This window comes from Methylobacterium mesophilicum SR1.6/6, assembly GCF_000364445.2.
Taxonomy (GTDB): Bacteria; Pseudomonadota; Alphaproteobacteria; order Rhizobiales; family Beijerinckiaceae; genus Methylobacterium; species Methylobacterium mesophilicum_A.
This window is the reverse complement of record NZ_CP043538.1, coordinates 5555939-5780632: the sequence shown is the minus strand read 5'-3', so window position 1 is coordinate 5780632 and position 224694 is coordinate 5555939. Positions and strand designations below refer to the sequence as shown.

Here is a 224694-nt window from a genome sequence, read left to right as displayed (position 1 = left end):
CCAGCCAGGACACGTGGTTGGCGAGTACGAGGGCCGCCTCGCCGAAGGCGGGCGGCGTGCCGCTCTGCGTCACCCGCACCGAGAACAGGCGCAGGAACACCCGATGGAACAGGACCGGGGCGAGGCTCGCGCGGCGGCCGAGGAGCCGCAGGGCAATCCAGTGCGGCGGACCCAGGATCGCCAAGGCGAGGGCGAGGGCCGCGACGCGCCAAGCGATGCCGAAGCGGCTCACGGCGCTACAGGTCGGCGCTCATCGTCAGCGCGGTCGCCCGGCTGCCGTCGGCCTTGAGGTAATAGCCGGTGCGCGCGCCCACCTGCCGGAAGCCGTGGCGGGCGTAGAGCTTGAGGGCCGGAGCATTGCCCTCATCGACCTCCAGGTGCACCCGGGCGATCCCGGCGAGGGCGAGGCTCGACAGGTGCTCCCGCAGGAGCTTGCGGCTATGGCCGCCGCCCCGGAGCGCAGGGGACAGCACCACGGTCAGGATCTCGGCCTCGTCCGCGGCCCGGCGCGAGAGCACGAAACCCTGAAGCGTGCCGGCCCGCCACAGGGCGTGCGCCTGCATCGAGCGCTCGCACAGCATCCGCTCGAACTCGTGCGCGTCCCAGGGCCGCGCGAAGGCGGTGGCGTGGAGGCGGGCGAGGGCAGGGGCCTGCGATGCGTCGGTCAGGGGCGCGACGTAGGGCTCGGGCGTGAGGGCATCCCACCACGCGAACCACCAGTCGAAGGGCCAGAACGGGATCGGCCGCGTCATCGCCGGGCAATCCGCGCATGGTCCTGGGGCCGCGCATCGGGGCCGCGCAGGTAGAGGGGTCGCGGCAGGGCCTGGGCCGGATCGGCGAGCAGACCGAGGGACGCGACGGAGGCGATGTCCGGTCCGGCCACGCCTGCGACGCGGGCTTCGACACCGCGCTCGGCCAGCGCCGCCGCCAGCAACGGCGCCCCGGAGCCGGTCAACACGATGGGCCCGCTCCCCAGATGGTCGGCGGCGTCCGCGATGGCCAGATGGGCGGGCGCGAGGCCTTCGCCGGAACCGAGGGCCTGCGCGTAGACCGCTCCGTGCCGGGCGTCGATCGCCGCGGCGATCGTGCCTTCGACGGTGTCGGCCAGAAGGGGCGCCAGCAGCGCCGAGAGCGTGCCGACACCGACCACCGGCTTGCCCGTGGCGAGCCCGATGGCGCGGGCGGCCGACAGGCCCACCCGCAGGCCCGTATAGCTCCCCGGCCCCACCGTGACGGCGACGCGGTCGATGGCGTCGAAGCCGCCCTCGACCCGAGCGATCACCCGCTCGATCAGCGGCAGCAGGGACTCGGCATGTCCCCGCGCCATAGGCAGCGACTCGTCGGAGATCGGCGCCTCGTCATCCTCCGCAAGGACGCAGGCGGCGCAGGTGTCCAGCGCTGTGTCGATGGCAAGGATACGCACGACCACTCCCGCAAGCCGGTCCGGACCGGCCGTCGCCTCCTGAACGTCCCCGGAGGACGCGAAGAGTCTTGAGCGTTAAAGCAATTCGACCGGCTCGTCAGCGGCGGGGCGGCCGGGGCAGGCTCATCAGCGGTGGAGTGTTGCCGGCTTGCGCCGGTTATCCCCTGCGACTCGACCGCGTTCAGCCCGCGCTCATTCCGCACGCACGGCGTCGAGGAAGCGGTGCACCTCGTCGCTCAGCCGGTCGGATGGATTGCCGTGACAGCGCGGAGGCAAAGGCCAGCACCTGGGTCCCGCGGCGCCGGCGCCTTCCTCGTGAGAATTGCCGTGCGCGAACAGGCCCATGCGGATCTCCGGAATGGATGCACCACGAAGGTGGCGCCAAAACTTTCCGTCAAGCCGCAAGCCTGAAGATCCCGCCGGTAACGACCGGCGACAAGATCGGTGAACACGCCATCCCGGAACTGAGCTTCGGCTGGGTCCGATCCGGTATCGAGGCTTCTTCGATCGGAAATCGCAGATTCACGCCTGATTGATTGATACGTGACAAAAATCGAGGGCGTTGCTGGGCCATCCTTCCTGATGACGGGCGCCAGCATCCTGCCACCCGGGGACCGCGCCCCCGGGGTCGATCCGGTGATCCTGTACCGGCGCTCAGATAGCCTGGACTTCCCGGACTTCCGGCAGGAAATGCCGGAACAGGTTCTGCACGCCGTGCCGCAGCGTCGCCGTGGAGGAGGGGCAGCCCGAGCAGGCGCCCTTCATCTCCAGGTAGACCACGCCTTCCTTGTAGCCGCGGAAGGTGATGTCGCCGCCGTCGCCCGCGACCGCCGGGCGCACCCGCGTCTCGAGCAGGTCCTTGATGGTTACCACGGTGTCGTGGTCAGCCTCGTCGTAGAACTCGTCGCCCGGCTCTATGTCGTCGTCGGCCCCCTCGGCCATGACCGGCGCACCGGACTGGAAATGCTCCATGATGGCGCCGAGCACGGCCGGCTTCACCTGGGCCCACTCGGAGCCGTCCTCGGCCTTCGTCACCGAGATGAAGTCGTGCCCGAAATAGACGCCGGAAACGCCCGGGACGGCGAACAGCGCGGAGGCGAGGGGCGAGCGGCCGGCAGCCTCGGCGTCGCGGGCCTCGAAGGTGGATTCGGGCAGCACCACGCGTCCGGGCAGGAACTTCAGGGTCGCCGGGTTCGGCGTGGCTTCGGTCTGGATGAACATGCTGGGCAACTCCGCTGCGCCGGTTCAAGGCCGGCCGGGACAGGCGCCGCGCGGCGCCGCCTTCCATGTGGACCGGCAACCGGATTTTCTCAACCTGGGCTCAGTCCGCGCAGAGGGGGGCGGAGTAGACATTCGGCGGCGGGCGCGACAGGACGGGCGTGACCGAGGTGGAGGAGCCGGACGTGACTGCGGACGAGACGCTCGCGCCGAACCTGTTGAACGACCTGCGCGAGACCCAGGCCAAGCTTGAGGAGGCCCGTGCCGAGGCGGCCTCACTGAGGGTGTTGCTGGCTCTGCGGACGCATCAGCACGACAGCGCGTGGCGGGAGGAGCGGCGCCTCGCGGCTGAGCGCGATGACGCGCGGGCACAGGCGGCGGCCCAGGCCGCCGGGCGCGACGCAGCCGGCCCCGGCCCGGCGGCCGCGGAGGCCGTGGCGGTCGCCGAAGAGCGCGCCGAGGCCGTCCGCACCGTGCTGGGCGCCGTGCTGGCGAGCATCGGCCAGCGCGCCCTGGACCGGAAGCGCTTCCAGGATCTCATCGCCCGTGCCGGCCGCGCGGTGCCGGACCACGGCCCGGCATCGGCGCGGCACGCGGTGCTGCTGACCGAGGCGCGCCGGGTGCTGGGCATCCCGCAATAGGCACGGCGGGCGACGCCGGCGGCCGCAGGACAGGCGTCCGCGCAGCACGCCGACGAGGTTAACCGACCCTTAACCCTGTCCTCTGATCCTCTCAGCCGGGACGGACAGGAGATCGACCGCATGCAGATCAGCGAGCAGCACGTGCGCGAATGCGCCTATTACATCTGGGAGAACGAGGGCCGCAGGCACGGCCAGGCCGCGGCCCACTGGCTCCGCGCGGAAGCCGAGCTGCGCGCCAACGCCATCCTGGCAGCCGGCGAGACCGTCAAGGCCCCTGCGAAGGCTGCGGCCCCGAAGACCGTTAAGCCCGCCGCCAAGCCCGTCGCCAAGCCTGAAGGCAAGGTCGCGGCGACTGCGCCGACCGCCGCCAAGGCTGCCACTAAGCCCGCGGCCAAGGTCGCCGCCAAGGTTGCCGCCAAGCCGGCCGCACCGAAGCCCGCCCGGGCGTCGAAGGCGGCCGTGACCGCCGGCCTCGCCGCCAAGGCGAAGCCGGCCCGTACGCCGACCGCGATGCACTGACGCGCAGCCCTGCAGGCGCACCCACGCCGCCGGAAAAAATCCGGCATGCCGCCAGAAGCCCGCCCCCACCCGGGGGAGGGCTTCTGGCGTTTTCGGACCCTGACGGTCCCCTCGGAACACATCACGGCGGAACAGCGCGGTCGCCGCCCGGTTGACCGCCGTGGCGCGGGCGTCCCGCGCCGAGGCGAGGCAGGGATGCGCGCGGCAATCTTCGACATCGACGGCACGCTGCTTGACAGCGTCGACCTCCATGCCCGCGCCTGGGTCGAGGCCTTCGCGCATTTCGGCGTCGAGACCGATCAGGCCGATGTCCGGCGGCAGATCGGCAAGGGCGGCGACGAGCTGATGCCGGTTTTCCTCCCGGAGGCGCGCGTCGAGCGCGAGGGCGAGGCAATCGAGGCCTACCGCTCGGACCTGTTCAAGCGGACCTACCTGCCCGAGGTGCGACCGTTCCCGGGCGTGCGCCCACTGTTCGAGCGCCTGCGGGCGGCCGGCCTCAAGATCGCACTCGCTTCGTCGGGCAAGCGCCAGGAGGTCGAGCACTACACCGGGATCCTGAAGATCGGCGACCTCATCGACGTGGCGACCAGCTCGGACGATGCGGACCGCTCGAAGCCGCATCCCGACATCTTCGAGGCGGCGCTCAAGAAGCTCCACCAGGGGTCGCACGACGTCATCCACGCGATCGGCGACACGCCCTACGACGCCGAGGCCGCCGGGCGGGCGGGGCTGCCCACGATCGGCTTCCTGTGCGGCGGCTTTCCAGAATCCGATCTCTCCGCTGCCGGCTGCGTCGCGATCTACCGCGATCCGCAGGACCTCCTCGACGGATTCGACCGTTCGCTTCTGGCGGAGACGCGAGGCTGAGAGGGGACGTCACGGTCGCGCGCCCCACGCCACGATCCACAGGTTTCCGCCCGTCTGTTGCAGCGCGGTGACTCGTCTGGATGCCGGCTACGTAAATTCGAGAAAGGGGCTGGTGCAGCACGATTGAAAGGCGTAGCGAGCCGGCCGCCAATCTGGATCTCTTCGAAGGACGCGCGCCTCGTATGCCCCAGACCCACCAAGCCGGCCCGGCACCGCGCTTCATCCCGGACGTCAAATCCCTGTCGGACCAGATCGCCGAAGCGATCGGCAGCCGGACGACCCCGCTCAGCCAGCTCCTGCGCTTGATGTCGGCGCTGGAGGCCGAGGGTGGCGACGAAGCGCTTCGCCTTCAGTTGCGGACCCGCATCGGCGCACCGCTCGACGCCTGACGCGGACACCCGTCTCAGCGCCGCCGATGACGATGGCCGCGCCGTCGTCCCGGATTTTTCCCCGCCTGGGTGTTGGCTTGGCCCAGGCGGCTCATGCAGGCGAAATAGATCTGGCGTCCGATCTGCTCCAGCTCCAGACCGTGCGGATTGGGCGTCGAGAAGACCTTGGCGCGGGCCTCCAGGCGGCAGGCCGCATCCTCTGGACTTCGTATCGGAGGCTCGGCCCGCACGGGATCGGAAGCGAACGCGAAACCGATCAACGAGCCGGACACTATCGATACGGCGATTCTCGCCTTCGCCCCGATATGCGCCATTCTGAAGTGCGATCCCCGCTGATCGAACTGCAGACATAGCGCGTCTTTGCTTCCGGTGAAGCTTGGTCAAACTGCTGGTTGCACAGTCATTCGGGCGTCGGGGCCGGTGTCAGGGCACGATCCAGCGGCATCGGCCGCCCCCCGCGACGGTCATGCACTCGTACGGGGCTCCGCCGATCATAGCCCGCTGCTCCACGGTGCCGACTTGGCTCCGCGGGATCCGGCGACACTCGGCTTCGGAAGCGGCCGGCTGCCCCGAACCGGCCGCAGCGTCGATCCGGCGCGCCGCGATCAGTGTCTCGCAGGCCGTCACGGTCGCGGAATCCTGAGCAAGGCTGAAACTCGCCCATGTCACGGCGGGCATGAGTGCCAGAGCGAATCGGAAGCGCATCGCGTCCTCGTGAGCGGACCGCGCAGGGGTCTTCCGTCTGTCCTGCGCCGCGGCCGTCAACGCCGGAAGCCATATTCGGGTTGCCGACACGGTGAAACGCCCAAACACGAAAACGCCCGCCTTGCGGGCGGGCGTCTATCGATACTCAAGTGTCGCGGCTCGCGCTCAGCGCTTGTTGGCCTTCGCCTTTCGGGCGGCGTAGCGCGCGTCGCGCTGGGCCTTCTTGGCGACGAGCTCGGCGGACTTGCGCTCCTGCGCCGCCGCGAGTTCGGCGGCTTCCCGGGCGATCTGCGCGGCGAGTTCGGCCTCTTCCCGCTGGCGCTTCTCCTCCGCAGCCTTGCGCTCGCCAGCGATCCGCGCAGCCTCGCGTTCACGGGTACGCTCCTCGCGTGCCTTGGCAACGTCGGCGCGAGCCTTGGCCTTGGCGATCACCTCCGGATCGTCCGCCGGCGGTCGGGCCTTGAACTTGGCCAACAATGCGGCCTTGGCATTCTGTGAGTTCTGGCGTCGGTCGTCGAAATTCCTGTAGTCGAATGCGCTCATCTGACCTTTCTCAGTTGCAAGCGTGAAGCGTTTCGGGGGGACACCCGTCTGTTTCGATCAACGCGCGGTTCCGAAGCCGTCCCCTGTGCCTCGGAACCGCACCGATCCATCGGCGCTGCCGATGGTCCGACCCGAGCGCTCGGCCTGCGCCGGAGCGCTCGGGTCGGACCACGTCTGTAATTTCGGAAAGCCCTTAACCAGAGCTCCATCCCATATGCAATCGCCGCCTGAGGCGCAGACTGCCGACGCGGCGACAAACGTCATCATCTCTGTAAGAGTTTCATCGACCGATGCCGAAAAACCGCAAGCCGACGGTCGCACACGAGTTCAAACGCTCAAAGAGTGGCGCGTGGAGATCCGGCTCGCGACCGCACTGGAGATAGGGCGCCCCCGCGACTGGGGCAAGGTCGACGCGGCGGCGCAGGGCAGGAAGAAGTAGGAAGATGCCGGATCAGCCCTGTTCGGGCTAGTGTCGATGCCGTCTTCCGTGTTTGACGCACTGATCTTCATCGGCCGGCTCTTCGCATTCGACAATGCAGACCTGCATTTTTCTCATTGGCTTGCTTGGGCCACCTCGGGCGCGCGCCGTTTATGGACGCCGCCTTCGCGGCATCGCTCCGTCCGGCGTCATCAAAGCGGGATGGTACCGCCTAGCGTCACCGCACGGGTCGAAATTGCACAGCGAATAGGCAGACGCGGCGCGCGCCCGTCTGCGCTCCTGGCTCGGCCACACTGTGCTTCTTCGATGGGCAGTTTTGACACGGGCTCCTGAGAGATGCGCCAGACGTGCCTTCGCCCACGACTGCCGAGCTAACCGGGCATTTCACGCCGTCTCCTCAGAAGACCGGAGATGAGACCGGACCCGAGCGCCGTCGATGCCCCTGCTCGGAGCATCGGGGATGTGGATCGGAGCTCCGCACTGCGGTGTCGCGTCGACAGGGTGACGCAACACGATGGATGGAGATCTGCGGCGCGGACCGGAGGATCGCGCGTCGCTTCGAGATGGAACGTGCGACAGTGTTTGACGCGAGGCATCCATAAGGCAGGCGGCATGGGCCCTGCTTCGGCTTCGATGCCCATCCACAAGCTTGGCGGCTGAGAGATCGTGATGCCAGAGACCTCATCCTTCGATCCCGAAGCGTACGCGGCCGCGGCGTCGGCCCTGCTGGCGCTGGAGCTTGATCCGGCCTGGGTCCCGACGATCGCGGCGAACCTGCGCGTCTTGGCCGCGGCTGCTGAGTTGGTGAGCGGGTTTCCGCTTCCCGACGAACTCGATGCCGCGCCGAGATTCGAAGCGTGAGTGCGCCTCTCGATGCCGCGTCGATCGCTGCGGCGGTCGCGGAGGGACGTGCCAGCGCCCGAACCGTCGTTCTGGACGCCCTCGAACGGATCCGACGGATCGACGGTCGCGTGAACGCGTTCACCGACGTGCTCGCCGAGCGCGCGCTCGCGCGGGCTGACCGTCTCGACGCCGCCATCCGCGAGGGCGTCCGGATCGGTCCGCTCGCCGGCGTGCCCTTCGCGGTGAAGAACCTGATCGACATCGCGGGCCTGCCCACCCGCGCCGGCGCGAAGATCAACCGGGATCGGCCGGCGGCCGAACGGGACGGCGCGCTGATCCGGCGTCTGGAGGCGGCGGGTGCGATCCTGGTCGGCGGCCTCAACATGGGCGAGTACGCCTATGACTTCACCGGCGAGAATGTCCACGACGGCGACGCCCGCAATCCGCACGCTCTCGGTCACATGACCGGAGGCTCCTCCAGCGGCTCCGCCGCGGCCATCGCCGCTGGACTGGTGCCGCTGACGCTCGGCTCGGACACCAACGGCTCGATCCGCGTGCCGGCCGCCTTCTGCGGATGCTTCGGACTGAAGCCGACCTACGGACGTCTGAGCCGTGCGGGCAGCTTCCCCTTCGTCGGAAGCCTCGACCATCTCGGCCCCCTGGCCCGGAGCGTCACAGATCTGGCGCTCGCCTACGATGCCCTGCAGGGACCCGATCCGGACGACCCGGTGGCGACGACCCGGCCGCCGGACCCCGTCACACCGGCGCTCGAAACGGGGATCGACGGCCTGCGGATCGCGGTGGCGGGCGACTACTTCGCCCGCGGCGGCGACCCGGAGGTCTTCGCAGCGGTTGCGCGCGCGGCCGAAGCGCTGGGGGCGCGAAGCACCGTCATGTTGCCGGAGGCGCAGCGTGCCCGCGCCGCCGCCTACCTGATCACCGCGGCGGAGGGCGCCACTCTCCATCTCGACCGCCTGCGCGCGCGGCCGAAGGATTTCGACCCAGCGGTGCGGGACCGCCTGATCGCCGGGGCGATGCTTCCGGCGGCGCATGTGGAACGGGCGCAGCGGTTCCGCCGCTGGTACCGGGCGCGGGTGCTTGAGCTGTTCGACTCCGTCGACGTCATCCTGGCCCCGGCCACGCCTTGCCGGGCGCCGAAGGGTGGCCAGACGCACTTTGTCCTCGACGGTGTGAGCCTGCCGGTGCGGCCCAATATCGGCGTGTTCACGCAGCCGATCTCGTTCATCGGCCTGCCCGTGGCCGCCGCGCCGGTCTGGCTCGACGACGGATTGCCGCTGGGCGTACAGGTCATCGCCGCCCCCTGGCGCGAGGAAATTGCGCTGCGGGTGGCGCGCCATCTCGAACGGACCGGCGTCTGCGCGGCGCCGGTCGCGGAGCTTGCCTGATGATCATCGACGATCCCGCCGTGAAAGCCGAGGTGGAGGCCGCGTTCCGGGCCTACGAGATTGCCCTGACCACGAACGACGTGCCGACCCTGGAGGCGCTGTTCCGGGACGATCCGCTGACCATCCGGTACGGCATCGGCGAGAACCTCTACGGCATGGACGCGATCCGCGCCTTCCGCCGGGCGCGCTCCCCGGTGGGTCTGGAGCGGACGCTGGCGCAGACGCAGATCACCGCCTACGGGCGCGACTTCGCCACCGCCATGACGCTGTTCACCCGGGCCAGCGGCCCCGGCAAGATCGGCCGCCAGAGCCAGACCTGGGTGCGCTTCCCGGAGGGCTGGCGGGTGGTCGCGGCCCATGTGAGCCTGATCGACGCCGCGTAGGGACAACCGGCCTGCGCCCCCACGGCGGGGCGTGTGGCCGCGAGCTTGCATACGGTCGAGCGTATTCCGTGCCTGTAGGCGCGGACCAACGCGAGTACCCAACCCAAGATGCTTTCCCGTCTGAGAAAAATCGGCGCCCGTGCGGCGCTTGCCGGCGCCCTGGCGCTCTCCGCGAGCGCCGCTGCCCTCGCGCAGGGAACGCTGCGGATCGGCATGACCGCCTCCGACATCCCACTGACCACCGGCCAGACCGACAACGGCGGCGAGGGCATGCGGTTCATGGGCTACACGGTCTACGACGGGCTCATCAATTGGGACTTGTCGAGTGCCGAACTCGCCTCCGACCTCGTCCCAGGCCTCGCCACGAGCTGGGGCGTCGACGCCACCGACAAGACGAAGTGGACCTTCACGCTCCGGCCGGGGGTAAAGTTTCACGACGGCTCCGACTTCACGGCCGACGCGGTGGTCTGGAACCTCGACAAGCTCCTGAAGGCCGACGCGCCGCAATACGATCCACGGCAGTCGGCACAGGGCAAGACGCGCATTCCGGCGGTCGCGAGCTACCGCGCCGTCGACCCGCTGACCGTCGAGATCACCACGAAGGCCCCCGACGCGACGCTGCCCTACCAGATCGCCTGGATCATGATGTCGTCGCCGGCCCAGTGGGAGAAGCTCGGCAAGTCCTGGGACGCCTTCGCCAAGCAACCCTCGGGCACTGGCCCTTGGAAGCTGACCCTGTTCGCCCCGCGCGAGCGCGCCGAGATGGTGCCCTTCAAGGCGTACTGGGACAAGGACCGGATCCCGAAGCTCGACAAGCTCGTGCTGATCCCGCTGCCCGAAGCCAATGCCCGGACGGCCGCGCTCCGTTCCGGTCAGGTCGACTGGATCGAGGCGCCGGCGCCGGACGCCGTGGCCTCGCTCAAGGGCGCCGGCTTCACGATCGTCACCAACGCCTACCCGCATAACTGGACGTGGCACCTCTCCCGGGTCGAGGGATCTCCGTGGAACGATATCCGGGTGCGCAAGGCCGCCAACCTCGCCATCGACCGCGAGGGCCTGAAGGAACTGCTCGGCGGCCTCGCGATCCCCGCCAAGGGCTTCATGCCGCCCGGCCACCAGTGGTTCGGCCACCCGACCTTCGACGTGAAATACGACCCGGAGGCCGCCAAGAAGCTGCTGGCCGAGGCCGGCTACAGCCCGGCCAAGCCGCTGAAGCTGAAGGTCGCGATCTCGGCCTCGGGCTCGGGCCAGATGCAGCCGTTGCCGATGAACGAGTTCGTCCAGCAGAACCTCGCCGACGTGGGCATCCAGGTCGATTACGAGGTGGTCGAGTGGAACACGCTGATCAACATCTGGCGCGCCGGGGCCAAGGCGGACCTTTCCCGTGGCATCTCGGCGATCAATTATTCCTACTTCATTCAGGACCCGTTCACGGGCTTCATTCGCCACTTGCAGTGCAATTTCGCGCCGCCGAACGGCACGAACTGGGGTTATTACTGCGACCCGGCCATGGACAAGCTGTTCGACCAGGTCCGCAACACCTTCGACAAGGCCGAGCAGACGAAGGTCCTGGAGAAGGTCCACGAGAAGTACGTTGATGACGCGCTGTTCATCAAGATCACGCACGACGTGAACCCGCGGGCGATGAGCCCGAAGGTGAAGGGCTTCGTCCAGGCGCAGAACTGGTTCCAGGACTTCTCGAAGATTACGATGGCCACGGCGGGACGGTAGCGGAACGGGACACCTCTCTCCTCCTCCTTGTGGGGAGGAGAATAGCCTCGGCTGTGCATGACAACAGGCCCTCGAATGCTCCTCTACACCCTCAAGCGATTGATCTACGCGACCCCCGTGGCGTTCGGGGTCAGCGTCGTCTGCTTCCTCCTCGTCCACCTCGCGCCGGGCGATCCCCTCAGCGCGGTCCTGCCGGCCGACGCCACGCAGGCCACCATCGACGAGATGCGGGCCGCCTACGGCTTCGATAAGCCGCTGCCGGTCCAGTACCTGATCTGGCTCTGGCACGTGCTGCACGGGGATCTCGGCGTCTCGATCGCCACCGGGCGGCCGGTGCTCGGCGAGGTCAGCCGCGCCGTCGTCAACTCCCTGATCCTCGCCTCGGTGGCGACCGTGATCGGCTTCACCTTCGGAACCCTGTTCGGTTTCGTGGCGGGCTACCACCGCAACTCGCTGGCCGACCGGTCAGCGTCCGCGCTCTCGGTCTTCGGCGTGAGCGTGCCGCATTACTGGCTCGGCATGGTGCTGGTGATCGTGTTCTCGGCGACGCTGGGCTGGCTGCCGCCCACGGGCGCCGGACCCGACGGCTCCGGCAACTGGCGGCCGGACTTCGACCACCTGCGCTATCTGATCCTGCCGGCGGTGACGATGTCGGTGATCCCGATGGGCATCATCGCCCGCACGGTCCGGGCGCTGGTGGCCGACATCCTGTCCCAGGACTTCGTCGAGGCCCTGCGCGCCAAGGGCATGGACGAGCGCGGCGTGTTCCGGCACGTGGTGCGCAACGCCGCCCCGACGGCGCTCGCCATCATGGGCCTGCAGCTCGGCTACCTGCTGGGCGGCTCGATCCTGGTCGAGACCGTGTTCGCGTGGCCGGGCACGGGCTTCCTCCTCAACGCCGCGATCTTCCAGCGCGACCTGCCCCTCCTGCAGGGCTCGATCCTCGTGCTGGCGATGTTCTTCGTGCTCCTCAACCTGCTGGTGGATGTGATGCAGACCGCCCTCGATCCGCGCATCGAGCGCGTCTGACTTGGAGGCGACCATGACCGCTCCCGTCACCGCCGCGTCCATCGCCCTCGACGGTGGCGTGCTTGCCGCCGAGGACGTCGCCCACGGTCCCGAGGCCGCCTTCGTCCCGTCGCGTGGCTTCTGGGGCCATGTCGGCCACCGCCTCGTGCGCGATCCCGTCGCGATGAGCGCGGGCGCCGTGATCCTGATCGTCGTGCTGATCGCGATCCTGTCGCCCTGGATCACCCCGATGGATCCCTACAAGGGCTCGATGCTGCGCCGGCTCAAGCATGTCGGCGACGCCACCTACTGGCTGGGCTCGGACGAGCTCGGGCGCGACATGATCAGCCGGCTGATGCTGGGCTCGCGGCTGTCGCTGTTCATCGGCGTCACGCCGGTGCTGATCGCCTTCGTGATCGGCTCCGGCATCGGGATCCTGGCGGGCTATGTCGGCGGCTGGACCAACACGATCCTGATGCGCACCATCGACGTGTTCTTCGCCTTCCCGTCCGTGCTGCTGGCGATCGCGCTGTCCGGCGCGCTCGGCGCCGGCATCTTCAACTCGATCGTCTCGCTGACCTGCGTGTTCGTGCCCCAGATCGCCCGGGTGGCCGAAAGCGTCACTACCGGCATCCGCAAGCGCGACTACATCGACGCCGCCAAGCTCTCGGGGGCCTCGGCCCTGACGATCATGCGCGTACAGGTGCTCGGCAACGTCGTCGGGCCGATCTTCGTCTACGCGACCAGCCTGATCTCGGTCTCGATGATCCTGGCGTCCGGCCTCTCCTTCCTCGGCCTCGGCGTGCGCCCGCCGGAGCCCGAATGGGGCCTGATGCTCAACACCCTGCGCACCGCGATCTACGTGAACCCGGTCGTCGCCGCGCTGCCGGGGGTCTGCATCTTCATCGTCTCGATCGCCTTCAACCTGTTCTCGGACGGCCTCCGGGCTGCCATGGAGATTCGCCAGTGAGCGTCATCCGGGACGCCCTCGATCCGTTCGCCCGCGACCGTGGCGGACCAGCCCAGCCGCTCCTGTCGGTGTCGGGCCTGATCAAGCACTTCCCGGTCCGCAAGGCCGGGGGCAAGAAGCAGGTGGTCCGCGCCGTCGACGGCGTCGACTTCGACGTCCTGAAGGGCGAGACGCTGGGCATCGTCGGCGAGTCCGGTTGCGGCAAGTCCACGACCGCCAAGCTGCTGATGGGCCTGATCGAGCGCGATGCCGGCACGATGCTGTACGATGGGCAGGCGGTCGGCGAGCGCGCCATGCCCTGGCGGTCCTACCGCCGTCAGGTCCAGATGGTGTTCCAGGACAGCTACGCCTCGCTCAACCCGCGCATGACCGTCGAGCAGTCGATCGCCTTCGGCCCGAAGGTGAACGGCGTGCCCGGCCGCGAAGCCGTGGAGCGCGCCCGCGCCCTGCTCGCCCGGGTCGGCCTGGAGCCGAAGCGCTTCGCCGGCCGCTACCCGCACGAGATCTCCGGAGGCCAGCGCCAGCGGGTCAACATCGCCCGGTCCCTCGCCCTGGAGCCGCGGCTCGTGCTCCTCGACGAGGCGGTCTCGGCGCTGGACAAGTCGGTGGAGGCGCAGGTGCTGAACCTGCTCCTCGACCTCAAGGCCGAGTTCGGCCTGACCTACATCTTCATCAGCCACGACCTGAACGTCGTGCGCTTCATCTCCGACCGGGTGATGGTGATGTATCTCGGCCGGGTCTCCGAGATCGGCCCGTCCGACACGGTGCTCGAGGCGCCGGCCCATCCCTACACTGAGGCGCTGCTCGCCTCGATGCCATCGCTCGACCCCGACAACCGCACCCAGGCCGCCTTGCTGGCGGGCGACCCGCCGAACCCGATCGACCCACCGCCGGGCTGTCGCTTCCATCCCCGCTGCGCCCTCGCGGAGGGCGTCTGCGGTGAAAAGGAGCCACCACTCGACACAGTCCGGCCGCTGCACCGCGTCGCCTGCCTCGCCCGGCAGCCCGGCTCGGGCCACTCAGCGGCCCCCGCGGGCGCGCTGGCAGCATGAGCAACCCGATGTCCGGTTCAGAACCCGCGGTCGCGTTGAAGGACCTGCGCGTCGCCTTCGGCAAGGTGCAGGTCGTCGACGGCGTCGACCTGACCCTTGAGCGCGGTCAGGCGCTCGCGCTCATCGGCGAATCAGGCTCCGGCAAGAGCGTGACCCTGCGGGCGATCCTGCGCCTGTTTCCCGAGGGCCGCAGCCGAATCGAGGGCGGCATCCGGGCCGCCGGCATGGACGTGCAGGCGCTGACCAAGCGCCAGCTCGCCGATTTCCGCGGCGGCGACGTCTCGATGATCTTCCAGGAGCCGCTTCTGGCCTTCGATCCGGTCTACACGGTCGGCCGGCAGATCACCGAGGCGATCCTGCGCCACGAGAGGATCTCGAAGGATGAGGCCCGCAAGCGCGCCCTCGCGTTGTTCGAGCGGGTTCGGATCCCGAGCCCGGAGCGGCGGCTCGACAACTATCCGCACGAGATGTCGGGCGGCATGCGCCAGCGGGCCATGATCGCGCTGGCGCTCGCCTGCCGGCCGCAGGTGCTGCTCGCCGACGAGCCGACCACGGCGCTGGACGCCACGGTGCAGATCCAGGTGCTGCTGCTCCTGCGCGAGTTGCAGCGCGACCTCGGCCTGTCGATCATCATCGTCACGCACGATCTCGGGGCGGCGGTGGAGGTCGCCGACCGGATCGCCGTGATGTACGCGGGCAAGATCGTGGAGACCGGCACGGCGCATCAGGTCGTTCTGAACCCGCATCACCCCTACACGATCGGCCTCCTGCGCAGCCGCGCGGAAGGGGCGCTCGCCAAGGGCTCCCGGCTCGAGACCATCCCGGGCAGCCCACCCGACCTCGCCAATCGGCCCCCGGGCTGCCCCTTCGCGCCGCGCTGCTTCCTGGCCGAGGATCGCTGCCGCCGGGAGATGCCGCCGGTCGCCGAGATCGCCACCGGCCATCGCGTCGCCTGCTGGCGGACCGCGGAGGCGGCGGATGCCTACCGCGCCGGCCCGACCCCGGTGCGCGCCGCCGAGCCGGTCCCCGCCTGATCTCGACGCCTCCGCGCGGAGCCGTTATCCGGCTTCGCGCGGTTCCGCGGCGGAGGGCCGCCGCCGAAACGGCCGCCCGGGCATCACGATGAGCCAAGTCCTTTCCGGGCAGGTCCCCTCGGAGATCCTGCTCGTCCCCCGAGGCGACGCCGGCCACTTCCTGCCCGCGGCCCTGTGCTGGATGGGGAAGCCGGTCACCGTGACGGCGGACCCGGGCGGGGCGAACCACGTCCTCTGCCTGCCGGTGCTCGATTTCGTCCGTCTGGGCTTCCCGGAGGCGAACGGGCGCCTCGATCTGCTGCGGCCCGGGGACGCCGAGAACCTGCGTGACGGGCGGGCGGCGCTCCTGCTCGACCTGTCGAACGAAGGGCCGGGCCTTCACGGGCCGACCTTCGAGGCGCTCCACCGCAACCTCGACGGGCTCGGGATCCCGCGCGCGCGGGTCATCCTGGTCTCGCAGAACCCGGTGCTGCGGCTGGACTACGAGCGGCTCTACGGCGAGGGTCTGCGCTTCTGGACCTTCGAGTTCTTCCCGCTTCAAGTCGCCCTGTGGCTCGACGCGGAAGCAGGGCCGCGCCTGTTCCCGCAACACCCCGTCGACCGCGCCGGGTACGCGCCCCTCGCGCGCGCAACCGGACCCGCTCGCTTCCTGTGCCAGAACGCCGCCCTGCGCTGGCACCGGGTGCTGCTCTACCGGTGGTTCCAGCTCAACGGCCTTGACCGCGAAGGACTGATCTCCTTCCACGGGATCGGGGCCGACAACCCGAAGGCGGGCGGCATCAATGTGTTTCACGCGCCGCCGGAGATCGCGGCCGCCTTCGCGCCGCTCCTCGCCGGTGTCGGCGACTGGATTCCGCGCCAAGCCCGGCGGATCGACGCCGACCAGGGCAGCGATATGGTGATGACCCTGGATACCGGGGCCTACGCGGCGTGCGACCTGACGGTGATCTCGGAGACGGACTTCTTCGAGCTCGGCGTCGAGCGTGTGACCGAGAAGTCGCTGAAGGCCGCGGCGGCCGGGCTGCCCTTCGTGATGGTCGGCGCCCCGCGGGCGGTGGCCCGGCTCTCGGAACTGGGCTTTGAAACCTTCGGCAACCTGATCGATCACTATTACGACCTGATCGCCGACCCGGCGGAGCGCCTGCCGCAGGTGTTCCGCTCCATCGAGCGGGCGTGGTCCGCCTGCCGGGGCGACCGCGCCGGCTGGCAGCGCCGGGCGCGGGAGCAGGCGGAGGCCAACGTCGCGCACGCGCGACGTGGGCTCCTCGCGCAGCTCGACCGGGTGATGGTGAGGCCGCTCGTCCTGCGTCTGGCCCGGTTCGCGGAGACCGGCGAGATCGCCCGCTGATTGGCGCACCCCGTGATCGCGGAGCCGACACTGCCGGAGTACCAGTGCGGGGCCTGCGGCCGCGGGCATTTCGTCTCGGTTCCGTTCTGCCCGTTCTGCGGATCCCGGCAGGATGATCCCCGGCCACCTGCGTCGCCTGCCGTGCCACGGGTCGTCAGCCGCGACCGTGCCACGCCGACCGATCCTGTCCCGACGCCATCCCCGAGCGGACCCGCCACGCCGGACCGGCCGCAACCGGGCGCGCGCAAGCAAACGACACCGCATCCGGCGGCGCGGAAGACCTCACCCTCGCGCTGGAGCCTGCGTCTGCGCCAGGCCGTTCTGGCGGCCCTGATGGTGGCAGCGCTCGCGACCCTCGCACCCGAGCGGCAGACGGGCGCACCAACACCGTTGCGGATCGCGGTCGGGCCGGCCTGGACCGCCGTGTCGCTCGCGCCGGTCCGCGCCGCGCCGCAGCTGCACGTGAGCGGTGACGGCGCGTTCAGCCTTCGAATCGACGGGACGCGGGTGGTGCGCGTCGCGCCGGACGAGGGGATCACCGTCGGGACGTCCTACCTGCGCAGCCTCGAACTGCGCGCCACACGCCCGACGATCGTCACGCTGGCGCCGCAGCGGGACTGATCGAACCGGCCTCACGCAGCGTCTCCGCCATGCGCCGCACCGCCGGATCCATGGCGCGCTCCGGCACCGCGGCGTAGCCGAGGAGCAGGCCCGGCGCCGACGATCCGGCATAATAGGTCGAGAGGGCGACGGCGGAGAGGCCGGCCCGCGCCAGCGCGGTCGCGGCGGCCGCGTCGGTGAGCGTCGCGGGCCAAGCCGGTCCGGGCCGGGCGATGAGGTGCATCCCACCCTCCATCGGGGCGATCGTCACGACATCCGCGGCGCCGCGGCCGGCCGCCTCGACCAGCGCGGCCTGTCGCAGGGCGTAGAGCCGTCGCGTGCGGCGCAGATGGCCGGCGAGATGTCCCTCCTCGATGAAGCGGGCGAGGGCGAATTGACCGATCACCGGGGGCGGCGGGCCTGTTCCGGAGAGGGCTTGGCTCACCGGTCCCAGGAGGCCCGGCGGCAGGACGAGGTAGCTGAGGCCCATGGCGGGCAGGAGGAGCTTGGAGAAGCTGCCGACGTAGATCACCCGTCCGCGGCGATCGAGAGCCCGCAACGGCGCCAGGGGACGCCCGGCGTACCGATAGGCGCCGTCGTAATCGTCCTCGACGATCCAGCCGGACGCCGCCTCGGCCCAGTTCAGGAGATCGAGCCGGTTCTTGAGGCTCATGGCATAACCGAGGGGGTAGTGCTGGGCCGGCGTGACCACGGCGAGCCGCGCCCCGGGCGCCAGGGACGCGGCCCGGCTGGCCGAGAGGCCACCGGGACCGATCGGCACCGGAACCGGCCGCAGCCCGGCCTGCGCGAGGGCCTGGGCGATCCCCGGAAAACCCGGCTCCTCGACGAGGGCGGTCTCGCCGGGATCGAGGAGCAGCTCCGCGATCAGCCGGAGACTCTGACGGATGCCCGCCGTGACGATCACGTCCTCCGCCGTACAGGCGACGCCCCGGGCCTGCCCAAGATAGGCGGCGATGGCGCCCCGGAGCGCGGGCGATCCGCGCGTATCGGGCCGCTCCGCCGGACCGTGGCGCCATTCGGCCTGGAGCAGGCGCGCGTAGACTGCGTAGGGGAAGGCGTCCAGCGCCGGCCGGCCGAGCGCGAATGCGTCGGCGGCGCCGGGCTCCGCCATGAAACGCCGCTGCGCGGCGCCGACGAGGCGGGCGCCGCGCCGCGACAGGTTCGGCAGCGGCGCCTGAGCGGGCGCCTCGGCCCGCACCGAGGCCGGCACGCTGTCGTCCGGAAGCGTCGCCGCCACGCGGGTCGAGGCGCCGGGCCGCGCCGTGAGGTAGCCCTCCGCGGTGAGCTGCTCCAGGGCGAGTACCACCGTGCCGCGGGCGCAGCCGAGATCGGAGGCCAGAACGCGGGAGGCGGGGATCCGGGCGCCGCGCGGCAGCCGACGGTCGAGGATCGCGGCGCGCAGCGCCTCGCGGAGCTGCGCGTGGAGTGGCAGGGGTGAGGCGGCGTCGAGGCTGAGGGAGAGGGGCGGGATCGCCCGGGCCATGGGACGAAGCGGTCCAGTCGAGTTTCGGAAACTGGACCTTTCTCCTGGTCCGCCGATAGGTCAATCGGCTTCTCGCGGTGACGCCGCCCAAAGTCGTTCCGAGTGCCGTTTCGAGACCCGCCTCCATGTACCAGCCACCGCATTTCCGCGAGGGGTCCCGGGCCGCGCAGCACGCGCTCATCCGTGCCCATCCGCTCGGCCTCCTGGTCACGGCCGGGCCGGCTGGGCTGCTCGCGAACCCGATCCCGTTCCTGCTCGACGAGGCCGGTCCGCACGGGACCTTGCGAGCCCATCTCGCCCGCGCCAACCCGCAGGGGCAGGAACTCGCGGCGGTCGCGGAATGCCTGATCGTGTTCCAGGGCCCGCAGGGCTACGTGACGCCGGGCTGGTACGCGAGCAAGCGCGAGCACGGCCGGGTCGTGCCGACCTGGAACTACGCCACGGTCCACGCCTGGGGCCGGCCGCGGGTGATCGACGACCCGGCCTGGCTGGGGCGGCAGGTGGCCGACCTCACCGCCCTGCGCGAGGGCTCCCGCGCCGAGCCCTGGGCGGTCTCGGACGCGCCGGAGCCGTTCGTCGCCGGGCAGTTGCGGGCGCTCGTCGGCGTCGAGATCCCGATCACCCGCATCGAAGGGAAGTGGAAGATGAGCCAGAACAGGCCCGAGGCCGACCGGCACGGGGTCATCGCGGGTTTCCGCGCCGAGGGCGCGTCGGACCTCGCCGGGCTGGTGGCCGAACGGAGCAACGCATGAGCACGCGTCTCAATACTTTCGGACAGCCGATCGGTCCCGCCCTGCCGGACTGGACGCCCCGTCCGCGCCCGCCCCGGACACCGATGGAGGGACGCCTCTGCCGGCTGGTGCCGCTCGACGCGGAGGCGCAGGCGGACGCCCTGTTCGCGACCTACAAAGCCGCGGCCGACACGCGCGGCTGGACCTATCTCGGCGACGACATGCCGGAGAGCGCGGCGGCCTACCGGACGCGCCTCGAAGCCCAGCAGGCGAGCCAGGACCCGCTGTTCCACACGATCCTGGACCGCGTCAGCGGCGACGCCCTCGGGATCGCCTCCTATCTCCGGATCGATCCCGGCAACGGCGTGATCGAGGTCGGCCACCTGCATTTCGGGCCGCGGCTGCAACGCGCGCCGGCCGCCACGGAGGCGATGGCGCTGATGATGGCCTGCGCCTTCGACGAGCTGGGCTACCGGCGCTACGAGTGGAAATGCGATAGTCTCAACGCCCCGTCCCGGGCGGCGGCCCTGCGCCTGGGGTTCACGTTCGAAGGCATCTTCCGCAATGCCGTCGTGGTGAAGGGCCGCTCCCGCGACACGGCGTGGTTCTCGATCACGGACGCCGAATGGCCGCGGGTGCGCGCCGGCTTCACGGCCTGGCTCGACCCGTCGAACTTCGACGCCGAGGGTCGGCAGCGGCGCGGGCTCGCGGAGATGCGCGAGGCGGCACGGTGACGGCGGGAGTCCGCTGGAGAAAGGTCTTCCGGAGGATCGTGCGTTACGGGTCCGTCGCGAGCACCGCGAAGCTGGCGAGCCAGTGCGAGCCCATGTAGTGGGCCGTCAGGTGCGGGAGGCTGGTCTCCAGATGGATCTCGGCCGCCGCCAGCATCGCGGATCGGCGGGGATCGGTCGCCGGCAAGACGCCCGCCAGGGCACGGAAGCACCATGCCCGGCTGAGGTTCAGCCCGTCGAGATGGGCGATCTTACCGTCGCTGCGATCGCTCACGATCGCCGGCTCGAACAGGGTGGCGGGCTGGCGGGACGCGAGGCGCGGCAGGTAGCGATCGAACCAGGGCAGGAATCGCCCGGCCGGCAGGAGGCGCCGCATGCACTCGGCCTCAATCAGGGTCGAGGACAGGAAATCGTCGCCGCTCGGCTCGCCCCAGGCCGGACAATCGCCATCTCCGCCGTACCAAGCCTCGGCCGTGTCGACCATGAGCTTGGCCAGGACCGCGTCATGGGCGCCCTCAGCATAGTCGAAGGCCATCCGGAGCCCGAAGGCGGTGTTGAAGTGGGTCCCGACCCGCACCGGATAGCGGGCGAGGGGCAGGAAGTCGCGGACGCGCTGCGCGAACAGCTGGGCGAGCGGTGCAAGCGCACGCGACCAGCGCGTCTCCGGGAGATACGACAGCTCGTCGGCGAGCTTCAGGAGCCAAGCCCATCCGTAGGGACGCTCGAACCCCCGGGCGGTGGGTGCAGCGAGGTAGCGGCATTCTCCGTCGATCGTGTCGGGTGTCAGCTGCCGGTCGAACAGGGCGCGGATCGCGGCCGCCTGCGCACCCTCCGGAAAGCGCCGGAGCACGCGGGCCAGGAGCCAGTAGCCGTGCACGCAGGAGTGCCAATCGTAGCTGCCATAGAAGACCGGATGCAGTGCGGACGGCGTGCGCGCATCCTCCGGCCCTGCGAGCACATGATCCAGCTTGTTCGGATATTCCTGCGTGACATGCCCGAGCGTGACGGCGGCGAAGCGGCTCGCGGCCTCGGTGGTCAAGGGGTGACGCAACGGAGCCTCCTTGTGCGGTTCCAGACCATACTCTGCCGATGACGTCAGCATCGCCGCTCTCGCGAGCGCGGCGCCGCGACACCGCAGGGGCCCTGCTGATGATCCGGCCTCCTATGGTCCCGGCGCCGACGAAGGCTTCTGCGATCCCAAGTGGCGGCCCAGGAAGTCGCGCGTCAGGCTGGCGATCTGGTCCGTTGCCTCATCCAGCGCGAAGTGCCCGGCGTCGAGGATGTGGAGCTCGGCTTTCGGCATGTCGCGGAGGTACGCTTCCGCGCCCGGCACGATGAAGGAGGGGTCGTGGCGTCCCCACAGCACGAGCGTCGGCAGTGGATGGTCCCGCATCCAGGCCTGCCAGGCCGGGTAGGACGCGACGTTCGTGCGATAGTCGTAGAGAAGTGCCGCCTGGATCTCCCGCCGGCCCGGTCGCGCCAGGATGGCGTACTCGTCCGCCCAGGTGTCCGGGTTGTACCGCTCAATGTCGGGGCTGGTGCCAAGGTGGCGCTGCTTGGCCGCTTCGAGGGAGGTGAAGGCATCGACCTGCTCGGGATGGGCGGCCGGATCGGCCCAGTAGTCGGCGATGCCGCGCCACTTGGCACCCAGGCCCTCCGAGTAGGCGTTGGCGTTCTGCACGATCAGCGCGGTCACCCGCTCGGGATGCGCCAGCGCCATGCGGAAGCCGACCGGGCCACCGTAATCCTGCATGAAGAGGGTGTACCGCTCGATGCCGAGCTGCGCGACCAGCGCCTCGACGGTCGAGGCGAGGGCGTCGAAGGTGTAGGTGTACTGCCCGGGCGGCGGGGCGTCGCTTTGACCGAAGCCCGGGTAGTCCGGGGCGATCAGGTGATAGCGGTCGGCAAGCAGTGGCAGCAGCGGGTCCCACTGTCGCGACGATGACGGATAGCCGTGCAGCAGCAGGATGGTGGGCGCGTCACGCGGACCGGCCTCGCGATAGAAGATGCCGACGCCGTTCACATCGGCTCGATGATAGGTCGTCGTCGCCGAGACGGAGGGAAGCGGCTTCGGCGACCCTTGCGCGAGCGTCAAGGCGGTTGCGGCGGCGAGGATGGCCTGTGTCGGCATCATCGATCTCCCACATCGATCTCCAACGACCCAGATAGGGGCGGTGCGCCGGATGCGACACCGCGCGCGCTTGCCCGCTGCCGAGCCTCCTTCGCTGGGGTCGATCGTGACCGTGGCGCAGACGCCGGCGCCCGCACCGATACGGCGGGTCGCCACTTCGGTTCCCGCCGCCGGCCGGCCGGGAAACTCAGCCTTCCCTCACGGTTCCGCCGCCAGGAACGCCTCCGCGCTGCGCAGGCTCAGCGCCATGATCGTGAGCGCCGGATTCGCGGCGAGCGAACTCGGGAAGGTCGAGCCGTCGCAGATCCACAGGTTGTCGATGTCGAAGCTGCGGCCCACGGGATCGACCACGGCGGTCGATCCGTCACGCCCCATGCGGCAGGTCCCGATCGTGTGGGCGACACGTTCCAGCACCCAGATGTCCTCAGCCCCGGCCTCCTCCCAGAGACCCCGCATCACCGCCGTGGCGTGCGCGTTGAGCCGGTTCTCGTTGGTGCCGTAGCCGAAGCTGATCTGCGCCTTGCGCATTCCGCGCGCGTCCCGCTCGTCCGACAGGGTCAGCACGTTCGCGTCGCAGGGCAGCGTCTCGCCGTTGATGCCGATGCCCGCCAGGCGATTGTAGCGGTCGAGGTAGTCGAGGAGCGGCTGTCCCCACAGGCCGCGCCCGCGCGCCGCTGAATTGCCGAAGGTCACCGGCACCACGCCGAGGCTCTGGATCAGGTAGCCGCCGGCAAAGTCGGCGCCGGGGCGTATGAAATCCTCCGTGATCAGCGACGAGGGGTAGCCCCGGTTCATCCGCACCTCGTGCGGGAACGTACCCCAGACCTGGGTGGCTACGTGGCCCATGTAGTTGCGGCCGACCTGATCGCTCGAGTTGGCGAGCCCGAGATGCAGCAGCAGGCGTGGCGTCTCCACGGCTCCGGCGCAGAGGAACACCGCGCCGCAGCGCTGGCGCCGGTCCTCTCCACCCTGCCGGTAGACGACCCCGGTGATCCGCCCGTCGGCTCCGCGCTCGAGGCCGTGGACGAACGCCTCCGGCCGGATCTCCGCACCGCGGGCCACCGCGAGGCGCAGGTAGGTGACGTCCATGCTGGCCTTGGCACCGTTGCGGCAGCCCTGGTGACAGTAGCCGCAATTGATGCAGGCGTTGCGCCGCGGACCGTCCTCGGACTGGAAATCCCGCGACACCACTGCGGCCGGCGCGTCGGCCCAGCGGATGCCGCGCGCATCGCAGGCCTGCGCCATGAGCCGCGCGGGGCCGTTGCGGGGCACGGGGGGAGGGGGTAGCGCCGGTCGGCATCCCAGGGATAAGCCTGCGCCCCGGAGACGCCGAGGAAGCGCTCGACACGCTCGTAGAACGGGCGCAGCTCGTCGTAGGTGAGGGGCCAGTCCACCCCCTCGCCGGTCTCCGTGTGGAGACGCAGGTCGCGGGCATCGGCCCGGGGCACGAAGGCGCCCCAGTGCAGCGTAGAGCCGCCGACGCCGGTACCGCTGTTGTTTGCCCCGAAGGCCTCCGGCGTCGAGCCGCCGCTCAGGCGCTCCTCGGTCCAGTAGATTTCGTCCGCCAGCGTCTCATCGAAGGCGAAGCGCTCCGGCGTGAAGTTCGGCCCCGCCTCCAGGGCCACGACCTTCAGTCCGGCCGCGGCGAGACGGGCGAGGAGGGGCGCGCCGCCCGCGCCGGTTCCCACGATCACGGCATCGACGGCCTCGTCCCCGCGGTAGGTCCGCATCCCCGCGAGGTTCATCGCGCCGCCTCCGTGTGGAGCGCCCGAGGCTCCCAGGCCTCCGGCGCGTCGAGCCCGACTTCGTGGAAGCCCGGCAGGCCGTCGGCGATCTCCCCGGCCCGGTCACCGCCCGCCCCGATCCCCGAGAAGCCGATCCGCGCCAGCGCCGCCGGATGGCTAAGCCAGAGCCGGACCGCGTCGGCGCGCAGATCCTCGAACCAGAACCGCATCCGGTCGGCGTCGAGCCGGCCCCCGAGGGCGTCCGGGACCGCGAGGTCCGCGCGCGCGCAGAGGGTCAGCAGCGCGTCTTGATCTCGGCCGTCCAGGACCACGAAGGGTCGGTCATGCGCGGCCCGGGCCGCGGCATCCAGGGTGCGCAGGGCCGCCCGGTAGGCGTCCGGGTCCGGCGGCAGCGCCAGAAAGCGCCACCCGTCGCCGCCTCCCGCGGCCAGCCGCCGGTCGAGGCGGGCGGCCAGATCCAGGTGCGGCACCGGCATGACCCGGCAGAGGGCGGCGCGGAGGATCGCGAGTTCCACGGGATCGACGGCGTCCGGCTGGTAGTCCGGGTCGTCCGGCGCGGCGCGCGCGTCGAGGGCATCGCGCAGGCGGCCGTTCACCCGCTCGGAAGCGATCAGGGCCGCGTAGGCCGGCGGAACCGCGGGGCCGGTCCGAACCGGAACGCGGGGCCGGTCGACGATATGCGCGCGAATCTGGTCAGCCAGGATCTCGGGCCGCTCCAGCGGCAGGAGGTGGCCGACGCCGTCGACCGTGACCCGGCGATGATGGGCGAGGTGCGGCGCCATCAGGGCCTGCTGCGCATCGGCCCCCAGGTCGGCGTCCTCGGATCCCGCCAGGATCAGCGCGGGCGTGCGCAGAACGCCGATGCGGCGACACCAATCCTCGCGGGCACCTGCTTCGAGCCAAGCCTTCCAGGCCGCCGGCTCGGCTCGCAGGACATCCGCCACCGCGCGGTCCTCAAGATCCGGATCCAGCCGCACCCCGACATTCTCCCGCACGAAGGCGCGCGCCTCGCGGCGCCGCGTCTCGCCATCCCCGTCGATCCACGCGAGCATCCTGTCGCGCCGATCCTCCGGGATCGGCTCGGGGCTCGGTGGCGAACCGGAGATCAGGATGAGGTCAGTGAGGCCGGCCAGACTCGGCTCCCCGTCCTCGGCGCGGCGCGCCAGTGCCAGCGCGACCTTGGCGCCCATGCTGTGTCCGGCGAGGCCGAAACGTTCGGGCGCCCGCGCGCGAATCGCGTCGGTGACGGCATCGGCCATCGCGGCGACGGAATAACCGGGCGTCGCCGCCGACGCGCCGAAGCCGGGCAGGTCGACCGGGATGCATGTCGGCTTGCCGTCGAGGGCGCCTGCAAGACGATCCCAACTTCGGGCGCTACCGCCCAGGAAGTGCAGGCAGAACAGGACTTCAGGTTCAGACATCGCGGAGACATCGCGCGGCCCCACACTGCTTCAAGCGTACGCGACGCCGCATGGCCGAAGTCTTGGTGGCCGAAGTCTTGGCGAGTTGGCCCGGCGCGGCGGATTGGCCCGGCCTTCGGAGCATGCGATCAGGCGGCCGGGAGTGTGTGCCGATGTCGGATCTCGAACAGGCCTGGCGGGTGGAAGAGGCCTGCCTCAACGCGTGGCCGAGCCCGCGCCAGCTCTTGGTCCACGGCTACCTTCTGCGCGCCGCCGGCGGGCGCTCGAAGCGCCAGAATTCCGTAAACCCCTTACGCGGAAGCGGAGCGCCCGAGCCGGCCCTCGCGGCGGCCCACGCGGTCTATGCGCGTCTCGGCCAGAGGCTGATCGTCCGGGTGCCGGCCATCGCGTCGCAGATGGAGCCGCTTCTCGCGCGATCCGACTACGCCGTCGTGGACGAGACCTGCACCCTCTACCGCACCCTCGATGATCTGCCGGCCGACACCGACCCGTCGGTGACGGTCGCTGCGTTGCCCGGGGCCGATTGGCTGACGCTCTGGGACGCGGTGAACCGGGCCGACACCGAGGCCGCGCAGGTGTTCCGCGAGACGGTCGCAGCCCTCGTCCTGCCGCGCGCCTTCGCGGCGGTACAGACCCGAGCCGGGATCGCGGCCATCGCGTTCGGCGTGCTCGACCGCGATCTGCTGGTGCTCGAATCGGTCGCGACGCCCGAGACTCTGCGGGGCCGCGGCCATGCCCGGCGCGCCGTGGCCGCGCTGCTGCACTGGGGACGGAGGGAGGGCGCAAGGGCCGCCTGCCTGCAGGTCGTTGCGGCGAATACACCCGCCCGGGCGCTCTACAGCGCGCTCGGCTTCGAGCAGGAATTGTATCGTTATCACTACCGGGTCGGGCCGATGCCGGGCTGAGTGCCGCCGAATGCGGTCTCTGTCTGATGGACGCCGCGGCCCGGATTCCTTCGCCGTGCCCGCGAAGTCGGCGGCGCAGGCATGGTCCGGGACGGGGATCAGGCGTCGAACAGCGAGCCCTGCCGCGCCGACCCGGTCGCCGCGGCGCTCCGCCTGCCCGGCGCCGATGGCGCGCCGGCACCGCCGCGCCGGGCTTGTCGCGCCGAGGGTGCCGGGTCGGTCGATCCCTGGGGCAAGGCCTCGACGGTCCCGTCGGCGAATTGCAGGCTGAGGCGTTCGGCAGCGGCCGCATCCGCGGCGCGCCGGACCGGCAGCCCCGCGGCGTCGCGCACCAGCACGTAGCCCCGTTCCAGAACGGCATGGTAGCTGAGCGAGCCCAGCAGGCTGGCCAGGCCGTCCAGACGGTCGCGGCGCCGTTCGAGGCCGCGGGCGGCCGCATGGGCAAGGCGCTCAGACAGAGCGAGGAGGCGGTCGGTGCGGCGCGCCTGCAGCGCCCGCGCCCGCTCCAGGCTCGCCTCCCGGGCGACGACGAGGCGACGCCCGAGCTGGACCAGGGTCTCGCCTTTGCGCTGGACGTCGTTGCGCAGGGCGTGCAGCGGCCGGTGGTCGATCCGCGCCAGCCGCGCGCGGGCATTGGCCACCGCCACGTCCGGCGAGCGCCGGGCCATCCGGTCGAGGAGGAGCTGGAGCCGCGCCCGGTGCCGGCTGGCCCCCGCCGCCAGCGCCGGCGAGAGGCGCGCCTCGGCGAGGTCGAGCCGCTGGCGCTTGGCCGCCAGCAGGGCATCGGCGCCTGGCAGGGCGCGACCGAGGGCGCGCAGGTCCGCCCGGTCACGCTCGATCCTACGTCCGACCGCGCCGGTTCCGCGCGCCGACAGGTCGGCCACGGTGGCGATGAGGTCGACGCGGACCGGCACGGCCATCTCGGCGGCCCCGGTCGGGGTCGGGGCGCGGCGGTCGGAGACGTAATCGATCAGTGTCGTATCGGTCTCGTGCCCGACCGCGGAGATCAGCGGGATCGCGCTCTCGAACGCCGCGCGGACCACGCATTCCTCGTTGAAGGCCCAGAGATCCTCGATCGAGCCGCCGCCGCGAGCCACGATCAGGACATCGGGGCGCGGCATCCGACCGCCGGGCGGAAGCGCGTTGAAGCCCCGGATCGCGGCGGCCACCTCCTCGGCGGCGCCATCGCCCTGTACCCGCACCGGCCAGACCAGGACCGGGCGGGGAAACCGGTCCTCCAGCCGGTGGAGGATGTCGCGGATCACCGCGCCGGTGGGCGAGGTGACGACGCCCACGACCCGCGGCAGGTAGGGAATCGCGCGCTTGTGCTCGGGGGCGAACAAGCCCTCGGCGGCGAGCTGCTTCTTGCGCTCCTCCAGCAGGGCCATCCAGGCGCCGAGGCCTGCCGGCTCCAGGCTCTCGACCACGATCTGGTACGAGGATTTTCCCGCGAAGGTGGTGATCCGCCCGGTGGCGATGACCTCAAGCCCCTCCTGGGGCCGCTGGCGCAGACGTCCGAACACGCCCTTCCAGACCACGGCGTCGATGCGCGCCTGCCCATCCTTGAGGGAGAAGTAGGCGTGGCCGGAGCCGTGCTGCCCCCGATAGCCCGAGATCTCGCCGCGCAGCCGCACGTGGCCGAACGCATCTTCGAGGGTGCGCTTCAGGGCGCCCGCCAGCTCGCCGACCGTCCATTCCGGCTGGTTGGCGGTGAGCACGCTGGTCGGCGGGACATCCGCCGCTGGCTGGGCTGCGGGGCGCGGGGGCGGAACGAGGGGCATGGCCGGACGCTAGGGGGCTCCGGCGGGACAGTCAAAGGTATGGCGGGCGGTGAGGTGTTGGCTGCAGGAGCCGCCTATTCCACCGCCAGTTCCCGCGGCCCGTCCGAGATCGCCACCCGGGGCACGAGGAGCGACAGGAGCAGGGTCAGCACCGCCACCGCGAAGACCGTCCAGAACGTGCCGTGCAGCGCGTGCTGCAGCCCGTCGCGGATCGCGTCGCCGCCGGCGCCGAGGCTCGCCGGATCGTCGAGCAGGCGCCGGAGCTGATCGGCATCGACCACCGGGCCGGCCGTCGGGTGCGCGAGCCTGTAGTTCAGCACCGCGCCAAGGACGGTCGCGCCGAGTGTGGAGCCGAGGTTGCGCGAGAAGATGTTGGAGGCGGTGGCCGCCCCGCGCTGGGCCCAGGCGACGCTGTCCTGGATGATCACGATGGCGGCGGTCGACAGGAAGCCCATGCCGAGCCCCATCACGATCGAGCCCCCTGCCGCCACGACCGGCGAGGATTCCGAGCCGAGGATCACGAAGGCGACCGCGCCGAGCGGCAGCAGGCTCGCGCCGACCAGCAGGATCGGCCGCAGGCCGAAGCGCACGAAGCTGCGCGCGGCCGTGGTGGCGCCGATCGGCCAGCCCAGCACCATGAGGGTCAGCGTCAGGCCGGCCACGAGCGGCGATTGCCGCAGCACGCCCTGCACGTACATCGGCAGGAACGCCGTGAGCCCGATCACCGTCATGCCGGAGAGCAGCGTCGCGGTGTTGGCGGTGGCGATGGGGCGCTGCATCCACAGGCGCACGTCGAGCATCGGGTCCGGGGCGCGGCGCTCTTGCACGATGAACAGGATCGCGGCCACGACGAAGCCGCCGGCCGGCCACAGGGCCGCGGCCGCGGATTCGCCGGCCTCCGTCAGTGCCATCATGAGGGCCGCGATGGCGGCGGTGAACAGGGCCGCCCCGATCGTGTCGATCTGTCGGCTACGGCACGCGACGCCCTCGTGCAGGTAGCGCAGGAACAGCATGGCCGCGATCACGCCGATGGGCAGGTTGATCCAGAAGATCCACGGCCAGCTGAGATGGCCGATGATCAGGCCGCCGACGAGAGGACCGGCCACCGACGAGATTCCCCAGACGCTCGCGAGATAGCCCTGAATCCGGCCGCGCTCGCGCGCCGCGTACAGGTCGCCGACGACGGTGAGGCTCACCGGCTGGATGGCCCCGGCGCCGACCCCCTGTACGAGGCGGAACAGGATCAGAGACGGCATCGACCACGCGACGCCGCACAGGAGGGAGCCCGCCAGGAACACCGCGATGCCGAAGAGCAGCACCGGGCGGCGTCCGTACAGGTCGGACAGCTTGCCGAACACCACCGTGGTGGCCGTCTGCGTCAGCAGGAAGGACGCGAACACCCAGGCGTAGAGGTGGAGGTCGCCGAGCTGGCCGGCGATCTGCGGCATGGCCGTCGAGACGATCGTCGCCTCGATGGCGATCATGAACATCACCGCCATCACCGCGGCGAGGACCAGCGGGCGGCGCGTCTCAGGGGGTGTATGCATGACGACGGTCTAGGCCCGCCGCGGACGGCCACCTAGCGACGCGACGGGGGTCCTCATGCGACCGGAACGAGCGCAGTGCGGGAACGCACATCGTCTGAGGCACAGCCTCGCGGCGCATGCATGCATACTGGCGCGCAATGCGCCTGACGCATGCATTCCGCTCGGGACAGTCAGGCTTCCGCGTCTACGTCGAGATCGCGCCCGCGCGTCTCGGGCAGGAGGATTGCCGCCACCGTTCCGATCAGGCTGAAGGCGGCGAGGTAATAGGCCGGCGCCAGCCGGTCCCCGGTCGCGGCGATGAGCCAGTTGACCACGTAGTTGGTGCTGCCGCCGAAGACCGAGACCGAGACCGCGTAGACAATCGACAGGCCGGCGCTGCGCACCGCCCGCGGAAGCGCCTCCGGAATGCCGACGATCACCGCCGCGGCGTTGATCGACGACAGGGCCGAGAGCAGGAAGGTGACCGCGTAGACGCTCGCGGCGCTCGGCGCCCGCACCACCCAGGCGAAAGCCGGCACGGCCAGGATCAGGATCAGCGCGCGGGGCCAGATCATGACCGGGCGCCGGCCGACGCGATCGGCCAGCCAGCCGCCCAGCAGGGGAAACACCACCGAGGCAAGCCCGAGCGCGATCGGCACCGCCGTGGCAGCCGTCTCGCTCAGGCCCAGCGTCGCGCCGGCGAAGACCGGCATGTTGGTTCCGACCGCGTTGGAGACCGTCGAGGCGGCGATGACGAGGAAAGTCAGGCCCAGCAGGCGTCCGTGATCCCGCAGCAGCCGTCCGACCACCGCCAGGGTCGAGGCCGCCGCGTGCGGATCCTCGTCGGCCCCGGCCGTCTCCGGCAGATGGCTGCGGATGACGAGCCCGACCGGCACGACGCACAGGCCGAGCGCGAACATCAGGCGCCAGCCCCACTGGCTCATGGCCTGGTCGCCGACCGCCAGGGCTAGGCATGTCGCGATGATCCCGGCGAACAGAGCGGCACAGCCCTGGCTGGCGATCTGCCAGCTCGTGACGAAGCCGCGCCGGTCCGGCGGCGCGGCCTCCAGCAGGTACGCCGTGGACGGGCCGACCTCGCCACCCAGCGCGAGGCCCTGGACGAGGCGTCCCGCGATGACGATGACCTGCGCCCAGCCGCCGATCGCCGCATAGGGCGGGCAGGCCGCCAGCATGAGCATGCCGAGCGCCATCAGCGCGATGGTGATCAGCATCGCGGGCTTGCGCCCCGCCCGGTCCGCGAAGGCCCCGATCAGCACGCCGCCGATCGGGCGCATCACGTAGCCGATGCCGAAAAGGGCCAGCGACGCCAGGAGGCTATGGGTCGGGTCGTTGGCCGGGAAGAAGGCCTCGCCGATCGGCTTGGCGAAGAAGGCGTAGACCGTGAAGTCGTAGAATTCGAGTGCGTTGCCGAGCACGACCGCGCCGACCGCCTTCCGGTCGAGGGGAGGGTGGGCTTCCGCGCCGGGGGGGCTCCGATCCGCGCGTCCATCAGCGCTCAGGGCCCGCCGGATGCTTGGCGATTCCGCCGGTCACGGGATCGGCCCCGGCCGACACGGCCTCGTCGTAGCCGGACAGCCAGAGCACGCGCGCCTCCGTGCCCTCCGCGTATGGACAGGCCTCGCGGGCCAGACCCTTGCCGGGCGCGGCCTTGCCGAGCGCGCGCGCGTCAAGGTCGTTGGGGGGTGACTCCATCCTGCCGCGGCTCCTGATCCGTCGCGTCGCCATCACGTCCGCCGCGATGTAGGGCGCAACGGATCGGATGGCCGCCCTCAATTCAGCGTCGGATCTCCCGGCGACGGCAGCGAGACGGCCTCGCTGAACGGAAACTCCAGCACCACCTCGTCCGCGGCATCGGTGACGACCAAGCACGCCGTCATCAGGCGAGCCTGATCCTCGGGCGTGCGCAGGGCGGCGCGGATCGTGGCGCGGGCCTTCTCCCAAGCCTCATCCGGATCGCGGAGTTCGATGCCGGCGGGGTCGGTGATGAGATCCTCGCCGATCTGGGTGTGGAAGAAATAGCGCGGCATGGCGTTCGGCCCCGTTGGGATGTCCGCGACGGCGGGCGGCCTCCCCCAGGTGGTAATCGCGAACGGCCGGCGCAGCACCCTGTCCCTTGCCATCCCCATGCCGGATCGCGCGGTGCGGTGTTCAGCCGTTGGCGGCGCGGGCCTCGGGCGCAGCCGGCACGGGACGAAGAGTCCGGACCTGCGCGGAGGCGCCGCCAGCGCGATGGTGCTTCTCCATCATCATCAGCGGCCTGAGTTCCGGCTCGGCGAAGTCGAGCAATTTGGCGTTGCGCCAGCGCGGCTTCGCGTTGCCGCGGCCGAACCAGCGCGGACGCTCCTCCTCCACGAGGAGGATCAGCCGCCCGGTCCAGGTTTTCCGAAACCAGAAGCGTCCGGTCAGACTCATCGCTGCTCTCCCGACCCTGCAGCCGAGCTTCGCCGCTCGAACCGACTCCACACGATCTTGGACGGACCGATACCTGACTTGGTTGTAGAATGAGTCTTCGATCGCATCGATGGCCGGTTCAGCCACCGATATCCACAGCGTCCTGGCCGCAGGAAGACTGCCGTCTCAGCGCCCGAAATGATGGATGAACAAGGCCATCACGCCGAGCCAGACGAGACCCGAGACGCCGTAGACGAAGCCGCGCAGCACTGCGGATTCCAGTGCCGCATGTGACGAATGCCGATCGGGCGCCTCCGCCGGAGGCGTGGCCGGCTCCAGTCCAGGTCCGGTCGAGCACTGCGGCGTCTCGAGGAGGCGCGTCAAGCAATCCGGAAGTGAGGGTTCTCGCGCACGCACGGCCCGCAGGAGCCTAAAGAAGCTCGGGTCTCCCGGCAAACGGGCATGGGCGCTCAGCGTGCGCGGTGCCGGACGGAGTGCCCCGGCACAGCTTCCAACTGCTCCAGGGAGCCAAATCGGGCGCATCGAGTTGAGGGAGGCGGCGGCGGGACGCGACCACCGCGACCGCAGACTGGGCTATTGACGGCCGAAAACTCGGCCGTTGCGCCCTGTAGGCGGATTATTTAGAGCTGTTCCAGGCAGGCAAGCTCTGCCCCAGCGCTGCCGCGGCGGCGGCCAACAGGAGGAAATCCATGCGTTCACTCGTTCTCGGCGCCGTCCTCGCCGTCCTGATCCCGCTTTCGGCGCAGGCCCAGGAGGCCGGAGACGCGGCCGCCGGCGAGAAGGCGTTCGCCCCCTGCAAGGCGTGCCACAACTTCCAGAAGAATGGTGTCGGCCCGGATCTCAAGGGCGTCGTCGGCCGCAAGGCCGGCACCTACGAGGGCTACAGCTACTCCGCGGCGCTGAAGAATTCCGGGATCACCTGGGACGAGGCCAACCTGCACGAGTGGCTGAAGAACCCGAAGGCGAAGGTCCCGGGCACCAAGATGATCTTCCAGGGCTACCCCGATGACAAGAAGATCAACGACGTGATCGCCTACCTCAAGACGCAGTCCTGACGTCGACAGCTCCGGCGTTTCGAGGGGCGGCCAACGGGCCGCCCCGTCCCTAATCGGCGAGCAGGCCGTCCTGAAGGCCGCGCCGCAGGTTCACAAGATCGTCAAGAAGGGTCTTGCGGCCTTCCAGGCTCAGCCCGGTCAGTCCGCCGGCATCGTCCGGGATGCAGGCTAGAACGTCGCGCAACTTCAGTCCGTCCGGTGTCAGGAAGATGCTGACTTGGCGCTCGTCGACCCTGTCACGCGCGCGTCGCACCCGTCCCGAGGCCTCCAGGCGCTTCAGCAGCGGGGTCAGCGTGCCGGAATCGAGGAAGAGGCGGGTGCCGATCTCCTTCACCGACAGCCCGTCCTGCTCCCACAGCACGAGCAGAACAAGATATTGTGGATAGGTCAGTTCGTAGCGACCGAGGAGATTGCGATACGCGCGGCCGAATGCGTGGGCCGCGGCGTAGACGGCGAAGCACAGCTGGTTGTCGAGGCGCTGCCGCTCCTGCCGGGTGGCCTGATCGACGGCGGCCTGCCCCGTCTGGCTCGGCTCGGCGCCGCTCTGCGCAGCCGTCGGACTCGACATAGGGGTGGTCTCTCTCTGGTAAATGCGGATCCGCATACCGGTATGGCGAAAGTTCACTCTTAGGCAGTTCGCAGCACCTGTACAATGCGCGGTGGTATAACGGACGGCGTCGCGCTGTAGGCGGCGGCGCTCAACCGTCCATCAGCGGGTGCAGATCCCGTACCATGGCCTTCAATCGTTCATCGAGGACGTGCGTGTAGATCTGCGTCGTCGAGATGTCGGCATGCCCGAGCAGTTCCTGGACGATCCGGAGATCGGCGCCGTTCTGCAGGAGATGGCTGGCGAAGGCGTGGCGTAGCACGTGCGGGCTGATCCGGTCCGGACGCAGGTCCGCCTGCAGCGCCACGGCTTTGAGGTCGCGGGCGAAGGCCTGCCGGGTGAGATGCCCGCTCTCGCTGTCGGCGGGAAAGAGCCACGCGGAGTCCTCAGGGACCGTTTCGAGGTGAGCCGCCATGGCGGATCGCGCCGCCTCGGTGAGCGGCACGAGGCGCTCCCGGCCGCCCTTGCCCTTGATGAACAGGTAGCGCTCGCGAGTCGCGCCCGCCGCGCGCGGCAGGGCGACGAGTTCGGACACGCGCAGGCCGGTGGCGTAGAGCAATTCGAGCAGGCAGACCATCCGCCGCGCCCGGCGAGCCGCGCCGGGCGCCCGTTCGGCGGACGCCTCCGCCTGCGCGACGCCGAGGAGGCGATCGACCTCCGCGACGGACAGGATCTTCGGCAGGGACCGTCCCCGGCGCGGCCCCGACACGGCGACGCTGGGATCGGCATCGGCGAACCCCTCGGCATACAGGAACTTGTGAAAGCCGCGCACGCAGGACAGCCGCCGCGCCGCCGAGGACGCCTTCAGCCCCCGCGCCTCGAGATCGACAAGGAAGGCCCGGAGCGTCCCGGCATCCACCTCCGGAAGGTCGATCCCGGACCGGGCGAGGAAGCCCAGATAATCGTCGAGGTCCCGCCTGTAGGCGGACAGGGTGTTGAGACCGGCACCGCGCTCCGCGGCCAGCATGTCGAGATAGTCGGCGACCTCGGAGGACGGCGCGTGGGAGCCCTCGTCGCTGCCTTGGACCGCGGTCAACGATTGCCCGGCTGAAGCTTCGAGGCTGGGATGGTCACGGTCATCTCCCGGGGTGTGGGCTGGACGAAATTGGCCAGCGCGAACATCGCGGCAAAGACGAGGCCCGCCAGGATCGCGAGGGTGGCGAAGAAACGGAACAGGGTCGGCACGTGGGTCGAACCTCGGGCGGACGGGTGCGGTCACGGGGACCGGTGCGGGGACCAGGGCGGCAACCGGAATGAGCGGGGGCCTGCTCCCGGAAGCGCCGGGTGCCCGGTTTCGATCATGCGATGAAGGCGCTGACAAGGCCCACAACGCAACAGCGATACGTTTCGCTGGTCGCTTGAATCGCGCTAAGAGCCTGCCGCAGGATGAGTGCGGCCCCGACGCTCGGCGGCCGGGACATGGGAAGAGGGCGGTAACGCCACACGGATGCGGTGCAGCGGTCGATGAGTGAGGAGGCGGCGGGTGAACCGATCGAGGCGCGCTTGCGCCGGGCGCTTGGCCTGCGCTCGATCGTGCTCGTCGGCCTCATGGGAGCAGGCAAGAGCACGGTCGGCCGCCGCCTCGCGAGCCGCCTGGGCCTGATCTTCAAGGATGCGGACTTCGAGATCGAGGCCGCGGCCGGCCTGACCATCCCCGACATCTTCGCCATCTACGGCGAGCCGAGCTTCCGGGACGGAGAGGAGCGGGTGATCGCGCGGCTGCTCCGGGCCGGGCCCCTGGTGCTGGCCACGGGCGGCGGCGCCTACTTGCGCGAGTCCACCCGCGCGCGCATCGCGGAATCCGCGATCTCGGTCTGGCTCAAGGCCGATCTCGACGTCCTGATGCGACGGGTGCGCAAGCGCGGGAACCGCCCGCTGCTGCAGACTGAGGATCCGGAGGCGACGATGCGCGACCTGATGGCCGTGCGTCACCCGGTCTACGCCGCGGCCGACGTGATGGTCATCTCCCGGGAGGTCTCGCACGACCGCGTCGTCCAGGACGTGCTCGAGGCGCTCGACGCCCATCTCAACGGCGAGCCGCCCGTTCCCGTCGCCGCCCAGTAGAAGCCAGCGAGCCTGTCCGTGACCGAGCCCCAGACCAACGCGGATTTCCTGACGGTCCATGTGCCGCTCGATGGCGGCCGTGCCTACGACATCCGGATCGGACGCGGCCTGATCGACGCCGCCGGCGCGCCGGTGGCCGCTCTGGGTGCGCGCCGGGCCGCCATCGTCACCGACGCGACGGTCGGGCCGCTCTACGCCGGGCGCCTGCAGGACAGCCTCGAGCGGGCCGGCCTTCATGCGGGTCTCGTGACGGTCGCGCCGGGGGAGGGCTCGAAATCCTACGCGGGTTACGCGCAGGTCTGCGACGGCCTTCTGGCGCTCAAGGTGGAGCGCGGCGACCTCGTCGTGGCCCTGGGCGGCGGCGTCGTCGGCGATCTCGCCGGCTTCGCGGCGGCGACCCTGCGGCGCGGCGTGCGCTTCGTGCAGGTGCCGACCAGCCTGCTGGCCCAGGTCGATTCCTCGGTGGGCGGAAAGACCGGGATCAACGCACCGCTCGGCAAGAACCTGATCGGCGCGTTCCACCAGCCGCGGCTGGTCCTGGCTGATACCGGAGCCCTCGACACCCTGTCGGAACGCGAGATGCGCGCAGGCTACGCCGAGGTCGCCAAATATGGGCTGATCGCCGATCCCGGCTTCTTCGACTGGTGCGAGGCGCACTGGCGCGGGATCTTTTCCGGCGGCCCGGAACGCGACGAGGCGGTGGCCGCCTGCTGCCGCGCGAAGGCCGCCGTGGTGACCCGCGACGAGCGGGAGGACGGCGAGCGGGCCCTCCTGAATCTCGGCCACACGTTCGGTCACGCCTTGGAGCGCCTGACGGGCTACGATGCCGGCCGGCTGGTGCACGGGGAAGGGGTGGCGATCGGCATGGCGCTGGCCTTCCGGTTCTCGGCCCGGCTCGGCCTCTGCGCCGGACAGGATGCGGGCCGCGTCGCCAACCACCTCGCGCTGGCCGGTCTGCCGACCCGCCTGCAGGCCGTCCCGGGCGGATGCGGCGATGCCGAGGCGATCCTCGACGCCATGGCTCAGGACAAGAAGGTCCGCGACGGCGCGCTCACCTTCATCCTCGCCCGCGGGATTGGCCAGAGCTTCATCGCCCCGGGCGTGGAGCGGGCGGAGGTGGCGGCGTTCCTCCGTGACGAGTTGGCATCTGATCACGGCGGCTGAGCCCGTTCGGCGCGCTCCGGCCTTGCCTAAAACGGGTCGGGCCGCTATGAGCCTGCCAGCCCGGCGTAACCCGTTCTGCGCCGTGCTGGGTCCGGATACAGGGCCCGGGCCGCAATAGCTCAGCTGGTAGAGCACCTCATTCGTAATGAGGGGGTCGGGGGTTCGAATCCCTCTTGCGGCACCATATGTCCTCCAACGGTGACAGTGATTTCTCGAGTCCTTGGCGTTGCGGTCCGGCGCACCTTTGGCCGTGGCGTCACCGACGCGGATCATCCCGACGCGACTTAAGTTCTTTGGTCGGCGTCACCCGGGACTAGCAGCTTACGCACATTGACCTGCCGGTCCTGCCTGAAGTGGGGAACAGTCAATCGCTTGCCGCCGCCGACCGTTCTGCGGAAATAGGAAGGGCAACGGAATAGCGAGGCCAATGCGGCGAGCAGCGAGAAGATGCAGGGGCTTGTGTCTGGCGGCGGGGGCGCGTCCTTCGATCCCGTTCACTCAGCCAAGCAGACGGCAGAGACACTCGGCGTCTGTACGAAGACCCTTCATGACCTGCGGGTTCGCGGCGGCGGCCCTGAAGACCTGCAGGTCGGTGCGCGGATGATCGGCTATCGCGTCGTCTAAAAACTCAAGCTCGAGTGTCTGTCGGCCGACAAGCCGTTCGAGCGTAGCAAGCCTGCCCCATAGGCCGGAATCCTGTCGGCTGCCGCCGCACCGCCGCAGAGCGCGCGGGCGACCACTGCCGCGGCAAGCTTGAGGCCGAACAGGTCCCGCAGTAAGTTCGCTTCAGTGGGCGCGACGGGGTCAAGCCGCGAAGTACGATATGCACTTGTCCGCCGAGTCGTCTGACGATGGACACTGTCAGCGACGATCGAGGAGGCATCAACCGATCAGTCTTATGGTCCCTTTGGCAAACTAAGGTCGAGCGTGCGGATGATGCGCCGTGGCGCTGCCGCCGTCTGAGCGCGGCGTCAATTCGCTAACTTTACTTTCTTTTCTTCCAGCCAATACACAACGCCGGGCGCTGGCCGCTGTTAAGCTTGCGCGCGATCGGCTGGACGCTCGCCTCCACACTTGCACTGCACAAACCGCTCGTGCACGAATGAGTTGTCTGCGCCGACTTATAGATGGCGCCTCAATATGCTACTCCGAAGATCGATTGCAGCATCAAAGGGTCGGTTTAAGGACCGACACGAAATATAAGCTGCCCGAGGGTAAACAATGGATAGAGCCGAGTTGATGCATGGCTTGGAACACGCGCGAACTTCGAATGTCGAACGAGCGCCAATCATTCCAATCCGCGAGAGACGGTTGCTAATCATTGCTCCACGTATATTGATCGTAGGTCTCGCATTACTGGTCGCCGCCGCCTCTTTTTCCGGATACTACACAAAGTGGCAGTTCCGCGATGTCGCCCCGGAGTCAGGGCTCAATAAGATGCTTGATGGGACCGCAATGCGACCCTACGCTTATCGAAGGCTGGTCGTGGACACGGTCAACGCTATCGATCAGGTTGCGCCCCCTGCCGTCAGGCTTCTCGCCGCTCATTTTTTGCATCGGCGCGACGGCACGCCCCGGCTCGCCTTTCCCTCCTTTGTCGAGAGCGATAGCAGCAAGATACTGCGCTACGTACTGGTATATTTTATCACTTATTTAAGCGCAGTCGCACTTACTGTGCTCGGATACAAGCTTGCTCGAAGTGAAGGTTTCGGGCCGTTTGCTTGCGGTGCAGGCGCTGCATCGTTCATGTTGATATTTCCGTTAATGCAATCTTTTGGTGGATTTTTTTATGATTACATCGAATTGGCATTTTTCTGCTTGTTCCTGCTGCTGGCTCGCAAAGCGTGGTGGCCCGCCATGCTCGCAGTCACGGTGCTCGCCACATGGTCAAAGGAAAGCTTCTTTTTCTTCGCGTTGACTGCCTATCCCTTGCTGCGTGAGCGCAAATCGGTACCCATGTCTGCGGCAATCACCGCAAGTTGCGTCGCCCTTGCAGGTCTTACCTATGAGGTTGCAAGAATTCGCTTCGGAGCCAATGCGGGCGACACTGCCGAATACCACCTCATCGATCAACTCAATTATTTTCTGTCCGGTATTTTTCTCGTCAAGTGGGAAATTACCTACGGAGTTCCCCTGCCGCACCCGTTCAGTCTGCCCTCGATCATCGCGGTCACCGCGTTGGTTGCGGTCGGTTGGCGATGGGTGACTCCGGCGATGCGTCAGCAGATTGCAATTGCGGCCGCACTCAACGTGCCTCTTTTCCTGCTGTTCTGCGCTCCGGGCGAGGCGCGGAACCTGAGTATGCTGTTTCCGGGTCTGCTTGTCATGATGGCGGCTGCATTCCAAGCTTCCACACTCTGCAGCAGCGCCTATCAGCTGCAGAGGTGACACCATGCTCGTTTGGATACTCCTCGGGATCACGGTGGTGCTCACCGGGTGCGCGCAGATCTGCCTGAAGCTCGGGGTGCAATCGCTGCTCGCCCATGCCGATCCCGCGCGTGGCGCACTGGGGCTGGTGATCGCTTTCTGGCTGGAATGGCGGCTCCTCGGCGGACTTGCGCTCTACGGTATCGCGACGCTCACGTGGCTCTTTGTGCTGTCACGCCTGCCGTTGTCGCTGGCTTACCCGTTTGTCGGGCTGAGCTTCGTAACAGTTGCGGCACTCTCGGTCGTGCTGCTGGGTGAGCGCATCGTGCCTCTGCAAGTGGCTGGGACGGTGCTGATCGCGCTCGGCGTCGTGCTGGTCGCGATGTCGGGCAACGCGAATCCGAAATCAGCGCCGATGATGTCGGCCGCGGAGGGGAACAATGAGCCTTGAGCAGCTGACCACAGCACAAGCGAGGTCAGACAAGACGCCGCTTTGCGTCGACCTCGATGGGACGCTGATCCACGGCGATCTGCTGTACGAGGCGGTGTTCGCCGCGCTCAAGCGGTCTCCGGGCGCCGCCTTCGAGCTGCTCGGCGCTATGCTGCAAGGACGATTGGCGGTCAAACACGTCCTTGCGCGCGTGGCGCCTTTCGATCCTGCACTCCTTCCCTATCGCACCGACCTCGTTGAATACCTGCGCCAGGAGCGTGCGATGGGTCGCCCGATCCATCTTGTCACAGCTTCGCCCAGAGCCTGGGCGGAGCAAGTTGCCGCGCACATCGGAATCTTCGATGCCGTGTATGGGTCGGAAAGCGTCAACCTGAAGGGTGCAGCCAAGGCGCGCTTCCTCGCCGAGTCCCATCCGGACGGCTACGACTATATCGGCGACGCGAAGGCTGACTTGCACGTCTGGCAAGGTTCGCGCCGCGTGTTGCGCGCCGGTCGCGGGACGCGCCTCCAACTCGCGGACGCGAAAACATCGCATCGCGATTTCCCGACAAACGTTTTCCCGCCCTTCCCGCTGCTGCGAGCGATGAGGCCGCACCAGTGGCTCAAGAACCTGTTGATCTTCCTGCCGCTGTGTGCCTCGCACCAGATCGACAACCTCGGGCTGGTCATTGATTCCGCATTCGCATTCATCGCGTTCTCGTTGACGGCATCGGCCACCTACTTGTTCAACGACCTGCTCGATATCCCGTCGGATCGCGCCCATCCGCGTAAACGCACCCGGCCTTTCGCATCGGGAGCACTGTCCATCCCGGTGGGTGTGGCGGCGGGCGCCATACTGTTCGGCGTGGCGTTGGTGATTGCGGCGATGACCGGGGTCGGCTTCTTGGCTGTACTGATCTGTTATATATTACTCACTGTTGCGTATTCAGTTCGTCTGAAGTTATCTATGTTGATCGATGTGTTCACGCTTGCGACGCTCTACTCCGCCCGCGTCGTTGCGGGCGGGGCCGCGACCGGCGTGCCGCTGTCGATTTGGCTGCTCGCCTTCTCGATGTTCCTGTTCTTGGCGCTGGCGATCGTGAAGCGATGCGCCGAGCTCGTCGACCGTACGAAGGCTGTTGACGAGCGGATTTCGGGGCGCGGATATTTTGGCGGCGATCTATCGGTCCTGCAATCGCTGGGCAGCGGGAGCAGCTTCGCGGCCGTCCTTGTCCTGTCACTCTACGCTGCTCAACCGGAGGTCACTCGCCTTTATGCCAATCCGGCACTGCTGTGGTTTATCGGACCCATACTTCTATACTGGTTAAGTCGGATGATGCTGCTCGCGCAGCGAGGTCACATGCATGATGATCCGATTATCTTCGCTCTTCGTGAGCGAAAGAGTCAAATCCTGATCTTGATTTGCGTCCTAGTGGCGCTCGCGGCGGTTAAGCTCGACATGCCTATGGGATTGATCCTGCCGGGAAAGTGATGGTGATCTGCCCCAACTGGGTGGTCCGCGCGTAGGGTCCGTGCATGATCGGCCTGGAGTTGACCCGGTTTGTGATCCACCGCCGATACAAGTTCTCGGGCTGTGACAGCTTGGTTGGCGAAGGCCCTGGGCGTCGAGCCGCCCTGGGCCGTGTGAAGTCAATCTTCGTTATACTGACACCTTCAGCCCTCGATGCGCTCGTGGGCATCGGCGAGCGACAGGGCCCACAGGGGTTCAGACATTCCGCCCGGAGGCGGCCGTTGGCCACTCGTAGGCTTTCTGGCCGCCCTCGCTCCTGGATTGGGGCGTCGAGCGCTTCGCTCACTTGGAAGGCGCGGAAGGTGGCTCTCGGTGTGACCCGAACCGTCGCTGTCTGCTCTCGGAAGCAGCTCCCGGTAGATTGAATGGCCGCAATGGGCGGAGTTCGATGAAGAACTCGCGGTTGGCCTGGATCGAGGTTTGACCGAGGCCTTGGCCGAGGGCCTTCCGCCCGGCGGTGAGGCCGGGTTCGGCTGCCCAAGGGGATCAGCTTGACCAGCTTCCGTCGGTTCGGGGCGGCGGCCGCGCGATGGAACTTGTCCCGGGCCGCGTCCAGCCCCCGCAATCGAAGCCGATCCACCCGCAGGGTCCGCGCGAGGTGCTCACACAGAATCTCGACCGTCTTGCGCCCCCGCCGCGAGGTACGGCCCGCCTCCGAGGCGCAGATGTCGCGCGCCATCTGCCGGGCGTCCCCGTGGATCGAGCGCGGGATCTTGCGAGCGGATGCGGTGGGGCAGCATCGTGGCTTCAGCGCGCAGGCATCGCAGTCCTGCTTGCTCGCGCAGTGGCACTGCATCCCGTCTGCGGCGACGAGCGGGGTCGGTGACCAGTGGACCTTCTGACGGTGCCGCAGGTGCTTGCCGGCCGGGCAGGTGTAGGCGTCGGCGCCAAGTCGCAGGTGAAGGCTGATCGGCTGAAGGTGCCGTCGCAGCGCTCGGACTCGTCGACGACGGGAATGTGCGGCTCGATGCCCTGCTCGTGGACGAGCCAGCCCAGCATCGCGGCCGAACTGTCGTCGCCGTCACCTGCGAGCCGGGCGGCGTAGAGGTCGAAGCGCTCGCGCGAGCGCACGATCACGCGCTTGGCGGCCGTGACCTCGGCTTGCCGGATCGCGGTGGTCGGCTCGACGTCCACGATGACCGCGTGGTCGAGGTCGATCAGATGGTTGGCCGCGTAGGCGAAGTCGGCCAGCCCATCGTCCGCGCCCGTCCAGCGCGCGGCCGGGTCGGCGGGGGAGACGAGCTTGGGCTCGACCGGCGTCGCAGCGCCGAACGCGGCGTCGTCGAGCACGGCCGGGTACTCTACGGCGGCACGTCTGACAATGTCGGGTAGCAGGCCGTTCATATCCTCGACGCCCTTCTGCCGATTGGTATCGGCCTTGATCAGGCTGGCGTCGGTCGATCATCGGTCCCCTCACCGCGCCTTCAGCTCGGCTGCGCACTTCCGGATTTATTCCCGGCAAAATCCGCGCTCGTGTCGCCCTGCCAGCGTCGAGCGCGACGGGATCGACTTCTTCGCTGCAAGGGTAGGCCAGCTCGACGGGGGGCGGCCAAAGGGTGCCGTCCACATCTGTCCAGGAACTCGCGCCTGCATTAACGTCCTGCCGAAAGGGAGGAGGGCCTGATGCGACGGCTCGCAACGGCGTTGACGGCGATCGGATTGGCGACGACTGGAGCCAACGCTGCCTGCCATAAGGTGCCGGTCATCGAAACCTCGAAGGTCCTCATCGGCGCGTTCTCGCAGCGCATGAAACAAGTTGGTGCCGGCGACTGGCACTTCGGTACCCAGACGACCCGCGGCCCGATGTTCTTCTCCCTGGACTCGCGCGTGCAACTCTTCGTCAAGGACGCCGATGGGCTCGCGGGGGAAGTGGGCCTGCTGCTCAACAAGCCGACACCGACCGACAACGTGCAGTTCGAAGCCGCGGCCACGTTCCTCGCAGCGTACATCTCCGGTGTGCCCGAGAGCGCCTTGCGACCGCTCATCGTCCGCGCGATTGCCGAAGTCCGTCGAACCCGCGAGAACCAAACCGTTCGGGACGGTGAGACGACGCTGATCCTCAGCAGTCCGGACGTCGACACCGTAGCCGTGATCTCTGGACGTTTGCGATGCGACCGAGATCGGACTCATTACGCGACCTCGGCGGCAAGCTGACTGACCAGCGCCTGATCGGCACGCTCATGGCGCGTCATCCGCTCATCACGGCGCCTCTGCTCGCCCATCGCTGAGCTCCGGCAGCTTGCGCAGGCCACGGAACGGGCGGACGACCCGGCTACCGTTCTGGCGCTGGATCAGGACGTTGTGCGGAGCGCGGCGGCAGCTCCAGCTGCAGTCGTTCAGTGGGCTCATCGGTGCAGACGATCCGGCGCTGGTCTTGCCCCAACGGATCAGCACTCGGACGGACCAGCCCGCCTCGAGGTCGGTGCGGCCGATCATGCCTCATCCTCATCTGACAGGAGAGCAAGGGCGGCTTCGGCTAACGCTTCCCAGTGATTGACTGAGGCGGGGCAGAGAGAAGCGTAAGATCTCTGCACATGGAGCCGGTCTGCTGATCGCCGGTAAAGCTCGCGCTGTTCCTCACTTAACACCGACCAATCCCTGCGGTCGTCAGCTTCGCGGTGGAGATCGCGGGCGCGTTGTTCACGGTCATCAATCATCCCGGATTCCCGCTGCGCCGAATCTGACCTCTGTAACAGCGTAATATTGAACGGTAAAAGTCGGCTATGCCAGTAGTTTTCGCGGCTCTATCGCTCTTGTTTGCCATACGTCGTCCGGAGATAAGCTCGTGAGCTTCGGCTTTTGGCGCCTGTCCGGGAGATTGTTGGCGATGAGCGGTGGCGACTCGAAGAAGGCATTCGCGGTGGCGATGCGTGTGAAGCGGCCGCCTCAGGACTCGACCACGCCTTCGCCCGAGCAGCCCGAGTTGCGCCTTCCGAGGATACGGCCAAGCGAGATCGCCGCCGCCGCTGGCGTTGATGCGGTCCGCCGTGCGCTCGAAGGATTGCTGGTCGAGACGCGACCGGCGGTCTGACGCGGCATTGAGCGCTCAGCAGTGCGGTCGGCGACGATCAGCGTACCTTCCCGCCGAACAGATCGCCCTTCGCGCCCTCGGCGTCGGTCTCAGCGCGGAGCTTGCGGGCGATCGCCTGCTGAGCGCGGTCTGGCGGTCGGCGAGCGCGATCCATCGCGGAGAGGCTCGAAGGCGCTGGGCCAGCTCCCGCACGGCGCCGGCTGCCAAGTCGGCGGCATTGAAAGCCTCAGCCATGGACGGGCTCCCGATCGATCGCGGAACGAACCGTGCCGCTGGTCGCTTCATTTTCCAAGAGTTTGGTGGCACCCCTGCCGTGCGAAGGCGACTGGACACGCTGTGCTCCGTTCGTCCGACGCATCCGGAGAACATCGGAAGTGCGCGATGACAGGCGGCGAGAATGACGGCGTGGTGCCGTCCTCGAAGGACCTTGGGAAACGGTTATCACCCGGGCGACGTAGTAGAGGCGGCTGTGCTCGCGGCGGAACGCGCCCCAGTCGGCCATGCGGGCGAGCTTCCATTCGGTTGACCCATCGAGGAAGATGCCCACGCTCGGACCGACGAGCGGTGCGAGGTCGGCGTGGTCCATGCCACCCCGCACGGCGATCAGCACGCGTGGCACGACTGACAGGCACCGATTGAGGTAACGGACGGACAGGTCGGGCGGGGGAGGCCCGCCTGCGACGATCCGAAATCGGATCCGCTCACCCGTTTTCGGTCAGGTCCACTCCTCCACGCGCCAGACGCCAGCGCGCGGGATGAGCAAGCCCCAACCGTACCGGCCGAGGGCATCGAGGTTGCGGCGCCTGCCGGTGCGGGAAGCCCAGCACCTCATGCCGCCGCTCCTGGTGCCAGGTTCGCGGACGAGACCCCATCCACATAATTCACAGCCGTCACAAACCTGTTTCTAACTGATGTTAGAGACAGCATTGCTCATTCATGGAAGATTACCTGCTCGCGTCGAGAGTCGTCATGGGCGCCAGTGCAGTCATGATGTCGGCCTTGGCAGCGATCACCTTCATGGTCGTTGGTCATGACGTTTTGAGCGACGGCCGTAGATTTGCCGAAGCGATTCACGACTTCGTGTGGGTCGCATCGGGTCTGTTCGCTGCTGTGGCGGTGTGGTTGTACGTCGCTCAGCCGGAACCGTGCGTCAGAACAGCGTGCGATCGGACTGTTCGCGCAGGCTCTGGATTGGCCGGGCCCGGCGCGAGAGACGAACTGATTCGGGGCCAGTTGCGCATCATTCAAGACGGCGGCACCCGCCCGTTCTTTGAACGGCGGAAGGAACGCGGTGCGGATAAGCAGCCAAGCGTTTTGATGAAACCGCACGGACCCGTGCCTGAAATCTAACCCGTATTGGCGTGGCAGGCGTGGACGCGCCGTAGGTCCGCACCCATGAGCTCTGGCACCGCGGCGCTCCGCTATAAGTTTGCTGTCTTGTGTGAATGCAGGCCGTTCATACCCTCTGCCCGTAAGGGCTGCAGGCTATACCGGCTTCTCTCCGGTCGGGTTATACCAGAACAATGTCTGGATCGCGGTGCCCGACATGCATCCCGATCCGGCGACTATCGGCCGGTTCGTGATCGATCCACGGCGCCGTCTACGGCGTAGTCAGGCGATCACTTCTTCTTCGGATTGAGGTCGGGACGCTGCACGGTGACCCTGCCGTCGCACTCGCTGCCGGGGACGGTCTCCCACCCGTGCTGTGCTGCGGCTTGAGCCTGATCGAACGTCACAGGCATCTCGCCATGAGCAAGGCGATCTCCGAAGGCGCTAAGCCACAGGTCGCCGGACGAGTCGGCTATGTCGCCGGGCTCAGTGCAAGGGATGGGGAGCCTGCTAGGGCTGCCGAGTTCGAAAGCTGTCGGCTGCTTAAAGAGCATGGAGTTTGGCCCCGGTACGATATCCTTTTTCATGGCCAATCTCTGCAACCTCGCTGGCGTGAGTTAGAGGCGCGACCGCACGACGACAACTCTCACAGGCGTCATACTTCCGGATCCAACCGGCGTCGCGTACGTGACCGCGCCCGACCGCTTGGCTGGACGACCAATCGCGCATCGCACCGGATTTGCAGTCGTGATCCAGGTCGACGGCTATGCGGCCTACGAAAGCTTAGCCCACGGCGGCGCAGTACATCCTCTCGCGCGACGGCCTAGTTTGCGCAAGAGCCACTGCCCATGTCTCGTCTTTGCCCTCGTTTAGAGGCAAGGTCAATCGAACCCCGAAAGCGGACCTCGCGGCATCCCTGACTGTCAAAGTTTTCGAGATACCTTGCCTCGTCAGCGAATACCGCCGTCGCTCAGCCGATACCAACCGATGATCGCAGAGACGTACAGGCGGTGCAGCGCGTGAAGCGGCAGGGGCCTTACCGGCGTGGGCAATAGAGGAAGGCTGTCGGCATCGCCGGTCGCGATGTACGCGGCGATCGCCCGGCCCATCGCCGACTGAAGACCGACGCCGCGGCCCTGGCAGCCGATGTCGATGAGCAGTCCAGGTGCCGGTTCGTGAAGATGGGGTAGATAATCCCGGGTGATCGCCACGCGGCCACACCAGCGGTGATCGAAAGCGATACTGTCGAGCTGCGGAAAGAGCTTGCCGACGATCCGTTCCAGATGGACCCAGTCGTGCGGGCTGCGCGGCTCCCGGAAAGGGCCGCGGCCGCCCATCAGCAGCCGGCCCGTATGGTCGAGCCGGAAATATAGCAACAGCTTGCGCGTGTCCGAGGAGACCTGCCCCTCGGGCAGGATCGAGCGCCGCAGGTTGTCAGAAAGCGGTACCGTGGCGACTTGGAAGGAGTTGGCCGCGATCACCGTCCGGGCCAGGCCAGGCCAGAGCCCGCCGGTGTAGCCGTTGGTGCAGAGGACGACGCGCTCGGTTGCAAGGCGAGCTCCCTGCGCCGTGGTGACGGTCCAGCCCGATCCAGTCCGGGCGAGGGTTGTCACGGGCGATTCACCGTGGATCGCGGCCCCCGCCGTCAGGGCGGCCCGGGCCAGACCCCGTGCGTAGCTCAGCGGCTGGATCGCGCCGCCGCGACCATCGAGCCAGCCGCCGAGGTACCGCTCCGTGCCGAGCAGCCGGTCGGTCTCGTCCTTGTCGAGGACGCGGGCCGGGGCACCGAGGTCCGCCCACTGGCGCGCCCGCCGCGCGACCTCCTCCAGTCCGGCCTCCGTGTGGGCGCCCTGGATCCAGCCCGCGCGCCGGTGGGGCACGTCCATCGCATGCCGATCAATGAGATCGAAGACCACGTCGGCGGTGCCGCCGGCGAAGCGGGCGAGCCGTTCGCCGCGCTCGCGCCCGAACCGGGCAATGAGATCGGCGGGGTCGTACTTCAAACCCGGGATGACCTGACCGCCGTTGCGCCCGGAGCCGCCGAAGCCGATCTCGCGCGCCTCCAGGACGACCGGCCGGATCCCCCGCTCGGCGAGATGCAGGGCGGTGGACAGGCCGCAGAAGCCGCCGCCGACGATCACCACGTCGGCCTGGCCGGACTCGGCCAAAGGCGGCGTCTCCGGCGCAGGCGCCGCAGTGGTGGCCCAGAGCGATGGGGCGAGCGGGAACGGTTCGGCCACGGCCTGTCCTACAGCGGATGCAGCACGCGCTGCAGGAAGTCCTGAGTGCGGGGGTTCTGTGGGCGGTTCAGGATCTCGGCGGCGGGCCCCTGCTCGACGAGGCGCCCCCCGTCGAGGAACAGGACCCGGTCGGCCACCTCCCGGGCGAAGCCGATCTCGTGGGTCACGACGATCATCGTCATGCCCTCGTCCGCGAGGCCGCGCATCACCCGCAGCACGTCGCCGACGAGTTCGGGGTCGAGCGCCGAAGTCGGCTCGTCGAATAGGATCGCGTCGGGCCGCATGGCGAGCGCCCGGGCGATGGCGACGCGCTGCTGCTGACCGCCCGAGAGCTGGTCCGGCCGGGCATGCTCCTTCCCCGACAGGCCGACCCGGGCGAGCAGGGCGACGGCCCGCGCCTCCGCCTCGGCACGGGGCTCACCCTTCACGTATAACGGTCCCTCGACGACGTTCTCGAGGGCGGTGCGGTTGGCGAACAGGTTGAAGCGCTGGAACACCATGGAGACCCGGGTGCGGATCGCCTTGATGCTGCGCGCATCCCGGTCGACGCGCGTGCCGCCGACGCGGATCTCGCCGCCGTCATAGGCCTCGAGCCCATTGATGCAGCGCAGGAGTGTCGACTTTCCGGAGCCCGACGGCCCGATGATGCAGACCACTTCGCCCTTGGCGACCTCGGCCGATACGCCCTTGATCACCTCCAGCGCGCCGTAATGCTTCCGGACATCCTCGAGGACGATCATCGATGCCGACCCTTGGCCTCGAGATGGCGGACCAGCAGGATCAGCGGCAGGCTGAGAGCCAGGTACATCAGCGCCACCATCGTGTAGACGCTGGTGTTCTTGAAGGTTGACGACGCGATCAGCTTGCCCTGCAGGGCGAGTTCCGCGACCGTGATGGTCGAGGCCTGGGACGAATCCTTGAGCATCATGATCATGATGTTGCCGTAGGGCGGCAGCGCGATCCGGATCGCCTGCGGCAGGATCACCCGCCGCATCGTCATGCCCCAGCTCATGCCGATGGAGAGCGCGGCCTCGACCTGCCCGCGGTCCACGGCCTCGATGCCGGCGCGGAAGTTCTCGGCCTGATAGGCCGAGTAGGCGATGCCGAGGCCGATGATCGCCGCCTGGACGGCCGTCAGCGACAGGCCGAAATCGGGCAGCACGAAGTAGATGTAGAACAGCTGCACGATGATCGGGATTCCGCGCAGGATGTTGATCATCACGGCGCTGACGCCCGCCAGAACGGCGATGCCGGAGACCCGCAGCACGGCCCAGACGAGGCCGAGGAGTGTCGAGACCACCAGCGAGGCGAGGGTGATCAGGACCGTGAGTTGCACGCCCTGGAGCAGGATCGGCAGGTAGTCCTGCGCGTCGGCGAGGAACTCGCGCACGACGCTCAGGACCGGTCGGCGGACGGCGGCAAGCCCCATTTGGTCAGGATCGCCTGAAGCGTCCCGTCGGCCTTGAGCTTGGTGAGCGCGGCGTCGATCTTGGCGAGCAGGTCGGTTCTGGTCTTGCGCACGCTGAGGCCCACCGAGGCCACGACGGTCGGCTTGAAGGTCTCGACCAGGCGGACGCCGGGGAAGACGCCCTGCTTGACGTAATAGGCCAGGATCGGTGCGTCGGCGAAGCCGGCCTTCAACCGGCCGGAATTCACGTCGCGGATGATGTCGGGGATCGTGTCGTAGATCTTCACCTCGCCGAAGAGGCCCGACTTCTTCAGCGGCTCGACGAAGGCGGTGCCGACCTGGGCGCCCACGGTCTCGCCCTTGAGGTCGGCGAAGGAGGTGTAGTCCTTGGTGTCGGTCTTCGGGACGATCAGGCCTTCGCCGTAGCTGTAGACCGGCGCCGAGAAGGCCACGACTTCCTTGCGCTGAGGCGTGATGAACATCGCCGCGGAGATGATGTCGATCTTCGAGGCGGTGAGTGCCGGGATCAGCGTCGAGAATTGGAGCGGCTCAACCGCCACCGTGAAGCCCGCCTCCTTGCCGACCGCGTTGACGAGGTCGACCATCACGCCCTGGATCGTGTTGGTCTTGGTGTCGAGGAACGTGAAGGGCAGGCCGGTGGGGGTCGCGCCGACCTTCAACGGTTGGGCGCTCGCCGCACCACACAGATATCCGACGAACAGGGCCGACGTCAGGCACAGTTTGGCCAACCGTCTTCTCATCTTGCCGCTCCCATGCAGTGATCGCAGCACGCGACGTTCGTCGGCGCCAGTTTTCATTGTCGTGAAGAATACCGCATGTTTTCGGTATCGACGCAAGCGGCTTTCACGTGCATGAAAGAACGCGCGGAAGGCAGGCTGGTGTGACGGTGGGCATCCCCCGAGGCGAGATGATAGGTCCGGAACCGGTCGACCGTGCCGTAGGTCAGCGCCTGCGTGGCCTTCGGCGGGCGCGGGGGCTGTCGCTGGAGGCCGTTGCCTCCAGCACAGGCCTGTCGATCGGCTTCATCAGTCAGGTCGAGCGGGGCCTGTCCTCGCCCTCGCTCCGCGTCCTGGCGCTCCTCGCCGACACGCTGCAGATCGGGATCGGCGGCCTGTTCGAGCCCGGCCCGCAGGCGCCGGAACCGGACCCGATCGTGGTGTTCCGGAAGGATCGGCCGGAACTGCAGCTCTGGCGGACCGGCATCACCAAGCAGTTGCTCACTCCGCCCGGGGGCACACAGGGCATGAGCCTGTTCCACATGGTGCTGAGGCCGGGCGCCAGCACGGGGGACGAGCTGTTCAGTCACGACGGCGAGGAGGCGGGTCTCGTCCTCGAGGGCCGCCTGACCCTGGTCGTCGAGGCGCGCACGCTCCAGCTGGCGGAAGGCGACAGCTTCCGCTTCGAGAGCCGTCGGCCGCATCGCTTCGGCAATCCCGGGACGCACGACCGGACCATCGTGCTCTGGGTCAATGTGCTGGGGTCTTCTCAGATCGATTCGCCGTAGCTCCGAAGGGCACGCGGGATCGAAGCGCCGGGGCCTCGAGGCGCGCACCCGAGACCGTCGAGCGTGGCGTCGAGGATCCGCTACCGACCGCCCAGCAAGCGCGTCCCGAGGGCGGCCCAATAGGCCGCTCCGATCGACAGGGCCGCGTCGTTGAAATCGTAGGCCGGATTGTGAAGCGGGGGACCGCGCTCGGCCCCATCCGTCCCGATCCACGCATAGGCGCCAGGGCAGGCTTCGAGCATGTAGGCGAAATCCTCGGATGCCATGGAGGGCACGACCTCGCCATGGCGCGCGGAGAGCTCAGGGACGGTCCCGGCCGCCTCCAGGGCGGTGCCGACCGCGTCTGCGGTGTTGACGGTGGCGGGGTATCCGAACCGGTAGTCCACCTCCGCGCGGGCGCCGTGCGTGCCAGCCGTCCCGCCCGCGATCGCCTCGACGAGCTCCGCGACGCGCTTGCGCACGGCCTCGTCCAGGCACCGGACCGTGCCGCGGATGACAGCGCGCTCGGGGATGACGTTGTAGGCGTCGCCGCCGTGGATCTGCGTGACGCTGAGCACGACTGGGTCCGTGGGCGCGATCCGGCGGCTCACGATGGTCTGCAGGGCGAGGACGAGCTCGGAGGCGACGACCAGGGTGTCGGTGCCGCGCTCCGGCATGGCCGCGTGGGTGCCGAACCCGGCGACCGTGATCTCGAACGTGTCGAGGGAGGCCATGATGGCGCCGACCCGGGTCGCGAAGGTCCCGAGCGGCAGACCGGGCCAGTTGTGCAGGCCGTAGACGGAATCGCAGGGGAACAGCCGGAACAGGCCGTCCTCGACCATGGCGCGCCCGCCGCCCTCGCACTCCTCCGCCGGCTGGAAGATGAAGTGGACCGTGCCGGACAGGTCGGTGCGCGACGCGAGGTGCCGCGCCGCGCCGAGCAGCATCGCCACGTGGCCATCATGGCCGCAGGCATGCATCACACCGGGCGTCCGAGAAGCGTAGCTGGCGCCCGTCGCCTCCTGGATCGGCAGGGCGTCCATGTCGGCGCGCAGGCCGACAGTCGGGCCGTCGCCCCGGCTCAGGGTCCCGACCACGCCGGTGCGCCCGAGCCCGGTCTTCACCGACAGGCCGCAGGCGGCCAGCTCCCGGGCGACGAGATCCGCCGTGCGGACCTCCTGGAAGGCCAGCTCGGGATGGGCGTGCAGGTCGCGCCGCCACGCGACCATCCGCTCCACGGTCTCCGCCTCGATACGCATGCGACGTCTCTCTGATGCCGGAGGCTGCCAGACCGCCTCGATCCCCCGTCCGGACCCTACGCCGTTCGGCACGGCGGTTCACCCCAGTGGCGGGTGCATGAAGAACTGCGCGATCAGGACCGCGCCGAGGAACGTCCCGGCATTGGCCATGAACGAGACCACGACGATCCGCCAGCCGAGGCGGCGGAAGGCGGGCACGTCCTTGGCGACCGAGAGGCCCGCGAAGGTCAGGATCGGCGTGGCCAGCGCCAGGAAGTTCAGCTTGCCGGTCAGGGCGGCGATCTCGGCGGCGTGGGGCGTGCCGGGATAGGTCAGCGCCATGCCGATGATCGAGACCCACAGGACGGCGGGCAGGCGCCGGCCGAGGAGCAGGTAAAGGCCCCAGCCGGCCAGCACGGTGCCGATGATGATCGCCATCCCGGCGACGACCTGCGCGTCGGGGACGACCCCGTAGGTCAGCCAGTTGCCGATCAGCCCGTAGGCGCCGATCAGGATCCAGGCGAGCACCGTCTCGCCGAGGCCGATCCGCGCCTCCGGATGGGCTGGCGCGGCCGCCTGAGGATCGGCTTCGGCCGCGCGGGCGGCGTCCGCCCGGTTGCGGCCGAGGATCGGCTCCAGCTTGCCGTAGGCCCAGATCGTGAAGGGCAGCGACAGGAACAGGGTGAAGTACGTGCCGATCGTGGTGGTGACGAGGTTGCTGGCCGCCGCGAAGGTGGCGACATCCTTGGCGACCTCGGGCGTCTGCTGGGCCGCGATCGCCCCCGAAGCCGCGGCCATCATGCTGCCGGAGCCGACCCCGGCCCCCATCGCCAGCGCCAGGGGATTGAAGAGGCCGAGGCTGGTGATCAGCCCGGCCAGAAGGGCGATGAACACCGCGCCGAACACCGTGCCGGTCAGGTACTCGGCCAGCACGCCGCGCCCCTCCGGCGAGTCCATGCCGTAGCGCTCGCCGATGATGGCGAGGCTGGGCTCGCGGCCGACCGAGAAGGTCGCGCCGATCGCCTCGCGCTTGATGCCGAGCAGGAGCGCGACCGGCAGGCCGAACACCATCGTGCCGAAGAAGTGGCCGAATTCCTGGAAGGCCAGGGCCCAGCCCGAGGCCATGATCTTGGGCAGCGACCCGCCGACGAGCAGCCCGAGCTTGGCGATGAAGATCAGGAGCGCCGGCTGGAGATAGGCACCGGCCGCGTTCTGGAGCGCGCCCGACAGCCGCAGCGTCGCCGGCAGGCGCGGGCTCATCAGCCCCAGCGCGCCGCCCAGAAGCAGGGCCCAGAGCAGCGGGAGCAGCACGATCTTGCCAGCGCCCACCGGGATGCTGACGTTGCCGATCGCCTCCGCGATGACGACGATGACGAGGGCGAGCAGGAACAGCGTCAGCTTACCCCCGCCCGAGACGGGCGGCGCGACCGCCCGCGTATTCGTCGCAAACAGTTCCCCCGCCATCGTCATCCTCCTCGACCCCCCTCGGGGCTGCCCGTTGCTCCGCCTGCCGGTCTTGATCGCCGGCTTGGCGTTAGATCGTCTCGGTCATTGCGCCCGTGGCGTCGGGCTCAGCCCACGTAGCCGAAGGTGACGGCCGGCGCGGCGGCGGTCTCGACCCAGACGCTCTTGGTCTGGGTGTAGGCCATCAGCGCCTCGCGGCCCGAGGAGCGGCCGAAGCCCGAGCGGCCGAAGCCGCCGAAGGGCGAGGCCACATTGATCGTCTTGTAGCCGTTGACCCAGACGGTGCCGGCCCGCAGGGCCGCCGCGACGCGGTGGCCGCGCCCGCCGTCGCCGGTCCAGACCGCGCCGGCGAGGCCGTAGGGCGTGCCGTTGGCCAGCGCGACCGCCTCGTCCTCGCCGTCGAACGGCAGGACCGCCAGGACCGGGCCGAACACCTCCTCTCGGGCGATCGCCGCGTCCGGCGCGACGCCGTCGACGATGGTCGGGCCGTAGTAGAAGCCGCCCGTGTCGCGCAGGGAGGCGGGGCAGGCACCGCCCGCCGCGATCGTGGCGCCGGCCCCCGCGGCGGCCTCGACCATGTCGGCGATCTTGTCCCGCTGGCGCCGATTGTTGATCGGGCCGATCTGCGTCGCCGGGTCGGTCGGCGCCCCCACCGGGATGCGCGCGGCGGCGTGGGACAGGCGCGCGACGAAGGATTCATGGATCGAGCGGTGCACGAGGAGCCGGGAGCCCGCCACGCAGCTCTGGCCGGCGCCGCCGAAGATCGCGGCCTGCGCGCCGATCAGCGCCCGGTCGAGGTCGGCGTCGGCGAACACGATGTTGGCCGACTTGCCGCCGAGCTCCAGCACGCTGGGCACGATGGCGCGGGCCGCCGCGGCGGCGATCTGCGCGCCCGCCTCGGCGGAGCCGACGAACACGACCAGCCGGGTCTCGGGATGGGCGACCGCGGCGGCGCCGGTGGTCGGGCCGGCGCCCGCCAGCACCGAGACGAGGCCGCGCGGCATCCCCTCGGCGCGGTCGCAGAGCAGGCCCAGCGCCAGCGAGGTCAGGGGCGTCAGTTCGGAGGGCTTCAGCACCACGGCGTTGCCGGCGCAGATCGCCGGCGCGATCTGCCAGCCCGCCGTGAAGATCGGCGCGTTCCAGGGGGTGATCTGCACCACGGTGCCGAAGGGCTCGTGGCGGGTGTAGTTCAGGTGCGAGGTCGGCACCGGGATGACGTCGCCGTGCAGCTTGTCGCACCAGCCGGCGTAGTACTCGAACATCTCGGCGACCTTGGCGACCTCGCCGCGCGTGTCGCGGATCGGCTTGCCGGCCGAGAGGGTCTCCAGCTCGGCGAGCGCGCCGGCATGCTGCCGGACCAGGGCGGCGATCGCCCATAGCGCCCGGCCGCGGGCGGCGGCGTTCATGCCCCACCAGGCGCGCTGGGCGCCGCGAGCCGCCGCCATGGCGGCCTCGACGACCGACGGCCCGGCATCGGCGAAGGTCGCGAGCACGCCGCCGTCGGCGGGGTTGGTGAGATCGAGGGCGGTGCCGGTCCCGGCGAGGATCTCGCCGGCCACGACGCTGCCGATGCGGCCGCCCGGCAGCAGGTCGGCCAGAAGGGCGGCGACCCGGTCGGCGGCGGGCGAGTGCGGCGTGCCGGACATCAGTGGGCTCCCTTGGGATCGCGGTAATCGGCCATGCGGGTGAAGTCGGCCGTGTCGGGGATGGCAGACTGCGTCGCCTGCCAGATCCGCTTCACCTCGGCGGAGAGCGGCAGGTCGATCCCGCATTCGGCGGCGAGTTCGAGGGCGAGGCGCACGTCCTTGCGCATCAGGCCGGCCGAGAAGCCGCTGTCGAAGGTGCCGGACTGGACCCAGCGCGGGACCATGACCTCGCTGATCGCGCTGCGGCCGGTCGCGGTGTTCACGACCTTGACGGCCTCCTCGGCCGAGAGGCCCGCCGCCTCGGACAGGCGCAGGGCCTCGCCGGTGGTCACGAGATGGGCCGCAACCAGCAGGTTGTTGACGAGCTTGACGATGTTGCCGGCGCCCGATGGCCCGACATGCGGCGCGCGGGCCGACATGGCCTCCAGGACCGGACGGGCCAGCTCGTAATCCGCCTCGGCGCCGCCGATCATCATGGTCAGGGTGCCCGCGGCGGCGCCGGACGGGCCGCCGCTGACGGGAGCGTCGAGGAGCGCGTGACCGGCCGCGGCGAGGCGCTCGGCAAGGCGCCGGGTCGTGCCGGGATCCGAGGTCGATGTGTCGATCACCACGACCTTCCGGTCGGTCCGGGAGAGGAGGCCGCCCTCCGCGGTGACCACCGCCTCCACGTCCCGCGCCAGCGGCAGCGAGAACACCAGGGCGTCGGCCCGGCCGAGCAGGTCGTTGAGGGCGTCGACGGTCGTCACGCTGGCCGCCTCGGCGGCGGGGCGCCGGGCCGGACTGAGGTCGTAGCCCAGGACAGCGAAGCCCTTGCGAGCCAGGGTCGCGGCCATGCCGAGACCCATGTTGCCGAGCCCGACGACTCCTACCGTTGCGATGGTCATGCCGATCCGTCCTCACGAAGCGGCACGATAGTTCCGGCAACTGAGTGTTGCGACAACAGCCGATTTCTGCACGATCCGTGCGGAGATTCCGCACGCTCGCGTCAGGCCGGGGGCGGGCGGAACGCCACCATGTGGTCGGCCAGCCAGCCAAGCAACCGCGCCGCCCCCTCAGGCAGGCGCCGCCCCGCGCGGATGACGAGGTGGGCGCTCGCCTCTGACAGGATCGCGTCGCGCAGCGGCACCGCCGCGAGGAGGCCGTCGCGCAGTTCGGCCGCCACCACGAAGCGGGGCAGGAACGCCACGCCCATGGCGGCCATCACGAAGCGGCGGTGCAACTCGAAGGACGCCGTCTCCAGCCGCGGCACCAGCCGGAAGCCGCCGTCGGCCTCGACGCGGCCGATCAGTTGGCGCACGCCGTGGTCGGGTGGGAGGAGGGCGGTAGGCTCGGTGGCGAAGCTGCGCAGCGGGACCGGCGACGCTTCGTAGGCGAGGGCGTGCCCCTTCGGCAGGACGGCGAGCAGCGGCTGCCGGGCGGAGACGATTCCGCGGACATCCGGGTGCGCGGGCGGGTTGTAGATGAGGCCGATATCCGCGTCCCCGCGGGCGATCGCTGCGAGGATCCCGTCGGTGGTGCCGATCTCGACCTGATAGGCGATGCCCGGATGCTCCTTGGCGAAGCCCGCAAGGGCGTTGTCGAGGAGGTCGATCAGGAAGCCGGCGCCGCAGCGCAGGCTGATCGTGCCGCGCTGCACGCCGCGCAGGCGCTTGAGCTGGTCCTCCAGCAGCGCCGCCTCGTCGGCCTGCCGCTGCGCGTGCGCGGCGACCAGCCGGCCGGCCTCGGTGGGGACCACGCCCCGGGGCAGGCGCTCGAGCAGGGTCTCGCCGGTCTGCGCCTCCAGCTCGATGATCTGCCGGCTCACCGCCGAGGCGGCGACGTTCAGGATCTCGGCGGCCGCCCGGACCGAGCCCGCGCGCACGACGGCGAGAAAATAGCGGAGGGCGCGGTCGTTCATAACGGCTGCACCGTGCCTGCGGCGCGGCGCGGCATCAACAGGCCACCGCCGGCCGGGCGGCGCGCGAAAAGTCCGCTGATCGCGATCCGTCCGAGCCGCCGCGACCGCGGGACCGGGCGGCTCCGGGGCGGCCTCCGGCGGTCAGAACGGCCGGCCCGCTGCCACGACGGTCCGGATGGCGAAGCTCGACTGGAGCCGGGCGACGCCGGGCAGGCGCGACAGCACGTCCTTGTGCAGACGTTCGTAATCGGCGGCGTCGATGACCCTGAGCTTGACGAGGTAATCGGCCGATCCGGTCATGAGATAGCAGTCCTGGACTTCCGGACAGCGCCGGACGGCCGCCTCGAAGCGGTTGAGGTAGTCCTCGGTCTGGCGGTCCAGGGTGAACTGCGTGAGCACGACGAGGCCAGGCGCGTCGGCGGCGCCCACGAGGGCCGTGTAGCCGCGGATGATCCCGGACGTCTCCAGCGCGCGCACGCGCCGATGACAGGCCGAGGCGGACAGGCTGACGGCGGCGGCGAGATCCGCGTTGCTGATCCGCCCGTCACCGCGCAGGACCTGGATGATGCGGCGGTCGGTTTCGTCCACGCCCGGCTCTCGCAGGATATTCGAATTGGCCGAAGAAACTTGCACTCGGGGTCCCAGATAGCAAATGTCTTCGACAGCACGCACGCCCGTTCGACGATCCTTCGTGTAGCCTTCGGACATCGCATCCGCGCGCTGTCCCGAGGGCCGCCATGAGCATGATCGATCGCGCGCTTCGGCCTGATGCGGGCCCAGCCGGGACGGCCTCCGCACTCCTCACGATCGATCTCGCGGCCATCGCGGAGAATTACCGCCGCCTCGCCGCGCGGGCCGGGTCGGCGACCTGCGCGGCCGTCGTCAAGGCGGACGCCTACGGGCTCGGCGCCGACCGGGTCGCGCCGGTCCTGGCCGCCGCGGGCTGCCGGCACTTCTTCGTCGCCCAGGTCGGCGAGGGCGTGGCCCTGCGCTCCATCCTCGGACCGGGCGCGGTGATCGCCGTGCTCAACGGCACCGCCCCGGGCGGCGAGGCGACCTGCGCGGATCACGACCTCGTGCCCGTCCTCAACGACCGGTCCCAGTTCGACGGCTGGCAGGGCCTGGCCCGGCGGCGGGCGCGGTGCCTGCCCGCGATCCTCCAGGTCGACACCGGCATGGCCCGCTTCGGCTTCGCGCCGGAGGAGGCCGGCGCGCTCCTCGACCGGCCGGACGCCCTCGCGGGGCTCGACCTGCGGCTGGTGATGAGCCACCTCGCCTGCGCGGGCGAGCCGGGCAGCCCGGTCAACGCGGCGCAGCTGTCCGTCTTCCGGGCCGTCCGCCGGCGCCTGCCCGCGGTGCCGGCGAGCCTCGCGGCCTCGTCGGGGATCTTCCTCGGTCCGGACTTCCATTTCGACATGGTGCGCCCCGGCGCCGCCCTCTACGGGATCGCCCCGCAGGAGGGTGGGCCGAACCCGATGCGCCCGGTGATCGGCCTGCGGGCCCGGGTCATGCAGACGCGCAACGTCCCGGCGGGGACGCCGGTCGGCTACGGGCACGCGGCCACGGTCGCCCGGGACAGCCGACTCGCCACGGTCGCGATCGGCTACGCGGACGGGCTCTTCCGCAGCACGGCGGGCGGCGCGGCGTGGTTCGGCGGCGCCCGGCTGCCGGTGGTCGGGCGTGTCTCGATGGACAGCCTCGTCCTCGACGTCACCGACGTGGCGCCGGGCACGCTCGGGCCGGGGGCGCTCGTCGACATCGTCGGGCCGGAGCGCGACGTCGACGCCGTCGCCGCCGCGGCCGGCACGATCGGCTACGAGGTCCTGACCAACCTCGGCCACCGTTTCCACCGCCTCTATCTCGGAGCCTGAGGCCCGCCATGCACGTGCTCATCCTCGGCGGCGGCGTCGTCGGCGTCACCTCGGCCTACTATCTCGCCCGAGCCGGCCATCAGGTCACCGTGCTGGAGCGCCAGCCGGGCTCCGGCCTGGAGACCAGCTTCGCCAATGCCGGGCAGGTCTCGCCCGGCTACGCGGCCCCCTGGGCGGCGCCGGGAATCCCCGTGAAGGCGCTCAAGTGGCTGATGATGCGGCACCGGCCCCTGGTGCTGTGGCCACGGCTCGAGCCCCGCCTCTACGCGTGGCTCACGCGCATGCTCGCCAACTGCACCGAAGAGGCCTACCAGCGGAACAAGGGCCGCATGGTCCGGCTCGCCGAGTACAGCCGCGACGCGCTACGCGACCTGCGCACCGAGACCGGCATCGCCTACGACCACCGGGAGAAGGGCACGCTGCAGCTCTTCCGGACGCACAAGCAGCTCGACCATGTCGGCGACGACACCCGCGTCCTCGACGCCTACGGCGTGCCCTACACGGTGCTGGACCCGGCCGGCTGCGTCAGTGCCGAGCCGGCGCTCGCCGCCGTGCGCGACGTCTTCGTCGGCGGCCTGCGGCTGCCGGGCGACGAGACCGGCGACGCCCACCTGTTCACCCAGCGCCTCGCCGCGATCTGCGACGGTCTCGGCGTGACCTTCCGCTACCGCACGGCGATCGCGCGCCTGCATCACGCCGGCGACCGGGTGACGGCGGTCGAGACCACCGACGGCGACCTTCTGCGGGCGGATGCCTATGTGGCGGCGCTGGGCAGCTACACGCCGGCGGTGCTGCGTCCCCTCGGGATCGCGCTGCCGGTCTACCCGGTGAAGGGTTACTCGCTGACGGTGCCGATCACCGACGCGGCGGCCGCGCCGGTCTCGACGGTGATGGACGAGACCTTCAAGGTCGCGATCACCCGGCTCGGCGACCGGATCCGCGTCGGCGGCACCGCCGAGCTCGCGGGCTTCAGCAGCGCCCTGCGCCTGCCGCGGCGCGAGACCCTGGCGCGCTCGGTGCAGGACCTGTTCCCGGCGGGCGGCGACCTCGAGCGGGCCTCGTTCTGGACCGGCCTGAGGCCGATGACGCCGGACGGCACGCCGATCGTCGGGGGCACGCGGGTCGGCAACCTGTTCACCAACACCGGTCACGGCACGCTCGGCTGGACCATGGCCTGCGGCTCCGGCCGCCTGCTCGCCGACATCGTGTCCGGCCGGGCTCCCGAGATCGCGAGCGACGATCTGGCGCTCGACCGCTACGCCGCGTGAGACGACTTGCGTGATCGCTCAGACACCCCGCCGGGCTAGTGATCGAGAACGTCGAAAAACGCCCGCCGTCTCGTCGCGGTCGGGCGGACCGACGTTCAGGACGGATCGGGGATGGCTCGTCTGCCGCATTCGCGCCTCGGTCCCGAGGCGCGCCGGAAGGCGGTCGAGCTGGAATCTCGAACGGTCCCCGAGCGCGTGGACAGCGACTTGCGGGGCGGATTGGCGGGCCACCACCGCACTTGCGTTCAAGGCCGCTACACGACGCTGACGGCTCGAAGCGAACCGGCTGCTGTCGGCCGATTTCCTTGAAAAACTCGGTGGCAGCGCCTCAGGCGTCATCCCAGATGGGCCCGGGAGAAAATCGGTCTCTCGCGCCGCGGCAATCCTACGCACGAGGCGCGTTCTGTTCACGCCCAGACCAGGACTTTCGCCGGTCGGTGCTCCTCGCGGCGCTGCTTCGGCCAGCTTCCGAGTTTGTCAACACAATCAGCCACATCCGGTTGCCGCTTCGCGCGCAACTCGACCCGTCCCCGGTATTTGGTCCGGGTTGATACAAGCGGACATCGGGGATTCAACGACGTGACGAGCGCCGTCGAGCCTGGCCGCCGCGATGCGAACCAGCCATACGTGCGGCCGGGCGGACCACGACCGACTGTGATAGATGTAGCGGGAGGTGCGCTGGCCGTCCGGCGCTGAACGCCCCCCTGGAGAATTGCAGTGGCACGTCCGGATCTCGGCACGAAACGACTTTGCCCGACGACAGGCAAGAAGTTCTATGACCTCAACAAGAACCCCGTCATCTCGCCTTATTCGGGAGAGGTCGTCCCAACCTCGGTGACAACGTCCTTCGCCAGGGGAGCCGCGCCTGTGGTAGCGCGCAAAGAGGCACCGACCGAAGACGAAGAGGACACGGACGGCCCGGAACTCGTGTCCTTGGATGAGGTCGAGGCTGAGGAAGCCGATAAGGACACGGATACCGACACGGACAGCGATGACGCTCTGGATGTCGATGACGATGGCGACCGGGTCGAGGATGACACGCTCGTGGTCGATGAGGACGACGAAGATACCACCGACCTGATCGAGGTAAATGACGACGATGATGATCAGTAGCCGCGCTTGAGTCTCTTCGCCCGAGCCGCCCCGCGCTCATCGCAAACCCGGGTGACACATCCGGTTGATCGGGCGACGGGGCGGCCCATGAGCAGGGCCGATCGCACAGCCATGCGGCGTGACGGCTCGTCGGCTTCAGCATCGACTACGGTGGCGTTTGCCGATGCGTGCGCCGCGACGGTCGCAGCCAAGTCAAGGAAATGGTCCGGCCCGATCGGATGATCCTGCGTGGTCGGCACTGTGAGGTAGACGTCGATGGCCGCGCAGACGTGCTCGATCGCGATGCGCTCGGCGGTCACGAGATCCCAGAGCGTAGCATCGTCTGCCATCCGAGACGTTCTACACCCAGCGCTCGAGGCCGCAACAACGGGCCATCGCAGCTGGGTGGTTTCGGCCGGCCCCTTTCAGAAGTTCCGAGCCATAACACCGGACGTTCAACCAAGACGTGCTGTTGCACGGATGCGCGACCGTCTCGGGCGTCGCGTCGGGTTCGACGGTTCCTCCGGCGCAGATATCGGCTCAAGCTTGGCGAAGGCCCGGCTATCAGACCCGGTCGGTCACGGTCAGGCAGCGACGTGATGTGCGGTTGGGATGGTCATCAGGGATTGTCGGCCCCACTGGCAGTGACCTACGAAGCAGGCCTGCACCCGAGGATGAGGGTGGCGACGGCGTGCACCAGTTCCGCCTCATGATACGGCTTCGTCAGTCGTGGGGGATCGCGATAGCCATCCGCATCCGGCAGCTTCACATCTCCGGTCGCGAATAGATACGGCACACCTGGAGACCCCAATACCGCAACCAAGGGGTGGACTGTCTCGCCATGGCCGAGGTTCACGTCCAGCACGGCCGCGGCGAGGCTATCTTCCTCAATGAAGGCGAGCGCCTGAACGACGCTCGGTAGAGGCCCCGCGACGCAAGCTCCTGCCGCCTTCAGCCAGCGCTTCAGCTCGATCGCAATCAGGTATTCATCCTCGACAACGAGGATGCGGTATCCGGCGAGCGGTCGAACAGGATCGGGCACCGTACCTCCGAAGCGCGGGGAAGGGCGCGAGGACCAGGTTTTCGAAGCGCCCCACCTTTTCGGAGGTCAGGATACCGGCATTTCGATCCGGCAATGCACACCTTCCGGCCCAAGCTCGTAATCTACCTTGGCCTCCAGCGCGTAGGCTAAGGCATTCTGGATCAATTCGGTGCCGTAGCCGCGCCGGGTGACACTCTCCGACCGCACGGGCACGCCGCGCTCGACCCAGGACAGGGCGAGGCGGCGGCGCTGGCGACGATCGCGCACGGTCTCCCAGGTGACACTGAGTCGGCCGGCCTGACTCTTGAGCGCCCCGTGCTTGACCGCGTTTGTGGTCAGCTCGTGCACCGCCAGGGCGAAGTTCTGCACCTGCCGCGCGGTCAGATGTACTTCGGGGCCCGCGATGCTGACGCGATCGGACGCTCGATCAACATAGGCGGCCAACTCCGTCCTCACGAGCGCCCCAAGCTCAACCGTGTCGCTGCCGAACTGGCTGAGCAGACCCTGCGCCCGGCTGAGCGCCTTCAGGCGCTCCTCGAAAGCCTCGATCGGACTCCCCTGCTGCAAAGTTCTGTCTGCCACGGCGATGACGACGGCGAGCAGGTTGCGTGAGCGATGCTGCAATTCGTTGATCAACACTTCCTGTCGCGCCAGCAGCCTGTGATGGTCCGTGACGTCGATGTTCACGCCCGACCACTTCCGGATCGACCCGTCCGGATTCGTGATCGGCACAGCGCGGACGTTCGACCACCGCCACGAGGCGCTCGGTGCGTGCCACAGGCGGTACTCGTGATTGACAGCTGTCCGCGCCGCCACGGCCTGCCGCCACTTCGCCTCGGTGACATCCCGGTCGTCGGGATGGATGGCGGCGATCCAGCCCGACCCGAGCCATTCTTCCAAATGCTGCCCGGTGAATGCGCGCCAGCCTGGACTGTCGACCTCGATGACGCCTTCGGCCGAGGCTTCCCAACTGAACTGGCCGAACCCCTCGACTAGGCCGCGGAACCGCTCTTCACTCGCGCGCAGCTCGTCCTCGGCACGCTTGCGCGCCGTCACGTCGCTGGCTGCTCCGATCCATTCGCGGATCTCGCCCACCTCGTCGAGGAGGGGCACGGCCCGTGACAGGGCCCAGCCCGAGCGCCCGTCCGCCTGCCTGACGGGATGCTCCAGTTGGAACATCGCCTTGGCCTCCACCGCCTGTTGAATTGCCGCCCGCAAGCGCGGCTGATCGGCCGGGTCGATGTATGCGCCCAGCCAGTCATCGCTCGGGCTGACGGTGTCGGCCAGGAACCCCTGTCCATCGAGTACGCGCAACTCGCGCCAGTCCGGGCTCATGCGGTAGACGACATCGGCGCTGGCGGTGACGAAGGCGCGGAACCGCTCCTCGCTCGCGCGCAGGCGGTCCTCGGCCCGCTTGCGAGGGAGGATGTCTTTGAACAGGACCGCCACCTGCCGTTGCTCGGGCGTCCCGATCGGGAAGGCGTAGACGTCGTACCAGCGCCCGAGCGCGTCCGCGCGATCGTCGAAGCGTTCGGCTTTGCCGGTGCGGGCGATGCGACCGTAGGTCTGGAGCCAGTGCGCCTCGATATCGGGCACCAGCGCCCGGACCGTCCGACCTACGGCGTCCGTCAGCCCGGTCTGCTGCTCGAAGGCCACGTTCACGTACAGGAAGCGGTAGTCGACCGCAGCTCCGGCCTCGTCGAACAGAACCTCGATGGTGCAGAACCCTTCGTCGATCGCATTGAACAGATGATGGTAGCGGGCCTCGCTCGTGCGTAACTTCGCCTCGGCGCGTAGGCGCTCACCGATCTCGAAGCCGGTCATGTGGACTGCGATCACGTGTCCGGCCTCGTCGCGCACCGGCACCAGAAGCGCGTCAAAGACATCCTCCGCGACGCCTTCGCCGCGGGTGTCCAGGGGTTGGCCGGCGACTTGGACGGCCTCGCCCGCGAAGGCGCGCGCGTAGTAGGGTGCGACGGTTGCCCAACCGTCCGGGAACGTCGTCGCGAGGGGACGACCGAGGGCCTCCGGATGCCGATCGCCGTAGAGCCGGGCGGCGGCATCGTTGTAGATCAGGAGGTGCCCGCGTCCGCAGACGATGGACGCGACGACAGGGCTGGCAAGCACATGCTCGACCATGGCCGCGAGGCGGGGCGACCATGTCTCGATCGGGCCGAGCGCCGTCGCGGCCCAGTCATAGCCGCGAACGCGTTCGGCCATTTCACCGGCCAGATGAGACCCTACGGACATCGGTATCGGGACGTTGATGGACGCTGACGACCGGCATCATGTCGAGCGAAGCCAGCCGCAGCAATGGTAGCCACCCAGGACAAGCCGCCATTCCATGGGCATCATGCCGGTGACCGCGTGGCGGACCTTTCGATGATCGTCCGAACGTCCGGGTCGGGAGCGGCTTCAGTGCATGAGGGCCCTGCCGGTGCACAAGGATCGTAGGCGGTGTGGCGCCACAGCCATCCTTCTCCGGCACCCGCTTCGATGGGCCGGCCCTCTCGTGACCTACGTCAGCCGCCGCCAGTCAGCCGTCGCTCCAGGAAGTCCAGCCGGTCCTGACCCCAGAAGATGTCCCCGCCCACGGCATAGGTCGGAGCGCCGAACACACCGCGGTCGATCGCAGCCTTGGTCTCCCGTGACCGTAGCGCCGTCCACCGCGCATCATCCGCGTGCTCGAGGACGGATGGCCCGTCCAGGCCAACGTCGCCGATCAGCCGTCCGAGCGTTTCCCGGTCACCGGTGTCAGCCTCTTCCTCCCAGAGCGCCCTCAGGACGCGATGCGCCAGATTGACGGCAGGAGCATCGCCGATCGTCTCGCGCACCACGAGGACACATCGAGCGGCGGTCGCCTCCTCGGCCGGGAAGTGCCTCGGCTTGAGGTTGATCGGAATGCCGAGAACATCGCGCCAGCGCGCCAGTTCCTGGAGCCGATAGGCTTGCCGCTGCGGCGAGCGCTTGGCCAGCGGGAGCCCTCCTGAAGCCGGGAAAACTTCGGCGGTGTCGATGGGATAGATCCGCACCCGCGCACCGCAACGCGCGGCAATATCCATCAAGCGCGCGCCTCCTAGGTAGGTCCAGGGCGAGTTCAACGAGACGTAATAGTCCACCTGACAACGCATCGGCCCTCCTATCGACTTACGATAGCTGAAGCGGCGCCGCGGCGGCGCCCTTTGTACGTCACGCCGCTCCCGGACCTGCTGCTGCACTCCGCGCGGGCTCGGTCGCGATCATTGCGTCGGGCGATAGGAGGGTAGGGGGAGCCAGACGGCTGTGGCCCGTTCCTACAGGTTACGTTCGCAAGCCATTGTCCAATCTGACGTTATCCGATGGCTTTCAGCGGCGTACAAGCCCATCCGAGACTGCGCCTGCCCTTTCGCAATGCAAGGGTCCGGGGTTCGAATCCAGCGTGTGGCACCGCCCCTCAGCGCCACGCGTGCTGGCCGAGGATGACGACCGGCAAGCACCGAACAGGCGACGCGGCCACCGACCTCGCCGTCTCGGACCTGCGCGAGGCCGCCCACGTCTCGGCCGGAGACAGGCGCCGCGGTGGGCATCGTGTCGGCCGACCTCGCAGCCGGGGATCACCCAGTCACGAAGAAATGGACGCTCGACCGGGCGGTACCGGTTCTACGCACGCGCACGGCCGCCGATATCAAGCGGCGAGATAGGCAGCCAACCCGGCCAATCCCGACAACGAGGAGCGGCTCTCTTCCGTGCAGCGCGCATTCAGGTCTGCGGCCAGCCCGTCGAGCTTGGCCTGGAGCGCGACGATGCTCGCCTTCGACAGGTTGCCAGGGAGCAGAACGACAACATCCCCCTCGGTGAGGCGGATTGTTTCCCGGATCGCAGCGCCTTCGGACATGTCGGCCTCCGTCGGGAGGATTGATCTCCCGGTCTGACGACAAGATCTCATGGGCCGAAACCTTCGGCGGTGCTTCGGCACACGCGCATGAGTCGGATCGATTCGGTCAAGTCGCGCCGAACCATCGCGTCAGCGATCGGCCGGCGGCTTCCTCATCCGGGGGAGTGTCACAGGCCCAGGCGACGATCCCGTCGGGCCGAACGAGCAGGGCCTGCAGGCCGAGCCGGTCCTCGACCTCGCTGGCGACGTAGCCGACGCGCCCGGATTGCCGGTCCGTCAAAGCTTGCAGCGATGGACGGTGGGCGAAATCCAGGACCAGGCCCTTACCGGCACGCATGAGGCCGCCAACCCGTCTCCCGTCACCGAGGACGAAATCGGGCACGCTGCGCCCGACCAGCGGATGGCCGGCGCCGAGATCGTAGCTGAGCGACACGCCCCATACGCGCTCGGCGAAGTAGGTTGCGCCGTCTGTCGTGTCGATCAGGTCACGGATGATGGCTTCGAGGGCGCGCGCGCTTCGGCTCGGCCGCATGAGCGCGGCCTGGGCCCGCGACCAGTCGAGGACGCGCGCACCGACCGGATGCCGCTCGCGCTCGTAGCTATCGAGGAGATCCGCTGGCCCAATCCCCCGGATCGTGGCCGCGAGCTTCCAACCCAGGTTCATCGCATCGCCGAGCCCGAGGTTCAGGCCCTGGCCACCCAAGGGCGAATGGATGTGCGCGGCATCGCCGGCCAGGAGCACGCGGCCGCTGCGATAGGCGCTCGCCTGACAGGCGCGGTCAGTCCACGTTGTGGCAAGCTCGAGTTGGGTCAGCGTGACATCCGTCCCGGAAACCCTGCGCAGGACCGCCTCGACGTGCGCGCGCGTGATCGGCGCGGTGCGATGGAAGGCCCCACCGTCGAAATCGGCCACCGCGAACGTGTCGGGCGGCGTGTACAGGTACATGCCCTCCGCGGTGTAATGCCGGCCGGGCTTGAGGGTATCCCCGTTGGCCAGCGCGGCCCGGACGGAGTAGCCCGTGAATTCAGGCTCCGTGCCGGTGAAGGACAGGTGCGCCGCCTTGCGCACCGTGCTGCGCGCGCCGTCGCAGCCGACCAGCCAGCGGCCCCGGTACGCCGCGCCGGACGCCTGGACGAGGACGGACTCGTCCGTCTGGGCGAAGCCCTCGACGCCCACGCCCCGCAGGATCCGGACCCCCGATGCCTCAGCCCGCCGGGCCAGGACGGTCTCGAGGCTTTCCATCGCGATGGCGAGGGTGCTGACGGAACCCGGCAGGCGATAGGCCCAGCGCGCCGGATCGATCCGGTCGTGGAAGAACTGGATGCCGGCAAAATGACCGCCGGGGCGGCGCGGCTGCGCCATCCAATGCGCCGTTCCCGGCATGGCGCGGCTCACCGCATCGGCCGCGATCTCTTCGAGCAGACCGCGGCGGTCGAGGCTCTCGAGCGTCGGCACCGTCAGGCCGCGTATGCCGAACGGGGGGCGCTTCAACGGCGAGGATGGGTCGCGCGCCTGCTCGAGAACCAGCACCGAGCAGCCCGCCAGCGACAGTTCGCAGGCGAGAAACAGGCCGACGGGACCGCCGCCGGCGATGATCGTGTCATAGACGGTCGATGATGGGGGCATGGCCGGACTCCGAGTCGATATTCGACCGGAGCGTTTCCCAAACCTGAGACCCGCGCGGACGAACATCCGGACGCGCACGCGCGTCCTTCGTTCGTCGTGGGGGTCCGCGGCACGGGGCCAAAGACCAGAGCTTTCGTTACCGAAAGGACTTGGGCTGACCAGACCAAGTCTGCCTTTTCCGACTTGGCGACGGTAGCGCACCGGCCGCGCGACCGCAACGGCCACGTTTCAACGCCGCCCCAGGAGTCTCGCGCATCGCGGACGTGAACGGAGCAGAGAAGGGGGAGGGGTGCCGTGTTCAGCCGCGTCCGCGCCCGGCGTACAGGCCTGCCCGCTCTCGGACGGTTATCGGAAGCTGCGGCTGTACGCTTGATCGGGCCCGGGCTCACGCCCCGTCGTCAGGCGCCGGGCGCGGCGCCGTCGACGCTTCTCGGAAGCCGCCACGGGTTCGCATCCGTCAGCGCGGCCGGGAGGAGGGCCTCCGGCACGTCCTGATAGCAGACCGGCCGCAGGAAGCGGTCGATGCCAAGGCTGCCCACCGACGTGGTGCGCCCGTCCGAAGTCGCGGGGAAGGGGCCGCCGTGGACCATGGCATGGCCGACCTCGACGCCGGTGCCGAAGCCGTTCACCAGGATTCGGCCGACCTTCCGATCCAAGAGAGGCACGAGGCCGCGCGCCGCCGCGTGATCAGTCTCGTCCAGGTGCAGGGACGCGGTGAGCTGGCCTTCGAGGCCCTCCAGGACCGTGCGCAGCTCGGCGGCATCCCGGCAGCGGACCACCAGGGAGGCTGCGCCGAAGACCTCCTCGGCGAGCCGATGGTCGGCACGGAAGGCGGCCCCGGTCGTCGCGAACAGGATCGGCCGCCCCTGCTGAGCGGTGCCGGGCTGGCCCTGTGCCACCCGCGCCACCGCGGGGTTGCTCTCCAGGGCCGCGACGCCCTCGCGATAGGCCCGGTGGATGCCGGGCGTCAGCATGGCGGCGGCGGCCACACCCGAAAGGGTGTCGGCGGCGGCCGCCTCGAAGGCCGCGAGCCCCGGACTCTCGACCCCGAGGACGAGACCGGGACTCGTGCAGAACTGGCCCGCGCCGAGGGTGAGCGACGCGACGAAGGCGCGCCCGATCTCGGCACCGCGTGCCGCGAGCGCGGCGGGCATCAGGATCACCGGGTTGATGCTGCTCATCTCGGCAAAGACCGGGATCGGGATCGGCCGCGCCGCGGCGATCCGCATGAGGGCGGTGCCGGCGCGGCGCGAGCCCGTAAAGCCGATCGCGGCGACGCGGGGATCGGCGGCGAGATGCTGGCCGATCGCGATACCCTCCTCGAACAGCAGCGCGAACACGCCGTCCGGCAGGCCGCACGCGGTGACCGCGCGGCGAACCGCGTCGCCGACGAGGGCCGAGGTACCGGGATGGGCCGGATGCGCCTTCACGATCACCGGGCAGCCGGCGGCCAGCGCCGACGCGGTATCGCCGCCAGCGACCGAGAAGGCGAGGGGGAAGTTCGAGGCGCCGAAGACCAGCACGGGACCGACCGCGATCCGGCACAGGCGCAGGTCCGGTCGCGGCAGCGGCGTCCGCTCGGGCTGGGCCGTGTCGATACGGGCGCCGAGGAAGGCGCCGCTTCGGACGACGGCGGCGAACATCCGGAGCTGGCCGACGGTGCGGCCGCGCTCCCCCTCGATCCGCGGGCGGGGGAGGCCCGTCTCGGCCATGCAGCGGGTGACGAGTTCGTCCCCGAGTTCGAGGATGGCGTCGGCGATCGCCTCCAGGAGGGCGGCCCGTGCCGAGGGGGGCGTCGCGCGGTAGGCGTCGAAGGCGTCCGCGGCGAGCGCGCAGGCGTGTTCGGCCTGCCCGACCGTCGCCGAGGCGAAAGCCGGCTCCAGAGATGCCCCGGTGGCGGCCTCGACCGCGCGCCACGGCGTGCCGCTGCCCGGCACACGCGCGCCGCCGATCAGGTTGTCGCTGCTGAAGGTCATGCGGTCGCGCCTGTTCAACAATCGGCGGAGTCGTCGGGAGCCGCGCCCGGGCGCGCTGCACCCCGGCACGGCACGAGACCCTTGTTTCGATACACCCCCCGCCGGACCGGCAGCCGCTCCGGAGGAGAGCGCACTGACCTCACCGGACGAGGCAGGGCTTCTTGTTGTCGAAGGTCCAGTTCGGGACCAGGAACTGCATCGCCGCCGCGTCGTCCCGGGCGCCGAGACCGTGGTCGCGGTAGAGCGCGTGCGCCTCCTCGACCGCCGACCAGTCGAGCTCGATCCCGAGACCCGGCCGCTCCGGCACCCGCACGAGGCCGCCGCGGATCGCCAGGGGCTCCTTGGTCAGGCGCTCGCCGTCCTGCCAGATCCAGTGGGTGTCGATGGCCGTGACATTGCCCGGCGCGGCCGCAGCCACGTGGGTGAACATGGCGAGCGACACGTCGAAATGGTTGTTCGAGTGCGAGCCCCAGGTCAGCCCGTGGTCGCGGCAGAGCTGGGCCACCCGCACCGAGCCGGCCAGCGTCCAGAAGTGCGGGTCGGCGAGCGGGATATCGACGGCGCCGAGCTGAATCGCGTGGTTCATCTGCCGCCAGTCGGTGGCGATCATGTTGGTGGCGGTGGGCAGGCCGGTGGCACGGCGGAATTCGGCCATGATCTCGCGGCCGGAGAAGCCCTGTTCCGCCCCGCAGGGGTCCTCGGCGTAGGCGAGCACGTGACCCTGGCCCTTGCACAGGCGGATCGCCTCGGCGAGCGACCACGCGCCGTTGGGATCGAGGGTGACGCGCGCCTCGGGGAAACGCCGGTGGATCGCCGTGACGGCGGCGATCTCCTCCTCGCCGCGCAGCACGCCGCCCTTCAGCTTGAAATCGTTGAAGCCGTACTGCTCGTAGGCCGCCTCCGCGAGGCGGACCACGGCCTCGGGCGTCAGGGCCTCCTCGTCGCGCAGCCGGAACCAGCCGTCCCGCGCCTGCGGCTCCCGGTAGCCGAGGTCGGTCCTGCGGCGGTCGCCGACGTAGAACAGGTAGCCCAGCATCTCGACCGCGTCCCGCTGCTGACCCTCGCCGAGGAGCGCGGCCACGGGCACGTCGAGGAACTGGCCGAGCAGGTCGAGCAAGGCGGATTCGACCGCGGTGACCGCGTGGATGGTGATGCGCAGGTCGAAGGTCTGGAGGCCGCGCCCGCCGGCATCGCGGTTGGCGAAGCGGGTGCGCATGGTGTTGAGCACCGCGTTCCAGGCACCCAGCGGCTGGCCGACCACGAGGTCGCGGGCCTCCTCCAGCACGCTGCGGATGCCCTCGCCCCCGGGAACCTCGCCGAGGCCGGTGGCGCCCGTCGAGTCTGTGAGCACCACGAGGTTACGGGTGAAGAACGGACCGTGCGCACCCGACAGGTTCAGCAGCATGCTGTCGTGTCCCGCGACCGGCACGACCTTCATGTCGGTCACGGTCGGCGTGTTGCGGGCGGCGTGGCGGGTGTCGGACTGCGTGGTGACGGACATGGCGTGTCCTCCTGCATGTGGTCTGGCTGGGGGCCGCACGGCCGGGCGCGGCCGGACTCGCGGGGCAGGAACTTCGGGACGGGGGCCGGCCCCCAGGAGCCGGCCCCGGACGTCGGCGTCAGGCGCTCTTCAGCTCGACGCGGCGGATCTCACCGACCACCACGAGGTAGCAGAAGCAGGCCACCAGGGCGTTCAGGCCCACGAAGACGAGGGCGCCGTTGAACGAGCCGGTCGTCTGCACGATGTAGCCGATGGCGATCGGCGTGGTGATGCCGGCGGTGTTGCCGAAGGTGTTGAACAATCCGCCGGACAGGCCGCCGCTCTCCCGCGGCGAGGTGTCGGCGACGACGGCCCAGCCGAGCGCCCCGATGCCCTTGCCGAAGAAGGCGAGCGCCATCAGGCCCACCACCAGGGCATCCGCCTGGACGTAGTTGCAGCCGATGATGCTCATGGAGAGCAGCATGCCGCCGACGATCGGGATCTTGCGGGCGGCGGTCAACGAGTAACCGCGGCGCAGGAGCATGTCGGAGATCACGCCGCCGAGGATGCCGCCGATGAACCCGCAGAGCGCCGGCACCACCGCGGCGAAGCCGGCCTGCAGGATCGACAGCCCGCGCTCCTTGACGAGGTAGACCGGGAACCAGGTCAGGAAGAAGTACGTCAGCACCGTGATGCAGTACTGGCCGACATAGATGCCGAGCAGCATCCGGTTGGCGAGCAGCTCGCGCAGGGTCTTGCCGGCATTGGCCTGCTTCTTCGTGCCCTGCCCATCCATGTCGAGCAGCGCGCCGCCGGCCTTGATGTAGTCGCGCTCGGCCTCGTTCATCAGCGCGTGCTTCTTCGGGCTGTCGATCACCTGAAGCCAGAGCACCGCGAAGGCGATGCCGAGCACGCCCATGCTGGTGAAGACGTGGTGCCAGCCGAAATTGTGGACGATCCACGCCATCAGCGGCGTGAACAGCACGGTGGCGAAGTACTGCGCCGAGTTGAAGAAGGCCGAGGCCATGCCGCGCTCGCGGGTGGGGAACCACGCGGCGACGATGCGGGCATTCGCCGGGAAGACGGGCGCCTCCGTGAGGCCGACCGCGAGCCGCAGGGCGAACAGCAGCACCACGGCGGTGAGGCCGGTGAAGAAGCCGACGGCGCCCTGCATCAGCGTGAAGGCCGACCAGAGGCCGATGGCCGCCGCGTAGACCCATTTCACGCCGTAGCGGTCGAGGAGCCAGCCGCCGGGGATCTGGGCGAGGACGTAGGACCACGCGAAGGCCGAGAACACGTAGCCCATCTGGATCGGCGTGAGGCCGAGTTCCTTGGCCATGTCCGGCCCGGCGATCGAGATGGTGGCGCGGTCGGCGTAGTTGATCGTGGTGGCGGCAAACAGCATCAGCACGATGAGAAGGCGGATGCGGGTGCGGCGCGCCGCGTCGGCACCGACGAGCGTCGCGCTCGTGGTGCCACTCGTGGAGGCACTCATGGACGTTCTCCCTGGGATGGTGCCGCCCGGTTGAGTCCGGGCGGTCAAGCGTGCCGCCGTTGGCTCGGCGGTTGGTCGTTCGCGGTGCGAGGGGGTGTCAGCGGCGGTCGCCGATCAGCGCCTTCAGCTCGGCGAGCTCGGCGGCATCGAAATCGGTCAGGGGCGGCCGGACCGGGCCCGCATGGCGGCCGACGGCGGTCATGCCCGCCTTCACGATCGAGACCGCGTAGCCGCGCTTGCGGTTGCGGATCGCGATGTAGGGCAGTACGAACTCGCGCAGCTCCCTGTAGACCGCATCCCGGTCGCGGCGGCGGACCATGTCGTAGAAGGACAGCGCCCATTCGGGCAGGAAGTTGAAGATCGCCGAGGAGTAGGTGGTGACGCCCATCTCCAGGTACGGCAGCGCGTAGGTCTCGGCGGTCGGGAGGCCGCCGACATAGGTCAGGCGATCTCCGAGCCCGGCGTAGATCCGGGTCATCAGCTCCACGTCGCCGACGCCGTCCTTGAATCCGACGAGGTTCGGGTTGCGCGCGCAGAGTCCCGCGAGGGTCTGCTCGTTGAGCTGGGCGTTGGCGCGGTTGTAGACGATGACGCCGAGCCCGGTCGCCCTGCAGACCGCCTCGACATGGGCCGCGAGGCCCGCCTGCTCGGAGCCGACCAGGTAGGGCGGCAGCAGGAGGATGCCGTCGGCGCCCGCGGCCTCGGCCGCCCTGGCGAGTTCCACGGCGAGGGCCGTACCCTGGCCGGCGGGCGCGATCACGGGCGTGCGGCCGCGGGTCTCCTCGACGCAGGCGCGCACGACGCGGTCGATCTCGGCGGGGGTGAGCGAGAAGAATTCGCCGGTGCCGCCGGCGGCGAACAGTCCGGAGACCTTGTAGTCCGCAAGACGTCCGAGGTTGTCGCGGTAGGCGTTCTCGTTGACGCTGTAATCGTCGTTGAAATGCGTGACGGGAAACGAGAGCAGGCCCGAGCCCAGCGTCCGCGCAAACTCCACGGGGGTCATCCGAGACATCGCTTTCACTCCCTGATCTGCGCCGTTCCGGCGTTGGATCGGGGATAGGCTCGCCCCTTCGATGCGTCCAACGTTGATTTTGGCTCGATTATCCCTGATCGTGCATGAATGTTCGACCTGGGCCACGCTCGCAGCTTCGTCGCCGTCGCCGAGGAAATGCACTTCGGCCGGGCCGCGGCGCGGCTGAACCTCACACAGTCGCCGCTCTCCCGGCAGATCCAGATGCTGGAGCAGACGCTCGGCGTCACGCTCCTGGAGCGCACCACGCGGGCGGTACGGCTGACGCCGGCGGGCCGGACCTTCCTGGCCGAGGCCTACCGGGTGATCGCCGCGGCCGAGAGCGCCGCCCGGCTCACGCAGCGCGCGGCCCGCGGGGAGAGCGGCACGATCCGCCTGAGCTTCACCGCGGCCTCCGCCTACAGGACCCTGCCGCGGATCGTCTCGCATGTCCGCCGGGCGCTTCCTGAGATCGACCTCGTGCTCGAAGAGATGGTCTCCGACGAACAGATCCAGGCGCTCGAGGAGAATCGCGTCGATGTCGGCCTCCTGAGGCCGGGCCCGGCTCTTCTCGATCCGCGGACACCGATCGCCACGGCCACCATCGTCCACGAGCAGTTGTTGCTCGCCGTCCCGCGCAGCCATCCCCTCGCGAAGGGAAACGCGCCGACGGTCCGGGATCTCGACGGGGAAGCCCTGGTGACGTGGTCGCCGCGGGGCGGACGCTACTTCATCGACCTGTTGGACACACTGTTCACGGCAGCCGGCATCCGGCCTCGGGTGGTGCAGCGGGTCAACCAGCTCCACGCCATGCTGGCGCTTGTCGGAGCCGATATCGGTGTCGCACTGGTCCCTGACAGCGCCGTTCATATCGGCATGACCGACGTCGTCCTCCGTCCCATCGCAGCGCCGGCGACGGCGCGACCCTGTCTCCTGCTGGCTTGGCGCCAGGATAATCCGAATCCGTGCCTGCCATCGTTCAGGTCGAACGTGGTGACGCTCAATGACGATTAGACCGGACCACGTCCCTTCTCGTCTGACGCGCGGCCCTGTGCCTTGAGAGCCGCCGAGCGCCGTCGCCTGGATCGGGCTGACGGAATGAACGAGAGGCGCGGCCGTAACTGGACAGGCGCGTGCCGACCCGCTCCTTCAGGCAAGTCGGAGATTAGCGCCTCCGACGTAACAGGTCTTCGCGATATCGGCCGAGAGATCGCCGGGGCCGAGATGGAGACGGGGTCTCACCGGATTGAGCGATCATTCCGCATCACACGGATCAACCCAGAGCTCTCGGCACGACGGAAATTCAAATCGAACGACCCTTATATTCACTCGATCTGGCCCTATCAAAATATGTAATGCATTGGCCCCGAATAGTGTCGTCATCCTAGGATCAAAGGATGGCTGGCGCCTGCGCCCCTCGTGCAGGATCGTTTCGGCGTGCCATGCCCAATCCGCTCGTCGCCAGTCTACAACGGGGATGGAACTCGACGGCCACCCAGTCGAGCCGCCTTGCGTCCACCGGCCGCGAGGAATCCTCGAAGCTCGGTTTGATTTCGACTGCGGCAAGTGCACCCAGCGCAAACGCGCCCCGACGAGAGGCTGCCTGTCAGCGACGGTCGCTTGCACCGCCACGCGCTAGCTGCTCAAACTTTCACCGCGCAAACCAGAAGCCGAGTTGCCAAGATCCTCAGATTTCCTGGCAATATTAATTCATGTGTCTTTAAGACTATTATATCTATGTCAAAGACCTCTAGGGAGATGAAGAAGTGAGAGCCATCATTGCGAACAACTGCTGGGGATCCCAACCGTACGAAGAGTGCAACATGCGCTACAATACCCCTTTCGTCGGTCTTTTTCTCTATGCGGACGACTATATAAAACTTCTAACAGATTTTCGCGCGAACATGTCGTCAGAGTTACGATTTGTAACGCGATCAAGAAACGGCCAAGAACCCGGTTGGCCGATCGGCGTCATCGGTGACGACATCGAGATTAATTTCATGCACTATGGGAGCGTCGAAGAGGCTCGAGAAAAATGGGCTTACCGGACTGATCGACTCCCGAAGGAGGATGATAATTTACTCTTCAAAATCTGTGATCGTGATGGATTCAGTGGTATTCATGCAGATGCTTTCGACCAACTCCCTTTCAAGAACAAAATCTGTTTTTATAACCGCCATCGAACAAATCTGCCAGCGATGCGCGTCTCCCATCCCGTCGATTACCCAGGAGAGGAATGTCCGGATGGGGTCATGTTATGGAAAATTACGAGACTCGATCATGAGTTGCGAATAATCGATTGGCTCAAATCCGATTGCGATTCTCATCTCCGCGGTGATTAGTGCGGGACCGTTACCTGACAATCTCGATCGGATAGTGAATTGACCTCCGCCATTAACGACTTGGAGAGCAATCTTTGGGTCGTCACTGCTTCGTGGTTACGGCAGGTAACGGTGGCCATAGTGAGTGCAGGGCTGTCGTCATACCGTCTCTCGGTCAACGCAGAACTTCGTTCAAATGACCGACAAGGCCGCCGTCAATAAACGCTTGAGCGGCTACGCTCCCTCCCAACTCATTGAAGTGAAAAAAATCATAGAAAATGTCGTCTCGATCTAACAATGAAAGCTCCAGATCGAAAAACGGTATATCGTTTTTAATGCAAAATATTCGCGTAGAATTGTTGACAAATCTCCTTCCGACCACAGTTTTTTTGAAGTCTGTTTCCGACATTCTCGTTTTGACCCAATCATTATTGTAGTTTTGTTGATGGGGCACTGTGGCGAACCAAATCGGAATTCCGAACTCTACCGAAACACATTTAAACATATTCAGAATCGCGAACCGATGCTGAATGCGGAGGTCGTCGGTCAGATCGTTGTCCCGCGAGGGGTTATCCCGATCCAATGTTATGATAGGTTCAAGCCACTTATCATTTGTCCAAAAACTCGCCTTCCGCTCGATGACATCGACGTCTACTATGCCTGTCATAATTACGACAGCAGTCGGATTGAGCGGAACGATTTTATTCAATAGTACATTAAATGCGTGGAGCAATGTCGCCCCGCTATAGCCCGCATTAAGTACTCGCAAATTATGATCAGATTGCTGGTTGACGTACTTATCGAGCATCGCACAAATTCGAAGGCTCTCGTCCATATACATACTTTCGACAACACTGTCCCCAAGAACGATTATGCTTCTCTCGCTGTCGGCGCTGTCGGCATACGGTTTAATGAAGCCGTTCTGATCAGTGTTGATGACGAACTCTTTTCGAACAAAGCTCGAATTCACCTGATTCATATACCAATCAGGCGGAGAAAATCTGGATGATGCGCAGGGTGCATATTCCTTCAGACGGATGGCGCGAGACATCTGACCAGCTCCAAGCTTGCGTGGAATTGGGGCGTCGATTGAGCAAACTACCGAGTCGTGGCTTCAGGCGCGTGTGCCGACAAGCACTTGCTTATATGGATCGGCATCGTCTCGAATATCGATCACAGCGTTATGACACTCGAAGAGGAAGCGAGAATTGCCATTCGAGATCCCTTCTTGTGAAAGTCGATTATCACTATAAGCTATCATCGAATGGTCGATTTCAAATTGTAATCCGGCAGTACTATGGGCGGGACGCTGACATAAGCTTTGGCGGCTGGATACCAACCGTTCATAAGTGAGTCTATGCCTTCATTTTGATTGACGATGCGAAATCTCTCGAGTGGAACTAGACATGTCTTCAGCGGCAAACAATGGTCCAGTAAAGATCGCGCGCCGCGTGGGGAGATTGTATAGCAGGGTGTTCCGAAGCAATTGAGAAGTTTGAATAGGGCCAAATTATATTTTTCTTCCGCGAACGACTTGAGAACACGACCGTAATCAACACCTTCCCACCTGACCTCACCACCAATCATGCCTGGAATAAAATCGATCCACAGAAAGAAATGCGTGTGGTACCCCCATACCATGATGTCCCAATTGTCGTCTCTCGCCAAACAAGAAGACAGATGGTCTAAAAAATTTCGGCCGATGATCGCATCATCCTCGACGATCGTTATAGCTTCGCCACTTTTGACCGCATCAGACCATAGGGCAATATGAGACATTGCGCAGCCCAGAGCGCCATCGGAATAGCTTAAATCTTCAGATATCAAGCCGTCTGCGGCGAGCTTCTGGCGATCGAGCGTGCTACCATTGATGGCTGAAAACCGTCGGAAATTACTGATATGAGGATTTACTTCACGAAAGCGTGACAGCCGATCCGTACTGCTGTCTAAATTGATGAGTTCTATCCGCATGATTGTCTCTCGTAATTTCAGCTCGGACTGAAAATCATCACAGACTGCGGGCATGAGACGGCAGAATCAAGCATAAACCGTCGCAAATTCGGAATTCGACATCGGTCATAGCAATTATTCGCGACTGCCATGCCCAGGAATAGCGGCTCCGTCGCCCGCTTCATTGATAAAGCCACGAAACGGTATCAAGAATTCAACCTGTCGTGACACTATTCCTACAAATTGTCGCGAAGGAGAAAATTATTCAACAGATTGTGACTAAATGAAAAGCCTTCGGATGAATTTTGGGAGATGTCCTGCACTTCCGACATCTCGGCAACTCGCGCTCCATCTATCCAGATACTCAGGCAAGGGTAGCGCAGCTCGCTCTAACCACCGATTCAAAGCCCCGAGATCCTCCAAATACACCGGGTTCTTCATCATCGCTGGAAGCAGGACTGTCACACCGGCCTTTGCATATTCAGAAAGACCCACAAAATCCTCAACAGCCTGCCGGTTGTGCTTGAACCACATCTTGGTTTCAGTTAGACCTTGGCTGGATGCCAGGCCGTTATACTGCGCTACAGCAGCGTCACGGTATCGCTCGATTTCGCGGCCGTATGCCGAGTCTCCTGGAAAAGGGGGCGCGTCTTTCCAGGCCGCGGCGAGAAGCGACAGGCCGCGGAGCGAGAAGCTCTCGACAATCATCTCCTCGACCCATTGGCAGGGCGCACTCGGCTTCGCGTCACTGCTCCACGAATTGCACATGACGTGACCGAATTCGTGACCGAACTGGTAGGCCAGTTGGGACCATGCGCGTTCTCCGACGTCGACGAAAATTTTCGCCGTATCGGGACGGTCCTGATGCAGCCAGACCGCGGGCGGACCGGACGGGCGATTCTCTACGCAGATCTTGCGCGGCTGACGGTCAGACGAAATACGGTAGCCCGAGGTGCATGCTTCCCTCATGCGGCCGATCACCAGCGCGGCTGAGCGCTTCGGTGCATGCCACTCACCGTCGACTTCCACGGGATTCGACAAGATCGGGGGACCTTCAGGCGTCGCCATAACGGAAGTAATCATCGAAACACTTCCCATAGCGACCAGATTTCTTCGTGATAACTTGCTATTCAACATGCGCTTGATTCCGGCCCAACAGAATCCGCGCTTGAATCGTGTGATTTTGGATGTCGTCGCGTGCCATATATCCATAGATCTGGCGATTATCCAAATATTGCACGACGCTGTTTTTACGTGCCGTATCTGAGAAAATCACATACTCATGCCGATCCGTTTCATCCTGATAGGACAGCAATGGGATGACATCAACGCGGACAAGGTAGGTGCAGTGCACCACCGGCATCTCGACGACACCTTGAATCCAGCGATTCAGCACCCAGTCATACTGGTCACAATGCGCGTAATATCCCTGCGCGTCGACTGCGGCATGATAATTGGAATAGTAGCTGCCCTTCTCGATCGAACGAAGGAACGGGGCGACGATGGGAACGTTCAGCGACACGAGCTCGCGCAGCGTCGAGGGTCTCAGAAAGTTATCGACGTCTGCGGTAAAGTAGAATTCACAGTTCTGTTCGATGGCTTTCTGTAAACTGACCTGACGTATGTAGCCCAGGACCCTAAATCGAGTGCTGTTCCATTCATGAAGCGCGTATTCTTGAACGCGTTCACTGACATCGCTGGCATCGAACTCGACACCCGCATATTGGGGTCCGAATTTCTCGACCCATGCCCTCAGGATCGTCTCCGTCTCATCCGTGTTGTTGTTCGTTCGGATGTAGATGGAAATCTTCGATTTCGGATAGTCCAGGTTCGTCAAGCACTCAAGGTAGAGCGGCAGTGCGGCGGCCATCTGCTTGGCCAGAATCGCGATGAGGACGCGCGGCTCTGTCGCGACCGGCCTCAAGGTGCGGGGAGCCGCCAGTTCAAATTGCTCGAGAAAGTTCGGCTCGGCATGAGCACCCAACTTACGAGCCACTTTCTCGTCCTGAATCTTCGCCAGCGAAGACCGCGCATTCGCCGCGACACGCCCGCGCTCCGACGGCGGAAGTTTGCCGTCGGCCAGAAGCTTGAGACAGGCGTCAACACATTCACTATGGTGATTCGACCAGTAAGCATTGATGGCGAGCTTATCCAGCAGGCCGTAGTCGTAGACCCACTTCGACAGGAAAAGACCGCTCGCCGGCTCGGACAGAGTCGATCCCGCTTTGGCCGCCGTGAACCCCTCCTCGTTCCGTCCCGTGCGGAAGCAGAAATTGCTGATGTCGTAGAAGGCCTCCGCACGATGACTGCAGACTTCGGTCGCGCGCCGATACGTCGCGAGGATATCGTCGGCCGGCCGATCGAGCCGTTCCATCAGATGGCCGGCTTCCAAGAGACTGATATAGACTTCTTCGGCCCAGTACCCCATGTGGCTTCGCGCGAGATAGGCGTCGAGTGCCTTCTCCGGCTGATTGCTGTCCCGGTAACTCTGCGCGAGGTAGAACGTGTATCGTGACCTCAGGAAGCTGTCGGTCTCTCCTTCCAGAGCCTCTCTCAATTTCTCAGCGTCCCGACGGTAGGTGTCCGGATCCTTCTCCCGCGCTCCGCCCGAGGCACCCGATGTGATATGAAAGCCCGAGGCGTCTCCGGTTGTAGATCCTTGGGGCGCCTCAACATATTCGTGGAGCACGCCCTTGTAGCAGAACGGCTTGCCGTTAGACATTATCTGAGGCCGCCAATATCTTATGCTGCCCCGCCGGATCTCCACGTTGTAGTAGTCTGCGCTCATCGAGCCTTTGAACGCGGCCCCATCGAAATTGTCTTCGTATGAGAGGGTCTCGTCGGCGTCCATGACGAAGGCGTAATCCACGAGATTCCGCTCCCGGAGCCGCTGCAGCGCTGAACTCCGATTGGTCGCGAAGTCCTGCCACTTCTCTTCCACGACGTCGCCCGGGACACGGTTCCTCTCGAGCCAGGCGCGGATGATGTCCTGGGTGCCGTCGGTGGATCCGGTGTCGGAGATGAGAACGTAGTCGATCAGCGGGACCATACTGTCGAGGCAGCGCTCGATGACGCTCGCCTCATTCTTGACGATCATCGACAGTCCGATCTTTGCCATGTCTTCATTCTCTCGGCCGAACAAGCTGATCTGCAGGCGCAAGACCGGATCCACTTCGCCCGGACCCGCGACATCCAGACACGCTGAGCTCCGCTGCCACGCACTGGAATTCAATTCGCTGGGCGCGTTCCCCTTTACTGCGCACGCCTCATCCGACGGCGAGGGCTGCGGCGAGCGACGTCATCCGGGCGACCGGACCATGCAGGTTCGAACCTACTCTGCTCGGGAGACGCTCTCAAGGCGAGTTGTAGTCTCTGGCGGAAAACATTGATTGATTACGCATTTTGACCGCTCGATCGCAGAACCATGAAGTTCGCTGTCCAGCCGACGCGCCAACGACGACCACTTGGTCGCGCTCTTGATCGGAACGCGTCGCGCGCACGAGAGGGCGCCGCCCGATCAAGAAGGCAGGCGTCCCATGCCGTGCCCTGCGCACCGTGACCGCAGCGCCGACCGAGCGGCGGGCAGCATCGCCGGGCGCCCGTGCAGACGGGTACACGGCATCCGTTTGAGATGATGGCGCTCTCATCCAGCGCGGACGTCGTCCAGACGCGGGTGATCGGTCCGGACCGGGACAGGTTCCGACAAACGGGCGCGCTCTCCGGAGCCGCAGCCTCGGTTACCCATATCGCTTGTGGTCGGCGGGTCCCTCGCCCGGGACCGTGAAGCGTGGTTGTTCGAGCGGGCGCTCTGGCGCGGCTCGCTGCGGTTGGATGCCCGGGGCGCTGTCGACGGCGAGATGCCCTTCGTGGACGCGACGGTCATCCGCTGCGGCTCACCCGATGAACGGCCACCTTCGCGGGATGACGACACGTGGAGCGGGAATCAGGGGCGCGCGCGGCCAGACCGACGCTTCGATCACGCTGTTCCTGCACCGAAGGCGAGGCACGCCAGCCGCGACCGCTCTGACGACCGGCGCCTTTCGAGCACCCCGCATGACGAGCCTCGCGGGTCGCCGCGCAGGGCCAGGCCCGACGGGTGATCGTCCTCCTCGGCGCTTCCGCGGACAATGGACGGACGGTGGGCGTCCGCTCGTCCGGCCGGTGGCCGTCCAGGCGAACACGGGAATGAGGGACCGATCCATCGCCAGGAGAACCGGGCGCGACCCGCACCGTTGTCGGGCCCGCGTCCGAGAGCGGGGCCGGGTCGAGTGATCGGTCGGCGGTGCTTCACGAACAAAAAAGAGGCCGCAGCTTGAAGCTGCGGCCTCCTGGCTTGGGCGAGGTCCCGAGCTGGGCGCTCTTACCTCACGTTCTTGCTCCAATCCACGTTGGTGAGCTGGTCTTGCGGCGAGGACTGGGCGGAGAACGAGGCTCCGACCGAGTTCCGCGACGATCCGACCGATGTACTCACCTGAGTGGTCGCCTCACCCGATGTCCCACCCAACTTGAAGGCATTCATGAGCGTCATGATGTCTTGCTGAGCTGAGGTGTCGCTGAGCAGGCCGCTCACCGAACCGTTGTTGGTGATCAACCGGGCGATCAGGTTTCCGAGCGATCTCAGGACGTCCATGTCCGAGATACCCGAGCCCTGGGTCGGCTGGGAGAAGACCGGGTTCGTTCCAGAATTGGTCGATCCTGGATTGATCTGCGCTCCCGACCCACCATTCGAGCCGTTGGTGTCACGGACACCATTGTTGTTGCCGTTATTCCCGTTGTTTCCGTTGTTGCCGTTATTCCCGTTGTTGCCGTTATTCCCGTTGTTGCCGTTATTTCCGTTGTTGCCGTTATTTCCGTTGTTGCCGTTATTTCCGTTGTTGCCGTTATTTCCGTAGTGGTTGCCGTTATCCCAATGGTGATGGTGGTGATGGTGGTGGTGGTGATGGTGGTCGTCGGGATCGCTGCCCCCAGTGGCACCCGTCGCTCCAGTGGTACCCGTCGATCCGGTCGAACCAGTCCCTCCTGTAGCTCCGGTACGACCTGTCGCTCCGGTGGCGCCTGTCGAGCCGGTCGAACCGGTCGCTCCTGTCGAGCCGGTACGACCCGTCGCTCCGGTAGCGCCTGTCGAGCCGGTCGAACCGGTCGCTCCTGTCGAGCCGGTACGACCCGTCGCTCCGGTGGCGCCCGTCGAACCGGTCGCTCCTGTCGAGCCGGTACGACCCGTCGCTCCGGTGGCGCCCGTCGAGCCGGTGGCACCTGTCGAGCCGGTGGCACCCGTCGAGCCGGTGGCACCCGTCGAGCCGGTGGCACCCGTCGAGCCGGTGGCACCCGTCGAGCCGGTGGCACCCGTCGAGCCGGTGGCACCCGTCGAGCCGGTCACTCCAGGATCGCCCGTGGCGCCAGTCGCGCCGGTCTCACCCGTGGCACCGGTCGAGCCAGTCTCACCCGTGGCACCGGTCGAGCCAGTCGCGCCGGTCTCGCCCGTGGCACCGGTCGAGCCAGTCGCTCCGGTCTCACCCGTGGCACCGGTCGAGCCAGTCGCGCCGGTCTCACCCGTGGCACCGGTCGAGCCAGTCGCTCCAGTCTCGCCCGTGGCACCGGTCGAGCCAGTCGCTCCGGTCTCACCCGTGGCACCGGTCGAGCCAGTCGCTCCGGTCTCACCCGTGGCACCGGTCGAGCCGGTCGCTCCGGTCTCGCCCGTGGCACCCGTCGAGCCGGTTGCGCCGGTCTCACCCGTGGCACCGGTCGAGCCAGTCGCGCCGGTCTCACCCGTGGCACCGGTCAAACCGGTAGTACCCGTGACTCCGGTCGCTCCCGTTGAACCGGTCGCTCCTGTCGAGCCGGTCGAACCGGTGGCACCCGTCGAGCCAGTGCGGCCTGTCGCTCCGGTGGCGCCGGTCGAACCGGTCGCTCCCGTTGAACCGGTCGCTCCCGTCGAGCCGGTACGACCCGTGGCTCCAGTGGCGCCCGTCGAGCCGGTCGAACCGGTCGCTCCCGTTGAACCGGTCGCTCCCGTCGAGCCGGTGGCACCCGTTGAACCGGTGGCACCGGTCGAGCCAGTCGCGCCGGTCTCACCCGTGGCACCGGTCGAGCCAGTCGCGCCGGTCTCGCCCGTGGCACCGGTCGAGCCAGTCGCGCCGGTCTCACCCGTGGCACCGGTCGAGCCAGTCGCTCCGGTCGAACCCGTGGCGCCGGTCGAACCCGTGGCGCCGGTCGAACCCGTTGAACCCGTGGAGCCGGTCGCGCCCGTCGCACCGGTCGAACCCGTCGCGCCGGTCGAACCCGTCGCGCCGGTCGAACCCGTCGCGCCGGTCGAACCCGTGGAGCCGGTCGAACCGGTCGCTCCCGTTGAACCGGTCGCTCCCGTCGAGCCGGTACGACCCGTGGCTCCAGTGGCGCCCGTCGAGCCGGTCGAACCCGTAGCGCCCGTCGAACCCGTTCGGCCGGTCGCTCCGGTGGCGCCGGTCGATCCAGTGGAGCCGGTAGCACCGGTCGCTCCAGTTCCGCCCGTGGGTCCAGTCGCGCCGATCGGCCCGGTCGCGACAACGACCTGGCCCGAATCGATGTAGCTGGCGCGCGAGCTGCCCGAGCCAGTAGACTGTTGTTGATTAGAGAAAACGACCCCATTCGAAGAGGTCGTATACAGCGTGGTCACAGAGTTGCTGCTGCTGAAATCAACAGCTTGGAAAGAATAAGTACCGGCAGGAACTGCCGTCGTGAAAGCAAATGTACCTGGGGTATTATTCGAGCCCGTCCCGAAGGTCTGTGGAACCGATTGGGTGCTGCCTAAAAGAAAGTAGTTCCCACTTAAATCTCTTGCATAAAAGTAGACCGTCTGTGGCGTGGATGTGTTGACCGTCCCGGTGAACGAGACGATGCCGTCGGTGGTGGTGTCAGGTCCGATGGGTGTAGCCACAGCTCGGCTTCCTTATTGAGAGCCACCCGCTCGAGAGCCAAAGGGCCGAGCGAGTGAACTTGTTAGACCTTCAGACCGACGGCAAATTCCGAGATTCGGCCATTCTCGATCGGTTTACGATCGAGGCGGCTTGGCCGGCCATATGCCGGACGTTATAACTTTGTTAATCAGTTTCGGCGGCCGCTAAACAGAAGCCGGCTATCGCAAGATTCGCTATCTGGCCGGGGTATCAGGCACTCGATCGTGAGCGGCGGGGCCTTCGATTGCCCCGGATCACAAAGGTAAATAAAGATATAACGTGTGGCCTATGGGCGCCGCGCGGTCGAAGGGTATAACGCGTCCGACGGGATCTCTGCCCGGTCGGCGCCCGTGCGAGCGGATCGGTACGCGGTGCCGCAAGACCGGCGGATCCTTGATGAGGCGGAGCCAGTGCTCCGCGAAGACACGTCGCGACTGAGACGGCGTCGGCTGGGCGCAAGGTTTGAGTAGGAGTCTGCCGGTTGAGCGTCGCGGGAAAAGTCATGTCGGACGTGGCTCGGGCGCGCATCATGGCGGTCGTGCGCGTCGCCCACCATTACGGCGTCGAGCTCGACCCGAGCGATTTTCCCATAGACCCGCAGGGGGCGCTGCCCAGTCCGGCCGCTCTGGCCGAATGGGCCGCTGGCGCCGGACTCTGGGCCAAGGCGGTGCGCCTGCGCGGGTCGCAGCTCATGCGGCTCGAGAACGTCGGGCCGATCATTCTGCTTCTGAATGACGGGAACGCCGCGCTCGTCACCCAGCGCAATCCCGACAAGGGCGTCTGCTTCGTCGAGGGGCCGACCGGCACGCCTGGCGCCGGGATCGAGATCGACGAACTCCGCCTGCAGCGCGTCTGGACGAACGAAGTCCTGCTCATCCGCCGCTCGCGGACAACGACGGACGACGACGCCGACTTCTCCCTCGGCTGGCTCGCCAAGCTCGTCCTCCACGAGCGGCGCAACCTGCGCGAGATCATGACTGCATCACTGGCGGTCAGCGTTTTGCAGATTCTGCCGCCGTTCCTGGTGATGGCCGCCCTCGACCGGGTTCTTGTTCACCGGACGGTTTCGACGCTCACGTTGCTCACGCTCATGCTCGTCCTGGTGACGGCCTACGAGGCGTTGATCAGCTACGCGCGGCGCGAGATCGTGGAGGTCATGTCGACGCGGATCGATGCTCGCTTGAACGTCCACGTGTTCCGCCGCCTTCTAGCGTTGCCGATCGAGTTTTTTGAGCGCTCCCCGACCGGAGAAACGACGCATAAGGTCTCACAAGTCTTCAAGATCCGAGATTTTTTTACTGGAAAGCTCGTATCGACCGCCCTCGACTTACTGACGCTCATCGTTTTGCTACCGTTCCTATTTTACATGAGTGGCATGCTCGCGTGGATGGTTCTGATCTCATCCGCTGCCGTGGGTGGGCTGGTGATGGCGTTCCTGCCTGCTGTTCGGGCCTGCTACGGGCGCCTGATCGCGGCCGAAATCCAAAAGGGTGGTACCCTGGTCGAAACCGTTCACGGGATGCGCACGGTCAAATCGCTCGCGATCGAGGATGTGCGCAAGCGTGAGTGGGACGAGCGGGTCGCCGAATCCGGCACGGCGCGGCTTGCCGCGGGCCGCATCGTGAACTGGGCGCAGTCGCTGTCCCTTCCGCTGGAGCGTTTCATCGACCGCGGGATCCTGCTCTGCGGAGCGTATATCGTGGTCCTCGCGCCGCCCGGATCGACCGGCATCACCGCAGGCAGCTTGATCGCCTTCATGATGCTCGGCGGCCGCGTCGCCAGCCCGCTGATCAGTTTTGCCAAGCTGATGCAGGACATCGAAGAGATCCGCATGTCGGTCGGTCAGGTCGCGGAAGTGCTCAACCACCCGACCGAGACCCAAGCCACGCGGACTGGTCTGCGCCCGAGCTTCGCAGGCCAGATCACCTTCGAGGAGGTCGGCTTCCGGTATCCGGGCGCGCAGTCCGCAGCGTTGCGCGACGTCTCCTTCAGCGTGCCGCCCGGGACCATGTTGGGACTCGTCGGCCGCAGCGGGTCCGGCAAATCCACCATCGCCCGCCTTCTGCAGGGCATCAACCGAGACTACACGGGGCGCCTCAAGATTGATGGCACTGACCTGCGCGAGATCAATCTCACGCACCTGCGTCGGAGCTTCGGCGTGGTGATGCAGGATAACTTCCTGTTCCGCGGGACGGTGCGCGAGAACATCATCGCGGGCCGTCCCGGCTTGACGTTCGAGGATGTGATCCGCGCAGCTCGGATGGCGGGCGCCGAGGAGTTCATAGAGCGGCTTCCCCGGGGCTACGAGACGTGGATCGAAGAGGGATCCGCAAACCTGTCAGGCGGACAAAGACAGCGGCTCGCGATCGCGCGTGCCCTCATCACCGATCCGAAGCTGCTCATCTTGGACGAGGCGACCAGCGCGCTCGATCCCGAGAGCGAAGCGCTGGTCAACGCCAATCTTCAGCGCATCGCCAGCGGTCGGACCATGATCATCGTCTCTCACCGGCTCTCGTCCCTGCTCGATTGCAACCAGATCCTAGTGCTCGATAAGGGCAGCGCCGTCGATATCGGTCCCCACGACGACCTCGTCGAGCGCTGCGCGATCTACAAGCAGCTTTGGCAGCAACAGAATCGGCACCTCGAGGTGGCGCGTCCGAGCCAGATGTTCCTGAACGCGAGTTGACCGGAGGGCGGCGGGCGCTCGTCCCACCCGACCATCGTGGCGTCGGGGAAGAGAAGCGTCGCGTTGTATTGCGCGCATAGCAGACAGAGTTGCAGGCCTATCGATGAGTAACCCTCTCACGAGCTGGTTCAATTTTCGAATCAGGCGGCTGCCGCCGGCGGAGGGTGACGTCGGTCCCGTCCTTCTCGAGTTCCAGTCCCCTACGGCTGCGCTCCTCGCGACGCCGGTTCGTCCCGTGGCCCGCAGCATGCTGCGCGTGGTTCTGACGATGGTAATCGCGTCGGGCGCGATCCTGGCCACGTGCCCCGTCGACGTCGTCGTCAGCGGGGCCGGGCGCATGGTCTCGACCAGCCCGACGATCGTCCTTCAGCCGCTCGAAACGTCGATCGTTCGCTCGATCAAGGTCCGCGAAGGTCAGGCCGTCCACGCGGGGCAACTTCTCGCCGAACTGGACCCGACCTTCACCGGCGCGGATGCGGGCGCCCTTGAGAACCAAGTCACCAGCTTGCAGGCGGAGGTCAATCGGCTGACAGCGGAGAGCAATGGCTCGCCGTTCCAGCCCACCGCGACCGACGCCGCGACCGTGATCCAGGTAGCGCTCTACGGGCAGCGTCAGGCGCAGTACCGATCCCAGTTGGAGAGCTTCGACCAGAAGATCAGCGGCCTGCAGACACAGCTCGCGCGCGCCGAGCTCGACGCCAAAGCGTACGGCGAGCGCGCTGACATCGCGAGCGTCCTCGAAGCGAAGCGGAAGGAACTGGAGCGCCTTCAAGTGGGCAGCCAGATGAACCGGCTCGTGGCGCAGGATCAGCGCATCGAGATGCAGAGATATCTCAAGGACGCGACCGCGTCCGCAGAGCGCGCACGCAACGACCTGAACCAGATGGTTGCCGAGCGGGACGCCTTCACGCAGCAGTGGAAGTCGCAGATCAGTCAGGACATCACGCTGCGGCGCCGTAGCCTTAACGATGCGCAGGAGGGCCTGAGGAAGGCGACGCTCCGCCGGCAGCTTGTGAACTTGGTCGCCGAGCAGGACGCCATCGTTCTGAACGTCGCGAAAGTGTCCGTGGGCTCTGTCCTACAGTCCGGTGAGCAGCTCATCACGCTCGTGCCCCGAAACACGCCGCTCGAGGTCGAGACGCGGATCGCTGCCGAAGAGGCCGGCTACGTTCACCCCGGACAGAGCGTCAGCGTGAAATTCGACACGTTCCCGTTCGTGCAGTACGGGATGGCTGAAGGTGTGGTGAAAAGCGTGAGTGCCGACAGCTTCACGGGCCAGCAGGAGACCCAGAGGGCCAGCGTCGGCGGGCAGGCAGCCAACGGTGTCTGGTTTCGCGCACGCGTGGAACTCACCGCGATCAAGTTGCACGGGCTGCCGGCAAACTTCCACATGTCGGCCGGCATGCCTGTGACCGCTGACGTGATGGTCGGGGAACGTACGATGCTGAGATATCTGTTCGCCCGCATCCTACCCGTCGGCCTCGAGGGCATGCGCGAGCCGTGAACGATCGGCCTGCTGCAGAGGCGTAAGGCGAATGAGGATCGTCGACCGATTTCTGGCTCCAGCCTCTCCAGCCGCAAGGCTGAGGCTCGGCCTCAACCTGCTGGAGAGCGGCCAGGCAAAGGATGGCGTTGCTCAGATCGGCCGGGCAGCTCAGGCCGGCTTGCCTGAAGCCCAGTACCACCTTGCGCAATGCTATCTCGATGGGACAGGGCTCCCGCGCAGCACGAAGGAAGCCGTCCGCTGGATGAGCGCCGCCGCCGAGGGCGAGCACGCGGAGGCCCAGTTCAAGCTCGCATTGCTGTGCATGCGCGGCGATGCCGGCATGGCGGAGCAAGGGTCCTCGCTTACGGACGAGCTGGCTTCCGATCCAATCAACGAGCGGAGACAGGCCGATCCTGTTACGGCGCTCCTGTGGACGCGGCGGGCCGCGGCGAACGGCTCGCCGGAGGGGCAGGCACTGCTCGGCTATATTCTTACGGCCGGTCCCGAAGCGCTGCGCGACGAGGTCGAGGGCGAGCGCTGGTATACCGCTTCGGCGAGAGCCGGCTGCCCGCAAGGGCATCTCGGTCTCGGACTGCTGCATCTCAGGAAGCAGACGCCTGACGATAACACACTTGCCGTCGCCGAGATCGAGCGGGCTGCGGCGGCCGGTCTGGGCGATGCCCTGTTTCTCCTCGGCGCGCTCACGCATGCGGGCGTCGGGGTTTCAAAGAGCGCGGAGCGCGCAGCAGAGTTGTACGCGCGCGCGGCGGAGGAGGGCATCGTCGCCGCGCAGACGAGCCTCGGTCTTGCACTTCTGAATGGCGACGGGGTCGAGAGGAACCCGCTTCTCGGAGAGACCTGGCTGAGACGCGCAGGCTTGGCAGGGGACGCACATGCCGCCGCCCTCGTCGGGCACCTGCACGCCAGAGGGGGAGACTTACCGCCGAACTTCGCGGAGGCCTCGATCTGGCTGGAGCGGGCCGCGAAGGCTGGTTATGCCGGTGCGGCACGGACCCTGAGCCAGCTCTATCAAGCCGGCATGAGTGGCGTCCAAGACGCGGAAGCAGCTGCCCATTGGCTCCGCGAAGCGGCCGACCTCGGCAATGAAAAGTCCCAGGTGGATCTCGGCAATCTGATCCTGGCCGGCGAGGGCGCGCCGGGCGATGACGTCCGGACCCGGCACTGGTTCGAACGCGGCGCCAAGCAGGGCAATCTGGCGGCGGCCTTCAACTTCGGCATCTGTCTCTCGCACGGCATCGGCGGTGGCCACGACGAGGCGCAAGCGGCCCTCTGGCTCCGGAAAGCGGCCGAGGAGATGCCGATCGCGCAGTTCTGGTATGGCCGGATGCTCGCCGAAGGCCGGGGCGTCGCGGGCGATGCCGTGGAAGGGCGCGCCTGGATCGCCCGTGCCGCGGATGCTGGCGTCCCGGAAGCGCAAGCGATGTTGGGGGAGATGATGGTCAACGGCCGCGGCGGTCCGGTCGACAGGGGCCAGGCGTTCGATCAATTCGAGCGTGCCGCCAAGAGCGGCCATATCGGCGCGATCTACGCGCTCGCTGCCATGCTCGACGGCGGATATGGACGCGAGCCGGACTTCCCGCGCGCGCTCAGTCTGTTCCAGGCGGCAGCGGAGGCGGGACACGCGGAAGCGCAACTTGCCGTAGGTCGCTACCTTGCGCGCGGACTCGCAGGCGCAAGGAATGAGGTTGAGGCGCGACTTTGGTTCAAGGCGGCGCGCGAGCAGGGTCTTCGCGATGCGGCCGTGGAACTCGAACAACTAGACCGAACAGCGTCCCAAAGAACTGGCGACGGTGGAACTACTTTCTTTGCGGCTTAACGGTATTTTGACATTGCTGAAGTGGCGGCCTATTCTCTACCGGTACCTCACATGCATTTCCATCGCGTCTAGCACCCTGCTTGTGGGGCATGCTCGGGCGGAGGAAACTCGGAGCAACGCCATGAGCGGTTGGATGGTGAAAATCACGAAGGCCGGCGATACCACCGCGCCGAAGCTTTATGCGATCGCAGAGCCGGATCCGCGCCGCGCGCTCTTTCTCGCCAACCAGGCTGCGAATGGATCGCCGCCGGAGGATCGCATCGAAACCACCGGCGAACTTTCGCCTGCCGAGATCCGAGACCTCGGGTTGGCGCCGGAGGAAGTGCGCGACGTAACCGATAACCCGCCGTCCCGCTGACAGACCCTGACCGAGAGACGTTCCCGCGTTCGCAGCGAAGCCGAACGTGGTCCGTGTCAGCATGCAGCTGGTCCGGTCTGCGTCGCGGGTGACGGGGCCGGTCGACGCGCACGCCCGGCACCGCGTAGAAACGGCGGCGAGCACATAGCCGTCGTCGCAAGGGAGGCTCGCTCAGCCACCGGCTGGGCGGCGTACTCGTGGCGGCCACGACGAGGTCGCCTCTCGTTCCCGGCTTTCCTTGGTCCTTCGGTGTCGGATCCGTCGCAGGCTCCGCCGAAGTGAAGAACGGGCCAGCGCGGGGGCATCCCGAGGGCGTAGCGTCCGAGAAAGCCCCGCTTCGCTCACGGTCGATGACGTGGCGCCGGTCCTAAAGCAGGTCAGCGGTCCAAGCCAGACAAACTATCTTCGCAGCTTGCGACCCGTTGAATTCGCGCGTGCTGGCGTCGTGCCGGGCGGACCGTTCAGTTCCGATGCAACACTGGTCCTGGAGGACGTCAGCCGGCCGATTCCAACCCTCACTCTGCGTGGAACGTCGTGTAGGTTGAGACTGCCGCGCGTCCGGCGCGCAGGGCGTTGGTCGGCTCATCCGGGTCGGCATGGCCCAGGGCCATCCCGCACACGATGATCTCATCCTCCTGGATGCCGACCTCCCGCCGGACGATGGCCGGATAGCTTGCGATGGCCGCCTGGGGGCAGGTGTCGAGCCCGGCACCGCGCGCCGCGATCATCAGGGTCTGCAGGAACATCCCGTAATCGAGCCAGCTGCCCTGTTCCAGATCCTTGTCGATCGTGAAGACGAGGCCGACCGGCGCACCGAAAAACGTGTAGTTGCGTCCGCGTTGGCGAAGCGATCCGTCATGATCACCCCGCGCGACGCCGGCGAGTTCGTAGAGCCGCCATCCGATCTCGCGGCGGCGTCCGAGATAAGGCTCGCGCCAGCGGGTGGGATAGTACTCGTATTCCCGCGCCTCCGGCTCGCCGGCGAAGTGGGCCGCCGTCAGGGCCTCGGTGAGGCGGGCGAGGGCCGGTCCGGTCAGCACGTGCAGCTTCCACGGCTGGATGTTGCTGCCGCTCGGCGCCCGGCCCGCCAGGGCGAGCAGGCGCTCGATCAGGCCCGGATCGACCGGCCTGTCGAGGAAGCCGCGCACGCTGCGGCGGCTCTCGATCGCCTCCGCGACCCTGTCGAACCCTTCGGGGATCTCGTCCATCGACTGCTCACCCTTCGCTTCGCCCGGCCACGGTCAGACCCCGGGTGGCAGGTCGCTCCGCCATCGACGACGAGGACATGTCCAGGCTTCATCAGGATCATCACCGCGACCATCCCGAGATCGTTGCCGACGCGTGTCTTGATCGGGTCTCGATCAGGTCTTGCGTGTGCGGACGGTGCCGACGAGCGTCTCGCGGCCCTCGTCGCACTGCAGACCCACCATCCGGTCGAGACGGTCGAGTGCGTCGCCCGAAGGGGGTGACGGCGGTTCGGCGAGAAGCCGCCTGTCCTGCGGGAGGACGGGCGGTGCCGGATGACCGGCGACCACCGGATCCGCCATGTCGCTCATCCCTTCGCCGATGGCTCGCCTACCCGGCGCGCCGCTCGACCGGGTCGATGATCGTCAGCATGACGGTCAGCGCGACCAGCGAGGCGGAGCCGAGGAAGAGGAACACGCGGTCCCAATCGAAGTGATCGAGGATCACGCCCGTGACGAACGGCAGGAGTGCGGCCCCGGCCTGACCGCCGGTGTTCACCACGGACACGGCGAGGGGGTAGGCCTCCTTCGTCGTCAGCCCGGCCGGATAGACGGTGAAGGCCGAATAGCCGAGGTTCAACAGGAACCCGGTCAGCATGAGGAGCGCTGCCAGCGTCGGCGGATCGTTCGGGGCGTGAACGAGGGCGTACATCATGAACACCGTCGAGATGGTGCTGATGAGGATCGTCGGCTTGCGCCGTTTGGCCACGATCCGGTCCGAGAACCATCCGCCGACGAGATTGCCGAGAACCCCGCCGACGAAGGGCGCCGATGAGACGAAGCCGACATTCATGATGGAGAAATGCTTGACCGTGACCAGGTAGGTCGGCAGCCACGACAGGATCACCGTGATGATGCCGCTCATCAGGAAGTATCCGGCCGCGAGGCCCCAGATGTGCGGGCTCGCGAAGGTCTCCCGGGCTGTGGCGATCGGGCGTACGACGCGCGCCCGCACCAGCCGGTCCAGGCGGCCGATCCAGCGCGGTTCCGCAGCTACGGCGGCGGCCTCGGCGCCGGGGGCCGTGCGCTGGCCGGCCTGGATGTGGTTGGCCTCTCCCTCGGACACGAACCGGTTGCGCCCCGGATCGTCGGTGACCAGCCCATACCAGAGGAGCGAGAACACGATTCCCGGAAGGGCGCAGAAATAGAAGACGTAGGGCCAGCCGAAGGTGGTGATGATGACGGCCCCGATCGGTGGGACGAGGACAGGCCCGAACTTCGCCGCGGCGAGGAAGATCCCCACGGCCGTCCCCTTCTCCTGCGGCGGGAACCACCGATTGAGCATGGAGAGGATGGCCACCGGCAAGGGCGCCTCGGCGAGGCCGAGGGCGAGGCGATTGGCCTTCATGGCGAAGGCGGAGCCGGCCGTGCCGAGAAGGCCCGTGAAGAGGGACGTCAGCAGCATGAAGATCGGGAAGGTGCTGCGCACCCCGAACCGCCGCACGAGGAAGCCGGAGGGAATCTGCGCGACGGAGTAGCCCACGAAGAACAGGCTGATGACCGCGCCGGCTTCGGTGTTGGTCATGCCGAACTCGGCTTTCACGAACGGCAGCACGATGCCGACATTCGCCCGGTCGGCCGAGGCGAGGGTGTAGATCCCGAAGACCAGGATCATCAGAACCCAGCGGAACCGCGTGGTGCGCCCCGCTTCTGCTGCGACCGTTCGTTCGAGGCCTCCCTCGGCGGCAACCCGCTGCATGGCTTTCCTCCTCCCAGTGCAGCCGGCCGCCTCTTGTGGGCGGTCCGGCGCGGTTCGATGCGCCGCCTTCCGCGGCGAGGCGACGGCCGTCGTCTCAGCTCAGCCGCTCGACGGCGACGGCCGTCGCCTCGCCGCCGCCGATGCAGATCCCCGCGATGCCGCGCCGCTGTCCCCGGCGTTCGAGGGCGGCGAGCAGGGTGACGAGGATCCGCGCGCCCGAGGCGCCGATCGGGTGTCCGAGGGCGCAGGCACCGCCATGAACGTTGACCTTGTCGTGCGGCAGGTCGAGTTCGCGCATGGCCGCCATGGCGACGACGGCAAACGCCTCGTTGATCTCGAACAGGTCGACCTCGCCGAGCGACCAGCCGGTCCGCTCCACGAGGCGCCGCACGGCGCCGACCGGCGCGGTCGGGAACAGGTGCGGCGCATCGGCGAAGGAGGCGTGCCCCCGAATGACGGCGACGGGCGTGAGGCCGCGCCGCTCGGCCTCCGACAGACGCATCAGGACCAGGGCCGCCGCGCCGTCGGAGATCGACGAGCTGTTGGCGGCGGTGACCGTGCCGCCCTCGCGGAAGGCCGGCCTCAGCGCGGGGATCTTGTCGGGCCTGGCCTTGGGCGGCTGTTCGTCGGCCGAAACGTCGCGCTGGCCTTTGCCCGCCTTCACCGTCACCGGAACGATCTCCCGGGAGAACGCGCCCTCGCTCATCGCGCGTTGCGCGCGGTCGAGGGAGGCGAGCGCGTAGGCGTCCTGGGCCTCGCGGGTGAACTGGTAGGTCTGGGCGCAATCCTCCGCGAAGGTGCCCATCAGCCGGCCGGGATCGTAGGCGTCCTCCAGCCCGTCGAGGAACATGTGGTCCACGACGCGGCCGTGGCCCATCCGGTAGCCGCTCCGTGCCCGCTCCAGCAGGTACGGAGCGTTGGACATGCTCTCCATGCCTCCCGCGACGGCGACCCGGGTGGAACCGGCCCGCAGTCCATCATGGGCCATCATCACGGCCTTCATCCCCGAGCCGCACATCTTGTTGACGGTGGTACAGCCGACCGATCGGGGAAGCCCCGCCCCGAGCGCCGCCTGCCGGGCCGGCGCCTGTCCGAGTCCGGCCGGCAGCACGCAGCCGAACAGGGTCTCGTCGATGTCCTCGCCGGAGATTCCGGCCCGCTCGACGGCGGAGCGGATCGCGGACGATCCGAGTTCCGGCGCCGTCGCGCCGGAGAGATCGCCCAGGAAGCCGCCCATCGGCGTGCGCGCGAAGCTGACGATGGCGATGGGGTCGTCCGTCATGTCATCCTCCTCCTGCTGTTCCGCTCCCGATCCATCCCGCGGCGGGGGCGTCACACCGGATCGGCGGCCTTGAGCGTGTCCATGCGCCGGGACCGGGCCGGCTCCGCGGCCACGGCGGTCACCGGCCGCGCAGCCCCATCGGCGACGATCCCATCGGCGATGAGCGCGGCGATGTCCGTCTCGGACAGGCCCGCCTCCCTCAGGACATCGGCGCTGTGCTCGCCGTAGGCGGGGGCCGGACGGTCGAGGACCGGTTGCGTCTCGCTCCAGGTGCTCGGGGTCCGCAACCGGCGCACGCACCCCTCGGTGGGATGCTCTTCGGTCCGGAAGAAGCCGATCGCCTGGAGATGCGGATCCTCGAAGATGGTCTCGAAATCGTGCATCGGCGCGAACGGGACGTCGGCCTCGGCGAGGAGGACCGCCCACTCCGCCGTTGTGCGGCCGGCGAAGATCGCCGCTAAATCCGCGTACAGGTCGGCGATGTGAACGCTTCGGGCGGCCATCGTGGAGAGGCGTGGGTCGGCCTCGAAGCGCTCGGCCTGACCGATCGCCGCGTAGAAGGACCGCCACTGCGCGTCGTTGTAGAGAAGGGCGCAGAGATAGCCGTCGCGGGTGCGGAACGGGCGCCGCTCGCGGGCCAGGAGGCGGGCGTAGCCACCGCCGTCGAGGGGTGGGTCGAAGGTCCGGCCGGCCATGTGGTCGCCGAGCACGAAGGCGGTCATCGTCTCGAACATCGGCACGTCGATACGCTGGCCCTGCCCCGTGCGCGCCCGGTGGAAGAGCGCGGCGCACAGGGCGCTCACGGCGCTGAGCCCGACGATGCGGTCGGCGATGGCATTGGGCACGTAGCGCGGCTCGCAGCCGCCGGCCCGTGCGACGAGCGCCGGGATCATCGCGGCGCCCTGGATCAGGTCGTCGTAGGCCGGGCGAGCGGCGTAGGGGCCGTCCTGTCCATAGCCGAACATGCCGAGGTAGACGATGTCGGCCCGCGCGGTCGCGACCGCCTCGTAGGAGAGACCGAGACGCTCCATGGCGGCGGGGCGGACGTTGTAGACCAGCGCGTCGGCCGTCTCCGCGAGCCGCAGAAGGGCGGCACGCCCCTCCGGTCGCTTCAAGTCCACCGCAAGGCTGCGCTTGTTCGCGTTGTTGTTGAGGAAGAGGCCGCCCATCCCCGGATGGCGGCCGGGGGCGATGTTGCGCACCCCGTCTCCCCCCGGCGCCTCGATCTTGATGACGTCCGCGCCCATCTCGGCGAGGGCCTGCGTCGCCGACGGGCCCATCATCACCGTCGTCATGTCGACGATGCGGATGCCGGAGAGCGGACCCATCAGAGGCCCCCGAGACTCTCGCGGCCCTTCACGAGCCGGGCCGGGCTGTAGACCATGATGCAGGCGCCCCGCTGATTGACGATGCGGTTGCGGGTCTTGACCACGCCGCGCCCCGGCTTTGCCGAGGGCCGCGACTCCAGAACCTCGCATTCGACGTGGATCGTATCGCCGGAGAAGGTCGGGGCCTCGACGGACAGCTCCATGCCGAGGAAGGCGAGGCCGGTGCCCTGCACGACCGACTGCATCAGCAGACCCTCGGCGAAGGAATAGACGAGGGCGCCGGGCACGAGCCGCCGCCCCTCGTATAGCGAGCGCTCGCGCAGGTATTCGGCGTTCGTGAACAAGACTTCGACCATTCCGGTGACGCCGATGAAGGCCGTGATGTCGGCATCGAAGATGGTCCGGCCGATCGTCTTGAAGCGAAAGCCGACCGGCGTGTCCTCCCACGGCAGTCCGAGACCGACGGTCGGGATTGCAGGGCTGGCTTCCATCTTTCCTCCGCGATCGTCCGTCCCGGCCATCTTGCATTCAGCCTACGCGTTCCGCTACAAAATCGTCAATGCGATTTTATTCATCGCATACGTGATCAAACAGCGTCGTAGAACGCTCCGGGAGGGACGGCTTGTCGGAGGGCGTGCGCTTCGAGATGCGTGGGGGGACCGGCGTCATCCTCCTCGATCGGCCCGAGGCCATGAACGCCTGGGACGCGGCGACGCGTCGGCGGATCGCGGATGGGCTGCATGCCTATGACCGCGATGAGGCCGTGAGGGCCGTCGTGCTCACTGGCGCGGGCGAGCGTGCCTTCGGAGCCGGACAGGATCTGCGTGAGAAACGCCCCTCGGGCGATGCCGAGGTCGATGCCTGGATCGACGCGTGGGCGGCCTTCTTCGGGGCGTTGCGGGGCCTGGGAAAGCCGCTCATCGCGGCACTGAACGGCGTGGCCGCCGGCTCGTCATTCCAGGCGGCCCTGATGTGTGATCTGCGCGTCGCGCATCCGGGCGTGCGCGTCGGCCAGCCGGAACTGAGGAACGGCATCCCCAGCAGCATGGGGCCCTGGATCCTTCATGCCTGCCTCGGCCCCGCCAGGGCCGCCGAACTGGTGATGACCGGCCGGCTCGTGCCTGCCGAGGAGGCGAAGTCGCTGGGCCTCCTCGATCGGATCGTGCCGCGGGCCGACGTCCTGCCCGAGTCCCTGGCGCTCGCCGAGGAACTCGGATCCCGTCCGGCCATTGCCACCCGCCGGACCAAGGAGCGGCTGCGCGCGCTCACGGAGCCGGGCTTCCAGAGCGCGATCACCGCCTGGAAGGCGATGCTGCGCGCGGCCTCGCACGACCAGGCTTCGGCCTGACACCCCAGACGGTCTGAGGACGCCCGGCGGGCGATCCAGGGAGCAGATGCGATGGATGCGGCGCCGGTACCCAGTGTTCCGATAGCGAACACCAAGCTCACGAGCTTCTACGGCGACATGACGCCGCCCGAGCGCCGCGCCTTCTGGGCCTGCTTCACGGGCTGGGCGCTCGACGGCGTCGACTTCATGATCTACCCGCTCGTGCTCTCGACGATCATCGCGTCCTGGCATGTCGACCGCAGCTGGGCGGGCTTCGCCACGACGCTGACGCTCCTCGCCTCGGCCGTCGGCGGCTGGCTTGCGGGCTACCTGTCCGACCGGATCGGACGGGTGCGCACGCTGCAGATCACCGTCCTGTGGTTCTCCGTCTTCACCTTCCTGTGCGCCTTCGCGCAGGATTTCACGCAGCTCACCATCGCCCGCGCCTTCGTCGGCATCGGCTTCGGGGGCGAGTGGGCGGCCGGCGCCGTGCTGATGGGCGAGACGATCCGGCCGCAATACCGGGGCCGTGCGGTCGGCACCATCCAGTCCGCCTGGGCGGTCGGGTGGGGCGGCGCGGTGCTGCTGCAAGCCGTGGTGTTCTCGGCCCTGGAGCCCGATCTCGCATGGCGCGCCATGTTCCTGATCGGGATCTTCCCCGCCCTGCTCATCGTCTACGTGCGCCGGAACGTGGCCGAGCCGGCCATCTCCGAGACGGCGCGCGCGCAGGAGGATGGGCGCAAGCCCGGCCTGCTCGCCATCTTCGCCCCCGGCATCGTCGGTACGACGATGCTCGCGGCCATCCTGGTGGCCGGTGTCCAGGGCGGCTACTACGCCATCACCACGTGGCTGCCGACGTACCTCAAGGTCGAACGCGGTCTCACGGTCATCAATTCGACCGGCTATCTCACCGTCCTGATCCTCGGCAGCTTCGCGGGTTACCTGTACGGGGCGTGGTTCGCGGACCGCTACGGCCGGCGCCCGCTGTTCCTGACCTTCTCGGTGGGCGCCTGCGCCATCGTGCTGGTCTACACGCAGCTGCCGATCTCGAACGCGGTGATGCTGGTCCTCGGCTTCCCCCTCGGCTTCTTCGCCTCGGGGGCGTTTTCCGGGCTCGGAGCCTTCCTGACGGAGCTGTTCCCGACCCACCTGCGCGGGTCCGGCCAGGGCTTCGGCTACAATTTCGGGCGCGGCCTCGGTGCCCTAACCCCGACGCTGGTCGGCTACCTATCGTCGGTCATGCCGCTCGCGACCGCGATGGCGGTGTTCGCGGGCGTCGCCTACGGGGTCATGTTCGTCGCCGCCCTCTGCCTCCCGGAGACGAGGGGCCGCGACCTGCAGGCCATCGACCAAGCACCGGCGCGGCCATGACGGTGACGGGACGGAAACGGCGCCCGTCAGCCGAGATGGCGCGCGATGGCCGCGCGCAGTTCGGCGACGAGGAATTCCGACTGGGCCTCGATGGTGCTGGACAACCCGCCGAGGCCGAGCCCGATCGGCTGGCCTGCCACCGAGTCGGGCAGCAGCATGCCGACGATGCCGGCCCCCGCCACCACGCGATCCATCGAGAGGGCGTAGCCGCGGGCCCGTACGGCGGCGATCTCGGCCCGTACGGCCGCGAGCTCGACCAGCGGCTCGTCGCGTCCCTCGCGGAACCGGTTCACCCGCGCGATCCGGGCCTCAACCTCCGCGTCGCTCATCCCCGACAGGAGCAGCACGCCCATGCCGGATGTCGCGAGCGGGCGCACGGTGCCGCGGGTGATGTGCAGGCGCATCGGCTTGGTGGCGGGAATGGCATCGATGTAGGTGGCAACGATGTCCGTGGCGATGCCGAGCAGGACCGTCTCGCCCGTCCGCAGGCTGAGATCGTGCATCATCTGCGCGATACGGCCGTCGGTGACACCGACATGGACCCACCGTCCCAGCAGCGGAACGCGCGCGGTCGGGACGACGGCACGCCCATCGGCCGTGTCTGCGAGATAGCCTCGGTCGATCAGGGATCCCACGAGCATCGATGTGCTCGACTGGGGGATCTCCAGGGCGCGGGAAATCTCGGACACGGTGGCGGGCCGCTCGATGCGGTCGAAATATTCCAGGATGTCCAAGACCCGCGTGGCGGACTTGACTTGGGACCCCTCGGGCTTCGGCTTGCGCGGTCTGGCCATGATCCGAGATTCATCACCCATGCGATCTTCGAAATCAAATGGGCGATTATAGCCGCGGCCCGTGCGGCGGGCGGTCGATCGAGGCTCCAGAGGGGTGACGCATCGTGAGCTTGTGGCAGCCCTGCATCGATCCCGCCTATGTCGAAGGCCTTCGGGCCTTCGCGGCGGCGCACATCGCCCCCGAGGCCGACGCGATCGACCGGGAGGACGTCTACCCCACGGGCCTCGTGAAGGCGCTCGCGGTGGCCGGCTACAACGCGGCGACGACGGAGCCGCGCTACGGGGGCGGCGGCCTCGGCTACGGCCATGCGGCGGCGATCTTCGAGGAGGTCTCCTACGCCAGCGCGGCGGTCGGCATCTCGCTGATCACGATCTTCCAGGCGCAGACGATCCTTAAGCTCTTCGGCTCGGACCGGCTGAAGATCGAGTACCTGCCGCGCTTCGCGGAGGGGCTGATCTCCTCCTACGCCCTGACGGAGGCGAGCCACGGCAGCGACATCCGCAGCCTCGACACCAAGGCCGTGCGGGAGGGGGCGGGCTGGACGATCCGGGGGGAGAAGTCGTTCATCACCTCGGGGTCGGGCGCGGAGTTCTTCATCATCCTCGCCGAGACCCAGGCGGGCATTTCGGCCTTTGCCGTGCCGGGGGACACGCCGGGCCTCTCCACCTATGTCGGCACCAACTCGGCCACCTTCGGCCTGCGCAACGGGCCGCACGTGAACCTCGTCCTCGACGGCGTGCGGCTGCCGGAGCACGCGCTCATCGGCACCGACGGCAAGGGCATCCGCCAAGCGGTCGGCACCCTGAACTATTCGCGCACCCTGGCGGCGGCCATCAGCATCGGCATCGCCCGGGCGGCCTTCGACGGTGCCCTTGCCTTCGCGGGCAACCGCCGCGCCTTCGACAAGCGGGTCGCGGAGTTCCAGGGCATTCAGTGGTACTTCGCCGACATGCTGAGCGAGATCGATGCCGCGCGGCTGCTCGTCTACCGGGCCGCACGGGCCCTCGACGACGGTCTCGAGACGGAGCGCTACGGCAGCGAGGCCAAGCTCAAGGCGGCCGCGGTGGCGACGCAGGTCGCCTCCCAGGCGGTGCAGATCTGCGGGGCCTACGGCACGATGGAGACGGCGCCGTTCGGCCGCTACCTGCGCGACGCCAAGGCCTACGAGATCGCGGGGGGCTCCGCCGAGATCCTGCGCAACACCATCGGCAAGTATCTCCTCTCGCATCTGGGTCCGGCGGTGCAGCCATGACCGCGCCCGCGATGATCACCGACCTCCTCGCCGCGCACGCCGCCGCGACGCCCGACCGGCCCTTCGCCGTGACGGAGGATGGCGTCCACGGCTACGCGGCGATCCATGAAGCGGCCCTGCGCACAGCCGGGCGCTTGGCCGGGGAGGGGATCCGATCCGGCGATCACGTCGCCCTGGCCGCCGGCAACTCGGCAGCCTATCTGGTCGCGTGGTTCGGGATCATGGCCGCCGGCGCGGTGGCGGTGACCATCAATCCCGCCCTCGTCGGGGACGGGCTGGCCTACGTCCTGCGCCAGTCGGATGCCCGGCTGCTGATCGCGGACGATGCGTTCCTGGACGGTCCCTTCGCCGGCCTCGGCGAGTCCACGCCGGACATGCCGCTCCTACGGATCCGGGGCGAGGGTGCTTTCCTGGCCGAGGCCGCCGGATGGCCCCTGCCGACGGCGCTGGCGGAACGTCCGGCCTCGGCGCCCGCGACGATCCTCTACACGTCGGGCACGACCGGGGCGCCGAAGGGCGTCGTGAACAGCCATGCCGCCTATCTGGCTGCCGGGCGCCACACCGTCGCGATGGTGGGGCTCACCCCTGCGGATCGCTGCATGGTGGTCTTGCCCCTGTTCCACGCGAACCCGCAGATGTACGCGGTGATGTCGGCCCTCCAAGTCGGTTCGGCCCTGGTCCTGCGGGAGCGGTTCTCGGCGGGCCGGTTCTTCGAGGACGCGGCGAAGTTCGGAGCCACGGGCTTCACCTTCGTCGGAACGGTGCTGGCGATCCTCGCCGCCCGCCACACGAAGCCGCAGCGGGATCACATCCTTCGCTTCTGCCTCGGCGGCGGCGCGCCGCTCTCCGTGTGGCACGAGGTCGAGGAGCGGTTCGGCATCAAGGTCCACGAGCTCTACGGCATGACCGAGATCGGCGGCTGGGTGACCGCCAACACGCTCACCCACACGCGCCACGGATCCTGCGGCCAACCCCGGCCGGACATGGAGGTGCGCGTGGTGGATGCCGACGACCGGATCATCGGCCCAGACGCGGCCGGGGAGATCGTGGTGCGTCCCCGAGAGCCCGACGTGATCCTGTCGGGCTACTATCGCCAGCCGGACAAGCTCGCCGAGGCGTGCCGGAACCTCTGGTTCCACACCGGAGACCTCGGCCGGTTCGATACCGACGGCTATCTCTGGTTCCAGGGCCGCTCGAAGGAGCTGATCCGCCGCGCCGGGGAGATGATCGCGCCCGCCGAAATCGAGAGCCGCCTGCTCAAGCTTCCGGGCGTCCTGGACTGCGCGGCGGTCGCGGTGGCGGATCCGATCCTGGGCGAGGAGATCAAGGTCGCAGTGGTGCGCGCCGGTGATGCGGCGCTCCAGGCCGGCGCCGTCCGCGCCTATCTCGCCGCGCATCTTCCGGCCTTCATGCTCCCGCGCTACGTCGAGTTCCTCGACACGCTGCCGAAGACCGAGACCGAGAAGCTCCAGCGCCACAAGCTCACCTACCTCAACGACCAGGTCGAGGACCTGCTCGCCCCAGACGCACGGTGAATCGCGATGATCAAGGACCGCATCTTCCTCGTGACCGGGGCGGCGTCCGGCCTGGGCGCCGCGGTGGCCCGGATGCTCGTCTCCGAGGGCGGGCGCGTGGTGCTGGCCGATATCGGCCGCGAGTCCGGCGAACAGGTCGCGGCGGAGCTCGGCGAGGCGGCGCGCTTCTCCCCGTGCGACGTGACCCAGGAGGCCGATGGGCAGGCCGCCGTGCGCCTCGCCCTCGATGCGTTCGGCCACCTCCACGGCTTGGTGAACTGCGCCGGCGTCGCCCCCGGCGAGAAGGTCGTCGGCCGCGACGGCCCTCACCGGCTCGACAGCTTCGCCCGGGCGATCGCGATCAATCTCGTCGGCACCTTCAACATGATCCGGCTCGCCGCCGATGCCATCTCGCGGGAGGAGCCGCAGGCGGACGGCCAGCGTGGCGTGATCGTCAACACCGCCTCCATCGCCGCCTTCGACGGGCAGATCGGGCAGGCGGCCTATGCCGCCTCGAAGGGCGGCGTCGCCGCACTGACCCTGCCGGTGGCCCGCGAACTCGCCCGCCACGGCATCCGCGTGGTCACGATCGCGCCGGGCATCTTCGAGACGCCGATGATGGCGGGCCTGCCGGCGGATGTGCAGGAGAGCCTCGGGAAGACCGTGCCCTTCCCCCCGCGCCTCGGCAGTCCGTCCGAATACGCGGCGCTGGTGAAGCACATCTGCGAGAACCCGATGCTCAACGGCGAGGTGATCCGCCTCGACGGCGCCCTGCGCATGCCGCCGCGCTGACGGCGGCACTTAGGCAGAATCGTCCCCGGCATCCGCCTGAGCGAGGATCTTGTGGGCCAGCCGCAGGTGCATGGCCTCGATCATGCGTCCGTCCAGGGTGAGCACGCCCGCGTCGGGCGACGCCGCGAAGGCGTCGCGCACCGCCCGAGCCCAGGCGATCCGCTCCGGCCCCGGCGTGAAGGCTCGCCGCACCGGATCGATCTGGTCTGGGTGGATGCAGAACTTGCCCGAGAAGCCGTCCTCGGCAGCCGCGCGGGCTTCGCGGTCGAGCCCAGCTGCGTCCCGGGGATCGGTGAACGGGGTATCGATGGCAGGGACGCCCGCGGCTGTGGCCGCGAGCAGCGTCATCGCCCTGGCCTGCATCACCGGCGCCGAATAGAGGCCCGCCCCGTTACGCGGCGCAACGCCGAGGTCGCCGGCGATATCCTCGGCACCGAAGGCGAGGGCCACCAGGCGGGAGGACACGCCGCGATAGTCGAGCCCGTGGATCGACGCTGCGGTCTCCGTCACCAGAGGCAGGATCGCGATCCTCCCCTGCGGCAGGCCGTAAGCAACCTCCAGCGCCGAGATCTGGTGATCGAGGATCGACAGATCCGCCGGACCGGCGCATTTCGGCAGGACGATCGCGGCCGGCCGCGCCTTCACCGCCGCCGCGAGGTCGGCGAGATGCCAGGGGGTCGTCCGAGCGTTGATCCGGATCAGGACATCGTCGCGGTCGAGGCCGGCGAGCGTCGCAGCCACGAGATCGCGGGCGGCGTCCTTGCCCGCCGCCCCGACCGAGTCCTCGAGATCCAGGATCGTGCCGTCAGCCCCCGCAGCCAGAGCCTTGGCGATCTTGCGGGGGGAATCGCCGGGGGCGAACAGGAGCGTCCGCAGCTTCATGACCGTGCCTCCACGGGGCGGCGGCGCATCAGCGCCGAGCGGGTGCAGAGGGCGACGGTCTCGCCCCGCTGGTTGAATGCCTCGTGGCGGAAGGTGACGATCCCCGCATCCGGCCGCGACCGGCTCTCCCGGCTTCCCAGGACGGTGGTGCGCACGGACAGGGTGTCGCCCACGAAGACCGGGCGAGGAAACGTCACGTCGGTCATGCCGAGATTGGCCACGGTCGTGTCGAAGGTGGTGTTGTGCACGCTCATGCCGATCATCAGGCCGAGCGTGTAGAGCGAGTTGACCAGGGGCCTGCCGAACTCGCTGCCGGTCATGTGATCGGCATCGAGATGGACCCGGGCGACGTTCATCGTCATGCCGCAGAACAGGACGTTGTCGGCCTCGGTGACCGTGCGCCGCCATTCGGCGTCGATCACCAGCCCGTCGGTGAAATCTTCGAGGAACAGCCCCGGCATCCTCACGCCCCCACGAAGGTCGGCGGGCGCTTGTCCAGGAAGGCCGCCACGGCCTCCCGGTGGTCGGCGGTGGCATGGGCGAGGGCCTGCATGGCGGCGGCCGTCTCCAGATGCTGGTCGAGCCGCCCCGAGCGCCCGGCCCAGAGGAGCCGCTTGGTCATGCGCACGGCATGGGGCGGGTTCGCCGCGATCCGCCGGGCGAGGCCGCGCGCCTCCTCGAGGAGCCGGTCGGCCGGGACCACCCGCGAGACGAGCCCGCAGGCGAGGGCGTCGGCCGCCGCGACCCGCCCGCCCGTGAGCGCCATCTCGCACGCCTTCGAGAAGCCCACCACGCGCGGCAGCAGCCACGCCCCGCCATCGCCCGGCATCAGGCCCAGGGTGACGAAGTTCTCCGCGAACCACGCCGCCTCGGAGGCGATGCGGATGTCGCACATGCAGGCGAGGTCGCAGCCGGCCCCGACCGCCGGGCCGTTCACCGCCGCGATGACCGGGACTTCCAGGCGCTCGAACGCGAGGGGAATGCGCTGGATACCCTGCTTGTAATTGAGGCGCGTGCGGGCGGGGAGGGAGTCGCTCAGGCCGCCGGCCTCGCCCATGGCTTTGATGTTGCCGCCGCTGGAGAAGACCGAGCCGGCGCCGGTCAGCACGGCGACCCGCGCCTCCCGGTCGGTGTCGAGGCGGTCCAGGGCGGCGAGGACGGCTTCCACAACCTCCGGATCGGAGATCGGATTGCGCTGTTCGGGACGGTTGATCGTCAGCGTGACGATTCCCTCCGAGGCTTCGTACAGGATGGGGTCGGTCATGTCGGTCCCTTGGGAAATGAGGTGCGGGCGGCGTCTCCGGTCACCGGAGGCCGAGCCCCCTGGCGATGATGCCGCGAAGGATCTCCCGGGCGCCGCCCCGGAGGGAGAAGGACGGGACGCTCATCACCGTGCGGGCGAGGACCTCGCCGAACCGGCGCGTCGCCGGCTCGTCCGGGTCGAGGGCGACGAGGGCGCGGGCCACGTCGGGGATCGCCTGCTCGAAGACGCTGCCGAGATCCTTGACGATGGCGGCCTGGAGCGCCGGGTCCGCCCCGTCCTGAAGCAGGCGGGCGACCCCGCGCGACAGGCGGCGGAGGACGATCAGGTGGGCGGTGAGCCTCCCGACGGCGACGGCGGCCTCGTCGCCCGGCGCCCGGCCGAGCAGCCGGATCAGCTCCACGAGGAGCGTCATGGAGGACAGGAAGCGCTCGGGGCCGCTGCGCTCGTTCGCCAGTTCGGCGGTGACCTGCTTCCATCCCTCGCCGAGGCGGCCGATCAGGTTGGCCTCCGGCACGAACGCGTTCTCAAAGACGACCTCGTTGAAATGGTGCGCGCCCTGCAGGTCGATGATCGGCCGGATCGTGACGCCTGGCGTGTCGCGCAGGTCGATGAGAAGCTGGCTCGTGCCCTCGTGCCTCTGCGCCTTCGGGTCGGTCCGGCAGAACAGGACCATGACGTGCGATTCGTGCGCGTAGGTCGTCCAGAGCTTCGTTCCGTTGACCCTGAAACCGCCGGGCACCGGCTCGGCTCGGGTGCGCACGGCCGCGAGGTCCGAGCCCGAATCCGGCTCGCTCATGCCGATGCAGGCGAAGCACGCGCCCGCCGCGATCCGGGGGAGGTAGGTCGCGCGCTGCGCCTCCGTCCCGAAGCGCAGGATGAGCGGCCCGGTCTGGCGATCCGCAATCCAGTGGGCGGCGACCGGCGCGCCGGCCGCCAGCATCTCCTCCAGCACCACGTAGCGTTCGAGGGCGGAACGCTCCCGGCCGCCATAGGCCCTCGGCCAAGTCATGCCGATCCAGCCCCGCTCGCCCATCCGGCGGCTGAAGCCGGCGTCGAACCCGGTCCACGAGCCGGTGCGGGCCTCGGCCGGCATGTCCTTGAGTTCGTCGCGCAGGAAGGCGCGGATCTCGGCGCGCAGCTGCTTCGCCTCGGGCGAGGGCGGCGCGTCGGGAAAGCTGAAACGCTCCATGTCAGACGGCCTCCGCCGGCGTCCGCGCGCCGACATCCGTGACGAAGGACCAGAACCCATCAGCTCCGGCGGCGAGGGCGAGACGGCCGAGGTACAGGCTCCAGACCCGCTCCGACCCGAACTCGTCCCGCCACGCCCACAGGCGCTTGGTGAAGACGTGCAGGGGATGCTCCGCGGTGATGCCGATGGCCCCGTGGACCTGGTGGGCGATGGCGGCTCCGATCCCCGCCGCTTCCCCGGCCCGAACCTTGGCCGCCGCGATCGTCGCGGTGCCGTCGGGCAGGCCGAGGGCGTCCGCCGCCAGCGCGGCGGACGCACCCGCCGCTGCCGCCTGGCCCGCGAGGACGGCGATCTGCTGCTGGACCGCCTGCTGCTTGCCGATCGGCTTCCCGAACTGCACGCGCTCGTTGGCATAGCGAACCGTGAGGTCGAGGATGCTCTCCAGCGCGCCGGCCATCTCCTGGACCCGCAGCGCCGCTCCGGTCGCGCGCAGGCGCTCCGCATCCCATGAAGCGGGGAGGGGACGCATCGCGCTCGCCGGGAGCTCGGCACGCAGGGTCAGATCGGCGCGCGGGAGGTCCGCGCGCTTGCGGTCCTCGGCCACCGACCAGCCGGATCGCGGAACCCGGGCGGCCCAGGTTTCGCCCTCGTGCGCCAGGAGCAGGACAAGCGTCTCTGCGGTGCGTCCCCAGGGCACGCCGGCGACGGTGCCGGCGAGCGTCCATTCACCCCCGTCGCCGGATCGCCGAGCCGCGAATCCTGCGCGCGGAGCCGCCAGCGATGCCGGCCCCTCGGAGGGCGGCAGATCCGCCTCGGCCAGCAGCCAGTTCGCCACCATCGTCTCCCCGAGGGGAAGCGTCCCGACGGACCGGCTCGCGACCCGCACGAGTCCGAGGGCGGCGGCCGGTTCGAGGCCTGCCCCGCCCTTCGCCTCGGGCACGAGCGCGAGGGGCAGGCCGGTCTCGTCGAGGGCGCGCCACGCCGCCTCGCTCCAGCCGGTCGCGCCGCCGATGCGATCCGCCGGGAAGAGGTCGGCGTAAAGGCGGGTCGTCGTCGCGGCGAGGATGTCGAACAGGTCGTCCATGCGCGTGTCCCTTCGTGTCGTTGCCCGCCCGTCAGGGAGCGGCAGCCTCCGGCACGGCGAGAATTTCCGCCGCGACGAGGGCTTCGATCCGATCCTCCGCGATGCCCCACGCCGCCAGTGCGCCTCGCGTGCCCTCGCCGCGCCGTTGTGGCGGCGACGGAGGGCCCGCCGGCGTGCGGCTGAAGCGCGGCGCCGGGGCCGGCTGCGTCACACCCTCGACCGTGACGAAGGTGCCGCGCGCGGCGTTGTGGGGGTGGCCGGCCGCCTCCGCCATCGTCAGGACGGGGGCGAAACAGGCGTCGGTCCCTTCGAGAATGGCGCACCACTCGGCGCGCGTTCTCGTCAGGAAGAGGCGGGTGAGGCGCTCCCGCAGGCGCTCGTCGTCCGCCGTGTCCGCCGGGATGCCGATCAGGCGAAAGAACTCGGCGCGGAACCGCGGCTCGATGGGGGCGATCGAAACGTACGCGCCGTCGCGGCAGGCGTAGGTGTCGTAGAGGGCCGACCCGGAATCGAGCAGGTTCGTGCCCCGCTCCAGGCTGTGCAGGCCCGCGGCGTAGAGACCGAAGAAGGTCGTCATCAGCGATGCGGCCCCGTCGGTCATCGCCGCATCGACGACCTGACCCTGGCCCGTCCGCCCGGCCTCGATCAGCGCGCAGGCCACACCGAAGGCGAGGTAGAGCGCGCCACCGCCCATGTCGGCCACGAGGTTGAGGGGCGGCGCCGGCTTGTCCCCCGCCCGGCCGATGGCCGCGAGGGCGCCCGTGAGCGCGAGGTAGTTCAGATCGTGCCCGGCGGCCTTCGCGAGGGGCCCGGATTGGCCCCAGCCGGTCATCCGCCCGTAGACGAGGCGCGGGTTACGGGCCAGGACGACCTCCGGCCCGAACCCCATCCGCTCCATCGTCCCCGGCCTGAACCCCTCGACCAGGGCATCCGCCCCGGCGAGGAGGTCGTGGACGAGGGCGACGGCCCGGGGGTCCTTCAGGTCGATGGCGACCGAGGGACGCCCGCGCCGGGTCAGGTCGAGGGCGTCGGGCCGGGCGATGCCGAGATCGGCCGGAACCGTCCGGTCGAGCCGCAGGACGTCGGCCCCGAGGTCGGCGAACAGCATCGCCGCCATCGGGGCCGGTCCGATCCCGGCGAACTCGACGACGCGCAGTCCCGACAATGGTCCGGGCCGTGTGGTCGGTGGCGACGGCACGGGGCTCACATCCGCGACGGAAGCCAGAGCACGATCGCCGGGAACGCGACAAGGATGGCGATGGCGATCAGGTGGGCGACGAAGTGCGGCCAGATCCCGTGAAAGACGTCGGAGACGGGCCTGTTCGCGTAGCGTGCCACGATGAAGCAGTTGAGCCCGATGGGCGGGGTGATCATCCCCACCTCCGCCGTCACGATCTTGACGACGCCGAACCAGATCGGATCGAAGCCGAGGCTCTTGATCAGCGGCAGCACGATCGGGACCGTCAGCACCAGGATCGCGATCTGGTCCATGAACGAGCCGAGGACGATGTAGCCGCACAGGATCAGCGTGATGATGATCCACCGGGAGACTTCGAGGCCTCCTACCCAGTCGACGAGACCCTGGGTGACCTGCGTGATCGTGAAGAAGTAGCCGAAGATGCTCGCACCGACGAGGATCATCGTGATCATGCACGTGCCCTGGGCGGCATGCTGGAAGCTCTTCACGCCGCTGGCGAAGGTGAGCTTCCCCCGTTGCAGGGCCAGGAAGAAGGCGCCGAGGGCCCCGAAGGCGGAGGCTTCCGTGGGGGTCGCGACGCCGGTGTAGATGACGCCCGTCACGATGCCGAAGAGGATCAGCATCGGGCCGACCGACCGGAGCATCCGCAACCGGTCCGCCCAGGGAACGCCGCGGACGGACGGCGCCCGGCGCGGATCCTCCCAGACCAGAAGGAGGATGGTCAGCATGATGGTGATGGTGACGAGGATCGCCGGGATGATGCCGCTGACGAGGAGCTTCCCGATATTCACTTCGGCCAGCAGACCGTAGATCACCAGGGCGATGCTGGTCGGCAGCAGCATGGACAACGTGCCCGAGATGGCGACGACGCCGGCGGCCATGCGGGGCTCGTAGCCCTGCCTGAGCATCGCCGGCAGCGAGGTCGACGACAGGGTGGCGGCCGAGGCGGTGCTCGATCCGCAGATCGCGCCGAAGCCGGCTCCCGCGAGGGCGGTCGCCATGCCGAGGCCGCCGGGGATCCGGCCGACCCAGGCAGCGGCCGCCCGGAACAGGTCGTCGGCGACGCCGCTCACCAGCACCAGTTCCGCCATCAGGAGGAACATCGGGATCGTCAGGAGTTCGTAGGAGCTGACCACCGAGAGCGGCGACGTCTGGAGGATGCCCATCACCATGCCGGGACCGCCGAGCGCCCAGAGGCCGGCGGCCCCCGAGACGGCCATGGCGAACCCGACCGGAAGCCCGATCGCGAGCAGGGCGAACAGCGCGAGGACGACGGCGAGAACGATCATTCGAAGCCCCTCTGGGCAACGGCCTCGGAGGAGCCCGCGATGGCCGGCAGCGGAATGACCTCGCGTCCGCCCGCGAGGGTCGCGAGATGGCACAGGCCCGACACGGCGAGGCGCAGCGTGAGGAGTCCGGCCCCGAGCGGCACGAAGATCAGCGAGGCCCAGGTCGGCCAGGAATAGCTCCCCGCCAGGACATCGCCGGCCTGGTAGGCTTCCCAGGTCCGGGCCGCGCTCGTCTCCGTCAGGAGCCCGAAGAACCCGGCCGAGAGCGTGCAGATCAGGACTTCGCAGATCCGGCGGCCCTTCCGCGGAAGGGCGTGGTGCAGGAGGTCGACGTTGATGTGCCCGTTGGCCGCGAAGGTCGGCGACAGGGCGAGGAAGAACAGCGCGACGATGACGTAGAGGGAGATGAAGTCGTAGGACCAGCCGAAGGGGCGGTTGAACAGGTAGCGCATCGCCACGTCGATCCCGACGATCCACATGATGGCGAAGAGCGCGAGGGCCGCGAGATAGGAGGCGACCGTCTCGATGACGCGCAGCGCGCGGTCGAGGCTAGCGAGCAGCGTCATCGCCGGCCTCCCGATGCGCCATGGCTCGTCCCGGCCCCGTTCGGGCCAAGCTAGTAACGGTCATGCGGCGTATCCTCCCGGATCGAGGCCCGCGCCTGTCCCGGCGCGTCGTCTCAGTATGACTTCGGCAGCCCGAGGACTTTCTCGGCGATGAAGCAGAGGATCAGCTGCGGGCTGACCGGCGCGATCCGCGGGATCATGATCTCCCGCAGGTATCGTTCGACCTGATACTCCCGCGCGTAGCCGAAGCCGCCGTGGCTCATCACGGCACGCTCGCAGGCTTCGAACCCGGCTTCCGCCGCGAGATACTTGGCGGCGTTGGCGGACGCGCCCGCGGGCTTGCCCGCATCGAACTGCCACGCGGCCGACAGGGTCATGAGCTGCGCCGCCTCGAGCTTCATCCAGCTGTCCGCCAGGGGGTGCTGGATCGCTTGGTTCTGTCCGATCGGCCGGCCGAACACGATTCTCTCGCGGGCGTAGGCGGCGGCCCGTGCCAGGGCCGCCCGCCCGAGACCGACCGCCTCGGCCGCGATCAGGATCCGCTCCGCATTCATCCCGTGCAGGATGTACGCGAAGCCTTTTCCTTCTTCGCCGATGCGGTCTTCCACCGGGATCTCGAAATCGTCGAAGAACACCTGATTGGTGTCGACGCACTTGCGGCCCATCTTCTCGATCTCGCGGGCCTCGACCCGGTCGCGATCGATCCGGCAATAGAACAGGCTCAGGCCGTCGGCGGGCCGCCGCGTCTGCTCGATCGGCGTCGTGCGGGCGAGCAGCAGCATCCGGTCGGCGACCTGAGCGGTCGAGATCCAGACCTTCTGGCCGTTCACCACGTAGCGGTCGCCCCTGCGCTCGGCGCGCGTCTTCAGGCGGGTGGTGTCGAGGCCGGTATCGGGCTCGGTGACCGCGAAGCAGGCCTTGTCGTCGCCCGCGATCAGCGGCGGGAGCATCCGGCGCTTCTGCTCCTCAGTGCCGAAGACCACGACGGGGTTCAGCCCGAAGATGTTCATGTGGACCGCGGAGGCGCCGGACATGCCGGCCCCGGATTCGGCGATCGCGCCCATCATGATGGCGGCTTCGGTGATGCCGAGGCCCGATCCGCCATAGGCTTCGGGGATGCAGATGCCGAGCCAGCCGTCGCGGGCCAGGGCGGCGTGGAACTCAGTCGGGAAGCCGCCCTGCCGGTCTCGCTCGGTCCAGTACGTGTCGTCGAACCCGGCGCAGAGCCCCAGGATCGCTGCGCGGATGGCGTCCTGCTGTTCCGAGAGGGCGAAGTCCATGATCGGCCTCCTCAGGCTGCGGAAGCGAGGGTGACACCGGCCGCCGCGAGGCCGGCGATGTCGGAGTCCGAGAAGCCGGCCTCGCGCAGGATCGCCGGCCCGTCCTGCCCGAGCCGAGGGGCGGGACGGCCGATGGACGCCGTGCTGCGGGAGAAGGAACCGGGGATGCCCGGCATGGACAGCCGACCCTCGGTCGGGTGGTCGATCTCGACGAAGAAGCCCTTCGCCGCGAGGTGGGCATCCTCGATCAGGTCGTCGAGGCTGGCGAGGCGGCAGACGGGGATGTCCGCGCCTTCGAGCAGCGTGACGCATGCCTCGGTCCCGAGGGTGGCGAGGATCTCGGCCACCATCCCGTAGATCGCGTCGATGTGCCGGGTGCGTTCGCTGATCGTCGCGAAGCGCGGGTCGTTCGTCCAGATCTCCGGGCGCCCGATGGCGGTGAAGAACCGCCGCCACTGCCCGTCATTGTAGATGAGGGCGCAGACGAAGCCGTCGCGGGTGGCGTAGGGACGCCTGTCCGGCGACAGGAGCCGCGCATAGCCCGGTGGCCCGAGCGGCGGATCGAAGAGGCGCCCGCCCATGTGATCGGCGAGGACGAAGCTCGCCATCGTCTCGAACATGGGGATGTCGAGGCGCTGGCCCTCGCCGGTGCGCTCCCTGTGCCAGAGGGCGGCCATGATGGCGCCGACCCCGTAGAGCCCAACCACGCGGTCCACCAGGGCCAGCGGCACGTAACGCGGGGCAGCGCCGCCCGCCTGGACCGCGAGGCTCGGCAGGGCGGCGGCGCCCTGGATGAGGTCGTCGTAGGCCGGGCGGGCGGCCAGCGGGCCGTCCTGACCGAAGCCGAACAGCCCGGCATAGACGATATCCGGCTTCACGGCGGCGATGGCGTCGTAGCCGATGCCGAGGCGCGCCATGACCTGCGGCCGCATGTTGTAGACGAGAAGGTCCGCCCGGGCGGCGAGCGTCAGCAGCGCGTCCCGCCCCGCCGCCTGCTTGAGGTCGAGCACGAGGCTGCGCTTGCCGCGATTCACCTGAAGGAAGATCGCGCCCATGCCCGGGTTCCGGAACGGGCCGAGCCCGCGCACGGGATCGCCGCCGGGCGATTCCACCTTCACCACCTCCGCGCCCATATCGGCGAGGGTCTGCGTGGCGTAGGGCCCCATCAGGGTGTTGGTGAGGTCGAGGACCCGGAGGCCGTGGAGCGGACCCGCCATGGCGCTCAGTGGGTTCGGGCGAGGGCGTTGCGGAAGGCGTCGAGCACGGCGGTTCCCGGCTTTCCGCGCTTGTCGAGGCTCGTCGCCCAATCCTTCGCGATGGCGTCCGACGCCGTGACGAGTTCGGTCCGGTCGGCCTCGGGGAAGGGTTCGAGCGTCACGCCCTTCCCGCGCAGGGTCTCCTGATCCCGCGACGAATCCCGGTCTGCGGCCTCGCAGGCGTGCCGGGTGGCTTCCTGTCCTGCCTGTTCGAGGGCGGCGCGCGCGTCGGGTGAGAGGCGCTTCCAGCGGTCGAGGCCGATGACGTAGGTGAGGGCCGCGCTGCCGAGGTTGATCCCGGTGGTGCCGAATTTCGTGAGCGCGCCGAGGTCGTACGAGACGACGCTGGCATAGGGGAACAGCAGGCCGTCCACCGTGCCCCGCGACAGGCTCTGATAGAGGTCCGGTGCCGCCATGCGGACGGGGATGCCGTCGAAATGCTTCACCGTGGCGTCCATTGCACCGCCGGTGGTGCGGACCTTCAGCCCGGCCATCGACTTCAAGCCCTCGATCCGCCGACTCGCGGTGAAGAGCTGGTAGGCCGGCGCCACCAGGGTGAAGAGCATGTGCACGCCGTTCGGCTTGAACTCCGCCTCGTCGATCGGGCCGGTGCGGGCGAGGCTGTCGTAGGCGAGGGTGCGCTGGCAGGCCGTCACGAACGGACCGGGCAACTCGGCCACGGCCGAGAGGGGCATCTTGTCGGAGGTGTAGGAGGGCACGACGTAGCCGACATCGACGATGCCGCTTCGCGTCAGGCTCAGGAGATCCTTCGCCTTTCCGAGCTGTTCGGCGGGGTAATACTCGAAGGCGACCTTGCCGCCCGAGATCTCCTTGACGCGGTCCATGAAGAAGCGCGTTCCGGACTCCGCGAAGAAGTGCCCGACCGGCAGGCTGTCGGCGAGGCGCAACCGCTCGTCGGCCCGCGCCGCCGCCGGGACAAGGAGCGCCGCCGCGACGGAGATGAGGAGCCGTCGCATCATCGGGAGGCCTTCTCGAATGCATCGAGCACGAGCGTGCCCGGCTTGCCGCGGTCGTCCAGTTCCTTGGCCCAGAGCCGGCCGATGCCGGACATCTCCCTTTCGACGGTGGCCTTGTCGGCGTCACTCAGGGCGATCTCGGAGACGCCCTTCACCCTCAGGCGCTCCTGATCGTCCCGCTCCTGCGCCTCGGAGATCTGGCAGCCGCGCTCCGTGGCCTCCCTGCCGACGCTGCGCAGGGTCTCCTGTACCGCCGGCGGCAGGGTGCGCCATTTGCGCTCGCTGATGACGTACATGACGACGAAGCTGCCGAAATTGGCGCCCTGCGTGGCAGATTTCGTCAAGTCCTGCAGATCGTACGAATAGATGGACGAATACGGAAACAGCATCCCGTCGATCGTGCCGCGGGATAAGGCTTGATACACGTCCGGAGTCGCGATCTGGATCGGCACCGCCCCCAGGGCCCGAACCGCCAGCTCCTTGGCCTTGCCCGAGGTGCGGATCTTCAGACTCTTTACGTCGGCAATGGATTTCAGGTCGCGCCCGCGCACGAACACTTGGTAGGGCGGCAGGACGACCGTGAAGAGAAGCCGGACGTTGTTGGGTGCCAGTTCGCGCTGGGCGATCACGCCGGCCTCGTTCGCCAAGCTGTAGAAGGCCCGCGTGCCCTGGCACGAGGTGGTGAAGCCGAGGGGAAGCTCGGCCACCCCGGAGAGGGGGAGCTTATCGGTGACGAAGGAGGGGGCGACGTAGGCGATGTCGGCGACGCCGTTGCCGACCAGGGTCAGCATGTCCTTTGCCTTGCCGAGCTGTTCCGCGGGGTAATACTCGAACTTGACGGCGCCGTTCGACCGCTCGGTCGCGGTCTGCATGAACCACTTCGTGATCTTGTCGGCGATGTAATGGCTGGCGGGGAAAGTGTCCGCGAGCCGAAGATTCGTCGTCTGCGCGAAGGCCGGCCCTCCGCTCAAGGCGAGGACGACGGCTCCGAGCCGGAAGGATCGCCGGATGTGCGATCCGGGCGAACCGGTCATGCGGGCCATCATCCCTCCCGTTCCGTCGATGCGTGCTGCGCCGTGGACTCGATCTCTCGGCAAGCGGCCACGACCTGCGCGGCCCGCGACTCGATCACGCCCTCCATCCGGTGGAAGGGGCCGGCCAACGTGACCGCGAATTCCGATCCGTGGATCACGATGGGCACGGCGACGGCGATCACGTCGGGGTCGCTCTCACCGTAGTTCAGGAACCAGCCGCGGGGGATCGATCGCTCGATATCGGCGAGATACTCATCCTTCGTCGGGATGGTCCGCTCGGTCAGGCGCTCATACTTGAACGTCGCGGCCAGAGCTTCCCGCTCCTCCGGCGGCAGCAGCGAGATGAGCGCCTTGCCCATCGAGTTGACCCGCGCGGGCCTCGTCTCACCGACCTCGGCCGAATACCGGATCCGATGCGGAGACTCGAGGACTTCCAGGTAGATCACCCGGTCACGATTGCGGCTCGCCAGCACGATGGTCTCGCCGGTGCGGTCACGCAGGTCTTCGAGGCTCTGAAGCAGATCCGCCCCGACCGGATCGTGCCGAGCGATCTCCTGCGTCAGAGCAAGCATCCGGCGGGTCGGATACAGATTTCGACGGGCTCCCGTGGCGTAGATGAAACCACGCTGCTCGAAGGTCCGGATCAGGTTGAAGCAGGTCGACGGCGCCATGTTGAGACGTCGCGCGAGCTCTGCGGGCGCGAGGGGCGACTGCGCCTCTGCGAAACGCGCATACAGGTCGAGAACCTGCTCGGCGGCCTTCAAAGTTTCATCCCCAGGATGTTTTATTCGCTTGTGTGAAAGGTAGGACCAACCGCCGGGCGCTGTCAATGAGCCGCGACTCTCGCCGCACCGGATGCGATGCAGCATGCTTCCCGAGTGTCCCGGGGCTTTGGCAGAAGGGCGGGATTGAATAGCGTACGTCGCGCCGAAGACCCCTCCCAAGGAGGTCTGTCTACCCGAAACGGACCGACCGCTTCCGACCATGTCCGACCGTCCGCCCGTCGACGCGGTACCGGCTCAAGTCACCCGGACCCACTCGCGCGGGCGTGCATCGACGGGACGGCGGGGACCGACATTCTGCGGCCGGCCGTCGGGATTGGCGAGGAACGAAAGCCCGGTCGTGCGGGGCATTGTCGGCGCGCGACTTCCTGCACTGCGGCTCCGCGCCTCGGGAAAGCGTGTCAGCTCGGGACAAGGTGGTGCTGGAGGAGGTCGAGCAGGACGGCATTGAACCGTTCAGGCTGTTCCTGCTGCACCCAATGCCCGGCTCCCTCGATCAGGTGGACGCCATCCATGCGGGTGCAGGTCGTGGTGCACATGCGCCCGATCGCGCCCGGCTTGCGGTAAGTGCCCCAATCCGCCGCACCGGAGATGAAGCTGGATGGCACGTCGATCGTGCGGCCGGCGAACAACTCGATCTCCGAGCGGCCAATTGGGCCGGCATGGCAGCGGAACCAGTTGAGGCCGCCCTGGAAGCCCGTGCGCCCGAACGCGGCCGTGTAAGCAGCCAGTTCGGCCTCGGGCAGCCAACGATTGGCCGCGATCTCGGCCGGCGTCGGCATGTCGGACGCGACGGTCGCGGCCATGCCGACACCCGCGTCCAGGATGTAGTAGGTGGGCAGCGTCGCGAGCTCGGCCGCGGATCCGGTCGCGAGCGGGTGCGGATGGTTGCCGGGCCAGTCCGCGCTCTTCACGTGGAAATAGGCGCGCAGGAAGTCGTGGAGGCCCTGCGGCGCGTGGAGCATGTCGGCGTTCGCTCCGGGCGTTCCGAACCAAGCCATGCTGTCCTGGCGCGGGCGCGGGAGAGCCGCGAGTTCGGCGGCCATCGACGGTTCCGACGGCCGGGGCGGCTGATCGGCCGTGTCGAACGGGATCGGGGATGGCCCGTCGAACGGGAAGCTTATCATCACGAGGGAGCGGAACACGTCGGGACGCACGAGCGCGCAGTAGGCGGCGATCATCGATCCGAAGTCGTGTCCCACCACGGCGGCGACCGAGCGGTGCCCGAACGCCTCCACGACGCCGAGCGCGTCCCGGGCGTAGCTGTGCGTGCGGAAGGACGCGACATCGCCGTCATAGCGGTCGTCCCACCCCGTGGTCGCGCCGTAGCCACGCTGGTCGGGCGCGATCACGTGATAGCCGGCTGCGGCGAGCGGCAGCATCGTCTTGCGCCAGCTGAAGGCGATGTCGGGGAAGCCGTGAAGGAGCAGAACGGCCGGGCGCGCGGGTGTCTCGTAGCCCGCCTCAAGCACGTTGACGGTCAGCCCGTTGATGCCCGCGAGGCTGCGCTGCCGGATCCCCTCGCGCAGCCTCATCGTGTCTCCTACTCCGAACGACATGGCGCTGACTCCGTGGATACGGCCCAGGATCGAGGACGCCTTCGCCGGGCCGACCGGCAGGGCGAGGGACGACAGGCTCGCGCCGCAACCCAGAATGGTTCGGCGCGTCGGCTCAATCGGGGAAGCCGGACGGGCCCTCATCGGGTGCCCGGCGCACGGACGGGCGATCGGCCAGGGAGCGCACCAGCCTGGACGATGCGGTCGGCGACGGTGCCCAGATCCCCCGCGACGATATCGGGCGCCCGACCGAGCCCGACGGGTGCGTTCCCCGGCCGAAGAACGAGCGCCGTACGATAGCCGGCCGCGGCGGCCCCCAGGGTGTCGAAGGCGTGGCAGGAAACGAACCACAGGTCGGCTGGCGCGATCCCGAGCGTCGCGGCGAGGTCCGTGTAGCTCTCCACCGCCGGCTTGTAGCGGCGGACGCGGTCGTCGATGCTGTGGAGCGAGGCGAAGAAGGGTCTGATCCCGGCATGCGTCAGCTGGGCATCGACGGCGGATGCGGGATTGTTGCTCAGCGTGACGAGACGGTAGCCGGCCCCCGTCAGATCCGACAGGGCCTTCGGGGTGTCGGCGTAGGTCTGCATCTGCCCCGAACGGCACCGCAGCTCGTCGAGATCCGCCGCGTCGACCGTGCGGCCGCTCGCCTGAGCCATCATCCGTAGAACCGCCACGCCGACCGTGCCGGACTCGGCATAGTCACCCGATAGGGTCAGTGCCTCGGAATAGAGGATGACGTGGTTGAACCATGTGTGCAGCGCGCTCGCGTCGCCGAAGATGCGGACGAAGACCGGGCCGAGTACGCTGAAGTCGAGGAGCGTCTCGTTCACGTCGAAGACGATGACGGATTCGGCCGAGGCGGCGCTCGTGTTCATGGCGTGATCCGTCTTGGATGCGGTACGCATCGGCGCTCGCAGGATCGGCGCTGCGGCCAAGCCCGCGACCAGCCTTCGACGATCCGGACAGGTGACGTGGGCGTGCTCCGACGTTTGGGCATCCTCTCCGATCTGTTGCCCCCCATCACGGCGCCCGCGAGACACGCGGGTGTATGCCGCCCTCGCGCCATCGAAAATTCGAAACTTCAGAAAGGAGACTTCAGATAAATCGAATGGATGCGCGGACCCATCGCGAGGCGCGGCCATGCGCCATGGCTTCAGCCCGATGAGGATTCAGGGCGCGGACGGAAGGCGATGGCCGATGCCGCTGGAAGACCGCCCGTCCGGCCGGCAGCCTTCACGCCCGCGCCCGACCTACTCGTCGCTGCACCGTGACGTTCTGCGGCGTGTCATCAACCGCCTGCGGACGGGGAGGCGACGAAGCCAAGGAGAGGCACTGTGCCGTAAACCCTATCAGCCACACGGCGGACGATGCCGATTTCGTGATGGACGGTGTCCAAAATTGTTTCATCATTGAAATCGACGTCTGTCCTGGGCGGCGGCCACGTATTTCAACTCGTGGAGACAGAAAAAAATCTCGCATCGTGGCCGTTGCAGCTGCAAATCCCGGCTCGGACGGAGTTAATCTGCCCGCATGGCGCCGCTCAGCAAACGCATCCTCATCCTCGCTTTGTTTCTCGCGCTGATTGTCGCGCTCGTTCTCGGCGTGCAATTCTCGGACTGGGACGTTGGTTGATCCTGTCGTTGAGAAATTCTCAGTCGCGATCGGCGCCGGCTCAACTTGAACAGAGATCTTGATTTATTCGCCCGCTTGACACGCTTTTGGCGCGTAGATCGATCGTTTTAAGTTAGCAAAGCCCGCGCTTTGGCATCCGATACTGCCAATCGCGCCAAAACTGATTTTCCTTCGCGGTGCGCATCGGCGCATCCAACACTTTCACACCCGAACGCGGTCATCCGTCCCGGCCGATCGCGGGCCTCCAATCAGGTACCCGCCATCGATCCCGCCGTATTCGCGACTTGCGGACCGCTTCGAACCGTCGCGACGCAAGCCGCACTGGCGGGAGGCAGCATAATCTGGAACGGAACGAACCCGCTCGTCGCGGAAAATGTCACATCCGATTCAGGCCTTATGAACCAAGCCAAAGACCGAATTGGAGGAAGCTTACGACCAATTCAGCATAGGATTTACTGCCCTTTAGCATTTGGCATGCTTCGTTCACGCGCTGAAACCCGGAAACAAAGCATGCCACGCGAGACGTCGACGACCTGGGGCCGTGGCGAGCTGTACGAGACTTTGTGCCTGCTCGTCATCGGCGTCGGGATCTGGTTCGTAGGCGTTACGCTGGGGACGTTCGACTCCCTGCAGGGAATCGTCGTCACCTACGGCCTGAACGATCTCCTGATGCTGGCCGCCTGCATGGGACTGGCGCTCTGCGGTGCGAGCGTCCGCAAGTCGATCATCCTCCGCCGCCTCATGCTGGAGCGCGACGCCGCCGCCGCCCAGGCCGAGGCGATCGCCCGGCACGACGGCCTGACAGGGCTGGCCAACCGGCGCCGCTTCATCGACGCGGTCGAGCGGTCGCTGGCCTCGGTGGGCACGGAGCCGTCGGCGGCGGTCCTGCTGATCGACCTCGACCGGTTCAAGCCGGTCAACGACCTCTACGGCCACGCGGCCGGCAACGCGGTCCTCTGCGCCGTGTCCGAGCGGCTGCAGCAGCTCCTGCCGCCCGGCGGCGTCGCGGCCCGTCTCGGCGGCGACGAGTTCGCCATGCTGGTTCCGGTGGAGCACGGCAGCGAGGGCCTGACGCGCCTCGCGCAGGCGGTGATCGCGAGCATCTCCGAGCCGGTCACCTGGAACCAGAACGACCTCAAGGTCGGCGCGACCGTGGGCGTCGCGATCGTCGCGCCCGACCACGCCGACGCGGACGCGGTCCTGCACGCGGCGGACCTCGCCATGTACCAGGGCAAGAAGGATGGTCGCGGCAACTACCGGTTCTTCCGGAGCGCCATGGACGAGGAGTTGCGCGCCCGCGCCCGCCTGGAGACCGAACTCCGCGTCGCCATCGAGACGGGGGCCATCGAGCCCTACTACCAGCCGGTCGTGTCCCTGCCCGGACAGGACATCATCGGCGTGGAGGTCCTGGCCCGCTGGCGTCATCCGACCCGGGGCCTCGTCAATCCGGCGGACTTCATCCCGATCGCCGAGGAGACCGGGATGATCGCGGACCTCAGCTATTACCTGATCCGCCGCGCCTGCCTCGATGCCCGCGCCTGGTCCCCCCACCTGATCCTGGCGGTCAACATCGCACCGCACCAGTTCCAGGACGCGTGGCTCGCAGAGCGCATCCTCGCCATCCTGACGGAGACCGGATTCCCGCCGCAGCGCCTCGAGGTCGAGATCACCGAGAGCGCGCTGATCCAGGACCTGGAAGCCACCCGGGCGACGCTCCTGTCGCTGCGTCAGCTCGGCGTCCGCATCGCCCTCGACGATTTCGGCACCGGCTACTCGAGCCTGTACCATCTGCGCGAGCTGAAGTTCGACAAGCTCAAGATCGACCGGAGCTACGTCGACGCGATCACCATGAGCGACGAGCGCGCCAAGCTGGTCGACGCCATCATCAAGCTCGGCACCAGTCTGGGTCTGTCCACGACCGCCGAGGGCATCGAGACGGACGCCAGCCTGAACTGGCTCTCGGACCAGGGCTGCCATTTCGGTCAGGGCTACCTCTTCGGGCGGGCCATGCCGAAGGCGGATATCGACCACATCCTGAGCGCCGGCAACGATGCGGGCGGCTGGCCGGGTCGCGCCGGCGGCTCGGCCGAAGAACTGGACGGCGTACTGGCCGAGGCCTCGTAGGCGCGGATCAGCGCGGATCCCGGTAGGCGGAGCCGTCCGCGGCGCGCAGCGGCCGCTCCACGAAGCGGCCGTGCTCCGGGACCGCGACCCGGTCGAAATCTTCCGCGAGGGCGCGGAGCGCGCGGCGCATCTCCGGTCCCTGCAGCGGTCGGCCATGGCCGGTGACGACCCGCTCCGGATCGAGGGCCGCGAGCGTCCGGACGGAGCTGCGCGCCGCGTCCCAGTCGATCGTCAGGTACATCGGCGGCCCATGCAGCTCCGGCTCTTGGACCGCCACCGCGTAGGCCGATTCCTGCGCGGTCGTCACGAACGCGTCCCCGACGATCAGCGTGCGGTCGGCCTCGCGCCAGAGCGAGATGTGGCCCGGCGCGTGCCCCGGAGTGTGGATCCAGCGCCAGCCGGGCAGGGGCGGGACCGAACCGTCTTCCGGCAGGGTTCGCAGGCGGTCCGCCACGTCGACCGGCTTCGTCGGAAAGAGCGGCGAGAGTCGGCCGAACAGGCCGCCGCCGACGCTCGGGTCCGCCGTCGGATAGGCGGCGCTGCCGTCGAGATAGGGCCGCTCCAGGGCGTGCGCGTAGACCGGGACGTCCCATTCCCCGGCGAGATCCTCCAGCACGCCGACATGATCGAAATGCCCGTGGGTCAGGACGATCGCGGACGGCCGCGCGCCGGCGCCGAACCGGGCCTCGGCCGCGGCGCGGATCGCCCGCTTCGCGCCCAGCACGCCCGCGTCGACCAGGACCCAGCCGCGGTCGCCGGCCCCCGGCGCGCCAACGAACACGACGTTGACCAGGATGTTGCGCTGATAGGCGACGTCATCGGTGATCGCGTGGGTGGCGTCGTCCCGCGCGGCGTCGGCGTGGGGATCGTCCGCGCGGGCCTTGGGATCGACGGGAATCTGCTGGGCCATCTGCGGCGTCTCCCGTGCCTGTCTCGGAGGATGAGGCGGCGTCGCGCGCATCCGGTGCGTCGGAACGGATTGCCGGGACCGCCTGTCTCCGGCCAACCGGCCTTGCCGGGGCGGGTTCCCGGGCTCCCGCGGCATCGCGGCCATCGACAGGCACCCCATATTCGGGGCATCGACGCGCCATCCCAGGTCACCGCATGGCACCGAGCCCGCTCGCCCTCTTCGCCTCCGCCACCCTCGTCGCCGTGGTCGCCGCCGGCACGGGCGCGATCGTCCTGCAGCAGGGCTCGCAGTTCAGCCACCCGCGCCGGGTCGGCGGGTCCTTCGCGATGTCGGACCTGGACGGGCGACCGGTGAGCCGGGCCGATCTCCTCGGCAAGCCCACCGCGCTGTTCTTCGGCTTCACCCACTGTCCCGAGGTCTGCCCGACGACGCTCGCGACCCTGTCGGGCGCGCTCGGCCGGATGGGCCGCGACGCGGATCGCCTCAATGTGGTCTTCGTCACCCTCGATCCGGAGCGCGACACCCCCGAGACCCTGCGCGAATACCTCGCCTCGTTCGATCCCCGCATCCGCGGCTTCGTCGGCACGCCCGATCAGGTCGCCCGCATGGCAGACGCGTACCACGTCACCTACCGGCGCGTGCCCGCGAAGGACGGCGACTACACCCTGGATCATTCCGCCACCGTCGCGCTCTTCGACAAGACCGGCCGCATGGTGGGCGAGATCGGCTACGGCGAGGATGAAGCGCGGACACTGTCCAAGCTGATCACGCTGGCGCTGCCGGGCCAGTGCGCGCCCGGGGGCGGCGCCAATCTCTGGGCGACCGACGGCAGCTCCGGCGCCTGCGGCCCGCGGAGCTGAGCGGACGCGACGGGTCCGGGACGGCCGCTGCCATCCGGAAGGGGCAGGTGCAGGTTCGGCCGCCGCTTTCCCGGACGTGACAGGCCCTGGCCTGTGTGGTTCGCCGCCCTAGCCGCAGCGCAGCCGCTCTTCTACGACACCGTGCCGCGTTCCTCGCCTGCCAAGACCCGCGGCGCGGCGCGCAGGCCGACCGCGCCGGGGGAGGGCGATCCAGCGCCGGCCTGCGCGACGGCGCGAGGAATGGGATACGATCGTGGCGGCGTTTTGGGTGACGGCCCTGGTCCGGGCGCTGACGTCGGGCACGGTCGTGGTGCTCGCCTCGGTGCTGGCGGAACTGCTCGGACCGGTCTGGGGTGCGCTCATCATCAGCCTGCCGGTCACCGCCGGGCCGGTCTACGTGTTCATGGTCCTCGAACACGAGACCGCCTTCGTGGCCGCGGCGGCGCTGAACGGCTTCGCGGCGAATGCCGCCACCGGCCTGTTCCTCATCGTCTACGCCCGGCGGGCGACCGACCGGAGCCTGCTCCGCGCGCTGGGCCCGGCCGCGCTGGCGTGGCTCGCGGCGGCCGTACCGATCTCGGCCGTGTCGTGGACGCCCCTCACGGCGTTCCTGCTGAACGCGGCCGTGTACGGGGCTGGTGCCGCCACCACGCGGCCGGCCGCGACCGTCCTCGCCCGCAGCGCCGTCGTCGCGAGGCCGCGCCCGCGCGACCTCATCGTCCGGGCGGCCGCCGTGGCCCTGTTCGTGACGAGCCTCCTCGCCCTCAGCACGGCCCTGGGTCCCGCGCGGACCGGCGTCATCGCCGCCTACCCGGTCACCCTGACGAGCACGTTCGTGATCCTGCACCGGCGTGTGGGCGGGGCCGCGATGGCCCGTCTGGCGAGCATCACGATCCGGGGCGTGTTCGGCTTCGGGTTGACCCTGCTGACGCTCCACCTGCTCATCCAACCGCTCGGCGCCGTTCTCGCCCTCGCGGCGGCCCTGCTGGTCTCGCTGGTTTATTCGGCGGGACTTCTGGCCTTCCAACGGCGTCCCGTGGCGCGATAGGGTGCCAGACGACGTCTCTCGGCCTCGGCTGCAGGAGCTGTTCCACGAGCGGGGCCATCACGCCTCCGACTGGATCTGGACGCGCCGCCTGACGGTCGCGGCCCAGCGCCTGACGGATCCGGCCAGCGTGCATCTGCCGATCGGCACCCTGGCGTACGAGTGCGGCTTCTTCGGCCCGGCGCATTTCTCCCGGCGCTTCCGGGACCGTCACGGACTGTCCCGTCGGGCATACAGGGACGCCGCCTCGCTGAGATCCGCGGGCGCCGCACGGGGGCTCGGTGCCGATGGGCTTGGGCTTTGACGCTCCGGACGATTTACCTCTGCGTTGATGATCTACGACCGGGGATCCGCTCCGTCGTTCCGGGGCGCCGAAGGCGGGCCCGGAACCCGGAACCGCGCGCGGTGAAGATCTTGGCGCGCAAGATTTCGGCGCGCAGGATCCTGGCCCGGCCGCGGATCGCAATTCCGGGTTCCGCTGCGCGGCCCCGGAATGACCGCGGGCGTGACTGCGACGCCTCCCGCACAGGAGGATTGAGCGATCGGCGCACCGGAGACGAAAATCGCACGGTGCCGGACCATCAGGCCGACGAAGCGTGGCCCCTCTCGTGCGATGGCGTGACGCCGGAATAGGCCGCGCCGGCGCGTTCCGGCAGCGTTCAGCTCGCGCGCGCGAGGTTGCGGCGCCGCAGCACGCATGCGCGTCCCGTGAGGTTCCCGAGCGGCCGACGCGCGGACCGGCTGCGGTACGTCGGCTCAGGGGCCCGCGCGTCGCGGGATCCGGCCAGCTCTGCGGGACACCAGCTTGATCACGCGTCGCGTCATGACCGCCCTCGGTCTCCTCGCCCTCTCGCCGCTGGCGGGCCGCGCGCTCGCCGCGCCCGGCGGGCCGCGCCTGGGGGCGCCGGAGCCCATGGACTTCGACCGGCTGAAGGACCTCGCCCGGACGCTGCGCGACCGGCCCTACACGCCGCCGCCCGAGGCGCCGGCCTCGGCGGCGCTCGATGCCCTGACCTACGGGCCGCTCCAGGAGATCCGCTATCCGCCCGGCCGGGCCCTCTACGCCGACAGCCCGTACCCGGTGACGTTCTTCCACCTCGGCAACTTCTTCAGGCACCCCGTGAAGGTCTACGCCCTGGAGGGCGGGCAGGCCCGCGCGGTGATCTACACCCACGACCTGTTCACCTATCCCTCGGGCAATCCCGCCAAGGATGTCCCGGACGGCGCAGGCTTCGCGGGGTTCCGGTTCCAGAAGGCCCCGGCCGGCCAGTCCGGCGACGACGGCGACTGGCTGGCCTTCCTGGGCGCCTCCTATTTCCGCGCCGCGGGCGACGGGGAGCAGTACGGCGCCTCGGCCCGGGGCATCGCCATCGATACCGCGCCCGGCCCGGGGAAGACCGAGGAGTTCCCGGTCTTCACGCGCTTCTACGTCAGTCCGGCCGCGGAGGGTGCGGTCACCGTCCTGGCCCTGCTCGAAGGGCCGAGCCTCACGGGGGCCTACCGGTTCGTGGCCCGCAAGGCGCCCCACGTCGTGATCGACGTGGCCTGCACCCTCTACATGCGCCGGACCGTGGAGCGGTTCGGCCTGGCGCCGCTGACCTCGATGCTCTGGTACTCGGAGGGCATGAGCCGGTTCCTGGCCAGCGACTGGCGGACCGAGGTCCACGATTCCGACGGCCTGCTGATGCAGACCGGCGCGGGCGAGTTGATCTGGCGGCCCCTCAACAACCCGCCGCGCCTCAGCGTCAGCGCCTTCGCGGACCGGTCGCCCAGGGGCTTCGGCCTGCTCCAGCGCGACCGCGCCTTCGACCACTACATCGACGACGGCTTCGAGGAGAACCGGCCCGACATCTGGGTCGAGCCGCAGGGGGATTGGGGACAGGGCAGCGTCCAGCTCGTGGAGATCCCGACCCATCAGGAGACCGACGACAACATCGTCGCCCTCTGGGTGCCGGCCGACCCGCCCACGGCCGGGACCGACCGCAGCTTCGCCTATCGCCTGCGCTGGACCGCCGCGGAGCCGGTCGCCACGGACCTCGCCCGCTGCGTGGCCACGCGGGCCACGAAGGGCTCCTGGCTGGCCGAGGCCGACCGGAAGCCGGGGCGCGCGAACCTCGTGCGCCAGTTCGTGCTGGAATTCGAGGGCGCGGCCCTCGCGGGCCTCGATCCGGAGAAGGCCGAGGTGGCGCTGACGCTCTCGCGGGGCAGCGCCGCGGAGGTTGGCGCCACCTCCGCGCCCTACGGAAAGCCGAGCCCGTGGCGGGTCTTCCTCAAGGTCTACGCCGAGGGGCCGGAACCGGTGGAGATGCGGCTGCAGCTCAAGTCCGGCGGACGCCTGCTCTCCGAGACCTGGGCCTACCGCTACGATCCGGAGGCGCCCGGGACCGTCCTGTGAGGGGCGGATTGGGCGCATTGCCGGGACGGGCTGGTCGCCGGTAGAAGCTCCGCCTCGGCCCTGCCGCCCGCCGCATCGAGGCCGCCATGAACGGCGAACGACCGCCCGGCCCGCATCTGCCCGAGGCGCTGACGCGGCTGCTCAAGGCGCCCAAGAGCGCGATCTGGCCGACGCCGGAAGATCGCCACCGCTCCCGTCCCGGCCGGCCGAAGCCGCGCCAGCCGAGCTGGGCCGTTCGGGGTGTGTGGCTGTGGGCAATCCTCTACAACCTCATCGGCTTCGCGATTCTCGCGACGCTCTGGCGGACGATGCGTTGAACCGATGATCCGACCCCGCTTCGCGCCACCGCGCACGCCGCACCTGGCCTGCGCGTCGCTGCTCCTGCTGGCCGTCGCGGGCCCGGCGACCGCGCAGACCTCCGGAGAGGCCCTGAACGCGGATGACGGGACGGGGGCGGTGAAGGTCTGCGCGCCCGTGGCGATGCCCCGCTGGCGGTCGATGACGCCGGTGCCCAAGACCTGGACGTTCCTGGACTGCATGAGCTTCTCCGGGGAGATGGGCGCGACCCATTTCCAGCTCGGCTGCCTGTTCACCAACGTCACCCCGTACGCGCAGAAATACGCCTGGGGACCGATGGTGCAGATCGCGAAGTCGGCGCTGGCGAAGGCCCAGCCGCCGATGCCGAATTGCGGCTGGTAGGCGGGACGTCCGGATCAGCCGGCCCGGCCGGGCCATTCGATATCGAGCGCGAGGCAGGCGCGGAAGACGACGCGGTCCGCCTCGTCCCGAACCTGCGCCTCCAGCCGCAGATCGACGGGCCCGGCACCGTGCGGCTGCTTCGGCTTGACCCGGAGCAGGTCGTGGGCGGCTTCGACCAGCGCCTCCGCGGCCGAGAGGCAGGCCTCCCGCTCGCCGGCGAAGTCCAGGCCGTCCTCGTCCCGGGACACTCCCTGATTGTCGATGAAATCGGTGAAGTAGCGCACGGCGCAGGACCTCACGAACGGATCCGGACCGTGACCCCGCCCTGGGGTGCTGTCGCTAACCTGTGTGAAGCGATCCGATCGGACATTTGGCGGAGGAGCGGCCTGCTGAGATCGAGCCGAGATGGGCGTTCAGGACCCTTGGCCAGCCTGCGCGGACTCAGACGGACACGAAACCTGCGTCTAAAATCATACACTTCCTGAGAGAAATCGCGAGGCCGGGCAGCGCACGGAGCGCGCGCACGAAAGCGCGATCGTCGCGGCTTCGAGGGTCGAGGCTATCGCCTGTCAATCGCCTCCACCGGGTCGGGAAGCCTGGAATCTGGGCGGCACCGCCGGGTCGGCGCGGCAGCCGATCAGACCATCGCGTCGCGACCGGTGCGCATCGGATCGATCAGGCGCTCATACCCGGCTTCCGCAGGCCCGTAGGTCTGGCCGGCGGCCTCCTCCAGCCGCCCGCGGTCGATGACCCTGATCTGCCCACGCCGCGCCCGGATCAGGCCCGCGCCCCCCAGCGTGTGGATCGCCACCGTGACGGTGGGCCGTCGCACGCCCGGCATGATCGTGAGGAACTCGTGGTTGACCGGGAGGTCGTCGCCGTCCTGCCGGTCGAGATACGTCAGGAGCTAGCGCGCGAGCCGCTCCCCTGCCGGCATTGGCGACGGCGGTCTGGGCGACCTGCACGATGAAAGTCTGCCTGTAGTGCAGCGAGAGATCGCGCAGCGATGGGCTGGCCGCGCTGGCGGCGCGCAGGGCCGGACGGTGATTCGGTGTCCGCGCCCGGCGACCTGCATGAGGATCTGGTACGGCACGGTATCGGCCCCCAGCATCAGCGCCGGGATCGCCATGCCGTCCTGGCCGAACAATCGACCTCGATCCGGCTGCCATCTCTTGGGTTCGAGACCACCGAGCACAGGCCGGTCTCGATGAACACCGCGTGGGGAATCGTGCTGCCCGGCTCCACGAGCATCAGACAGAGCGGCAAATCGATGTGCTCGAGATCCGGTTCGCGAAGCGCGCCATCCGCCCCGGAAAGGGCAGCCGGATACCGGTTCAGATGAGCCATCGCGATCGGGCACGCGGCAATCGACGCGCACACCGGTTCGACCCCGCGGTCCGGAGCGTTCCTCCGAGCCATGATCGGCTAACCGCGCAAAGGCGAGCGAATACTGGGCGCCAACCACAAACCGTCCGGTGTCACACAGAAGCTCGGCAGCTGAATGGCCGCGAACACTGGCTGCGACGTGATGAGATCGCGGTCGCGACAAAGTTTCGTTAAGCCCGGGGCCGATACTGTGGGTCCGGCGGTCACGATGTGGCCGCTACGCCACGCGCTTCCCCCACCGCAGGGTTGCCAACACGCGTGAGCGCCGCCGTCCTTTGACGCGCGTCTCCGATCCCGCTAGAGGTTCGAGGACGAGAGAAGCAAGAACCATGCCGTGGGCGACGCGTCTCCGGCTGGTGTACGGCGTCGGACGGGCAATCGGGGCCTCGCATGAGTTTGGTGCAACGGCTGGAAGTGCGTCAGGGCCAGGCCCTGGTGATGACGCCGCAGCTCCTGCAGGCGATCAAGCTCCTCCAGCTCTCGCAGCTCGATCTCGCAGCCTATGTCGAGGCGGAACTGGAGCGCAATCCGCTCCTCGAGCGCGCCGAGGCGACAGAGGCGCCGGCCCCGGTCGAGAGCGCTGCCGCGGGCGATCACCCGGACGAGGCCGGCTCGGACGGCTTCGAGGCGCCGGAGCCCGAATCGTGGCTCTCGACGGACCTGAACCCGAGCCGGGGCGAGATCGAGGGCGATTTCGACACGCGGCTCGACAACGTCTTCCCCGACGAGGCGCCGGTTCAGGCGCGCGAGGCGGGCGGCGGCGACATGCTCTCGCTGACCCCGCCGCCCTATGGCAGCACCGGGGGCAGCTTCGACGCCGAGGCCCCGGATTTCGAGGCCACGCTGACGGCCGAGACGTCCCTGCGCGACCACTTGGCGAGCCAGCTCGAGCTGGCGACCCGGGTGCCGATGGAGCGGCTGATCGGCGGGTTCCTGATCGACGCCGTCGACGAGGCCGGATACCTGCGCGAGACGGTCGAGGGCGTGGCGGAGCGGCTCGGCGCCGATCCGGCGATCGTCGCCCGGATGCTCACCCTGGTGCAGAGCTTCGACCCGCCCGGGGTTGCGGCGCGGGACCTCGCCGAGTGCCTCGCGATCCAGCTGCGCGAGCGCGACCGGTTCGACCCGGCCATGGAGGCGCTGGTCTCGCGCCTCGACCTCGTGGCCAAGCGCGATTTCGCCGCGCTGCGCCGCCTCTGCGGCGTGGACGACGAGGATCTCGTCGACATGCTGGGCGAGATCCGCCGCCTCGACCCGAAGCCGGGCCGCGCCTACGGGTCAAGCGCCGTAGAGGTGCTGGTGCCCGACGTGTACGTGCGGGCCGCCCCCGACGGGTCTTGGCTGATCGAGCTGAACAGCGAGGCGCTCCCGCGCGTCCTGGTCAATCAGAGCTACTACGCCCGGGTCTCGCGCAACGCCTCCGCGGACGGCGACAAGGCCTTCCTGTCGGAGGCCCTGCAGAACGCCAACTGGCTGACGCGCTCCCTGGAGCAGCGCGCCCGCACCATCCTGAAGGTCGCCACCGAGATCGTGCGCCAGCAGGACGGATTCTTCGTCCACGGCGTCACGCACCTGCGGCCGCTGAACCTGAAGACGGTGGCGGAGGCCATCGGCATGCACGAGTCGACCGTCTCGCGGGTCACCTCCAACAAGGCGATCGGCACCAGCCGCGGCACGCTGGAGATGAAGTACTTCTTCACCGCGGCGATCCCCGGCGCGGCAGGGGCGGCGGCCCACTCCTCCGAGGCCGTGCGCCACCGCATCAAGCAGCTCGTCGACGGCGAGGCGCCGGACGACGTGCTCTCCGACGACGCGCTGGTCCAGAAGCTGCGCGGGGAGGGCGTCGACATCGCCCGCCGCACGGTGGCGAAGTATCGGGAATCCCTGCGGATCCCGAGCTCGATCGAGCGGCGCCGCGAGCACTTCGCCCACGGATCCGGCCATCAGAGCGCCATGGCGCTGCGCTGACGACCTGACCGGACTTGCGCCGGGCGCGCGTCCGGCCCATCCACGGCGCCGGATAACGACGCCTGGACCCGCGATGACCCCGACCGGAACGCCCCCGCGCAACCTCACCGCCATCGTGCTCGCGGCCGGGAAGGGCACGCGGATGCGCTCGGACCTGCCGAAGGTGCTGCACCGGATCGCCGGGCGGAGCATGCTCGGCCATGTGCTGGCCGCCGTGCAGGCGGCGGGCGCGGGCCGGATCGCCGTGGTGGCCGAGCCCGGCCGCGACGACGTCGCCGCCGAGATCGCACGGCAGGCCCCGGGAGCGCGAGTCTTCCCCCAGGCCGAGCGGCTGGGCACGGCCCACGCGGTTCTGGCGGCCCGGGAGATCCTGGCCGATCCGGACGACGACGTGGTCATCGCCTTCGGCGACACGCCGCTGATCACCGCCGAGACGTTCCTGCGCCTGCGCGCGCCGCTCTCCGAGGACGCCGCCGTCGCGGTGCTGGCCTTCGAGGCACCGGTACCGACCGGCTATGGCCGGGTCCTCACCGAGGGCAGCCGTGTCCTGGCGATCCGCGAGGAGAAGGACGCGAGCGCGGCCGAGCGGGCCGTGACCCTGTGCAACGCCGGGTTGATGGCGCTCTCAGGGCGGCACGCCCTCGCGCTGCTCACGCGCATCGGCAACGACAACGCCGCCGGCGAGTACTACCTGCCCGACGCGGTGGCCCTGGCGGTCGCCGAAGGCCTCGCGGTCACCGTGGTCCCGGTGGACGAGGCCGAGGCGCAGGGCGTCAACGACCGGGTTCAGCTCAGCGTGGCCGAGGCCGCGATCCAGGCACAGCTGCGCCGCAGCGCCATGCTGGGCGGCGCAACCCTGATCGCCCCGGAGACGGTGTTCCTCAGCCACGACACGGTGCTGGGGCGCGACGTGATCGTCGAGCCCAACGTGGTCTTCGGGCCGGGCGTGCGGGTGGCGGACGGGTGTACGGTGCGGTCCTTCGCGCATCTCACCGAGACCAGCCTGGAGGCCGGGGTGAAGATCGGGCCGTTCGTGCGGCTGCGCGGCCACGCAGTGCTGGAGGCGGGCGCGGAACTCGGCAACTTCGTCGAGCTGAAGAACGCCCGGATGGGCGCCGGCGCCAAGGCCGCGCACCTGACCTACCTGGGCGACGCCGAGATCGGCGCCAAGGCGAATATCGGCGCCGGCACGATCACCTGCAATTACGACGGCGTGCTCAAGCACAGGACCACGATCGGCGCCGGCGCCTTCATCGGCTCGAACTCCGCCCTGGTGGCGCCCGTCACCGTGGGGGAGGGGGCCTACGTGGCCTCGGGCTCGGTGATCACCGACGACGTGCCGGCCGACGCCATGGCGGTCGCCCGGGGGCGGCAGGCGGTGAAGCCGGGCTGGGCCCGGGACAAGCGGGCGGCGCTGCAGGCCGAGAAGGCCCGGCGCGGGAAGGGGTCCTGACGGGGCGCCCGGACTGGGACTGGCCCTGCGCGCCCTCGATCCGGTACAAGTCGGGCTTGGCCCCATCCTGACCGGGGTGGCCCGGGCCTTGCGCGGCAAGCCCGCGCGACGATCCGGGCGTCGAAGCGAGAGACTTTTCCATGTGCGGCATCGTCGGCATCGTCGGGCGCGACGCGGTGGCGGGGCAGGTGATCGAGGCCCTGCGGCGGCTCGAATACCGCGGCTACGACTCCGCCGGCATCGCCACCCTGGAGCACGGGCGCCTGGAGCGCCGCCGCGCCTCCGGCAAGCTCGTCAACCTGGAGGCCAGGCTGCATCAGGAGCCGCTCACCGGCACGATCGGCATCGGCCACACCCGCTGGGCGACCCACGGGCGGCCCAACGAGACCAACGCCCACCCGCACGCCACCAAGCGTCTGGCCGTCGTCCACAACGGCATCATCGAGAATTTTCGCGAATTGAAGCAGGAACTCGAGGCCGACGGCATCGTCTTCGAGACCGAGACCGACACCGAGGTCGTCGCCCAGCTGGTCAGCCGCAACATGGACCGGCAGATGGCCCCCGTGGAGGCCGTGGCCGCCGCCCTGCCGCGGCTGCGCGGCGCCTTCGCCCTGGGCTTCATCTTCGCGGGCGAGGAGAACCTGCTGATCGGCGCCCGCCACGGCGCGCCGCTGGCCATCGGCTTCGGCCCGGGCGAGACCTATCTGGGCTCCGACGCCCTGGCGCTCGCCCCCTTCACCGACGCGATCACCTATCTCGACGAGGGCGACTGGGCGATCCTGTCCCGGGCCGGCGCCGAGATCCGCGACGCGTCCGGTGCGACAGTCGAGCGTCCGCGCCAGAAGATCGCCACGCAGGCCTACCGGATCGACAAGGGCGAGTATCGCCACTTCATGGCCAAGGAGATCCACGAGCAGCCCGAGGTGGTGGGCCGCACGCTCGCCCACTACGTCGACATGGCGCAGGGGCGGGTGATGCTTCCGGAGGCGCTGCCCTTCGACTTCGCCAAGCTCAGCCGCGTCTACATCACTGCCTGCGGCACCGCGTACTATGCCGGCCTCGTCGCCCGCTACTGGTTCGAGCAGGTGGCGCGCCTGCCCGTCGAGATCGACGTCGCCTCCGAGGCGCGCTACCGCGAGGCGCCCCTGGAGAAGGACGGCCTGACGCTGGTCATCTCGCAATCGGGCGAGACTGCCGACACGCTGGCCTCGCTGCGCTACGCCAGGAGCCAAGGCCAGCACACGCTCTGCGTGGTCAACGTGCCGACCTCGACCATCGCGCGGGAATCCTCTGTGGTGATGCCGACCCTCGCCGGGCCCGAGATCGGCGTGGCCTCCACCAAGGCGTTCTCCTGCCAGCTCACCGTGCTGCTCTGCCTCGCCATCGCGGCGGGCCGGGCGCGGGGCACGCTCGACGCCGAGGGCGAGCGGCGCCTGGTCGACGGCCTGATCAAGGCGCCGGGCCTGATGGCCGAGGCGCTGACGCACGAATCGGCGATCGAGGGGCTGGCCCGGGAGGTCGCGAAGGCGCGGGACGTGCTCTATCTCGGCCGCGGCACCAGCTACCCGATGGCGCTGGAGGGCGCGCTGAAGCTCAAGGAGATCAGCTACATCCACGCCGAGGGCTACGCGGCGGGCGAGCTGAAGCACGGGCCGATCGCGCTGATCGACGAGAGCGTGCCGGTGATCGTCATCGCGCCCCACGACGCGGTGTTCGAGAAGACGGTCTCCAACATGCAGGAAGTGGCCGCCCGTGGCGGGCGCATCGTCTTGATCGGCGACGCTCAGGGCGCGGCCGAGCACGGGCTCGACACGCTCGCAACCTTCACCATGCCGGCGGTCAACGCCACCGTGGCGCCGATCGTCTACGCGGTGCCGATCCAGCTGCTGGCCTACCACACGGCGGTGTTCATGGGGAAAGACGTCGACCAGCCGCGGAACCTCGCCAAGTCGGTGACGGTGGAGTAGGCGCGGCCGACCCCAGCGGCGGCTCGTTCGGACGCGGCGCCGTCTCTGCGAGCGGTTCCGACAGACCCGTACGAGGACCTTCATGGCCACACGTGAGACCGAAGCCCTCGGCTGGCTCGACGGGCAGGAGGGCGCCATGCTGGCCCTCCTCGAGGATCTGGTGAACATCGATTCCGGCTCCTACGACAAGCCGGGCGTCGACGCCGTCGGCACCCGCATCGCGGCGTTCCTCGCCGGAGAAGGCATCCCGGTCACCACGATCCCCGTGGTGGGCTACGGCGACGCGCTGCGGGCCCAGGTCGCCGGATCCGGGGGCGGCAACCGCCCGGTCGTGCTCATGGGTCATCGCGATACGGTCTTCCCGAAGGGCGAGGCCGGGGAGCGCCCGTTCCGGATCGCCGAGGGCCGCGCCTACGGGCCGGGCGTCGCCGACATGAAGGCGGGCCTCGTGATGAACGCCTTCGTGCTGGCGGCCCACCATCGGGCCGGCGGCGCGCCGGTGCCGCTGGTCGGCCTGTTCACCAGCGACGAGGAGATCGGCTCCCCGGCTTGCCGGCCGATCATCGAGGAGACCGCCCGCGGTGCCCGGGCGGTGCTCAATTCCGAGCCCGGCCGCCCAACCGGCAACGTCGTCACCGGCCGCAAGGGCGGGGTGTTCATGCAGCTCGCGGTGTCGGGCAAGGCGGCCCATTCCGGCGGCAACTACGCGGACGGGCGCAGCGCCATCCTGGAACTCGCCCACAAGACCGTCGCGCTCCACGCGATCACCGATCTCGACCGCGGCACGACGGTGAATGTCGGGCTGGTCTCGGGTGGCCAGTCGGTGAACACCGTGGCCCCCCGGGCGACCTGCGAGATCGACCTGCGCTACGTGACGCCGCCCGACCGGGAGGCGGCGATGGGCCGGATCGGCGCGATCGTGGCGTCCTCCACGGTGCCGGGCACCACCGCGCACCTCACCATCAAGGGCGAATTCCTGCCGCTGGTGCAGGACGCGGCCTCGCGCGCGCTGTTCGAGACCTACGCCCGCGTGAGCGCGGCGCAGGGCATCCCGGTCGAGGGCGAATTCACGGGTGGCTGCGCCGATTCCGGCTTCACCGCCAGCGTCGGCTGCCCGACCCTGTGCGCCGTCGGCCCGGTGGGCGGCAAGGCGCACTCGCCCGAGGAGTATCTGGAGGTCGGGAGCCTCGTCCCGCGGGCGCGCGCGATGGCCGAGACCATCGCGGCCCTGGCGCAGCCTTAGTCCGGCAGCGCCGCCGCGAGGCGGAGCAGGAAGCCGTCCAGGGCCACCTTGTCGATCCAGCGCAGCACCGCGACGAGGTCGTGCTCCGGATCGCACCAGATCACGTTGTTGCCGGCGCCCAGCGCGCTGAACGCCGAGGCGGAGAGCTGCGGCTTGGCGGCCGCGCCGCGGTTCAGCCACCACAGGTAGCCGTAGCTGTCCAGGGTCGGCGAGGGGGTCAGCATGGCGCGGATCCAGCGCTCCGACAGCAGCCGGCGGCCGTTCCAGGCGCCGCCGCTAGCGATCAGGAGCCCGAAGCGGGCGTGGTCGTCGGCGCCGATGAACAGGCCGCCGCCCCAGTGGCCGCCGCCCGGCACGGACTGGATCCGTTCGCCGTCGCCTTCGACCCAGGCGTTGTCGTAACCGTGCCAGGACCAATCCCGGGACGCGCCGATCGGCGTCATGATCCGCTCGCGCAGCACCTCGGGCAGAGCGCGGCCGAACCGGCGCATCAGGCAGTAGGACAGCAGGTTCACCCGCACGTCGTTGTACTCGTAGTGCGTGCCCGGCGGCTGCAGCGCGCGCCTCTCGCCCTTGCGGCTGTTGTCGGCCCCCGGGCCGATCTGCCGGAAGTGGTCGACCTGATCGGACTTGCCGAACAGAATGCCCTGCCACTCGCTCGATTGCTGCAGAAGGTGGCGCCAGGTGATCGCGCCGTTATGCGGGCCGTCGAGGAGCGGATCCGGCACGCTGTCGCGCACCGGCGCGTCCACGTCGGGGATCAGGCCGTCGTCGTGCGCGAGACCGGCCAGCACCGCCAGATAGCTCTTGGCGATCGAGAAGGTCATGTCCGGCCGGCGCGTATCGCCCCAGGCGGCGACGCGGCGGCCGCCCTTCAGGATGACGCCCGCCGGGCCGCCGCGTTCGTGCACCGGTCCGGCGATGGCGCTCCAGGGGCCGGTCTCGTTCCACTCGACGATCCCGACATAGCGGCCGTCGGGATAGTACAGGCTCCGCGGCCATGCGCTCTCGTGCGTCTTCGCGAAGGCGACGGCGTCCGCGAGCCGCCCGGCATCGAGCCCCGCCGCTCCCGGGTCCTGCTCCGCCCAGACCTCCGTCGGCCAGTACGGCCCGGCTGCTTCTGTCACGCGCGTTCTCCTGACGGTCGTCTCGGGTCCGGACGCATGCAGGGCCTGCGCCGCGGATCGCACACCCCGTAGAACCATCGCGCCCGCCAGGGCCTTATAGTTCGGCAGGCTGGAGTTTTGGTCTCTGCGCGGCCCAACAACCTCGATCTCATTCTTCGAGGCGCGGAGCCCGCAATCGCTCCACGTTCGTCATCCCGGGGCCGCGCAGCGGAGCCCGGGATCCCAACACGCCGACCTGCCAAAGCTCAGCACTGTCGGCGGCTCTGGGTTGCCAGCCTCCGGCGTACCCCTTCGAGTCCGGGCTCGCCTGCGGCGCCCCGGGATGACGCAGCGGACGCGTCATCCGAAGCGTCCACACGCCCAGGAGATTGATGTTCTGATCCGTAGAGCCCTAAGCGCCAGGGCAGAGCGCGCGGCGCGGTTCGGGCCTCGCCCCGTGCGCAGGCGCGGGATGTGTCAGCCCTTGTCGGTGAAGCGCGCGGTGCAGCCCGGATGAGCCGAGACGAGGGCCGCGCCGCGCGCCCGCCCCAGGACCATGCAGGCGGTCGACAGCCCGTCGGCGAGGAGGCCCCTCGGCGCGGTCACCGTCACCGACGACAGGGCACGCGGCGATCGGCCGGTGGCCGGATCGAAGATGTGGTGGTCGGCGCGATCGTCCGAGAAGCTCATGTTGTAGTCGCCCGAGGTCGCGGCGAAGCCCGTGAACGGGACGATCACGGCGGCGATCTCGGCGGGACGGCGCGGATCGGCCAGCCCGAGGCGCCAGGGGGTGCCGTCGGGATGGGCACCGGCGGCGCCGAACTCGCCGGTATCCACGAAGGCATCGTCGATGCCGCGCGCCCGGAGCGCCGCCATGACTTGGTCGGCGGCGTAGCCCTGGATCAGGGCGTTCAGGGTCAGGGCCGTCCCGGGTTCCAGGACGATACGGTCCGGCCCGACCTGCACGCGCCGCCAACCGATCCGCACCAGGGTTGCCCGGAGGACGTCGTCCCCCGGTCGCGCGCCGCGGGCGGCCGCGCCGGCCCAGACCGGCCAGAGCGGCTGGACGGTCGGGTCGAAGGCGCCATCCGTCTCGGCCGCGAGCGCGAGGGCGAAGCGCAGCAGGGTGCGCAGATGCGGGTCGGGGTCCTCCAGGGATCCGGCCCGGTTGAGCCGCGCCAGGGCGCTGTCGGCCCGGAACAGGCTGGCGGACGCCTCCACGGCGCGCATCGCCGCGAACCCGTCGGTCAGGGCGGCCTCGATGGCGGATGGATCGGGCGCCGCGGCGGTCAGCGCCACGGTGGTGCCGAAGGCGAGGCCGGCGCGGGTGCGAAGGGTCAGCCCGCGCGACGCCGCCGCGGCGCGGAACGCCGCGAGGCCGCCGAGGCCGGCGAGGCCCGCGGCCCCGACGAGGATCCGTCGTCGTCCGGGCGCGAAGCGGACCGGCGCGCTCACCCGACGGCCACCGGCCGGGGCGCGACGCGGCGGCTGCGCTTGCGCGCCACCACCTGCGGCACGCATTGCCCGGGATCGTGGATGATCGTCACGCAGTCCATGCACTGGAAGCATTCAGCGTAGTCGATCCGACCGGAGGGCGCGATGGCGCCGTAGCGGCAGCGCACCTTGCACAGCTGGCAGGGAGAGCCGCACTCTGCCCGGCGCGGGATCCAGTCGAGGATCCGCACCCGCCCGAGGAGGGCGAGGCTCGCGCCGAGCGGGCACAGGTAGCGGCAGAACCCCTTGTAGACGAACAGGTTGAGCACCAGCAGCCCGGCAGCGTAGGCGACGAACGGCCAGGACCGGACGAAGTACAGGGTGATGGCGGTCTTGAACGGCTCGACCTCGGACAATGTGTCGGCCAGCGGCGATCCCGCCGCCGCGGCGGCGAGGATGCCGGCGAGGACGACATATTTCAGGGCCCGCAGCGCCCGGTCGAGGCCGGGCGGCACCGTAACTTGGCGGATGCGCAGCGGCCGGGCCAGCAGCGCGGCGAATTCCTGCAGGGCCCCGAACGGGCAGAGCCAGCCGCAGAACGTGCCGCGCCCCCAGGCCACCAGGGCGGCGAGGGCGAAGGCCCAGAGCACTAGAGAGGGTGGATCGTAGAGCAGGAAGGCGAGGTCGTGGGTGATTGTGGCGGCGCGCACGAGGCCCACGAGGGTGACGATCGACAGCTGGGCCTGCGCGTACCAGCCGACGAAGCCGAGGGTCAGCGCCAGGAAGCCGAGGCGGAAGACGGCGAAGCGACGGGCGTCCGCCACCAGCCCGCGCTGGCGCGCCAGCACCGGCACCAACACCCCGAGCATCAGCCCGATCAACCCGAGTTCGGGAGCCCGCGCGCGCCAGGGGTCGGTCCAGCTCGGCCCGTCATCCGGACGGAGCCGGGTGAACAGGTCGGCGGGCAGGGCGGTCTCGACCGTGAAGGTCCGGGCGATCTTCTCCGACAGGATCTGCCCGCGCTCGCGGACGATCGTCTCGGTCAGCATCCAGGGCGCCGACGGATCGAAGCCGGCGGCCTGATCGATCCGCAGGATCGTCCAGGGACCGGGCGGCAGGCCCTCGGCAAGGCCGGCGTCGCGCCGCTCCACCGCCATGTCGCGGGCATTCACGATCAGGCCGCCCTGGCTCAGCGCCAGACGCTCGGGGACTGCGCCCAGCACGAAGCGGTCGCCGATCGGGTTCTCGGGCGCCTCCTCCGGCCCGGCGCTGATCACCATGATCGCGTGGTTGCCGGGGCCGAGCTCGCGCATCAGCGCGTCGTAGCGGGTCTGCCCCAGCAGGTTGCGGCCGATCGACGGCGGATCCAGGCAGGCCACGTAGAGGTCGGTCAGGGGGGCGTCGGGCGGCCCCTCGGACGCATCCGCCACCCCGGTTCCCTTGAAGGCCTCGGCGGCGGCGGTGTTCGTCACCGTCAGCCGCTTCGCCCAGCCTCGGGCGAGGATGTCGGCGAGGGTGAGCGGCTCGTAGTGGTCGGGCTTGGCCTCGACCTTCAGGCCGACATTGGCTGCCCCGAAGCCGAGTTTCTGGCGGGCGACAGCCAGTGCGGAAGCCAGGATCGACTGGTTGATCACCCGCGTCGAGGCCGTCGCCATGGAGATGCCGTCGACCGTGGTCTGAGGCGCGGCGCCGGCGGCCCGGGCATTCGGCCGGCCCACCCGGATCGCCTGCCGGGCGGAGAGGCCGGCATATTGCTCGACGAAGGCGAAGAGCGGCTCGGAGCCGAGCCCTTCGAGGAAGACCGGCTCGTGGTGCGAGACGACCTTCACGTCCCGGAAGGTGCCGTCGGGGGCCAGCGCGATCAGCAGGTCGGGGGCGTGCCGCCGAAGCCGGGGATCGGCGCGAGATCGACGGATTCGAACGCGTAGGCGAAGACCTCGTAGGACCCGGCCTGCTGCTTCAGGATCGGCCAGACCGGGAGCCTGTCGTCCTTCTCTCCGACCACCAGCGGGGGCGGGAAGTATCTTTCGAGGGCGGCGCGATCGAGCTGGCCGGCGGCGGCGGGGTGCGCGAGCAGGACGAGGAGGAGAAGCGCGGCTTGCAGGACGTACCCCGCGCTGCGGTGGTTGCCGAATGCGCCACGGATCGCGAGTAGTTTCCAGAAGTTCCTGCCCCAGATCTGCAACCCGCGCGTTTCCCTCCCCCGCAGAGGGGGGAGGGAGAGCGCGTGGGAGATCTGGACCGCCAGCCTTGGCAACCGGATGATGGCCCCGAACCCGACATGTGAGCCCGGTAGCCTCAGCGGGGGAGGGCGTGCCGCGGCACCCCGCTTGGAAAAACCTCACGGCGTCGCACCGGCGGCGCGCCCGTCCGGCGCCTGCGCGGCACTCATCGGACGGGCCGCCGCGCCCCAGGGGAAGCGCCCGACTTTCACGGTCTTGATCGGCTTGAAGGTCTCGGCGTCGATGACCGTCACGTCGCCCGAGACGCCGTTGGTGGTGAAGACCCGCGTGCCCGCCGCGTTGAGCGCGAGTTGCCAGACCCGACGGCCGACCAGGATGTAGCTCTCGACCTTGAAGGTGGCCGTATCCACCACCGCAACGCGATCCGACGGACCCAACGCCACGAAGGCGTGGCGCCCGTCCTTCGCGAACTGGATGCCCACCGGCTGGATCCGGTCGGCCGCGATCCCCTTCACGGCGAACTCGATCGTCTCGGTCACCTTGCGGCTGGCGACGTCGATCACCGAGACGGTGCCGCCGATCTCCGACGACGCCCAGAGCCTCGACCCGTCCGCCGTGAAGGCGGCGAAGCGCGGACGCTGGCCGACCGGCGTCGCGTCCACCGCCTCCAGGCTCTTGGTGTCGATCCAATGGACCATGTTGGTGGTCTCGGAGGTCGTGACGGCAATGCGCCCGTCCGGACTCACCGCGACGCCCTCCGGCTCGATGCCGACATCGATCTGCGCCAGGACCTTGCGGGTCTGCGCGTCGACCACCGTAGTGGTGGCGTTCTCCTCGTTGGCGATGAACAGGGTGTGCCCGTCCGGCGCCAGGGCGAACTGCTCCGGATCCTCGCCCGAAGGCAGGTTGTGGCGGACCTGACCGGTCTCCGGGTCGATCACCTGCACGGCGTCGGAATCGCTTGCGCAGACGTAGAGGGACCGGCCGTCCTTCGAGAAGGTCAGCCCCCGGGGCCGCCGGCCGACAGGGAAGGTGCGCACAACCTCCAGGCTGTCGCCGTCGATCACCGAGACGGTGTTGTCGCGCTCGTTCGAGACGAAGATCTCTTCGCTTCGCGCGGGCGCCGCGAGGCAGAGCATGAATGCGAGGAGGGCGAGCCGGCTCATCCTGACGTCCCGGAAAACGCCCGGCAGGCACTCTCGGGCTCGTCGAGGCCGAGGGTGTCGAGTTCGGTGCGGTGGTGGAGGTAGCCTTCGAGCGGCGCCGTCGCGGTGACGGCCCCGGGCCAGAGCAGGAAGATCGGCTGGCGCAGTTGCCCGTCCCAGGTGCGGAAGCTCAGGGGCCGGCCCTTGAAGCCGCCGACCTCGAAACCGGGTGCCGTCAGGGCGCCGCGGACCGCGGCGGCCTCGGTGCTGCGCGCCTTCACGGCGGCCTCGCCGACCGCGTGCACCGCCATCCAGCCCGCCCAGTCGACCGGCCGCATGGCGCGGCCGGCGAGCTTCCGGAACCGCCCCTGGAGCTGAACCGCGGCCCAGGCTTCCACGGGGCGGCCCCAGGCCGCCGGCGCGAGGCCCTGGGTGCCGACCAGAGGCCGGGGGGACGCGGTGTTGTAGTTGAGGCTCGCGCCGAACGCGCCGGCCTCGTCGGCCACCGCCACCACGTCGTGCTCGGGCCCGCGGGTCGTCAGGGCGAACTCGCGCAACGCCGTGTCGCGGACATCGCCGCCCTGCGGGTCGTAGCGCGACTCGGCGACGATCCGCGCCCCGAACTTTTTCGCGCTGCGCTTCAGCGCCTCGGCGTAGAGCGCATCTCCCGGGGCCGGACCGGTCACGAGAAGGATCCGGGACCAGCGCTTGAACGCCAGGAACTGGATCAGCGCGTCGGCCAGCATGGCGCGGGAGGGCAGGACGTGGAGCAGGTTCCTGCGGCAGTCCGCGTCGCGCAGGCGCGTGTCCGGGGCACCGATGTTGAGGAGCACGCTGCCCTTCGCCTCCGGCAGGTCGGCGAGTGCGAGGACGTCCGCGGCCGGCGCATTGAGGACCACGAGGCGCGGATCCGGAAGCGCCCGGAAGGCCTGCCGGATGTCGTCGCCCGGCTCGACGACCTTCGTGTCGAGGGCGAAGGCCAGTCCGAGGAAGCGGCCCGTCGCGTTCGAATCCTTCAGGCCGAGTTCCGCACCCTTGGCGCCCTCGTCGTCCGGGATCGGATCCTCGTTGTTCAGCGGCACCGGCCGCTCGACCCGCCGCTCGAGGTAGTGGATCGTGAGGGGCGGGCCCGCCGGCGGGGTCGCGGCCCCGGCCACTGACATCCCCGCGAGACCCATCAGGGCGCACGGCAGCAGCCGGCCGGCGAGGGTCCGTCCGCACGTCCAGGCCCGCCGCGCACCGGAGGACACCATCCTCGCCCGTCTCCTCCGTGCCCCCCGACATGATCGTTGGCGCGGACTCTAGGGGCGGGTTGCTGCGGGCGGATATTGGACCAAGGTGCACCCATCAGTCTTGATGCAGTGCAACATTAGTCGTGGATCTGCTAATCTTCGCCGATCCGTACCAAAGCATAATGGGTCGGCCGCCCAGACCTTGCTAACCGTCGCACAACGACGATGGGAGGCGGCGGATGCGCACGATGAAGACGGCGGCGGGCGGCGTGCTGGTCGCGCTCGGCCTGGTCCTGGGGGCCGGCGGCGCCTTCGGTCACGGCGACGTCCAGCCCCAGCCGGTGAAGACCGACGGCCTGAAGCCGCTCGGCGCCGAATGGGTCACTGAGAACCCCTACAAGGGCGACGCGCACGCCATCTCGATCGGCGCCTCGGGCTTCAACCAGAACTGCGCCCGGTGCCACGGCCTGGAGATGATCTCCGGCGGCCTCGCGCCGGATCTCCGCTACCTGCCGCAGGGCAAGGAAGGCGACGAGTACTTCGTCGAGCGCATGAAGCACGGCGCGGTCATCAACGGCGTGACCAAGATGCCGGCCTTCGACGGGGTGATCTCGCAGGAAGGCCTTTGGGCGATCCGCAGCTACATCGAGTCGAAGCATGAGGAGTAGCGCGCGCCTCCTCTTGGCCTGCGGGCTGCTTTTGACGCTTCGGCCGCCGGACGCGGGCGCGCGTCCGCTCGATCAGGTCGTGGCCGACGGCACGTTGCGGGTGGCTGTGTACGGCGACAACGCGCCGTTCTCCGACGAGGTCGGGAAGAAGGCCCGGGGCATCGACGCGGATCTGGCCCAGGCCATCGCCGAATCGCTGAAGGTGAAGCTCGACCTGCGCGTGGTCGATGCCGGCGAGAACGTCGACGGCGACCTGCGGCTGAACCTGTGGCGCGGCGACCTCGCCGGCACGCCGCTCGCCGACCTGATGCTGCACGTGCCGACCGACCGGCAGCTCGCCCTGCGCAACGATCAGGTGTTCTTCACCGCCCCGTATTTTGAGCAGGAGATCGCCTTCGCCTACCGGAAGGGCGCGCTGGAAGGCTTCGACAAGCTCGACGACATCGGCGACCAGACTGTCGCCCTGGAGGGCACGAGCGCCGCGGACCTGATGCTGCTCACCGCCCAGGGCGGTCGATTCCGGCCGAACCTGAAGCATTACAAGAGCTTCGAGGAAGCCGCGACGGCATACCTCGCCGGCGAGGCGCCGATCCTGGCCGGCACCCGCGCGGCGATCGAGGCCGCCCTGTTCGCCGCCAAGGCGCCGAAGGACGACAACCCGATCGCCACGGTCCCGTCGACGGGGCTGGTCAAGACCCGATGGGAGATCGGCGGCGCGGTGAAGACCGATTCCCGCGACCTCGCCTACGCGGTCGGGGACGCGATCACCGCGCTCAACGCGGACGGGCGGCTCAAGGCGATCTGCGAGACCTACGGCGTCACCTACACGCCGCCGAAGGGGTATTGAGAGACGCCGACGCGCATTCTCCTTCCCCGCTCTGCGAACGACCAGATCCATACATCTCGGCTTGGCACCAATGCCTTAAAGGGCGCTTTCCCCTCCCCCTTGTGGGGAGGGGCCAGGGGTGGGGGTGGTGCAGGAGGCACCGCAGCGCCCCATCCTGAACCACCCCCACCTCCAACTCCTCCCCACAAGGGGGAGGAGAGAGCGCCCCGGCCAAAGATGTGTGAACATTGTAGCTCTTCGGGCGAGGGCCGGCACGCGGCAGTTCCGGACCGCCTCCGCTTTCGCGCCGGCGCCGAGCCGGCGCGCCTTCATGTGTTGCCTAATACAGTTTTGATGCTGAACAAATCTGTCGACTTATTGGACCAATGGCCAATAAGACTTCTCTGAGAACATCGATAGCTTCGTTCTCCAAGGGGGCGCCCCGCGACTCGAGCGGACCGCGCCGAAGCCCGAGCGCTCCGGCCATGCGGACCGGGGCCGATCACGGAGGACACGTCATGAGAATGCGGACCCGGTTTCTCGCCGCGGTGGGCGTCGCCTCCCTCGTGGCGGGAGGTGCCCTGCCGGCCATGGCCGAGGGGGTGAGCGAGCAGGACATCATCAACGACGCCAAGACCCCCGGCGACGTCGTCACCTACGGCCTCGGGCCGCAGGCCCAGCGCTTCAGCCCGCTGAAGACCCTCAACCGCGACAACATCAAGGGCCTCGTGCCGGCGTGGTCGTTCTCGTTCGGCGGCGAGAAGCAGCGCGGGCAGGAGAGCCAGGCGCTGGTCAAGGACGGCATCATCTACGTCACGGGCTCGTATTCGCGCATGTACGCGATCGACTCCCGCACCGGCGACAAGAAGTGGGAATACGACGCCCGCCTGCCGGAGGGGATCCTGCCCTGCTGCGACGTGGTGAACCGCGGCGCCGCGCTCTACAAGGACAACGTCTATTTCGGCACGCTCGACGCCAAGCTCGTCGCCCTGAACACCAAGACCGGCAAGGTGGTCTGGCGCAAGGACATCGACGACTTCAAGGCCGGCTACAGCTACACGGCCGCCCCGATCATCGTGAAGGGCAAGATCATCACCGGCGTGTCCGGCGGCGAGTTCGGCGTGATCGGGCGGATCGAGGCCCGCGACGCCGAGACCGGCGAGGTCGTGTGGAAGCGGCCCGTGATCGAGGGCCACATGGGCGAGCTCAACGGCAAGCCCTCGACCATGACGGGCAAGACCAACGAGACCTGGCCCGGCGACATGTGGAAGTTCGGCGGCGGCGCCACCTGGCTCGGCGGCACCTACGACCCCGAGACCAACCTGATCTACTTCGGCACCGGCAACCCGGGCCCGTGGAACAGCTGGCTCCGGCCGGGCGACAACAAGTGGACCTCCTCGCGCCTCGCCCTCAACCCCGACAACGGCGAGATCGTCTGGGGCTTCCAGACCACCCCGCACGACGGCTGGGACTTCGACGGCGTCAACGAGTTCGTGCCGTTCGACCTGAACAAGGGCGGGAAGACCATCAAGGCCGGCGCTACCGCCGACCGCAACGGCTTCTTCTACGTGCTGGACCGGACCAACGGGAAATTCATCTCGGCGACGCCGTTCGTCGAGAAGATCAACTGGGCCAAGGGCATCGATGAGAACGGCCGCCCGATCTACAACGACGAGAACCGGCCCGGCGACCCGAGCAAGGCCACCGGCGACGACAAGAAGGGCAAGTCGGTCTTCGCGGTGCCGAGCTTCCTCGGCGGCAAGAACTGGATGCCGATCGGCTACAGCCCCGACACCAAGCTGTTCTACGTGCCCTCCAACGAGTGGGGCATGGACATCTGGAACGAGCCGGTGAACTACAAGAAGGGCGCGGCCTATCTCGGCGCCGGCTTCACCATCAAGCCGGTCTTCGACGACCATATCGGCTCGCTCAAGGCGATCGACCCGGCCTCCGGCAAGGTCGTGTGGGAGTACAAGAACAAGGCCCCGCTCTGGGCCGGCGTGCTCACCACCGCGGGCAACCTCGTCTTCACCGGCACGCCCGAGGGCTTCCTGAAGGCCTTCGACGCCAAGACCGGCGAGGAGGTCTGGAAGTTCCAGGTCGGCACCGGCGTGGTGTCCTCGCCGATCACCTGGGAGCAGGACGGCGAGCAGTGGGTCGGCGTCGCGGCCGGCTGGGGCGGCGCGGTGCCGCTCTGGGGCGGCGAGGTCGCCAAGTCCACCGCCGGCATCAACCAGGGCGGCAGCTTCTGGGCGTTCAAGCTGCCGAAGACGGTGGCCTCGCGCTGAAGGCTGTCAATTGAAAGCGTGCCGGCCTTACCCGCCGGCACGCCCAGGCCTCGGGATACGGGCGGTCGTCTCAACACCCGCTTGCGCCCCGGGGCCGCTTCCATCAAATTTCGGACCTCCCGCCCGCGTATTCGGCGGATCCTGTGAGGATCTCGAGCGAAGGACCGAGGTCTCCGTGCATCTCCTGATCGTCGACGACCACCCGCTGTTCCGCGACGCCCTGGCGGCCACGATCCGCCTCGCGCATCCGGAGGCGGTGCTGCACGAGGCCGACGGCATCGAGGCGGCCTGCGCGGTGCTGGCGGGCAACCGCGGCATCGACCTGACGCTCCTCGACCTCTCCATGCGCGGCGTGACCGGCTTCGACGGGCTGATCACCATCCGGGCGAGCTTTCCGCGCATCCCGATCCTGATCGTCTCCGGCCACGAGGATCCGCGCATCGTCCGCGAGGCCCTGCAGCACGGGGCGGCGGGTTTCGTCCCGAAGGCCATGGACAAGGCGACGCTCACCCGGGCGATCACCGAGGTGATGAGCGGCGCGCTGTTCCTGCCGCCGGGTCTGGCCGATGCCAGCGCGCCCGCGCCCCGGGGCAGGAAGGCGCCGCTGCCCGAGCGCCTCGCCCGGCTGACGCCCCAGCAATTGCGGGTGCTGATGATGATCCGGCAGGGGAAGCTCAACAAGCAGATCGCCCACGAGCTTCAGGTCGGCGACTCGACCGTGAAGGCGCACGTCTCCGAGATCCTGCGCAAGCTCGAGGTCATCAGCCGGACGCAGATCGTGATCGACACGGCGTCCCTCGACTTCGACCAGATCCACAACGCGCATCCGGCCTGACGGGCGGGCAGAGGCGCGGTTCCATTGCGAACGTGCCGGCTCAGGCTGCACCGTCATCACGAGTGCAGCGAAGTGACCCAGGACAGCGCGACATTGCTCAGCGTTGCGCAGCCCTGGGTCGCTACGCTGCGCTCGCGATGACGAGGCGGGCTGCTCCGACCGGCGCGCTCCACCGGAAGGGGTATCAGACGGACGCTTCGCAGTGCCTTGCGCTGATTCCCCGGTCGCATTCCGCTGGCGCTGCATGCGCCCTGGACAAGCGTGCGCCCATTCGTATCCCGCAACCCTGCTCCCCTCGCAGGACCTCCTTTGCCAAATCGATATGATGCTATCTATCAGTATGCGAGCTGATTGATCCGATCATCCAGCCGGATCCTCGCGGCGGTGGACTTTGCCCATGCCCGACAGCGACGATCCGAAGACGCGGGAGCGCCTGCAGCAGGCCTGCACCCACGCGCTGCTGACCACCGGCCGCCACTGGCGCCGAGCGGCCAACACGGTCGCGGAAGCGCACGGTCTGTCCGACGCCACCGCGCACCCGCTGATCATCATCGGCCGCATGGACGAGGAGCCGCGCCAGAATGCCCTGGCCGAGGCCGTCGGCATCGAGGGCCCTTCGCTGGTCCGGCTCCTCGATCAGCTCGCCGCCGCCGGGCTCGTGGTCCGCCGCGAGGATCCGTCCGACCGTCGCGCCAAGGTGCTGGGTCTGACCCCGCGCGGCCGGCAGGTGTTCGAGCAGATCGAGGCCGAGCTCTCGACGCTACGCGCGCGCGTCTTCGCCGAGATCGACGGCGCCGATCTGGAAGCGAGCCTCCGGGTCTTCGCGGCCCTCCAGCGCTACGGGCGGGAGGCCGCCGAGACGGCCGAGCTGGAGCCGGCGTCGTGACTCTTCCCGGATGGCGCGATTGGGCCTTCGCGCTGAAGACCTACGCGGCGGCGATGCTCGCCCTGTTCCTCGCGCTCTGGATCGACCTGCCGCGACCCTACTGGGCGCTGGGCACGGTCTACATCACCAGCCAGGTCCTCTCCGGCGCCACCCGGTCGAAGGCCCTCTACCGGGTGGGCGGCACCGTTCTGGGCGCCGCCATGAGCGTCGTGCTGCTGCCGAACCTCGTGAACGCGCCGGTCCTGCTGAGCCTCGCGGTCGCGCTCTGGGTCGCGCTCTGCCTCTACGTCTCGCTGCTCGACCGCACCCCCGCGAGCTACCTGCCGATGCTCGCCGGGTACACGGCGGCCCTGATCGGCTTCCCGGCCGTGGACGACCCCGGGGCGATCTTCGACACCGCCGTCGCGCGGGCCGAGGAGATCTCGCTGGGCATCCTCTGCGCCAGCCTCGCCGCCACGCTGATCCTGCCGCAATCGGCGGCGCCGCTCATCGTCGAGCGGCTGAATCACTGGTCGGCGGAAGCGCGAGCCTGGATGCAGAGCGCCCTCGCGGCCGCCCGCGCGCCGGAGGTCGCCGGGCCGAGCCAGGGACGGCGCCTGCGCCTCGCCTCGGACGCGCTCGGCCTCGACGCCCTCGGCCTCGCCCTGCGCAACGAGGCGACGGGTGCCGAGCGCGCCGCCGAGGCCTTCGCGCCGCTCCGGCAGCACATGCTGATGGTCCTGCCGATCATCGCCGCCGTGGCGGACCGCGTCGCCGCCCTGGAGCGGGCCGGCGCGCTGCCGGCACGGGTCCGCGCCGTCCTGTCCGACCTCGCCGTCTGGCTCGCCGACGAGGGCGATGATCCGGATCGCGCCTCGGAGCTGCGCCGCCGGGTCGACGGGTTCGACCCCGTCCTCGACCGGGCTCCGGACTGGACCACGCTCCTGCTCGCGAGCCTCGCGGCGCGCCTGCGCGACGTCATTGACCTGCGGCAGGACCTGCGGGCGCTCCGCGGCCACCTCGCCGCCGGCACCGCCCCCCGGGCGCCGCTCGCCTTCGCCTACACGGCCCGGGTCCGGTCGATCCGCCACCGGGACCACGGTCTGGCGGCGTTCTCGGCCTTCGGGGTGTTCGTGGGCCTGCTCGCCTGCTGCGCGATCTGGATCGCCACCGGCTGGCCGGACGGCTCCGCGGCGCCGATGATGGGCGCGGTCGCCTGCTGCCTGTTCGCCGCGCAGGACGATCCCGCGCCGCAGATCCTGGGCTTCACCAACTCGGCGATCGTCGGCGCCCTCGGCGCGGGCGTCTACCTGTTCGCCGTGCTGCCGCTCGCCAGCTCCTTCGAGATGCTGGCGCTCGCCCTCGCGCCGGCCCTGATCCTGTGCGGCCTGATGATGACGCAGCCGCGCACCGCCCCGATGGGCATGGGCGCGGCGCTGAACGGCGCGACCCTGCTGGCCCTCCAGAACGGCTACAGCGGCGAGTTCGCGCCCTTCGCCAACGGGGTGATCGCCTCGGTGGTGGGCATGTGGGTCGCCGCCTTGGTGACGCGGCTGATCCGCTCGGTCGGCGCCGGATGGAGCACCCGGCGGCTCGTGCGGATCAACCGCCGCAGCCTCGCGGCCGCCGCGGACGGGCGCGGCGCCGGCCACGGGCTCGAACTCGCGGCCCTGATGCTCGACCGCGTCGGCCTGATCGCGCCGCGGCTGGCCACGCTGCCCGCCGACATGTCGGCCACCGTGGGCGACCTGCTGGCCGACGTCCGGGCGGGCATCAACCTCGTGGAGGTGCGCCGGGTGCGGCGGCGGCTGACGGGGGCGCCCCGGATTGCCGTCGACCGGGTCCTCGCGCTGGCGGCGCGCCAGCTGCGCGGCCGGCCGGACTCCGCGCTCCTGGCGGCCCTGGACGACGGGCTCGACGCCGTGGCGGGCGCAGCGGCGTCGCCGGAGCGGCGGTCCGCCCTGATCGGCCTCACCGGCCTGCGCCGCGGGCTCTTTCCCGACGCGCCGGCCTACCGGGCGGCGCCCGCAGCGGACGGCCGGGAGATGGCGGCATGATGGGCGAGATCGACCTCTACGGCGTGTTCGTGCCGGGCCTCGCCCTGTGGATGGCCCTGGCCTTCGCCCTCAGCCTGCCGCTGCGCCGTCTGCTCGCGGCGACCGGCTTCTACCGCCTCGTCTGGCACCGGCCGCTCTTCGACCTCGCCCTCTACGTCGTCCTGCTCGGCGGCGTCGTGACCCTCGCCCATCGGACCCTGCAATGACCGCCCTGTTCGCCACCCTCGGCCGCCTCCTGGTCACCCTCGGCATGGTCGCCGCGGGACTGATCGTCGGCCTCGGCCTGTGGGACTACTACATGGATGCCCCCTGGACCCGGGACGGGCGCGTGCGCGCCGACGTGGTGGCGGTGGCCCCCGACGTCTCCGGCCTCGTGACCGAGGTGCTGGTGGAGGACAACCAGGTGGTCCGGAGGGGCGACGTCCTGTTCCGGATCGATCCGGACCGGTTCCGCCTGGGTCTGCGGCAGGCGGAGGCGATGGTGGAGGGTCGCAAGGCCACCGCGGAGCAGACCGCGGCCGACTTCGCCCGCTACAGCAAGCTCTCCGACGCGGCGGTGTCGCAGCAGAAGGTCGAGGCCGCCAAGGCCGCCGACCTGTCCGCGCAGGCGGCCTACGAGCAGGCCGTGGCCGACCGCGACCTCGCCAAGCTCAACCTGGAGCGCTCGGCGGTGCGGGCCTCGGTCAACGGCCGGATCACCAACATGGAGCTGCGGCCCGGCGCCTACGTCACCACCGGCCGCGGGGTCATGGCGCTGATCGACCGCGACACCGTCCGGATCGAGGGCTACTTCGAGGAAACCAAGCTGCCGCGGATCCGCGTCGGCGCGCCCGTGACCGTCCAGCTCATGGGCGAGGACGGCGTGCTCGCCGGCCACGTCGCCAGCATCGCCGGCGGCATCGGCGAGACCGGCCGCAGCGACGCCACCAACCTGCTGGCCAACGTAAACCCGACCTTCTCGTGGGTGCGCCTCGCGCAGCGCATCCCGGTGCGGATCACCCTCGACGGCGGCACGGCGGATCCGCGGCTGGTGAGCGGCCGGACCGCGACGGTCTCGATCGCGCCGGCGGCGGGCGGAGCGGGGCCGCACTGGCCCTGGACGGCGTGGCGCGAGGCGCTCGCCCGCTGAGGGCAGCCGAACCATCCCGCCGGGATCGGGTTGGCCCCTGACGATTTCACGACGCTTCAGGAGGCCCCATGTCGAAGACGATCCTCGCTCTCGCCGCATCCATGGTTCTCGCCACGTCCGGCGCGGCGCTGGCCCAGGCGCCGCATACGGGCGGCGCCAACCAAGGAAACGTGAACAAGTCGGGCGCGGTCGGCGGCACCGGGACGGGGGCCGGCACCCTGGAGAGCACCGGCTCCACCGGCGCCGGCATGGCGCCCGGCACCAGCGGCGGCCCGCGCGTCAGCATTCCGGGCGCGCCCGCCGGCAGCAGCTCGGGTAATGGCGCGACGGGCAGCGGCGCGGCGCCGAGCGGGCGGTAGGCTGCAGGCACCGCAGCCGCTCTCCTCCCCCTTGTGGGGAGGAGTTGGAGGTGGGGCAGGATCGAGCGGTGCGGTGCCGTCTGCACCACCCCCACCCCTGACCCCTCCCCACTAGGGGGAGGGAAAAAGCGCCCTTCTCTCGAGGCATCAGTGCCAGGCCGAGATGTGTGAACCCGGTTGCCTGCAGAGAAAGCACCCGTCAGATCCCCTGCGGGTCATCGTGAACGCCGCCCCTACGCCCCCAGCCCGCCCACGCACAGGTACTTCGTGTTCAGGTAATCCTCGATGCCCTGGTACGAGCCCTCGCGGCCGAGGCCGGATTCCTTCACGCCGCCGAAGGGCGCCACCTCGGTGGTGATGATCCCCTCGTTGATCCCGACCATGCCGTATTCCAGCGCCTCCGCCACCCGGAAGGTGCGGCCGAGGTCGCGGGTGTAGAAGTAGCAGGCGAGGCCGTACTCGGTGTCGTTGGCCATGCGGATCGCCTCCGCCTCGTCGCGGAAGCGGAACAGCGGCGCCAGCGGCCCGAACGTCTCCTCCCGGGCCACCGCCATGGCGGGGGTGGCGCCGGTGATCACCGTCGGCTCGAAGAACTGGCCGCCCAGCGCGTGCCGGTGGCCGCCCGCGACCACCCGGCCGCCCTTCTCGACGGCGTCGCGGATATGGGCCTCGGTCTTCTCGACGGCCGCCATGTCGATCAGCGGCCCCTGGGCGACGCCGTCCTCGGTGCCGTTGCCGACCTTGAGGCGGTTGGCGGCTTCCGCCATCTTCTCCGCGAAGGCGTCGTAGATCCCGTCCTGCACCAGGAAGCGGTTGGTGCAGATGCAGGTCTGGCCGGAGTTGCGGTACTTGGCGAGCATCGCGCCGGCCACCGCCTTCTCGAGATCGGCGTCGTCGAACACGATGAAGGGCGCGTTGCCGCCCAGCTCCATCGAGACCTTCTTCACCGTGTGGGAGGCCTGCTCCAGCAGCACCTTGCCGACCTCGGTCGAGCCGGTGAAGGTGATCTTCTTGACCAGCGGGTTGCTCGTCATCTCGCCGCCGATCGCCCGGGCCGAACCGGTGAGGATCGAGACCGTGCCCGCCGGGAAGCCAGCGCGCTCGCACAGCACGCCCCAGGCGAGGCCCGAGAGCGGCGTCTGCGAGGCGGGCTTGATCACGATCGGGCAGCCGGCGGCCAAAGCCGGGGCGATCTTGCGGGCAATCATCGAGGACGGGAAGTTCCACGGCGTGATCGCCGCCACCACGCCGACCGGCTCCTTGGTGACGAGGATCTTGCGGTCGCCCCAGGGGGAGGGGACCACGTCGCCGTAGACCCGCCGCGCCTCCTCGGCGAACCACAGCACGTAGGCCGCCGACATCCCGACCTCGCCGCGGGCTTCCGTCAGCGACTTGCCCTGCTCGGCGGTCAGGATCTGCGCGAGATCCTCCTGATGCTCGGTGACGAGCGCGGCGAGCTTGCGCAGCAGGACGGCGCGCTCGTTGGCGGTCTTGGCGCGCCAGGCCGGGTAGGCCGCGTGGGCGGCCTTGATCGCCTGGCGGGTCTCCTCAGCGCCGGCATTCGGTACCTTGGCGATCAGCGCGCCGGTCGCCGGGTTGGTGACGTCGATGCTGCCGGAGCCGGCCTTCGACCATGCGCCGCCGATCAGGCAGGAATCGACCAGGAGGGCAGCGTCCTTCAGGACGGGAATTTCGGTCTCAGGCATCCAACGGTTCCTTCGGCGGCTGCGGCGCGTCGGAAACCGACAGGGCCGTCCGCGGCTTGAGGGCAGCGCCCTGGGCCGTATTCCTCGCCTGTGCCTCGGCTTTTGTCTCGAATACATGGGGAGCCAGATCGCGGCTCGCCAACGAGGCGCCGAGTTTCAATCGCAAGAACGCGCTCGTGGTATACCGGGATGCGGTCTCGTAATAGCGGTTTTCGAGGTAGGCGATCGCCGAGAAGTACGCGTCGCTCACCGTCGGGTCGATCTCGAACCCGTCGTAATTGGCGATCAGGTGGACCTTGCGGCCGATCTCCTGGCAGCTCCGTTCGAATTCCCGGCGCACCAGCTCGACGTCGTCGATGGTGCGCACCTGGAAGCCCTCGAGGTTCGAGAACAGGATGTTGCGCTCCGGGTCGTAGCTGATCCGCTCGGACAGCGAGAGGCCGAGGAGCCACGGCTCCAGGGCCATCACGGCGTCGCGGAACAGGCGCGGATCCATCGGCTTCGGATCCTGCACGATGGGGGTGAAGCCCATGTGGCCGAGGATGTCGCGCTCGATGTCGATGCCGGGAGCGACCTCGGTGAGCTCCATGCCGGCCCGCGTCCGCCGGAACACGCAGCGCTCCGTCACGTAGAGCACCGGTTGGCCACGCTCGGCCGCGTAGGCCCCCGAGAAGGTCACCTGCTCGACCGCGGCGATGAACTTCCGGGAGCGGCCCTCGGCGAGGATCCGCATGCCGCCGTCCTCCACGGCGACCTTCAGCCCGTCGGCCGTGAAGGTCCCGGCGAAGACGAGGCTCTTCGCGTTCTGCGAGATGTTGATGAAGCCGCCCGCGCCCGCGAGCCGCTTGCCGAAGCGGCTGACGTTGACGTTGCCCTCCGCGTCGCACTGGGCGAGGCCCAGGCAGGCCAGGTCCAGGCCTCCGCCGTCGTAGAAGTCGAACTGCTGGTTCTGGTGCAGCACAGCGGCGGGGTTCAGGGCGGCGCCGAAATCGAGCCCGCCCTGCGGCAGGCCGCCGATCACGCCGGGCTCGGCGGTGAGCGTCAGATACTTCAGCACCCGCTCCTCGGCGGCCACCGCCGCGACGCCCTCGGGCATGCCGATGCCGAGATTGACCACGCCGCCGGGGGGCAACTCGAAGGCGCAGCGCCGGGCGATGACCTTGCGGGCGTCGAGCGCCATCGGGGCGATCCGGTCGAGCGGCACCCGCTGGCGGCCCGTGAAGGCGTGATTGTAGGGCGTGCCGTAGGTCTGGCGGTGGTTCTCGGGCTGGCTCAGGACCACGCAATCCACCAGCACGCCGGGCACCTGCACCTCGCGCGGGTTGAGGGAGCCGGCCTCGGCCAGCCGCTCAACCTGCGCGATGACGAAGCCGCCGGAATTTCTGGCCGCCATGGCGGCGGCGAGGTTGTCCAGCGTCAGCGCCTCGCGCTCCATGGTGATGTTGCCGGCGGGGTCGGCCGTGGTGCCGCGGATCAGCGCGACGTTGACCGGGAAGGCCTTGTAGTGGAGCCACGACTCGCCGCCGATCTCGACCACGCTGACCAAGTCGTCCCGCGTCTCGGCGTTGAGCTTGCCGCCCTCCAGCCGCGGGTCGACGAAGGTGCGCAGGCCCACCTTGGTGATGTGGCCTGGCGTGTGGGCGGCGATCTCGCGGTAGAGGTGCGAGACCACGCCGAGCGGCAGGTTGTAGGCCTCGATCCGGCCCTCCACCGCCATCGCGCCGAGCTTCGGCACGAGCGCCCAGTGGCCGCCGACGACGCGCTTGACGAGGCCGGGGATCGCGAGGCGGTTGAGTCCGCGCTCCTTGCCGTCGCCGGGGGCGGCGGCGAACATCAGGCCGAGCCCGTGCGGGCCGGCGCCGGATTCGAAGCGGCGCGCGAGTGCCAGGATCAGCTCGTCGGGCGTGCCGATCCCGACGAAGCCCGACACCGCCACCATGTCGCCGTCCTGAAGGATGGCGACCGCCTCGTCGGCGCTGACGATCTTGTTCTTCAGGCTGCCCATCGGGTGGTCCTCGGCGGCCGGGATGCGGCCGGAGCGGCTGCGCGCGTCGCACTCCTGGCTCTGCGACCTATGACATTCAAATATCGATGGCAGCGGGGCGCTCTCCTCCCCCTTGCGGGGAGAAGATGGAGGTGGGGGTGGTGCAGGATCGAGCGCTGCGGTGCCTTCTGCACCACCCCACCCCTGACCCCTCCCCGCAGGCGGGAGGGGAAAGGCGCCCTGTCCTTGGAAGGTCAGGATGCGTCGCGCCCTGCATGAGCTGTCGCGCCACCATCCTACCCCCGCTGGCCGAGCCAGTCGGCGATGCCGGAGCCCAGCAGCTTCTGCGCCTTGCCGCCGACGAACACGCCGACATGGCCGCCGGGCAATCCCAGCTCGGTGTAGTCGGTGGTGCCGATCCTGTCCTTCAGCGCCTGCGAGGTGGCGGGCGGGATGATGTGGTCGTCCTGCGCGAAGACGTTCAGCACCGGGCAGGTGATCTTCTTCAGATCCACCCTCCGGCCGCCCAGCTCGAAGGCGCTCTCGACCAGCTTGTTGTCCTGGTAGAGGTCCTTGAGCCACTGCTTGGCCGCCTCGCCGGGATGGTCCGGACGGTCGGCGATCCACTTCTCCATGCGGAGGAAGTTCAGGAACTTCTTCTTGTCGTCGAGGGCGTCGAGGAGGTCGAGATTGTACTTCGTCATGGTCCGCATCGGCGTCATCATCGAGAACACCGAGCCCATGAAGGCGCCGGGCAAGGTGCCCTGCGCCTCGATCAGCCGGTCGACATCCTCAGGCGTGAGCGAGCGCGTCCAGACGTTGATGAAGCCGTGGCCGGCCCGGTTCTCCCGGGTGTCGGCATGGAAGTCGATCGGCGTGATGGTCAGCACCATCGCGTTGACGGTCTCGGGGTAGAGCGCCGCGTAGCAGGTGGTGAAGACGCCGCCCTCGCAGATGCCGAGCAGGCTGATCGTCTCCCGCCCGGCCGCCTCCTGGATGAAGGCGACGCACTCGGCGAGGTAGCCGTCCACGTAATCGTCGATGGTGACGTAGCGGTCGGCCCGGCCGGGATTGCCCCAGTCGACCACGTAGAGGTCGAGGCCGAGGTTCAGGAGATTGCGGACCAGCGAGCGGTCCTCCTGCAGGTCGGCCATCGTGTAGCGGCCGATCAGGCCGTAGACGATCAGGACCGGCGGCAGCCCCTTGCTCTCGGCGAGCGGCCGGTAGCGGTAGAGCCGGACCTTGTCCTGGCTCCAGACCAGGTCCTTCGGCGTCGTGGCGATCTCGACGTCGGCGTCGCGAACCTCCGCGAACAGCTTGGCGCCGGCGCTGATGCGCTGGCCGAGGGTGCCGACCTCGGCCAGCATCTCGGCCGGGGACAGGCTGAGCGGGGCGGCCGGCGCCTTGGGATTCTGCTGGTCAGCCATGGGCGTCCTCCGCGGCGCGCGCGCCGTCCGCCTTCGCCCGGACCGCGCGGCGCTCGCGGCGGAGCGCCCGCACCTCGCGGCGCAGCTCGGTCAGGCTCTTGTGCACGTCGTCGAGCTCGGCCCGGGTCGGCTGGCCGTAGAACTCGGACAGGAAGGCCGCGACATCCTGCTGGGCGAGGCGCAGATCGGCGGAGGCCCGCAGCACCGCCCGCTGCGAGGCCAAGAACTTCTCCGAGCGCTGCACCTCCAGCAGGACCGCGTTGGCGGTCTCGATCCAGCGGGTCATCATGTCCCGGGCCGAGGCGAAGCTCTCGCCGCGCTCCGCGCGGGCATTGGCCTCCTTGGCGAAGGTCCCGGCCGCCCGGGTCCAGGCCTCCAGCATCACGGCCTGGTGCTCGCTCTGGGCGCGCCGGAGGCTCGCCCAGGCGGTGAACAGGGCCGCGTAGCGCCGCTCGGTCTGCCACAGGTCGGCGAGCTGCGGGCCCTCGGCCATGCGGGTCAGCGCGGCGTCGAACTCGGCCGAGCCGCCGAGCCAGGCCTGCGGATCGAAGATGCGCGCGAGCACCGCCCCGGCGGTCGGGTCCGGCGCGTCCGGACCGCCCTGGAGGGACCGCGTCAGGGTCTGCGAGAGGGCGGTGGCGGCGGTCCAGGCTTCGGTCAGCTTGGCCTGCGCCGTTGCGAGATCCGCGAGGTCGCCCCCCGGGAAGGTCGGCCAGGCGAAGCCGGGCGTGGCCTGCCCGGCGCCCGGGGTGAAGAACCCCGCGCCGGCCCGGGTCCAGAACTCGCTCATCGCCCGGAACGCGTCGAACTGGTCCATGCTGGCGCCCCCTCCCGACCGGTTCCGGTCCGCGACCCTGCCGAGCCTGCTTTGCTTTCACGCGACCCGAGGCGTGGTCCTCCGAACCGCATGTCTCCAACCCTCCACCTCATCCCGAGGTGGAGGGTTGGAGGTTATGGGTTCATCGAGCCCTCACGCCGCCGGCCGCGCCTCTCCCAAGGCCTCGGCGTAGATCGCGAAGGCGTCGTCGTAGGTGACCTCGCGCGGATTGTTCACGAGGAGCCGCGTCTGCTTCATCGCATCGGAGGCCATGCGCTCCAGGTCCTGCCGCGCGACGCCGACCTCGGCCAGCGAGGCCGGCACCTTGCAGTCGCGGCAGATCGCGTCGAGGCTCTCCACGAAGCGCTTGGCGGCCTCAGGCCGGGGCAGGTCCGCGGCGGCGGGGTCGAGGATCGGCGCGAGCTCCGCGTACAGCCCCTCCGCGTGTGAGAGGTTGAAGCGCATCACCCCCATCAGCACCAGGGCGTTCGAGAGCCCGTGCGGCACGTGGAAGATCGCGCCCACCGGGTAAGCCAGGGCGTGCACCGCCGCCACGGGGGCGTTGGCGAAGGCCATGCCGGCCAGCATCGAGCCCAGAAGCATGCCGGAGCGCGCCTCGAGGTCCGTGCCGTCCGTGCAGGCGGTGCGGATGTTGGCCGAGAGCAGCGCCAGCGCCTGCTTGGCGAGCTGGTCGGAGATCGGGTTCTTCTTGTTCTTGCTGGTGAAGGCCTCGATGGCGTGGACCATGGCGTCGATGCCGGTCGCCGCCGTGACGTGCGACGGCAGGCCGAGCGTCAGCTCCGGGTCGAGCACCGCCCAGTCGGGCAGCAGCTTCGGCGCGACGACGCCCTTCTTCTCGGTGGTCGGCGTCGTGACGATCGAGATCGGCGTCACCTCCGAGCCGGTGCCGGCCGTGGTCGGCACGAGGATCAGCGGCAGGCGGTCGCCCTTGGCGAGGCCGACGCCGTAGATCGCGTCCAGCGGCTCGTCGGACTTCGCGAGATAGGCCACGAGCTTGGCGGTATCGAGCGCCGAGCCGCCGCCGATCGACAGGACGAGGTCGGTCCCGAGTTCCCGGGCGCGCTTGGCCGCCGCCTCGATCACCGTGGAGGGCGGGTCGGCGACCACGTCCTCGTAGACGTCGAGGGTGACGCCGGCGTCCTTCAATGCCGCCTCGGCGGCCTGGGTCAGCCCGGCGCTGCGCACGCCCTTGTCGGTGACCAGCAGGACGCGCTTGGCCCCGAAGCTGCCCACGATCTCGGGCAGCTTCTTCGCGGCGCCGGCCTCGAACAGCACGTTCGGCGTGGTCTGGAAGGTGAACGGGTTCATCGCGCTGCCCTGTTGTCGTGCCGATCCGTCTGCGGGGCCGAGATCACTCGGCCGGCTCAAAATCCTTCACCTTGGCGCGCAGCTCATCGACCAGCACGCGGGTGTTCTCCGAGTAGTCGATCGGCACCGCCACGAGGTGGACGCCGCCCGCCGCGAAGGCCCGGTCCAGGGTCGGCACGAGGTCGTTGACCGACTCGACCCGGTGGCCGGTCGCCCCGTACGACTTGGCGTAGAGGACGAAGTCCGGGTTGTTGAAGGTCATGCCGTAGTCGGCGAACTTGTCGACCGCCTGCTTCCAGCGGATCATCCCGTAGGCCGAGTCGTCCAGCACCAGCACGACGAGGTTGAGCTTGAGCCGCACCGCGGTCTCCAGCTCCTGGCTGTTCATCATGAAGCCGCCGTCGCCGCAGACCGCCATGACGCGCCGGTTCGGGTAGAGCATCGCGGCCATCATGGCCGAGGGCAGGCCCGCGCCCATCGTGGCCAGCGCGTTGTCGAGGAGCAGCGTGTTGGCGACGTAGGTCCGGTAGTTCCGGGCGAACCAGATCTTGTACATGCCGTTGTCGAGGCAGACGATGCCGTCCTCGGGGATCACCCGGCGCACGTCGCGCACCAGCCGCTGCGGCGTCACCGGGAAGCGGTCCTCGCCCGCCCGGTCGGCGATGTGGCTGAGGATGTGCTCGCGCAGGTGCATCAGCGCGCCCGCGTTCGGCAGCTTGCCGTCGAGCTTGTCGGCGAGCAGCTTCAGCGTCGGGCCGAGGTCGCCCACCACCTCGGCATCGGGGTAGTAGACCTGCTCGACGTTGGCCGGCATGTAGCTGATGTGGATGACCTTCTGGTCGGCCTGGCCCATGAAGAAGGGCGGCTTCTCGATGGTGTCGTGGCCGATGGCGATGATCAGGTCGGCCCTGTCGATCGCCTCGTGGACGTAGTCGCGCTCGGACAGCGCCGCCGTGCCCATGTAGAGGTTGGTGCCGCCCGCGACGGTGCCCTTGCCCATCTGGGTGGTGAAGAACGGGATCTGGGTCCGCTGGACGAAACCGCCGAGCTCGCCGGTGGCGCGCGGGCGGCTCGCGGCGGCGCCCAGCATGATCAGCGGGCGCTTGGCCTTCAGGATCATGTCGGCGGCGCGCGCGATGGCGGTCGGGTGGGCGACCGGGATGTCGATCGGGTGCGAGGGCACGAGGTCGGCCTCGGCCTCCTCGGAGGCGATGTCCTCGGGCAGCTCCAGCAACACCGGGCCCGGCCGCTCCTCGGTGGCGACCCGGAAGGCGTCGCGCACGATGGTGGGGATTGAGGAGGCGGAGACGATCTGCCGGGCCATCTTGGTGATCGGCTTCATGGAGCTGATCACATCGACGATCTGGAACTTGGCCTGGCGCGAGGACAGGATGCCCTTCTGGCCGGTGATGATGATCATCGGCATGGCGCCGAGATGCGCGTAGGCGGCGCCGGTGGAGAAGTTCAGGGCGCCCGGCCCCAGCGTCGAGAGGCAGACGCCCGGCCGGCCGGTGAGGCGGCCGTGGGTGGCGGCCATGAAGCTCGCCGCCTGCTCGTGGCGGGTGAGGACCAGCTCGATCTTGGAATGGCGCAGCGATTCGACGACGTCGAGGTTCTCCTCGCCCGGGATGCCGAAGATGCGGTCGACGCCTTCGTTTTCCAAAGCTGCGACGAGGAGATCTGAACCCTTGGGCATGCGAAGTCTCGCTGATGCTGCGGCGCGCCCGCGCTGCCCGGCCTGTCCATGCTCCGCACCTCGCGGAACCTTGAACGGAACGGCCCGGACGAAGGAACGCCCCCCGAATATTCGGTTCGTTAGAGGGCTCGCCCGTAGAAGGGTCAAGGGCCGTGACGGGCCGGGCAGTCACAGAGCCGGGCGGATGCTACCGTGTCGAAGTCCGTCCCCGCTCCGGGACGAGGCCCGCCCGGTCGCGGCTGTCCGGCGTTCACGGATTGGATAGCGATGGACCGCCTCGGAAGCGACACGACGGCTGCGGACGACGGGGATGCGCGCGCGGCCGCGGCCGACTCGGTGCTCGCACCGATCGCCGAATTCCCGCGCATCGACCTGCGCGTCGGCGTCGAGGCCTGGGACAAGCGCCGGCAGGCCGGCAAGCGGCTGCGCGCCGCCGTACCCCACGCGGCCCAGGCCGGCCTCGCGGACGACCCGGACCGCCCCGACCCGGTCGCCCTGATCAAGGCGGCGCATGAGGGCCGGCAGGCGCGCCTGATCCCGCTCCGGGTCGCCCGGATGGCGAGTTCGCCCTTCGCGTTCCTGCGCGGGGCCGCGCACGTCATGGCCTGGGACCTGTCGCGCGGGCCGCGCAGCGGCATCGACGTGGTGATGAACGGCGACGCCCACATCGACAATTTCGGCCTGTTCGGCACGCCCCAGCGCGACATCGTCCTCGACCTCAACGATTTCGACGAGGTGACGATCGGCCCTTGGGAATGGGACCTGAAGCGCCTCGCCGCCGGCCTCGCGGTCGCCACCGCGGATGCGGGCGCGCCGGTGCGGGCGCGCCGCGATGCCGTCATGGAGACGGTCGCCGGCTACCAGCACACGATGCGGCGGCTCGCGCCGCAGGGCTCCCTCGACGTCTGGTACCAGACCACCCGGGCCGACGCGCCGCACATCGCCGGCCTTCGGATGGATACGGAGGCCCGGGCCGTGGTGCGGCGGGCCGTGGACAAGGCCCGGCGGCGCAACAACCGCAGCCTGCTCGGGCAGGTGGCCGAGCGGCGCACCGACGGCAGCTGGCGCCTGCAGGCCGATCCGCCGATCCTGACCCCGGTGGACGACGCCACCCGCGAGGGCGTCGTCACCGGCCTGGAGCGCTACGCCGAGACCCTGCCGCGGGAGCGGCGCTTCATGCTCGACCGCTACCACGTGGTCGACGTGGCCCACCGGGTCGTCGGGATCGGCAGCGTCGGGACCCGGGCCTATCTCGCCCTGCTGTTCGGCAACTCCGACGCGGACGCGCTCTTCCTCCAGGTCAAGGAGGCGGTCCGCCCGGCACACGCGCCCTACCTGCCGGGCGTGCCCGCCCCCTTCGCCGGCCATGAGGGCGAGCGCGTGATCTACGGCCAGCGGCTGCTCCAGGCGGTGGGCGATCCGCTGCTCGGCTGGACCAGCATCGCGGGCCGGCCGTACTACGTGCGGCAGATGAAGAACCTGAAGGGCGCGATCCCCCTGGCCCGGATGGCGGGCGCCTCGCTCCTGACCTTCGCGTACGCCTACGGGGCCCTGCTCGCCCGCGCCCATGCACGAACGGGCGATGCGGCGGCGATCGCCGGCTATTGCGGCAGCGGCAAGCACCACGACCTCTCGGCCGCCATCGCCGACTGGGCGGCCGCCTATGCCGAGCGGAACGCGGCGGATTTCGCCCTGTTTCGCGCCGCCATCGCGAGCGGCCGCCTGGAGGCCGCGGAGGATCCTTGCCTGTGAGTCTCGGCCTCAGATGATGCCGGGGGGCGGCGGCTCGTGGGCCAGCCGGACGAGAAGGTCCCGCAGCCAGCGGTGCGCCGGGTCGCGGTCGTAGGAGGCGTGCCACAGCATCGAGACCGCCACGTCGTCGAGCTTCACCGGCACCGGACTGACGCTCAGGGCCAGGGCGCTCGCGAAGGACGTGGCCAGACGGGCATGCATGGTGGCAATCACCGGCGCGGCCCGGACGAGGAACGGGACGACGAGGAAGCGCGGCGTCGTCACCGCCAGGGTACGCGCCCGCCCGATGAGGGCCAGCGCGTCGTCGACCACCCCGTGGGCGGTCTCGCGCAGGGATGTCAAAACGTGGGGGAACCGCAGATAATCCTCCAGGCCGATCGGCGGCTCGACGCCGATCAGGGCGGCGTTGAAGAGCACCACATAGCTGTCCCGGTAGAGGAGCCGCTGCTTGTGATGGAGCTGTCCCTCGGAAAACAGGCCGATGGCGAGGTCGACCCGGTCGGCATCGAGCTCGTCCAGGATCCGCGACCGGTCGACGGAGCGCAGCAGCAGCCGGATCCCCGGCGCCTCCCGCCGGAGCTGCGCGATCAGCCGCGGACCGAGCAGAACCTCGACGCTGTCGGGCAGGCTCACCGTGAAGGAGCGCTCCACAGTGGCCGGATCGAAGCTCTCCTCCCGGTGCACCAGCGCCTGGACCTGCCGCAGGGTGGCGCGCAGGGGCTCGGCGATGGCGAGGGCCCGGGGCGTCGGCCGCATCCCGTCCGGCGCCCGGGTGAGAAGCTCGTCGTCGAACAGGCGTCGCAGGCGGGCGAGGCTCGAACTCATCGCCGACTGGCCGATCCCGATCCGGGCGGCCGCGCGGGTGACGCTGCGCTCGTCGAGCAGGGCGTCGAGGGCGACCAGCAGGTTCAGGTCGATCCGGCTGAGATCGATATGGTCAATGGCCACGGGCAGCGCGATCGGCGAGGGCTCGGACGGCCGGCATAGCAGACCCGGCCGTCCTCCTCCCTCGACCTACACGATCGGATGAGATTTTTTCCGCCTGCGGTGCAGCGCCGTGACCGCTTCAACCCGTCATCCCGGGGCCGCGCAGCGGAGCCCGGGATCCAGAACCACCGGAGCCGCAGAGCGTGCACCGTCGCGGCTCTGGGTTGCCCGCCTCCGGCGTGCCCCTTCCGGTCCGGGCTCGCCTGCGGCGCCCCGGAACGACGGCAGGCTCGGCCGATGTGCCAAGGGCTACGGCTGATATGCTCGGCACCGTCGTCCTTGCGGGCGCAGCGGAGCAAGCCAGCGGCGCCACGCCGGCCGACGTCGCGCTGCGCTGGGTCGCTTCGCTGCGCGCGCGATGACGGTTGAGCACGCGTCGACCGGGGCTCCCGACGGCACGAACCTTGACAATGTTCCTATTTTGTGCTTCCTGACCGCACCTGCCCGCGGCGCTTCGGGAGCGATCCTGTGGCGTCCGTTCTGGGGCTTGTCCGGTGGCTGACCGGGCGGGTCCGCGGGCGGGGCGGTGCCCGCGTCGGTGGCTCTCAGCCGCCATCGCCCCGGGCGGCGGACCGGCACGGGGCGTGTCTCGGAGGCGGGCGTGAGACCGGGCGGCCCTTGGCCCGGCGGGGTGAGGAAATGCCCCCGCGCCGACCCGCCTCTGGGCCTGCCCGAAGCTCCCTGCGGACCCGCCCACTACGAGGCGGGGGACGGCTGGAAGGCCACGGCGCTGAAGGGCGGGTTCCGGAGGTGCGTGCACCTCGACCGAGACCGCCGGCAGCGAGGCGCAGGACCGGGACGTCGGCAAGACACCGCGACGAGAAAGACGGCCGCGATCGGGGGCGATGCCCGGCCGCTGCCGCGGGCGCCGCGGGGATCGGATCCCGCGCGTACACGGCCGACACCTGGGTTCCCGCGGCGTCCCGCGTCCCGCGTGTTGCTTCTTGGGCCATGCCCCCGGCGCCGAAAGGCGGGTGGGGACGATGGCGCGTGCGGGCGGAGAGCGTGATCATCCCGCCCGTTGCCCTCATCCTGAGGCGCCGGGGCGCAGCTGAGGCCTCGAAGGAGCCCTCCAGGAATCCGCGACGTCTGGAGTACGCCTTCGAGGCGGCTTCGCCGCACCTCAGGATGAGGGGATGGATGGGACTGCCGGAGGGTCCGAAACCATCGTTCTCGCACGCCAGGCGCGACAGGCCTCAAGCCGGCAGAGGCTCGTGGGGCTCGGTGTGGTCGAACAGCCGCGGCGGCGGGATCTCGTCTCGGGCTCCCATCCGCTTCACGAGATGATCGGCGACCCGCAGCGCGTTGGCGATGATCGTAAGCGTCGGGTTCACCGCGCCGATCGACGGGAAGAAGCTGGCGTCGGTCACGTAGAGGTTGTCGAGTTGGTGGGTCTTGCAGTCCCGGTCGAGGACCGAGTTGGCCGGATCGTCGCCGAACCGGAGTGTTCCCGCCTGATGGGCCGTCCCGCCGATGGGGACGTTCTTGCCGAGATAGAGCGAGCGGTCGAACAGGTGCGGGTGGATGTCGGTGAAGCTGCAGATGTCGCGCAGCTTGTGCCGCAGCCGCTTGTGCGCCTCGACGTTCGTCTCGGTGAGATCGAGATGGACCTTCCCGCCCTTGTAGAAGATCCGGTTCTGCGCCAGCGGCACGTCCTCGGAGGTCAGCCAGAAATCGACCGAGTGCTTGGCGATCCAGTCGAACGGCTTGTCGGGAAACCATTGCAGGAAGCCCGGCAGGCCCTCGCCGTGGATCTGTACCCCGTCCGATTTACCGACCATCTGGATGTGTCCGAGCGGGAAGTCCCAGTCGTCCTTCCGGTCGGGATCGCCGAAGTAGAAGTCGTTGAGCCCGAGGGTCTTCTGGAACCGGGTCGGGTTCGGCACCTTCGAGATCGCCAGCACCGTGGAGTTGTTGTGGCGCATGTAGTTGCGCCCGACCTGATCCGACCCGTTGGCGAGGCCGTTCGGGTGCTGCGCGTTTGCCGAGCGGAGCAGAAGCAGCGCCGAGGAGAGCGCCCCGCAGGCCACCACCACGAGGTCGGCCGAGGCCTCGAACGGCGCCCCGTCCCGCTTGCCCGCGACGCCCGTGACGGTGCGGCCCAACGCATCCGTCATCAGACGCTCGATGTAGGTGCGCGTCAGCAGCGTCAGGTTCGGACAGTCCCGCAGGGCGGGGTCGACGACCATGGTCTGGGCGTCGGACTTGCCGTTGGTGGGGCAGGGGAAGCCGTCGAAGGACTCGCACTTGATGCAGGGCGAGGTGGGGACGGCGCGCCCGTCCTTCTCCACGAGCCGGACGCCCACCGGCAGGTGGAACGGGTGATGGCCGGCCCGCTTCAGGTTGTCGAACAGCTCCTGGATCCGCGGTTCGTGCGTCACCGGCGGATGGGCGTACGGCTTCCGCGACCAGGGCTCGGTCGGATCCTCGCCGCGCAGACCGTGGACGTGGAACAGCTCCTCGGCGGCCTGATAGTACGGCTCGAACTCGTCGTAGCCCACGGGCCAGGCCGGCGCGACGCCGTCCTGATGGCGGATCTCGGAGAAATCCTTCTCGCGGAGGCGGAAGAGGATCGAGCCGTAGAACTTGGAATTCCCGCCAACGAAATAGTGGAGGCCCGGTTGGAAGCTTTTGCCGTCCGAGGAGTACCAAGTCTCCTTGGCCTGGTAGAAGCCGTCGACGATCACCGCCTGGCTGTCCCAGTTCCGCGGCTCGCGCAGCAGGTAGTCGCCGCGCTCGATGAGCAGGATGCGCTTGCCGGTCTGCGCGAGGCGCCACGCCATCGTGCCGCCGCCGGGGCCGGATCCGACAATGATGACGTCATAGTGCTCACCGGGCATGGGCCATCTCCGTCCGGACCTTCGTCCTGGCAGGCAACTCGTGAGCCGCCGTTCGGATCATGCGGCGGCGCCGTTTCGTGCAGTCCCCGCGAACCGTCGCGACTCGGCGAGCTTCGCAACCGAAGGTTAAGCGCCTTTCCCAACGCCGCCTTCAGCTTCGCCTGCGATCCTGCCCCGGACCGGCCTCCCGCCGGGGAGGCAGGCATGATCGAGGACATCGCGCTGGTCCTGGCGCTCCTGGTCGCGGCGATCCTGGCGCTCGGCCGACGGCGTGCGCAGGATCAGGCCTCCGACGAGGCCGAGGCCGAGCGGCTGCAGGATCGCATCTGGCGGATCAGCGAGAGCGAGGACCGTTACCGGGCCCTCGTGGCCGCCACCACCGAGATCATCGTCCAGCGTGACGCCCGCGGACGCATCACCTACGCCAACGACGAATTCGCCCGCCTGCTCGGGCGCGAACCGATCGAGCTGCTCGGCACGCAGATCGATCTCGAGATCCTCGACCGCAACGCCGTGGAGGTGGGCGAGGATGGGGTGCGCCGGATGGAGGCGCAGGTCCGCTCGGTGGACGGCCGCGTGCGCTGGTTCGCCTTCGTGGAGATGCCGGTGGCGCACGGCGACGCGATGCACTGGCTGCGGGCCGGCCGCAACGTGACGGCCCGGGTCGAGGCGATCCGCAGCCGCGACGCGGCGCTGGAGCGGGCCGAGTCGGCCAGCGTGGCGAAATCCCGCTTCCTGGCCACGGTCAGCCACGAGATGCGCACGCCGCTCAACGGCATCCTGGGGATGGCCGATCTCGTCCTCGGCACCGATCTCAACCCGGAGCAGCGCACCTACGTCGAGGCGGTCCGCACCAGCGGTCAGGCGCTGCTCGGCCTGATCGACGGCGTCCTGGATTTCTCGCGGATCGAGGCCGGGCGGCTCGATCTGGCGACCGAGCCCTTCGATCTGGCGGCGCTCGCCGAGGGCGTGGTGGAGTTGCTGGCGCCGCGGGCGCAGGACAAGGGCACGGAGATCGCCCTGGACGTCGCCGAGGATTTCCCGTCCGCGCTCGTGGGCGACGCCGACCGGGTGCGGCAGATTCTGATCAATCTGGCGGGCAACGCCATCAAGTTCACCGAGCGCGGCGGCGTGGGCGTCAGCCTGAGCGTCACCCGCACCGAGGCCGGCGGCACGGTCACGCTCGCGGTGGCCGATACCGGCCCGGGCATTCCGGAGGAGCGGCTGCCGGTCCTGTTCGAGGAGTTCGAGCAGGGCGACGGCAGCGCGAGCCGAAGCCACGAGGGCACGGGTCTCGGTCTCGCCATCACCCGGCGGCTCGTCACCCGGATGGGCGGGCGGATCGAGGCGGAGTCGCGGGTGGGACGCGGCTCGACCTTCCGGGTCGTGTTGCCGCTGGCGGAGGCGCCGGAGGCCCGGCGCGAGAGCCGCCAGCCGTTGCCGGCGCTCTCCGCGCAACGCTGTCTGATCGTCGCCGATTCGCCGTTCCAGGCCCCCTTTCTCGCCCGCAGCCTCTCCCGTGCCGGCGCGGCGACGGTGATCGTGGACACTCTGGAGTCCGGGCTGGACGCCCTGTCGGGCGCGAGCTTCGACGTGGTGCTGGCCGACCGGGCGCTGGGTGACGCGGCGGTGCGGCAGATCGCAGACGCGGCGCGCGCCTGCGGGGTGCGCACCAGCCTCGTTCTGCTCTCGCCCTTCGACCGGCGCGGCTTCGGATCGCCGGGCGCGGCGGGATTCGACGGTTATCTCATCAAGCCGGTCCGGCCCCGGTCGCTGTTCGAGCGCGTTCTGGCGCCGGCCGTCGCTCCGGAGAATGCGGCGGCGGCGCCCGAGACCCCGTCCCGGACCGGCGCCGGGATGCGCGTCCTGCTCGCCGAGGACAACCCGATCAACGCGCTTCTGGCGACCCGTGCGCTGGAGCGGCTCGGCGCCACGGTCGTCCATGCGGTGGACGGCGTCGAGGCGCTGGAACGGCTTGAGGCTGACGGGCCGTTCGACCTCGCGCTGATCGACGTGCGCATGCCCCGCCTCGACGGCCACGAGACCGCCCGGCGTATCCGCGCGGCGGAAGCGGCGGGGACCGGGCGGCTCCGTCTCGTCGCGCTCACCGCCAATGCCGGCCGTGAGGACGAGATCGCCGCCCGGGAGGCCGGCTTCGACGGTTTCCTGGCCAAGCCGCTCAACCTGAAGCTCCTGCCATCCCTGCTAGAGCGCCGATCCGCCCGGGCGGCGTGACCGGGGGCTGCCGCGGCCCGCGTTGACAGCGGGCCGCATCCCGCGCCAACAGAGCCCCATGTCGACCTCCGCTTCCCCGTCGCCCGAACCGCGCTCGTCGAACGGCGCGCTCGCCGCCTGGGGCTCGGCGGCCCTGGTGGTCGCGACGGTACTGATCGGCGCGCTGGCGCCGTCCCAGCACGCGGCGCCGGCCCGCTCGGTGGCCGAGGATCCGGCCTGTCTGGAATGGACCGACGGCTGCAAGGTCTGCCAGCGCTTGGCAGAGGGTCCTGCCTGCTCGCTGCCCGGCATCGCCTGCCAGCCCGAGGCGCCGCACTGCCTGCGCCGTCGCGAGGGGTGACCGGGATCCGCGTGAATCCCGGTCCGCCAGTCCTGCGCTTCGCACCGAGCCCGAACGGGCGCCTCCATCTCGGCCACGCCTACTCGGCGCTGCTCAACGCGGATCTCGCTCGCCGAATGGGCGGCGTCTGCCGCCTGCGGATCGAGGATATCGACCCACAGCGCTCGAAGCCCGCGTTCGTGGATGGAATCATCGCCGACCTCTCGTGGCTCGGGCTGACCTACCCGGAGCCGGTGCGGCATCAGTCCTGCCACATGGCGGCCTACAGGATCGCTCTCGACAGTCTGATCGACCGGGGTCTCGCCTATCCCTGCTTCTGCTCACGCGGAGACATCCGCGCGCAGGTCGACTCGACCGGCACGACACGCTGCGATCCGGACGGCATACCGCTCTATCCCGGCATCTGCCGCGCCCTCGACGCCGCGGCCGTCGCAGGCCGCATTGCGCGGGGCGATCCGCACACGTGGCGCCTCGATATGGGATCTGCCCTTCGCAGCATCTGCACCCCACTAGGCTACAGCGCCTTCGACGAGGCTGGCGAACGCCGGGTCGCGGCGGATCCAGCGCGCTGGGGTGACGCGGTGATCGCCCGCCGCGACGTTCCGACCAGCTATCACCTCGCCGTGGTCCACGACGATGCCGTAGAGGGAATCACCCATGTGGTGCGGGGCAGCGACTTGGAGGCGGCAACGGACCTGCACGTCCTCCTGCAAGCTCTGCTGGATCTGCCTGTGCCGCTTTACCGGCACCATCCGCTGCTGCGCGACGCCGCGGGCGCGAAGCTCGCCAAGTCGCGCGGCTCGGCAACCCTCGCCGATCTCCGTCAGGCCGGATCGACGCCTCAAGCCATCCGCGCCCGACTCGGCTTCGGCTGACGCCGGGCTTGAGTCTCAGCGGACGGCCGCGTCGCGCTGGGCCAGCGCAGTGGCGCTCTTCGACTTCTGCATGGTGGCGTCGATCTGCTCCCGCTGACGCTTGAACTCGGCGAGCAACCGCCCGTCGAGCTCGCGACCGCGAGGGACTCGGATCTTCATCGGGTCGACGAAATGGCCGTTGATGATCACCTCGTAGTGGAGGTGTGCTCCCGTCGAGAGGCCGGTGGAGCCGACATACCCGACGATCTGGCCCTGCCGGACCTTCACGCCTTCTCGGATGCCACGACCGAACCGGGACATGTGGTTGTAGGTCGTCACGTAGCCGTTGACGTGCTGCAGTTCGACCCGGTTGCCGTAGCCGGACGTCATCTCGGCCCGGATCACCACGCCGTTGCCCGCCGCCATAATCGGCGTGCCGATGGGGTTGGACCAGTCGACGCCTGTGTGCAGCTTGGCATAACCCAGCACCGGATGACGTCTGTAACCGAAACCCGAGCGCATGATCCCGTCAGCGATCGGCTTGCGCAGCAGGAACTTCTTGAGGGAGCGACCCTGCTCGTCGAGGTAGTCGATGGTGCCGTCGTCCGGCGACTGGAAGCGGTAGACCTTACGCGTCTCCCCGCCGAGCGTCAGTGCCGCGTAGAGCAGGTCAGGCCGGTCCGCGCTCGCTTCGTCATCATAGGTGTAGAACACGTCGACGCCGTCGCCGCTGGAAATGCGGCGCTGGAAGTCGAGGTCGTAGCTGAACACCCGCACGATGTCCTCGACGGTGGCTCGCGGCAGGTCGTGCCGCGCGGCAGTCTCGTAGAGGCTCTGGTACAGGCGCGGACCGGAGCCCGAATCCTCGTCCTCATCTTCCCCTGCCTCAGCCTGCGGCTGCGGCTTGGGGGAGGGGGTCTCCTCGGCAGGGGGCGCCACCGACACGAAGGCGCCCCGGTCGTTGAGGGCGGCGATGCCCTCGATGCCGGCCTCGCCGTAGAGGACCACCCGGGTCACTTGGCGCGGGTCGCCCGGCTTGGGACCCGGGGCGATCTGCACGCGCATCGGCTGCCCCTCGTTGAGGGCGGTCGTACGAGTCTTCCCGCCGAGCGCCGCGACGATGCCGCGGATCGCGTCCTCACCCGCCAGTCCCGTAGCCTTGAGCGTACTCTCCAGGGTCTCGCCGCGCTTGAGGGCGAGATCACGCTCCTCGACCAGCGGGGCTTCGTTGGGTTTCAGCTCGGTCTTGGCAACCTTGGTGACGTTCTCGGGGACGACGAGCACCTCGATCGATTTGAACGGATTGGCCTCCTTGGCGACCGATCCGTCGCCGTCACCTGCGCCGCCCTGCTGCAGGGTCCGCGACAGCAGGATTTGTGGCGCGATCGGTATGGCGGCGCGGCGCCCGGCCTCGGCGGCGATGCGGCGCTCCTCCTCGACCTGAGCGGTGACATCGTCATCGCTGAGCGCCGGCGCGCTGGCATCGACGGTGGTGTCGGCCAGGTCGCGCTTGACCACGGTGACTTCTGCGCTCGGCGTGTCGTTGGCTTCGAGCGCGCGCTCCAGAGGCTCGTCGGAGATGAACTTCATGGGATCGAAGCGCGGCGGCTCAGCCGCGTAGACGCCGGTGGTCATGGACAGTGGCGTGCTGAGCCGAACGAAAGCCTTGGCCTTGATGATCTCGCGATCGCCGAGCCGCACGGTCACGGGCGCACGAAAGCTCTGCTTGGCAGAGGCAATCATCAGGTTCCGCACTAGCCGGTCACCCTTGCGGGCGAGGTTGGCGCCGCTCTCACTCGGCTGCGGCCGGGCCACGACGGTCGCTTTCTCGGGCATCGCCGCGAAGGAGACATCACCTTGGAGGGACACGTGAAGCGCGGCCGCAATCAGGCCCGCGCCGGTCAAGCCCGTCAGCGTGCTGGCGCAGAGCCAGCGCAGGTTGACCGCGCGCCTGTCGATTTGCGCTGTGCCAGCGCCAAGATGGTCGAGCGGCGCCTGCACCCCATGGACGGTGGAGACGGCAGCCACGTCACCGATCTTGAGTCGCTCGCGCTTCACTCGAAGGCCCTGAGAAGACGATGGCAAACGGGTCCGCGACCCGGCTTGTACCATGCCGCGCTCGATAGCGCGCCCGCTTGGTCCATCTCACGAGGCAGCGTGTCGAGATTGAGGCGTCATACCCGTGTGCCCGCATCGATGCGGATGAAGGAACACATCGGTCGCGGAGGACCGCGGACGGTACGGGGAACTTTTTCGAACAACCCTGTTGACGGGCCATCTGAGTGTCCGTATACCCCGGCTCATCGGCGCCGGCCGCGGAAGTGGACCGGGCGCTGAGCCATCTTCTGACAAGCGGGCGGGCTGGCCGGCGGGATTGCCGGGCGGACAACGTGACCATGGACGTGGCGCTGATCGTGCCGGTGGCCATGGAGGAGAAGCTGCGCTTCGCCATCCGCGAGGGCGGCCGCACCGTCGGCGCCGGCGTCGTCGCCGCCATCAACGACTGAGCTCGAGCAAGCATCCTTAGCAGGGCGCGGCGGGGCGAGAGCCTCGCGTACCCCGCCGTCCCTCTCAAGGTTCCAGGATCATGAACGGTCAGAACATCCGTATCCGCCTGAAGGCGTTCGATCACCGCATCCTCGATGCGTCGACCAAGGAGATCGTCTCCACGGCCCGGCGCACCGGCGCGACCATCCGGGGTCCGATCCCGCTCCCGACGCATATTGAGAAGTTCACCGTGAACCGCTCGCCGCACATCGACAAGAAGTCGCGCGAGCAGTTCGAGATGCGCACGCACAAGCGGGTGCTCGATATCGTCGATCCGACGCCGCAGACCGTGGACGCGCTGATGAAGCTCGACCTCGCCGCGGGCGTGGACGTGGAGATCAAGCTCTGAGTCCGCTGAGGACTTAGGGCTTACCGTTTCATCGCGCGAGGGAGAGAACCTATGCGCTCAGGCGTCATCGCACAGAAGGTCGGCATGACCCGCGTCTTTACGGACGCGGGGGAGCATGTCCCCGTCACGGTGCTCAAGATCGATCAGTGCCAGGTGGTGGCCCACCGCACCGTCGAGAAGAACGGCTACGTCGCGCTGCAGGTCGGCGTCGGCAAGGCCAAGGTCAAGAACGTCTCGGCCGCCGAGCGGGGCCGCTTCGCGGTCGCCAAGGTCGAGCCGAAGAAGAAGCTCGCCGAGTTCCGCGTGTCCGAGGACGCGCTGATCCCGGTCGGCGCCGAGATCACCGCGGATCACTTCATCCCCGGCCAGTTCGTGGATGTCACCGGCACCACGACCGGTAAGGGTTTCGCCGGCGGCATCAAGCGCTGGAACTTCGGCGGCCTGCGCGCCACGCACGGCGTGTCGATCTCGCACCGTTCGATCGGTTCGACCGGCGGCCGTCAGGACCCGGGCAAGACCTTCAAGAACAAGAAGATGCCGGGTCACCTCGGCGTCGAGCGGGTCACCACCCAGAACCTGCGCGTCGTGCGCACCGATCCCGAGCGCGGCCTGATCCTGGTCGAGGGCGCGGTGCCGGGCGTTGCCGGCGGCTGGATCCAGATCCGCGACGCGGTGAAGCGCAAGCTCCCCGCCGATGTTCCGCTGCCGGGCAAGTTCCGCGAGAACGGCGCCTCCGCTCCGGCGACCGAGGCCCCTGCGGCTGAGGAGACCGCGTGATGAAGCTCGATGTGAGAACCCTCGACGGCGCCGGTGCCGGCTCTGTCGAACTGAACGAAGAGATCTTCGGCCTGGAGCCCCGCGCTGACCTGCTGCAGCGCATGGTCCGCTGGCAACTCGCCAAGCGCCGCGCCGGCACCCATGCCGTGCAGAACCGCTCGGACGTGAACCGGACCCGCAAGAAGCTCTACAAGCAGAAGGGCACCGGTAACGCCCGCCACGGCGCGGCCTCGGCGCCGCAGTTCCGCGGCGGCGGACGCGCCTTCGGCCCCGTGCCGCGCGACCACAGCCACGACCTGCCCAAGAAGGTCCGTGCGCTGGCCCTGCGCCACGCCCTGTCGGCCAAGGCCAAGGCCTCGACCCTGATCGTCGTCGACGACATCAAGATCGAGGATCACAAGACCAAGGGTCTCGTCGAGCGCTTCGGCAAGATGGGCCTCTCGAACGCGCTGATCATCGGCGGTGCCGAGGTCGACGTGAATTTCGGCCGGGCCGCCCGCGCCATCCCGCAGATCGACGTGCTGCCCGTGCAGGGCATCAACGTCTACGACATCCTGCGCCGCGACACGCTCGTCCTGACGAAGGCTGCCGTCGACGCGCTGGAGGAGCGTTTCAAATGAGTGCCGATCCGCGCCACTACGACATCGTCGTCTCCCCGGTGATCACCGAGAAGGCGACGAACCTGACCGAACAGAACAAGGTCGTCTTCCGCGTCGCCCCCAAGGCGACCAAGCCTCAGATCAAGGAGGCCGTCGAGAAGCTGTTCGACGTGAAGGTCACGGCCGTGAACACCCTTGTCACCAAGGGTAAGAAGAAGATTTTCCGCGGTCTCCGCGGACAGCGCTCCGACGTGAAGAAGGCGATCGTGACCCTGGCCGAGGGCCACTCGATCGACGTCACGACCGGGCTCTGAGGACGGGATTTAGGGATCCAAGCCGATGGCCTTGAAGACATTCAAACCGGTCACGCCGAGCCTGCGCCAGCTCGTGCTCGTCGACCGCCGTGAGCTCTACAAGGGCAAGCCGGTGAAGGCGCTGACGGAGGGCAAGTCGTCCTCCGGCGGCCGGAACAACCTGGGTCGCATCACCGTCCGCTTCCGCGGCGGCGGTCACAAGCGCGTCCTGCGCAACGTCGACTTCAAGCGTCGCGAGCAGCTCGGCGTCGCCGCCACGGTGGAGCGGATCGAGTACGATCCGAACCGCACGGCGTTCATCGCGCTGATCAACTTCCCCGACGGGAAGCAGAGCTACATCCTGGCCCCCCAGCGCCTGCAGCCGGGCGACAAAGTGGTGGCCGGCGAGAGCGTCGACATCAAGCCGGGCAATGCGGCTCCGGTCGGCTCGATGCCGGTGGGCACGATCGTCCACAATGTCGAGCTGAAGATCGGCAAGGGCGGCGCGATCGCCCGCTCGGCCGGCAACTACGCGCAGATCGTCGGCCGCGACCAGGGCTACGTGACGCTGCGCCTGAACTCGGGCGAGCAGCGCCTGGTCCACGGTCAGTGCTTCGCCAGCGTCGGCGCGGTCTCGAACCCGGACCACATGAACATCTCGCTCGGCAAGGCCGGGCGCAACCGTTGGCTCGGCAAGCGCCCGCACAACCGCGGCGTGGCGATGAACCCGGTCGACCATCCGCACGGCGGCGGCGAGGGTCGCACCTCGGGCGGCCGCAACCCGGTCACGCCCTGGGGCGTGCCCACCAAGGGGAAGAAGACCCGGTCCAACAAGCGGACCGACGTGTTCATCCTGTCCAGCCGCCACAACCGCAAGAAGTAATCGCTATGGCACGCTCTCTCTGGAAGGGGCCGTTCGTCGACGGCTACCTCTTCAAGAAGGCCGAGGCGGCGCGGGGCTCCTCGCGCTCCGAGGTCATCAAGATCTGGAGCCGCCGCTCCACGATCCTCCCGCAGTTCGTCGGGCTCACCTTCGGTGTGCACAACGGGCAGAAGCACATCCCGGTCTACGTCACCGAGGAGATGGTCGGGCACAAGTTCGGCGAGTTCTCGCCGACCCGCACCTTCCCCGGCCACGCGGCCGACAAGAAGGCGAAGAGGCGCTGAGATGGGCAAGCAAGCCACCCCCGCGCGCTCCCCGAGAACGAGGCCAAGGCCGTCGCGCGCATGCTGCGCGTCAGCCCGCAGAAGCTCAACCTCGTGGCGCAGATGATCCGCGGCAAGAAGGTCGACACGGCGCTCGCCGAGCTGCAGTTCTCGCGCAAGCGGATCTCCACCGAGGTCAAGAAGTGCCTCGAGAGCGCCATCGCCAACGCCGAGAACAACCACGACCTGGACGTCGACGACCTCGTCGTCTCCCAGGCCTTCGTGGGCAAGGCGCTGGTTCTCAAGCGTTTCCACGCCCGCGCCCGCGGCCGCGGCGCGCGCATCCTGAAGCCCTTCTCGAACCTCACCATCGTGGTTCGCGAAGTCCGCCAAGCCGAAGCGGCTTGAGGAGGATCTGATGGGTCAGAAAGTCAACCCGATCGGTCTCCGGCTCGGCATCAACCGGACCTGGGATTCCCGCTGGTTCGCCAACAAGGGCGACTACGCGAAGCTCATGCACGAGGACGTCGCGATCCGCGCCGCCCTCATGAAGCAGCTCAAGCAGGCGGCGGTCTCCAAGATCGTCATCGAGCGCCCGCACCGGAAGTGCCGCGTCACCATCCACTCGGGCCGTCCGGGCGTGGTGATCGGCAAGAAGGGCGCGGACATCGAGAAGCTGCGCAAGCTCGTCGGCACGATGACCAAGGCCGACGTGACCATCAACATCGTCGAGGTGCGCAAGCCCGAGATCGACGCCACCCTGGTGGCCGACTCGATCGCCCAGCAGCTTGAGCGCCGCGTCGCCTTCCGGCGCGCCATGAAGCGGGCCGTGCAGTCGGCCATGCGTCTGGGCGCCGAGGGCATCCGGATCAACTGCTCGGGCCGCCTCGGCGGCGCCGAGATCGCCCGGCAGGAATGGTACCGCGAGGGGCGCGTCCCGCTGCACACGCTGCGCGCCGACGTCGACTACGGCACCGCGACGGCGTTCACGACCTATGGCACCTGCGGCATCAAGGTGTGGGTGTTCAAGGGCGAGATCCTTGAGCACGACCCGATGGCCCAGGACAAGAAGGCCCAGGAAGAGGGCGGCCGTTCCGGCGGACGCCGTGAGCGCGATGGCGAGGGCGGCCGCGAGCGCGGACGCCGCGAGCGCGAGCACGCATAAGGTAGGACGCCATGCTGCAACCGAAAAAGACCCGCTTCCGCAAGCAGTTCAAGGGCCGCATCCACGGTGCGGCCAAGGGCGGCTTCGAGCTGAACTTCGGCCAGTTCGGCCTGAAGGCGGTGGAGCCTGAGCGCGTCACCGCCCGCCAGATCGAGGCGGCCCGCCGCGCGATCACCCGCGAGATGAAGCGCCAGGGCCGCGTCTGGATCCGGGTGTTCCCGGACGTGCCGGTTTCGTCGAAGCCGACCGAGGTCCGCATGGGCTCCGGCAAGGGCGCCCCGGATTACTGGGCGGCCCGGGTCCATCCCGGCCGGATCATGTTCGAGGTCGACGGCGTTGCCGACAACATCGCCAAGGAGGCGCTCCGCCTCGGCGCCGCGAAGCTCCCGATCCGCACGCGGGTCGTCCAGCGCATCGCCGACTGAACGGAGGATATCGTGAAGTCGACCCAACGAGTGTCTGATCTGAAGGCGCTGTCGCCGGATCAGCTGAATGACGAGTTGATCAACCTCAAGAAGGAGCAGTTCAACCTGCGCTTCCAGGGGGCCACCGGCCAGCTCGAGAACGTCGCCCGCGTCCGCGAGGTCCGTCGCGACATCGCCCGTGTCCGGACTCTGCAGCGTGCCAAGACGCTGCAGCAGGCCAAGGGCTGAGGCGGGTTTTAGGAGACAACCATGCCGAAGCGCATCCTGCAGGGCACCGTCGTCAGCGACAAGGGTGAGAAGACTATCGTGGTGAAGGTGGAGCGCCGCTTCACGCACCCGGTGATGAAGAAGACCGTCCGCCGCTCCAAGAACTACCACGCGCACGACGAGGCGAATGTCGCCAAGGTCGGGCAGACGGTGTTCATCGAGGAGTGCCGGCCCTACTCGAAGACCAAGACCTGGAAGCTGGTCGAGGGCGAGGTTGCCCAGGCCGAGGCTGGCGAAGCCGCCTGATCCCGACCCGGCGGCGCAGCGGGATGGTGCCTGAAGCGGCGTCCATCCCGGGGGCGCCGTCTGAGCGGAACGACGAACGCCCGGACGCATTTCGACTCGCAAGAGCCGGATTCGTGCCGGGCGTCGTCGTTTTCGGTGCCTGCGGCCGGTGGGGTCCGGACGAGCGCCTGCGGCACGGTCCACGATCGTACGCTGCTGTGCGTGATCGAGTGATCCCGTCCTTATGCCGAGATGCCCGCGTGCGAGGGCGGCCATCGAAAGCTCCAGGGATCTCGGGGCGATCTGGAGGGCGTCTTCGAGGCCTGCGCGGCCCCTTGCCGCTCCTCAGTATGAGTGCGTGGCTTGGATCGCCGATCTGAGGCTCTCCGATCTCGTGTCGCGTACCGTGCGCCCGCGAATCTCGCCCTCCCCGGTCGAGACTCCGGACGGGTTGCTGTCGTCGCAGCTTTATCCGAGACGCACGCAGAATTTCGCGGCCAGCCGGCGGCCGAGCAGCCCTACAGCCCTTGCCGATAGAGAACAAAACAGGTACATAGAGGCCGTGGCGACGCGCGTTGTGAACTGCGTCCAACCCCTTCATAAGGAGCCCGCCAGATGGCCCAGCCCGCATTGAAAGTGGTCGACATGCCCCCGGTGGACAAGGACAAGTCCAAGGCCATTGACGCCGCCCTGTCTCAGATCGAGCGCGCCTTCGGCAAGGGCTCGATCATGCGGCTCGGGAAGTCCGACAAGGTGCAGGAGGTCGAGACTGTCTCGACCGGCTCTCTGGGTCTCGACATCGCGCTCGGCGTCGGTGGCCTGCCGCGCGGCCGCGTCATTGAGATCTACGGCCCCGAATCGTCCGGCAAGACGACGCTGGCGCTGCACACCATTGCGGAGGCCCAGAAGAAGGGCGGCGTCTGCGCCTTCGTGGATGCCGAGCACGCCCTTGACCCGGTCTACGCCCGCAAGCTCGGCGTCAATCTCGACGACCTGCTGATCTCCCAGCCCGACACGGGCGAGCAGGCGCTCGAGATCACCGACACGCTGGTGCGCTCCGGCGCCATCGACGTGCTGGTGGTCGACTCGGTGGCCGCGCTGACTCCGCGGGCCGAGATCGAGGGCGAGATGGGCGAGAGCCAGCCCGGTCTCCAGGCCCGCCTGATGAGTCAGGCCCTGCGCAAGCTGACCGGCTCGATCTCGCGCTCGAACTGCATGGTCATCTTCATCAATCAGATCCGGATGAAGATCGGTGTCATGTACGGCAGCCCCGAGACGACCACGGGCGGCAACGCCCTGAAGTTCTACGCCTCGGTGCGCCTGGATATCCGCCGTATCTCGACCCTCAAGGACCGGGACGAGGCGATCGGCAATCAGGTCCGCGTCAAGGTGGTGAAGAACAAGGTCGCGCCGCCCTTCAAGCAGGTCGAATTCGACATCATGTTCGGCGAGGGCGTGTCGAAGGTCGGCGAGCTGATCGACCTCGGCGTGAAGGCCGGGATCGTCGAGAAGTCCGGCGCCTGGTTCTCGTATAACAGCCAGCGCCTCGGCCAGGGCCGCGAGAACTCGAAAGGCTTCCTGCGCGACAACCCGAAGATCGCCGCGGAGATCGAGGGCTCGATCCGGCAGAATTCCGGTCTGGTCGCCGAGAAGATCCTGGAGAACGCCGCCCCGACGGCGGACGACCTCGACGAGGGCGAGGCGTAAGACGCGCCGCCGCGGGCCTGAGAGGGCGGGCGGCGCATTGATCGACGCTTGAGTTTTGGCGGCCTCGGAGTCTCTCCGGGGCCGCTTCCCGTTCCGGGGTAGGACACGGCCGCGTCGCGGCTGCGCGCGTGCTGTGCGCCGTCATCACGAGCGCAGCGAAGGTGAACCCAGGGCGGCGCGAGGCTGGCCGTCGTTGTGCGGCCGGATCGCTTCGCTCCGCTCGCAAGGACGCCGGCGCTCGCCATGGAACGGACACTGCGAGAACCCGGGCATGCCGCCCGGGAGAGCCCGGGCGCTGGCGCGCGGCCCCGCCTCAATCCACCATCGTCTTCTTCACGGTCTCCACGAGCTGCTTCAGGCTGAAGGGCTTGGGCAGGAAGTTGAAGGTCTCGCCCTCCGGCAGGTTCTTGCGGAAGGCGTCCTCGGCGTAGCCGGAGACGAAGATCACCTTCAGGTCGGGCTGGTGCTTGCGCACCTCTCGGAGCAGGGTCGGGCCGTCCATCTCGGGCATGACGACGTCGGAGACCACGAGGTCGATGGGCTGCAGGCCCTCGCGGACGATGGCCAGGGCCTCAAGGCCCGAGGCCGCCTCCAGCACGGTGTAGCCGCGGGCCGAGAGCGCCCGGCTGTTGACCGCGCGCACCGGATCTTCGTCCTCCACGAGCAGGATGGTGCCCTGCCCCGTATGGTCGGCCGCGGGCTTGCGCGGCGCCGGCACCCCGGCCTTGCCCGGTGCGGCCTCGCCGGGCGGGGCGGGCTCGGACGGCTTGAGATCCGGCTTCGCGCCCTCCGCGGCATCCGGCTTCGGGAGCGCGCCCGGCTCCGCGCGCGGCAGGGCCGGCGTCGGCACCTCCTCCGGCTCGGCGACCGGCACGTGCCGCGGCAGGTAGATGCGGAAGGCCGTGCCCTCGCCCATCGTCGACTGGACGTCGATGGTGCCGCCGGACTGCTTGACGATGCCGAACACCGTCGAGAGGCCGAGGCCGGTGCCCTTGCCGATCTCCTTGGTGGTGAAGAACGGCTCGAAGATCTTCTCCATCAGCTCGGACGGGATGCCCTGGCCGGTGTCGCGGACCTCGATCAGCACGTGGTCGCCCGCCGGAGCTCCGCCTCGCCCTTCGGCGCCGGCGGTGGTCCCCGGATCGGTGACGTTCTCGGTGCGGATCATCAGCTTGCCGCCGTCCGGCATGGCGTCGCGGGCATTGACCGCGAGATTGACGATCACCTGCTCGAACTGGTTCACGTCCGCCTTCACGGGCCACACCTCGCGGCCGTGCTTCAGCTCCAGGGCGACGCGCTCGCCGAGGAGCCGCTTGAGGAGGAGCGTGAGTTCGGAGAGGGCCTCCCCGACATTCATCACCTCCGGCCGCAGGGTCTGCCGGCGGGAGAACGCCAGGAGCTGGCGGACGAGGCCCGCCGCCCGGTTGGCGTTCTGCTTGATCTGCATGATGTCCTGGAAGGCCGGATCGGTCGGCCGGTGGCTCGCCAGCAGAAGGTCCGAGTAGCCGATGATCGCCTGCAGCACGTTGTTGAAGTCGTGCGCGATGCCGCCCGCGAGCTGGCCGACGGCGTTCATCTTCTGGGCCTGGGCGACCTGCTGCTCCAGCTGCCGCTGGGCCGTGGTGTCGAGGGCGTAGAGGATGACGCGCTCGGCCTCGTCGGTCTGCTGCCCCGGATCGCCGCCGTCGGCCGGGCTGAGCCAGACCCGCGCCGAGCGGCCGCCCGGACCGTTCAGCTGCACCTCGATGGGCTCTGGGTCGGTGAGCCCGCTCGCCGCCCGGGCGAGCCCGGCCTCGAGGCTGGTGCGGTCGGCCACCGAATCGGCGACGTTGGGCTCGACCCGCGGGGCGGCCTCGCCGTCGATCTCGCCGTCATCCGCCTGGCGCGGCACCGTGCCGAACAGTCGGGTGAAGGAGGCGTTCGCCCGGGCGATCCGGCCGGCCCGGTCCAGCGTCGCGATGGCGATGGGCGAGTTGTTGAGGAAGCGGGCGAGGCGCACCTCGGCGGCGCGCTGGGGCTCGTCGGTCTCGGCCCCGGCGGAGCGGTTGATCACGAAGGTCCGCGAGGAGCCGGGCTTGCCGTCCTTGCCGAAGGCGACCCGATGGTAGAGCCGAACCGGCAGCGTGTGGCCGTTGCGCCGCCGCAGGTCGAGGTCGAACCGGTCGGTGCGCACCTCCCCCGGCAGGCCGGCCGTGCGCACGAGGACGTCCGCCTCAGGGGCGATCTCGGTCAGGTGCGGGCCGCCGGGGCCGACGCTGGCGAGGTCGTAGCCGAGCCACGCCGCGAGCGTCGCGTTCATGTAGACGATGGCGCCGGCGGGATCGATCGACAGGAACCCCGCCGGGGCGTGGTCGAGATAGTCGATCGCGTGCTGGAGCTCCTGGAAGACGTTCTCCTGCCGCTCGCGCTCGGCGGTGATGTCGGCCACGGTCCACAGGGAGGCCGCCCGGCGCGGGCGCGCGAGCGGGCGCACCGAGACTCGGTACCAGCCGAAGCCGCGCTCGCCGGCCACGGGGCCGAGCGGCGGCGACATCCGGACCTCCTCGGTGTGCGCCCTGGCATCCCGCGAGGCCTGAGACAGGCGGTAGACCGCCTCCGACACCTCCGGTGAGCCGACCAGGATGCGCTCCACCGGCACGAGGTTGGAGAAGGTGTCGCCGCTGGCGATCCGCAGGTAGGCCTCGTTGGCGTAGATCAGCCGGCCGCCCTCCTCGACCACCAGCTGCCCGTCGGGCGAGGCGTCGACGATGCCCTTGGTGATGTCGTCGCGGGCGGCGCTGCCGCTGAGCTGGAGCGCTCCGATCGCCAGGGCGAACAGGAAGAACACGCCCGCCATGGCCAGCAGGGCGAGCAGCCAGACGATCAGCGACTGGGCCTGCTCGTTGGCCACGAAGGACAGACCGATCGCGGCGCCGACCAGGAGCCCGGCGAGCACGAGCAGCAGCCCGACCCGGCCCGGCTGCTCCGAGCGGTCGATCGAGCCCGTCCCCTGCGGGGCGGCCGACGACGCGGCCGACGAACCGACCGGCGGCGCGACCGGCACCTGCGCACCGGAGACCGGCAGCGCCGCATTCGGCGGGCCCTCGGCGGGCGCCGGAGGTCCAGTGACGTCGGCCATCAGCTTCATTCCAGAACAGTCACCCGGTTGGGCCCATCGGCCATATCAGTACACGGGCAGGCCGGCACTACGCGCGTCGCGCCAAGCCTCGACGCAGCCTCGCGAAAAAAGGTGGAGGAAGCGTGGCTTTCCCACGTCCCGCGCTCGGCGAGGCCCGGCATGGCGGGCCTACGCGGCCCTTCGGCGCAGGCGCAGCACGAACCCGATGACCTCCGCCACGGCGCGGTAATGCTCGGCCGGGATCTCGCGGTCGATCTCCACGGTGGCGTGGAGCGCCCGGGCGAGGGGCGGGTTCTCGATCACCGCGACGCCGTGCTCGGCCGCCACCGCGCGGATCCGCAACGCCAGGGCGTCGACGCCCTTGGCGACGCAGACCGGCGCGGCCATGCCGGCCTCGTAGCGGAGCGCCACCGCGTAGTGGGTCGGGTTGGTCACCACCACGGTGGCGGTCGGCACGGCGGCCATCATGCGCTTCTTCACCCGCGCCATGCGCAGCTGCTTCAGGCGGCCCTTCACCTCCGGGTTGCCGTCCGACTCCTTCATCTCCTGCTTCAGCTCCTCCTTCGACATGCGGTGTCGCTTGCGCCAGCGGAACCGCGCGTAGAGCGCATCGCCCAGCGTGATCGCGAGGTGCATGCACAGCATGCCGGCGAGCAGCCGCAGGCAGAGGGACAGGATCGCCGGCAGGGATGCGACGGGATCGAGCTGGGCGAACACCTCCAGCCGGTCGCGGTCGTTCCACAGGAGCACGCCGCCGACGACGCCCACGGTGATGATCTTGGCGAGCCCCTTGCCGAACTGGAACCAGGCCTCGATCCCGACGAGCCGCTTCACGCCGGCCATCGGCGAGAGGCGCTCGAACTTCGGCATCAGCGCGTCGGGGCTGAACACCAGCGGGTGCTGCAGGAGCCCTGCCGCGAGGCCCGCGGCCGCCGCCAGCCCCACCGGGACGGCCACCGCCTGCACCCATAGCCAGAGGCCGTGGGTCAAAGCCTGCCGCATGGCGGTGGCGTCGTCCGGCAGGGTGTGGGCGTTCGCCAGATAGGCCTTGAGCCCCAGGACGAGGTTCTGGGCGATGCTCGGGCTCGCGAGCATCAGGGCGAGGGTGAAGGCGCCCAGGATCGCGAAGGTGTTGACCTCCGTGCTGGTCGCGACGTCGCCGCGCTCGATCGCCTGATCGAGCCGCCGCTGCGACGGCTCCTCGGTCTTGTCCTCGTCGTCCACGCCCTCGGCCATCGCTCAGCGGCCTGGGCGCGCGCTGGGATACGGGACCGCGGTCGGCCCGCTCAGGGGCCGACCGGTTCGGCGAGATACCGGCCGATATCGTCCAGGAAGACGCCCATCATGACGCCGAGGCAGCCGATCAGGATCAGCATGCCCACCAGCACCGAGGCCGGCACCGCCAGGAAGAACACCTGAAGCTGCGGCATCAGACGCGACAGTACGCCGAGCCCGAGGTTGAACAGGATCCCGAAGGCGATGAACGGCCCGGAGATCTGCACCGCCAGCGTGAAGCCGCGGGCAAGCGCCCGGGTCGCCAGCATCAGCGCGTCCGAGAAGGCCGGGACGCCGTCGGGCGGCAGCACCTCGTAGCTCCGGGCCAAGCCCCGGATGGCGAGATGGTGCAGGTCGGCGGCGAAGATCAGCGTGATCCCGAGGAGCGATAGGAAGTTGCCGACCGCGACCTGCTGGCCGCCCTGACTCGGATCCACCGTCATGGCGTAGGACAGGCCGAGCTGCGCCGAGATGATCATCCCGGCGGTCTGCAGGGCGGCCAGAACCATCCGCACCGTCAGGCCGAGGACCAGCCCGATGATCGTCTCGCCGAACAGGAGCCCGATCAGCCGGGGACCGGCCAGCCCGTCGGTGCCGCCGAGCAGCGGGCGCACGGTGGGGAACAGCACCAGGCTCACGAGCAGCGCGAAGGCCAGCCGCAGGCGCGGCGCCACCGTCTGCTCGCCGATCCCCGGCATCAGCATGATCAGCGTGCCGACGCGGGCGAAGACGATCAGGTAGGCCGAGGCGATCCCGGGCAGGAGCAGGTTCATCGCCGCCCCTATGACACGCGGATCGTGCCCCTGTCGTGGCCGGACCGGGCATCACCCGCCCGCCGCGATGCGGGCGGCGATCCGGGTCATGTAGCCGGCCATGGCGTCGCCGATGAAGGGCAGCATCAGCAGGAGCGCGGCGAACACCGACACGATCTTGGGCACGTAGATCAGGGTCTGCTCCTGGACCTGGGTCAGGGCCTGGACCAGCGAGACGGCGAGACCCACCGCGAGGGAGACGAGCATCAGCGGTCCGGCGATCTTCAGGAACACGAAGATGCCGTCGCGGGCGACGTCGAGGATGGCGAGGCCGGTCATTGGGGGTGCCGTTGTGTGCCAGGATTGCGGAACGGGACGGCTGGAGCGCTGTCCGTGCCGGTGGAAGGTCTGTCCAACCCTAACCCCTCATCCTGAGGTGACCGCACAGCGGGCCTCGAAGGAGGACTCCAGGGATCGCGCGGCTGCCTGGAGGGCTCCTTCGAGGCCTGCGCCGCGCTCCGGCACCCCAGGGTGAGGAGGGTGGATGGGATGATCCGGCTGCTGATCGCGAGCGGTGGACGACCCATCGTCAGATCTGCATCCGCATGATCTCCTCGTAGGCGGAGATCATGCGGTCGCGCACCGCGACCATGGTCTGGAGGGCGGTCTCGCTCTCGGCCACCGCGGTGACCACGTCGACCACGTTGGCCTTGCCGGCGGCGGCCGAGACGGCCTGCGCGTCGGCCCGGCGCCCGGCGTCGCCGACGCTGTCGAGTGTCTGCCCGAGGAACTGCATGAAGTCGCCGCCCGCTCCGGCGGCCGGCTGCACCCGGGGGGTGGGCTGGCCGGAGGCGAGGCCCTGGACGGCGGCGTAGGCGCCCGCCGCGAAGTTGCTCGAAGCCATGGCTATGCGTCCCCGGCCGTCACTTCAGGATCGCCAGCGTCTGCGCCAGCATCTTGCGCGTGGCGGTGACCATGTTGAGGTTCGCCTCGTAGGAGCGCTGGGCCTCGCGCAGGTCCATGTTCTCGATCAGCGCGTTGACGTTGGGCATCTGCACCTCGCCCCGCACGTTGGCCGCGGGGTTGCCGGGCTCGAACTTCGTGCGGAAGGCCGATTGGTCGCGCCGGACGCGCCCCGCCTCGACGAGCCGGGCGCCGGTCTCGTCGTCGAGGTGGCTCGTGAAGGTCGGGATCTTGCGCCGGTAGGGCTGGGTCCCCGCCGAGGCCGGCGCGGAATCGGCGTTGGCGATGTTCTCGGCGATGATCCGCATCCGGCCCGACTGGGCCTTGAGACCGGCGGCCGCCACCGCGAGCGATTTGGTGAATTCCATGGCTCAGGGCCCTCCTGCCGCGACGGATGTCCGGCCTGCCGCCTCGTCGACGCCCGATCAGCTCCTGATCAGCTCTTGCCGACGGCGATCTTCAGGGTGGTCAGGCTGTGCTGGTAGAGCGAGGCGGCGAGCTGGTAGTCCGACTGGTTCTCGCCGGCCTTCATCATCTCGTCCTCGAGATTGACGCCGTTGCCGCTCGGGCGGATCTCGAACCCCTTGGCGCGCTTGGAATCGGTCCCGACGCCCTGCCCGGCCGGCGCGATGTGCGCCGGACTCGTCAGCGCCAGCGTGGTGGAGGCGTTGACGGCCGCACCGGTCGCCCGGTCGAACCGCGGCGCGACGAGGTCGCGGGGCCTGAAGCCTGGCATGTCGGCATTGGCGACGTTCTCGGCGATCAGGCCCTGGCGCGCCTGGGCCCATTGCATCCGGGTCCGGAGCATGCCGAGCACGGGCAGGTCGGTGAGGGCCACGGTCGCCTCCGGTCTGATGTCGCCGCGCCGGATCGAGCGGGCTCGGCAAAAACTGCCGTGCGCATGGTTAACGGCCCGTTAAGCCATCGCCCGGCCCGTGACCCGGGGCCCGACTGCCGCGATCCAGCGCAAGACGCTGCGGCCCGAGCCGGCGTGCAGGGCGTCGAACGAAGTATCCGATTGCCGGACGGCCCGTGCCCGGAGACGTCGGAATGCTTGAGGGCGCGCCCTCGGGCGTCGTGCGCCGACGACGCGGCGCAAGAGGTCCACCTGCATGTCCGCCCATCTTGGAGCAGGTCGTCCCGCGACCGTCGCGGGACCGCGACGGCACGTCGGATGTCCGATTTGGAGGGGGCAGAAGCCTTTTTCACAACCTATTGTCTTGATAGCGTTAATTTAAAAGGTCTGTTAACGAACACTTAACGGCGTTTGCCTTGCGACCCGTCCGGCGTGATATGGACAAGCCCATGCCGGGCGCGCACCCGCCGCGGCCGGAACGTGCGAGTGCGTAACCTTGCGATGGCTGCAATCCGTGTTCGGCTCTGACGGCTCCCCCATCGTCCAGTATGTCGTGATCTTCGCCGTCATCTTCGCGGCGCTGGCGGCCATCGTGTTCACCGTCCGGCGGCTCACCGGCCGCAGCCTCGCGCTGCCGGGACGTGCGGGCAGCCGCGGGCGCCAGCCCCGGCTCGGAATCGTCGACGTCTACGAACTCGATCGGGCCCGCCAGCTGATCCTGCTGCGCCGGGACAATGTCGAGCACCTGCTCCTCGTGGGCGGGCCCAACGACGTCGTGGTCGAGCGCAACATCCAGCGCACGCAGCGCCCCCTGACCGATGCGGCCCTGCGGCCCGATCTGGCTCCAGACGCCCTCGACGAGCCGCTCCCGGATCCGCTGGTGCAGGGTGGCCGTCTGCCCGAGCCGGCGCTGGCCCTTCCCGATATGCCGGGGCGGCGCGCCGATCCCCTGTTCGATCCGGGCTTCGCGATGCCCGTGGTGGTGCCGCCTCCGGTCCCGCGCTCCGCGGCGGCCCCCGCGGTGACGCTGCCGCTCGACGTTGCCCTCCTCGGCGGCGACGAGCCCGGCCAGGATGTGTCCGCGCCCCTGTCGGCTCCGCCCCTGTCACCCTCATCGGCGTCACCCTCGCCGGCGTCACCTCCGCCGGTCGCGGCGCCCGCCGTGGCGCCCGCGCCCGCCCGCGAGCCCATCAACCCCCGCCGGATCCTGAGCCGGACGGCACCGCCCTTGGCCGAGGCGCGGCCCGGGCCGGCCTCCGAACGTCTGGTCGAGGCCGCCGGAGAGCCGCCACCGGCCCCGAGCCTCACCGTCCCGTCCGATCGCCGCACCGTCGATCCGGCGGTGCTCTCCGACATGGCCCGGCAGCTCCAGGCCGCTCTGTCGCGTCCCTCCTCCGCGGTGACGCCGGCCCCCGCGCCTGCGGCGTCCGCTCCGGCGACCGAGGGGGTCGATCCGGTCGCCGCCGCGATGGCGTCGGCTCCGCCTGCGCCTGAGGCCCCGCCCGCGCAGCCCCGTCCGCCTGCTGTTTCGCCCCCGGTCGAGAAGGCCGCCGGTCAGCCCGCGCCGCCGGCCGCGCCCTCCGCCAGCCCCCCCGTGCCGGTTCCTCCCGTGCCGGTCCCCCCCCCGCGCCTGCGCCGGTCTCGAGGCCCGTTCCGCCCCCGCCTCCCCCGCCGCAGCCGGCCATGCCGAAGGCCGCACCGGCATTCCCGGACGCTCCGCCGCAGAAACCCGCTGCACCGGCTGCGCCACCGCCCCCGGCTCCGACCGAGCGGCCCGACCAGAAATCGGCTGGAAACCCCTTCTCCGTGGAGGAGATCGAGGCCGAGTTCGCCCGCCTGCTGGGCCGCCCCCTGGACAAGCGGAGCTGAGCCGGGCTGCGCTACCCGGATCGCGGGTGATAGGCTGCCGAGGCCGCACCGGGCCTGTCCGGCGCCGTTAACGATCGGTTAACCGATCTCGGGAACCCTCGGCGCGGAGGAGGGCCCGATGCTCGCACTGACCGCTGAGACAGCGCGCCGAAGCCGCGCCTACCGGGCGTTCAAGCTCGACCGTGCCGGTCGCATCTCTTCGGCCGAGATCGTGGCCGCCGAGGATGACATCCAGGCCCGCCGGCAGGTCCGGGCGATGGCGGAGCGCAACGTGGTCGAGCTGTGGGAACGGACCCGGTTCCTGGGACGGTTCGAGCCGGCTTCCCCCCAGCGCGCCTAGCGCCGACCGGTGCCGGCGAGGCCCGTGCCCGGCGGCAGGTCGAAGGCGCCGGATTCTCCGGCCGGCCGGAGGCGAGAGGGCGTGCGCGGGATACGGGTGCGCCGATCGGGGATGCTCGCGATGCGGCGCACATGCCTGGCCCTGCTGGTCCTCTGGCCGACGGCCGGCTCCTGCGAGACGCCGGCGCTCTGCGCGGATGCGCCGAACCAGGCGGACGGAACCCTCTGCGCGCGCCGCAAGCTGCAGGCGGCCGAGGCCGATCTGTCACGCGCCGAGGCGGCCCTGCGGGACAGGCTCGATCCCGTCGGCCGCCGCAACCTGGAGCGAGCCCAGCAGGCGTGGCGGCTGTTCCGCGACTGCGAGTGCGATCTGGAGACGGGCCATGACGCCGATCATCCCGAGTCCGGCGGGACGATCATGCCGATGCTCCTCGGCGAATGCGCGGTCACGCTGACGGCGCGGCGGACCCGCGACCTGACGGATCAGCGCGCCTGCCCCGGCGGTGACCTGTCGTGCGAGCGGTGAAGCGGCCTTCCTCCGCGCCTGTCTGATCTGCCGGCCGAGCCGGGCGATACAAAACGTTACGTCGGAGGCGGAGCTGAAAAACAGGCGCAAATCCGCGCCGCGATGGTGCGTGGGTGGCGCCGCCGAACCCGTCCGCGCGGTCGTCCCGCAGGAGTGATCCGATGAAGAAGCCCGTGCTCGCCGTGATCGGCCTCGTCGCGTTCGCGGCCGCCCTCAGTTCCGCAACCGCGCCCGCGTCCGCGCTCGGCGCCTGCGGCCCCAACGGCCACCGCAATGCCTGGGGCCGCTGCGTGTGGGGCGGTCAGAACCAGGCTTGGTGTCTGCGCCATCGCGGCCGCGTGGCCGGCTACGGCCCCTACGGCACCCGGTGGTGCCGCTGAGCCGGAGGTTGCCCCGAGGGGGAGCCCGTCCGACGTAAGGCTCCCACGGGCAGCTTCGGCCCGCGCTGCGGTGGAGCCGCTCAGGCCGGATCCGCGATCTCCGGATACGCCATGAGCCGTGCCGGACGCCTCCGCCGCCCCTACCTCACCGGCGGCAAGCGCCGATGCCACTCGGTCGCCTGCTGGTAGGCCTGCCCGATCCGCAGGGCCATGGCCTCATCGTAGCCCCGGCAGACGATCTGTAGCGAGAGCGGCAGCCCGGCGGCGGTGAACCCGTCCGGCAGCGACAGGGCGCAGAGATCGAGCAGGTTGCCGAACCGGGTGAAGCGCGACGGCAGATGCGCCTCGTCGACCTCGGACAGTGCCACCGCCGCGCATTCCGTGGTCGGCGTCAGCAGGGCGTCGATCCCCTCCAGGGCGGCCGCGTATTGCAGCTTCATGGCGGCGCGGCGGTGGAGCGTGCCGAGGTACTCCTGGGCCGAGACCTTGGCGCCGGCCAGGATCCGCGCCCGCACGGCGTCGCCGAGCTGGGCGGCCGGATCCTCCGCCAGCGCGCCGTTGACGAAGTAGGCCTCCGCGTTGGTGATCCCGCTCATCGCCACGCAGTCGCTGAACCGGAACGGCAGGGCGACGTCGACGATCTCGGCCCCGAGCCCGGCCAGGACGTCGAGGGCCGCGTCGTAGGCGGCCAGCATGTCGGGCGCGACGCCGTCCCGCTCCGTCGCCGGCATGCGCCCGAGCCGCAGGCCGCGCACGCCGCGGTTGAGCGCCGACCAGGGGGCGTCCGGCTGGATTCCGCGGGTCGTCGGGTCGAGGGGGTCGGGGCCGGAGATCGCCTCGTAGAGGAGCGCGGCGTCCTCCACCGTGCGGGCGAGCGGGCCGGGGGTGTCCAGCGTGGTCGAGAGCGGCACGATCCCCCAGGTCGAGACCCGCCCGACCGTCACCTTGAGCCCGGTCAGGCCGCAGAAGGCGGCGGGCAGGCGCACCGATCCGCCGGTATCGGTGCCGATGCCCCAGGGCGCCATGCGGGCCGCCACCGCCACGCCGGTGCCGCTGCTCGACCCGCCGGGCGTGCGCGGCGTCTCAAGATCCCAGGGATTCCAGGGCGTGCCGAGGTGCTGGTTGGTGCCCCACCCGCCATAGGCGAACTCCACCGTGTGGGTCTTGCCCAGCACGATCATCCCCTGCGCGATCAGGCGCCGCGCGATCGTGGCCGTCCGTTCGGCCCGGCGGGCGCGGTGGGCGGCCGAGCCGCCCATGGTGATCCGGCCCTCCAGGTCGATCAGGTCCTTGAGCACCACCGGGACGCCGTGGAGCGGCCCCACCGCGTGGCCCGACCGGATCGCCCGGTCGGCGCCCTCGGCGGCGAGGCGCGCATCCGCGTGGAAGACGTCCGTGAAGGCCTGGAGCTTCGGCTCCAGCCGGTCGACGCGGCCGAGCAGCGCGTCGACCGCGTCGACCGGCGAGAGCTTGCGGGTGCGGATCGCCTGGCCGAGTTCGGCTGCCGAGGCGTGGACGGGATCGAGTTCGGACATCGGGGTCACTGCACGCTGACGAGGGTGAGATCGACGAACCAGGATTGCGGCGAGACGAAGCCGTGGATCTTCTTGGACATCCCGCGCGGGTTGAGGTCGTGGACGACGAACAGCCAGGGCGGATTGTCCACCAGCCGCTCGTGGGCGATCTTGGTCTGCGCGTCGATCACCTTGGCGTCGGTGGTCTCGGCGAGTGCCTTGAGAGCCGCATCGAACGCATCGTCCTTCCAGTTGGGGAAGTTGAAGCCGGCCGGCGGGAACCGGTCGCCCGCGAAGTAGCGCGCCATCACGGCGGCGTCCGAGGAGGGCGAGGAGACGTTGAGCGCCAGCGAGCCCTGGAGGCTCGGCGTGTCCGGAAGGAGCCGGCTCGCGTTCAGCAGCACCTGCCACTCGACCACGTTGAAGCTGAGATCGACGCCGCAGGCCTGTTTCAGGTTCTCTTGGAGATACTCGTTCATCGGCATCGGCAGCATCTGGCCGGAGCCCGAGGACGAGATCATCACCTTGAGGCTCAGCGGCTTCCTGTCGGTGTAGCCGGCCTCGGCGAGCAGCGCCTTCCCCTTGGCGGCGTCGAACGTGTAGCGGTTCTGCGGAGCGCCGAAATTCGGGTCCTTGTCGTTGAGCCACCCGGAGGCCGGCTCGGCCGTGCCGTTGAGCAGTTCGACGATGCCGGCCCGGTCGATGCAGTAGTTGAGCGCCTGCCGGACGCGGACATCCTTCAGCGGGCTGTCCTTGGCGCCCATGTTGTAGATGTAGGGCCAGACATGCGGGTACGAGCCCGTGGTGATGGTGAAGCCCGCCTGCTTGAGCGACGGGATCGCGTCGGGCGCCGGCACCTCGATCCAGTCGACCTGGCCGGCCCGGAGCGCCGCAACCCGGGCATTCGCCTCCGGGATCGGCAGCAGCCGGACCCTGTCGACCTTGGCCTTCCGGTTCGGGTCCCAGTAGGCGTCGTTCCGGGCGAGGTCGACCGCCTCCCGCGGGGCCACGCGGGTGATCTTGAACGGCCCGGTCCCGGCCGCCGGCAGCGCCGCGACCTTCGCCCAGTCGCGCCCCGCCTTCTCGAACGAGGCCGGCGACGTGAACAGCAGGTACACCGCCATGTAGGGGAAGTACGAGGCCACCTGCGTGGTGGTGATCTGGACCGTCGCGTCGTCGATCTTCTTGTAGCTGCCGACCAGCGGCGCCCGCGCCCGGGAGATGCCGGCGCCCTGCGGCTCGAATTGCGGGCTGTCGTTCTTGAAGTACCGGTCGAGGTTCCAGATCACCGCGTCGGCGTTGAACGGCGTCCCGTCATGGAATGTCACGCCCTGGCGCAGGTGGAAGGTCCAGACGGTCTTGTCGGCCGAATCCTGCTCCCAGCGCTCGGCGAGCGCCGGGACGATGCCGGCGAGCTTGGTCGTGCTCGTCAGGTCCCACTGCACCAGGCCCTCGAAGATCGGGTAGCCGAGGAAGCGCATGCCCTCGAAGCCGTTATTGGGCATGCCCGTGGTCGTCGGGATGTCGGTGGCGGTCATGGCGATGCGCAGGACGCTCTCCGCGCGGGCCGCACCCGTCAGGGCCACGGAACCCGCCAGGGCGGCGGCAATCAGGCGGCGAACTCTCATTGGGCTCCACTCGTCGTAGGTGCGGTGCGCCCGCCGCGAATCCCATGCCATCCCCCGGCATAGTCCCCGCGTCGGGCGAAGAGGAGGTGTCAGGCCTCGCCCCTTGCGCGCCGCGCCGGCTGCGCCACGATAATAAAAAATGCGAGTCGTCGGCCAGCGGGGCCGGACGTGAGGGAGCCGCCTGTGACCGATGGAACGCCGAGCACCATGAACGGGGCCGAGAGCCTGGTCCGGACCCTCGTCGACGGCGGGGTCGAGGTCTGCTTCACCAATCCCGGAACCTCGGAGATGCACTTCGTGGCTGCCCTCGACCGCGTCGAGGGCATGCGCTGCGTTCTCTTCCTGTTTGAGGGCGGCGCCACGGGCGCGGCCGACGGCTACGCCCGCATGGCCGACAAGCCGGCCTCGACCCTGCTCCACCTCGGGCCGGGCCTGGCCAACGGCCTCGCCAACCTCCACAACGCCAAGAAGGCGCGCACCCCCGTCGTCAACATCGTCGGCGAGCACGCGACCTACCACCGGGAGTACAACGCGCCGCTGACCTCGGACATCGAGGGGCTGGCCCATCCGATGTCGTCCTGGGTGCGGACCGGGATGAGCGCGGCCGAGATCGGCACCGATGGCGCCGCCGCCATCGCGGCTGCCCGCACCAGTCCCGGGCAGGTCGCGACCCTGATCCTGCCGGCCAACACCGCCTGGGATCCCGGCGCGGGGCCCGCCGCCGTGCCGCCCATCCCCGAGCGGGCGAAGGTCGGTGAGGACGCGATCACGGCCGCCCTGCGGGCGCTGACCAGCGGCGAGCCGGTGCTGCTGCATCTCGGCGACCGGGCGGTGCGGAACGAGGGCCGGATCCTCGCCGACCGGATCGCCCGTAAGACCGGCGCGCAGCTGATGGCGATGACGTCGAACGCGCGGATCGACCGCGGCGCCGGCACCGTGCCGATCGAGCGCCTGCCCTACCCGATCGACCAGGGCATCGACGCCCTGAAGGGGTTCCGCCACATCATCCTGATCGGCGCGACCCCGCCGGTGGGCTTCTTCGCCTATCCGGGCAAGCCGAGCCTGCTCGCCCCCGAGGGAAGCACGACCATCACGCTCGCCACGCCCGAGGAGGACCAGATCGACGCGCTGGAACGGCTGGTCGAAGCCGTCGGCGCCCCGCCCGCCGAGCCGATCGCCGCCGCGCCCCGGCCGAACCTTCCGACCTCCGGCCCCCTCGACCAGGACACGATCGGGCAGGTGCTCGGCGCGCTGATTCCGGAGGGCGCGGTGATCTGCGACGAGTCGATCACCACGGGGCGCAACTTCTTCGCGCTGACCCGGGACGCCGCGCCGCACACGTGGCTCCAGCTCAGCGGCGGCTCGATCGGGCTGGGCATTCCGATGGCCACCGGCGCGGCTTTGGCCTGCCCCGACCGCAAGGTGATCAACCTCCAGGCGGACGGCAGCGGCCTCTACACGGTGCAGGCGCTCTGGACCCAGGCGCGCGAGCGCCTCGACGTGGTGACGCTGGTCTGGTCCAACCGGTCCTACGCGATCCTGCGGGCGGAACTCGCCAATGTCGGCGCCCTCAACCCCGGCCCCAAGGCGCTCGGCATGCTGAGCCTCGACGAGCCGGCGGTGGATTGGGTGAGCCTCGCCAAGGGGTTCGGCGTCGAGGGCCGGCGCGTCGAGACGCTCCCCGATTTCATCGCGGCGTTCCGGGACGCCCTGGCCAACAGGGGGCCGCACCTCATCGAAGTGGCTCTGTGAGCGGGAACACCTACCCGCTCCCCGGGCTCGAAGGCCCGGTCGAGATCCGGATCGACCGGTGGGGCCTGGCGCATATCCGCGCCGGGACCGCGCTGGACGCGTTCCGCGCGCAGGGCTTCAACGCCGCTCGGGATCGGCTCTGGCAGCTCGATCTCTGGCGCAAGCGCGGGCTCGGCCTGCTGGCGGCGGATTTCGGGCCCGGCTACCTCGCCCAGGACCGGGCCGCCCGGCTGTTCCTCTACCGGGGGGACATGGCGGCCGAGTGGGCCGCCTACGGGCCGCAGGACACGAAGGCCATCGTCACGGCCTTCGTGGACGGCCTCAACGCCTACGTGGCGCTCACCGAGGCGCGGCCCGCGCTGTTGCCGCCGGAATTCGCCCTGACGGACACGCGCCCGAGCCGATGGCAGCCGGAGGACGTGGTGCGGATCCGCAGCCACGGGCTGGTCCGCAACGTCCTGTCCGAGGTCGCCCGCGCCAGGGTTCTGGCCCGCGCCGGAAACCGGGCGGACGGGCTCGCGGCGGACGACCTGCGCAAGCGCATCAGCCCGCCGCACGCGCCGGTGATCCCGGACGGCCTCGGAGCCGCGGATTGGCCGGACGATCTCCTGGACGAGTTCCGCCTCGCCACCGCGACGGTCGGGTTCTCGCGCGAGCGGATGGCCGCCACCCGCGACGAGGCCTGGGCCTGGAGCAAGGTCGACGCGCACGGCTCCGTCACCCGCGGGCCGCGCAGCGCCCCGAAGGAGCCGGCCGAGGGCTCGAACAACTGGGTGGTCGGGCCGTCCCGCACCGCGACCGGCCGGCCGATCCTCGCGAGCGACCCGCACCGGGTCTACCTGCAGCCCTCGCTGCGCTACGCCGTCCACCTCACTGCGCCGGGCCTCGACGTGATCGGCGCCGGCGAGCCGGCGCTGCCCGGCATCTCCATCGGTCATAACGGCCACGCGGCCTTCAGCCTGACCATCGCGCCGATGGACCAGGAGGATCTCTTCGTTTGCGAGACCGACCCGGCCGATCCCGACCGCTATCGGTATGGCGAGGGCTGGGAGCCGATCGCGCGCAGCATCGAACGAATCCCGGTGCGCGGCGGGGCGGACGAGACCGTAATTCTCGGCTTCACCCGCCACGGGCCGGTGATCCGCGAGGCTGCGGGGCGCGCCTTCGCGCTGCGGACCGTCTGGTCCGAACCGGGCTCTGCCGCCTATCTCGCCAGCCTCGCCTATCTCGGCGCCAGCAGCCCGGAGGCTTTCGGGGAGGCCTTGCGCCACTGGTCGGCGCCCTCCGTCAACCAGCTCTACGCCGACGCGACCGGGCGGATCGCGTGGTTCATGGCCGGCAAGGCCCCCGTGCGGCCGGCCCATGACGGGCTGCTGCCGGTGCCGGGCGACGGCCGCTACGACTGGGCCGGCTTCCACGATCCGGGCACCCTGCCCCGCGGCATCGACCCGGAATCGGACTGGCTCGCCACCGCCAATGAGTTGAACCTGCCGCCGGATTTTCCCGCGGAGACGCACAGGGTCGGGTTCGAGTGGGCCGAGCCCTGGCGGGCCCGCCGCATCCGGGCGGTGCTCGGAAGCCAGAGCCGGCACGGCCTCGCCGACTCGCAGGCGCTCCAGGGCGATGTCGTCTCGGAGCCGGCCCGGCGCCTGGCTGACCTCGTCCGCGCGCTCCCGGCGGGGGCCGATCCGGATCTCGCGTCCGCCCAGGCGCTGCTCGCTTCGTTCGACGGCGCGCTGCATCCGGATTCCGCCGCGGCCGCCCTGATCGAGGTGTTCTGGGTGCATCATCTGCGCCCAGCCTTGATCACGGCGCTGGTGCCCGATGCCGGGACCCGCCGCCTGCTGCCGCCCGGCGACACCCAGAGCTTGATCGAGCGGCTCGAGACCGGCCTCGATCCGGCGATGCGCGACGGGCTGCTGGCGGACGCGCTCGGCGCGGCGTTCCGGGACTGCCTGCAGCGGCTGGGGCCGGACCCCATGGGCAGGCTCGCACCGGACGCATCCGCATCACTCCCTCCCCCCTCTGCGGGGGAGGTGGCCCTCGCGTCAGCGAGGGTCGGGAGAGGGGATCGACGGTGCAGGAACGCGCACTGCCTGTCACGAAGGCCGCACCCTTCTCGGAAGCCGGGTTCCCCTCTTGCGGGACTTCGTCCCGACCCGATCCGCTTCGCGGGCCACCCTCCCCCGCAGAGGGGGCAGGGAGAGATGCGGGGCCGACCGCCCCCCACACCGGCTGGGCCTGGGGCCGCCTGCACCACGCCCTGTTCGCCCATCCCCTGACAGCCCTGAGGCCCGATCAGGCCTGGGACGTCGGCTCGCTGCCCGTCGGCGGGTCCGCGGCATCGGTCATGCACGCGGAGTACCGGACCGACACGTTCCGGCTCACCCACGGCGCCTCGTTCCGCATGGTCGTGGACGTGGGCGACTGGGACCGCTCGGTCTTCGTCAACGTCCCGGGTCAGTCCGGCGACCCGGCGAGCCCGCACTACGCCGACCTGGCCCCGGTCTGGGGGCGCCAGGACCACGTGCCGATGCTCTACGGCCGCGCGGCCGTGGACGCCGCCACCGAGACGATCATCACCTTGAGCCCCGCCTGACCCGGCGGCCGGGACGGAGTGGGACTAAGACCTTGAAGATTCTCATCGCGGGCCTCGCCACCGAGACCAACACGTTTGCGCCGCTGCCCACCGGGCGCGCCGCCTTCCTGGCCGACTACGCCCGCCGGGACGGCAGCCGGAACCCGCCGAGCCTCAGCAATATCGGCCTCAAGGCGTGGCGCGAACTGGCCGAGGCGGACGGGCACACGGTGGTCGAGAGCCTCTCGACCTTCGCCCAGCCCGGCGGGATCACCCTGCGGGCCGTCTACGAGGAGCTGCGCGACGCCCTGCTCGACGACCTGAAGGCCGCCATGCCGGTCGACGCCGTGCTGCTGTTCATGCACGGCGCCATGGTGGCGGAGGGCACCGACGATTGCGAGGGCGACACCCTGGAGCGGGTCCGCGCGATCGTCGGGCCGGACGCCACGATCGGCGTCGAGCTCGACCTCCACTGCCATCTCACCGAGACGATGCGGACCAGCGCCGACGTCATCGTGATCTACAAGGAGTACCCGCACACCGACATCGTCGACCGCGCCCGCGACCTCTACCCGCTCGTGGTGCGGACGGTGGAGAAGGACATCCGGCCGGTCATGGCCTATGCCGACTGCCGGATCGTCAACATGTGGCGCACCAGCCGCGAGCCGGTCGCCGGCTTCGTGCGCCGGATGGAGTCCCTCGAGGGACGGGACGGCATCCTGTCGGTCTCCTTCGGGCACGGCTTTCCCTGGGGCGACGTGGCGGATGTCGGCGCCAAGATGCTCGTCGTGGCGGATGGCGATGCGGCGAAGGCGCAGGCGCTCGCCGACGAACTCGCCGCCGCGGTCTGGGCGATGCGCGAGGCGGCGGCGAGCCGGTGCGACACGATCGACGCCGCCATCGACCTCGGCCTCGCCTCCGGCGATCCGCGTCCCATGGTGCTCGCCGACTTCGCCGACAATGCCGGCGCGGGCGCACCCTCGGACAACACGGCGATCCTCGCGCGCCTCGCCGCGCGCGGCGTGCGGGACGTGGCCCTGGGCCTGGTCTGGGATCCCGGCGCGGTCGGTATCTGCCACGAGGCCGGCCTCGGCGCGACCTTCACCCTCCGGATCGGCGGCAAGTGCGGCGTCACCTCGGGTGATCCCGTGGATCTGCGGGTCGCCGTGCGCGGCCTGTCGGACGATCACAGCCAGACGGGGCTCAGCGGCGGCCGGGCGCAGCTCGGCCCCGCCGCCTGGGTCGAGGCCGACGGGCTCCACGTGGTCCTGACCCACAGGCGCCAGCAGGCCTTCGCGCCCGACGCGTTCACGGGGCTCGGGCTGACCCTCGACGACAAACGCATCGTCGTGGTGAAGTCGATGCAGCACTTCTACGCCGCCTTCGCGCCCATCGCGAGCGAGGTCCGCTACGTGGCGGCCCCCGGGGCGGTGCCGCCGGATTACGGGGCCATCCCCTACACCAAGCGGTCGGGCGCCTACTGGCCGCGCGTCCCCGATCCTTTCGCCGCCCCTTTCGCCGAGGAGAGCGCCCGATGATCCCGGACCTGAGCTTCGACGCGGGCGAGATCCTCGCGACCCTGCGCCCCTGGGTCGCGTGCGAGAGCCCCACTTACGACGCGGCGGCGGTCAACCGGATGATGGGCGTGGCCGCCCGCGACCTCGCCCTCGCGGGCGCGACGGTCGAGACGATCCCCGGCCGGATGGACCTGAGCGACTGCGTCCGCGCCCGCTTCCCGCATCCGCGGCGGGATGTGCCGGGCATCCTGGTGCTCGGCCATCTCGACACGGTCCATCCGGTGGGGACGCTCAGCGCCCTGCCCTGGCGGATCGAGGGGAACCGCGCCTACGGGCCCGGCATCCTCGACATGAAGGGCGGCAACGTGATCGCCCTGGCGGCGATCCGCGCGCTGGCGGCGGCCGGCGTCGCGACGCCGCTGCCCGTGACCGTCCTGTTCACCGGCGACGAGGAGGTGGGCAGCCCCTCGACCCGCGACCTGATCGAGGCCGAGGCCGCCCGCCACGCCTTCGTGCTGGTGCCCGAGCCCGGCCAGCCCGGGAACGGCGTGGTCACCGGCCGCTACGCCATCGCGCGCTTCGCGCTGGAGGCCCTGGGCCGGCCGAGCCACGCCGGAGCCTCGCCGCACGAGGGGCGCTCGGCGATCCGCGCGATGGCGCGCAAGATCCTCGCCATCGACGCGATGTCGGATGCGGACTGCACCTTCTCCACCGGCATCGTCTCCGGCGGGCAGTGGGTGAACTGCGTCCCGACCCTGTGCCGCGGGCAGGCGCTCAGCATGGCCAAGCGCCAGGCCGACCTCGACCGCGGCGTCGAGCGGATGCTGGCCCTGTCGGACGAGGAGGACGGCGTCCGCTTCACCGTGACCCGGGGCGTGACCCGGCCGGTCTGGGAGCCGGATGCCGGCTGCCTGGCCCTCTACGAGCGGGCGCGCGCGCTCAGCGAGGCCCTGGGCCAGCCCCTGCCCCATCGCAGCGCCGGCGGCGGCTCGGACGGCAATTTCACGGGCGCCAACGGCATCCCGACCCTCGACGGGCTCGGGCCCCTCGGCCAGGGCTACCACACCCTGGAGGAACACGTGCTGATCGACACGCTGCCCCAGCGCGCGCGGCTGTTCGCGGCGCTGCTGGCGAGCCTGGGTGCGGAGGCGCAGGGGTGAGCCCGACGCCGCCGGACAACCGCCGTCAGGCCGGATCCACCGGCATCTCCGGGGCGCCGGCCGCCTCGATCGCGGCGCCCGCCGCGAGGCACAGATCCTCCCGGTAGCGCGCGGCGACCAACTGCACGCCGACCGGCGCCCGCCCGACGAGCCCGGTGGTGACGGTGAGCGCCGGAACGCCGATCGGCGCCAGCCCGACCTGCAGGAGGTTCGCCTCGAAGGCCCGGGCGATGCCGGCATCCCCGGTGCGGTCGAGCCCGTCCGGGAACGGCAGCTCGCCCGAGACCGGCACCAGCAGCACCGGGTGCTCCGCGAGGAACAGGGACCAGTCCCGGGCGAGCGTCGCCCGCCGGGTCAGCGCCTTCGCGATCGCGTCGGGCGGCATCGCCTCGGCGCGGGCGCGGAAACTCTCCAGGAGCCCGATCGCCGCCGGATCGCCCTCGCGCTCCGCCGCGTCGCGGACGGCCGCGTAGCCGTCGCCCAGCCAGAGCTGGAGCTGGATCTCGCTCGCCTCGCGGATCGGGGGCGTGTCGGCGATCTCCGTCACCGCCCAGCCGGCCTCCCGCAGACGCCGCGCGGCGTCCCGCAGGGCCGCCTCGACCTCGGGGACCACCGCGAGGCCGCCCGGCCGCACGCAGAGCGCGGCCCGCCGCGGCCGCTCCGGTCCCTCCAGCGGGGCCGGAACCCACCAGGGATCGCGCGGGTCGGGCGCGGCCATGACCTCCAGCCCGAGACGGACATCCGCGATGCTGCGGGCGAGCGGCCCCGACACCGCCATGAGCTGCGGCCCGATCCCCCGCTCGGGCGACGACGCGTTGAAGGCCGGGATGCGGCCGAGGCTCGGCCGGAGGCCGTGAACGCCGCAGGCATAAGCCGGGTAGCGCACGGAGCCCGCGATGTCGGTGCCGTGGGCGATCGCGCCGATTCCGGCGGCGACGGCCGCTCCGGCGCCGCCCGACGAGCCCCCCGGGGTCAGCGCCGGATCGCGCGGGTTCTTGGTGGCGCCGTGCAGCTGGTTGGTGGTGAACCAGCGCAGCGAGAAGGCCGGCGTGTTGGTCCGCCCGAGCAGTACCGCCCCGGCCCGGCGGAGATTGGCGACCACAGGGCTGTCCTGCGCGGCGACGAGGTCGCGCTGGAGGCGCAGCCCGTTCGTCGTCGCGAAGCCCTGCTGGTCGGCATTGACCTTCACGGTCACCGGCACGCCCGCCAGAGGCCCCAGGGCGTCGCCGCGACCGCGGGCGGCATCGACCGCGTCGGCCTGCGCCAGCACGTCCTCCGGGCGGTGCTCGACCACGGCGTTGATCCGGCCATTGACCGCGTCCAGACGACCGAGGGCGTCCTGCGCGACTTCCCGGGCCGAGACCTGACCGGAGCGGATCAAGGCCGCGAGGTCGGTCGCCGTCTGACGCCAGAGCTGCATGGGAGTTCCTTTCGCACGCCCGCAACGGGGCGAATCGGCCTGCCAATCGCGCCCTCCGGGCGGCACCCGGCTGGACGTCTCACCATATTCAAAATGCAAACGCGGGGCCGCATTTTTAAGCAGCTTCGGATCGCCAGTGCGGGCAACGGCTTGCCGCGCTGCAGCGGAAATACTTAAGCATTATTTCATCCGCGGGTCTTGCCACGTCGGAAGGCGTGGCTAACCTCGTTCTGGTTCGCGCGTTCGATCCGCCAATCCAACAAGAAGGGACGATCTCCTCAGACGAAGGCAGGCAACCTCAAGCACAGGGAGGGCTCCATGGCAGAGGTGATTCGCGTCAGACCGACCCACGATGGGACTTATACCGTGTATCGCGGCACACGCGCGCTGATCTGCGGTCTCACACGCCTCCAGGCCGAGCGCTACGAGGCAAGCCTCAGTCGCCAGCTTCGCTCAGACCTGCTCGCCGCGGGCCTCTGACCGATCGGCATGACGAACGACGCGCCGGCGCGACCCTAGAGACCGACGACGTGCCGGCCGGCTCCGTCAGGCGAGATCGAGAGGGCCGAGGTCGCACATGGCCCCGGCCGCATCGAGGCCCCGGCGCCGGGCGCTGATCGCGAAGCCGGCCGCCGCCGGAGCGATATCGTACAGAAGGTAGGAGGCCCGGCGCGACGCGGTCGCCCCGTGCCCGTCCGGCCGGGCCGAGGCCGAGGGGACCCCGACCACCGGGACGCTGCGCCCGTCCGGCCCCGGGATCGCGGCGCTGCTGATCACGTGGTTGTGGCCGTGCAGGATCAGCTCCGCGCCGGCCCGGGCGATCATCGCCGTGAAGGCCGCCGCATCCTTCAGCTCGCGGCCCGCCGCCGCTCCGCCGGGCTGCGGCGGATGATGGATCATGATGATGCGAAAGGGCCGGCCCGGCTCGGTGGCGAGCGCCCGCAGCAGGGTCTCGGCGGCGGCGAGCTGCGGGGCGCCGAGGCGTCCGGTGGCCACGAAGGGCTTGGTGGGGATCGCGCTGGAGAGGCCGATCAGGGCGAGGGGGCCGCGCCGCCGCAGGTAGGGGAAGCGTCCCGACGATCCCGAATCGTCGCCGGTGTAGCGGCCGCAGGCGGCGAGCAGCCCCTCCAGGGAGCCGCGGACATAGGCGTCGTGATTGCCCGGGACGAAGCTCACCGTCTCGGGTGTGCCGAGGGCCTCCAGGAACGTGCGCGCCGTCTCCCACTCGCTCGGCAGGCCGATGTTGCACAGGTCCCCGGTGCAGGCGACGTGCCCGGCGCCCTGCTCCTTCAGGTCGGAGACCAGGGCCTCCAGCACGGTCATGTCGTGACTGCGCGAGCGGCCGCGCCGCCAGTTGGCGTATCCGGTGGCGCGCTTGCCGAGGAGCTGGTGCAGGCGCACCCGGCCGAGGGGGCCGACATGGGGATCGCTGAGATGGGCGAGGCGGAAGGTCAACGCCGGGGTCACGCTTGAGACGGCCAGGAAAGCCCGCACCGCATCGCGGGCACGGGCCCCGGCGTCAAGCGCTTCCGATGAGCATTCCCGTGGCCAGCACCAGGGCGCCGCCGAGCATCACCTGCAGGGCCGCCCGCCAGAACGGCGTGGCCATGAAGCGCGTGCGGATCGCCGCGATGGCGACCAGCTCGACGACCACCACCAGGACGGCGAGGCTTGTCGCCAGGACGAAGGGGTTGGGCCAGCCCGGGGGAAGCGAGTCGGGGATCGCGTAGGGCAGCGTGTGTCCGAGCCCGCCGAGCGTGGTCATGACCCCGCAGACGAGGCCGCGGAGCCACGGGTCGCCGCGCCCGGTCACGCTGCCGTCGTCCGACAGCGCCTCCGTGAAGCCCATGCTGATGCCGGCACCCACCGACGCCGCGAGCCCCACCAGGAAGGTCGCGCCATTGTGACCCGTCGCGAAGGCGGCGGCGAAGATCGGTGCCAGCGTCGAGACCGAGCCGTCGATCAGCCCGGCCAGGCCGGGCTGCACGTAGCGCAGGACGAAGGTGCGACGGGCCTCCCAGGCCCCATCGGAGATGCCGCCGAGCATGGCTGCCATCGTGAAACTCCTCGATTAGATCTATTCCAATCTACAGTCTGGAATAGATCTAAACAAGCCCGGCCGCCCCGTTTTCGCCGCGCGGCGGGAGCATCCGCAGGGTCGGAACGGCCGGCAGCCCGGGCGACCCTAAACGTCTGGTTGAGGACGAGGCTGATTGTTTCGTCTCAGGCACGGGGGCTAGAGCATGCGCGGTCCGATTCGATCCGGAACCGATCGGGCGTTGGCGGTCGAGCCGCCTCAGGCGTGACATGAGTCTCGGCAAGCGTTTCCTTCGTCGTCCTACCGTGCAGCGCGTCCTCGGCCGCTTGGCGGCGGCCTATCTGGGGCTCGTGCGGGCGACCAACCGGTTTCAAGTCCACGCGGCCGGGGCGAATCCCGGCGGGGCCGATGCGTGGCTGGATGCGCGGCTGCCGGTCATCGCCGGCATGTGGCACGGGCAGCACATCATGATGCCGTTCATGCGCCGGCCGGGCGATCGGGTGGCCACGATCATCTCGAAGAACCCGGACGGCAACATCAACACCATCGCGCTCGAGCGGCTCGGCGTGCGGGTGATCCGGGCCTCCGGTGCCCGGGGCAGGAACCGCGCCAGCGACACCCGCGCCAAGGGCGGCGCGGAGGGGTTCCGGGCGATGCTGCGGGCCCTGAAGGCCGGCGAGTCGGTGGCCTTCAGCGCGGACGTGCCGAAGGTCTCGCGCCGGTGCGACGCCGGGATCCTGACGCTGGCGCGCTTCTCCGGCCGGCCGATCATCCCGGCGGCCGTCGTGACGAGCCGCCATCTGCGCTTCAAGTCCTGGGATCGCGCCTGCCTGGGCCTGCCCTTCGGTCGCGGCGCGATCGTGCTCGGCGATCCGATCTTCGTCCCGCGCGACTGCGCGGACGATGCCTTCGAGGCGCTCCGGCGCTTCGTCGAGGCCGAGATGAACCGGGTCCATGCCCGGGCCTACGCCCTGGTCGGGCGCGCCGACCGGGCGGCGCTCTACCGCGAGGCGGCGCCGCTGGCCGCGCCCGCGACCGTGGGAGACGCGGCGTGAGGCGCCCCTCCGTGACCCTGCCGCTTCAGGCCTACCGGGCCGGCCTGCGGATCGGCGAGCCGGCGCTGACCGGCCTGCTCGCGTGGCGGGCGCAGCGCGGCAAGGAGGACCCGTTGCGGCTTCCTGAACGGCGCGGCCTGCCCGGCCGGGCCCGCCCGGTGGGGGTCCCTGGCCTGGATGCACGGGGCGAGCGTCGGCGAGGCGCTGTCGCTGATCGGCCTCGTGGAGGGCATGATCGCCCGCGGCTTCTCGGTGCTGGTGACCACGGGCACGCGGGCGGCCGCCGACCTGATCGGCGCCCGCCTGCCGGTCGGGGCGGTGCACCAGTACATGCCCCTCGACGCACCGCGCTGGGTGGCGCGGTTCCTCGACCACTGGCAGCCGGATCTCGCGGTGATCGCCGAATCCGAGATCTGGCCGAACACGATCCTGGAGCTCGACGAGCGCGAGATCCCCCTCATCCTGGTCAACGGGCGCATGTCGGAGCGCTCGTTCAGAGGCTGGGAGCGCTGCCCGCGCACCGCCAAGGCGCTGCTGTCGCGCATCGCCATCTGCCTCAGCCAGACCCAGGAGGACGGCGCCCGCTTCGCCAAGCTCGGCGCGCCGCGGGTGAGCATCGCGGGGAACCTGAAATTCGACGCGCCGGTGCCGCCGGCCGACCCGCAGCAGCTCACCTATCTGGGGTCCATGATCGCCGACCGGCCGGTCTGGGTCGCGGCCAGCACGCACCCGGGCGAGGAGGCCATGGTCGCCTACGCGCACGCGATTCTGAAGGCGGAGTTCCCGCGGCTCCTCACCATCATCGCCCCGCGGCACCCGGCCCGGGCGCCGGAGGTGGTCGCGTGCGCCGACGCGGTGGGCCTGCGCAGCGCCCGGCGCTCCACCGGAGGACGACCCCACCCCTCCGTGGAGGTCTACGTCGCCGACACGATCGGCGAACTGGGGCTGTTCTATCGGCTCAGCCCCCTGGTCTTCCTCGGCGGTTCCCTGGTCCCGCGGGGCGGCCAGAACCCCATCGAGCCGGTGCGCCTCGACACGGCGGTGCTGCACGGGCCGCACACGGAGAATTTCGACGCGATTTATCAAGCCCTCGACCGGGCCGGCGGGACCCTCGCGGTGAGCGACGGCGTGGAGCTCGCCGCCCTCGCCGGGGAACTCCTGCGGGATCCCGCGCGCCTCGCCGGCATGGCGCAGGCGGGTCAGGGCGCGCTCCTGCCCTTCGAGGGCGCGGTGGCGCGCACCCTCGCGGTGCTCGACCCGTTCGTCGCGCAGATGAAGCTCCAGCGCCTCGACCGGGGCGATGGCGTGCGCCCGCTCGCGCGGGCCTGATGCGGCCGCCGGGCTTCTGGGCGGCGGGGGCCGACCACCCGGCTGCGCGCTGCCTCGCGCCCCTCGGCGCCGCCTACGGGGCGCTGGTGTCCCGGCGCATGGACCGCCCCGGCGTCGCGGCGGGCTGTCCGGTCGTGTGCCTGGGCAACTTCACCCTCGGCGGCGCGGGCAAGACGCCGGCCGCCCTGGCGGTCGCGGCCCTGCTCGCCGACCTTGGCCGCGCGCCCGCCTTCCTGTCCCGCGGCTACGGCGGCCGGATGGCCGGACCGGTGCAGGTCGATCCGGAGCAGCACACCGCCGCCGAGGTGGGCGACGAGCCGCTGCTCCTCGCCCGCCGGGCGCCGGCCGTCGTGTCCCGCGACCGTCCGGCCGGAGCGGCCCTGTGCCGGAGCCTCGGCGCGGACGCCGTGGTGATGGATGACGGGCTGCAGAATCCGACCCTCGCGAAGGATCTCAGCCTCGCCGTGGTCGACGGCCCCGCCGGCCTCGGCAACGGCCTGCCGTTCCCGGCCGGGCCGCTGCGCGCGCCGCTGGCGCGGCAATGGCCGCACGTCTCCGGGCTGATCGTCGTCGGCGACGGGGCGGCGGGGGACGTCCTCGCCCGGGAGGCGGAGCGTCGCGGCTTGCCGGTCTACCGGGCGCGCCTGGTCCGGGACGGCGACGCTCTCGCGGGCCGGCGCTGCCTCGCCTTCGCGGGGATCGGTCGGCCGGAAAAGTTCTTCGCCACCCTGGCGGAGGCGGGGGCGGAGGTCGCCGGCACCCGCGCCTTCCCGGATCACCATCCCTATCGGGAGAGGGACCTCGCCGCCCTGGCCGCCGAGGCGCGGCGGCTCGGGGCGGATCTCGTCACCACCGAGAAGGATGCGGTCCGCCTGCCCCCTGACCGGGCGGCGGGCATTCGCGTGCTGCGCGTGCGCCTCGTCCTCGACGACGCGGAGGCCCTGCGCCGTCAGCTCCGGCGCGCGCTCGGCGGTGGGCCGTGACCGGTCAGGGCCGGCCGGTGTCCTTCAGACGCTTCAGGATCGCCTCGGGGGAGGCGTAGGCCTCCTGCCGGGCCGCGCTCCAGTAGCGCAGGGCGTCGAGCGGGATCGGCTCTCCGGTCACCGCGCAGCGCACGAAGCTGCCGGGCTTGACCACCCGCATGGTGCCGTCGCCGTACTCGACCACCGCCTCGCCGTTGTTCGCGCGCTCGTAACGACCCAGCACGTCCGCCTCCTGCTCGTTGGCCCCTTCTACACGATCCGCACCGCTCGCGGTGCCCCGCGGGGATCAGGCCAGCATCGACCGGGTCGCATCGCGCGCCAGCAGGGCCCGCGCCGCCTCCGCGTCGACGTGCATCCGCGCGACCAGCGCGTCGGCGCTGGCGAACCGCTCCTCGCCGCGGATGTGGCCGACGAACTCCACGGCGATCTCCCGACCGTACAGATCGCCCGTGAAGTCGAACAGGTAAGTCTCGAGCAGCGGCGCGCCGTCGTCGAAGGTCGGCCGGCGGCCGTAGCTCGCCACGCCGTCGCGGAACTGGCCGGGTCCGAGGCGGGCCCGCACCGCGTAGATGCCGTGCGCCAGCCCGCAATCGGGCAGCCGCATGTTGGCGGTGGGGAAGCCGAGCTGCCGCCCGCGCTTGTCGCCGTGACGGACCGGGCCCAGCACGAACCATCGGTAGCCGAGCAGGCTGTTGGCGCGGGCGACGTCGCCGGCGGCCAGTGCGGCGCGGATCGCGCTCGACGAGACCGGTTCCGCCTCGTCCCCGAGGGCGACCGGATCGACGATCCGGCAGCTCAGACCCGTTTCGCGGCAGAGTGCGGCCAGGACGGCCGGCGTGCCCTCGCGGCCACGGCCGAAATGAAAATCGTGGCCGACCACCACTCCGGACAGGCCGAGGGAGGCCTTCAGGAACTCGTGCACGAAGGCGCTGGCCCCCGTGGCGGCCAGCGCGCCGTCGAACCGGCGGACGATCAGCCCGTCGAGCCCGAGGCTGGCGAACACGATCTCCTTGGCGGCGAGGCCTGTGAGGCGGAACATGGGCGCCTCGGGCGTGAAGTAGGCGCGCGGATGCGGCTCGAAGGTCAGGATCGCCGCCGGCCGGCCGGTCTCCCGCGCCGCCGCGCGGACATTCTCCACGAGCCTCCGGTGGCCGAGATGAACGCCGTCGAAGTTGCCGATCGCCGCCACGGCCCCTGCCAGGGATTGCGGCACCGGCATGTCCGGCCCGCAGATCGTGAAGGGCCGCGCGGCCGTCTCGTCGCCTGAGACCATCGGTTGGGGGCTGGATGCTCGGAAGGGTCGGAAGGGGTCGCCTGACATGTCCGCGAGGGGCCCGACGCCACCGGACCCTGCCGAAAGCCGTCCGGAGGGTCAAGCGAGGCGGGACCGCGCGCCCGTGCCGATTAACGGCTTCGCAATGCGGGTGCCCTATTTAAAATGCCGAGCGTCGCAGCTAAAAAGCCGCGTTAGCGAAGCGTTAAACTATCCGGGAGCCGCCGCGGCTTCCCGCCGGGCAATACGGAGCACTTATTCGATGGCTCTCGACTTGAGCATGCCGATCCTCGTTGTCGACGATTACCAGACGATGGTCCGCATTATCCGCAATCTACTGAAGCAGCTTGGATTCGAAGAGGTCGATGACGCGTCCGACGGCACCGCGGCACTGGCGCGCCTCAAGGACCGCAAGTACGGGCTCGTGATCTCCGACTGGAACATGGAGCCGATGACCGGGTACGAGCTGCTGCGCCACGTGCGCGCCGACGAAAATCTTCGGACCACGCCGTTCATCATGGTCACGGCCGAATCGAAGACCGAGAACGTCATCGCCGCCAAGAAGGCCGGCGTGAACAACTACATCGTCAAGCCGTTCAACGCGGCCACGCTGAAGTCGAAGATCGAGGCGGTCTGCGGGAGCTGACCGGCCGCATGCACCGCCCCCGCGCCGTCCAGCCGGTCCGCCGAAGCGCCTGATGGCCCGCAGACGCGGCCCGGCCGGGGCGGGCGTCCATCGATCCGAGGAGGAAAGCATGTCGTCAGCCTTCGCGCGGCAGGCCGAAAGGCGGCTCCGTGAACCGCAGGCCGTGATCTCGGAGCTGATCGAGATCGCGGATTACATCGCGCATCTCCGCGAGGAGATCGGCGCGCTGCGGGCGAACGAGATGAGCCAAGACCGGATTCCGATGGCGCACGAGGAACTCGGCAGCGTCGTTGCGGCCACCGCGGGCGCCACCAACACGATCATGGAGGCCGCGGAGGCGATGCTCGGCCTGCCCGACGGGCCGGGCTACCGGGATGCCGTCGAGGAACGGATCAACACGATCTTCGAGGCCTGCGCGTTCCAGGACATCACCGGCCAGCGGATCGCCAAGGTGGTGGAATCGCTGCGCCTGTTCGAGCAGCGCCTCGCCCGGTTCGTCGGCGCCGTGAAGGCCCGCGACACCGCCTCGCTGGACCCCGCCGAGCGCGCCCGCCGGGCCCGGGCCGAGGACCTGATGCTCAACGGCCCCCAGGCCGCGGACACCATGCCGTCCCAGGACGACATCGACGCGCTGTTCGCCTGAGGCCGTCCCGTCCCGGCCCGTCGACTCCGCCCGGGCAGGCCGGTTAGATCGTCCTCCGAGAGCCGCGACCCGGCGGCGGAGGGAGGCCAGGGCGGATATGGCGGTGCGGCTCTGGTCCGATCTCACGACGGGCGACTTCTCCGGCCGCGACATGCGGCGGGTGATCGCGGTGCTGCCGGTGGCCGCCGTCGAGCAGCACGGCCCGCACCTGCCGCTCTCCACAGACTGCGACATCGCCGAGGGTTACCTCGCCCGGGTGCGCGCGCTCGCGCCGTCCGAAGGCCCCCCGGATCCCGACGTGCTGCTGCTGCCTGTTCAGGCCGTGGGCAAGTCCGACGAGCACGACGCCTTCCCCGGCACCCTGTCGCTGGACACCGGAACGGCGCTCGCCGCCTGGACGGGGATCGGCGCGGCGGTCCACCGCGCCGGATGCCGCAAGCTGGTGATCGTCTCGAGCCACGGTGGCAACAGCGCGCTCATCGACCTCGTGGCGGCGGAGCTGCGCGCCCGCTTCGGGATGGTGGCGGTGACGACGGCCTGGGCGCGGTTCGGCTACCCGGACGGCCTGTTCCCGGACGCCGAGATCGCGCACGGGATCCACGCCGGCGGGATCGAGACCGCGCTGATGCTGGCGCTGCGGCCGGACCTCGTGCGGACCGACCGGATCGCCGATTTCCCGCCGCGGACCCTGGCGATGGCCCGGACCTTGACGCACCTGCGCGCCGGCCGCCCCGCCGCCTTCGCCTGGAAGGCCGGCGACCTGCATCCCTCCGGCGCCATGGGGGACGCGCGCCTCGGCACGGCCGAGGCCGGGCGCGCGGCGCTGGACCACGGGGCCCGCGCCTTCCTGGCCCTGCTGCGCGAGGTGGACGCCTTCGAACTCGACGGGTCCGGTCCGGCGTAACCGCCGCGGCTGCCGCGCCGAAGGAGCCGGTACGCCGGGCATGATCCGGCGCCGGAGCCCCGGCCATGCGCCCTGCCCTCTTGATCTCGGCCGCCCTCCTCGGTGCGGCACTCCGCCCGGCCGTGGCGGCGGACCGTCCCGTCGTCGTCGAGCTGTTCACCTCGCAGAGCTGCTCGTCCTGCCCGCCCGCGGAGGCGCTGATCGGGCGGCTCGCGCACGAGGGCCCCGATGTCCTGCCGCTCGCCTTCCACGTGACCTACTGGAACCATCTGAACTGGCGCGATCCCTACAGCCTGCCGGCCGCCACCGCCCGCCAGGAGGCCTACGCCGCCCGTCTCGGCGGCCCCAGCTACACGCCGCAGGCGGTGATCGACGGGCGGGTCGGGCTGGTCGGCTCCGACGAGACCGGCCTGCGCGCCGCGATCGCCCGGGCGCGGACGGCCAGCGACGGCATCCCCGTCACGGTCGCGCGCGACGGAGACCGTGTCGTCGCGCGGGTCGGCGCCGGAAGCGGTTCCGCCCGCGTCCTGCTTGTGGGCTTCGACCCGAGCCACACCACGCGGGTTCTGCGCGGCGAGAATGCCGGACGCACCATCGAGCAGGCCAACATCGTCCGGTCCCTGCAGGACCTCGGCCCCTGGTCCGGCACGGCCGCGACCTTCACGGCGGCGCGGCCCGAGGGGGAGGCCGCGGCCCTGCTGCTGCAGGCGCCGGACGGACGGATCCTGGGGGCGGCCCGGCTCGACCCGCCCGCTCCCGCCCGGGAGGCTTTGCGATGATCCTCGCGATGGCGGGGGGCGGCGGCTGGGCCCTGGCGCCGGGATCCGATCGCAGGGTAGATTCGGCCCGTGCCGGGGAACGGAACGGCGGCGGAGCCCGGATGGTGCTCGAAGAGGAACTCGCGGCCCTGATGGCGGCCGCGCAGGGGGGCGACGCGGCCGCGTACCGCGCCCTGCTCAAGGCCTGCCTGCCGGTCGTGTCGGCGATCGCGCGGGGGCAGGGCGTGCGCGGCGAGGCGGTGGACGACGTGGTGCAGGACACCCTGATGACCGTCCACCGCGCCCGGGCGAGCTACGATCCCGCGCGCCCGTTCCTGCCGTGGCTGCGGGCGATCACGCAGCGGCGGGCGATCGACCGCCTGCGCCGGGCCGGACGCCGGCCCCACGAGGTCAACGATCCCCTCGCCTACGAGGCCGAGGTGGATCCCGGCCCCGCCCCCGGGCAGGGACTGGAGGCGCGGGATCGCGCCGCCGCCCTGGCCCGCGCCGTGGCGGCGCTGCCGGACGGGCAGCGGCAGGCGGTGGAGCATCTCGGCCTGCGCGAACTGTCCCTCGACGAGACCGCGGCGCTCACCGGCCGCAGCAAGGGGGCGCTCAAGGTGAACCTGCACCGGGCGCTGAAGGCGCTCCGGGCCAGCCTGACGCAGGAGAGGGAGTGATGTCCGGGGAGGGGAGCCGCGCCGGCTGCGCACTGACCCGTCACGAGCGGCTCGTGGAGGACCTCGCGGGCCGCCTCGACCCGGTGCGGCCGCTGCCCTCGCCGGTGGCCCGCGCGGCCCTGTGGCTCGGTGCGTCCCTCCTGATCGGCCTCGGCCTCGCGGCCTGGGCCGGGACGGGGGGCTTCATGCTGCGCATGCGCGTGCCCGATCTCGCCCTGGCGGCGATCGGCGCGGTGCTGACGGCGGCCTTCGCGGCCTTCGCGGCCTTCGCCACCAGCGTTCCCGGTCGGTCCGCCGGCTGGGCGCTGCTGCCCCTGCCGCCGCTGGTCCTCTGGATCGGCGCGAGCGGGTTCGGCTGCCTGCGCGAGTGGATCGCCCCGGGGACCGACGTCCCCGGCGCCCACACGGTGATGGGTTGCTTCAGCTTCCTCGTCTGCGTCTCGGTGCCGCTCTCGGCGATCATCGTCGTGATGCTGCGCCGCGCCTGCCCGCTGCGGCCGAACCTCACGGCCGCCCTCGGGGGTCTCGCGGTCGCCGCCACGGCTGCGGCGCTGCTGATGCCGGTCCACCCGCACGACGCCACCGCGACGGATCTCCTGATGCACGCGGCCGCGGTCGCGATCATCATCGCGGTGAACGGGCTGGCCGGCGGACGGCTGCTCGGCGGGCAGGATCGCTGAGACAGAGAGGGCGCGGCTTTCTCCGCCCCGCAGGGAGAGGCAGGAGCGTCGCGTCGGGTTCGGATCGGATCCTTCCGACCGGGGTGACCCGCCCTGATGGGGGCGCCTTACCCCGCGTAGGGATCGCGCCCCGGCCAGTCCACGATGCGGTCGGGCAGCTCGTCCTCGGAAAACTCCTCCTCGTTGCCGGCGAGCCGGCCGCGGACGGAGATCCCGGCCTCGTGAACGCTCGACGCCCGGCCGGAGATCAGGGGGTGCCACGGGTGGAGCGGCTCCCCGTCCCGCACGAGGCGGTAGGCGCAGGTCGGCGGCAGCCAGGAGATGCTCCGCACCGCCTCGGGCGTCAGCCGGACGCAGTCGGGCACGCGCTTCTGGCGCCGGGCGTAGTCGCGGCAGCGGCAGGTGAGGCCGTCCAGCAGCGTGCAGCCGATATCGGTGTGGTGGACCTCACCGGTATCCTCGTCCTCGAGCTTCATCAGGCAGCACCGGCCGCACCCGTCGCACAGGCTCTCCCACTCGGACGGGGTCATGGCCTCCAGCGTCTTGGTCCGCCAGAACGGGTCGACGGCCCCGCGGCTCGCCGCCTCGGGCTTGGGCATGGTTGAAGTCTCTCGGACGGGGATGCGCCTCTCTGCCCGAGCCGCGGGACCGGTGCAAGCGTCGCCGGTGCAAGCGTCGCCGACGGAAGCGTCGCCGGCGAAGCCCCGATGCGACCGGATCGCGTCCGGCGCGTTATGCCCAAGCTCGCCCGCGGCGATCCGCTAGACTGCGCAGAGCCTCGCCGACGAGTCCGGTTCCTGTTATGGACGGGGGCGTCCCGTGGCGGCGCGGGCACGGGGATCGTGTCCGCGGCACGGGCGCTCGCCAAGCCGGGTCCGACATCGTGCGCCTGCCGACGTTCACCGAGATCAAGATCCGCCTCGAACGCGCCGCGCTCGCGTTCGACGCCTGGGTCAACGCGTCCCTGTACGACGGCGGCCAGTCCACCGGCCAGGCCTACGAGCGCTTCCAGCGCGTCATGAGCCGTTTCGCGGTGCGCGGCTGGAAGCGCGTCGCCCTGGATCTCACCAGCGAGGGCGTCACCATCGGGACCGGCGGCGCCGTGCTGATGCTGGCGCTGGCCCAGCCCGCCTTCCAGCTCACCAGCGAGAACTGGCTCAAGCAGCAGGACCTCGCCGTCACCTTCCTCGACCGGTACGGCACCGAGGTCGGCCGGCGCGGCATCAAGCACGACGACTCGCTCAAGCTCGACGAGTTTCCCGACATCATGATCAAGGCGCTGGTCTCCACGGAGGACCGGCGCTTCTACGAGCACTGGGGCATCGACCCGATCGGGACGCTCCGGGCGCTGGTGAACAACTCGAAGGGCGGCAGCGGCACGCAGGGCGGCTCCTCGATCACCCAGCAGCTCGCCAAGAATCTGTTTCTCACCAACGAGCGGTCGCTGGAGCGCAAGGTCAACGAGGCCTTCCTGGCGCTGTGGCTGGAGAGCCACCTCACCAAGAACGAGATCCTGAAGCTCTACCTCGACCGCGCCTACATGGGCGGGGGCACCTTCGGCGCCGTGGCGGCGGCGGATTACTATTTCGGCAAGCCGCTCAAGGACATCAGCCTCGCCGAGGCCGCCATGCTGGCGGGCCTGTTCAAGGCGCCGACCAAGTACGCCCCGCACGTGAACCTGCCGGCGGCCCGCGCCCGGGCGGCGGACGTGCTGCACAACATGGTGGAGGCGGGCTTCGTCACCGAAGGCCAGATCCAGACGGCGCTCCGCAACCCGGCGACGCCGGTGACCCGCACCCGCGACATCACCGCCGACTACTACCTCGACTGGGCGTTCGGCGAGATCAAGGGCATGGCCGACGCGGGTAAGCTCCGCAACGACCGCGTGCTGACCGTCAAGACGCCGCTGGACCTCGCCATCCAGAAGCGGGCCGACGAGGTGGTGGCCGACATCCTGCGCAAGTCCGGCGACGCCATGGACGTCGACGAGGCCGCCATGGTGATCCTCGATCCCGACGGGGCACTGCGCGCCATGGTGGGCGGCGCCGATTACGGCGAGAGCCAGTTCAATCGCGCGACCGACGCGCTGCGCCAGCCCGGCTCCTCGTTCAAGCCGTACGTCTACTCGGCGGCCCTCGCCTCGGGCCTGTTCAAGCCCGAGACCGTGGTGGTCGACAGCCCGGTCTGCATCGGCAACTGGTGCCCGCAGAATTACGGCCGTTCCTATGCCGGGCGGGTGCCGATGTGGCTCGCGGTGGCGAAGTCGATCAACACGATCCCGATCAAGATCTCGATCGCGCTCGGCAAGGCGATGGGCATCACCCACGAGGCCAAGGCCGCGAAGGCCGGCCGCGCCAAGATCACCGACCTCGCCCACAAGATGGGCATCACCTCGAACCTGATCGACACGGTGTCGATGCCGATCGGCTCCGACGAGGTGACGGTGATCGACCAGGCGGCGGGCTACGCGGTGTTCGCCAACGGCGGCTTCCGCGCCAAGCCCTACGCCGCCATGGAGGTGAAGAACTCCTCCGGCGAGGTAATCTACCGCCACGCCGACGAGGCGCCCGAGCGGGTGCTCCCGCCCCAGGTCGTGGCCGACATGAACTTCATGCTCAACAAGGTGGTCGAGGAGGGCACCGGAAAGCGAGCCCAGCTCGAGGGCGTGAAGGTCGCCGGCAAGTCCGGCACCACGAACGCCTACCGGGACGCGTGGTTCGTCGGCTACACGGGCAATTACGTCGGCGCCGTCTGGTTCGGCAACGACGACCACACCTCGACCAACAAGCTGACCGGGGGCTCCCTCCCAGCCCAGACCTGGCACGACGTGATGGAGCCGGCCCACCAGGGCATCGAGATCAAGGGCCTGCCCGGTCTGAAGGACAGCCCGCGCGCCGCGCAGCAGCAGGCCTCCGGCGGGCCGACAGCCCCGACCGATCCCAATGCCAGCGCCTACGGCAAGCTCTCGCGCCGGTCCTTCGAGGTGATCAGCGGGCTGAACGGCCTGTTCCGCACGGTCGAGCGCGCGCCGGCCTCGGAGGCCGGGTCCGCGGGCGAGCCGCGCAAGGCCGAGAAGAAGCCCGGCGACCGGGCCGCGGCGGGTGCGCCGCGGGAGATCGCCGAAGGCACCCGCTCGGTCGGCGGCTTCATCGAGGTGCGGTGAGCGCAATGAAGCTCACGCTGTCTCAGGGACTCGGCCGCCCGTCCGCGGCCGACGGAGTCCGGCGCAGCCGCGCCGTCAGGCTCGTCGCCCGCCTGTGGCGCAAGAGCTCGGTGGTCGGCCTGGCGATCTACACCCTGGCGCTCGGCGGCGTGCTCGGCCTCGCCAGCGCGGACTGGGCGACGAGCGGCGGCTACCCGTTCGGGGGTGTGCAGGTCGGCGCCTGGACGGCCTGGCCCCGGGCCGGCGCCGCGAATGCCGACCCGTACACGCGCGCGGTCAACGCCCGCCGGGGCGAGATCCCGCTGGCGGTGGGCGAGGGCCTCCTGCTGACCGCGGCGGCGGACGACGAGGGTCAGGCGCTCGACGCCACCTGCACCTACCGGATCGGCGGCGGCACCCCGCCTGCCCGTGCCTGGACCCTCACGGTGGCGGGACGAGGCCCGCGGGATCCCGGCCGCGCGCCGGTGCGCGAGGGCTTCACCTCGACGGAGGTGCTCCGGTCGGCCGACGGACGGTTCGTAGTGGTCCTCGGACCCGATGTCGAACCCGGGAACTGGCTGCCGAGCCCCCGGGCGAGCGGACCGGTGCGGCTGGCGCTGCGCCTCTACGATACGCCCGTCGCCGCCAGCGTCGGCTCCCTCGACCGGAGCACCGTGCCGGCCATCACGCGTCTGGGATGCGCCCCGTGAGCCTGCGCTTCGTCTACGCCACGCTGGTCGGCCTGGTGCTGGCCGGGATCGTCCACATCGCGGCGGTCCTGGCGATCCCGGTCCTGTCGGAGAAGGACGCCGTCTCCCGTGCCCGCACCAGCGAGGGCCTGGACCACCCGCAATCGATCTACACGGTGGCGACCGGCGACGACCCCTCCCCGCCCGAGGCTTGGCTGCCGATCCCGGATCCGGCGGTGGCGGTGGGCGTCTGCGCCTACGACCTCGCGGACGGCCCCATGCGCGTCTCGGCGCGCACGGGCCCGCTGTCCCTGTCGCTCGCCGCGCATGCGCGGCGCGGCGCCTTCTACGCGGTCACCGATCAGGCCGCCGTTCGCGGCGCCCTCGACCTCGTGATCCTCACCCGCGCCCAGTACGACGAGGCGCTCGCCGACGACGACGAGAACGACCCGAGCCGGGACGTGCGCATCGTCGCGCCGGACACGCGCGGCTTCGTGGTGGTCCGGGTGATCGCCGGGCTGCCGAGCCAGCGGCCGGCGGCCAACGCTGCCGTGCAGGCGGTCTCGTGCACCACCGACACGGCGACCGACGAGCCGTCCGCCAAGGGAGCCGGGCGGTAGGTCTCGTTCCGCCGCGTGTCACCGCACGGGCGCGGAGTGTCTGTACGCCGACGCGAATACCTGTCTGGTCCGGGGTGTCGCGGTGCCGAATGCAGCACATCAAAAGCTGGGTGCGGGCGGTGCTTTGAGAAAGCGGTCGTGATACAGTAATCGCTCTAAAATCGCGCGGGAGGACGCAGTCTTGGACCGGGCCGTCGAGCGCCGCCTCGCCGCGATCCTGCTGACAGATGTGGTCGGCTACAGCCGGATGATCTCGGAGGACGAGACCGGCACCCTGCGCCGGCTGAAGGCACTCCGCCGGACCGTGATCGAACCGCAGGTCGCCGCCGCGCACGGGCGGATCGTGAAATCGACCGGCGACGGCGTCCTGGTCGAGTTCCACAGCTCCGTCTGCGCCGTCGCCTGCGCCGTCGCCATCCAGCGCGCGGCTTCCTCGCTCAATGCCGACCTGCCCGCCGACAGGGCGATGCGCATGCGCATCGGCATCAATCTCGGCGACGTTCTCGCCGAGCCAGACGGCGACCTCTACGGCGACGGCGTGAACGTGGCCGCGCGCCTGGAACCGCTGGCGGAGCCTGGCGGCCTGTGTGTCTCCCGCTCGATCCACGATCAGGTTCGGGACAAGCTGCCCTACCGGTTCGAGGATCGCGGCAAGGTCGAACTCAAGAACATCGCCCGGCCGATCGGCGTCTTCGCACTCTCCGCCGAAACGATCGCGGCGTGCACGGATCTGCCCGAGGATGAACTGGATCAGGTCCCACGGGCTGCCGCGTCTGGCCGCCGTGTCAGGGCCGCCGCAATCTCGGCCACGGCCGGGCTCGCCGCGCTGGGCTTCGGCTGGTGGTTCTGGCCCGCCAAGGCGCCCACGGCCGATCACACGCTCGCGGTCCAGACCGGCCTTCCGCCCAAGGCGATGCCGCCGCTGTCATTGGTGGTGCTGCCCTTCGTGAACCTCAGCAGCGATCCCGAACAGGCCTTCTTCGCCGACGGTCTGACCGAGGATCTGACCACCGACCTGTCCCACCTCGCCGGCAGCTTCGTCATCGCCCGCAACACCGCCTTCACCTACAAGGGCAAGGCCGTCGACGTGAAGCAACTCGGGCGCGATCTCGGCGTCCGCTACGCCCTCGAAGGCAGCGTGCGCCGCACCGGCGATCAGGTCGTGCTGAACGCGCAGCTCATCTCGACGGAGACCGGGGCCCACGTGTGGGCGGACCGCTTCGAGGGCGAGCGCAGCCGCCTCGGCGACCTGCAGGTCGAATTCGTGGCCCGCCTCGCCCGCTCCCTCGACGTGCAGCTGACGCAGGCGGAAAGCCTGCGCATGCTCCGCGAGCGGCCGGACAACCCGGATTCGGCCGATCTCGCCATGCGCGGATGGGCCGCGCTCAATCGACGTCCGAGCCCTGCGCACCTTCAAGACGCCCTCGGCCTCTTCGAGCGCGCCCTCCAGCAGGATCGGACCCTCGTCTCGGCCCTGGTGGGCAAGGCGCGAACGCTGTCGTACCTCGTCTGGCTCCGCTGGAGCACGAAGCCCGCGGACGATCTGGCCGCAGCGGACGAGGCCATCACGCCGGTTCTCTTGGATTCGCCCGAGCACGCGATGGCTCATTTCGTGAAGGCCGAGATCCTGAAAGCACAGAAGAAGCACGATCTCGCGGTCCCCGAGTTCGAAACCGCGATCCGGAACGACCGCAACCTCGCGGTCGCCTATGAGGAGCTTGGCCACACGAAGATCCTGCTCGGCCGTTCGACCGAAGCCTTGCCGCTCATCGAGAAGGCCCTGCGTCTCAGCCCGACCGACCCGGCGCTGAATTTCTGGCTGTTCCACATGTGCCACGCCTACACCCATCTCGGCCGCGACGCGGAGGCCATCGACTGGTGCCGCAAATCGGTCGCGGCGGGGCCGCTCTGGCTGGCCTATGTCGATCTGTCCGCTGCCTATGGCTGGACCGGGCAGAAGGCCGAAGCGCAGGATGCGGTCGCGGAACTCCTGAAGCTGATGCCGGGCTACACCGTCAGGAAGTGGGCAACGGCAGGGTTCTCGGACAATCCGGCGTTTCTGATCGAATATCAGCGAATCGTCGAGGGCCTGCGGAAGGCGGGCTTGCCCGAAGGATGAAGCCCCGCCTCCGGACGGAGAATGCCGGTGGCGTGCGTCTGCTCAATCCTTCACTACCAGCGGCCCGGCCTGCGCGACCGGCAGCGGGAGGGGTTCGAGGCCGCACCGCGCTGCCGCGTCGGGCGGCAGCAGCGGGCCGAGCAGGTTTCGACGGGCGGCCAGCATCGCCAGGGAGCGCTCGGCCGAGACGGCTTCCGGGGCCGGCGCCGCCGCGAAGAGGTGCTCCAGGGCGAAGCGGTAGCGCGCGAGGCGCAGGCCGGCTTCGAGCCTGACCCAGGCGATGAGACAGCGGTTCTCGGCAACCCGCTGGGCGGCCAGCCGCACGTCGATATCGTTGAGGGTCTTGGCGAAGGGCAGGCTGCGGAGGCGCGCGGCATCCGCGTCGATCACGCGGGCGGCGAGCGCGGCGAAGAGCGGGATCAGCCGGGCATCCGCCGTGGCGTCGTCGCCGAGCTGCCGGTAGCGGGATACCGGCGAGCGGGCCGGCTCGGCGGTCAGCACATCGTAGTAGGCGCCGATCTCGTCCACGCGCCAGGTCGGGGGCATCGCGTGCGCGCTCGCGAGGCCGTACGCGGCGTCCTGGAAGGCCGCGAACGTGCTGGTCGGCTGGACGAAGCGCCATGCGCGATCGCGCAGGGCCTGCTCGTCGTCGGTCAAGCCTGAATCGAGGAGCAGCCGCCCGCGGCCATGGGTGCTGAAGCTGCCCGTGGTGTCGATGAGGCCGTTCCAGACGCCGGTGCGCGGCCGGCCGAAATCGCCGTTCTGCGTGCAGGCGGCCAGCAGCGCCAGCGCCGCGAAGACTGGAAAGAGGCCCGTTACCGTTCGAGAACGGCCGGGCCGCGGGCGATCCGGGACTGGCATGGGCAATCCCCGGGCAGGCTCAGGAAGCGAGGCGCTCGTAGCGCACGCCGAGGAACAGGAGAATCTCGCCCCGCTGCTCGTCCGAGCGCGGGATGCGGCGCGTCCGGCGCGCTTCGGCGCCGGGAAACGCGATGACGGCCGCCGTCGCGGTCGGGTCCGGCTCGCGCCTGGGATCGGCTGCCTGCAGGGATTGAGGCGCCGTGCCCGACGCCTGCGGCTTGATGACGGTCATGATCTCCGGCTCCTGTCGGCAATCCGAGCTTCTGGCCCGGGCCCGGGACGGGCGTCGGCAAGGGCTACGTGGGCAATGCAGCACGACGTGGTTAACGGACTCTTTCCGGCCCTCGGCCCGCTCCGTCGCCCGCTGCTCGGCCCACCCCTCAAGGCTTTCTCCGGCCGGCTCCCGGCACTGGCCGGCGGGCGGTTGGCGCGCGATTTGCGACGCGGTTCCCGCCCATGGCGGGCGTTTCCTCCCTTCGACTTGAGGCCCTGTCCGATCGCGGGCGGGGCCTTTTTCTCGGCCTGGAGCCTGTCCTGCGACCCGCGCGCCACAGTGCGGCGAAGCGTTGCCGTCGCCACTCCGCTTGGAACCGCCGCGGACCCGCGGCGCTTGCCTACGGCCCGGCACGACCGATATGCCGGATGCGGGTGGATGGGGGGACCGTCGCGTCGGTTCTCCGCCCGAACGAGATTTGAGGACACCGCTGAATGCGACTGGTTCCGGAACGATCCCTGCGCTCCTTCCGCCGCCGCGGGCTGGCCACGGCGGCGCTGGCGCTGTTCGCCCTCACCGCTGGCCCGGCTTACGCCCAACGCGAGGACCAGGGGCTGCAGCTCGGCTGCGCGAACGACTATTTCCGCCTCTGCGCTGGCGTCGACCCGAACAGCCAGGACGCGGACCGCTGCATGATGCGCAACCGCAAGCGCCTGTCGCCCGAGTGTCGCGCGGCGATCGGCGATTACGACAAGCGCACGGGCAGCAAGTCGCTGTCCGACGAGTGAGTCGGCCTCCGGTCGCGATACCCGCCGCTGGCGAGGGGCGTTTTCGATGAGCCTGACCGTCGCGGTCCAGATGGACCCGATCCAGAACATCCGGATCGCGGGGGACACCACGTTCGCTCTGTTGCTGGAAGCCCGGCGGCGGGGGCACACGCTCGTGTACTACACGCCGGACCGGCTCTCGATGCAGGGCCGGCGCGTCACCGCGCGGGTCGAGGGGCTGACCGTGCAGGACGTGGAGGGCGCGCACTTCACCCTGACGCCGCCGGAGCGGATCGACCTCGCCGAGGCGGACGTGGTGCTGATGCGCCAGGACCCGCCCTTCGACATGGCCTACATCACGGCCACCCACATGCTGGAGCGGATCCATCCAGAGACGCTCGTGGTCAACGACCCGTTCGAGGTGCGCAACGCCCCCGAGAAGCTGTTCGTCCTCGACTTCCCCGAACTGATGCCGCCGACTTTGATCAGCCGCGACAAGGCGGAGATCGAGGCCTTCCGGCTGGAGCATGGCACCGTGGCGATGAAGCCACTCCACGGGCATGGCGGCGCGGCCGTCTTCAAGGTCACCGAGAAGGACCCGAACTTCGGTTCGATGTTCGACCTGTTCGCCACGACCTTCCGGGAGGCCTGGGTGGTGCAGCGCTACCTCGACCGGGTCACCGAGGGCGACAAGCGCATCATCTTGGTCGACGGCGTGGCCATGGGCGCGGTCAACCGCGTGCCGGCAGCGAACGACATCCGCTCCAACATGGTCCGCGGCGGCGCGGCTTCCGCGTCGGAGCTGACTGAGCGCGAGCGCGAGATCTGCGCGACGATCGGCCCGGAACTGGCGCGCCGGGGCCTGATCCTGGTGGGGATCGACGTCATCGACGGGCATCTGACAGAGATCAACGTCACCTCTCCCACGGGCATCCGGGCGATCAAGCGGCTCGGCGGACCCGACCTGTCGGTGGCGGTCTGGGATGCGATCGAGGCGCGGGTCGCCGCCCGCAAGGGTGTGTGACTGTGCTCTGCCTTGCCGCTGAAGCGCTTCGCGCGGCCCGTAGAAGCCCCGGCTGGAAACGCCCCCTCACGTCTCCGCCTTCGGCGTGGCGCTGAGCTCGGCCCAGTCAAACTCCTCTTCCAACAGGTAGTAGGCGTCGTCGCCGATCCGGCCGCGCCGGCGCAGGGACAGCACTGCGTCCCGGGCAGCCTCCACGGCCCGGCGCCGGGCGGCGTCCGCCGGCAGGCTCTCCGGCGCCAAACCCTCCTCGTGCTCCTCGGCCTCGGCCAGCGCCGCCTGGAACTCGGCGCGGATCGCCTCGGTCGCCGGCTCGTCCTCGGCCTCCGCGAGGCTGTCCAGAGCGGCCTTGTAGGCGGCGGCCCGGGCACGGCCGGTCTCGCGCCCGACCGGGTCGTCATCCTCCAGCTTCAGGTGCGCCAGCAGCGGGCGCAGGGTCAGGCCCTGGATGATCAGAGTGCCCAGCACGGTGCAGAAGGCGGTGACCACCACGAGGTCGCGATGGGGGAATTCCGCAGGCAGGGCCAGGGCGGCCGCCACCGTGACGATCCCGCGCATCCCGGCCCATGACAGAGCGATACCTGGCCCGAGCCGGGCCGGTGCGCCGGCCTGCCGGATGCCGATGCCGCGCATCCCGGTCGTCGGCAGCACCCAGGCGAGGCGGGTCACCACCACGGTGGCGAAGGTTGCGCCCGCGAGGATCAGCGCCTGCCATGCATCCGCGCCGGTCAGCCGCTCCCGGATCGGGTCGATCTGGATGCCGATCAGCACGAAGGCCAGGACGTTGAGGACGAACACCGCCGTGTCCCAGACCGCATAGGAGATCACCCGGGCCCGCGGCGCCGTCACGCCCGGCGCCCGGCGCGCCACCGTCACCGCGAAGGTGACGATGGTGAGCACCCCGGACAGCTCCAGCCGCTCCGCGGCGAGCCAGATCCCGAAGGCACCCACGAACTGCATCACGATCGCGCTCGCCGGGTCCGTGACGCGCCGCGTCAGGGCCACGAAGATCAGGCCCAGGACGGGGCCGACGACGAGGCTCCCCACGACGCCCAGGAGAAAGACCGGTGCAACCTCGGCGGGGTGGAAGGCGCCGGCCATCGCGGCCGTCACGCCGAGCCGGTAGATCAGCAGCGAGGCCGCGTCGTTGAGCAGGCTCTCGCCGCGCAGGATGGTGGCGAGCCGGTGCGGCATGGGCGCGTGCTTGAGTACCGCCAGCGCCGCCACCGCGTCGGGCGGCGCGACCACGGCACCGAGCACGATGCAGGCGGAGAGCGGCATGTCCGGCACGACGAGCCGGGCCACGACCGCGACGGCCAGCGTCGTCACCGCCACGGCGCCGACCGCGAGCCCCAGCACCGCGCGCCAGTTCTCCTTCATGTCCCGCACGGAGGCGTCGAAGCCGGCATCGAGCAGGACGGGGGCCAGGAACAGCGCGAGGGCGAGCTCGGGATCGAGCCGCAGGTTGGGGACGCCGGGCACGAAGGCGAGGCCGACTCCGCCCAACGCCAGGAAGGCCGGATACGGCGCGCCCAGCCGGCGCGCCAGGCCGGCCAGGAGGACGGCGCCGAACAGGACGCCGACAACCCACTCGAAGATCAACATGCTGCTGAAAGAGGCGGAGCGCCGTCACCGTTCCCGGCGCCGCCGTCGCAGGCCGGCTCAGTATTGCACGGTCGCGCGCAGGCCGAGCACCGCGGCGTTGCGCAGCCGGCGGCCGTCCGGCCCCGCGATGCCGGCGCCGGGATGAATGACGTATTGCGCGTCCGGCTGAATGGTGAAGCCCGGCACGACCACGGCCTGATAGGTCGCCTCGATCACCGCCTCGGCCCTGCGGCGGGGCATGGGCTGGCCCGAGTAGAGGATCGTGTCCCGGTCGGCCCGCTGGGCCTCGTCGCTGATGCGGGCGAAGGCGACGCTCACGCCCACCGTGTCGTCGTCCCGGCCCTCGAACAGGCCCTTGTAGGCCAGGCCGGTATCCACGTAGGCGTCGATCAGGCTGGATCGGGTGGGCGACCACGCGGCGCGCACGAAGAAGCCGAGGCCCTCGTCGTCCTTGCCGGATTCCCGGTAGAGCGTCTGGTCGTAGATCGCGTAGAGCCCGGCATTGCCGCGCACCGGGCGGCCGATGCCGGAGGCGCTCGGGTCGGCGAGGGGAACGCCGGTGATGTCGAAGCGCAGGCTGTCGAAACGGCCGAAATGCTGCCAGCCGCCGAGGGTGATGTCGCCCGGCAGGCCCTTGGATCCGGGGGCGATGTTGTACGCGTAGGTCGCCTCCGCGACGATCAGGGCTGGGTCGTTGACGCGGAAATTGGTGCCCGTCCGATTTAGGCGCTGCGCCTCGGGATCCTGGCCGGGGCGGTTCGCCCCGGCCGGGTCGCCGTCGTAGAGCCCGACCTGCAGGGAGAATCCGTTGCCCGGGACGTACTTCGCCCGGATCGCCGGGGCCGCGAGCGGGTAGGCCGGGCCGCCGCTCGGCAGGTCGAGCCCGGTGATCGCCGGCCAGCCGAAGGTGGAGTTCACGAACAGCGTCGCGGTCTGGCTGACGAAGAACTCGGTGTCGGCTGCCTGCTGGCCGATGCGGATCCCGAGCTGTCCGTCCATCAGGGTCTGGTCGAACCAGAGCACGTAGAGGCGCGTCGAGGGCAGCGCCTCGATCACGCTCGTGGTCAGCAGGTTGCCGACATAGTAGCGCGACAGGCCGGTGCCGTGGATGAAATAGGCGTTGGCGTGAACCGTCGCGCCCTGCCAGCCCGCCAACCGGTCGAGGTCGAGGTTGAGCCGCAGGTTGAGGCGGTCCTCGACGATCGCGCCCTGCCGGATCCCGCCGACCGGGTTGCCCAGGACGTCGGCGATGTAGGTCAGGCTGTACTCGATCCCGCGTTCCTTCAGAAGCGGGCGGATGCCGAGGGGATCACCGAGGGGGCCGAGATACGGTTCCACCGAGCGGACGTAGCCGCCGGATGCCTGGCTGGTGGTTTCCGGCTGGGAGACCGAGATGCGCGGATCGGCGCCCGCGCCTTCGAAGACCGTCCGGGTTTGCTGCTGGGCCTCGGCCGGCGCGACCACTAGGCCGAGCCCG

General features: G+C 69.6%; 209 protein-coding genes, 1 tRNA gene and 8 pseudogenes (2 of these 218 only partly in view). 106 read left to right on the top strand and 112 right to left on the bottom strand.

The window, feature by feature from the left end:
* From MMSR116_RS27365 to MMSR116_RS27350, 4 genes are all read right to left on the bottom strand, one after another.
* On the bottom strand, positions 1-232 hold the start of the coding sequence (locus tag MMSR116_RS27365; RefSeq protein WP_010684064.1) for a lysophospholipid acyltransferase family protein. 638 nt of this gene lie to the left of the window's left edge; the window shows 232 of its 870 coding nt (coding positions 1-232); its start codon is at positions 230-232; the stop codon falls past the left edge of the window.
* 4 nt (positions 233-236) lie between these two features.
* Positions 237-752, bottom strand: coding sequence for a GNAT family N-acetyltransferase (locus MMSR116_RS27360; RefSeq protein ID WP_010684063.1), 516 nt, complete (start codon positions 750-752; stop codon positions 237-239).
* A complete protein-coding gene (gene tsaB, locus MMSR116_RS27355; protein ID WP_039893508.1) occupies positions 749-1423 on the bottom strand; it encodes a tRNA (adenosine(37)-N6)-threonylcarbamoyltransferase complex dimerization subunit type 1 TsaB in 675 nt (224 codons plus the stop codon). Before tsaB ends, MMSR116_RS27360 begins: the two co-directional genes overlap by 4 nt.
* 192 nt (positions 1424-1615) lie before the next feature.
* On the bottom strand, positions 1616-1768 hold the full coding sequence (locus MMSR116_RS27350; RefSeq protein ID WP_010684061.1) for a hypothetical protein: 153 nt from the start codon (positions 1766-1768) through the stop codon (positions 1616-1618).
* A gap of 17 nt (positions 1769-1785) precedes the next feature.
* Here MMSR116_RS27350 and MMSR116_RS27345 point away from each other — a divergent pair, with 17 nt between their 5' ends.
* Positions 1786-1959, top strand: coding sequence for a hypothetical protein (locus MMSR116_RS27345; RefSeq protein WP_010684060.1), 174 nt, complete (start codon positions 1786-1788; stop codon positions 1957-1959).
* Positions 1960-2077: 118 nt separating this feature from the next.
* Here MMSR116_RS27345 and MMSR116_RS27340 read toward each other — a convergent pair whose 3' ends face one another.
* Positions 2078-2644: a NifU family protein gene (locus MMSR116_RS27340; protein ID WP_010684059.1), complete on the bottom strand. Its 567-nt coding sequence runs from the start codon at positions 2642-2644 to the stop codon at positions 2078-2080.
* Positions 2645-2802: 158 nt separating this feature from the next.
* On the opposite strand from MMSR116_RS27340, the gene MMSR116_RS27335 reads away from it, so the two are divergent.
* From MMSR116_RS27335 to MMSR116_RS27320, 4 genes are all read left to right on the top strand, one after another.
* Positions 2803-3282: an atp-dependent helicase gene (locus MMSR116_RS27335; protein ID WP_083920229.1), complete on the top strand. Its 480-nt coding sequence runs from the start codon at positions 2803-2805 to the stop codon at positions 3280-3282.
* A 120-nt stretch (positions 3283-3402) separates the two neighbouring features.
* Positions 3403-3801 (top strand): DUF2934 domain-containing protein, encoded by a 399-nt coding sequence (locus tag MMSR116_RS27330; protein ID WP_010684057.1) that lies wholly within the window; start codon positions 3403-3405, stop codon positions 3799-3801.
* Between the two features lie 195 nt (positions 3802-3996).
* Positions 3997-4668: an HAD family hydrolase gene (locus MMSR116_RS27325; RefSeq protein WP_010684056.1), complete on the top strand. Its 672-nt coding sequence runs from the start codon at positions 3997-3999 to the stop codon at positions 4666-4668.
* A gap of 182 nt (positions 4669-4850) precedes the next feature.
* Entirely contained in the window at positions 4851-5057 is a 207-nt protein-coding gene (locus MMSR116_RS27320; RefSeq protein ID WP_010684055.1) for a hypothetical protein, read from the top strand.
* A 14-nt stretch (positions 5058-5071) separates the two neighbouring features.
* Here the strand turns inward: MMSR116_RS27320 and MMSR116_RS27315 are convergent, their stop codons facing one another.
* From MMSR116_RS27315 to MMSR116_RS27305, 3 genes are all read right to left on the bottom strand, one after another.
* Complete coding sequence (locus MMSR116_RS27315; RefSeq protein WP_010684054.1) at positions 5072-5371, bottom strand: hypothetical protein; 300 nt, start codon at positions 5369-5371, stop codon at positions 5072-5074.
* Between the two features lie 109 nt (positions 5372-5480).
* A complete protein-coding gene (locus MMSR116_RS27310) occupies positions 5481-5762 on the bottom strand; it encodes a hypothetical protein (RefSeq protein ID WP_039893267.1) in 282 nt (93 codons plus the stop codon).
* 165 nt (positions 5763-5927) lie between these two features.
* Positions 5928-6305 (bottom strand): DUF6481 family protein, encoded by a 378-nt coding sequence (locus tag MMSR116_RS27305; RefSeq protein ID WP_010684053.1) that lies wholly within the window; start codon positions 6303-6305, stop codon positions 5928-5930.
* A gap of 1108 nt (positions 6306-7413) precedes the next feature.
* Here MMSR116_RS27305 and MMSR116_RS27300 point away from each other — a divergent pair.
* The 10 genes from MMSR116_RS27300 (at position 7414) to MMSR116_RS27255 (ending at position 17140) form a co-directional block, all read left to right on the top strand.
* Entirely contained in the window at positions 7414-7605 is a 192-nt protein-coding gene (locus MMSR116_RS27300) for a DUF4089 domain-containing protein (RefSeq protein ID WP_010684051.1), read from the top strand.
* The gene (locus MMSR116_RS27295) at positions 7602-8993 is read left to right on the top strand and encodes an AtzE family amidohydrolase (protein WP_010684050.1); all 1392 of its coding nucleotides are present in this window, start codon (positions 7602-7604) and stop codon (positions 8991-8993) included. The genes MMSR116_RS27300 and MMSR116_RS27295 overlap by 4 nt, the downstream gene beginning before the upstream one ends.
* Positions 8993-9376 carry an oxalurate catabolism protein HpxZ gene (gene hpxZ / locus MMSR116_RS27290; protein WP_010684049.1) on the top strand — a complete coding sequence of 128 codons (384 nt, stop codon included), beginning with the start codon at positions 8993-8995 and terminating at the stop codon, positions 9374-9376. The genes MMSR116_RS27295 and hpxZ overlap by 1 nt, the downstream gene beginning before the upstream one ends.
* Positions 9377-9484: 108 nt before the next feature.
* Positions 9485-11107, top strand: a complete 1623-nt coding sequence (locus MMSR116_RS27285; protein WP_010684048.1) for an ABC transporter substrate-binding protein — start codon at positions 9485-9487, stop codon at positions 11105-11107.
* Between the two features lie 75 nt (positions 11108-11182).
* Positions 11183-12136, top strand: coding sequence for an ABC transporter permease (locus MMSR116_RS27280; RefSeq protein WP_010684047.1), 954 nt, complete (start codon positions 11183-11185; stop codon positions 12134-12136).
* A 13-nt stretch (positions 12137-12149) separates the two neighbouring features.
* Complete coding sequence (locus MMSR116_RS27275; RefSeq protein WP_010684046.1) at positions 12150-13085, top strand: ABC transporter permease; 936 nt, start codon at positions 12150-12152, stop codon at positions 13083-13085.
* On the top strand, positions 13082-14137 hold the full coding sequence (locus MMSR116_RS27270) for an ABC transporter ATP-binding protein (protein WP_010684045.1): 1056 nt from the start codon (positions 13082-13084) through the stop codon (positions 14135-14137). Before MMSR116_RS27275 ends, MMSR116_RS27270 begins: the two co-directional genes overlap by 4 nt.
* Positions 14138-14145: 8 nt before the next feature.
* Positions 14146-15171 (top strand): ABC transporter ATP-binding protein, encoded by a 1026-nt coding sequence (locus MMSR116_RS27265; RefSeq protein WP_010684044.1) that lies wholly within the window; start codon positions 14146-14148, stop codon positions 15169-15171.
* 88 nt (positions 15172-15259) lie between these two features.
* Positions 15260-16519, top strand: a complete 1260-nt coding sequence (locus MMSR116_RS27260; RefSeq protein WP_010684043.1) for a hypothetical protein — start codon at positions 15260-15262, stop codon at positions 16517-16519.
* Positions 16520-16852: 333 nt separating this feature from the next.
* The gene (locus tag MMSR116_RS27255) at positions 16853-17140 is read left to right on the top strand and encodes a hypothetical protein (protein ID WP_158169196.1); all 288 of its coding nucleotides are present in this window, start codon (positions 16853-16855) and stop codon (positions 17138-17140) included.
* Here MMSR116_RS27255 and MMSR116_RS27250 read toward each other — a convergent pair.
* On the bottom strand, positions 17115-18623 hold the full coding sequence (locus tag MMSR116_RS27250) for a PLP-dependent aminotransferase family protein (RefSeq protein WP_010684041.1): 1509 nt from the start codon (positions 18621-18623) through the stop codon (positions 17115-17117). The genes MMSR116_RS27255 and MMSR116_RS27250 overlap by 26 nt on opposite strands.
* A gap of 125 nt (positions 18624-18748) precedes the next feature.
* Between MMSR116_RS27250 and MMSR116_RS27245 the strand changes: the two genes are divergently transcribed.
* Positions 18749-19375, top strand: a complete 627-nt coding sequence (locus MMSR116_RS27245; protein WP_010684040.1) for an FMN-binding negative transcriptional regulator — start codon at positions 18749-18751, stop codon at positions 19373-19375.
* A complete protein-coding gene (locus MMSR116_RS27240; RefSeq protein WP_010684039.1) occupies positions 19372-20088 on the top strand; it encodes a GNAT family N-acetyltransferase in 717 nt (238 codons plus the stop codon). The genes MMSR116_RS27245 and MMSR116_RS27240 overlap by 4 nt, the downstream gene beginning before the upstream one ends.
* 43 nt (positions 20089-20131) lie before the next feature.
* On the opposite strand, the gene MMSR116_RS27235 is transcribed toward MMSR116_RS27240, so the two are convergent.
* From MMSR116_RS27235 to MMSR116_RS27220, 4 genes are all read right to left on the bottom strand, one after another.
* A complete protein-coding gene (locus MMSR116_RS27235; protein WP_010684038.1) occupies positions 20132-21187 on the bottom strand; it encodes a DUF2891 domain-containing protein in 1056 nt (351 codons plus the stop codon).
* 60 nt (positions 21188-21247) lie between these two features.
* Entirely contained in the window at positions 21248-22216 is a 969-nt protein-coding gene (locus MMSR116_RS27230; protein WP_010684037.1) for an alpha/beta fold hydrolase, read from the bottom strand.
* A 198-nt stretch (positions 22217-22414) separates the two neighbouring features.
* The gene (locus MMSR116_RS27225) at positions 22415-23461 is read right to left on the bottom strand and encodes a GMC oxidoreductase (protein WP_244625546.1); all 1047 of its coding nucleotides are present in this window, start codon (positions 23459-23461) and stop codon (positions 22415-22417) included.
* A gap of 496 nt (positions 23462-23957) precedes the next feature.
* Positions 23958-25382, bottom strand: coding sequence for an alpha/beta hydrolase (locus MMSR116_RS27220; RefSeq protein WP_010684035.1), 1425 nt, complete (start codon positions 25380-25382; stop codon positions 23958-23960).
* 152 nt (positions 25383-25534) lie between these two features.
* Here MMSR116_RS27220 and MMSR116_RS27215 point away from each other — a divergent pair, with 152 nt between their 5' ends.
* Positions 25535-26287: a GNAT family N-acetyltransferase gene (locus tag MMSR116_RS27215; RefSeq protein ID WP_010684034.1), complete on the top strand. Its 753-nt coding sequence runs from the start codon at positions 25535-25537 to the stop codon at positions 26285-26287.
* 98 nt (positions 26288-26385) lie between these two features.
* Here MMSR116_RS27215 and xseA read toward each other — a convergent pair whose 3' ends face one another.
* From xseA to MMSR116_RS27180, 7 genes are all read right to left on the bottom strand, one after another.
* Positions 26386-28068: an exodeoxyribonuclease VII large subunit gene (gene xseA / locus MMSR116_RS27210; protein WP_010684033.1), complete on the bottom strand. Its 1683-nt coding sequence runs from the start codon at positions 28066-28068 to the stop codon at positions 26386-26388.
* A gap of 74 nt (positions 28069-28142) precedes the next feature.
* Positions 28143-29615: an MDR family MFS transporter gene (locus MMSR116_RS27205; protein ID WP_010684032.1), complete on the bottom strand. Its 1473-nt coding sequence runs from the start codon at positions 29613-29615 to the stop codon at positions 28143-28145.
* A 170-nt stretch (positions 29616-29785) separates the two neighbouring features.
* Positions 29786-31030, bottom strand: a complete 1245-nt coding sequence (locus tag MMSR116_RS27200; RefSeq protein WP_244625545.1) for an MFS transporter — start codon at positions 31028-31030, stop codon at positions 29786-29788.
* Positions 31031-31103: 73 nt separating this feature from the next.
* Entirely contained in the window at positions 31104-31307 is a 204-nt protein-coding gene (locus MMSR116_RS27195; protein ID WP_010684030.1) for an Rmf/CrpP family protein, read from the bottom strand.
* Positions 31308-31384: 77 nt separating this feature from the next.
* The gene (locus MMSR116_RS27190) at positions 31385-31642 is read right to left on the bottom strand and encodes a DUF6894 family protein (protein ID WP_010684029.1); all 258 of its coding nucleotides are present in this window, start codon (positions 31640-31642) and stop codon (positions 31385-31387) included.
* Between the two features lie 121 nt (positions 31643-31763).
* Complete coding sequence (locus tag MMSR116_RS27185; RefSeq protein WP_010684028.1) at positions 31764-32027, bottom strand: hypothetical protein; 264 nt, start codon at positions 32025-32027, stop codon at positions 31764-31766.
* A gap of 165 nt (positions 32028-32192) precedes the next feature.
* Positions 32193-32390 (bottom strand): hypothetical protein, encoded by a 198-nt coding sequence (locus MMSR116_RS27180; protein ID WP_085988028.1) that lies wholly within the window; start codon positions 32388-32390, stop codon positions 32193-32195.
* Between the two features lie 326 nt (positions 32391-32716).
* Between MMSR116_RS27180 and MMSR116_RS27175 the strand changes: the two genes are divergently transcribed.
* The gene (locus MMSR116_RS27175) at positions 32717-33082 is read left to right on the top strand and encodes a c-type cytochrome (RefSeq protein ID WP_158169194.1); all 366 of its coding nucleotides are present in this window, start codon (positions 32717-32719) and stop codon (positions 33080-33082) included.
* A 49-nt stretch (positions 33083-33131) separates the two neighbouring features.
* Here the strand turns inward: MMSR116_RS27175 and MMSR116_RS27170 are convergent, their stop codons facing one another.
* The 3 genes from MMSR116_RS27170 to MMSR116_RS27160 form a co-directional block, all read right to left on the bottom strand.
* Positions 33132-33650 carry a MarR family winged helix-turn-helix transcriptional regulator gene (locus MMSR116_RS27170; protein ID WP_010684026.1) on the bottom strand — a complete coding sequence of 173 codons (519 nt, stop codon included), beginning with the start codon at positions 33648-33650 and terminating at the stop codon, positions 33132-33134.
* Positions 33651-33780: 130 nt separating this feature from the next.
* A complete protein-coding gene (locus MMSR116_RS27165) occupies positions 33781-34725 on the bottom strand; it encodes a site-specific tyrosine recombinase XerD (protein WP_010684025.1) in 945 nt (314 codons plus the stop codon).
* On the bottom strand, positions 34722-34874 hold the full coding sequence (locus tag MMSR116_RS27160; protein WP_010684024.1) for a hypothetical protein: 153 nt from the start codon (positions 34872-34874) through the stop codon (positions 34722-34724). Before MMSR116_RS27160 ends, MMSR116_RS27165 begins: the two co-directional genes overlap by 4 nt.
* 279 nt (positions 34875-35153) lie before the next feature.
* Here MMSR116_RS27160 and MMSR116_RS32100 point away from each other — a divergent pair, with 279 nt between their 5' ends.
* The 6 genes from MMSR116_RS32100 to MMSR116_RS27135 all read left to right on the top strand — a co-directional run bounded on the left by MMSR116_RS32100 (position 35154) and on the right by MMSR116_RS27135 (position 41206).
* Positions 35154-35753, top strand: a complete 600-nt coding sequence (locus MMSR116_RS32100; RefSeq protein ID WP_010684023.1) for a shikimate kinase — start codon at positions 35154-35156, stop codon at positions 35751-35753.
* Between the two features lie 18 nt (positions 35754-35771).
* Positions 35772-36917, top strand: a complete 1146-nt coding sequence (gene aroB / locus MMSR116_RS32095) for a 3-dehydroquinate synthase (protein WP_010684022.1) — start codon at positions 35772-35774, stop codon at positions 36915-36917.
* 108 nt (positions 36918-37025) lie between these two features.
* A tRNA-Thr gene (locus MMSR116_RS27150) sits at positions 37026-37101 on the top strand.
* Between the two features lie 1301 nt (positions 37102-38402).
* Entirely contained in the window at positions 38403-39305 is a 903-nt protein-coding gene (locus MMSR116_RS27145; RefSeq protein ID WP_158169193.1) for a hypothetical protein, read from the top strand.
* Between the two features lie 4 nt (positions 39306-39309).
* Positions 39310-39735: a DMT family transporter gene (locus tag MMSR116_RS27140; protein WP_010684019.1), complete on the top strand. Its 426-nt coding sequence runs from the start codon at positions 39310-39312 to the stop codon at positions 39733-39735.
* Positions 39725-41206 carry a UbiA family prenyltransferase gene (locus MMSR116_RS27135; protein WP_010684018.1) on the top strand — a complete coding sequence of 494 codons (1482 nt, stop codon included), beginning with the start codon at positions 39725-39727 and terminating at the stop codon, positions 41204-41206. The genes MMSR116_RS27140 and MMSR116_RS27135 overlap by 11 nt, the downstream gene beginning before the upstream one ends.
* Positions 41207-41295: 89 nt before the next feature.
* On the opposite strand, the pseudogene MMSR116_RS27130 reads toward MMSR116_RS27135, so the two are convergent.
* Together MMSR116_RS27130 and MMSR116_RS32090 are read right to left on the bottom strand one after the other, a co-directional pair.
* Positions 41296-41564: pseudogene (locus MMSR116_RS27130) on the bottom strand (integrase core domain-containing protein); the annotation flags it as partial.
* Between the two features lie 159 nt (positions 41565-41723).
* Positions 41724-42646: pseudogene (locus tag MMSR116_RS32090) on the bottom strand (transposase); the annotation flags it as partial.
* 222 nt (positions 42647-42868) lie between these two features.
* On the opposite strand from MMSR116_RS32090, the gene MMSR116_RS27120 reads away from it, so the two are divergent.
* Positions 42869-43399, top strand: a complete 531-nt coding sequence (locus MMSR116_RS27120) for a hypothetical protein (RefSeq protein ID WP_010684016.1) — start codon at positions 42869-42871, stop codon at positions 43397-43399.
* 45 nt (positions 43400-43444) lie between these two features.
* Here MMSR116_RS27120 and MMSR116_RS27115 read toward each other — a convergent pair whose 3' ends face one another.
* Positions 43445-43681 carry a hypothetical protein gene (locus tag MMSR116_RS27115; protein WP_010684015.1) on the bottom strand — a complete coding sequence of 79 codons (237 nt, stop codon included), beginning with the start codon at positions 43679-43681 and terminating at the stop codon, positions 43445-43447.
* Between the two features lie 349 nt (positions 43682-44030).
* On the opposite strand from MMSR116_RS27115, the gene MMSR116_RS27110 reads away from it, so the two are divergent.
* A complete protein-coding gene (locus MMSR116_RS27110; RefSeq protein WP_039893253.1) occupies positions 44031-44276 on the top strand; it encodes a hypothetical protein in 246 nt (81 codons plus the stop codon).
* A gap of 226 nt (positions 44277-44502) precedes the next feature.
* Here MMSR116_RS27110 and MMSR116_RS27105 read toward each other — a convergent pair whose 3' ends face one another.
* A complete protein-coding gene (locus MMSR116_RS27105) occupies positions 44503-44886 on the bottom strand; it encodes a hypothetical protein (protein WP_158169192.1) in 384 nt (127 codons plus the stop codon).
* A gap of 326 nt (positions 44887-45212) precedes the next feature.
* Here MMSR116_RS27105 and MMSR116_RS27100 point away from each other — a divergent pair, with 326 nt between their 5' ends.
* Entirely contained in the window at positions 45213-45626 is a 414-nt protein-coding gene (locus MMSR116_RS27100) for a hypothetical protein (protein ID WP_010684011.1), read from the top strand.
* Between the two features lie 269 nt (positions 45627-45895).
* Here the strand turns inward: MMSR116_RS27100 and MMSR116_RS27095 are convergent, their stop codons facing one another.
* Positions 45896-46192, bottom strand: a complete 297-nt coding sequence (locus MMSR116_RS27095) for a hypothetical protein (protein ID WP_010684010.1) — start codon at positions 46190-46192, stop codon at positions 45896-45898.
* Positions 46193-46271: 79 nt separating this feature from the next.
* Here MMSR116_RS27095 and MMSR116_RS32615 point away from each other — a divergent pair.
* Positions 46272-46409, top strand: a pseudogene (locus tag MMSR116_RS32615) (hypothetical protein); the annotation flags it as partial.
* A gap of 146 nt (positions 46410-46555) precedes the next feature.
* Here the strand turns inward: MMSR116_RS32615 and MMSR116_RS27090 are convergent.
* The 4 genes from MMSR116_RS27090 to MMSR116_RS27075 are packed head-to-tail and all read right to left on the bottom strand — an operon-like array spanning position 46556 to position 50014.
* Positions 46556-47845, bottom strand: coding sequence for an NAD(P)/FAD-dependent oxidoreductase (locus MMSR116_RS27090; RefSeq protein ID WP_039893247.1), 1290 nt, complete (start codon positions 47843-47845; stop codon positions 46556-46558).
* A gap of 8 nt (positions 47846-47853) precedes the next feature.
* Positions 47854-48585 (bottom strand): amino acid ABC transporter ATP-binding protein, encoded by a 732-nt coding sequence (locus MMSR116_RS27085; RefSeq protein WP_010684008.1) that lies wholly within the window; start codon positions 48583-48585, stop codon positions 47854-47856.
* A complete protein-coding gene (locus tag MMSR116_RS27080; RefSeq protein WP_010684007.1) occupies positions 48582-49235 on the bottom strand; it encodes an amino acid ABC transporter permease in 654 nt (217 codons plus the stop codon). The genes MMSR116_RS27085 and MMSR116_RS27080 overlap by 4 nt, the downstream gene beginning before the upstream one ends.
* A gap of 5 nt (positions 49236-49240) precedes the next feature.
* Entirely contained in the window at positions 49241-50014 is a 774-nt protein-coding gene (locus MMSR116_RS27075; protein ID WP_010684006.1) for an ABC transporter substrate-binding protein, read from the bottom strand.
* A gap of 167 nt (positions 50015-50181) precedes the next feature.
* On the opposite strand from MMSR116_RS27075, the gene MMSR116_RS27070 reads away from it, so the two are divergent.
* Entirely contained in the window at positions 50182-50778 is a 597-nt protein-coding gene (locus MMSR116_RS27070) for a helix-turn-helix domain-containing protein (protein ID WP_051072187.1), read from the top strand.
* An 80-nt stretch (positions 50779-50858) separates the two neighbouring features.
* On the opposite strand, the gene MMSR116_RS27065 is transcribed toward MMSR116_RS27070, so the two are convergent.
* The 6 genes from MMSR116_RS27065 to MMSR116_RS27040 form a co-directional block, all read right to left on the bottom strand.
* Positions 50859-52016 carry a M20 aminoacylase family protein gene (locus tag MMSR116_RS27065; protein ID WP_010684004.1) on the bottom strand — a complete coding sequence of 386 codons (1158 nt, stop codon included), beginning with the start codon at positions 52014-52016 and terminating at the stop codon, positions 50859-50861.
* Between the two features lie 78 nt (positions 52017-52094).
* Positions 52095-53459, bottom strand: coding sequence for a DUF3100 domain-containing protein (locus MMSR116_RS27060; protein WP_010684003.1), 1365 nt, complete (start codon positions 53457-53459; stop codon positions 52095-52097).
* A 107-nt stretch (positions 53460-53566) separates the two neighbouring features.
* Positions 53567-55105, bottom strand: a complete 1539-nt coding sequence (locus MMSR116_RS27055) for an aldehyde dehydrogenase family protein (protein WP_010684002.1) — start codon at positions 55103-55105, stop codon at positions 53567-53569.
* The gene (locus MMSR116_RS27050; protein ID WP_010684001.1) at positions 55105-55989 is read right to left on the bottom strand and encodes an NAD(P)-dependent oxidoreductase; all 885 of its coding nucleotides are present in this window, start codon (positions 55987-55989) and stop codon (positions 55105-55107) included. The genes MMSR116_RS27055 and MMSR116_RS27050 overlap by 1 nt, the downstream gene beginning before the upstream one ends.
* Before the next feature lie 101 nt (positions 55990-56090).
* Positions 56091-57002: a LysR family transcriptional regulator gene (locus MMSR116_RS27045; protein WP_010684000.1), complete on the bottom strand. Its 912-nt coding sequence runs from the start codon at positions 57000-57002 to the stop codon at positions 56091-56093.
* Between the two features lie 141 nt (positions 57003-57143).
* The gene (locus tag MMSR116_RS27040; RefSeq protein WP_039893243.1) at positions 57144-57590 is read right to left on the bottom strand and encodes an Lrp/AsnC family transcriptional regulator; all 447 of its coding nucleotides are present in this window, start codon (positions 57588-57590) and stop codon (positions 57144-57146) included.
* Between the two features lie 149 nt (positions 57591-57739).
* Between MMSR116_RS27040 and alr the strand changes: the two genes are divergently transcribed.
* The 3 genes from alr (at position 57740) to MMSR116_RS27025 (ending at position 61254) form a co-directional block, all read left to right on the top strand.
* On the top strand, positions 57740-58873 hold the full coding sequence (gene alr, locus MMSR116_RS27035) for an alanine racemase (RefSeq protein WP_083920226.1): 1134 nt from the start codon (positions 57740-57742) through the stop codon (positions 58871-58873).
* 8 nt (positions 58874-58881) lie between these two features.
* Positions 58882-60141 carry a D-amino acid dehydrogenase gene (locus MMSR116_RS27030; protein WP_010683997.1) on the top strand — a complete coding sequence of 420 codons (1260 nt, stop codon included), beginning with the start codon at positions 58882-58884 and terminating at the stop codon, positions 60139-60141.
* Positions 60142-60858: 717 nt separating this feature from the next.
* Positions 60859-61254: a TIGR02300 family protein gene (locus tag MMSR116_RS27025; RefSeq protein WP_010683995.1), complete on the top strand. Its 396-nt coding sequence runs from the start codon at positions 60859-60861 to the stop codon at positions 61252-61254.
* Here MMSR116_RS27025 and MMSR116_RS27020 read toward each other — a convergent pair.
* The 10 genes from MMSR116_RS27020 to kdgD all read right to left on the bottom strand — a co-directional run bounded on the left by MMSR116_RS27020 (position 61248) and on the right by kdgD (position 73739).
* Positions 61248-61553, bottom strand: a complete 306-nt coding sequence (locus tag MMSR116_RS27020; protein WP_244625544.1) for a hypothetical protein — start codon at positions 61551-61553, stop codon at positions 61248-61250. The two genes, MMSR116_RS27025 and MMSR116_RS27020, sit on opposite strands and share 7 nt — an antisense overlap.
* A gap of 329 nt (positions 61554-61882) precedes the next feature.
* Complete coding sequence (locus MMSR116_RS27015) at positions 61883-62275, bottom strand: transcriptional regulator (RefSeq protein ID WP_010683993.1); 393 nt, start codon at positions 62273-62275, stop codon at positions 61883-61885.
* A 66-nt stretch (positions 62276-62341) separates the two neighbouring features.
* Positions 62342-64495 carry a PAS domain-containing sensor histidine kinase gene (locus MMSR116_RS27010; RefSeq protein ID WP_039893240.1) on the bottom strand — a complete coding sequence of 718 codons (2154 nt, stop codon included), beginning with the start codon at positions 64493-64495 and terminating at the stop codon, positions 62342-62344.
* 302 nt (positions 64496-64797) lie between these two features.
* The gene (locus MMSR116_RS27005) at positions 64798-65394 is read right to left on the bottom strand and encodes a 2-hydroxychromene-2-carboxylate isomerase (RefSeq protein ID WP_202882058.1); all 597 of its coding nucleotides are present in this window, start codon (positions 65392-65394) and stop codon (positions 64798-64800) included.
* Between the two features lie 545 nt (positions 65395-65939).
* A complete protein-coding gene (locus MMSR116_RS27000) occupies positions 65940-66149 on the bottom strand; it encodes a hypothetical protein (RefSeq protein ID WP_010683990.1) in 210 nt (69 codons plus the stop codon).
* A 106-nt stretch (positions 66150-66255) separates the two neighbouring features.
* On the bottom strand, positions 66256-67776 hold the full coding sequence (locus MMSR116_RS26995; protein WP_010683989.1) for an FAD-dependent monooxygenase: 1521 nt from the start codon (positions 67774-67776) through the stop codon (positions 66256-66258).
* A gap of 398 nt (positions 67777-68174) precedes the next feature.
* Positions 68175-69752 (bottom strand): aldehyde dehydrogenase (NADP(+)), encoded by a 1578-nt coding sequence (locus tag MMSR116_RS26990; protein ID WP_010683988.1) that lies wholly within the window; start codon positions 69750-69752, stop codon positions 68175-68177.
* Between the two features lie 139 nt (positions 69753-69891).
* Entirely contained in the window at positions 69892-71253 is a 1362-nt protein-coding gene (gene gudD / locus MMSR116_RS26985) for a glucarate dehydratase (protein ID WP_010683987.1), read from the bottom strand.
* Between the two features lie 118 nt (positions 71254-71371).
* Entirely contained in the window at positions 71372-72727 is a 1356-nt protein-coding gene (locus tag MMSR116_RS26980) for an MFS transporter (protein WP_010683986.1), read from the bottom strand.
* Between the two features lie 97 nt (positions 72728-72824).
* Positions 72825-73739, bottom strand: a complete 915-nt coding sequence (gene kdgD / locus MMSR116_RS26975) for a 5-dehydro-4-deoxyglucarate dehydratase (RefSeq protein WP_039893237.1) — start codon at positions 73737-73739, stop codon at positions 72825-72827.
* A 108-nt stretch (positions 73740-73847) separates the two neighbouring features.
* Between kdgD and MMSR116_RS26970 the strand changes: the two genes are divergently transcribed.
* Both MMSR116_RS26970 and MMSR116_RS26965 read left to right on the top strand, forming a co-directional pair.
* Positions 73848-74750, top strand: a complete 903-nt coding sequence (locus tag MMSR116_RS26970; RefSeq protein WP_039893235.1) for a LysR family transcriptional regulator — start codon at positions 73848-73850, stop codon at positions 74748-74750.
* A gap of 752 nt (positions 74751-75502) precedes the next feature.
* Positions 75503-76078 (top strand): DUF1919 domain-containing protein, encoded by a 576-nt coding sequence (locus MMSR116_RS26965; protein ID WP_083920225.1) that lies wholly within the window; start codon positions 75503-75505, stop codon positions 76076-76078.
* Between the two features lie 154 nt (positions 76079-76232).
* Here MMSR116_RS26965 and MMSR116_RS26960 read toward each other — a convergent pair whose 3' ends face one another.
* From MMSR116_RS26960 to MMSR116_RS31495, 5 genes are all read right to left on the bottom strand, one after another.
* Positions 76233-77108 carry an SGNH/GDSL hydrolase family protein gene (locus MMSR116_RS26960; protein WP_158169190.1) on the bottom strand — a complete coding sequence of 292 codons (876 nt, stop codon included), beginning with the start codon at positions 77106-77108 and terminating at the stop codon, positions 76233-76235.
* A gap of 206 nt (positions 77109-77314) precedes the next feature.
* Positions 77315-78028: a glycosyltransferase family 25 protein gene (locus tag MMSR116_RS26955; RefSeq protein ID WP_010683981.1), complete on the bottom strand. Its 714-nt coding sequence runs from the start codon at positions 78026-78028 to the stop codon at positions 77315-77317.
* A gap of 258 nt (positions 78029-78286) precedes the next feature.
* Positions 78287-79144, bottom strand: a complete 858-nt coding sequence (locus MMSR116_RS26950) for a hypothetical protein (protein ID WP_158169188.1) — start codon at positions 79142-79144, stop codon at positions 78287-78289.
* Positions 79134-81167: a glycosyltransferase family 2 protein gene (locus MMSR116_RS26945; RefSeq protein WP_106428253.1), complete on the bottom strand. Its 2034-nt coding sequence runs from the start codon at positions 81165-81167 to the stop codon at positions 79134-79136. Before MMSR116_RS26945 ends, MMSR116_RS26950 begins: the two co-directional genes overlap by 11 nt.
* Positions 81168-82367: 1200 nt before the next feature.
* Positions 82368-83384 (bottom strand): collagen-like triple helix repeat-containing protein, encoded by a 1017-nt coding sequence (locus MMSR116_RS31495; protein ID WP_202882079.1) that lies wholly within the window; start codon positions 83382-83384, stop codon positions 82368-82370.
* 2036 nt (positions 83385-85420) lie between these two features.
* On the opposite strand from MMSR116_RS31495, the gene MMSR116_RS26925 reads away from it, so the two are divergent.
* From MMSR116_RS26925 to MMSR116_RS26910, 4 genes are all read left to right on the top strand, one after another.
* Positions 85421-87625, top strand: coding sequence for a peptidase domain-containing ABC transporter (locus tag MMSR116_RS26925; protein ID WP_010683975.1), 2205 nt, complete (start codon positions 85421-85423; stop codon positions 87623-87625).
* A 235-nt stretch (positions 87626-87860) separates the two neighbouring features.
* Positions 87861-89129, top strand: a complete 1269-nt coding sequence (locus MMSR116_RS26920) for an HlyD family type I secretion periplasmic adaptor subunit (RefSeq protein ID WP_010683974.1) — start codon at positions 87861-87863, stop codon at positions 89127-89129.
* A 31-nt stretch (positions 89130-89160) separates the two neighbouring features.
* Complete coding sequence (locus tag MMSR116_RS26915; protein ID WP_010683973.1) at positions 89161-90948, top strand: tetratricopeptide repeat protein; 1788 nt, start codon at positions 89161-89163, stop codon at positions 90946-90948.
* A gap of 121 nt (positions 90949-91069) precedes the next feature.
* Positions 91070-91306: a hypothetical protein gene (locus tag MMSR116_RS26910; RefSeq protein ID WP_010683972.1), complete on the top strand. Its 237-nt coding sequence runs from the start codon at positions 91070-91072 to the stop codon at positions 91304-91306.
* 515 nt (positions 91307-91821) lie between these two features.
* On the opposite strand, the gene MMSR116_RS26905 is transcribed toward MMSR116_RS26910, so the two are convergent.
* The 6 genes from MMSR116_RS26905 to MMSR116_RS26880 all read right to left on the bottom strand — a co-directional run bounded on the left by MMSR116_RS26905 (position 91822) and on the right by MMSR116_RS26880 (position 97350).
* Complete coding sequence (locus MMSR116_RS26905; protein WP_010683971.1) at positions 91822-92514, bottom strand: nitroreductase; 693 nt, start codon at positions 92512-92514, stop codon at positions 91822-91824.
* Positions 92515-92667: 153 nt separating this feature from the next.
* On the bottom strand, positions 92668-92853 hold the full coding sequence (locus tag MMSR116_RS26900) for a hypothetical protein (protein ID WP_010683970.1): 186 nt from the start codon (positions 92851-92853) through the stop codon (positions 92668-92670).
* A gap of 28 nt (positions 92854-92881) precedes the next feature.
* On the bottom strand, positions 92882-94249 hold the full coding sequence (locus tag MMSR116_RS26895) for an MFS transporter (protein ID WP_010683969.1): 1368 nt from the start codon (positions 94247-94249) through the stop codon (positions 92882-92884).
* A 94-nt stretch (positions 94250-94343) separates the two neighbouring features.
* A complete protein-coding gene (locus MMSR116_RS26890; RefSeq protein WP_010683968.1) occupies positions 94344-95531 on the bottom strand; it encodes an acetyl-CoA C-acyltransferase in 1188 nt (395 codons plus the stop codon).
* Positions 95532-95581: 50 nt separating this feature from the next.
* A complete protein-coding gene (locus MMSR116_RS26885) occupies positions 95582-96859 on the bottom strand; it encodes a CaiB/BaiF CoA transferase family protein (RefSeq protein ID WP_010683967.1) in 1278 nt (425 codons plus the stop codon).
* Positions 96859-97350: an acyl dehydratase gene (locus MMSR116_RS26880; RefSeq protein ID WP_039893230.1), complete on the bottom strand. Its 492-nt coding sequence runs from the start codon at positions 97348-97350 to the stop codon at positions 96859-96861. Before MMSR116_RS26880 ends, MMSR116_RS26885 begins: the two co-directional genes overlap by 1 nt.
* Positions 97351-97481: 131 nt before the next feature.
* Between MMSR116_RS26880 and MMSR116_RS26875 the strand changes: the two genes are divergently transcribed.
* Together MMSR116_RS26875 and MMSR116_RS26870 are read left to right on the top strand one after the other, a co-directional pair.
* Complete coding sequence (locus MMSR116_RS26875; RefSeq protein WP_010683965.1) at positions 97482-98207, top strand: enoyl-CoA hydratase/isomerase family protein; 726 nt, start codon at positions 97482-97484, stop codon at positions 98205-98207.
* 51 nt (positions 98208-98258) lie between these two features.
* A complete protein-coding gene (locus MMSR116_RS26870; RefSeq protein ID WP_010683964.1) occupies positions 98259-99557 on the top strand; it encodes an MFS transporter in 1299 nt (432 codons plus the stop codon).
* A 26-nt stretch (positions 99558-99583) separates the two neighbouring features.
* On the opposite strand, the gene MMSR116_RS26865 is transcribed toward MMSR116_RS26870, so the two are convergent.
* A complete protein-coding gene (locus tag MMSR116_RS26865) occupies positions 99584-100372 on the bottom strand; it encodes an IclR family transcriptional regulator (protein ID WP_010683963.1) in 789 nt (262 codons plus the stop codon).
* Positions 100373-100455: 83 nt separating this feature from the next.
* Here MMSR116_RS26865 and MMSR116_RS26860 point away from each other — a divergent pair, with 83 nt between their 5' ends.
* Genes MMSR116_RS26860 through MMSR116_RS26850 form a run of 3 tightly spaced genes read left to right on the top strand, consistent with a single transcriptional unit; the run spans position 100456 to position 103910 of the window.
* Positions 100456-101604, top strand: a complete 1149-nt coding sequence (locus tag MMSR116_RS26860; protein ID WP_010683962.1) for an acyl-CoA dehydrogenase family protein — start codon at positions 100456-100458, stop codon at positions 101602-101604.
* Positions 101601-103139 carry a class I adenylate-forming enzyme family protein gene (locus tag MMSR116_RS26855; protein WP_051072183.1) on the top strand — a complete coding sequence of 513 codons (1539 nt, stop codon included), beginning with the start codon at positions 101601-101603 and terminating at the stop codon, positions 103137-103139. Before MMSR116_RS26860 ends, MMSR116_RS26855 begins: the two co-directional genes overlap by 4 nt.
* Positions 103140-103145: 6 nt before the next feature.
* Positions 103146-103910, top strand: a complete 765-nt coding sequence (locus MMSR116_RS26850; RefSeq protein WP_010683960.1) for a 3-hydroxyacyl-CoA dehydrogenase — start codon at positions 103146-103148, stop codon at positions 103908-103910.
* Between the two features lie 9 nt (positions 103911-103919).
* Here the strand turns inward: MMSR116_RS26850 and MMSR116_RS26845 are convergent, their stop codons facing one another.
* The 15 genes from MMSR116_RS26845 to MMSR116_RS26775 form a co-directional block, all read right to left on the bottom strand.
* Complete coding sequence (locus MMSR116_RS26845) at positions 103920-104792, bottom strand: HpcH/HpaI aldolase/citrate lyase family protein (RefSeq protein ID WP_010683959.1); 873 nt, start codon at positions 104790-104792, stop codon at positions 103920-103922.
* Positions 104789-105253, bottom strand: a complete 465-nt coding sequence (locus MMSR116_RS26840; RefSeq protein ID WP_010683958.1) for a MaoC family dehydratase — start codon at positions 105251-105253, stop codon at positions 104789-104791. The genes MMSR116_RS26845 and MMSR116_RS26840 overlap by 4 nt, the downstream gene beginning before the upstream one ends.
* A 2-nt stretch (positions 105254-105255) precedes the next feature.
* The gene (locus MMSR116_RS26835) at positions 105256-106056 is read right to left on the bottom strand and encodes a crotonase/enoyl-CoA hydratase family protein (protein ID WP_010683957.1); all 801 of its coding nucleotides are present in this window, start codon (positions 106054-106056) and stop codon (positions 105256-105258) included.
* A 40-nt stretch (positions 106057-106096) separates the two neighbouring features.
* Positions 106097-107245, bottom strand: a complete 1149-nt coding sequence (locus MMSR116_RS26830; protein WP_010683956.1) for an acyl-CoA dehydrogenase family protein — start codon at positions 107243-107245, stop codon at positions 106097-106099.
* Position 107246: 1 nt separating this feature from the next.
* Positions 107247-108329: an acyl-CoA dehydrogenase family protein gene (locus MMSR116_RS26825; RefSeq protein ID WP_010683955.1), complete on the bottom strand. Its 1083-nt coding sequence runs from the start codon at positions 108327-108329 to the stop codon at positions 107247-107249.
* A 31-nt stretch (positions 108330-108360) separates the two neighbouring features.
* Positions 108361-109536 carry a CaiB/BaiF CoA transferase family protein gene (locus MMSR116_RS26820; protein ID WP_202882057.1) on the bottom strand — a complete coding sequence of 392 codons (1176 nt, stop codon included), beginning with the start codon at positions 109534-109536 and terminating at the stop codon, positions 108361-108363.
* The gene (locus MMSR116_RS26815; RefSeq protein ID WP_010683953.1) at positions 109533-110816 is read right to left on the bottom strand and encodes a TRAP transporter large permease; all 1284 of its coding nucleotides are present in this window, start codon (positions 110814-110816) and stop codon (positions 109533-109535) included. Before MMSR116_RS26815 ends, MMSR116_RS26820 begins: the two co-directional genes overlap by 4 nt.
* Positions 110813-111382 (bottom strand): TRAP transporter small permease, encoded by a 570-nt coding sequence (locus tag MMSR116_RS26810; RefSeq protein WP_010683952.1) that lies wholly within the window; start codon positions 111380-111382, stop codon positions 110813-110815. The genes MMSR116_RS26815 and MMSR116_RS26810 overlap by 4 nt, the downstream gene beginning before the upstream one ends.
* A gap of 113 nt (positions 111383-111495) precedes the next feature.
* Positions 111496-112662 carry an acyl-CoA dehydrogenase family protein gene (locus MMSR116_RS26805; RefSeq protein ID WP_010683951.1) on the bottom strand — a complete coding sequence of 389 codons (1167 nt, stop codon included), beginning with the start codon at positions 112660-112662 and terminating at the stop codon, positions 111496-111498.
* Between the two features lie 11 nt (positions 112663-112673).
* A complete protein-coding gene (locus MMSR116_RS26800; protein WP_010683950.1) occupies positions 112674-113879 on the bottom strand; it encodes a CaiB/BaiF CoA transferase family protein in 1206 nt (401 codons plus the stop codon).
* Positions 113880-113884: 5 nt separating this feature from the next.
* The gene (gene dctP / locus MMSR116_RS26795) at positions 113885-114898 is read right to left on the bottom strand and encodes a TRAP transporter substrate-binding protein DctP (RefSeq protein WP_010683949.1); all 1014 of its coding nucleotides are present in this window, start codon (positions 114896-114898) and stop codon (positions 113885-113887) included.
* On the bottom strand, positions 114895-115929 hold the full coding sequence (dctP, locus tag MMSR116_RS26790; RefSeq protein WP_010683948.1) for a TRAP transporter substrate-binding protein DctP: 1035 nt from the start codon (positions 115927-115929) through the stop codon (positions 114895-114897). The genes dctP (MMSR116_RS26795) and dctP (MMSR116_RS26790) overlap by 4 nt, the downstream gene beginning before the upstream one ends.
* A gap of 8 nt (positions 115930-115937) precedes the next feature.
* Positions 115938-116798, bottom strand: a complete 861-nt coding sequence (locus tag MMSR116_RS26785; RefSeq protein WP_158169186.1) for an IclR family transcriptional regulator — start codon at positions 116796-116798, stop codon at positions 115938-115940.
* A 314-nt stretch (positions 116799-117112) separates the two neighbouring features.
* A complete protein-coding gene (locus tag MMSR116_RS26780) occupies positions 117113-118246 on the bottom strand; it encodes an alpha/beta fold hydrolase (RefSeq protein ID WP_010683946.1) in 1134 nt (377 codons plus the stop codon).
* Between the two features lie 161 nt (positions 118247-118407).
* The gene (locus MMSR116_RS26775) at positions 118408-119142 is read right to left on the bottom strand and encodes a haloacid dehalogenase type II (RefSeq protein ID WP_010683945.1); all 735 of its coding nucleotides are present in this window, start codon (positions 119140-119142) and stop codon (positions 118408-118410) included.
* A 1267-nt stretch (positions 119143-120409) separates the two neighbouring features.
* On the opposite strand from MMSR116_RS26775, the gene MMSR116_RS26770 reads away from it, so the two are divergent.
* Positions 120410-122023 (top strand): putative bifunctional diguanylate cyclase/phosphodiesterase, encoded by a 1614-nt coding sequence (locus MMSR116_RS26770; RefSeq protein WP_010683942.1) that lies wholly within the window; start codon positions 120410-120412, stop codon positions 122021-122023.
* A 7-nt stretch (positions 122024-122030) separates the two neighbouring features.
* On the opposite strand, the gene MMSR116_RS26765 is transcribed toward MMSR116_RS26770, so the two are convergent.
* Entirely contained in the window at positions 122031-122933 is a 903-nt protein-coding gene (locus MMSR116_RS26765; protein ID WP_010683941.1) for an MBL fold metallo-hydrolase, read from the bottom strand.
* A gap of 194 nt (positions 122934-123127) precedes the next feature.
* On the opposite strand from MMSR116_RS26765, the gene MMSR116_RS26760 reads away from it, so the two are divergent.
* The 6 genes and pseudogenes from MMSR116_RS26760 (at position 123128) to MMSR116_RS26735 (ending at position 127932) form a co-directional block, all read left to right on the top strand.
* The gene (locus MMSR116_RS26760; RefSeq protein ID WP_010683940.1) at positions 123128-123793 is read left to right on the top strand and encodes an SCO family protein; all 666 of its coding nucleotides are present in this window, start codon (positions 123128-123130) and stop codon (positions 123791-123793) included.
* Between the two features lie 253 nt (positions 123794-124046).
* The gene (locus tag MMSR116_RS26755; RefSeq protein ID WP_010683939.1) at positions 124047-124841 is read left to right on the top strand and encodes a hypothetical protein; all 795 of its coding nucleotides are present in this window, start codon (positions 124047-124049) and stop codon (positions 124839-124841) included.
* A gap of 13 nt (positions 124842-124854) precedes the next feature.
* A pseudogene (locus MMSR116_RS26750) lies at positions 124855-125142 on the top strand (helix-turn-helix domain-containing protein); the annotation flags it as partial.
* A 501-nt stretch (positions 125143-125643) separates the two neighbouring features.
* Complete coding sequence (locus tag MMSR116_RS26745; protein WP_039893219.1) at positions 125644-127233, top strand: glucan biosynthesis protein; 1590 nt, start codon at positions 125644-125646, stop codon at positions 127231-127233.
* A gap of 86 nt (positions 127234-127319) precedes the next feature.
* The gene (locus MMSR116_RS26740) at positions 127320-127550 is read left to right on the top strand and encodes a hypothetical protein (RefSeq protein WP_010683936.1); all 231 of its coding nucleotides are present in this window, start codon (positions 127320-127322) and stop codon (positions 127548-127550) included.
* A 4-nt stretch (positions 127551-127554) separates the two neighbouring features.
* Positions 127555-127932, top strand: coding sequence for a hypothetical protein (locus MMSR116_RS26735; RefSeq protein WP_010683935.1), 378 nt, complete (start codon positions 127555-127557; stop codon positions 127930-127932).
* Positions 127933-127946: 14 nt separating this feature from the next.
* Here MMSR116_RS26735 and MMSR116_RS26730 read toward each other — a convergent pair whose 3' ends face one another.
* The 3 genes from MMSR116_RS26730 to MMSR116_RS32080 all read right to left on the bottom strand — a co-directional run bounded on the left by MMSR116_RS26730 (position 127947) and on the right by MMSR116_RS32080 (position 129351).
* Positions 127947-128231 (bottom strand): DUF6894 family protein, encoded by a 285-nt coding sequence (locus tag MMSR116_RS26730; RefSeq protein ID WP_244625542.1) that lies wholly within the window; start codon positions 128229-128231, stop codon positions 127947-127949.
* A gap of 338 nt (positions 128232-128569) precedes the next feature.
* Positions 128570-128776: a hypothetical protein gene (locus MMSR116_RS32085; protein WP_348529369.1), complete on the bottom strand. Its 207-nt coding sequence runs from the start codon at positions 128774-128776 to the stop codon at positions 128570-128572.
* A gap of 266 nt (positions 128777-129042) precedes the next feature.
* Positions 129043-129351 carry a hypothetical protein gene (locus MMSR116_RS32080; RefSeq protein WP_244625540.1) on the bottom strand — a complete coding sequence of 103 codons (309 nt, stop codon included), beginning with the start codon at positions 129349-129351 and terminating at the stop codon, positions 129043-129045.
* Positions 129352-129708: 357 nt separating this feature from the next.
* Here MMSR116_RS32080 and rpoN point away from each other — a divergent pair, with 357 nt between their 5' ends.
* The 4 genes from rpoN to MMSR116_RS26705 all read left to right on the top strand — a co-directional run bounded on the left by rpoN (position 129709) and on the right by MMSR116_RS26705 (position 135949).
* Positions 129709-131286: an RNA polymerase factor sigma-54 gene (gene rpoN / locus MMSR116_RS26720; protein ID WP_010683933.1), complete on the top strand. Its 1578-nt coding sequence runs from the start codon at positions 129709-129711 to the stop codon at positions 131284-131286.
* 73 nt (positions 131287-131359) lie between these two features.
* Positions 131360-132739 (top strand): bifunctional UDP-N-acetylglucosamine diphosphorylase/glucosamine-1-phosphate N-acetyltransferase GlmU, encoded by a 1380-nt coding sequence (gene glmU / locus MMSR116_RS26715; protein ID WP_010683932.1) that lies wholly within the window; start codon positions 131360-131362, stop codon positions 132737-132739.
* A 140-nt stretch (positions 132740-132879) separates the two neighbouring features.
* Positions 132880-134706 (top strand): glutamine--fructose-6-phosphate transaminase (isomerizing), encoded by a 1827-nt coding sequence (gene glmS / locus MMSR116_RS26710; protein WP_010683931.1) that lies wholly within the window; start codon positions 132880-132882, stop codon positions 134704-134706.
* An 82-nt stretch (positions 134707-134788) separates the two neighbouring features.
* Positions 134789-135949 (top strand): M20 family metallopeptidase, encoded by a 1161-nt coding sequence (locus MMSR116_RS26705; RefSeq protein WP_010683930.1) that lies wholly within the window; start codon positions 134789-134791, stop codon positions 135947-135949.
* Here the strand turns inward: MMSR116_RS26705 and MMSR116_RS26700 are convergent.
* From MMSR116_RS26700 to MMSR116_RS26680, 5 genes and pseudogenes are all read right to left on the bottom strand, one after another.
* On the bottom strand, positions 135946-137076 hold the full coding sequence (locus tag MMSR116_RS26700; protein WP_010683929.1) for a serine hydrolase domain-containing protein: 1131 nt from the start codon (positions 137074-137076) through the stop codon (positions 135946-135948). The two genes, MMSR116_RS26705 and MMSR116_RS26700, sit on opposite strands and share 4 nt — an antisense overlap.
* A 456-nt stretch (positions 137077-137532) precedes the next feature.
* Entirely contained in the window at positions 137533-138510 is a 978-nt protein-coding gene (locus MMSR116_RS26695; protein WP_010683928.1) for an FAD:protein FMN transferase, read from the bottom strand.
* A pseudogene (locus MMSR116_RS26690) lies at positions 138507-140635 on the bottom strand (4Fe-4S binding protein). Before MMSR116_RS26690 ends, MMSR116_RS26695 begins: the two are co-directional and overlap by 4 nt.
* Positions 140636-140830: 195 nt before the next feature.
* A complete protein-coding gene (locus MMSR116_RS26685; RefSeq protein WP_010683926.1) occupies positions 140831-141838 on the bottom strand; it encodes a YVTN family beta-propeller repeat protein in 1008 nt (335 codons plus the stop codon).
* Entirely contained in the window at positions 141835-142995 is a 1161-nt protein-coding gene (locus MMSR116_RS26680) for an ABC transporter substrate-binding protein (RefSeq protein WP_432419920.1), read from the bottom strand. The genes MMSR116_RS26685 and MMSR116_RS26680 overlap by 4 nt, the downstream gene beginning before the upstream one ends.
* A 293-nt stretch (positions 142996-143288) precedes the next feature.
* On the opposite strand from MMSR116_RS26680, the gene pedF reads away from it, so the two are divergent.
* From pedF to MMSR116_RS26635, 9 genes are all read left to right on the top strand, one after another.
* A complete protein-coding gene (gene pedF, locus MMSR116_RS26675; protein ID WP_010683924.1) occupies positions 143289-143717 on the top strand; it encodes a cytochrome c-550 PedF in 429 nt (142 codons plus the stop codon).
* Positions 143707-144564 (top strand): substrate-binding periplasmic protein, encoded by an 858-nt coding sequence (locus tag MMSR116_RS26670; protein WP_039893216.1) that lies wholly within the window; start codon positions 143707-143709, stop codon positions 144562-144564. Before pedF ends, MMSR116_RS26670 begins: the two co-directional genes overlap by 11 nt.
* Before the next feature lie 497 nt (positions 144565-145061).
* A complete protein-coding gene (locus MMSR116_RS26665; protein WP_010683922.1) occupies positions 145062-146831 on the top strand; it encodes a PQQ-dependent methanol/ethanol family dehydrogenase in 1770 nt (589 codons plus the stop codon).
* 175 nt (positions 146832-147006) lie between these two features.
* Positions 147007-147666: a response regulator gene (locus MMSR116_RS26660; RefSeq protein WP_010683921.1), complete on the top strand. Its 660-nt coding sequence runs from the start codon at positions 147007-147009 to the stop codon at positions 147664-147666.
* 397 nt (positions 147667-148063) lie between these two features.
* On the top strand, positions 148064-148552 hold the full coding sequence (locus tag MMSR116_RS26655) for a MarR family winged helix-turn-helix transcriptional regulator (RefSeq protein ID WP_010683919.1): 489 nt from the start codon (positions 148064-148066) through the stop codon (positions 148550-148552).
* Positions 148549-150588 (top strand): FUSC family protein, encoded by a 2040-nt coding sequence (locus tag MMSR116_RS26650; protein WP_010683918.1) that lies wholly within the window; start codon positions 148549-148551, stop codon positions 150586-150588. The genes MMSR116_RS26655 and MMSR116_RS26650 overlap by 4 nt, the downstream gene beginning before the upstream one ends.
* Positions 150585-150794 carry a DUF1656 domain-containing protein gene (locus tag MMSR116_RS26645; RefSeq protein ID WP_010683917.1) on the top strand — a complete coding sequence of 70 codons (210 nt, stop codon included), beginning with the start codon at positions 150585-150587 and terminating at the stop codon, positions 150792-150794. The genes MMSR116_RS26650 and MMSR116_RS26645 overlap by 4 nt, the downstream gene beginning before the upstream one ends.
* On the top strand, positions 150791-151717 hold the full coding sequence (locus MMSR116_RS26640) for an efflux RND transporter periplasmic adaptor subunit (protein ID WP_010683916.1): 927 nt from the start codon (positions 150791-150793) through the stop codon (positions 151715-151717). Before MMSR116_RS26645 ends, MMSR116_RS26640 begins: the two co-directional genes overlap by 4 nt.
* A 68-nt stretch (positions 151718-151785) precedes the next feature.
* The gene (locus MMSR116_RS26635; protein ID WP_010683915.1) at positions 151786-152076 is read left to right on the top strand and encodes a hypothetical protein; all 291 of its coding nucleotides are present in this window, start codon (positions 151786-151788) and stop codon (positions 152074-152076) included.
* A 233-nt stretch (positions 152077-152309) separates the two neighbouring features.
* Here MMSR116_RS26635 and MMSR116_RS26630 read toward each other — a convergent pair whose 3' ends face one another.
* The 6 genes from MMSR116_RS26630 to MMSR116_RS26605 all read right to left on the bottom strand — a co-directional run bounded on the left by MMSR116_RS26630 (position 152310) and on the right by MMSR116_RS26605 (position 161035).
* Positions 152310-153782 carry an NAD-dependent succinate-semialdehyde dehydrogenase gene (locus tag MMSR116_RS26630; protein WP_010683914.1) on the bottom strand — a complete coding sequence of 491 codons (1473 nt, stop codon included), beginning with the start codon at positions 153780-153782 and terminating at the stop codon, positions 152310-152312.
* Positions 153775-155787, bottom strand: coding sequence for an acyl CoA:acetate/3-ketoacid CoA transferase (locus MMSR116_RS26625; RefSeq protein ID WP_010683913.1), 2013 nt, complete (start codon positions 155785-155787; stop codon positions 153775-153777). The genes MMSR116_RS26630 and MMSR116_RS26625 overlap by 8 nt, the downstream gene beginning before the upstream one ends.
* 275 nt (positions 155788-156062) lie before the next feature.
* Complete coding sequence (gene phaC / locus MMSR116_RS26620; protein WP_010683912.1) at positions 156063-157193, bottom strand: class III poly(R)-hydroxyalkanoic acid synthase subunit PhaC; 1131 nt, start codon at positions 157191-157193, stop codon at positions 156063-156065.
* Positions 157186-158010: a poly(R)-hydroxyalkanoic acid synthase subunit PhaE gene (locus tag MMSR116_RS26615; protein ID WP_010683911.1), complete on the bottom strand. Its 825-nt coding sequence runs from the start codon at positions 158008-158010 to the stop codon at positions 157186-157188. The genes phaC and MMSR116_RS26615 overlap by 8 nt, the downstream gene beginning before the upstream one ends.
* A gap of 153 nt (positions 158011-158163) precedes the next feature.
* The gene (locus tag MMSR116_RS26610) at positions 158164-159339 is read right to left on the bottom strand and encodes an iron-containing alcohol dehydrogenase (RefSeq protein WP_010683910.1); all 1176 of its coding nucleotides are present in this window, start codon (positions 159337-159339) and stop codon (positions 158164-158166) included.
* Positions 159340-159382: 43 nt separating this feature from the next.
* Positions 159383-161035: an acetolactate synthase large subunit gene (locus tag MMSR116_RS26605; RefSeq protein ID WP_010683909.1), complete on the bottom strand. Its 1653-nt coding sequence runs from the start codon at positions 161033-161035 to the stop codon at positions 159383-159385.
* A gap of 267 nt (positions 161036-161302) precedes the next feature.
* Here MMSR116_RS26605 and MMSR116_RS26600 point away from each other — a divergent pair, with 267 nt between their 5' ends.
* A complete protein-coding gene (locus MMSR116_RS26600) occupies positions 161303-162787 on the top strand; it encodes a DUF2252 domain-containing protein (protein WP_158169184.1) in 1485 nt (494 codons plus the stop codon).
* A gap of 9 nt (positions 162788-162796) precedes the next feature.
* Here the strand turns inward: MMSR116_RS26600 and MMSR116_RS26595 are convergent, their stop codons facing one another.
* Positions 162797-163735: a LysR family transcriptional regulator gene (locus MMSR116_RS26595; RefSeq protein WP_158169182.1), complete on the bottom strand. Its 939-nt coding sequence runs from the start codon at positions 163733-163735 to the stop codon at positions 162797-162799.
* Positions 163736-164970: 1235 nt separating this feature from the next.
* On the bottom strand, positions 164971-166614 hold the full coding sequence (locus MMSR116_RS26590; protein WP_158169180.1) for a GMC oxidoreductase: 1644 nt from the start codon (positions 166612-166614) through the stop codon (positions 164971-164973).
* 204 nt (positions 166615-166818) lie between these two features.
* Between MMSR116_RS26590 and MMSR116_RS26585 the strand changes: the two genes are divergently transcribed.
* Genes MMSR116_RS26585 through gluQRS form a run of 3 tightly spaced genes read left to right on the top strand, consistent with a single transcriptional unit; the run spans position 166819 to position 170064 of the window.
* Positions 166819-168849, top strand: coding sequence for an ATP-binding protein (locus MMSR116_RS26585; protein ID WP_158169178.1), 2031 nt, complete (start codon positions 166819-166821; stop codon positions 168847-168849).
* A 58-nt stretch (positions 168850-168907) separates the two neighbouring features.
* On the top strand, positions 168908-169189 hold the full coding sequence (locus MMSR116_RS26580; RefSeq protein ID WP_158169176.1) for a hypothetical protein: 282 nt from the start codon (positions 168908-168910) through the stop codon (positions 169187-169189).
* A gap of 11 nt (positions 169190-169200) precedes the next feature.
* Complete coding sequence (gene gluQRS, locus MMSR116_RS26575; RefSeq protein WP_244625539.1) at positions 169201-170064, top strand: tRNA glutamyl-Q(34) synthetase GluQRS; 864 nt, start codon at positions 169201-169203, stop codon at positions 170062-170064.
* Between the two features lie 15 nt (positions 170065-170079).
* Here gluQRS and MMSR116_RS26570 read toward each other — a convergent pair whose 3' ends face one another.
* Complete coding sequence (locus tag MMSR116_RS26570) at positions 170080-172101, bottom strand: M23 family metallopeptidase (RefSeq protein WP_158169172.1); 2022 nt, start codon at positions 172099-172101, stop codon at positions 170080-170082.
* Between the two features lie 326 nt (positions 172102-172427).
* Between MMSR116_RS26570 and tuf the strand changes: the two are divergent.
* From tuf to recA, 13 genes and pseudogenes are all read left to right on the top strand, one after another.
* Positions 172428-172550 (top strand): annotated as a pseudogene (tuf, locus tag MMSR116_RS26565) (elongation factor Tu); the annotation flags it as partial.
* A gap of 80 nt (positions 172551-172630) precedes the next feature.
* The gene (gene rpsJ / locus MMSR116_RS26560; RefSeq protein ID WP_043351245.1) at positions 172631-172939 is read left to right on the top strand and encodes a 30S ribosomal protein S10; all 309 of its coding nucleotides are present in this window, start codon (positions 172631-172633) and stop codon (positions 172937-172939) included.
* A 51-nt stretch (positions 172940-172990) separates the two neighbouring features.
* Complete coding sequence (gene rplC, locus MMSR116_RS26555) at positions 172991-173716, top strand: 50S ribosomal protein L3 (protein WP_020094259.1); 726 nt, start codon at positions 172991-172993, stop codon at positions 173714-173716.
* The gene (rplD, locus tag MMSR116_RS26550) at positions 173716-174336 is read left to right on the top strand and encodes a 50S ribosomal protein L4 (RefSeq protein WP_158169170.1); all 621 of its coding nucleotides are present in this window, start codon (positions 173716-173718) and stop codon (positions 174334-174336) included. The genes rplC and rplD overlap by 1 nt, the downstream gene beginning before the upstream one ends.
* Positions 174333-174629: a 50S ribosomal protein L23 gene (locus MMSR116_RS26545; protein ID WP_020094257.1), complete on the top strand. Its 297-nt coding sequence runs from the start codon at positions 174333-174335 to the stop codon at positions 174627-174629. The genes rplD and MMSR116_RS26545 overlap by 4 nt, the downstream gene beginning before the upstream one ends.
* A gap of 25 nt (positions 174630-174654) precedes the next feature.
* Positions 174655-175491 carry a 50S ribosomal protein L2 gene (gene rplB / locus MMSR116_RS26540; protein ID WP_020094256.1) on the top strand — a complete coding sequence of 279 codons (837 nt, stop codon included), beginning with the start codon at positions 174655-174657 and terminating at the stop codon, positions 175489-175491.
* A 5-nt stretch (positions 175492-175496) separates the two neighbouring features.
* Positions 175497-175775, top strand: coding sequence for a 30S ribosomal protein S19 (rpsS, locus tag MMSR116_RS26535; protein WP_012319190.1), 279 nt, complete (start codon positions 175497-175499; stop codon positions 175773-175775).
* 60 nt (positions 175776-175835) lie between these two features.
* A complete protein-coding gene (gene rplV, locus MMSR116_RS26530) occupies positions 175836-176162 on the top strand; it encodes a 50S ribosomal protein L22 (protein ID WP_158169168.1) in 327 nt (108 codons plus the stop codon).
* 10 nt (positions 176163-176172) lie between these two features.
* The gene (gene rpsC / locus MMSR116_RS26525) at positions 176173-176919 is read left to right on the top strand and encodes a 30S ribosomal protein S3 (RefSeq protein WP_012319192.1); all 747 of its coding nucleotides are present in this window, start codon (positions 176173-176175) and stop codon (positions 176917-176919) included.
* Positions 176920-176930: 11 nt separating this feature from the next.
* A complete protein-coding gene (gene rplP / locus MMSR116_RS26520) occupies positions 176931-177344 on the top strand; it encodes a 50S ribosomal protein L16 (RefSeq protein WP_158169166.1) in 414 nt (137 codons plus the stop codon).
* A gap of 12 nt (positions 177345-177356) precedes the next feature.
* Complete coding sequence (gene rpmC, locus MMSR116_RS26515; protein ID WP_158169164.1) at positions 177357-177572, top strand: 50S ribosomal protein L29; 216 nt, start codon at positions 177357-177359, stop codon at positions 177570-177572.
* A 21-nt stretch (positions 177573-177593) separates the two neighbouring features.
* On the top strand, positions 177594-177857 hold the full coding sequence (gene rpsQ / locus MMSR116_RS26510; RefSeq protein WP_158169162.1) for a 30S ribosomal protein S17: 264 nt from the start codon (positions 177594-177596) through the stop codon (positions 177855-177857).
* A 624-nt stretch (positions 177858-178481) separates the two neighbouring features.
* Positions 178482-179543 carry a recombinase RecA gene (gene recA, locus MMSR116_RS26505; RefSeq protein WP_373866322.1) on the top strand — a complete coding sequence of 354 codons (1062 nt, stop codon included), beginning with the start codon at positions 178482-178484 and terminating at the stop codon, positions 179541-179543.
* A gap of 313 nt (positions 179544-179856) precedes the next feature.
* Here the strand turns inward: recA and cckA are convergent, their stop codons facing one another.
* From cckA to flgB, 7 genes are all read right to left on the bottom strand, one after another.
* Positions 179857-182661, bottom strand: coding sequence for a cell cycle histidine kinase CckA (gene cckA, locus MMSR116_RS26500; protein ID WP_244625538.1), 2805 nt, complete (start codon positions 182659-182661; stop codon positions 179857-179859).
* 168 nt (positions 182662-182829) lie between these two features.
* The gene (gene flhB, locus MMSR116_RS26495) at positions 182830-183897 is read right to left on the bottom strand and encodes a flagellar biosynthesis protein FlhB (protein ID WP_158169160.1); all 1068 of its coding nucleotides are present in this window, start codon (positions 183895-183897) and stop codon (positions 182830-182832) included.
* A 50-nt stretch (positions 183898-183947) separates the two neighbouring features.
* Positions 183948-184709, bottom strand: coding sequence for a flagellar biosynthetic protein FliR (gene fliR / locus MMSR116_RS26490; protein ID WP_158169158.1), 762 nt, complete (start codon positions 184707-184709; stop codon positions 183948-183950).
* A gap of 51 nt (positions 184710-184760) precedes the next feature.
* Positions 184761-185027 (bottom strand): flagellar biosynthetic protein FliQ, encoded by a 267-nt coding sequence (locus MMSR116_RS26485; protein WP_158169156.1) that lies wholly within the window; start codon positions 185025-185027, stop codon positions 184761-184763.
* 250 nt (positions 185028-185277) lie between these two features.
* Complete coding sequence (fliE, locus tag MMSR116_RS26480; protein WP_158169154.1) at positions 185278-185592, bottom strand: flagellar hook-basal body complex protein FliE; 315 nt, start codon at positions 185590-185592, stop codon at positions 185278-185280.
* A 19-nt stretch (positions 185593-185611) separates the two neighbouring features.
* Entirely contained in the window at positions 185612-186019 is a 408-nt protein-coding gene (flgC, locus tag MMSR116_RS26475) for a flagellar basal body rod protein FlgC (protein ID WP_158169152.1), read from the bottom strand.
* A 68-nt stretch (positions 186020-186087) separates the two neighbouring features.
* The gene (gene flgB / locus MMSR116_RS26470) at positions 186088-186489 is read right to left on the bottom strand and encodes a flagellar basal body rod protein FlgB (protein ID WP_158169150.1); all 402 of its coding nucleotides are present in this window, start codon (positions 186487-186489) and stop codon (positions 186088-186090) included.
* Between the two features lie 532 nt (positions 186490-187021).
* Between flgB and MMSR116_RS26465 the strand changes: the two genes are divergently transcribed.
* The 4 genes from MMSR116_RS26465 to MMSR116_RS26450 all read left to right on the top strand — a co-directional run bounded on the left by MMSR116_RS26465 (position 187022) and on the right by MMSR116_RS26450 (position 189621).
* Positions 187022-188458: a hypothetical protein gene (locus tag MMSR116_RS26465; protein ID WP_244625537.1), complete on the top strand. Its 1437-nt coding sequence runs from the start codon at positions 187022-187024 to the stop codon at positions 188456-188458.
* Between the two features lie 36 nt (positions 188459-188494).
* A complete protein-coding gene (locus MMSR116_RS26460) occupies positions 188495-188716 on the top strand; it encodes a hypothetical protein (RefSeq protein WP_158169148.1) in 222 nt (73 codons plus the stop codon).
* Between the two features lie 120 nt (positions 188717-188836).
* Complete coding sequence (locus MMSR116_RS26455; protein ID WP_158169146.1) at positions 188837-189241, top strand: lysozyme inhibitor LprI family protein; 405 nt, start codon at positions 188837-188839, stop codon at positions 189239-189241.
* Positions 189242-189402: 161 nt separating this feature from the next.
* Positions 189403-189621 (top strand): GCG_CRPN prefix-to-repeats domain-containing protein, encoded by a 219-nt coding sequence (locus MMSR116_RS26450; RefSeq protein WP_158169145.1) that lies wholly within the window; start codon positions 189403-189405, stop codon positions 189619-189621.
* Between the two features lie 140 nt (positions 189622-189761).
* Here MMSR116_RS26450 and MMSR116_RS26445 read toward each other — a convergent pair whose 3' ends face one another.
* Both MMSR116_RS26445 and MMSR116_RS26440 read right to left on the bottom strand, forming a co-directional pair.
* Positions 189762-191156, bottom strand: coding sequence for an amidase (locus MMSR116_RS26445; protein ID WP_158169143.1), 1395 nt, complete (start codon positions 191154-191156; stop codon positions 189762-189764).
* Between the two features lie 5 nt (positions 191157-191161).
* Positions 191162-192763, bottom strand: a complete 1602-nt coding sequence (locus MMSR116_RS26440; RefSeq protein WP_158169141.1) for an ABC transporter substrate-binding protein — start codon at positions 192761-192763, stop codon at positions 191162-191164.
* A 207-nt stretch (positions 192764-192970) separates the two neighbouring features.
* Here MMSR116_RS26440 and MMSR116_RS26435 point away from each other — a divergent pair, with 207 nt between their 5' ends.
* The 5 genes from MMSR116_RS26435 to MMSR116_RS26415 are packed head-to-tail and all read left to right on the top strand — an operon-like array spanning position 192971 to position 199770.
* Positions 192971-194515: an acetolactate synthase large subunit gene (locus MMSR116_RS26435; protein ID WP_158169430.1), complete on the top strand. Its 1545-nt coding sequence runs from the start codon at positions 192971-192973 to the stop codon at positions 194513-194515.
* Positions 194512-196797 (top strand): penicillin acylase family protein, encoded by a 2286-nt coding sequence (locus MMSR116_RS26430; RefSeq protein WP_244625536.1) that lies wholly within the window; start codon positions 194512-194514, stop codon positions 196795-196797. Before MMSR116_RS26435 ends, MMSR116_RS26430 begins: the two co-directional genes overlap by 4 nt.
* Positions 196767-197114, top strand: coding sequence for a penicillin acylase family protein (locus MMSR116_RS26425; RefSeq protein WP_244625707.1), 348 nt, complete (start codon positions 196767-196769; stop codon positions 197112-197114). Before MMSR116_RS26430 ends, MMSR116_RS26425 begins: the two co-directional genes overlap by 31 nt.
* Before the next feature lie 32 nt (positions 197115-197146).
* On the top strand, positions 197147-198631 hold the full coding sequence (locus MMSR116_RS26420; protein WP_010685357.1) for a M81 family metallopeptidase: 1485 nt from the start codon (positions 197147-197149) through the stop codon (positions 198629-198631).
* Positions 198628-199770, top strand: a complete 1143-nt coding sequence (locus tag MMSR116_RS26415; protein ID WP_010685358.1) for a M20/M25/M40 family metallo-hydrolase — start codon at positions 198628-198630, stop codon at positions 199768-199770. Before MMSR116_RS26420 ends, MMSR116_RS26415 begins: the two co-directional genes overlap by 4 nt.
* A gap of 25 nt (positions 199771-199795) precedes the next feature.
* On the opposite strand, the gene MMSR116_RS26410 is transcribed toward MMSR116_RS26415, so the two are convergent.
* Positions 199796-201190 carry an amidase family protein gene (locus tag MMSR116_RS26410; RefSeq protein ID WP_010685359.1) on the bottom strand — a complete coding sequence of 465 codons (1395 nt, stop codon included), beginning with the start codon at positions 201188-201190 and terminating at the stop codon, positions 199796-199798.
* Between the two features lie 318 nt (positions 201191-201508).
* Between MMSR116_RS26410 and MMSR116_RS31485 the strand changes: the two genes are divergently transcribed.
* Entirely contained in the window at positions 201509-201670 is a 162-nt protein-coding gene (locus MMSR116_RS31485) for a hypothetical protein (RefSeq protein ID WP_010685360.1), read from the top strand.
* Positions 201671-201736: 66 nt separating this feature from the next.
* Here MMSR116_RS31485 and MMSR116_RS26405 read toward each other — a convergent pair whose 3' ends face one another.
* On the bottom strand, positions 201737-202645 hold the full coding sequence (locus tag MMSR116_RS26405; protein WP_010685361.1) for a metallophosphoesterase family protein: 909 nt from the start codon (positions 202643-202645) through the stop codon (positions 201737-201739).
* Between the two features lie 64 nt (positions 202646-202709).
* A pseudogene (locus MMSR116_RS26400) lies at positions 202710-203201 on the bottom strand (VIT1/CCC1 transporter family protein); the annotation flags it as partial.
* A gap of 296 nt (positions 203202-203497) precedes the next feature.
* Between MMSR116_RS26400 and MMSR116_RS26395 the strand changes: the two are divergent.
* The 3 genes and pseudogenes from MMSR116_RS26395 (at position 203498) to lpxK (ending at position 206595) form a co-directional block, all read left to right on the top strand.
* Positions 203498-204283: a lysophospholipid acyltransferase family protein gene (locus MMSR116_RS26395; protein WP_010685363.1), complete on the top strand. Its 786-nt coding sequence runs from the start codon at positions 203498-203500 to the stop codon at positions 204281-204283.
* A pseudogene (locus MMSR116_RS26390) lies at positions 204280-205612 on the top strand (3-deoxy-D-manno-octulosonic acid transferase). The gene MMSR116_RS26395 and the pseudogene MMSR116_RS26390 overlap by 4 nt, the downstream one beginning before the upstream one ends.
* Positions 205612-206595, top strand: a complete 984-nt coding sequence (lpxK, locus tag MMSR116_RS26385; protein ID WP_039893978.1) for a tetraacyldisaccharide 4'-kinase — start codon at positions 205612-205614, stop codon at positions 206593-206595. Before MMSR116_RS26390 ends, lpxK begins: the two are co-directional and overlap by 1 nt.
* Before the next feature lie 4 nt (positions 206596-206599).
* Here the strand turns inward: lpxK and MMSR116_RS26380 are convergent, their stop codons facing one another.
* Both MMSR116_RS26380 and MMSR116_RS26375 read right to left on the bottom strand, forming a co-directional pair.
* Positions 206600-206818: a DUF2093 domain-containing protein gene (locus tag MMSR116_RS26380; protein ID WP_010685366.1), complete on the bottom strand. Its 219-nt coding sequence runs from the start codon at positions 206816-206818 to the stop codon at positions 206600-206602.
* A gap of 63 nt (positions 206819-206881) precedes the next feature.
* Positions 206882-207868 (bottom strand): bifunctional riboflavin kinase/FAD synthetase, encoded by a 987-nt coding sequence (locus MMSR116_RS26375; RefSeq protein ID WP_010685367.1) that lies wholly within the window; start codon positions 207866-207868, stop codon positions 206882-206884.
* Positions 207869-208130: 262 nt separating this feature from the next.
* Here MMSR116_RS26375 and MMSR116_RS26370 point away from each other — a divergent pair, with 262 nt between their 5' ends.
* From MMSR116_RS26370 to MMSR116_RS26345, 6 genes are all read left to right on the top strand, one after another.
* The gene (locus MMSR116_RS26370; RefSeq protein ID WP_010685368.1) at positions 208131-208514 is read left to right on the top strand and encodes a response regulator; all 384 of its coding nucleotides are present in this window, start codon (positions 208131-208133) and stop codon (positions 208512-208514) included.
* A 109-nt stretch (positions 208515-208623) separates the two neighbouring features.
* Positions 208624-209157, top strand: coding sequence for a protein phosphatase CheZ (locus MMSR116_RS26365; protein ID WP_010685369.1), 534 nt, complete (start codon positions 208624-208626; stop codon positions 209155-209157).
* Between the two features lie 97 nt (positions 209158-209254).
* Positions 209255-210061, top strand: a complete 807-nt coding sequence (locus tag MMSR116_RS26360; protein WP_010685370.1) for a creatininase family protein — start codon at positions 209255-209257, stop codon at positions 210059-210061.
* Positions 210062-210126: 65 nt separating this feature from the next.
* Positions 210127-210840, top strand: coding sequence for a DUF1223 domain-containing protein (locus tag MMSR116_RS26355; protein WP_010685371.1), 714 nt, complete (start codon positions 210127-210129; stop codon positions 210838-210840).
* Between the two features lie 101 nt (positions 210841-210941).
* Positions 210942-211499, top strand: coding sequence for an RNA polymerase sigma factor (locus tag MMSR116_RS26350; protein ID WP_039894005.1), 558 nt, complete (start codon positions 210942-210944; stop codon positions 211497-211499).
* Positions 211499-212179 carry an NrsF family protein gene (locus tag MMSR116_RS26345; protein WP_010685373.1) on the top strand — a complete coding sequence of 227 codons (681 nt, stop codon included), beginning with the start codon at positions 211499-211501 and terminating at the stop codon, positions 212177-212179. Before MMSR116_RS26350 ends, MMSR116_RS26345 begins: the two co-directional genes overlap by 1 nt.
* A 107-nt stretch (positions 212180-212286) precedes the next feature.
* On the opposite strand, the gene MMSR116_RS26340 is transcribed toward MMSR116_RS26345, so the two are convergent.
* Positions 212287-212778 (bottom strand): YcgN family cysteine cluster protein, encoded by a 492-nt coding sequence (locus tag MMSR116_RS26340; RefSeq protein WP_010685374.1) that lies wholly within the window; start codon positions 212776-212778, stop codon positions 212287-212289.
* A 284-nt stretch (positions 212779-213062) separates the two neighbouring features.
* Here MMSR116_RS26340 and MMSR116_RS26335 point away from each other — a divergent pair, with 284 nt between their 5' ends.
* The 4 genes from MMSR116_RS26335 (at position 213063) to MMSR116_RS26320 (ending at position 218749) form a co-directional block, all read left to right on the top strand.
* Positions 213063-215342 (top strand): transglycosylase domain-containing protein, encoded by a 2280-nt coding sequence (locus tag MMSR116_RS26335; protein ID WP_039894008.1) that lies wholly within the window; start codon positions 213063-213065, stop codon positions 215340-215342.
* A gap of 5 nt (positions 215343-215347) precedes the next feature.
* The gene (locus MMSR116_RS26330) at positions 215348-216031 is read left to right on the top strand and encodes a DUF1214 domain-containing protein (protein WP_010685376.1); all 684 of its coding nucleotides are present in this window, start codon (positions 215348-215350) and stop codon (positions 216029-216031) included.
* The gene (locus MMSR116_RS26325; RefSeq protein ID WP_039893979.1) at positions 216019-216630 is read left to right on the top strand and encodes a DUF1254 domain-containing protein; all 612 of its coding nucleotides are present in this window, start codon (positions 216019-216021) and stop codon (positions 216628-216630) included. The genes MMSR116_RS26330 and MMSR116_RS26325 overlap by 13 nt, the downstream gene beginning before the upstream one ends.
* A 181-nt stretch (positions 216631-216811) precedes the next feature.
* Positions 216812-218749 carry an adenylate/guanylate cyclase domain-containing protein gene (locus tag MMSR116_RS26320; protein ID WP_010685378.1) on the top strand — a complete coding sequence of 646 codons (1938 nt, stop codon included), beginning with the start codon at positions 216812-216814 and terminating at the stop codon, positions 218747-218749.
* A 42-nt stretch (positions 218750-218791) separates the two neighbouring features.
* Here MMSR116_RS26320 and MMSR116_RS26315 read toward each other — a convergent pair whose 3' ends face one another.
* Together MMSR116_RS26315 and MMSR116_RS26310 are read right to left on the bottom strand one after the other, a co-directional pair.
* Positions 218792-219610: a hypothetical protein gene (locus MMSR116_RS26315; RefSeq protein WP_010685379.1), complete on the bottom strand. Its 819-nt coding sequence runs from the start codon at positions 219608-219610 to the stop codon at positions 218792-218794.
* A gap of 19 nt (positions 219611-219629) precedes the next feature.
* On the bottom strand, positions 219630-219842 hold the full coding sequence (locus MMSR116_RS26310) for a hypothetical protein (protein WP_010685380.1): 213 nt from the start codon (positions 219840-219842) through the stop codon (positions 219630-219632).
* 476 nt (positions 219843-220318) lie between these two features.
* Here MMSR116_RS26310 and MMSR116_RS26305 point away from each other — a divergent pair, with 476 nt between their 5' ends.
* On the top strand, positions 220319-220612 hold the full coding sequence (locus MMSR116_RS26305) for a hypothetical protein (RefSeq protein WP_010685381.1): 294 nt from the start codon (positions 220319-220321) through the stop codon (positions 220610-220612).
* A 46-nt stretch (positions 220613-220658) separates the two neighbouring features.
* Positions 220659-221615: a glutathione synthase gene (gshB, locus tag MMSR116_RS26300; protein ID WP_010685382.1), complete on the top strand. Its 957-nt coding sequence runs from the start codon at positions 220659-220661 to the stop codon at positions 221613-221615.
* 66 nt (positions 221616-221681) lie between these two features.
* Here the strand turns inward: gshB and MMSR116_RS26295 are convergent, their stop codons facing one another.
* Together MMSR116_RS26295 and MMSR116_RS26290 are read right to left on the bottom strand one after the other, a co-directional pair.
* On the bottom strand, positions 221682-223217 hold the full coding sequence (locus tag MMSR116_RS26295; RefSeq protein ID WP_010685383.1) for a cation:proton antiporter: 1536 nt from the start codon (positions 223215-223217) through the stop codon (positions 221682-221684).
* Positions 223218-223274: 57 nt separating this feature from the next.
* A protein-coding gene (locus MMSR116_RS26290) for a carbohydrate porin (protein WP_039894009.1) crosses the window boundary here: on the bottom strand, positions 223275-224694 show its 3' portion. 32 nt of this gene lie beyond the right edge of the window; 1420 of the gene's 1452 nt are visible here — the last part of the coding sequence; its start codon lies beyond the right edge, outside the window; it ends in the stop codon at positions 223275-223277.

Coding starts and splice junctions, on each gene's coding strand:
- alr (WP_083920226.1), top strand. CDS start 57,740: ATGAGCATGATCGATCGCGCGCTTCGGCCTGATGCGGGCCCAGCCGGG.
- MMSR116_RS26880 (WP_039893230.1), bottom strand. CDS start 97,350: ATGGAAGCCAGCCCTGCAATCCCGACCGTCGGTCTCGGACTGCCGTGG.
- fliE (WP_158169154.1), bottom strand. CDS start 185,592: ATGGCTTCGAGCAACTTCGCGGCGGGCGCCTACGCCGCCGTCCAGGGC.
- MMSR116_RS27190 (WP_010684029.1), bottom strand. CDS start 31,642: ATGCCGCGCTATTTCTTCCACACCCAGATCGGCGAGGATCTCATCACC.
- MMSR116_RS26395 (WP_010685363.1), top strand. CDS start 203,498: ATGAGTCTCGGCAAGCGTTTCCTTCGTCGTCCTACCGTGCAGCGCGTC.
- MMSR116_RS27225 (WP_244625546.1), bottom strand. CDS start 23,461: ATGGCGCAGGCCTGCGATGCGCGCGGCATCCGCTGGGCCGACGCGCCG.
- MMSR116_RS26770 (WP_010683942.1), top strand. CDS start 120,410: ATGCCACGCGAGACGTCGACGACCTGGGGCCGTGGCGAGCTGTACGAG.
- MMSR116_RS26445 (WP_158169143.1), bottom strand. CDS start 191,156: ATGTCCGAACTCGATCCCGTCCACGCCTCGGCAGCCGAACTCGGCCAG.
- MMSR116_RS26610 (WP_010683910.1), bottom strand. CDS start 159,339: ATGAACCCGTTCACCTTCCAGACCACGCCGAACGTGCTGTTCGAGGCC.
- MMSR116_RS27315 (WP_010684054.1), bottom strand. CDS start 5,371: ATGGCGCATATCGGGGCGAAGGCGAGAATCGCCGTATCGATAGTGTCC.
- MMSR116_RS26325 (WP_039893979.1), top strand. CDS start 216,019: ATGCGCCCCGTGAGCCTGCGCTTCGTCTACGCCACGCTGGTCGGCCTG.
- MMSR116_RS27010 (WP_039893240.1), bottom strand. CDS start 64,495: ATGGCCGAACGCGTTCGCGGCTATGACTGGGCCGCGACGGCGCTCGGC.
- MMSR116_RS26655 (WP_010683919.1), top strand. CDS start 148,064: ATGCCCGACAGCGACGATCCGAAGACGCGGGAGCGCCTGCAGCAGGCC.
- fliR (WP_158169158.1), bottom strand. CDS start 184,709: ATGAACCTGCTCCTGCCCGGGATCGCCTCGGCCTACCTGATCGTCTTC.
- MMSR116_RS26980 (WP_010683986.1), bottom strand. CDS start 72,727: ATGAGTGCCTCCACGAGTGGCACCACGAGCGCGACGCTCGTCGGTGCC.
- MMSR116_RS27275 (WP_010684046.1), top strand. CDS start 12,150: ATGACCGCTCCCGTCACCGCCGCGTCCATCGCCCTCGACGGTGGCGTG.
- rplD (WP_158169170.1), top strand. CDS start 173,716: ATGAAGCTCGATGTGAGAACCCTCGACGGCGCCGGTGCCGGCTCTGTC.
- MMSR116_RS32080 (WP_244625540.1), bottom strand. CDS start 129,351: ATGGCTCGGAGGAACGCTCCGGACCGCGGGGTCGAACCGGTGTGCGCG.
- MMSR116_RS26840 (WP_010683958.1), bottom strand. CDS start 105,253: ATGCCGGGGCTGTTCCTCGAAGATTTCACCGACGGGCTGGTGATCGAC.
- MMSR116_RS27195 (WP_010684030.1), bottom strand. CDS start 31,307: ATGGAGTCACCCCCCAACGACCTTGACGCGCGCGCGCTCGGCAAGGCC.
- gshB (WP_010685382.1), top strand. CDS start 220,659: ATGAGCCTGACCGTCGCGGTCCAGATGGACCCGATCCAGAACATCCGG.
- MMSR116_RS26630 (WP_010683914.1), bottom strand. CDS start 153,782: ATGCCTGAGACCGAAATTCCCGTCCTGAAGGACGCTGCCCTCCTGGTC.
- MMSR116_RS27030 (WP_010683997.1), top strand. CDS start 58,882: ATGCACGTGCTCATCCTCGGCGGCGGCGTCGTCGGCGTCACCTCGGCC.
- MMSR116_RS26895 (WP_010683969.1), bottom strand. CDS start 94,249: ATGCAGCGGGTTGCCGCCGAGGGAGGCCTCGAACGAACGGTCGCAGCA.
- MMSR116_RS26855 (WP_051072183.1), top strand. CDS start 101,601: ATGACCGCGCCCGCGATGATCACCGACCTCCTCGCCGCGCACGCCGCC.
- MMSR116_RS26915 (WP_010683973.1), top strand. CDS start 89,161: ATGAGGATCGTCGACCGATTTCTGGCTCCAGCCTCTCCAGCCGCAAGG.
- MMSR116_RS26310 (WP_010685380.1), bottom strand. CDS start 219,842: ATGACCGTCATCAAGCCGCAGGCGTCGGGCACGGCGCCTCAATCCCTG.
- MMSR116_RS26640 (WP_010683916.1), top strand. CDS start 150,791: ATGACCGCCCTGTTCGCCACCCTCGGCCGCCTCCTGGTCACCCTCGGC.
- MMSR116_RS27330 (WP_010684057.1), top strand. CDS start 3,403: ATGCAGATCAGCGAGCAGCACGTGCGCGAATGCGCCTATTACATCTGG.
- MMSR116_RS26670 (WP_039893216.1), top strand. CDS start 143,707: ATGAGGAGTAGCGCGCGCCTCCTCTTGGCCTGCGGGCTGCTTTTGACG.
- phaC (WP_010683912.1), bottom strand. CDS start 157,193: ATGGCTGACCAGCAGAATCCCAAGGCGCCGGCCGCCCCGCTCAGCCTG.
- MMSR116_RS26830 (WP_010683956.1), bottom strand. CDS start 107,245: ATGGAGCGTTTCAGCTTTCCCGACGCGCCGCCCTCGCCCGAGGCGAAG.
- dctP (WP_010683949.1), bottom strand. CDS start 114,898: ATGATGCGACGGCTCCTCATCTCCGTCGCGGCGGCGCTCCTTGTCCCG.
- MMSR116_RS26780 (WP_010683946.1), bottom strand. CDS start 118,246: ATGAGGCTGCGCGAGGGGATCCGGCAGCGCAGCCTCGCGGGCATCAAC.
- MMSR116_RS26375 (WP_010685367.1), bottom strand. CDS start 207,868: ATGGTCTCAGGCGACGAGACGGCCGCGCGGCCCTTCACGATCTGCGGG.
- rpoN (WP_010683933.1), top strand. CDS start 129,709: ATGAGTTTGGTGCAACGGCTGGAAGTGCGTCAGGGCCAGGCCCTGGTG.
- hpxZ (WP_010684049.1), top strand. CDS start 8,993: ATGATCATCGACGATCCCGCCGTGAAAGCCGAGGTGGAGGCCGCGTTC.
- MMSR116_RS27250 (WP_010684041.1), bottom strand. CDS start 18,623: ATGGCCCGGGCGATCCCGCCCCTCTCCCTCAGCCTCGACGCCGCCTCA.
- MMSR116_RS26825 (WP_010683955.1), bottom strand. CDS start 108,329: ATGGACGACCTGTTCGACATCCTCGCCGCGACGACGACCCGCCTTTAC.
- glmU (WP_010683932.1), top strand. CDS start 131,360: ATGACCCCGACCGGAACGCCCCCGCGCAACCTCACCGCCATCGTGCTC.
- MMSR116_RS26890 (WP_010683968.1), bottom strand. CDS start 95,531: ATGACGGACGACCCCATCGCCATCGTCAGCTTCGCGCGCACGCCGATG.
- MMSR116_RS27000 (WP_010683990.1), bottom strand. CDS start 66,149: ATGTCCGAAGGCGCTGCGATCCGGGAAACAATCCGCCTCACCGAGGGG.
- MMSR116_RS27345 (WP_010684060.1), top strand. CDS start 1,786: ATGCACCACGAAGGTGGCGCCAAAACTTTCCGTCAAGCCGCAAGCCTG.
- pedF (WP_010683924.1), top strand. CDS start 143,289: ATGCGCACGATGAAGACGGCGGCGGGCGGCGTGCTGGTCGCGCTCGGC.
- glmS (WP_010683931.1), top strand. CDS start 132,880: ATGTGCGGCATCGTCGGCATCGTCGGGCGCGACGCGGTGGCGGGGCAG.
- rplV (WP_158169168.1), top strand. CDS start 175,836: ATGCTGCGCGTCAGCCCGCAGAAGCTCAACCTCGTGGCGCAGATGATC.
- MMSR116_RS26305 (WP_010685381.1), top strand. CDS start 220,319: ATGCGACTGGTTCCGGAACGATCCCTGCGCTCCTTCCGCCGCCGCGGG.
- MMSR116_RS26295 (WP_010685383.1), bottom strand. CDS start 223,217: ATGTTGATCTTCGAGTGGGTTGTCGGCGTCCTGTTCGGCGCCGTCCTC.
- MMSR116_RS27120 (WP_010684016.1), top strand. CDS start 42,869: ATGCGACGGCTCGCAACGGCGTTGACGGCGATCGGATTGGCGACGACT.
- MMSR116_RS27205 (WP_010684032.1), bottom strand. CDS start 29,615: ATGCATACACCCCCTGAGACGCGCCGCCCGCTGGTCCTCGCCGCGGTG.
- MMSR116_RS26645 (WP_010683917.1), top strand. CDS start 150,585: ATGATGGGCGAGATCGACCTCTACGGCGTGTTCGTGCCGGGCCTCGCC.
- MMSR116_RS26900 (WP_010683970.1), bottom strand. CDS start 92,853: ATGGCGGATCCGGTGGTCGCCGGTCATCCGGCACCGCCCGTCCTCCCG.
- rpsJ (WP_043351245.1), top strand. CDS start 172,631: ATGAACGGTCAGAACATCCGTATCCGCCTGAAGGCGTTCGATCACCGC.
- MMSR116_RS26485 (WP_158169156.1), bottom strand. CDS start 185,027: ATGACCGGCCTCGCCATCCTCGACGTCGCCCGCGACGGCATCTTCGTG.
- MMSR116_RS31485 (WP_010685360.1), top strand. CDS start 201,509: ATGGCAGAGGTGATTCGCGTCAGACCGACCCACGATGGGACTTATACC.
- MMSR116_RS26410 (WP_010685359.1), bottom strand. CDS start 201,190: ATGCAGCTCTGGCGTCAGACGGCGACCGACCTCGCGGCCTTGATCCGC.
- MMSR116_RS26460 (WP_158169148.1), top strand. CDS start 188,495: ATGCTCGCACTGACCGCTGAGACAGCGCGCCGAAGCCGCGCCTACCGG.
- flhB (WP_158169160.1), bottom strand. CDS start 183,897: ATGGCCGAGGGCGTGGACGACGAGGACAAGACCGAGGAGCCGTCGCAG.
- MMSR116_RS26370 (WP_010685368.1), top strand. CDS start 208,131: ATGGCTCTCGACTTGAGCATGCCGATCCTCGTTGTCGACGATTACCAG.
- MMSR116_RS26360 (WP_010685370.1), top strand. CDS start 209,255: ATGGCGGTGCGGCTCTGGTCCGATCTCACGACGGGCGACTTCTCCGGC.
- MMSR116_RS26910 (WP_010683972.1), top strand. CDS start 91,070: ATGAGCGGTTGGATGGTGAAAATCACGAAGGCCGGCGATACCACCGCG.
- MMSR116_RS26315 (WP_010685379.1), bottom strand. CDS start 219,610: ATGCCAGTCCCGGATCGCCCGCGGCCCGGCCGTTCTCGAACGGTAACG.
- xseA (WP_010684033.1), bottom strand. CDS start 28,068: ATGCCCCTCGTTCCGCCCCCGCGCCCCGCAGCCCAGCCAGCGGCGGAT.
- MMSR116_RS26955 (WP_010683981.1), bottom strand. CDS start 78,028: ATGCGGATAGAACTCATCAATTTAGACAGCAGTACGGATCGGCTGTCA.
- MMSR116_RS26545 (WP_020094257.1), top strand. CDS start 174,333: ATGAGTGCCGATCCGCGCCACTACGACATCGTCGTCTCCCCGGTGATC.
- MMSR116_RS27045 (WP_010684000.1), bottom strand. CDS start 57,002: ATGAACGACCGCGCCCTCCGCTATTTTCTCGCCGTCGTGCGCGCGGGC.
- MMSR116_RS27095 (WP_010684010.1), bottom strand. CDS start 46,192: ATGAAAAAGGATATCGTACCGGGGCCAAACTCCATGCTCTTTAAGCAG.
- MMSR116_RS27175 (WP_158169194.1), top strand. CDS start 32,717: ATGCGTTCACTCGTTCTCGGCGCCGTCCTCGCCGTCCTGATCCCGCTT.
- MMSR116_RS26990 (WP_010683988.1), bottom strand. CDS start 69,752: ATGACCTTCAGCAGCGACAACCTGATCGGCGGCGCGCGTGTGCCGGGC.
- MMSR116_RS27310 (WP_039893267.1), bottom strand. CDS start 5,762: ATGCGCTTCCGATTCGCTCTGGCACTCATGCCCGCCGTGACATGGGCG.
- MMSR116_RS27265 (WP_010684044.1), top strand. CDS start 14,146: ATGTCCGGTTCAGAACCCGCGGTCGCGTTGAAGGACCTGCGCGTCGCC.
- MMSR116_RS26805 (WP_010683951.1), bottom strand. CDS start 112,662: ATGGACTTCGCCCTCTCGGAACAGCAGGACGCCATCCGCGCAGCGATC.
- MMSR116_RS27070 (WP_051072187.1), top strand. CDS start 50,182: ATGATAGGTCCGGAACCGGTCGACCGTGCCGTAGGTCAGCGCCTGCGT.
- MMSR116_RS26605 (WP_010683909.1), bottom strand. CDS start 161,035: ATGCCCAAGGGTTCAGATCTCCTCGTCGCAGCTTTGGAAAACGAAGGC.
- MMSR116_RS26615 (WP_010683911.1), bottom strand. CDS start 158,010: ATGGACCAGTTCGACGCGTTCCGGGCGATGAGCGAGTTCTGGACCCGG.
- gudD (WP_010683987.1), bottom strand. CDS start 71,253: ATGTCCGTCACCACGCAGTCCGACACCCGCCACGCCGCCCGCAACACG.
- MMSR116_RS26815 (WP_010683953.1), bottom strand. CDS start 110,816: ATGATCGTTCTCGCCGTCGTCCTCGCGCTGTTCGCCCTGCTCGCGATC.
- cckA (WP_244625538.1), bottom strand. CDS start 182,661: ATGGCCGACGTCACTGGACCTCCGGCGCCCGCCGAGGGCCCGCCGAAT.
- MMSR116_RS27280 (WP_010684047.1), top strand. CDS start 11,183: ATGCTCCTCTACACCCTCAAGCGATTGATCTACGCGACCCCCGTGGCG.
- MMSR116_RS27065 (WP_010684004.1), bottom strand. CDS start 52,016: ATGCGTATCGAGGCGGAGACCGTGGAGCGGATGGTCGCGTGGCGGCGC.
- MMSR116_RS27235 (WP_010684038.1), bottom strand. CDS start 21,187: ATGCTGACGTCATCGGCAGAGTATGGTCTGGAACCGCACAAGGAGGCT.
- MMSR116_RS27170 (WP_010684026.1), bottom strand. CDS start 33,650: ATGTCGAGTCCGACGGCTGCGCAGAGCGGCGCCGAGCCGAGCCAGACG.
- MMSR116_RS26580 (WP_158169176.1), top strand. CDS start 168,908: ATGTCGACCTCCGCTTCCCCGTCGCCCGAACCGCGCTCGTCGAACGGC.
- MMSR116_RS27325 (WP_010684056.1), top strand. CDS start 3,997: ATGCGCGCGGCAATCTTCGACATCGACGGCACGCTGCTTGACAGCGTC.
- MMSR116_RS26810 (WP_010683952.1), bottom strand. CDS start 111,382: ATGACGCTGCTCGCTAGCCTCGACCGCGCGCTGCGCGTCATCGAGACG.
- rpsQ (WP_158169162.1), top strand. CDS start 177,594: ATGCCGAAGCGCATCCTGCAGGGCACCGTCGTCAGCGACAAGGGTGAG.
- MMSR116_RS26590 (WP_158169180.1), bottom strand. CDS start 166,614: ATGCCCGGTGAGCACTATGACGTCATCATTGTCGGATCCGGCCCCGGC.
- MMSR116_RS27220 (WP_010684035.1), bottom strand. CDS start 25,382: ATGTCTGAACCTGAAGTCCTGTTCTGCCTGCACTTCCTGGGCGGTAGC.
- dctP (WP_010683948.1), bottom strand. CDS start 115,929: ATGACCGGTTCGCCCGGATCGCACATCCGGCGATCCTTCCGGCTCGGA.
- MMSR116_RS27240 (WP_010684039.1), top strand. CDS start 19,372: ATGAGCACGCGTCTCAATACTTTCGGACAGCCGATCGGTCCCGCCCTG.
- MMSR116_RS26835 (WP_010683957.1), bottom strand. CDS start 106,056: ATGACCGACCCCATCCTGTACGAAGCCTCGGAGGGAATCGTCACGCTG.
- MMSR116_RS27100 (WP_010684011.1), top strand. CDS start 45,213: ATGGAAGATTACCTGCTCGCGTCGAGAGTCGTCATGGGCGCCAGTGCA.
- rpsS (WP_012319190.1), top strand. CDS start 175,497: ATGGCACGCTCTCTCTGGAAGGGGCCGTTCGTCGACGGCTACCTCTTC.
- MMSR116_RS26345 (WP_010685373.1), top strand. CDS start 211,499: ATGTCCGGGGAGGGGAGCCGCGCCGGCTGCGCACTGACCCGTCACGAG.
- MMSR116_RS27085 (WP_010684008.1), bottom strand. CDS start 48,585: ATGATCGTCCTCGAGGATGTCCGGAAGCATTACGGCGCGCTGGAGGTG.
- MMSR116_RS27185 (WP_010684028.1), bottom strand. CDS start 32,027: ATGAGTCTGACCGGACGCTTCTGGTTTCGGAAAACCTGGACCGGGCGG.
- MMSR116_RS26970 (WP_039893235.1), top strand. CDS start 73,848: ATGTTCGACCTGGGCCACGCTCGCAGCTTCGTCGCCGTCGCCGAGGAA.
- MMSR116_RS27140 (WP_010684019.1), top strand. CDS start 39,310: ATGCTCGTTTGGATACTCCTCGGGATCACGGTGGTGCTCACCGGGTGC.
- MMSR116_RS26585 (WP_158169178.1), top strand. CDS start 166,819: ATGATCGAGGACATCGCGCTGGTCCTGGCGCTCCTGGTCGCGGCGATC.
- MMSR116_RS26680 (WP_432419920.1), bottom strand. CDS start 142,995: ATGGGTCTCGCGGGGATGTCAGTGGCCGGGGCCGCGACCCCGCCGGCG.
- MMSR116_RS26740 (WP_010683936.1), top strand. CDS start 127,320: ATGAACGGCGAACGACCGCCCGGCCCGCATCTGCCCGAGGCGCTGACG.
- MMSR116_RS27300 (WP_010684051.1), top strand. CDS start 7,414: ATGCCAGAGACCTCATCCTTCGATCCCGAAGCGTACGCGGCCGCGGCG.
- MMSR116_RS26355 (WP_010685371.1), top strand. CDS start 210,127: ATGCGCCCTGCCCTCTTGATCTCGGCCGCCCTCCTCGGTGCGGCACTC.
- MMSR116_RS26885 (WP_010683967.1), bottom strand. CDS start 96,859: ATGGGTCCGCTCTCCGGCATCCGCATCGTCGACATGACGACGGTGATG.
- MMSR116_RS26705 (WP_010683930.1), top strand. CDS start 134,789: ATGGCCACACGTGAGACCGAAGCCCTCGGCTGGCTCGACGGGCAGGAG.
- MMSR116_RS26735 (WP_010683935.1), top strand. CDS start 127,555: ATGATCCGACCCCGCTTCGCGCCACCGCGCACGCCGCACCTGGCCTGC.
- MMSR116_RS26845 (WP_010683959.1), bottom strand. CDS start 104,792: ATGAAGCTGCGGACGCTCCTGTTCGCCCCCGGCGATTCCCCCCGCAAG.
- lpxK (WP_039893978.1), top strand. CDS start 205,612: ATGCGGCCGCCGGGCTTCTGGGCGGCGGGGGCCGACCACCCGGCTGCG.
- MMSR116_RS26685 (WP_010683926.1), bottom strand. CDS start 141,838: ATGAGCCGGCTCGCCCTCCTCGCATTCATGCTCTGCCTCGCGGCGCCC.
- rpsC (WP_012319192.1), top strand. CDS start 176,173: ATGGGTCAGAAAGTCAACCCGATCGGTCTCCGGCTCGGCATCAACCGG.
- MMSR116_RS27075 (WP_010684006.1), bottom strand. CDS start 50,014: ATGAGAAGACGGTTGGCCAAACTGTGCCTGACGTCGGCCCTGTTCGTC.
- MMSR116_RS27320 (WP_010684055.1), top strand. CDS start 4,851: ATGCCCCAGACCCACCAAGCCGGCCCGGCACCGCGCTTCATCCCGGAC.
- MMSR116_RS26600 (WP_158169184.1), top strand. CDS start 161,303: ATGGACCGCCTCGGAAGCGACACGACGGCTGCGGACGACGGGGATGCG.
- MMSR116_RS27060 (WP_010684003.1), bottom strand. CDS start 53,459: ATGGCGGGGGAACTGTTTGCGACGAATACGCGGGCGGTCGCGCCGCCC.
- MMSR116_RS26665 (WP_010683922.1), top strand. CDS start 145,062: ATGAGAATGCGGACCCGGTTTCTCGCCGCGGTGGGCGTCGCCTCCCTC.
- MMSR116_RS26785 (WP_158169186.1), bottom strand. CDS start 116,798: ATGCTGCATCGCATCCGGTGCGGCGAGAGTCGCGGCTCATTGACAGCG.
- MMSR116_RS27215 (WP_010684034.1), top strand. CDS start 25,535: ATGTCGGATCTCGAACAGGCCTGGCGGGTGGAAGAGGCCTGCCTCAAC.
- MMSR116_RS27055 (WP_010684002.1), bottom strand. CDS start 55,105: ATGTCCGGCACGCCGCACTCGCCCGCCGCCGACCGGGTCGCCGCCCTT.
- MMSR116_RS27230 (WP_010684037.1), bottom strand. CDS start 22,216: ATGCCGACACAGGCCATCCTCGCCGCCGCAACCGCCTTGACGCTCGCG.
- MMSR116_RS26850 (WP_010683960.1), top strand. CDS start 103,146: ATGATCAAGGACCGCATCTTCCTCGTGACCGGGGCGGCGTCCGGCCTG.
- MMSR116_RS26455 (WP_158169146.1), top strand. CDS start 188,837: ATGCGGCGCACATGCCTGGCCCTGCTGGTCCTCTGGCCGACGGCCGGC.
- MMSR116_RS26950 (WP_158169188.1), bottom strand. CDS start 79,144: ATGTTGAATAGCAAGTTATCACGAAGAAATCTGGTCGCTATGGGAAGT.
- MMSR116_RS27340 (WP_010684059.1), bottom strand. CDS start 2,644: ATGTTCATCCAGACCGAAGCCACGCCGAACCCGGCGACCCTGAAGTTC.
- MMSR116_RS27305 (WP_010684053.1), bottom strand. CDS start 6,305: ATGAGCGCATTCGACTACAGGAATTTCGACGACCGACGCCAGAACTCA.
- MMSR116_RS26350 (WP_039894005.1), top strand. CDS start 210,942: ATGGTGCTCGAAGAGGAACTCGCGGCCCTGATGGCGGCCGCGCAGGGG.
- MMSR116_RS32100 (WP_010684023.1), top strand. CDS start 35,154: ATGAGTGAGGAGGCGGCGGGTGAACCGATCGAGGCGCGCTTGCGCCGG.
- MMSR116_RS27260 (WP_010684043.1), top strand. CDS start 15,260: ATGAGCCAAGTCCTTTCCGGGCAGGTCCCCTCGGAGATCCTGCTCGTC.
- MMSR116_RS26340 (WP_010685374.1), bottom strand. CDS start 212,778: ATGCCCAAGCCCGAGGCGGCGAGCCGCGGGGCCGTCGACCCGTTCTGG.
- MMSR116_RS26435 (WP_158169430.1), top strand. CDS start 192,971: ATGAACGGGGCCGAGAGCCTGGTCCGGACCCTCGTCGACGGCGGGGTC.
- MMSR116_RS27135 (WP_010684018.1), top strand. CDS start 39,725: ATGAGCCTTGAGCAGCTGACCACAGCACAAGCGAGGTCAGACAAGACG.
- rplP (WP_158169166.1), top strand. CDS start 176,931: ATGCTGCAACCGAAAAAGACCCGCTTCCGCAAGCAGTTCAAGGGCCGC.
- MMSR116_RS26765 (WP_010683941.1), bottom strand. CDS start 122,933: ATGGCCCAGCAGATTCCCGTCGATCCCAAGGCCCGCGCGGACGATCCC.
- MMSR116_RS26330 (WP_010685376.1), top strand. CDS start 215,348: ATGAAGCTCACGCTGTCTCAGGGACTCGGCCGCCCGTCCGCGGCCGAC.
- MMSR116_RS27115 (WP_010684015.1), bottom strand. CDS start 43,681: ATGATCGGCCGCACCGACCTCGAGGCGGGCTGGTCCGTCCGAGTGCTG.
- MMSR116_RS27050 (WP_010684001.1), bottom strand. CDS start 55,989: ATGACCATCGCAACGGTAGGAGTCGTCGGGCTCGGCAACATGGGTCTC.
- MMSR116_RS26415 (WP_010685358.1), top strand. CDS start 198,628: ATGATCCCGGACCTGAGCTTCGACGCGGGCGAGATCCTCGCGACCCTG.
- MMSR116_RS26450 (WP_158169145.1), top strand. CDS start 189,403: ATGAAGAAGCCCGTGCTCGCCGTGATCGGCCTCGTCGCGTTCGCGGCC.
- MMSR116_RS26775 (WP_010683945.1), bottom strand. CDS start 119,142: ATGAACACGAGCGCCGCCTCGGCCGAATCCGTCATCGTCTTCGACGTG.
- MMSR116_RS27285 (WP_010684048.1), top strand. CDS start 9,485: ATGCTTTCCCGTCTGAGAAAAATCGGCGCCCGTGCGGCGCTTGCCGGC.
- MMSR116_RS27360 (WP_010684063.1), bottom strand. CDS start 752: ATGACGCGGCCGATCCCGTTCTGGCCCTTCGACTGGTGGTTCGCGTGG.
- MMSR116_RS27255 (WP_158169196.1), top strand. CDS start 16,853: ATGGTGGCAGCGCTCGCGACCCTCGCACCCGAGCGGCAGACGGGCGCA.
- MMSR116_RS26995 (WP_010683989.1), bottom strand. CDS start 67,776: ATGCCCCCATCATCGACCGTCTATGACACGATCATCGCCGGCGGCGGT.
- MMSR116_RS26625 (WP_010683913.1), bottom strand. CDS start 155,787: ATGGGCAGCCTGAAGAACAAGATCGTCAGCGCCGACGAGGCGGTCGCC.
- MMSR116_RS27350 (WP_010684061.1), bottom strand. CDS start 1,768: ATGGGCCTGTTCGCGCACGGCAATTCTCACGAGGAAGGCGCCGGCGCC.
- MMSR116_RS26870 (WP_010683964.1), top strand. CDS start 98,259: ATGGATGCGGCGCCGGTACCCAGTGTTCCGATAGCGAACACCAAGCTC.
- MMSR116_RS26960 (WP_158169190.1), bottom strand. CDS start 77,108: ATGTCTCGCGCCATCCGTCTGAAGGAATATGCACCCTGCGCATCATCC.
- MMSR116_RS26365 (WP_010685369.1), top strand. CDS start 208,624: ATGTCGTCAGCCTTCGCGCGGCAGGCCGAAAGGCGGCTCCGTGAACCG.
- MMSR116_RS26865 (WP_010683963.1), bottom strand. CDS start 100,372: ATGGGTGATGAATCTCGGATCATGGCCAGACCGCGCAAGCCGAAGCCC.
- MMSR116_RS27245 (WP_010684040.1), top strand. CDS start 18,749: ATGTACCAGCCACCGCATTTCCGCGAGGGGTCCCGGGCCGCGCAGCAC.
- rplB (WP_020094256.1), top strand. CDS start 174,655: ATGGCCTTGAAGACATTCAAACCGGTCACGCCGAGCCTGCGCCAGCTC.
- kdgD (WP_039893237.1), bottom strand. CDS start 73,739: ATGTCTCGGATGACCCCCGTGGAGTTTGCGCGGACGCTGGGCTCGGGC.
- MMSR116_RS26905 (WP_010683971.1), bottom strand. CDS start 92,514: ATGGACGAGATCCCCGAAGGGTTCGACAGGGTCGCGGAGGCGATCGAG.
- rplC (WP_020094259.1), top strand. CDS start 172,991: ATGCGCTCAGGCGTCATCGCACAGAAGGTCGGCATGACCCGCGTCTTT.
- flgC (WP_158169152.1), bottom strand. CDS start 186,019: ATGGAATTCACCAAATCGCTCGCGGTGGCGGCCGCCGGTCTCAAGGCC.
- recA (WP_373866322.1), top strand. CDS start 178,482: ATGCCCCCGGTGGACAAGGACAAGTCCAAGGCCATTGACGCCGCCCTG.
- MMSR116_RS26760 (WP_010683940.1), top strand. CDS start 123,128: ATGGCACCGAGCCCGCTCGCCCTCTTCGCCTCCGCCACCCTCGTCGCC.
- MMSR116_RS26800 (WP_010683950.1), bottom strand. CDS start 113,879: ATGGCGGGTCCGCTCCACGGCCTCCGGGTCCTCGACCTCACCAACACC.
- MMSR116_RS26440 (WP_158169141.1), bottom strand. CDS start 192,763: ATGAGAGTTCGCCGCCTGATTGCCGCCGCCCTGGCGGGTTCCGTGGCC.
- MMSR116_RS26635 (WP_010683915.1), top strand. CDS start 151,786: ATGTCGAAGACGATCCTCGCTCTCGCCGCATCCATGGTTCTCGCCACG.